Origin of the sequence: Polynucleobacter sp. JS-JIR-II-b4 (genome assembly GCF_018687815.1) — a bacterium.
Taxonomy (GTDB): Bacteria; Pseudomonadota; Gammaproteobacteria; order Burkholderiales; family Burkholderiaceae; genus Polynucleobacter.
Map to the genome: position 1 here is coordinate 1 of NZ_CP061306.1, position 227,744 is coordinate 227,744.

At 46.0% G+C, this 227,744-nt stretch carries 232 protein-coding genes, 8 tRNA genes, 3 rRNA genes and 4 pseudogenes (1 of these 247 running past the window's edge); 184 read left to right on the top strand and 63 right to left on the bottom strand.

The window, feature by feature from the left end:
* Positions 1-40 precede the first annotated feature (40 nt).
* The 26 genes from dnaA (at position 41) to priA (ending at position 26,763) form a co-directional block, all read left to right on the top strand.
* Positions 41-1,468: a chromosomal replication initiator protein DnaA gene (gene dnaA / locus ICV90_RS00005; RefSeq protein WP_251367741.1), complete on the top strand. Its 1,428-nt coding sequence runs from the start codon at positions 41-43 to the stop codon at positions 1,466-1,468.
* A 264-nt stretch (positions 1,469-1,732) separates the two neighbouring features.
* Positions 1,733-2,848 (top strand): DNA polymerase III subunit beta, encoded by a 1,116-nt coding sequence (gene dnaN / locus ICV90_RS00010; RefSeq protein WP_215358803.1) that lies wholly within the window; start codon positions 1,733-1,735, stop codon positions 2,846-2,848.
* 11 nt (positions 2,849-2,859) lie between these two features.
* The gene (gyrB, locus tag ICV90_RS00015; RefSeq protein WP_215358804.1) at positions 2,860-5,358 is read left to right on the top strand and encodes a DNA topoisomerase (ATP-hydrolyzing) subunit B; all 2,499 of its coding nucleotides are present in this window, start codon (positions 2,860-2,862) and stop codon (positions 5,356-5,358) included.
* Between the two features lie 3 nt (positions 5,359-5,361).
* Positions 5,362-5,856: an SET domain-containing protein gene (locus tag ICV90_RS00020; protein ID WP_215358805.1), complete on the top strand. Its 495-nt coding sequence runs from the start codon at positions 5,362-5,364 to the stop codon at positions 5,854-5,856.
* A gap of 11 nt (positions 5,857-5,867) precedes the next feature.
* Complete coding sequence (locus ICV90_RS00025) at positions 5,868-6,083, top strand: DUF3717 domain-containing protein (RefSeq protein WP_215358806.1); 216 nt, start codon at positions 5,868-5,870, stop codon at positions 6,081-6,083.
* A gap of 106 nt (positions 6,084-6,189) precedes the next feature.
* Positions 6,190-6,957, top strand: a complete 768-nt coding sequence (locus ICV90_RS00030) for an ABC transporter ATP-binding protein (protein ID WP_215358807.1) — start codon at positions 6,190-6,192, stop codon at positions 6,955-6,957.
* On the top strand, positions 6,954-7,658 hold the full coding sequence (locus ICV90_RS00035) for an ABC transporter ATP-binding protein (protein WP_215358808.1): 705 nt from the start codon (positions 6,954-6,956) through the stop codon (positions 7,656-7,658). Before ICV90_RS00030 ends, ICV90_RS00035 begins: the two co-directional genes overlap by 4 nt.
* A 22-nt stretch (positions 7,659-7,680) precedes the next feature.
* Positions 7,681-8,907: an ABC transporter substrate-binding protein gene (locus tag ICV90_RS00040; protein WP_215358809.1), complete on the top strand. Its 1,227-nt coding sequence runs from the start codon at positions 7,681-7,683 to the stop codon at positions 8,905-8,907.
* Positions 8,908-8,923: 16 nt separating this feature from the next.
* Complete coding sequence (locus ICV90_RS00045; protein WP_215358810.1) at positions 8,924-9,844, top strand: branched-chain amino acid ABC transporter permease; 921 nt, start codon at positions 8,924-8,926, stop codon at positions 9,842-9,844.
* 2 nt (positions 9,845-9,846) lie between these two features.
* Positions 9,847-10,776: a branched-chain amino acid ABC transporter permease gene (locus ICV90_RS00050; RefSeq protein WP_215358811.1), complete on the top strand. Its 930-nt coding sequence runs from the start codon at positions 9,847-9,849 to the stop codon at positions 10,774-10,776.
* 114 nt (positions 10,777-10,890) lie between these two features.
* Positions 10,891-11,628, top strand: coding sequence for a TSUP family transporter (locus ICV90_RS00055; RefSeq protein WP_215360250.1), 738 nt, complete (start codon positions 10,891-10,893; stop codon positions 11,626-11,628).
* Positions 11,629-11,734: 106 nt separating this feature from the next.
* Positions 11,735-13,657 carry a tRNA uridine-5-carboxymethylaminomethyl(34) synthesis enzyme MnmG gene (gene mnmG / locus ICV90_RS00060; protein WP_215358812.1) on the top strand — a complete coding sequence of 641 codons (1,923 nt, stop codon included), beginning with the start codon at positions 11,735-11,737 and terminating at the stop codon, positions 13,655-13,657.
* Complete coding sequence (gene rsmG / locus ICV90_RS00065; protein ID WP_215358813.1) at positions 13,650-14,318, top strand: 16S rRNA (guanine(527)-N(7))-methyltransferase RsmG; 669 nt, start codon at positions 13,650-13,652, stop codon at positions 14,316-14,318. Before mnmG ends, rsmG begins: the two co-directional genes overlap by 8 nt.
* Before the next feature lie 18 nt (positions 14,319-14,336).
* Complete coding sequence (locus ICV90_RS00070; RefSeq protein ID WP_215358814.1) at positions 14,337-15,107, top strand: ParA family protein; 771 nt, start codon at positions 14,337-14,339, stop codon at positions 15,105-15,107.
* A 24-nt stretch (positions 15,108-15,131) separates the two neighbouring features.
* Complete coding sequence (locus ICV90_RS00075) at positions 15,132-16,022, top strand: ParB/RepB/Spo0J family partition protein (RefSeq protein ID WP_215358815.1); 891 nt, start codon at positions 15,132-15,134, stop codon at positions 16,020-16,022.
* 69 nt (positions 16,023-16,091) lie between these two features.
* Positions 16,092-16,583 carry an ATP synthase subunit I gene (locus ICV90_RS00080; RefSeq protein ID WP_215358816.1) on the top strand — a complete coding sequence of 164 codons (492 nt, stop codon included), beginning with the start codon at positions 16,092-16,094 and terminating at the stop codon, positions 16,581-16,583.
* A 40-nt stretch (positions 16,584-16,623) separates the two neighbouring features.
* Positions 16,624-17,499, top strand: coding sequence for a F0F1 ATP synthase subunit A (atpB, locus tag ICV90_RS00085; protein WP_215321256.1), 876 nt, complete (start codon positions 16,624-16,626; stop codon positions 17,497-17,499).
* 45 nt (positions 17,500-17,544) lie between these two features.
* On the top strand, positions 17,545-17,811 hold the full coding sequence (gene atpE / locus ICV90_RS00090; protein ID WP_011901869.1) for a F0F1 ATP synthase subunit C: 267 nt from the start codon (positions 17,545-17,547) through the stop codon (positions 17,809-17,811).
* 63 nt (positions 17,812-17,874) lie between these two features.
* Entirely contained in the window at positions 17,875-18,345 is a 471-nt protein-coding gene (locus ICV90_RS00095) for a F0F1 ATP synthase subunit B (RefSeq protein ID WP_215358817.1), read from the top strand.
* Between the two features lies 1 nt (position 18,346).
* Entirely contained in the window at positions 18,347-18,883 is a 537-nt protein-coding gene (locus ICV90_RS00100; protein WP_215358818.1) for a F0F1 ATP synthase subunit delta, read from the top strand.
* A 45-nt stretch (positions 18,884-18,928) separates the two neighbouring features.
* Positions 18,929-20,470: a F0F1 ATP synthase subunit alpha gene (gene atpA / locus ICV90_RS00105; RefSeq protein WP_072582050.1), complete on the top strand. Its 1,542-nt coding sequence runs from the start codon at positions 18,929-18,931 to the stop codon at positions 20,468-20,470.
* 17 nt (positions 20,471-20,487) lie between these two features.
* Complete coding sequence (gene atpG, locus ICV90_RS00110; RefSeq protein ID WP_215358819.1) at positions 20,488-21,357, top strand: F0F1 ATP synthase subunit gamma; 870 nt, start codon at positions 20,488-20,490, stop codon at positions 21,355-21,357.
* Between the two features lie 55 nt (positions 21,358-21,412).
* Positions 21,413-22,813: a F0F1 ATP synthase subunit beta gene (gene atpD, locus ICV90_RS00115; protein ID WP_072582052.1), complete on the top strand. Its 1,401-nt coding sequence runs from the start codon at positions 21,413-21,415 to the stop codon at positions 22,811-22,813.
* A gap of 12 nt (positions 22,814-22,825) precedes the next feature.
* Positions 22,826-23,242, top strand: a complete 417-nt coding sequence (locus ICV90_RS00120) for a F0F1 ATP synthase subunit epsilon (RefSeq protein ID WP_215321259.1) — start codon at positions 22,826-22,828, stop codon at positions 23,240-23,242.
* Between the two features lie 9 nt (positions 23,243-23,251).
* Complete coding sequence (gene hemE, locus ICV90_RS00125) at positions 23,252-24,370, top strand: uroporphyrinogen decarboxylase (RefSeq protein ID WP_215360252.1); 1,119 nt, start codon at positions 23,252-23,254, stop codon at positions 24,368-24,370.
* 266 nt (positions 24,371-24,636) lie between these two features.
* Complete coding sequence (gene priA, locus ICV90_RS00130; RefSeq protein ID WP_215358820.1) at positions 24,637-26,763, top strand: primosomal protein N'; 2,127 nt, start codon at positions 24,637-24,639, stop codon at positions 26,761-26,763.
* A 13-nt stretch (positions 26,764-26,776) separates the two neighbouring features.
* On the opposite strand, the gene gcvH is transcribed toward priA, so the two are convergent.
* Positions 26,777-27,169, bottom strand: coding sequence for a glycine cleavage system protein GcvH (gene gcvH / locus ICV90_RS00135; RefSeq protein WP_251367742.1), 393 nt, complete (start codon positions 27,167-27,169; stop codon positions 26,777-26,779).
* Between the two features lie 79 nt (positions 27,170-27,248).
* Here gcvH and ICV90_RS00140 point away from each other — a divergent pair, with 79 nt between their 5' ends.
* A complete protein-coding gene (locus tag ICV90_RS00140; RefSeq protein ID WP_371743848.1) occupies positions 27,249-27,893 on the top strand; it encodes an MBL fold metallo-hydrolase in 645 nt (214 codons plus the stop codon).
* Positions 27,894-27,928: 35 nt separating this feature from the next.
* Here the strand turns inward: ICV90_RS00140 and ICV90_RS00145 are convergent, their stop codons facing one another.
* From ICV90_RS00145 to ICV90_RS00155, 3 genes are all read right to left on the bottom strand, one after another.
* Positions 27,929-28,114, bottom strand: a complete 186-nt coding sequence (locus tag ICV90_RS00145) for a hypothetical protein (RefSeq protein ID WP_041396810.1) — start codon at positions 28,112-28,114, stop codon at positions 27,929-27,931.
* A gap of 40 nt (positions 28,115-28,154) precedes the next feature.
* A complete protein-coding gene (locus ICV90_RS00150) occupies positions 28,155-29,297 on the bottom strand; it encodes a fatty acid desaturase (protein WP_251367743.1) in 1,143 nt (380 codons plus the stop codon).
* Positions 29,298-29,379: 82 nt separating this feature from the next.
* Positions 29,380-29,455, bottom strand: a tRNA-Arg gene (locus ICV90_RS00155).
* Between the two features lie 104 nt (positions 29,456-29,559).
* Here ICV90_RS00155 and ICV90_RS00160 point away from each other — a divergent pair.
* Positions 29,560-29,787 carry a hypothetical protein gene (locus tag ICV90_RS00160; protein WP_236638845.1) on the top strand — a complete coding sequence of 76 codons (228 nt, stop codon included), beginning with the start codon at positions 29,560-29,562 and terminating at the stop codon, positions 29,785-29,787.
* 52 nt (positions 29,788-29,839) lie between these two features.
* Here the strand turns inward: ICV90_RS00160 and rsmI are convergent, their stop codons facing one another.
* Positions 29,840-30,733 carry a 16S rRNA (cytidine(1402)-2'-O)-methyltransferase gene (gene rsmI / locus ICV90_RS00165; RefSeq protein WP_215358822.1) on the bottom strand — a complete coding sequence of 298 codons (894 nt, stop codon included), beginning with the start codon at positions 30,731-30,733 and terminating at the stop codon, positions 29,840-29,842.
* A gap of 105 nt (positions 30,734-30,838) precedes the next feature.
* Here rsmI and ICV90_RS00170 point away from each other — a divergent pair, with 105 nt between their 5' ends.
* Genes ICV90_RS00170 through ICV90_RS00180 form a run of 3 tightly spaced genes read left to right on the top strand, consistent with a single transcriptional unit; the run spans position 30,839 to position 32,498 of the window.
* Positions 30,839-31,441, top strand: coding sequence for a phosphoheptose isomerase (locus tag ICV90_RS00170; RefSeq protein WP_215358823.1), 603 nt, complete (start codon positions 30,839-30,841; stop codon positions 31,439-31,441).
* A gap of 34 nt (positions 31,442-31,475) precedes the next feature.
* Entirely contained in the window at positions 31,476-32,126 is a 651-nt protein-coding gene (locus ICV90_RS00175; protein WP_215358824.1) for a BON domain-containing protein, read from the top strand.
* A gap of 18 nt (positions 32,127-32,144) precedes the next feature.
* Positions 32,145-32,498, top strand: coding sequence for a c-type cytochrome (locus tag ICV90_RS00180; RefSeq protein WP_215360258.1), 354 nt, complete (start codon positions 32,145-32,147; stop codon positions 32,496-32,498).
* A gap of 9 nt (positions 32,499-32,507) precedes the next feature.
* Here ICV90_RS00180 and ICV90_RS00185 read toward each other — a convergent pair whose 3' ends face one another.
* A complete protein-coding gene (locus tag ICV90_RS00185; protein ID WP_215358825.1) occupies positions 32,508-33,164 on the bottom strand; it encodes a GNAT family N-acetyltransferase in 657 nt (218 codons plus the stop codon).
* Positions 33,165-33,648: 484 nt separating this feature from the next.
* Here ICV90_RS00185 and ICV90_RS00190 point away from each other — a divergent pair.
* The 53 genes and pseudogenes from ICV90_RS00190 (at position 33,649) to dsbD (ending at position 73,733) form a co-directional block, all read left to right on the top strand.
* Positions 33,649-35,181, top strand: a 16S ribosomal RNA gene (locus ICV90_RS00190).
* Positions 35,182-35,239: 58 nt separating this feature from the next.
* A tRNA-Ile gene (locus ICV90_RS00195) sits at positions 35,240-35,316 on the top strand.
* A 30-nt stretch (positions 35,317-35,346) separates the two neighbouring features.
* Positions 35,347-35,422 (top strand) — tRNA-Ala (locus ICV90_RS00200).
* A 267-nt stretch (positions 35,423-35,689) separates the two neighbouring features.
* Positions 35,690-38,563: ribosomal RNA gene (locus ICV90_RS00205) — 23S ribosomal RNA — on the top strand.
* Between the two features lie 106 nt (positions 38,564-38,669).
* Positions 38,670-38,783: ribosomal RNA gene (gene rrf / locus ICV90_RS00210) — 5S ribosomal RNA — on the top strand.
* Together the 16S, 23S and 5S rRNA genes with 5 tRNA genes alongside form the textbook arrangement of a ribosomal RNA operon.
* A gap of 105 nt (positions 38,784-38,888) precedes the next feature.
* A tRNA-Tyr gene (locus tag ICV90_RS00215) sits at positions 38,889-38,973 on the top strand.
* 5 nt (positions 38,974-38,978) lie between these two features.
* Positions 38,979-39,052, top strand: a tRNA-Gly gene (locus ICV90_RS00220).
* A gap of 21 nt (positions 39,053-39,073) precedes the next feature.
* Positions 39,074-39,148: transfer RNA gene (locus ICV90_RS00225), tRNA-Thr, on the top strand.
* Between the two features lie 64 nt (positions 39,149-39,212).
* The gene (gene tuf / locus ICV90_RS00230) at positions 39,213-40,403 is read left to right on the top strand and encodes an elongation factor Tu (protein WP_114637476.1); all 1,191 of its coding nucleotides are present in this window, start codon (positions 39,213-39,215) and stop codon (positions 40,401-40,403) included.
* Between the two features lie 27 nt (positions 40,404-40,430).
* Positions 40,431-40,506 (top strand) — tRNA-Trp (locus tag ICV90_RS00235).
* 20 nt (positions 40,507-40,526) lie between these two features.
* Complete coding sequence (gene secE / locus ICV90_RS00240; RefSeq protein ID WP_215321267.1) at positions 40,527-40,904, top strand: preprotein translocase subunit SecE; 378 nt, start codon at positions 40,527-40,529, stop codon at positions 40,902-40,904.
* 7 nt (positions 40,905-40,911) lie between these two features.
* Positions 40,912-41,484 (top strand): transcription termination/antitermination protein NusG, encoded by a 573-nt coding sequence (nusG, locus tag ICV90_RS00245; protein ID WP_215358826.1) that lies wholly within the window; start codon positions 40,912-40,914, stop codon positions 41,482-41,484.
* Positions 41,485-41,631: 147 nt separating this feature from the next.
* Entirely contained in the window at positions 41,632-42,063 is a 432-nt protein-coding gene (rplK, locus tag ICV90_RS00250) for a 50S ribosomal protein L11 (protein WP_068320088.1), read from the top strand.
* Positions 42,064-42,065: 2 nt separating this feature from the next.
* Positions 42,066-42,767: a 50S ribosomal protein L1 gene (gene rplA / locus ICV90_RS00255; RefSeq protein WP_071464433.1), complete on the top strand. Its 702-nt coding sequence runs from the start codon at positions 42,066-42,068 to the stop codon at positions 42,765-42,767.
* Positions 42,768-43,005: 238 nt separating this feature from the next.
* Positions 43,006-43,524, top strand: a pseudogene (rplJ, locus tag ICV90_RS00260) (50S ribosomal protein L10); the annotation flags it as partial.
* Positions 43,525-43,683: 159 nt separating this feature from the next.
* Positions 43,684-44,058: a 50S ribosomal protein L7/L12 gene (rplL, locus tag ICV90_RS00265; protein ID WP_011901893.1), complete on the top strand. Its 375-nt coding sequence runs from the start codon at positions 43,684-43,686 to the stop codon at positions 44,056-44,058.
* A 226-nt stretch (positions 44,059-44,284) separates the two neighbouring features.
* Complete coding sequence (gene rpoB, locus ICV90_RS00270) at positions 44,285-48,385, top strand: DNA-directed RNA polymerase subunit beta (RefSeq protein ID WP_215358828.1); 4,101 nt, start codon at positions 44,285-44,287, stop codon at positions 48,383-48,385.
* A 1-nt stretch (position 48,386) separates the two neighbouring features.
* Positions 48,387-52,649 carry a DNA-directed RNA polymerase subunit beta' gene (rpoC, locus tag ICV90_RS00275; protein ID WP_215358829.1) on the top strand — a complete coding sequence of 1,421 codons (4,263 nt, stop codon included), beginning with the start codon at positions 48,387-48,389 and terminating at the stop codon, positions 52,647-52,649.
* Between the two features lie 177 nt (positions 52,650-52,826).
* Positions 52,827-53,207: a 30S ribosomal protein S12 gene (gene rpsL / locus ICV90_RS00280; RefSeq protein ID WP_011901896.1), complete on the top strand. Its 381-nt coding sequence runs from the start codon at positions 52,827-52,829 to the stop codon at positions 53,205-53,207.
* A gap of 150 nt (positions 53,208-53,357) precedes the next feature.
* Positions 53,358-53,828, top strand: coding sequence for a 30S ribosomal protein S7 (gene rpsG / locus ICV90_RS00285; protein ID WP_068320103.1), 471 nt, complete (start codon positions 53,358-53,360; stop codon positions 53,826-53,828).
* A 27-nt stretch (positions 53,829-53,855) separates the two neighbouring features.
* Positions 53,856-55,958: an elongation factor G gene (gene fusA, locus ICV90_RS00290; RefSeq protein WP_215358830.1), complete on the top strand. Its 2,103-nt coding sequence runs from the start codon at positions 53,856-53,858 to the stop codon at positions 55,956-55,958.
* Between the two features lie 50 nt (positions 55,959-56,008).
* Positions 56,009-57,199 carry an elongation factor Tu gene (tuf, locus tag ICV90_RS00295; RefSeq protein WP_114637476.1) on the top strand — a complete coding sequence of 397 codons (1,191 nt, stop codon included), beginning with the start codon at positions 56,009-56,011 and terminating at the stop codon, positions 57,197-57,199.
* A 123-nt stretch (positions 57,200-57,322) separates the two neighbouring features.
* The gene (gene rpsJ / locus ICV90_RS00300; RefSeq protein WP_011901899.1) at positions 57,323-57,634 is read left to right on the top strand and encodes a 30S ribosomal protein S10; all 312 of its coding nucleotides are present in this window, start codon (positions 57,323-57,325) and stop codon (positions 57,632-57,634) included.
* Positions 57,635-57,831: 197 nt separating this feature from the next.
* Positions 57,832-58,488, top strand: a complete 657-nt coding sequence (gene rplC, locus ICV90_RS00305) for a 50S ribosomal protein L3 (protein WP_072582122.1) — start codon at positions 57,832-57,834, stop codon at positions 58,486-58,488.
* Positions 58,489-58,499: 11 nt separating this feature from the next.
* Positions 58,500-59,120: a 50S ribosomal protein L4 gene (rplD, locus tag ICV90_RS00310; RefSeq protein ID WP_011901901.1), complete on the top strand. Its 621-nt coding sequence runs from the start codon at positions 58,500-58,502 to the stop codon at positions 59,118-59,120.
* The gene (gene rplW / locus ICV90_RS00315) at positions 59,117-59,431 is read left to right on the top strand and encodes a 50S ribosomal protein L23 (RefSeq protein ID WP_068320111.1); all 315 of its coding nucleotides are present in this window, start codon (positions 59,117-59,119) and stop codon (positions 59,429-59,431) included. The genes rplD and rplW overlap by 4 nt, the downstream gene beginning before the upstream one ends.
* Before the next feature lie 2 nt (positions 59,432-59,433).
* Positions 59,434-60,264 carry a 50S ribosomal protein L2 gene (gene rplB / locus ICV90_RS00320; protein ID WP_215358831.1) on the top strand — a complete coding sequence of 277 codons (831 nt, stop codon included), beginning with the start codon at positions 59,434-59,436 and terminating at the stop codon, positions 60,262-60,264.
* A 19-nt stretch (positions 60,265-60,283) separates the two neighbouring features.
* Positions 60,284-60,562 carry a 30S ribosomal protein S19 gene (gene rpsS / locus ICV90_RS00325; protein ID WP_011901904.1) on the top strand — a complete coding sequence of 93 codons (279 nt, stop codon included), beginning with the start codon at positions 60,284-60,286 and terminating at the stop codon, positions 60,560-60,562.
* 7 nt (positions 60,563-60,569) lie between these two features.
* Positions 60,570-60,902, top strand: coding sequence for a 50S ribosomal protein L22 (gene rplV / locus ICV90_RS00330; RefSeq protein ID WP_215360260.1), 333 nt, complete (start codon positions 60,570-60,572; stop codon positions 60,900-60,902).
* 8 nt (positions 60,903-60,910) lie between these two features.
* Positions 60,911-61,738: a 30S ribosomal protein S3 gene (rpsC, locus tag ICV90_RS00335; RefSeq protein WP_072582068.1), complete on the top strand. Its 828-nt coding sequence runs from the start codon at positions 60,911-60,913 to the stop codon at positions 61,736-61,738.
* A gap of 2 nt (positions 61,739-61,740) precedes the next feature.
* Entirely contained in the window at positions 61,741-62,154 is a 414-nt protein-coding gene (gene rplP / locus ICV90_RS00340; RefSeq protein ID WP_011901907.1) for a 50S ribosomal protein L16, read from the top strand.
* Positions 62,155-62,168: 14 nt separating this feature from the next.
* Positions 62,169-62,363, top strand: a complete 195-nt coding sequence (gene rpmC / locus ICV90_RS00345) for a 50S ribosomal protein L29 (RefSeq protein ID WP_068320118.1) — start codon at positions 62,169-62,171, stop codon at positions 62,361-62,363.
* A 12-nt stretch (positions 62,364-62,375) separates the two neighbouring features.
* Positions 62,376-62,645: a 30S ribosomal protein S17 gene (rpsQ, locus tag ICV90_RS00350; RefSeq protein ID WP_011901909.1), complete on the top strand. Its 270-nt coding sequence runs from the start codon at positions 62,376-62,378 to the stop codon at positions 62,643-62,645.
* A gap of 183 nt (positions 62,646-62,828) precedes the next feature.
* On the top strand, positions 62,829-63,197 hold the full coding sequence (rplN, locus tag ICV90_RS00355) for a 50S ribosomal protein L14 (RefSeq protein ID WP_072582069.1): 369 nt from the start codon (positions 62,829-62,831) through the stop codon (positions 63,195-63,197).
* A 9-nt stretch (positions 63,198-63,206) separates the two neighbouring features.
* Positions 63,207-63,515, top strand: a complete 309-nt coding sequence (gene rplX, locus ICV90_RS00360) for a 50S ribosomal protein L24 (protein WP_011901911.1) — start codon at positions 63,207-63,209, stop codon at positions 63,513-63,515.
* 16 nt (positions 63,516-63,531) lie between these two features.
* Positions 63,532-64,074: a 50S ribosomal protein L5 gene (gene rplE, locus ICV90_RS00365; protein ID WP_046329383.1), complete on the top strand. Its 543-nt coding sequence runs from the start codon at positions 63,532-63,534 to the stop codon at positions 64,072-64,074.
* A gap of 9 nt (positions 64,075-64,083) precedes the next feature.
* Positions 64,084-64,389 carry a 30S ribosomal protein S14 gene (gene rpsN / locus ICV90_RS00370; protein WP_071464445.1) on the top strand — a complete coding sequence of 102 codons (306 nt, stop codon included), beginning with the start codon at positions 64,084-64,086 and terminating at the stop codon, positions 64,387-64,389.
* A 24-nt stretch (positions 64,390-64,413) separates the two neighbouring features.
* On the top strand, positions 64,414-64,809 hold the full coding sequence (rpsH, locus tag ICV90_RS00375; RefSeq protein ID WP_011901914.1) for a 30S ribosomal protein S8: 396 nt from the start codon (positions 64,414-64,416) through the stop codon (positions 64,807-64,809).
* 10 nt (positions 64,810-64,819) lie between these two features.
* A complete protein-coding gene (rplF, locus tag ICV90_RS00380; RefSeq protein WP_215358832.1) occupies positions 64,820-65,353 on the top strand; it encodes a 50S ribosomal protein L6 in 534 nt (177 codons plus the stop codon).
* Positions 65,354-65,366: 13 nt separating this feature from the next.
* On the top strand, positions 65,367-65,720 hold the full coding sequence (gene rplR, locus ICV90_RS00385; RefSeq protein ID WP_046329386.1) for a 50S ribosomal protein L18: 354 nt from the start codon (positions 65,367-65,369) through the stop codon (positions 65,718-65,720).
* 18 nt (positions 65,721-65,738) lie between these two features.
* Positions 65,739-66,257, top strand: coding sequence for a 30S ribosomal protein S5 (gene rpsE, locus ICV90_RS00390; protein ID WP_011901917.1), 519 nt, complete (start codon positions 65,739-65,741; stop codon positions 66,255-66,257).
* A gap of 24 nt (positions 66,258-66,281) precedes the next feature.
* On the top strand, positions 66,282-66,470 hold the full coding sequence (gene rpmD, locus ICV90_RS00395; protein WP_215358833.1) for a 50S ribosomal protein L30: 189 nt from the start codon (positions 66,282-66,284) through the stop codon (positions 66,468-66,470).
* 27 nt (positions 66,471-66,497) lie between these two features.
* Positions 66,498-66,938: a 50S ribosomal protein L15 gene (rplO, locus tag ICV90_RS00400; RefSeq protein WP_215358834.1), complete on the top strand. Its 441-nt coding sequence runs from the start codon at positions 66,498-66,500 to the stop codon at positions 66,936-66,938.
* A gap of 17 nt (positions 66,939-66,955) precedes the next feature.
* Positions 66,956-68,293 (top strand): preprotein translocase subunit SecY, encoded by a 1,338-nt coding sequence (secY, locus tag ICV90_RS00405; protein ID WP_215358835.1) that lies wholly within the window; start codon positions 66,956-66,958, stop codon positions 68,291-68,293.
* A 4-nt stretch (positions 68,294-68,297) separates the two neighbouring features.
* Positions 68,298-68,516 carry a translation initiation factor IF-1 gene (gene infA / locus ICV90_RS00410; RefSeq protein ID WP_068320132.1) on the top strand — a complete coding sequence of 73 codons (219 nt, stop codon included), beginning with the start codon at positions 68,298-68,300 and terminating at the stop codon, positions 68,514-68,516.
* Between the two features lie 35 nt (positions 68,517-68,551).
* Positions 68,552-68,668 carry a 50S ribosomal protein L36 gene (gene rpmJ, locus ICV90_RS00415; RefSeq protein WP_012357167.1) on the top strand — a complete coding sequence of 39 codons (117 nt, stop codon included), beginning with the start codon at positions 68,552-68,554 and terminating at the stop codon, positions 68,666-68,668.
* Positions 68,669-68,692: 24 nt separating this feature from the next.
* Positions 68,693-69,058, top strand: a complete 366-nt coding sequence (gene rpsM, locus ICV90_RS00420) for a 30S ribosomal protein S13 (protein WP_015420253.1) — start codon at positions 68,693-68,695, stop codon at positions 69,056-69,058.
* Positions 69,059-69,076: 18 nt separating this feature from the next.
* Positions 69,077-69,484: a 30S ribosomal protein S11 gene (rpsK, locus tag ICV90_RS00425; RefSeq protein ID WP_011901923.1), complete on the top strand. Its 408-nt coding sequence runs from the start codon at positions 69,077-69,079 to the stop codon at positions 69,482-69,484.
* 116 nt (positions 69,485-69,600) lie between these two features.
* Positions 69,601-70,224 carry a 30S ribosomal protein S4 gene (gene rpsD, locus ICV90_RS00430; protein WP_215358836.1) on the top strand — a complete coding sequence of 208 codons (624 nt, stop codon included), beginning with the start codon at positions 69,601-69,603 and terminating at the stop codon, positions 70,222-70,224.
* A 23-nt stretch (positions 70,225-70,247) separates the two neighbouring features.
* Positions 70,248-71,228 carry a DNA-directed RNA polymerase subunit alpha gene (gene rpoA / locus ICV90_RS00435; RefSeq protein WP_215321281.1) on the top strand — a complete coding sequence of 327 codons (981 nt, stop codon included), beginning with the start codon at positions 70,248-70,250 and terminating at the stop codon, positions 71,226-71,228.
* A 16-nt stretch (positions 71,229-71,244) separates the two neighbouring features.
* A complete protein-coding gene (gene rplQ / locus ICV90_RS00440; protein ID WP_072582073.1) occupies positions 71,245-71,637 on the top strand; it encodes a 50S ribosomal protein L17 in 393 nt (130 codons plus the stop codon).
* A 69-nt stretch (positions 71,638-71,706) separates the two neighbouring features.
* Positions 71,707-72,057 carry a divalent-cation tolerance protein CutA gene (gene cutA / locus ICV90_RS00445; protein ID WP_215358837.1) on the top strand — a complete coding sequence of 117 codons (351 nt, stop codon included), beginning with the start codon at positions 71,707-71,709 and terminating at the stop codon, positions 72,055-72,057.
* Positions 72,054-73,733, top strand: coding sequence for a protein-disulfide reductase DsbD (gene dsbD, locus ICV90_RS00450; RefSeq protein ID WP_215358838.1), 1,680 nt, complete (start codon positions 72,054-72,056; stop codon positions 73,731-73,733). Before cutA ends, dsbD begins: the two co-directional genes overlap by 4 nt.
* 17 nt (positions 73,734-73,750) lie before the next feature.
* Here the strand turns inward: dsbD and hemB are convergent, their stop codons facing one another.
* The gene (gene hemB, locus ICV90_RS00455; protein WP_215358839.1) at positions 73,751-74,785 is read right to left on the bottom strand and encodes a porphobilinogen synthase; all 1,035 of its coding nucleotides are present in this window, start codon (positions 74,783-74,785) and stop codon (positions 73,751-73,753) included.
* The gene (gene yihA, locus ICV90_RS00460) at positions 74,763-75,428 is read right to left on the bottom strand and encodes a ribosome biogenesis GTP-binding protein YihA/YsxC (protein WP_215358840.1); all 666 of its coding nucleotides are present in this window, start codon (positions 75,426-75,428) and stop codon (positions 74,763-74,765) included. The genes hemB and yihA overlap by 23 nt, the downstream gene beginning before the upstream one ends.
* A 114-nt stretch (positions 75,429-75,542) precedes the next feature.
* On the opposite strand from yihA, the gene ICV90_RS00465 reads away from it, so the two are divergent.
* Positions 75,543-76,271 (top strand): cytochrome c, encoded by a 729-nt coding sequence (locus tag ICV90_RS00465; protein ID WP_215358841.1) that lies wholly within the window; start codon positions 75,543-75,545, stop codon positions 76,269-76,271.
* A gap of 73 nt (positions 76,272-76,344) precedes the next feature.
* Here the strand turns inward: ICV90_RS00465 and lysA are convergent, their stop codons facing one another.
* Both lysA and ICV90_RS10350 read right to left on the bottom strand, forming a co-directional pair.
* Positions 76,345-77,643, bottom strand: a complete 1,299-nt coding sequence (gene lysA / locus ICV90_RS00470; RefSeq protein ID WP_215358842.1) for a diaminopimelate decarboxylase — start codon at positions 77,641-77,643, stop codon at positions 76,345-76,347.
* The gene (locus tag ICV90_RS10350) at positions 77,643-77,834 is read right to left on the bottom strand and encodes a lipoprotein (RefSeq protein ID WP_215358843.1); all 192 of its coding nucleotides are present in this window, start codon (positions 77,832-77,834) and stop codon (positions 77,643-77,645) included. The genes lysA and ICV90_RS10350 overlap by 1 nt, the downstream gene beginning before the upstream one ends.
* A 2-nt stretch (positions 77,835-77,836) precedes the next feature.
* Here ICV90_RS10350 and cyaY point away from each other — a divergent pair, with 2 nt between their 5' ends.
* Complete coding sequence (gene cyaY / locus ICV90_RS00480) at positions 77,837-78,259, top strand: iron donor protein CyaY (RefSeq protein ID WP_251367744.1); 423 nt, start codon at positions 77,837-77,839, stop codon at positions 78,257-78,259.
* On the opposite strand, the gene aroB is transcribed toward cyaY, so the two are convergent.
* From aroB to ICV90_RS00500, 4 genes are read right to left on the bottom strand one after another with little or no spacing between them, the layout of a single operon-like run.
* The gene (gene aroB / locus ICV90_RS00485; protein ID WP_251367808.1) at positions 78,256-79,338 is read right to left on the bottom strand and encodes a 3-dehydroquinate synthase; all 1,083 of its coding nucleotides are present in this window, start codon (positions 79,336-79,338) and stop codon (positions 78,256-78,258) included. The two genes, cyaY and aroB, sit on opposite strands and share 4 nt — an antisense overlap.
* A 16-nt stretch (positions 79,339-79,354) precedes the next feature.
* A complete protein-coding gene (locus ICV90_RS00490; protein ID WP_215321288.1) occupies positions 79,355-79,879 on the bottom strand; it encodes a shikimate kinase in 525 nt (174 codons plus the stop codon).
* 12 nt (positions 79,880-79,891) lie between these two features.
* Positions 79,892-81,013 carry a secretin and TonB N-terminal domain-containing protein gene (locus ICV90_RS00495; RefSeq protein ID WP_251367745.1) on the bottom strand — a complete coding sequence of 374 codons (1,122 nt, stop codon included), beginning with the start codon at positions 81,011-81,013 and terminating at the stop codon, positions 79,892-79,894.
* Positions 81,010-81,702: a hypothetical protein gene (locus ICV90_RS00500; protein ID WP_215358845.1), complete on the bottom strand. Its 693-nt coding sequence runs from the start codon at positions 81,700-81,702 to the stop codon at positions 81,010-81,012. The genes ICV90_RS00495 and ICV90_RS00500 overlap by 4 nt, the downstream gene beginning before the upstream one ends.
* A gap of 141 nt (positions 81,703-81,843) precedes the next feature.
* Here ICV90_RS00500 and ICV90_RS00505 point away from each other — a divergent pair, with 141 nt between their 5' ends.
* The 16 genes and pseudogenes from ICV90_RS00505 to hisD all read left to right on the top strand — a co-directional run bounded on the left by ICV90_RS00505 (position 81,844) and on the right by hisD (position 100,390).
* On the top strand, positions 81,844-84,180 hold the full coding sequence (locus ICV90_RS00505; RefSeq protein ID WP_215358846.1) for a penicillin-binding protein 1A: 2,337 nt from the start codon (positions 81,844-81,846) through the stop codon (positions 84,178-84,180).
* Between the two features lie 12 nt (positions 84,181-84,192).
* Positions 84,193-84,897: a transposase gene (locus ICV90_RS00510; protein WP_215358847.1), complete on the top strand. Its 705-nt coding sequence runs from the start codon at positions 84,193-84,195 to the stop codon at positions 84,895-84,897.
* Between the two features lie 194 nt (positions 84,898-85,091).
* A complete protein-coding gene (locus ICV90_RS00515; RefSeq protein WP_215358848.1) occupies positions 85,092-89,837 on the top strand; it encodes a glutamate synthase-related protein in 4,746 nt (1,581 codons plus the stop codon).
* A gap of 47 nt (positions 89,838-89,884) precedes the next feature.
* Positions 89,885-91,348 (top strand): glutamate synthase subunit beta, encoded by a 1,464-nt coding sequence (locus tag ICV90_RS00520; RefSeq protein ID WP_215358849.1) that lies wholly within the window; start codon positions 89,885-89,887, stop codon positions 91,346-91,348.
* 10 nt (positions 91,349-91,358) lie between these two features.
* A complete protein-coding gene (locus tag ICV90_RS00525; protein WP_215358850.1) occupies positions 91,359-92,213 on the top strand; it encodes an ABC transporter ATP-binding protein in 855 nt (284 codons plus the stop codon).
* On the top strand, positions 92,210-92,998 hold the full coding sequence (gene mlaE, locus ICV90_RS00530) for a lipid asymmetry maintenance ABC transporter permease subunit MlaE (protein ID WP_215358851.1): 789 nt from the start codon (positions 92,210-92,212) through the stop codon (positions 92,996-92,998). The genes ICV90_RS00525 and mlaE overlap by 4 nt, the downstream gene beginning before the upstream one ends.
* A 21-nt stretch (positions 92,999-93,019) precedes the next feature.
* Positions 93,020-93,502 (top strand): outer membrane lipid asymmetry maintenance protein MlaD, encoded by a 483-nt coding sequence (gene mlaD, locus ICV90_RS00535; protein ID WP_215321296.1) that lies wholly within the window; start codon positions 93,020-93,022, stop codon positions 93,500-93,502.
* Entirely contained in the window at positions 93,499-94,251 is a 753-nt protein-coding gene (locus tag ICV90_RS00540; RefSeq protein WP_251367746.1) for a VacJ family lipoprotein, read from the top strand. The genes mlaD and ICV90_RS00540 overlap by 4 nt, the downstream gene beginning before the upstream one ends.
* Positions 94,252-94,320: 69 nt before the next feature.
* Positions 94,321-94,962: a phospholipid-binding protein MlaC gene (locus tag ICV90_RS00545; protein WP_215358852.1), complete on the top strand. Its 642-nt coding sequence runs from the start codon at positions 94,321-94,323 to the stop codon at positions 94,960-94,962.
* Between the two features lie 18 nt (positions 94,963-94,980).
* Positions 94,981-95,238 (top strand): lipid asymmetry maintenance protein MlaB, encoded by a 258-nt coding sequence (locus ICV90_RS00550; protein ID WP_215358853.1) that lies wholly within the window; start codon positions 94,981-94,983, stop codon positions 95,236-95,238.
* 5 nt (positions 95,239-95,243) lie between these two features.
* Positions 95,244-95,927 (top strand): annotated as a pseudogene (locus tag ICV90_RS00555) (ABC transporter ATP-binding protein); the annotation flags it as partial.
* Positions 95,928-95,992: 65 nt separating this feature from the next.
* Complete coding sequence (locus ICV90_RS00560) at positions 95,993-96,781, top strand: ABC transporter permease (protein ID WP_215358854.1); 789 nt, start codon at positions 95,993-95,995, stop codon at positions 96,779-96,781.
* Between the two features lie 33 nt (positions 96,782-96,814).
* Positions 96,815-97,063: a BolA family protein gene (locus ICV90_RS00565; RefSeq protein WP_215358855.1), complete on the top strand. Its 249-nt coding sequence runs from the start codon at positions 96,815-96,817 to the stop codon at positions 97,061-97,063.
* Positions 97,064-97,118: 55 nt separating this feature from the next.
* Positions 97,119-98,393, top strand: a complete 1,275-nt coding sequence (gene murA, locus ICV90_RS00570; protein ID WP_215358856.1) for a UDP-N-acetylglucosamine 1-carboxyvinyltransferase — start codon at positions 97,119-97,121, stop codon at positions 98,391-98,393.
* A 20-nt stretch (positions 98,394-98,413) separates the two neighbouring features.
* Entirely contained in the window at positions 98,414-99,040 is a 627-nt protein-coding gene (gene hisG / locus ICV90_RS00575; protein WP_215358857.1) for an ATP phosphoribosyltransferase, read from the top strand.
* Between the two features lie 27 nt (positions 99,041-99,067).
* A complete protein-coding gene (gene hisD, locus ICV90_RS00580; RefSeq protein WP_215358858.1) occupies positions 99,068-100,390 on the top strand; it encodes a histidinol dehydrogenase in 1,323 nt (440 codons plus the stop codon).
* A gap of 35 nt (positions 100,391-100,425) precedes the next feature.
* On the opposite strand, the gene hisC is transcribed toward hisD, so the two are convergent.
* Positions 100,426-101,493, bottom strand: a complete 1,068-nt coding sequence (gene hisC / locus ICV90_RS00585) for a histidinol-phosphate transaminase (RefSeq protein WP_215358859.1) — start codon at positions 101,491-101,493, stop codon at positions 100,426-100,428.
* Positions 101,494-101,609: 116 nt separating this feature from the next.
* Between hisC and hisB the strand changes: the two genes are divergently transcribed.
* From hisB to hisF, 4 genes are read left to right on the top strand one after another with little or no spacing between them, the layout of a single operon-like run.
* Positions 101,610-102,197 (top strand): imidazoleglycerol-phosphate dehydratase HisB, encoded by a 588-nt coding sequence (gene hisB / locus ICV90_RS00590; RefSeq protein WP_215321305.1) that lies wholly within the window; start codon positions 101,610-101,612, stop codon positions 102,195-102,197.
* A 51-nt stretch (positions 102,198-102,248) separates the two neighbouring features.
* Entirely contained in the window at positions 102,249-102,905 is a 657-nt protein-coding gene (hisH, locus tag ICV90_RS00595; protein WP_215358860.1) for an imidazole glycerol phosphate synthase subunit HisH, read from the top strand.
* An 18-nt stretch (positions 102,906-102,923) separates the two neighbouring features.
* Entirely contained in the window at positions 102,924-103,685 is a 762-nt protein-coding gene (gene hisA, locus ICV90_RS00600) for a 1-(5-phosphoribosyl)-5-[(5-phosphoribosylamino)methylideneamino]imidazole-4-carboxamide isomerase (protein ID WP_215358861.1), read from the top strand.
* Positions 103,685-104,443 (top strand): imidazole glycerol phosphate synthase subunit HisF, encoded by a 759-nt coding sequence (gene hisF / locus ICV90_RS00605; RefSeq protein WP_215358862.1) that lies wholly within the window; start codon positions 103,685-103,687, stop codon positions 104,441-104,443. The genes hisA and hisF overlap by 1 nt, the downstream gene beginning before the upstream one ends.
* Before the next feature lie 9 nt (positions 104,444-104,452).
* Here the strand turns inward: hisF and ICV90_RS00610 are convergent, their stop codons facing one another.
* Together ICV90_RS00610 and ICV90_RS00615 are read right to left on the bottom strand one after the other, a co-directional pair.
* Complete coding sequence (locus ICV90_RS00610) at positions 104,453-104,845, bottom strand: type II toxin-antitoxin system HicB family antitoxin (protein ID WP_215360270.1); 393 nt, start codon at positions 104,843-104,845, stop codon at positions 104,453-104,455.
* Positions 104,846-104,913: 68 nt separating this feature from the next.
* Complete coding sequence (locus ICV90_RS00615) at positions 104,914-105,039, bottom strand: type II toxin-antitoxin system HicA family toxin (protein ID WP_215358863.1); 126 nt, start codon at positions 105,037-105,039, stop codon at positions 104,914-104,916.
* Positions 105,040-105,173: 134 nt separating this feature from the next.
* Between ICV90_RS00615 and hisI the strand changes: the two genes are divergently transcribed.
* From hisI to tatC, 8 genes are all read left to right on the top strand, one after another.
* A complete protein-coding gene (gene hisI, locus ICV90_RS00620) occupies positions 105,174-105,563 on the top strand; it encodes a phosphoribosyl-AMP cyclohydrolase (RefSeq protein ID WP_215358864.1) in 390 nt (129 codons plus the stop codon).
* An 86-nt stretch (positions 105,564-105,649) separates the two neighbouring features.
* The gene (locus ICV90_RS00625) at positions 105,650-105,910 is read left to right on the top strand and encodes an antitoxin (protein ID WP_215360272.1); all 261 of its coding nucleotides are present in this window, start codon (positions 105,650-105,652) and stop codon (positions 105,908-105,910) included.
* A gap of 8 nt (positions 105,911-105,918) precedes the next feature.
* A complete protein-coding gene (locus ICV90_RS00630; protein ID WP_251367747.1) occupies positions 105,919-106,305 on the top strand; it encodes a type II toxin-antitoxin system VapC family toxin in 387 nt (128 codons plus the stop codon).
* A gap of 17 nt (positions 106,306-106,322) precedes the next feature.
* A complete protein-coding gene (locus ICV90_RS00635) occupies positions 106,323-106,724 on the top strand; it encodes a phosphoribosyl-ATP diphosphatase (RefSeq protein ID WP_215358865.1) in 402 nt (133 codons plus the stop codon).
* A gap of 24 nt (positions 106,725-106,748) precedes the next feature.
* Entirely contained in the window at positions 106,749-107,105 is a 357-nt protein-coding gene (locus ICV90_RS00640) for a histidine triad nucleotide-binding protein (RefSeq protein WP_215358866.1), read from the top strand.
* A 16-nt stretch (positions 107,106-107,121) separates the two neighbouring features.
* Positions 107,122-107,343: a Sec-independent protein translocase subunit TatA gene (gene tatA / locus ICV90_RS00645; protein WP_215358867.1), complete on the top strand. Its 222-nt coding sequence runs from the start codon at positions 107,122-107,124 to the stop codon at positions 107,341-107,343.
* A 57-nt stretch (positions 107,344-107,400) separates the two neighbouring features.
* On the top strand, positions 107,401-107,877 hold the full coding sequence (tatB, locus tag ICV90_RS00650; RefSeq protein ID WP_215358868.1) for a Sec-independent protein translocase protein TatB: 477 nt from the start codon (positions 107,401-107,403) through the stop codon (positions 107,875-107,877).
* Positions 107,878-107,914: 37 nt separating this feature from the next.
* Complete coding sequence (gene tatC / locus ICV90_RS00655) at positions 107,915-108,706, top strand: twin-arginine translocase subunit TatC (protein ID WP_215358869.1); 792 nt, start codon at positions 107,915-107,917, stop codon at positions 108,704-108,706.
* Here the strand turns inward: tatC and ICV90_RS00660 are convergent.
* Complete coding sequence (locus tag ICV90_RS00660; RefSeq protein ID WP_215358870.1) at positions 108,682-110,136, bottom strand: tetratricopeptide repeat protein; 1,455 nt, start codon at positions 110,134-110,136, stop codon at positions 108,682-108,684. The two genes, tatC and ICV90_RS00660, sit on opposite strands and share 25 nt — an antisense overlap.
* Before the next feature lie 208 nt (positions 110,137-110,344).
* Between ICV90_RS00660 and ICV90_RS00665 the strand changes: the two genes are divergently transcribed.
* Together ICV90_RS00665 and ICV90_RS00670 are read left to right on the top strand one after the other, a co-directional pair.
* A complete protein-coding gene (locus tag ICV90_RS00665) occupies positions 110,345-111,706 on the top strand; it encodes a porin (RefSeq protein WP_215358871.1) in 1,362 nt (453 codons plus the stop codon).
* Positions 111,707-111,866: 160 nt separating this feature from the next.
* On the top strand, positions 111,867-113,210 hold the full coding sequence (locus tag ICV90_RS00670; protein WP_215358872.1) for a porin: 1,344 nt from the start codon (positions 111,867-111,869) through the stop codon (positions 113,208-113,210).
* Positions 113,211-113,324: 114 nt separating this feature from the next.
* Here the strand turns inward: ICV90_RS00670 and ICV90_RS00675 are convergent, their stop codons facing one another.
* Entirely contained in the window at positions 113,325-114,044 is a 720-nt protein-coding gene (locus ICV90_RS00675; protein ID WP_215358873.1) for a hypothetical protein, read from the bottom strand.
* 63 nt (positions 114,045-114,107) lie between these two features.
* Positions 114,108-114,908, bottom strand: a complete 801-nt coding sequence (locus ICV90_RS00680) for a hypothetical protein (RefSeq protein ID WP_251367748.1) — start codon at positions 114,906-114,908, stop codon at positions 114,108-114,110.
* Between the two features lie 216 nt (positions 114,909-115,124).
* Here ICV90_RS00680 and ICV90_RS00685 point away from each other — a divergent pair, with 216 nt between their 5' ends.
* The 8 genes from ICV90_RS00685 to ICV90_RS00720 all read left to right on the top strand — a co-directional run bounded on the left by ICV90_RS00685 (position 115,125) and on the right by ICV90_RS00720 (position 124,968).
* Positions 115,125-115,466 carry a hypothetical protein gene (locus tag ICV90_RS00685; RefSeq protein WP_215358874.1) on the top strand — a complete coding sequence of 114 codons (342 nt, stop codon included), beginning with the start codon at positions 115,125-115,127 and terminating at the stop codon, positions 115,464-115,466.
* A 181-nt stretch (positions 115,467-115,647) separates the two neighbouring features.
* Positions 115,648-118,848 (top strand): efflux RND transporter permease subunit, encoded by a 3,201-nt coding sequence (locus tag ICV90_RS00690; protein ID WP_215358875.1) that lies wholly within the window; start codon positions 115,648-115,650, stop codon positions 118,846-118,848.
* Complete coding sequence (locus tag ICV90_RS00695; protein WP_215358876.1) at positions 118,845-120,083, top strand: efflux RND transporter periplasmic adaptor subunit; 1,239 nt, start codon at positions 118,845-118,847, stop codon at positions 120,081-120,083. The genes ICV90_RS00690 and ICV90_RS00695 overlap by 4 nt, the downstream gene beginning before the upstream one ends.
* A 1-nt stretch (position 120,084) precedes the next feature.
* On the top strand, positions 120,085-121,494 hold the full coding sequence (locus ICV90_RS00700) for an efflux transporter outer membrane subunit (protein WP_215358877.1): 1,410 nt from the start codon (positions 120,085-120,087) through the stop codon (positions 121,492-121,494).
* 283 nt (positions 121,495-121,777) lie between these two features.
* Positions 121,778-122,704: an amino acid ABC transporter substrate-binding protein gene (locus ICV90_RS00705; RefSeq protein ID WP_215358878.1), complete on the top strand. Its 927-nt coding sequence runs from the start codon at positions 121,778-121,780 to the stop codon at positions 122,702-122,704.
* Positions 122,705-122,726: 22 nt separating this feature from the next.
* Complete coding sequence (locus ICV90_RS00710; RefSeq protein ID WP_215358879.1) at positions 122,727-123,518, top strand: amino acid ABC transporter permease; 792 nt, start codon at positions 122,727-122,729, stop codon at positions 123,516-123,518.
* A gap of 9 nt (positions 123,519-123,527) precedes the next feature.
* On the top strand, positions 123,528-124,196 hold the full coding sequence (locus ICV90_RS00715) for an amino acid ABC transporter permease (protein ID WP_215358880.1): 669 nt from the start codon (positions 123,528-123,530) through the stop codon (positions 124,194-124,196).
* A gap of 37 nt (positions 124,197-124,233) precedes the next feature.
* On the top strand, positions 124,234-124,968 hold the full coding sequence (locus ICV90_RS00720) for an amino acid ABC transporter ATP-binding protein (RefSeq protein ID WP_215358881.1): 735 nt from the start codon (positions 124,234-124,236) through the stop codon (positions 124,966-124,968).
* 23 nt (positions 124,969-124,991) lie between these two features.
* Here the strand turns inward: ICV90_RS00720 and ICV90_RS00725 are convergent, their stop codons facing one another.
* Positions 124,992-126,164 carry a Do family serine endopeptidase gene (locus ICV90_RS00725; protein WP_215358882.1) on the bottom strand — a complete coding sequence of 391 codons (1,173 nt, stop codon included), beginning with the start codon at positions 126,162-126,164 and terminating at the stop codon, positions 124,992-124,994.
* Positions 126,165-126,186: 22 nt separating this feature from the next.
* Positions 126,187-126,609 carry a large conductance mechanosensitive channel protein MscL gene (gene mscL, locus ICV90_RS00730; protein WP_215358883.1) on the bottom strand — a complete coding sequence of 141 codons (423 nt, stop codon included), beginning with the start codon at positions 126,607-126,609 and terminating at the stop codon, positions 126,187-126,189.
* Between the two features lie 137 nt (positions 126,610-126,746).
* Here mscL and petA point away from each other — a divergent pair, with 137 nt between their 5' ends.
* The 7 genes from petA (at position 126,747) to ICV90_RS00765 (ending at position 131,911) form a co-directional block, all read left to right on the top strand.
* Positions 126,747-127,349 carry a ubiquinol-cytochrome c reductase iron-sulfur subunit gene (gene petA / locus ICV90_RS00735; RefSeq protein ID WP_215358884.1) on the top strand — a complete coding sequence of 201 codons (603 nt, stop codon included), beginning with the start codon at positions 126,747-126,749 and terminating at the stop codon, positions 127,347-127,349.
* Between the two features lie 10 nt (positions 127,350-127,359).
* Positions 127,360-128,760, top strand: a complete 1,401-nt coding sequence (locus ICV90_RS00740; protein WP_215358885.1) for a cytochrome bc complex cytochrome b subunit — start codon at positions 127,360-127,362, stop codon at positions 128,758-128,760.
* 31 nt (positions 128,761-128,791) lie between these two features.
* Complete coding sequence (locus ICV90_RS00745; protein WP_215358886.1) at positions 128,792-129,565, top strand: cytochrome c1; 774 nt, start codon at positions 128,792-128,794, stop codon at positions 129,563-129,565.
* A gap of 98 nt (positions 129,566-129,663) precedes the next feature.
* The gene (locus ICV90_RS00750; RefSeq protein ID WP_028819209.1) at positions 129,664-130,275 is read left to right on the top strand and encodes a glutathione S-transferase N-terminal domain-containing protein; all 612 of its coding nucleotides are present in this window, start codon (positions 129,664-129,666) and stop codon (positions 130,273-130,275) included.
* A 29-nt stretch (positions 130,276-130,304) separates the two neighbouring features.
* On the top strand, positions 130,305-130,712 hold the full coding sequence (locus ICV90_RS00755; RefSeq protein WP_215358887.1) for a ClpXP protease specificity-enhancing factor: 408 nt from the start codon (positions 130,305-130,307) through the stop codon (positions 130,710-130,712).
* 18 nt (positions 130,713-130,730) lie between these two features.
* Positions 130,731-130,806, top strand: a tRNA-Thr gene (locus ICV90_RS00760).
* A 274-nt stretch (positions 130,807-131,080) separates the two neighbouring features.
* Positions 131,081-131,911, top strand: coding sequence for a hypothetical protein (locus ICV90_RS00765; RefSeq protein ID WP_251367749.1), 831 nt, complete (start codon positions 131,081-131,083; stop codon positions 131,909-131,911).
* 7 nt (positions 131,912-131,918) lie between these two features.
* On the opposite strand, the gene ICV90_RS00770 is transcribed toward ICV90_RS00765, so the two are convergent.
* Complete coding sequence (locus ICV90_RS00770) at positions 131,919-133,247, bottom strand: MFS transporter (RefSeq protein ID WP_215358888.1); 1,329 nt, start codon at positions 133,245-133,247, stop codon at positions 131,919-131,921.
* 196 nt (positions 133,248-133,443) lie between these two features.
* Between ICV90_RS00770 and ICV90_RS00775 the strand changes: the two genes are divergently transcribed.
* Positions 133,444-134,028: a phasin family protein gene (locus ICV90_RS00775; protein ID WP_215358889.1), complete on the top strand. Its 585-nt coding sequence runs from the start codon at positions 133,444-133,446 to the stop codon at positions 134,026-134,028.
* 81 nt (positions 134,029-134,109) lie between these two features.
* Here ICV90_RS00775 and rmuC read toward each other — a convergent pair whose 3' ends face one another.
* From rmuC to hemA, 5 genes are all read right to left on the bottom strand, one after another.
* Positions 134,110-135,426 (bottom strand): DNA recombination protein RmuC, encoded by a 1,317-nt coding sequence (gene rmuC, locus ICV90_RS00780; RefSeq protein ID WP_251367750.1) that lies wholly within the window; start codon positions 135,424-135,426, stop codon positions 134,110-134,112.
* Positions 135,398-135,706 (bottom strand): Grx4 family monothiol glutaredoxin, encoded by a 309-nt coding sequence (grxD, locus tag ICV90_RS00785; RefSeq protein ID WP_072583421.1) that lies wholly within the window; start codon positions 135,704-135,706, stop codon positions 135,398-135,400. Before grxD ends, rmuC begins: the two co-directional genes overlap by 29 nt.
* A gap of 106 nt (positions 135,707-135,812) precedes the next feature.
* The gene (prmC, locus tag ICV90_RS00790) at positions 135,813-136,655 is read right to left on the bottom strand and encodes a peptide chain release factor N(5)-glutamine methyltransferase (protein ID WP_215358890.1); all 843 of its coding nucleotides are present in this window, start codon (positions 136,653-136,655) and stop codon (positions 135,813-135,815) included.
* Between the two features lie 15 nt (positions 136,656-136,670).
* A complete protein-coding gene (gene prfA, locus ICV90_RS00795; RefSeq protein ID WP_215358891.1) occupies positions 136,671-137,750 on the bottom strand; it encodes a peptide chain release factor 1 in 1,080 nt (359 codons plus the stop codon).
* A complete protein-coding gene (hemA, locus tag ICV90_RS00800; RefSeq protein ID WP_215358892.1) occupies positions 137,751-139,067 on the bottom strand; it encodes a glutamyl-tRNA reductase in 1,317 nt (438 codons plus the stop codon).
* 1 nt (position 139,068) lies between these two features.
* On the opposite strand from hemA, the gene ICV90_RS00805 reads away from it, so the two are divergent.
* Positions 139,069-139,365, top strand: coding sequence for a hypothetical protein (locus ICV90_RS00805; RefSeq protein ID WP_251367751.1), 297 nt, complete (start codon positions 139,069-139,071; stop codon positions 139,363-139,365).
* On the opposite strand, the gene ICV90_RS00810 is transcribed toward ICV90_RS00805, so the two are convergent.
* From ICV90_RS00810 to ICV90_RS00825, 4 genes are read right to left on the bottom strand one after another with little or no spacing between them, the layout of a single operon-like run.
* Positions 139,354-140,103 carry a uracil-DNA glycosylase gene (locus tag ICV90_RS00810; protein ID WP_215358893.1) on the bottom strand — a complete coding sequence of 250 codons (750 nt, stop codon included), beginning with the start codon at positions 140,101-140,103 and terminating at the stop codon, positions 139,354-139,356. The two genes, ICV90_RS00805 and ICV90_RS00810, sit on opposite strands and share 12 nt — an antisense overlap.
* Before the next feature lie 6 nt (positions 140,104-140,109).
* Entirely contained in the window at positions 140,110-141,891 is a 1,782-nt protein-coding gene (locus ICV90_RS00815) for a M61 family metallopeptidase (RefSeq protein ID WP_215358894.1), read from the bottom strand.
* Between the two features lie 5 nt (positions 141,892-141,896).
* Positions 141,897-142,613 (bottom strand): DsbC family protein, encoded by a 717-nt coding sequence (locus ICV90_RS00820; protein ID WP_215358895.1) that lies wholly within the window; start codon positions 142,611-142,613, stop codon positions 141,897-141,899.
* On the bottom strand, positions 142,606-143,871 hold the full coding sequence (locus ICV90_RS00825; RefSeq protein WP_215358896.1) for an FAD-dependent monooxygenase: 1,266 nt from the start codon (positions 143,869-143,871) through the stop codon (positions 142,606-142,608). Before ICV90_RS00825 ends, ICV90_RS00820 begins: the two co-directional genes overlap by 8 nt.
* Positions 143,872-143,911: 40 nt before the next feature.
* On the opposite strand from ICV90_RS00825, the gene ychF reads away from it, so the two are divergent.
* Positions 143,912-145,006: a redox-regulated ATPase YchF gene (gene ychF / locus ICV90_RS00830; RefSeq protein WP_215358897.1), complete on the top strand. Its 1,095-nt coding sequence runs from the start codon at positions 143,912-143,914 to the stop codon at positions 145,004-145,006.
* A gap of 70 nt (positions 145,007-145,076) precedes the next feature.
* Here ychF and ICV90_RS00835 read toward each other — a convergent pair whose 3' ends face one another.
* Positions 145,077-145,427, bottom strand: a complete 351-nt coding sequence (locus ICV90_RS00835; RefSeq protein WP_215358898.1) for a hypothetical protein — start codon at positions 145,425-145,427, stop codon at positions 145,077-145,079.
* 163 nt (positions 145,428-145,590) lie between these two features.
* On the opposite strand from ICV90_RS00835, the gene ICV90_RS00840 reads away from it, so the two are divergent.
* On the top strand, positions 145,591-146,103 hold the full coding sequence (locus tag ICV90_RS00840; protein WP_251367752.1) for a hypothetical protein: 513 nt from the start codon (positions 145,591-145,593) through the stop codon (positions 146,101-146,103).
* Here ICV90_RS00840 and trpC read toward each other — a convergent pair.
* The 5 genes from trpC to rpe are packed head-to-tail and all read right to left on the bottom strand — an operon-like array spanning position 146,084 to position 150,723.
* Complete coding sequence (gene trpC, locus ICV90_RS00845) at positions 146,084-146,887, bottom strand: indole-3-glycerol phosphate synthase TrpC (RefSeq protein WP_215358900.1); 804 nt, start codon at positions 146,885-146,887, stop codon at positions 146,084-146,086. The genes ICV90_RS00840 and trpC overlap by 20 nt on opposite strands.
* Before the next feature lie 10 nt (positions 146,888-146,897).
* Positions 146,898-147,923, bottom strand: a complete 1,026-nt coding sequence (trpD, locus tag ICV90_RS00850) for an anthranilate phosphoribosyltransferase (protein ID WP_215358901.1) — start codon at positions 147,921-147,923, stop codon at positions 146,898-146,900.
* Positions 147,924-147,942: 19 nt separating this feature from the next.
* Positions 147,943-148,509 (bottom strand): aminodeoxychorismate/anthranilate synthase component II, encoded by a 567-nt coding sequence (locus ICV90_RS00855; RefSeq protein ID WP_215358902.1) that lies wholly within the window; start codon positions 148,507-148,509, stop codon positions 147,943-147,945.
* Positions 148,493-149,998 (bottom strand): anthranilate synthase component I, encoded by a 1,506-nt coding sequence (trpE, locus tag ICV90_RS00860; protein WP_215358903.1) that lies wholly within the window; start codon positions 149,996-149,998, stop codon positions 148,493-148,495. The genes ICV90_RS00855 and trpE overlap by 17 nt, the downstream gene beginning before the upstream one ends.
* A complete protein-coding gene (rpe, locus tag ICV90_RS00865) occupies positions 149,998-150,723 on the bottom strand; it encodes a ribulose-phosphate 3-epimerase (protein WP_215358904.1) in 726 nt (241 codons plus the stop codon). The genes trpE and rpe overlap by 1 nt, the downstream gene beginning before the upstream one ends.
* Positions 150,724-150,772: 49 nt before the next feature.
* On the opposite strand from rpe, the gene apaG reads away from it, so the two are divergent.
* The 3 genes from apaG (at position 150,773) to ICV90_RS00880 (ending at position 153,211) form a co-directional block, all read left to right on the top strand.
* Positions 150,773-151,147, top strand: a complete 375-nt coding sequence (apaG, locus tag ICV90_RS00870) for a Co2+/Mg2+ efflux protein ApaG (RefSeq protein ID WP_072583449.1) — start codon at positions 150,773-150,775, stop codon at positions 151,145-151,147.
* A gap of 130 nt (positions 151,148-151,277) precedes the next feature.
* A complete protein-coding gene (locus tag ICV90_RS00875) occupies positions 151,278-152,408 on the top strand; it encodes a murein transglycosylase A (RefSeq protein ID WP_215358905.1) in 1,131 nt (376 codons plus the stop codon).
* Positions 152,409-152,434: 26 nt separating this feature from the next.
* Positions 152,435-153,211 (top strand): enoyl-CoA hydratase, encoded by a 777-nt coding sequence (locus ICV90_RS00880; RefSeq protein ID WP_215358906.1) that lies wholly within the window; start codon positions 152,435-152,437, stop codon positions 153,209-153,211.
* Positions 153,212-153,242: 31 nt separating this feature from the next.
* On the opposite strand, the gene ICV90_RS00885 is transcribed toward ICV90_RS00880, so the two are convergent.
* From ICV90_RS00885 to bioA, 4 genes are read right to left on the bottom strand one after another with little or no spacing between them, the layout of a single operon-like run.
* Positions 153,243-154,439 (bottom strand): M20 aminoacylase family protein, encoded by a 1,197-nt coding sequence (locus ICV90_RS00885; RefSeq protein ID WP_215358907.1) that lies wholly within the window; start codon positions 154,437-154,439, stop codon positions 153,243-153,245.
* Positions 154,440-154,495: 56 nt separating this feature from the next.
* Entirely contained in the window at positions 154,496-155,215 is a 720-nt protein-coding gene (gene bioD / locus ICV90_RS00890; protein ID WP_215358908.1) for a dethiobiotin synthase, read from the bottom strand.
* A complete protein-coding gene (locus tag ICV90_RS00895; protein ID WP_215358909.1) occupies positions 155,208-156,446 on the bottom strand; it encodes an 8-amino-7-oxononanoate synthase in 1,239 nt (412 codons plus the stop codon). Before ICV90_RS00895 ends, bioD begins: the two co-directional genes overlap by 8 nt.
* A complete protein-coding gene (gene bioA, locus ICV90_RS00900) occupies positions 156,443-157,789 on the bottom strand; it encodes an adenosylmethionine--8-amino-7-oxononanoate transaminase (RefSeq protein ID WP_215358910.1) in 1,347 nt (448 codons plus the stop codon). Before bioA ends, ICV90_RS00895 begins: the two co-directional genes overlap by 4 nt.
* Positions 157,790-157,878: 89 nt before the next feature.
* Here bioA and bioB point away from each other — a divergent pair, with 89 nt between their 5' ends.
* The 19 genes from bioB to lpxC all read left to right on the top strand — a co-directional run bounded on the left by bioB (position 157,879) and on the right by lpxC (position 178,922).
* Positions 157,879-158,928 (top strand): biotin synthase BioB, encoded by a 1,050-nt coding sequence (bioB, locus tag ICV90_RS00905; protein WP_215358911.1) that lies wholly within the window; start codon positions 157,879-157,881, stop codon positions 158,926-158,928.
* 12 nt (positions 158,929-158,940) lie between these two features.
* Complete coding sequence (coq7, locus tag ICV90_RS00910; RefSeq protein WP_215358912.1) at positions 158,941-159,570, top strand: 2-polyprenyl-3-methyl-6-methoxy-1,4-benzoquinone monooxygenase; 630 nt, start codon at positions 158,941-158,943, stop codon at positions 159,568-159,570.
* 303 nt (positions 159,571-159,873) lie between these two features.
* The gene (gene mraZ, locus ICV90_RS00915) at positions 159,874-160,302 is read left to right on the top strand and encodes a division/cell wall cluster transcriptional repressor MraZ (protein WP_068320686.1); all 429 of its coding nucleotides are present in this window, start codon (positions 159,874-159,876) and stop codon (positions 160,300-160,302) included.
* A 12-nt stretch (positions 160,303-160,314) separates the two neighbouring features.
* Complete coding sequence (gene rsmH / locus ICV90_RS00920) at positions 160,315-161,265, top strand: 16S rRNA (cytosine(1402)-N(4))-methyltransferase RsmH (protein WP_215358913.1); 951 nt, start codon at positions 160,315-160,317, stop codon at positions 161,263-161,265.
* Positions 161,262-161,528 carry a cell division protein FtsL gene (gene ftsL, locus ICV90_RS00925; protein ID WP_072583399.1) on the top strand — a complete coding sequence of 89 codons (267 nt, stop codon included), beginning with the start codon at positions 161,262-161,264 and terminating at the stop codon, positions 161,526-161,528. Before rsmH ends, ftsL begins: the two co-directional genes overlap by 4 nt.
* Positions 161,525-163,297: a penicillin-binding protein 2 gene (locus ICV90_RS00930; RefSeq protein ID WP_215358914.1), complete on the top strand. Its 1,773-nt coding sequence runs from the start codon at positions 161,525-161,527 to the stop codon at positions 163,295-163,297. Before ftsL ends, ICV90_RS00930 begins: the two co-directional genes overlap by 4 nt.
* Positions 163,294-164,844: a UDP-N-acetylmuramoyl-L-alanyl-D-glutamate--2,6-diaminopimelate ligase gene (locus ICV90_RS00935; RefSeq protein ID WP_215358915.1), complete on the top strand. Its 1,551-nt coding sequence runs from the start codon at positions 163,294-163,296 to the stop codon at positions 164,842-164,844. Before ICV90_RS00930 ends, ICV90_RS00935 begins: the two co-directional genes overlap by 4 nt.
* Positions 164,844-166,292, top strand: a complete 1,449-nt coding sequence (murF, locus tag ICV90_RS00940) for a UDP-N-acetylmuramoyl-tripeptide--D-alanyl-D-alanine ligase (RefSeq protein ID WP_215358916.1) — start codon at positions 164,844-164,846, stop codon at positions 166,290-166,292. Before ICV90_RS00935 ends, murF begins: the two co-directional genes overlap by 1 nt.
* Positions 166,283-167,452 (top strand): phospho-N-acetylmuramoyl-pentapeptide-transferase, encoded by a 1,170-nt coding sequence (mraY, locus tag ICV90_RS00945; RefSeq protein ID WP_072583395.1) that lies wholly within the window; start codon positions 166,283-166,285, stop codon positions 167,450-167,452. Before murF ends, mraY begins: the two co-directional genes overlap by 10 nt.
* Before the next feature lie 52 nt (positions 167,453-167,504).
* A complete protein-coding gene (gene murD / locus ICV90_RS00950) occupies positions 167,505-169,088 on the top strand; it encodes a UDP-N-acetylmuramoyl-L-alanine--D-glutamate ligase (protein ID WP_215360281.1) in 1,584 nt (527 codons plus the stop codon).
* The gene (ftsW, locus tag ICV90_RS00955) at positions 169,085-170,356 is read left to right on the top strand and encodes a putative lipid II flippase FtsW (protein ID WP_215358917.1); all 1,272 of its coding nucleotides are present in this window, start codon (positions 169,085-169,087) and stop codon (positions 170,354-170,356) included. Before murD ends, ftsW begins: the two co-directional genes overlap by 4 nt.
* Positions 170,357-170,376: 20 nt before the next feature.
* Positions 170,377-171,426, top strand: coding sequence for an undecaprenyldiphospho-muramoylpentapeptide beta-N-acetylglucosaminyltransferase (gene murG, locus ICV90_RS00960; RefSeq protein WP_215360283.1), 1,050 nt, complete (start codon positions 170,377-170,379; stop codon positions 171,424-171,426).
* Positions 171,423-172,859, top strand: a complete 1,437-nt coding sequence (gene murC, locus ICV90_RS00965; protein ID WP_215358918.1) for a UDP-N-acetylmuramate--L-alanine ligase — start codon at positions 171,423-171,425, stop codon at positions 172,857-172,859. Before murG ends, murC begins: the two co-directional genes overlap by 4 nt.
* A complete protein-coding gene (locus tag ICV90_RS00970; protein WP_215358919.1) occupies positions 172,852-173,865 on the top strand; it encodes a D-alanine--D-alanine ligase in 1,014 nt (337 codons plus the stop codon). Before murC ends, ICV90_RS00970 begins: the two co-directional genes overlap by 8 nt.
* On the top strand, positions 173,862-174,719 hold the full coding sequence (locus ICV90_RS00975; protein ID WP_215358920.1) for a cell division protein FtsQ/DivIB: 858 nt from the start codon (positions 173,862-173,864) through the stop codon (positions 174,717-174,719). Before ICV90_RS00970 ends, ICV90_RS00975 begins: the two co-directional genes overlap by 4 nt.
* A 9-nt stretch (positions 174,720-174,728) precedes the next feature.
* A complete protein-coding gene (gene ftsA, locus ICV90_RS00980; RefSeq protein ID WP_215321364.1) occupies positions 174,729-175,958 on the top strand; it encodes a cell division protein FtsA in 1,230 nt (409 codons plus the stop codon).
* Between the two features lie 48 nt (positions 175,959-176,006).
* On the top strand, positions 176,007-177,347 hold the full coding sequence (gene ftsZ, locus ICV90_RS00985; protein ID WP_215358921.1) for a cell division protein FtsZ: 1,341 nt from the start codon (positions 176,007-176,009) through the stop codon (positions 177,345-177,347).
* Between the two features lie 112 nt (positions 177,348-177,459).
* Entirely contained in the window at positions 177,460-177,960 is a 501-nt protein-coding gene (locus tag ICV90_RS00990) for a peroxiredoxin (protein ID WP_215321366.1), read from the top strand.
* Between the two features lie 47 nt (positions 177,961-178,007).
* Positions 178,008-178,922 (top strand): UDP-3-O-acyl-N-acetylglucosamine deacetylase, encoded by a 915-nt coding sequence (gene lpxC, locus ICV90_RS00995; RefSeq protein WP_215358922.1) that lies wholly within the window; start codon positions 178,008-178,010, stop codon positions 178,920-178,922.
* Positions 178,923-178,943: 21 nt separating this feature from the next.
* Here lpxC and ICV90_RS01000 read toward each other — a convergent pair whose 3' ends face one another.
* Positions 178,944-179,471, bottom strand: coding sequence for a hypothetical protein (locus ICV90_RS01000; RefSeq protein WP_251367754.1), 528 nt, complete (start codon positions 179,469-179,471; stop codon positions 178,944-178,946).
* 24 nt (positions 179,472-179,495) lie between these two features.
* Between ICV90_RS01000 and secA the strand changes: the two genes are divergently transcribed.
* The 6 genes from secA to ICV90_RS01030 all read left to right on the top strand — a co-directional run bounded on the left by secA (position 179,496) and on the right by ICV90_RS01030 (position 187,648).
* Complete coding sequence (secA, locus tag ICV90_RS01005) at positions 179,496-182,261, top strand: preprotein translocase subunit SecA (RefSeq protein ID WP_215358923.1); 2,766 nt, start codon at positions 179,496-179,498, stop codon at positions 182,259-182,261.
* A 174-nt stretch (positions 182,262-182,435) separates the two neighbouring features.
* Complete coding sequence (locus ICV90_RS01010; RefSeq protein ID WP_215358924.1) at positions 182,436-182,894, top strand: (2Fe-2S)-binding protein; 459 nt, start codon at positions 182,436-182,438, stop codon at positions 182,892-182,894.
* Between the two features lie 14 nt (positions 182,895-182,908).
* Positions 182,909-185,032 carry a molybdopterin cofactor-binding domain-containing protein gene (locus ICV90_RS01015; protein WP_215358925.1) on the top strand — a complete coding sequence of 708 codons (2,124 nt, stop codon included), beginning with the start codon at positions 182,909-182,911 and terminating at the stop codon, positions 185,030-185,032.
* An 80-nt stretch (positions 185,033-185,112) separates the two neighbouring features.
* Positions 185,113-186,348 carry a bifunctional glutamate N-acetyltransferase/amino-acid acetyltransferase ArgJ gene (gene argJ / locus ICV90_RS01020; protein ID WP_215358926.1) on the top strand — a complete coding sequence of 412 codons (1,236 nt, stop codon included), beginning with the start codon at positions 185,113-185,115 and terminating at the stop codon, positions 186,346-186,348.
* A 15-nt stretch (positions 186,349-186,363) separates the two neighbouring features.
* Positions 186,364-187,221, top strand: coding sequence for an ATP-binding protein (locus ICV90_RS01025; protein ID WP_215358927.1), 858 nt, complete (start codon positions 186,364-186,366; stop codon positions 187,219-187,221).
* Between the two features lie 10 nt (positions 187,222-187,231).
* Positions 187,232-187,648, top strand: a complete 417-nt coding sequence (locus ICV90_RS01030) for an NUDIX domain-containing protein (RefSeq protein WP_215358928.1) — start codon at positions 187,232-187,234, stop codon at positions 187,646-187,648.
* On the opposite strand, the gene zapD is transcribed toward ICV90_RS01030, so the two are convergent.
* The 6 genes from zapD to ICV90_RS01060 are packed head-to-tail and all read right to left on the bottom strand — an operon-like array spanning position 187,645 to position 192,955.
* Positions 187,645-188,397 carry a cell division protein ZapD gene (zapD, locus tag ICV90_RS01035; RefSeq protein ID WP_215358929.1) on the bottom strand — a complete coding sequence of 251 codons (753 nt, stop codon included), beginning with the start codon at positions 188,395-188,397 and terminating at the stop codon, positions 187,645-187,647. The genes ICV90_RS01030 and zapD overlap by 4 nt on opposite strands.
* Positions 188,398-188,408: 11 nt before the next feature.
* Entirely contained in the window at positions 188,409-189,095 is a 687-nt protein-coding gene (gene coaE, locus ICV90_RS01040; RefSeq protein WP_215358930.1) for a dephospho-CoA kinase, read from the bottom strand.
* Positions 189,050-189,550, bottom strand: a complete 501-nt coding sequence (locus tag ICV90_RS01045; protein WP_215358931.1) for an A24 family peptidase — start codon at positions 189,548-189,550, stop codon at positions 189,050-189,052. Before ICV90_RS01045 ends, coaE begins: the two co-directional genes overlap by 46 nt.
* Positions 189,550-190,596, bottom strand: a complete 1,047-nt coding sequence (locus ICV90_RS01050) for a type II secretion system F family protein (RefSeq protein WP_215358932.1) — start codon at positions 190,594-190,596, stop codon at positions 189,550-189,552. The genes ICV90_RS01045 and ICV90_RS01050 overlap by 1 nt, the downstream gene beginning before the upstream one ends.
* A complete protein-coding gene (locus ICV90_RS01055; RefSeq protein WP_215358933.1) occupies positions 190,587-191,666 on the bottom strand; it encodes a GspE/PulE family protein in 1,080 nt (359 codons plus the stop codon). The genes ICV90_RS01050 and ICV90_RS01055 overlap by 10 nt, the downstream gene beginning before the upstream one ends.
* Complete coding sequence (locus ICV90_RS01060; RefSeq protein WP_215358934.1) at positions 191,663-192,955, bottom strand: HlyC/CorC family transporter; 1,293 nt, start codon at positions 192,953-192,955, stop codon at positions 191,663-191,665. Before ICV90_RS01060 ends, ICV90_RS01055 begins: the two co-directional genes overlap by 4 nt.
* A gap of 226 nt (positions 192,956-193,181) precedes the next feature.
* On the opposite strand from ICV90_RS01060, the gene ICV90_RS01065 reads away from it, so the two are divergent.
* Positions 193,182-193,586 (top strand): methylated-DNA--[protein]-cysteine S-methyltransferase, encoded by a 405-nt coding sequence (locus ICV90_RS01065; protein WP_251367756.1) that lies wholly within the window; start codon positions 193,182-193,184, stop codon positions 193,584-193,586.
* A 6-nt stretch (positions 193,587-193,592) separates the two neighbouring features.
* Here ICV90_RS01065 and ICV90_RS01070 read toward each other — a convergent pair whose 3' ends face one another.
* Positions 193,593-194,540: a squalene/phytoene synthase family protein gene (locus ICV90_RS01070; protein WP_251367757.1), complete on the bottom strand. Its 948-nt coding sequence runs from the start codon at positions 194,538-194,540 to the stop codon at positions 193,593-193,595.
* A gap of 145 nt (positions 194,541-194,685) precedes the next feature.
* On the opposite strand from ICV90_RS01070, the gene ICV90_RS01075 reads away from it, so the two are divergent.
* Together ICV90_RS01075 and ICV90_RS01080 are read left to right on the top strand one after the other, a co-directional pair.
* Positions 194,686-196,101 (top strand): sodium:solute symporter family protein, encoded by a 1,416-nt coding sequence (locus tag ICV90_RS01075; RefSeq protein ID WP_215358937.1) that lies wholly within the window; start codon positions 194,686-194,688, stop codon positions 196,099-196,101.
* 105 nt (positions 196,102-196,206) lie between these two features.
* Positions 196,207-197,226 carry a 2-dehydropantoate 2-reductase gene (locus tag ICV90_RS01080; protein ID WP_215358939.1) on the top strand — a complete coding sequence of 340 codons (1,020 nt, stop codon included), beginning with the start codon at positions 196,207-196,209 and terminating at the stop codon, positions 197,224-197,226.
* 85 nt (positions 197,227-197,311) lie between these two features.
* Here ICV90_RS01080 and ICV90_RS01085 read toward each other — a convergent pair whose 3' ends face one another.
* Entirely contained in the window at positions 197,312-198,079 is a 768-nt protein-coding gene (locus ICV90_RS01085) for a fumarylacetoacetate hydrolase family protein (protein WP_215358941.1), read from the bottom strand.
* Between the two features lie 56 nt (positions 198,080-198,135).
* Between ICV90_RS01085 and ICV90_RS01090 the strand changes: the two genes are divergently transcribed.
* A complete protein-coding gene (locus ICV90_RS01090; RefSeq protein ID WP_215358943.1) occupies positions 198,136-199,071 on the top strand; it encodes a reductase in 936 nt (311 codons plus the stop codon).
* On the opposite strand, the gene ICV90_RS01095 is transcribed toward ICV90_RS01090, so the two are convergent.
* Positions 199,068-200,072, bottom strand: coding sequence for a polyprenyl synthetase family protein (locus tag ICV90_RS01095; protein WP_215358945.1), 1,005 nt, complete (start codon positions 200,070-200,072; stop codon positions 199,068-199,070). The genes ICV90_RS01090 and ICV90_RS01095 overlap by 4 nt on opposite strands.
* A 75-nt stretch (positions 200,073-200,147) precedes the next feature.
* Between ICV90_RS01095 and rplU the strand changes: the two genes are divergently transcribed.
* From rplU to proB, 4 genes and pseudogenes are all read left to right on the top strand, one after another.
* Positions 200,148-200,459: a 50S ribosomal protein L21 gene (gene rplU, locus ICV90_RS01100; RefSeq protein ID WP_011902040.1), complete on the top strand. Its 312-nt coding sequence runs from the start codon at positions 200,148-200,150 to the stop codon at positions 200,457-200,459.
* Positions 200,460-200,478: 19 nt separating this feature from the next.
* On the top strand, positions 200,479-200,739 hold the full coding sequence (rpmA, locus tag ICV90_RS01105) for a 50S ribosomal protein L27 (RefSeq protein WP_011902041.1): 261 nt from the start codon (positions 200,479-200,481) through the stop codon (positions 200,737-200,739).
* Between the two features lie 88 nt (positions 200,740-200,827).
* Positions 200,828-201,916: a GTPase ObgE gene (gene obgE / locus ICV90_RS01110; protein ID WP_215358947.1), complete on the top strand. Its 1,089-nt coding sequence runs from the start codon at positions 200,828-200,830 to the stop codon at positions 201,914-201,916.
* A gap of 21 nt (positions 201,917-201,937) precedes the next feature.
* Positions 201,938-202,714: pseudogene (gene proB / locus ICV90_RS01115) on the top strand (glutamate 5-kinase); the annotation flags it as partial.
* Positions 202,715-202,746: 32 nt separating this feature from the next.
* On the opposite strand, the gene ICV90_RS01120 reads toward proB, so the two are convergent.
* On the bottom strand, positions 202,747-203,310 hold the full coding sequence (locus ICV90_RS01120) for a CNP1-like family protein (RefSeq protein WP_215358951.1): 564 nt from the start codon (positions 203,308-203,310) through the stop codon (positions 202,747-202,749).
* Complete coding sequence (locus tag ICV90_RS01125; protein ID WP_215358953.1) at positions 203,307-203,906, bottom strand: RNA pyrophosphohydrolase; 600 nt, start codon at positions 203,904-203,906, stop codon at positions 203,307-203,309. The genes ICV90_RS01120 and ICV90_RS01125 overlap by 4 nt, the downstream gene beginning before the upstream one ends.
* Before the next feature lie 48 nt (positions 203,907-203,954).
* Between ICV90_RS01125 and ICV90_RS01130 the strand changes: the two genes are divergently transcribed.
* Positions 203,955-205,697 (top strand): proline--tRNA ligase, encoded by a 1,743-nt coding sequence (locus ICV90_RS01130; RefSeq protein ID WP_215358954.1) that lies wholly within the window; start codon positions 203,955-203,957, stop codon positions 205,695-205,697.
* Here ICV90_RS01130 and ffh read toward each other — a convergent pair whose 3' ends face one another.
* Positions 205,698-207,080 (bottom strand): signal recognition particle protein, encoded by a 1,383-nt coding sequence (ffh, locus tag ICV90_RS01135; RefSeq protein ID WP_215358956.1) that lies wholly within the window; start codon positions 207,078-207,080, stop codon positions 205,698-205,700.
* A 20-nt stretch (positions 207,081-207,100) separates the two neighbouring features.
* On the opposite strand from ffh, the gene ICV90_RS01140 reads away from it, so the two are divergent.
* The 5 genes from ICV90_RS01140 (at position 207,101) to ICV90_RS01160 (ending at position 213,820) form a co-directional block, all read left to right on the top strand.
* The gene (locus ICV90_RS01140; RefSeq protein WP_215358959.1) at positions 207,101-207,949 is read left to right on the top strand and encodes an inner membrane protein YpjD; all 849 of its coding nucleotides are present in this window, start codon (positions 207,101-207,103) and stop codon (positions 207,947-207,949) included.
* A 21-nt stretch (positions 207,950-207,970) separates the two neighbouring features.
* The gene (gene ampD, locus ICV90_RS01145) at positions 207,971-208,771 is read left to right on the top strand and encodes a 1,6-anhydro-N-acetylmuramyl-L-alanine amidase AmpD (protein ID WP_256441487.1); all 801 of its coding nucleotides are present in this window, start codon (positions 207,971-207,973) and stop codon (positions 208,769-208,771) included.
* Positions 208,772-209,102: 331 nt separating this feature from the next.
* Positions 209,103-212,012, top strand: a complete 2,910-nt coding sequence (locus ICV90_RS01150; RefSeq protein WP_371743880.1) for a ribonucleoside-diphosphate reductase subunit alpha — start codon at positions 209,103-209,105, stop codon at positions 212,010-212,012.
* A gap of 43 nt (positions 212,013-212,055) precedes the next feature.
* Positions 212,056-213,240 carry a ribonucleotide-diphosphate reductase subunit beta gene (locus tag ICV90_RS01155; protein WP_215358963.1) on the top strand — a complete coding sequence of 395 codons (1,185 nt, stop codon included), beginning with the start codon at positions 212,056-212,058 and terminating at the stop codon, positions 213,238-213,240.
* 331 nt (positions 213,241-213,571) lie between these two features.
* Positions 213,572-213,820, top strand: coding sequence for a hypothetical protein (locus ICV90_RS01160; protein ID WP_371743853.1), 249 nt, complete (start codon positions 213,572-213,574; stop codon positions 213,818-213,820).
* 222 nt (positions 213,821-214,042) lie between these two features.
* Here the strand turns inward: ICV90_RS01160 and ICV90_RS01165 are convergent, their stop codons facing one another.
* The 7 genes and pseudogenes from ICV90_RS01165 to ICV90_RS01190 form a co-directional block, all read right to left on the bottom strand.
* A complete protein-coding gene (locus ICV90_RS01165) occupies positions 214,043-215,002 on the bottom strand; it encodes a carbohydrate kinase family protein (RefSeq protein WP_215358965.1) in 960 nt (319 codons plus the stop codon).
* Between the two features lie 52 nt (positions 215,003-215,054).
* Positions 215,055-215,675, bottom strand: a complete 621-nt coding sequence (locus ICV90_RS10265) for a DUF3426 domain-containing protein (RefSeq protein ID WP_251367810.1) — start codon at positions 215,673-215,675, stop codon at positions 215,055-215,057.
* Positions 215,664-216,584: pseudogene (prmA, locus tag ICV90_RS10270) on the bottom strand (50S ribosomal protein L11 methyltransferase); the annotation flags it as partial. The pseudogene prmA and the gene ICV90_RS10265, both read right to left, overlap by 12 nt.
* 16 nt (positions 216,585-216,600) lie before the next feature.
* The gene (accC, locus tag ICV90_RS01175) at positions 216,601-217,965 is read right to left on the bottom strand and encodes an acetyl-CoA carboxylase biotin carboxylase subunit (RefSeq protein WP_215358969.1); all 1,365 of its coding nucleotides are present in this window, start codon (positions 217,963-217,965) and stop codon (positions 216,601-216,603) included.
* 52 nt (positions 217,966-218,017) lie between these two features.
* Positions 218,018-218,479 carry an acetyl-CoA carboxylase biotin carboxyl carrier protein gene (gene accB, locus ICV90_RS01180; protein WP_215358971.1) on the bottom strand — a complete coding sequence of 154 codons (462 nt, stop codon included), beginning with the start codon at positions 218,477-218,479 and terminating at the stop codon, positions 218,018-218,020.
* 36 nt (positions 218,480-218,515) lie between these two features.
* Positions 218,516-218,965, bottom strand: coding sequence for a type II 3-dehydroquinate dehydratase (gene aroQ, locus ICV90_RS01185; RefSeq protein WP_215358973.1), 450 nt, complete (start codon positions 218,963-218,965; stop codon positions 218,516-218,518).
* 219 nt (positions 218,966-219,184) lie between these two features.
* Positions 219,185-219,712 (bottom strand): TlpA disulfide reductase family protein, encoded by a 528-nt coding sequence (locus tag ICV90_RS01190; protein ID WP_215358975.1) that lies wholly within the window; start codon positions 219,710-219,712, stop codon positions 219,185-219,187.
* Positions 219,713-219,738: 26 nt separating this feature from the next.
* Between ICV90_RS01190 and mpl the strand changes: the two genes are divergently transcribed.
* Genes mpl through mtgA form a run of 6 tightly spaced genes read left to right on the top strand, consistent with a single transcriptional unit; the run spans position 219,739 to position 226,541 of the window.
* Entirely contained in the window at positions 219,739-221,139 is a 1,401-nt protein-coding gene (mpl, locus tag ICV90_RS01195; protein ID WP_215358977.1) for a UDP-N-acetylmuramate:L-alanyl-gamma-D-glutamyl-meso-diaminopimelate ligase, read from the top strand.
* Positions 221,140-221,181: 42 nt separating this feature from the next.
* Positions 221,182-221,916, top strand: coding sequence for a beta-ketoacyl-ACP reductase (locus ICV90_RS01200; RefSeq protein WP_215358978.1), 735 nt, complete (start codon positions 221,182-221,184; stop codon positions 221,914-221,916).
* A gap of 2 nt (positions 221,917-221,918) precedes the next feature.
* Positions 221,919-223,943: a ribonuclease catalytic domain-containing protein gene (locus ICV90_RS01205; RefSeq protein ID WP_215358980.1), complete on the top strand. Its 2,025-nt coding sequence runs from the start codon at positions 221,919-221,921 to the stop codon at positions 223,941-223,943.
* Entirely contained in the window at positions 223,927-224,814 is an 888-nt protein-coding gene (locus ICV90_RS01210) for an energy transducer TonB (RefSeq protein WP_215358981.1), read from the top strand. Before ICV90_RS01205 ends, ICV90_RS01210 begins: the two co-directional genes overlap by 17 nt.
* A 56-nt stretch (positions 224,815-224,870) precedes the next feature.
* Positions 224,871-225,776, top strand: a complete 906-nt coding sequence (aroE, locus tag ICV90_RS01215; RefSeq protein ID WP_215358983.1) for a shikimate dehydrogenase — start codon at positions 224,871-224,873, stop codon at positions 225,774-225,776.
* A gap of 9 nt (positions 225,777-225,785) precedes the next feature.
* A complete protein-coding gene (gene mtgA / locus ICV90_RS01220) occupies positions 225,786-226,541 on the top strand; it encodes a monofunctional biosynthetic peptidoglycan transglycosylase (RefSeq protein WP_215358985.1) in 756 nt (251 codons plus the stop codon).
* A 17-nt stretch (positions 226,542-226,558) separates the two neighbouring features.
* Here the strand turns inward: mtgA and pyrF are convergent, their stop codons facing one another.
* Complete coding sequence (pyrF, locus tag ICV90_RS01225) at positions 226,559-227,404, bottom strand: orotidine-5'-phosphate decarboxylase (protein ID WP_215358997.1); 846 nt, start codon at positions 227,402-227,404, stop codon at positions 226,559-226,561.
* Positions 227,405-227,477: 73 nt separating this feature from the next.
* On the opposite strand from pyrF, the gene corA reads away from it, so the two are divergent.
* A protein-coding gene (gene corA, locus ICV90_RS01230) for a magnesium/cobalt transporter CorA (RefSeq protein WP_215358999.1) crosses the window boundary here: on the top strand, positions 227,478-227,744 show its 5' end (the start). It continues 699 nt past the right edge of the window; only the first 267 of its 966 coding nucleotides appear in the window; its start codon is at positions 227,478-227,480; its stop codon lies off the right edge, out of view.

Consider the following 227,744-nt stretch of genomic DNA (forward strand, 5'->3'; position numbering starts at 1 on the left):
GATAACTTTGGAGCATCGCTACAATGGATCCTCCAAAAATATGAGCAACCTACACAATCCCCCCGCCTTGAATTCAATTAGCCCACTGGGGTTCTGGGATGATGCTATCGGCATTTTATCCCGCGAACTGTCGCCCCAACAGTTTAAAACGTGGATTCAACCCCTTACCCTATTGTCTTTTGTTGAAAGTGATGACTCACTAACAATTGGAGCCCCCAACCGATTTAAGTTGGATTGGACCAAAAAGACGTTTGCCGACCGATTCCAAGAGTTGGCCTCCCAGTATTTTGGGCGTCCCATTAATGTCGGCTTTACACTCGCTGTTGAGGGTGGTGCAACCAATACCGCACCCTCCGTAACGCTGGAAGAGCCCATAGAGAAAAATGTTTCTGTGGAGATCTCGGAGCCAAGCATATCGGTAGAAGAGAGTGCTTTTGAGATTGAAGATCACTCAAAACTCAACCCGAACCTTACTTTTGAAACGTTTGTTACTGGTAAAGCCAATCAACTTGCTAGGGCTGCGTCGATTCAGGTGGCGCACAACCCTGGAACCTCTTACAACCCCATGTTCTTATATGGTGGGGTAGGTCTGGGTAAGACCCATTTAATTCACGCGATTGGCAATCACCTCTTAAAAGAGAAGCCAAACGCCCGTATTCGCTATATCCACGCCGAACAGTATGTTTCAGATGTGGTCCGCGCATACCAACAAAAGGCGTTTGACCGCTTTAAGCGCTACTACCACTCCTTAGACCTTTTACTTATTGATGACATTCAGTTTTTTAGCGGCAAATCCAGGACCCAGGAAGAGTTTTTCTATGCTTTTGAGGCCTTATTAAGCAACAAGGCCCAAGTCATCATTACTAGTGACACCTATCCCAAGGAAATGGCGGGTATTGATGATCGCCTTATTTCCCGCTTTGATTCTGGGCTAACGGTTGCCATTGAGCCACCAGAGCTAGAAATGCGTGTCGCTATTTTGATGAAAAAAGCTATTAGTGAAGGCATCCCCATGAGTGAGGACGTTGCATTTTTTGTGGCCAAACACTTACGCTCAAACGTCCGTGAGTTAGAAGGGGCTTTGAGAAAGATTTTGGCGTTTGTTCGCTTCCACGGTCGTGAGGTCACGATTGAGGTTGCCAGAACAGCACTAAAAGACCTACTTTCTATCCAAAATCGTCAAATTTCTGTCGAAAATATTCAAAAAGCAGTTGCTGATTTCTATAGCATCAAGGTTGCAGACATGTACTCCAAAAGGCGCCCGGCTAATATTGCGCGGCCCCGTCAAATTGCAATGTTTATGGCCAAAGAGTTGACACAAAAAAGCTTGCCGGAGATTGGTGAATTATTTGGCGGTAGGGACCACACAACCGTCCTTCACGCTGTTCGCAAGATTGCAGATGAGCGAGCACATGATGGGCAGCTAAACCATGAGATTCACGTTATTGAGCAAACCTTAAAGGCGTAGTTTTTTGCTTGTTGATAAGGTTGTGGACAACCCCAGGGATAAGTTTGTGGATTAGATGTGGATAAATTGTGGAAAGGTTCAGCTTCATGCAAAAATAGGGTGTTGATAAAAAGTTATCCCCTTTTTATGCAGCGCTTATACAAGAGTTTTCCACAGGTTTTTTTGTCTCTAATGTGTTGTTTTATAAGGGTTTTTTGACTTATCCACGGAATTTCGAACCCTTATTACTATTACTACTAAGATATATACAAGGATTTAAAAGCAATGCAACTCGTTAACACTTCTCGCGATAGCCTACTAAAACCACTTCAGGTTGTTAGTGGAATTGTTGAACGCAGACACACGCTGCCAATTTTGGCTAATCTCTTATTTAAAAAAGTTGGAGAAAAAGTTTCATTCATCTCCACTGATATTGAAATTCAAATTACAACAAACGCTAATTTTGGTGTTGGTACAGAAGATGTAACAACAACTGTTGCCGCTAGAAAACTTTTAGACATTTTGCGTGCATTGCCAGAGGGTCCAGTATCTTTAAATCTTAAAGATAACAAGATGGTTGTACAGAGCGGCAAAAGCCGTTTCTCTTTGCAAACGCTTTCTGCAACTGAGTTTCCGGTGATGCAAAGCGTGGGCGAGGTAACTGCTGCTTGGAAGATGTCGCAAAAGAGTTTCCGTCAACTCATTAGCCAAGTACATTTTTCAATGGCTCAACAAGATATTCGCTATTACTTAAATGGGATGTTGTTGGTAATTGAGGGTAAAGAGGTGGTTGCGGTGGCAACAGATGGTCACCGCCTTGCTTACTCTCAGGTTGAGCTGGCAGAGGCCCCATCAGGCTCTGGTCAAAAACAAGAAATCATTATTCCTCGCAAAACAATTTTGGAGTGCCAGCACTTACTCGAGGATTCTGATGAATCCTTGGAAATTAGTTTGACAGCTAATCAAGTGAAGTTTGCATTTGGTGATATTGAATTAATTTCAAAATTAGTTGAAGGTAAGTTTCCAGATTTCCAGAGAGTGATTCCGAAGGGCCATAAAAACTCACTCGTAGTTGGTCGTGATGCTCTTCAATCAGCACTTCAACGCGCCGCTATTTTGACAACAGACAAATTTAAAGGGGTTCGTTTTTCCCTATCCCCAAACCGCATCACAATTCAATCAACCAATGCTGAGCAAGAAGAAGCTCAAGAGGAGATTGAGACTGAGTATGCTGGTGATGCAGTAGAAATTGGATTTAACGTTAGCTACTTGTTGGATGTTTTATCAAACCTAAAGAATGAAAAGATTCAAATTAGTTTAGGTGATGCAAATAGCAGTGCTGTGATTACTCTGCCTGGCTCAGAGAGCTTTAAGTATGTTGTGATGCCAATGCGTATTTAACTTAGAAAAAAATGACTGAAGAAAAAAAAGTAGTAGAGCAGTACGGCGCTGCATCGATTCAAATCCTAGAGGGTCTTGAGGCTGTTCGTAAACGTCCTGGTATGTATATCGGAGACACATCCGATGGTACGGGTTTGCACCACCTTGTATTTGAGGTTTTGGATAACTCCATTGACGAAGCTTTGGCTGGTTATTGTTCTGAAATCACAGTAGTTATTCAAACTGATAACTCTATTTCTATTGTCGATAATGGTCGTGGTGTCCCAACAGGGATTAAATATGACGATAAGCATGAGCCGAAACGTAGTGCTGCTGAAATTGTCATGACTGAGCTCCATGCTGGTGGTAAGTTCGATCAAAATAGTTATAAAGTTTCAGGTGGTCTTCATGGTGTGGGCGTTAGTTGCGTAAATGCGCTATCCAAATGGTTAAAGTTAACTATTCGTCGCGATGGCAAAGCTCACCACATGGAGTTTGCGCGTGGCGTTATTCAAAATCGCAATGTTGTTGATGAGAACGGGGTTTTAGTTTCTCCAATTACTGTTACTGGTGATACTGAGCTTTCAGGAACCGAAGTTCACTTTTTGGCTGACGAAACAATTTTTGGAAACGTCGAGTTCCATTATGAAATTCTAGTTAAGCGTATTCGCGAACTCTCTTTCTTAAACAATGGTGTTCACATTAAGTTGATTGATCAACGTACGGGTCAAGAAGAAGACTTTGCTTTCTCTGGTGGTGTAAAAGGCTTTGTTGAGTACATCAACCAAACTAAAAACGTACTGCACCCCAATATTTTTTATGCTGAGGGCAATCGCCCCTCAGACCTAGGCGGTCAAATTACTGCTGAAGTATCTATGCAGTGGAATGACAGCTTTAGTGAGCAAGTACTTTGTTTTACTAACAACATTCCACAGCGGGATGGTGGAACACACTTAACCGGCTTGCGCGCTGCAATGACGCGCGTCATTAATAAATACATTGATGAGCATGAAGTTGCCAAGAAAGCAAAAGTAGAAATTTCTGGTGATGACATGCGCGAGGGCTTGGCCTGCGTTTTATCAGTGAAGGTTCCAGAACCAAAATTCTCCAGCCAAACAAAAGATAAATTGGTTTCTAGTGAGGTGCGTGGCCCGGTTGAAGAAATTGTTGCCGAAGCATTGAGCGCATATCTCCAAGAACGTCCAGCTGACGCGAAGATTCTGTGCGGCAAGATTGTTGATGCGGCCCGTGCTCGCGAAGCCGCACGCAAAGCGCGTGACATGACGAGACGTAAGGGTGTATTGGATGGGCTTGGCTTGCCTGGAAAGTTGGCCGATTGCCAAGAAAAAGATCCAACCAAATCCGAACTCTTTATTGTCGAGGGAGACTCCGCAGGGGGCTCTGCCAAACAAGGACGTGATCGTCGCTTCCAAGCAATTCTTCCGTTAAAAGGAAAAATCCTTAACGTTGAAAAAGCACGTTTTGACAAAATGCTTGCCAGCCAAGAAGTGGTTACTTTAATTACCGTTTTGGGCACCGGCATCGGGATCGAAGAATATAAGGCAGATAAATTGCGTTATCACCGCATCATTATCATGACCGACGCGGACGTTGACGGTAGTCATATCCGCACGCTGTTGTTAACTTTCTTCTATAGGCAGATGCCTGAGTTGATCGAGCGTGGCCATATCTATATTGCTCAACCACCTCTTTACAAAGTAAAGTTTGGCAAGAATGAGCAGTACATTAAAGACGACAACGAGCTAAATCAGTTGTTGTTAAAAATTGCACTTGAAACAGCATCCCTACAAACGCCATCAGGTGAAATTATTGAGGGTGAGGCGCTCAATGAGTTGGCAAAACACTATCAAGTGATTCAGTCGATTGTTGACCGCTTGTCTCGCACCATTGACGAAGATGCTCTGCGAGCAATTGCTTCAGGAACACCATTAAATCTGGATACCGAAAAATCAGCTAACGAATCTGCTGATCGCTTAAGGCAAGCGCTTGCGGATTCTTTGAATCCTTTAGCTTTGCCACCAGAAATTATTGTTCAAAAAGAAGACCGTACTGAGCGCTTCCGCTTGTTGTTATCGCGCCGTATTCATGGAAACCTGAAGCTCTCTTCCATTAACTCTGACTTTGTTCATGGTGATGATTACCAAAGCCTTGCAAATGCCGCAGCTGTTTTATCGGGCAAGGTTGTAGCGGGCTCCAAGGTTCGTCGCGGCGACCCTGATAAAAACCAAAAAGAGCAAACTATTGGCGACTTTAGGGCCGCCTTTGCTTGGTTGTTGTCTGAGGCAGAGCGCGTATTGAGTCGTCAGCGCTATAAAGGCCTTGGTGAGATGAATCCATCACAGCTGTGGGAAACCACTATGGATGCAAGCTCTAGAACACTCTTGCAGGTAAAGATTGAAGATGCCATTGCTGCGGACCAGGTCTTTACTACGCTTATGGGGGATGAGGTTGAGCCTCGTCGCGCATTTATTGAAAAAAATGCCCTTATTGCCCGCAACCTAGACGTTTAACTTATGACAGCCAAAAAATTAAAACCACCCAAGGTGGACCGATCCTCTATTGTTGTGAAGTCTTCGCCGATTCATGGAAAGGGCGTATTTGTTGCCAAACCCATTAAAAAGGGCCAGGCAATTATTGAATACAAAGGCGAGCGCATCAGTTGGAAGCTTGCAGAGAAGCGCCACCCCCACGACCCCAAAGATCCTAATCATACTTTTTACTTTTCATTAGAAGATGGTCGTGTGATTGATGCGAAATATGGTGGGAATGCTGCGCGCTGGATCAACCATTCATGTAAGCCAATTTGCGAAACCCGGGAAGACAGTTTTGATGGTGAGCCCCGCGTGTTTATTTATGCAAAGCGCGCCCTGAAGGTTGGTGAAGAGTTGTTTTATGACTACTCACTCGATATTGAGGGAAAGATTACCAAGCAAATGAAAAAAGATTACGAGTGCCGTTGCGGTGCAAAAAAGTGCCGTGGCACTATGCTTGCAACTAAAGATAAGTAAAAATAATTTTCATGTTGTTTGTAACAATCCAAGAGCTAGAGGCTGCCATCAACTACTGGCGCAGTCAGTCCCCATCGGAGGGTGATGAGTTGCGACTCTGTCCCGAGGCGTCGGCCCTGGCCAAACCTTATGCATTAATGATTGTCCAGGGCGCCCAAAGGGTGCCGGTGGATGTCTTGGATGAATTGGCTCGTTCAGCGATTCAGGAATTTCAAAAACTTCCCTAAAATTTTTTTAGCGTTGCCACTTTAATTGTTTAGGGTTATTGCTATATAAAGCCACGCTATCTTGGGGTATTCTCATATTCTTGCTCCCAAGTAGGGGGTAGAGGGCATGAGATTGCAAGAAACAATATTAAAAACAATTGGACTGGGAAAATCCTTTAAGGGATTTTCTGCGGTCACTGATGTGAACCTAGATGTCGCTCGGGGAACCATTCACGCTTTGATTGGGCCTAATGGAGCCGGCAAGACGACTTGCTTCAATTTGTTGACCAAGTTTTTAGAGCCCAGCAGCGGCCAAATCTTATTCAATGGTTTTGACATCACCAAAGAGGCCCCCGCACAAATTGCGAGACGGGGCATTATTCGCTCCTTTCAGATTTCTGCTGTTTTTCCACATTTAACGGTTATTGAAAATGTTCGTGTTGCACTGCAGCGAGGATTGGGGACCGAGTTTCACTTCTGGAAGTCTGGAAACTCCTTAAATGTGCTTAATGAGCGCGCACTAGAGCTTCTCCATGAGGTTGGCTTGGAGGACTTTGCCGACGAAGAAACGCTCAATCTAGCTTATGGCCGTAAAAGGGCGCTTGAAATTGCAACAACTTTAGCTATGGAGCCGGAGTTAATGCTTTTGGATGAGCCCACCCAGGGAATGGGTCACGAAGATGTTGAGCGTGTAACAGAGTTGATTGATCGTGTGGCCAAGGGCCGCACTATTCTCATGGTCGAACACAATATGAAGGTGGTTTCTTCAATTGCAGATCGTATTACCGTTTTACAGCGTGGCTCAGTGTTGGCTGAGGGTTCATATCATGAGGTTTCAAACAACCCACTGGTTGTTGAGGCTTATATGGGTAGCCATGGGGGAGACAACCTATGAGCACCATGGCGCTAGAGGTTAAAAATTTAGAGTCTTGGTATGGCGAATCTCACATTTTGCATGGCGTGAATTTTGCTGTGCGTGATGGCGAGGTTGTTACTTTACTTGGAAGAAATGGCGCCGGTCGAAGCACCATTCTGAAAACCATCTTAGGATTAACTAGTAAAAGAACTGGTTCTGTAGAGGTGTATGGGGCGGAAACTATCTCCATGCCCACTTATAAGATTGCTCGTTTGGGGGTTGGTTTTTGCCCGGAGGAAAGAGGAATTTTTGCTAGCTTGAGTACAGAGGAAAACCTTTTGCTTTTGCCAGAGATTGCGCCTGGCGGCATGGGTTTGGACGAGATTTATGAGATGTTTCCAAATCTCTATGAGAGAAGAAACAGCCCCGGCACCCGCTTATCTGGTGGCGAGCAGCAAATGCTGGCAATGGCGCGAATTCTGAGAACCGGCGCAAAGTTATTGTTATTGGATGAGATTACTGAGGGGTTGGCACCCGTGATTGTGCAAAAGCTTGGAGAAGTTGTTACCAGCTTGCGCAACAAAGGCTTCACGATTGTGTTGGTTGAGCAAAACTTCCGCTTTGCTGCACCCTTGGCTGATCGTCATTATGTAGTTGAGCACGGAAATGTGGTTGAGGTGGTGCAACAAAGCGAGCTTGCCGAAAAAGCAACTTTATTAAATGAGTATCTTGGTGTTTAGTGGATTTCTATAGGAGACGGTAATGAAGTTAAAGCAAATAACCGCATGTCTGGTTGCGGCGACCATGTTTGGTTCAAACCCAGCATTTGCACAAAGTGGATCTAAAGTAAGTGGCGACGTTGTAAAGATTGGTGTATTAACCGACCTTTCATCAACCTATTCTGATTTGGCTGGCCCTGGTGCGGTGATTGCTGCAAAAATGGCAATTGCTGATTTTTCCAAAGACGGCACTGTAATTGGCAAGAAGATTGAGCTTGTTAGTGCTGATCACCAAAACAAGGCTGATATTGCTGCAAACAAAGCGCGCGAATGGTACGACAAAGACGGCGTAGATGTGATTGTTGAGTTAGTTTCAACCAACGTTGCCTTGGCTGTAATGGAAGTAGCAGAGCAAAAGAACAAGATTACTTTGGTTTCTGGCGCAGCTTCTTTACCAATCACCAATGAAAAATGTACAGCGAACAACGTACATTGGACCTACGATACCTACGCACTTTCTAACGGCACAGCTAAGGCTGTAGTAAAGCAGGGTAAAAAGAACTGGTACTTTATTACTGCTGACTATGCTTTCGGCGCTGCCTTAGAGAAGGACTCAACCAACGTTGTGACTGCAAACGGCGGCAAGGTATTGGGTACTAGTAAGCATCCATTCCCCAATAGCGATTTTTCTTCCTACCTCCTGAAAGCCCAAGCTAGCGGAGCAGATGTGGTTGCTTTGGCAAACGCTGGTCAAGACACTATCAACAGCGTAAAGCAAGCCTCTGAGTTTGGCATTAACAAAAAGCAGACGGTTGTTCCATTGTTGATGTTTATCTCTGATGTGCACTCTTTGGGCCTTCCTGCCGCACAAGGCATGTATCTCACAGAAGGCTTCTATTGGGACAAGGATGACAAGACCCGTGCGTTCGCTAAACGCTTTATCTTGCAACACAAGCGTATGCCAACCAGTGTTCAGGCTGGTGTTTATTCATCCGTTCTTGCTTATTTAAATGCTGTGCAAAAAGCCGGTACCGATGACACTCAGGCTGTAATGAAGGCTTTGAAGTCAACCAACATTGATGATGGTCTTTTCAAGGGCAAGATTCGTGCTGACGGTAAATTTGAGCATGACATGTATTTGCTAGAGGTGAAGAAGCCGTCTGACTCTAAGAGCCCATGGGACTATTACAACGTCAAAGCGGTGATTCCTGCTGCCGAAGCAACACAACCACTTTCATTGTCACGATGCAAGCTGGTTACTAACAAGTAATTGATCCCCACCTAGTATGTTTGAACTTCTCGGAATTACCCCTCAAGGGCTGGTAGCCCAGCTCTTGGTGGGGCTGATTAATGGCTCGTTCTATGCCATATTGAGTTTGGGATTGGCCATTATTTTTGGCCTTCTCAACATCATTAATTTTGCACATGGCGCCCAATACACCATGGGTGCTTTTGTGGCCTGGATAGGTTTAACCCAGATTAGCCAATGGCTTGGCTTCCCTGACTTATCTATTAATTATTGGTTTGCTCTTATTGTTGTTCCGTTGGTTCTGGCTGGTTTCGGCTTAATTCTGGAGCGCACAATGTTGCGCCGCCTGTACCACCTTGATCACCTATATGGTTTGTTGCTGACTTTTGGTTTGGCTCTCATTATTGAGGGCATGTTCCGTCACTGGTACGGCATCTCTGGTGAGAGCTATCCAGCCCCAGAGATATTGCAGGGAGCAATCCCGCTGGAGTCGCTTGGCATCATCCTGCCAAAATATCGTGTTTGGGTAGTTGTTATCTCTTTGGTAGTTTGTTTCTCAACCTGGTATGTGATTGAGAGAACAAAGTTGGGCGCCTATTTGCGCGCCGGAACCGAAAACCCTAAATTACTACAAGCCTTTGGTATCAATGTCCCGCTGATGATTTCTTTGGCCTACGCCTATGGCGTTGGTCTAGCGGGCTTCGCTGGTGTATTGGCAGCCCCTATTTTCCAAGTGAACCCGTTGATGGGCTCCAACCTCATTATTGTTGTGTTTGCGGTGGTAGTGATTGGTGGCATGGGCTCGATCATGGGTGCCATCCTTACTGGTTTGGGCTTGGGTCTAGTTGAGGGCCTGACTAAGGTCTTTTATCCAGAGGCCTCCGGCGTTGTGATTTTTGTGATCATGGCAATTGTTCTTTTGATTCGTCCTGCTGGACTGTTTGGGCGGGAGAAATAAGCATGAATCCAAAAACAAAATTGCTATACGGCATCTTGGTTTTAATTGCCCTGTTATTGCCATTCCAAGATTTTATTTATCTCGTATTTGCAATGAAGGTGCTGTGCTTTGCCCTTTTTGCATGCGCATTTAATTTGCTTTTGGGTTTTACTGGGCTTCTATCTTTTGGTCACGCAGCATTTTTTGGAACTGCCGCTTACATTACCGCTTACTTCTGCAAAGAGGCGGGCCTCTCCCCTGAGTTAGGAGTTGTGTTGGGCGTTGTTGGTTCTGGGGTTCTGGGATTCTTAATTGGATCGTTGGCTATTCGCAGACAAGGTATTTACTTTGCGATGGTGACTTTGGCCCTTTCGCAAATGGTTTACTTTTTAGCTGTTCAGCTTCCGTTTACAGGCGGTGAAGATGGAATACAGGGTGTCCCGCGCGGCATGTTATTTGGCTTGATTGACCTAAAAGATGACGTTGCAATGTATTACTTTGTTTTAGCGGTTTTTTTATTTGGTTTTGCCGTCATCATGCGCGCAGTGCACTCTCCGTTTGGTCAGGTTCTTAAGGCAATTCGTGAGAATGAGCCTCGTGCAATTTCCTTGGGTTATGACGTTGATCGTTTTAAGTTGATGTCTTTTGTGCTTTCGGCTGCATTATCTGGTTTGGCAGGATCCATGAAATCTTTGGTGTTCCAGTTGGCAACACTGACCGATGTTCACTGGCACATGTCCGGTGAGGTTGTGTTGATGACTTTGCTTGGTGGCATGGGAACCATTCTGGGCCCAGTGGTTGGCGCAGGAATTGTGGTTGGTTTGCAAAACTACCTCGCCAACATTGGCTCATGGAGCACAATTGCAACCGGCTTCATTTTTGTCATTTGTGTTTTAGCATTTCGTCGTGGCGTTGTTGGCGAAATTGCCGCGTACTATAAAAACAAAAACTGAGTTTTTATTTTTCCTTTTATTATTTGGTTTTAGTGCGGCGCTCTCGCCGCACTCATTTAATTAAAAGAGACTCTCATCGAATTTTCAATTTTCATATGGCCGCTGCTTTTGGCAATGGCCTTCTTTGCTGGGCTGGTTGATGCTGTAGCTGGAGGTGGAGGCTTGATTCAGGTGCCCGCCCTGTTTGCTGCTTACCCCAATGTTCCGCCTGCAACTTTGCTAGCGACGAATAAGGTTGCCGCGGTTGGTGGGACCTTTAATGCTGCGCGTAAATTTTTGCGCCACGTTTCTTTACCTTGGGCAATTGTTTTGCCAGCCATCATCGCAGGTTTTGTTGGCTCTCTTTTGGGTGCTAATGCAGTGAGCAATTTTCCAGCCGAGCCTTTGCGCAAAGCGTTGCCATTTGTTTTGTTATTTTTGCTTCTGTACACCTGGTTTCAGCCTTCACTTGGAGAGGCGCACGCACCGAAAATTCTTGGGCGCTTGCAACAAGTCAAGGGCGTCATTCTTGGTTTAACAATTGGTTTTTATGACGGCTTTTTTGGTCCCGGCACCGGCAGCTTTTTGTTGTTTGGTTTTGTGCGCTTTTTTGGTTTTGATTTTCTCCATGCGTCTGCGGCAACAAAATTGGTAAACGTAGCAACAAACCTAGCTGCTATTTTGATGTTAGCCAGCCTTGGTCAAATTAATTGGCCTCTTGGGTTTGCGATGATGATTGCTAATATCGCCGGCAGTCAGTTTGGTAGTCGATTAGCAATTAAGCATGGCAGCGCCTTTGTCAGAAAGGCTTTTCTGCTTATTGTTAGCGTGTTGATATTGAAGTCAGCCTGGAATGCTTATTTCATCAATTAAATCAAATACTTAGAGATATATTCATTGTTTTTCTAAGATTTTTTGATCTTTTGTTTCACGTGAAACAAACAAAATGCTATGATCATCGCCCTATCTGAGGCAAATCATGCGTTATTCCAAAAGTTTCGATGTCATTGTGGTTGGCGGCGGTCACGCTGGGACTGAGGCCGCGCTTGCGTCGGCACGCATGGGTTGCGACACCCTATTAATTACTCATAGCATTGAAAACTTGGGCGCTATGAGTTGCAACCCCTCCATTGGCGGGATTGGTAAGGGACATTTAGTCAAAGAAATTGACGCCATGGGTGGCGCAATGGCTGCCGCGACAGATGAGGCTGGTATTCAGTTCCGCATCCTCAATTCTAGTAAAGGCCCCGCTGTTCGAGCTACTCGCGCTCAGGGTGACCGAGTTTTATATAAGGCCGCCATTCGCCGCCGCCTAGAAAATCAACCTAATTTAAGCATCTTCCAGGCCGCAGTGGACGACTTATTGGTCAAGGGTGATCAGGTCCAGGGCGTTGTTACCCAAATGGGCCTGGAGTTCGAGGCAAAAAAAGTGGTCCTGACGGCGGGCACCTTCTTGGATGGAAAAATCCATGTTGGCTTAAATAATTATGCCGGTGGGCGTGCCGGTGATCCTGCCGCAGTTTCTTTGTCGGCTAGACTAAAAGAGTTGAAGCTCCCCCAGGGGAGGCTGAAGACTGGCACCCCGCCTCGTATTGATGGTCGAACAATCGACTTCTCAGTCATGCTTGAGCAGCCTGGGGACTTGGATCCAGTGCCGGTGTTTTCTTATTTGGGGCGTCCAGAGCAGCATCCTAAGCAGGTTCCTTGCTGGATTTCTCATACAAATGAAAAGACTCACGATATTATTCGAGGCGGTTTAGATCGTTCACCAATGTATACCGGTGTGATTGAGGGGGTTGGCCCCCGCTACTGCCCTTCTATTGAGGACAAAATTCATCGTTTTGCCTCGAGAAATAGCCACCAGATCTTTTTGGAGCCAGAGGGCCTAACAACTAACGAGTTTTACCCCAATGGGATTTCTACCAGCCTACCTTTTGATGTTCAGTGGGACTTAGTCCGCAGCATTCGGGGTATGGAGTCTGCGGTGATTGTTCGCCCTGGTTATGCAATTGAGTACGACTTCTTTGACCCACGCCAATTGCGCCATAGCCTTGAGACAAGGGCTATTGGCGGACTTTACTTCGCTGGTCAAATTAATGGCACTACGGGCTACGAAGAGGCTGCAGCGCAGGGTATGCTGGCCGGAATCAATGCTGGCTTGGCAGCGCAAGGTAAAGATCCTTGGCTTCCAAAACGCAGCGAGTCCTATATTGGTGTTTTAGTTGACGATCTAATTACTCGCGGGGTTCAGGAGCCGTACCGCATGTTTACAAGCCGAGCAGAATATCGCCTGAGCTTACGCGAAGACAATGCAGATATGCGCCTAACCACAATTGGGCGCGAGCTTGGATTGGTGGACGACTATCGTTGGGAGGTGTTTTGCAGAAAACAGGAAGCTGTTTCACGTGAAACATCTCGCTTGCAAGATATTTGGGTTGGGCCAAAACATGAGGCTGCCCCCCTAGTTTCTAGGTTGCTGGGTCAAGACCTGTCCCATGAATGTAGCTTAACCGAGTTATTGAGGCGCCCAGGGGTTACTTATGAAGCAATTACTGCTTTGGGTGACGGAATGTGGGCTCCTGAAACTTTAGATGAGGATCTTGGCTTGGCGTCTCAAATTAGCGACCAGGTAGAAATTTCAGTTAAATACCAGGGTTATATTGATCGTCAGGCGACAGAAATCGCTCGTCAAGAGCACAATGAATCTTTCCCACTTTCAGAGTTGTTAGATTACTCTCAGGTTGTTGGCTTATCTAAAGAGGTCCAGCAAAAGCTGAATTTGCATAAACCAGAAACATTGGGTCAGGCTGGCCGTATTTCAGGGGTAACGCCTGCTGCCCTTTCGCTTTTATTGGTGCACCTTAAAAAGGGCTTGGGCCGCACTCAAGAAACTCATGAGTGAGGGTTTGCTTGCCTTAGGGATTGAGGACCTTGGGTTGGAATTAAGCCCAAGCAATATCGCCGATTTAGAGTTGTTTTTGCAAGAAATGGGACGCTGGAACCAAGTTCATAATCTGACGGCAATCGAGGGTGAGAAAGACTCTATTCGACTGCATCTTATTGATTCTATTGCAGTTTTGCCAGTATTGAAACGCTTCTTAAAGGGCTCGTCTCCTAAGATTGCTGACCTTGGTTCAGGAGGTGGGTTGCCGGCCATTCCTATTGCCATTGTTCAGCCGGAGTGGCAGCTTTCACTGATTGAAGCCATCCGCAAGAAGACGGCATTTCTGCAGCATGTGCGCGGAAAACTGAAACTGAAAAACATTGAGGTGCTCTGCGAGAGAGTGGAAGATGCTGCAATGCAACAACCAGCACAATTTGATGCAGTCATTTCTCGGGCATTTACAAATCTCGCGCGTTTTTTGGATCTGTCATTGCCCTTCTTAAAGCCCGATGGCCTGGTATTCGCAATGAAGGCCAAGCGCGCAGACGACGAAATGAAAGATGTTTCCATGGACGATTGGCGCTTAGTTGCCGATGAGCCCCTTCATATCCCTAATTTAGCGGTGGAGCGACGCCTTTTGGTGTTGGCCCCCGTGAGAAAATCCACCCTCACCTCTTAAGTAAACCCAAAAGTAGCCATGGCAAAAATTTTCTGTATTGCAAATCAAAAAGGTGGTGTTGGTAAGACCACTACCGCCGTTAATTTGGCAGCGGGTTTAGCAGGACTACAACAGCGCGTTTTGTTGGTGGACCTTGATCCTCAAGGTAATGCCACTATGGGCTCGGGGGTAGAGAAAGCAGACTTAAACGCAAGCGTATATCAGGTACTAATTGGTATGACGTCAGTTAAAGAGTGTGTGCAGCGTTGCGAAAGCTCCGGGTACGACGTATTGCCGGCTAATCGTGATTTAGCGGGCGCTGAAATTGAATTGGTAGATCTAGATTTCCGCGAAGCACGTTTGAAAGATGCGCTTGCTCAAGTGGCAAACGATTACGACTTTATTTTGATTGATTGTCCGCCTGCTTTGTCCTTACTTACGCTCAACGGATTGTGCGCAGCAAATGGTGTGATTGTGCCAATGCAATGTGAATACTTTGCATTGGAGGGTTTGTCCGATTTGGTAAACACTATCAAACAAGTGCATGCAAATTTGAATCCCGACTTAGTCATCATTGGTTTATTGCGCGTCATGTTTGATGCGCGCATGACTTTGCAACAACAAGTTTCCGATCAGTTGCTTGAGCACTTCGGCGATAAAGTATTTAAGACCATTATTCCGCGCAATGTGCGTCTTGCTGAAGCCCCCTCTTATGGGCTTCCTGGGGTGGCTTTCGATAAATCATCACGTGGCGCAAAAGCCTATTTAGAGTTTGGTGCTGAGATGGTTGAGCGCATCAAACACATGTAATTTTTAGAAAGAATAATAAAGATCATGGTTGCCATTAAGAAAAAAGGTTTAGGTAGAGGTCTTGAAGCTTTGCTTGGAGAGAAGACGCAGCAAGCGAATCCCTCCACCGAAATCAATCGTTTGCCATTAACTGCTTTGCAGGCAGGCAAATATCAGCCGCGTCAAAAAATGGAAGCTGGTGCTTTGCAAGAGTTGGCAGAAAGTATTCGCGAGCAAGGCGTCATGCAGCCCTTATTGGTTCGCCTGGTGGCGCCTGGCAAATACGAAATTATTGCGGGCGAAAGACGTTTTCGTGCGGCAACTATTGCGGGGTTAAAAGAGGTTCCGGTTTTAGTTTCTGGCGCCGATGATCAGGCTGCAGCAGCAATGGCCCTGGTAGAAAACATGCAGCGAGAGGATTTAAATCCTCTCGAAGAATCACAGGGTTTAGCTAGGTTGATCGAGGAGTTTGGATTTACGCACGAACAGGCAGCAAAGGCTGTAGGCAAGTCGCGCAGTGCAATTACCAATTTATTGCGCCTCGCCCAGCTAGCAAAGCCGGTGCAGGCCATGTTGTTGGCCGGAGATATCGATATGGGGCATGCTCGTGCGCTATTGCCCCTTCCTGGGTCTAGCCAGGTGGCTTTAGCCCAGAGAATCTCAGCACAGGGTCTGTCTGTCCGTGAGGCGGAGCGAATGACTGCTGCTTTGGTGATTGCGGGCGGTCAAATTGGAGACAAAAAGGCTAAAAGTAAGTCAAACACTTCTTCGCCCAGTAGTGATCCAGATATGCAGCGTTTGACGCAGGAAATTGCAGATTTGATTGGCTTAAGCACCGAATTCAAGCTTAAAGGCAAGGGCGGAGAGCTCAGGCTTCGGTTCAGCCAATTCGACGAACTAGATTCTTTATTAAAAAAATTGGGTATTGAGTCTTAAATTAGGTAGAAAAATGTCCCCAAATCCTTTGACATATTGCACTGCACACATTAAACTTTCGGGGCTAAATTGATTCCTCAAAAAAATCAATTTTCCGAGGTAGATGAGTGGGATGAACCCGAAGAAGTTATCCGGGTTTACAGCAAAGAGGAAATTGTTGCGATGCAGCAAAGCGATGCAACAAAGCACCGAGCTCTTTCACCGTGGAAAATTATTTTGGCCCAAGTGTTGATTACGGCTATCAGCATGGTGTTTTGGTCAATTTTTGGGGAGCCGGTAGGGGTAAGCCTTTATACTCAGTCGGCCTTTTTAGGTGGTTTAATTAGCGTCTTGCCTACAACCCTGTTTTTAGTCAGGTTGGAGTTGGCAAAAAAATCGCAAAGATTGAATCCAGGAAGATTTTTGGCGGCATTGGTTTCAGGTGAATTTATCAAAATCGCCGTGACGCTGATGCTGTTTATAGGGATTGCGTATTACGTCCCTGGCGTGCTTTGGGTCCCCTTGTTGGTGACTTACCTGCTTGCCTTGAAGTGTGTATGGCTGGCGTGGTTGTGGCGCTAAGTAGTGACAATTGAGATTGAAACAAAGGACCAGTTAAGAGATGTCTAGCGAAGTACACCAAGCCCACGAGGCAGCCGAGCAAATGACGCCAACCGCGTACATTTCTGAGCATTTACAAAATCTCACCAGCACTGGTGAGCATCAATCCTCCATCGTTGATTTCAGCGTCATCAATTTAGATACCATTTTTTGGGCTTCATTGATGGGCTTCATAGCAGTATTTATATTATTGATTGCAGCACGTCGTGCAACTCCTGGCGTTCCTGGTCGGTTCCAGTCTTTGATAGAAATGATTGTGGAGATGGTCGATACACAAGCCAAGAGCATTGTTCATGGTGATCGCACTTTCATTGCGCCTCTCGCGCTCTTCGTATTTTTCTGGATCATTCTTTTAAACACCCTCGACTTAATTCCTGTGGATTGGGTGTTGGGCGTAAATCATTTCATCGGTAACTTTGGCGGACATGTGCCGCACAACCGCATGGTTCCCACAACTGATTTAAATGCAACGATGGGCATGTCCCTGTCAGTGTTGGTTTTGGTGTTCTTTTACAGCTTCAAGGTAAAAGGTTTCGGCGGCTTCTTGCACGAACTCATTTCTGCCCCTTTTGGTGCGAAATGGTATTTAGCCCCATTCAACCTCGCACTGAACATCATTGAGTATTTGGCGAAAGGCGTTTCTTTGGGAATGCGACTTTTCGGCAATATGTACGCTGGCGAATTGGTCTTCTTATTGATTGCCTTGCTTGGTAGCGTATGGACCTTTAATTTAGATTTATCCCTGTTCGGATTGGTGGGCCACGTTATTGCTGGATCAGCTTGGGCCATCTTCCACATTTTGGTTATTTTGTTGCAAGCCTTTATTTTCATGATGTTGACTTTGGTTTACATCGGGCAAGCGCATAGCCATCACTAAGATTTTATTTTTAACTTACCTCTTTTAACTTCAGGAGTCAGCAACATGCAAGCATTTTTAGCAACTATTCAAGGTTCAACAGCTATTTGTATCGGCATCATCATCGGCCTCGGCGCGATCGGTGCATGTTTGGGTATCGCATTGATGGGCGGCAAGTACATCGAAGCTTGTGCACGTCAACCAGAATTGATGGAGCCACTCCAAACTAAGATGTTCCTTTTGGCTGGTTTGATCGACGCTGCGTTCTTGATCGGCGTTGGTGTTGCAATGTTGTTTGCTTTCGCAAACCCACTGCTCGCAGTTATTAAGTAATTGTTTTGGCGTGGATGACCAACGGGTCATCCAACTGTTCTCAACAATACTGAAAGGAATATCGTGAATCTGAACGCGACCCTATTCGCGCAAATGATCGTTTTCTTCGTCTTATGGTGGGTTGTTGCACGCTTTGTGTGGCCACCGCTAGTTAAGGCGTTAGATGAGCGTTCAAGCAAAATTGCTGATGGTTTAGCTGCTGCAGAGCGTGGTAAAGAAGCTCTCGCACTGGCCAGCAATGAAGCTGAGCAAGAATTAAATAAAGCACGCCAAGAAGGTGTTCAACGCGTTGCCGAAGCTGAGAAACGTGCACAAATGTCGGCCGAAGAAATTCGCGCTAACGCACAAGCTGAAGCCGCTCGAATCATTTCTCAAGCGCAACAAGACGCAGCCCAGCAAGTTACTCGTGCCCGCGAAGTTCTGCGTGCTGAAGTGGCTGTTCTCGCTGTCAAAGGCGCCGAGCAAATTTTGCGTCGCGAAGTTGATGCAAAAGCGCATGGCCAATTACTTGATCAATTAAAGGCAGAACTTTGATATGGCTGAATTAGCCACCATTGCACGTCCTTACGCGGAAGCGCTTTTTCAAAGCGCCAAGCCGGCTGAGCTCGCTGGATGTTTGGAGCAATTAAATGAATTGGCTCAGCTTGCTGCTTTGCCAGAAGTTGCTGCATTGTCAAACAACCCAAAAGTCTCAGCTGATGATTTAAGCAAGTTACTTTCTGGCATGGTGAAGACCAAGTTAGATGGCAAGGTTGCCAGCTTTTTGAATCTTGTGAATCAAAACCACCGCTTAGCAGCCGTTCCTGAAATTGCTCATCAATTTGAAGCAATGAAGAACAAAAGCGAAGGCGCTGCAGAAGTAAATATTACTAGCGCATTCCCTTTAGAGGGTTCTGCGTTAAATGATTTGTTGTCAAGTTTGAAGAAGCGCTTTGGGGGTAAAGAATTGCGCCCAACGATCCAAATTGATCCAACATTGATTGGCGGAGTTCGCATTCAAGTTGGCGATGAAGTAATGGATAGTTCAGTTAAGGCCCAGTTAGCTCAAATGCAAGCAAGTCTTGGCGCATAAGTGATCCCTATTAAGAACATACGAAATAAGACCCAGGAGTAAGTAATGCAACTCAACCCTTCCGAGATCAGCGAGCTGATCAAAAGCCGAATTAGCGAATTGGGCGTTGACTCCCAAGTTCGCAACGAAGGCACTGTAATTTCAGTGACCGACGGTATTTGCCGCGTACATGGCTTGTCAGGTGTTATGCAGGGCGAAATGTTGGAGTTTCCAAACAACACTATCGGCCTCGCATTAAACCTTGAGCGTGATTCTGTTGGTGCCGTAGTGTTGGGCGAATACACCCACATTAAAGAAGGCGACCCAGTAAAATGTACTGGCCGCATTTTGGAAGTTCCAGTTGGTCCAGAGTTGCTCGGTCGCGTAGTAAACGCGCTCGGTCAGCCGATTGATGGCAAAGGCCCAATCAACACCAAGTTAACTGACTTTATTGAAAAGGTGGCGCCTGGCGTTATCGCACGTCAATCCGTAAGCCAGCCAGTACAAACTGGTTTGAAGGCGATTGATGCGATGGTTCCAATTGGCCGTGGTCAGCGTGAGTTGATCATTGGCGACCGTCAAACTGGTAAGACAGCAGTTGCGGTTGACGCGATCATTAACCAAAAAGGTAAAGGCGTTTATTGCGTTTACGTGGCGATCGGTCAAAAAGCTTCCACTATTGCTAACGTTGTTCGCAAGCTCACAGAATTGGGCGCAATGGAGTACACCGTTGTTGTTGCAGCGAGTGCTTCTGAGTCTGCAGCGATGCAGTACCTATCTGCTTACGCAGGTTGTACCATGGGTGAATACTTCCGCGATCGCGGCGAAGATGCTTTGATTGTTTATGATGACTTGACCAAGCAAGCGGTTGCTTATCGTCAAATCTCCTTGTTGCTCCGCCGCCCACCAGGCCGTGAAGCTTATCCTGGCGACGTGTTCTACCTCCACTCACGCTTGCTCGAGCGCGCTGCCCGTGTAAATGCTGAGTACGTTGAAAAGTTCACTAACGGCGCAGTAAAAGGCAAAACCGGTTCTTTAACTGCATTGCCAATTATTGAAACTCAAGCTGGTGACGTTTCTGCATTCGTTCCAACCAACGTAATTTCGATTACTGACGGTCAGATCTTCTTGGAAACTGACTTGTTCAACGCTGGTGTGCGTCCTGCGATTAACGCCGGTATTTCTGTCTCCCGCGTTGGTGGTGCCGCACAAACTAAAGTAATTAAGAAATTGTCTGGCGGTATTCGTACCGACTTGGCGCAGTATCGTGAATTGGCAGCGTTTGCTCAGTTCGCATCTGACCTTGACGAAGCAACCCGCAAGCAACTTGAGCGCGGTCGTCGCGTTACTGAATTGTGTAAGCAAGCTCAATACAAGCCACTCCAAGTTTGGGAAATGGCCGCTTCACTTTATGCTGTTAATAACGGCTACTTCGATGACCTCGAAGTGAAGAACGTATTGCCATTCGAAAAAGGTTTGCAAGATCATTTGAAATCTAAATTCGCTGACTTAGTTGCGCGTATTGAAGAAACCAAAGATTTGAGCAAAGATGACGAAGCTGCATTGCGCGCTGCCATTGAGGATTACAAGCGTTCTGCCTCTTTCTAAGAGGGCTCGCATAAATCATGGCAAGCACAAAAGAGATACGATCTAAGATCAAGAGCGTGCAAAACACGCGCAAGATCACGAAGGCAATGGAAATGGTCGCCGCATCCAAGATGCGTCGCGCCCAAGAGCGCATGCGTAATGCGCGTCCATATGCTGAAAAAATTCGTGAGATTGTTGCCAACCTTTCTAAAGCTAATCCTGAGTTCCGCCCTGCTTACATGGCAACTCGTGAAGTGAAGAAAGTTGGTACGATTTTGGTTACTACAGACAAAGGCTTGTGCGGCGGTTTAAATACCAACGTCTTGCGTTTGATTGCTAACCAAGTGCGCGATTTGCAAGAAAAAAATATTGAGATTGCGTACACCGCAATTGGTTCAAAAGGTTTGCAATTTTTGAATCGCTCAAAAGCAAAATTGATTTCTCAAACAATCCAAATTGGTGACACACCACATATGGATGTTTTGATTGGTGCAATTGTTGCCCAATTAGAAGCGTTTGAGCGTGGCGAGATTGATGCTGTTTATTTGGCATATACCCGCTTTGTAAATGCAATGAAACAAGAGCCTGTTTTAGAAAAACTCTTGCCTTTGGAGCCAGAAGCTTTGACTCCACAAGAGAAAACAGGCAATTCTTGGGATTACATCTACGAACCTGATGCAGAGTCTATTTTGAATGGCCTGCTTAAGCGTTACGTTGAAGCAATGATTTATCAGGCGGTTGCTGAAAACATGGCTTCTGAGCAGTCTGCACGTATGGTCTCTATGAAGGCCGCTTCAGATAATGCGAAGAACGTAATCGGCGAATTGCAATTGGAATACAACAAAACACGACAGGCTGCTATTACTAAAGAGTTGTCAGAAATTGTTGGCGGAGCGGCTGCGGTTTAAGCGGTCGGCGATTAGGAATACGAAAGAATTCAGGAATTAAAAGCGGAGAAATGCGATGAGTAACGGAAATATCGTGCAATGTATCGGTCCAGTGGTGGACATTCAGTTCCCACGCGACAAAATGCCAAACATTTATGATGCGTTGACATTAGTTGATAGCGGTGAAAAATCATTTGCTGAAAAAGGTTTGACCTTTGAAGTTCAGCAACAAATTGGTGACGGCGTAGTTCGCGCTATTGCCATGGGTGCAAGCGATGGTTTGCGTCGTGGTATGGAGGTTAAATCTACTGGCGGCCCAATTTCTGTGCCTGTTGGCCCAGCTACACTCGGCCGCATTATGGACGTTTTAGGTCGTCCAATTGATGACGCAGGTCCGATTGCCACTGAAGAGCGTCGTGCTATTCACCAGCCAGCACCTAAGTTTGATGAGCTATCACCTTCTGTGGATTTGTTAGAAACCGGTATTAAGGTTATTGACTTAGTTTGCCCGTTTGCTAAAGGCGGTAAGGTTGGCTTGTTCGGTGGTGCGGGTGTTGGTAAGACCGTGAACATGATGGAATTGATTAACAACATCGCTAAGCAACACTCAGGTTTATCAGTGTTTGCGGGTGTTGGTGAGCGTACTCGTGAAGGTAATGACTTCTACCACGAGATGAAAGAATCTAACGTTATCGATAAGGTGGCGATGGTGTTTGGTCAGATGAACGAGCCTCCTGGCAACCGTTTGCGCGTTGCGTTAACTGGTTTGACAATGGCTGAAGCTTTCCGTGACGAAGGCCGTGACATTTTGTTCTTCGTTGACAATATTTATCGTTACACATTGGCCGGTACCGAAGTTTCTGCATTGCTCGGTCGTATGCCTTCCGCCGTGGGTTACCAACCTACATTGGCTGAAGAGATGGGTAAATTGCAAGAGCGTATTACTTCTACCAAGACTGGTTCCGTTACCTCTATCCAGGCCGTTTACGTTCCTGCGGATGACTTGACCGACCCATCACCAGCTACAACCTTCTTGCACCTAGACTCCACAGTTGTGTTGTCACGTGATATCGCTGCATTGGGTATTTACCCAGCGGTTGATCCATTGGATTCAACTAGCCGTCAGCTCGACCCACAAGTGGTTGGTCAAGAGCACTATGAAGTAGCTCGCGAAGTGCAGATGACATTGCAGCGTTATAAAGAGTTGCGCGACATTATTGCAATTTTGGGTATGGACGAGTTGTCACCAGAAGATAAGTTGTCTGTATCACGTGCTCGTAAGATTCAGCGTTTCTTGTCCCAGCCTTTCCACGTTGCTGAAGTGTTTACTGGTTCACCAGGCAAATACGTTCCATTAAAAGAAACCATCCGTGGTTTCAAAATGATCTGCAGCGGCGAATTGGATCACTTGCCTGAGCAAGCGTTCTATATGGTGGGTTCAATTGATGAAGCCATCGAGAAAGCCAAGAAGCTTTAATCTAGGGAAATTATGTCAACCATACGCGTAGATGTAGTGAGTGCTGAGCAGTCTATTTTCAGCGGGGAAGCCAAGTTTGTTGCGCTTCCTGGCGAAAGTGGTGAGCTCGGCATTTTGCGCGGCCACACTCCTTTGATTACACGTATTCGTCCAGGCTCAGTTCGTATTGAAAAAGCTGATGGTGATGAAGAGTTTGTTTTCGTAGCAGGTGGCTATTTAGAAGTTCAGCCAGATCGCGTTACTGTTTTAGCGGATACCGCTATTCGCGGACACGATCTTGATGAAGCTAAAGCGATTGAAGCTAAGAAACGTGCTGAAGAAGCGATGCAAAACCGTGGCACTGACTTTGATTTGGCTTTGGCCCAATCTGAGTTTGCAATGGCGGCTGCACAGCTGGCTGCAATTGCACGTTTCCGTCGTAAAAAGTAATAGCCGGTCATCTCCTTGCTGTTAAATGATCGGTTTTTAAAGGCCTGCCTGGGCGAAGCGGTTGATCAAACACCGCTTTGGCTCATGCGTCAAGCCGGCCGATACCTCCCCGAATACAACGCTACTCGCGCTAGAGCCGGAAGTTTTCTCGGGCTCGCAAAAAATCCTGCTTATGCTACTGAAGTAACACTTCAGCCTTTGGATCGCTATCCATTGGATGCTGCAATTTTGTTTTCTGATATTTTGACCATTCCTGATGCAATGGGATTGGGTCTGAAATTTACTGCTGGCGAAGGCCCTAGTTTTGACCATCCCCTGCGTACTGAAGAGGCGGTTAAGAAATTACGTGTTGCTGATATGGATCAGCTCAAGTATGTTTTTGATGCTGTTTCAGAAATTCGTAAAGCACTCATTCAAGACGGCAAACAACGCGTTCCATTGATCGGCTTCTCGGGAAGTCCATGGACATTGGCGTGCTACATGGTTGATGGATCCAGTGCCGATGATTTTCGTCATGCCAAAACCATGATGTTTAGTCGTCCTGATTTGATGCAGCATATCCTTGATATTAATGCTCAGTCAGTGGCAGCCTATTTGATAGAGCAAGTTAAAGCAGGCGCACAGGCCCTGATGATTTTTGATACTTGGGGCGGAATGCTTCCAGACGGTTGGTATCAAAAGATGTCTTTAGCATCGATGCAAAAAGTAATTGCCTTATTGCCGCGCGAGCATGAAGGTAGAAAAATTCCAGTCATCATGTTTACTAAAGGTGGCGCAATTTGGCTCAATGACATGGCGCAAGTTGGTGCTGATGTGATTGCTATCGACTGGACAATGTCGCTGAGTCGTGCAAGAAAACAGTTGCTCGCTCTGAACAAGCCGTTGGCATTACAAGGCAACCTAGATCCGCTAATCTTGTTCGCAGAGCCAAAACAAATTGCAGAGCAAGCCAACCTTCTCCTCGAGGATTTGGCGAGTGCGCCATCCCTCAAACCTGGTTTACATCCTTTGGATGGCCATGTTTTTAATCTAGGCCACGGCATTTCTCAATTCACCCCTCCAGAGAGCGTGACCGCTCTCGCCGAGGCTGTCATAAATCGCTCCAGGTCTCTCAGGACAAAGTCATAATACTGAGTGAATGCTAACTTGCTGCTGAGAATTTTTAACGAAAGTTATACACAGTTAGCGACGAAATTCAAAATTCAGTGAGATTGCGAATAAAGATGAAAATTCACTTTCGAATATCTTTGTAAGTTACTGATTTATATAAATAATTACTAAAAAGCTTTAAAAGAGTGCAGAATCTGAAAGCTGATAAATTAGCTTATAAATCAGAATCCTCGGATGATATCCACAGACTTATCCACAAGCAAAATAGAGATTTGAAGTAAATCATGCCCCCTCCAATCGTTGTCCAAGTTGTTGTTGATAAGCCCCTTGCCCAGGGCTTTGACTACTTGTGGGATGAAGAGGCATTAGGGTGCGCCCCACAAGTAGGGGCAATAGTTGGGGTTCCCTTTGGGCGAAGTTCACTGGTGGGGTTGGTAATTAAAGTAAGCGCTTACTCAGACTATGATCTTGATAAATTAAAAGGGGTAAGCAAAATTGCGCCCCTTCCCCCCTTGGACCCAGCAGTATTGAAGTTAATGAACTTTGCCAGCCAGTATTACATTCATGCGCTAGGCGAGACCATCATTCCCACCATTCCACAGATGTGGAAAAAGCCAGATGATTGGGAAAAGATCCCCAAGAAATTAGCTGCAGATGAAGAAAAGCAAAAGAAAAAAAACAAGCTAGAGGCCGTTGAGGGATTTGTTGATGAGGCCCAGCTGAACGATGGTCAAAAACTCGCCTTAGAAAAATTACGCACTATTCCTTCGGGAGAATTCAAAGCAATACTGTTGCAAGGACAAACTGGTAGTGGAAAGACTGCTGTATTTTTAAATTGGTTGAGTGGTATTTTGGAGGATGCGAGTGCACAAGTATTGCTCTTGGTCCCTGAAATTAATTTAACGCCACAGTTGGAGCGCAGAGTGCGCGCTTATTTTCCAGATAAAAAAATGGTGGTGCTTCATAGCGGTGTCAGTGAGAAAGTAAGAGGCATTGCTTGGTATGAGGCGATGACTGGTCAAGCCCAAATTATTTTGGGAACAAGATTGGCTGCATTAACTCCCCTTCCTAATCTACGCGCCATTGTTGTGGATGAAGAGCATGATCCATCCTATAAACAGCAAGATGGTATTCGTTACTCTGCAAGGGATCTTGCGATATGGCGTGCCCACGATCTCAAGCGCCCGATCCTATTGGCCTCGGCTACGCCATCGCTTGAGACTTGGATGGCTGCCAGGGCTGGTCGTTATGAATATATTCGCCTAGATCAGCGCGCTCAAGGCGCAAGTTTGCCAAAAGTGCATTTGATCAATACGCGCGATCCACAAACGCAATTTAGTCCGGGTGATATAGAGAAGCCAAAATCCAAAAGCCTGATTACTAAAACCCTTGCGAATGCGGTTAGTCAGAATCTAGAAAATAAGCAGCAAAGCTTAATACTGATCAACCGACGAGGTTATGCTCCAGTGCTTAGCTGTGGCGCTTGCTCATGGCTCTCAAGATGCGAGCAATGCAGCTCCTATATGGTGCTGCATAAAGCTGGAGCATTAGGCAGGAAATCAGTTTTAAGTTGCCACCATTGCGGCTTGGTTAAATCGATTCCAAGCCATTGTCCTGATTGTGGCAATGCCGACTTGAAGACCTTGGGACAGGGAACTCAAAAGATTGAAGATGCTATTGAGGAGATGTGGCAGGCTGCAAGAGTGCTGCGAGTCGATACAGACTCCAGCAGAAAGAGTAAGGGTGCCGAAGCGCTCTTTCAGGAAATTCACGAAGGCAATATCGATATCGTGGTTGGGACCCAGATGATTGCCAAGGGGCACGATTACCAAAATATTGGCTTAGTTGCTGTGCTGGATGCGGATAGTAGATTGTTCTCTCAAGACTTTAGGGCTGCAGAGCGATTATTTGCCCAATTAGTTCAGGTTGCAGGGCGGGCTGGGCGATCCAATAAGGATGGTGAAGCAGGTGGTGCTATTTATATTGAAACGCAGTTTCCGGAGTCTGCAGTTTTTCAGTTTTTACTGCGCCATGACGTAGATGGGTTTTTAAGCTTTACGGCCAATGAAAGAAAAGAAGCGGGCTTGCCGCCATTTGCTTACCAGGCCCTTATCCATGCTGAGGCTAAAAGTTTAGATAAAGCAATTCAGTTTTTGAGTAGCTTGAAGGGATATTTAAAGTCTCGGGGCCACATAAATAAAGGCCTCAGAGTCTATGATCCGGTCCCCAAGGCAATGATGCGCGTAGCTGGCTCGGAACGCGCCCAACTTCTGGTGGAGTCTGACGATCGTAAAAACCTGCAAGAAATCTTAGAGGCGATAGATCTTTATTTGCGAGAGAACTCTCAGGGGCGCATTAGTAAAGAAGGGCGTATTCGTTGGTTAATTGAGCGCGACCCCATTTCAATCTGATTGATTTCAGATATCAGGCGCCAGGGCCCGCGTTATATATTTCTGGGGTCAAGAGTTGATTGAGCTCTTCAGCAAGAATTTCATCGGAGGCGGGTTTGATTTTGAATAACCAAACACCGTATGGATTTTCATTGACGATCTCAGGCGATGTATCTACCTCTTCATTGAGCGCAACAATCTCCCCGCTTATGGGTGCATGAATATCGCTAGCTGCCTTCACTGACTCAATCACAGCAATAGCCTCACCCTGCTTTACTTGTTGTCCAAGTTTTGGGGCTTGAAAGAACATCACATCACCTAGCGCTTCTTGCGCATGATTGCTAATGCCAACCCACACTAAACCGTCATTTTCCTGATCGGCCCATTCGTGAGTTTCTGCAAATTTAAATGTATCTTGGCTATTCATTGTTTTATCCTTTAGGTGCATTTTATGCTGACTCCCCTAAACTAGCTTTCCCCAATGATTCACTTAACTACTTGTACGTATGCCAATTAAATTAGGAATTGTTCCTGTTACACCGTATGAGCAAAATTGCTCTATTTTGGTTTGCCAGGAGACTGGCGATGCCGCTGTGATTGATCCTGGCGGGGATATTGAAAAGATTCTTGAGGGCGTTAAGCAGATGGGCGGCAAGGTTAAAAAGATATTGTTGACGCATGGACATTTAGATCACTGCGCTGCCGCCAAAGACTTGGCTGATCAGCTTGGTGTGCCTATTGAGGGGCCACAAGAAGAGGAGCGTTTTTGGATTGATCAGCTGCCAGAACAAACAGTGCGCTTTGGTTTTGGGCATGCCAAAGTTTTCGAGCCTGATCGTTGGTTAAATAATGGTGATCATGTGCAGGTTGGCAATATTGATCTTGAGGTATTTCATTGCCCAGGGCATACGCCTGGCCACGTTGTATTTTTTGACAAAGAAGATCGTCTTGCAATTGTGGGCGATGTTTTATTCGCGGGATCAATTGGCAGAACTGATTTTCCGCGTGGTAATCATGCAGATTTAATTAATGCGATTAAAACCAAATTGTGGCCCTTGGGAGATGATGTACAGTTTGTTCCTGGTCATGGACCAATGTCGACGTTTGGTCAAGAGCGCAAAACGAACCCCTATGTGGGAGATGGCGCGTAGCTAATGAATCTAGCGATTTGAACTACCAGTGGGTATTAGGTTTTAGCTGAACCGGTACGATGCGTACGGTTGTATAAACAGCTAGCGCAGATCCAGCGCTGCTTGCGATTGCTTGTCGGAATCCATGTGCCACCCTCAAGTCGTTTTTCACGGCTGCAAGAAGAGCAAAATTTCAGGCTCTGGGAGGTTTCTTGGGTAGCTGCTGGAGTCGATGTAGTCATGGGCAATCCGGGTAAGGCAAATCTTATACAGAGATCTATTTTACCCGTTTTGTCCCGCTGGGGCTGGGGTTAGCACAACCCGGACTGAATCGGCCGTTTTGTTGCCGTCAAAATCTAACCAGGCCTTGTTTTCAAAGTCATAGAGCTTGCACTTGCGCGCAGTATCGAAATACCAGCCCCAAGAGAACTTTTGGACAAAAATACGGTCTGGAAGGATCGTTTCTAGGGTCTGTTGGGCCTCTGGCAGGCGATAAAGCGGTACGCTCATATCCACATGGTGCGCAGTGTGCTCCATGATGTGGTGCATCAATTTGCCCCAAATCCAGTTAAAAGTCAGGTGAACGGTTGTGGATACAAAAGGCTGGGCGCGTAACCACTCCGATTTCTTGTCATACCAAGAGACTTTTGGATGGGTATGGTGCACGTAAACCACAAATCCAATCATGCCGTTCCAGAACAAGAATGGCACTGCGAAGCCAGTGATCAAGCCAATCCAAATAGATTGCCCAGTAGCAATGGCCCCAGCAATTAAGCAGCCAATCCAAACGATTGCAAATGCGGTAACAAGCAAATTGTCTTTTAAGAAAATAGGACGATCACCAGGTTTGTTTTTTGCATTTGGGAAGTACTCACGTCTCCACCAGATTTCAATGAGGTAATAAAAAACAGGGCCCCAGCCGCTACGGTAAAGGCGCTCTAGAGCCTTACGCAATGGGGGAAGCGCGTCGTATTCTGATTTTGATAGGGGCGCCCATACAAAGTCAAAACCTTTTAGATTGGTTTGGCCGTGATGCACAACGTTATGACCAACATCCCACAAGCTATATGGTGTGAGAGATGGCAAGAACGCAATACGACCTAACACTTTGTTCAGTTCGCGATTGGGTGTGTAACTTTGATGGCAAGCATCGTGACCCAATATAAAGATGCGACCTGTTACAAAACCGGCAATCAAACCAAAAACAATTTTGAGCAACACGCTCTCTACGAAGATTGTTCCTGCGATACAGCCTAGCCATAGGAGGGCATCGATTACTAGGAGCATAATTGCGCGCCCAGTTTCTCCTTGTGCCATCGGGATTAGCCAGCTTCGAATGATTTTTCGATGCGGTAATGGCGCCTCTGGGTGCAAAGGATTAGTTAAGGAAGGCTCTGAAAGGGCGGTATTTAGATGTGTAGACACGATAAGAATCAATAAGTTAGGTGCAAATGATAGCGGTTTTCGCAATTTCACGCATGATGTAGGTCAAAAACCCCTTGATTTTTGGCGCGCCCGGCAGGAATCGAACCTGCGACCCTTGGCTTCGGAGGCCAATACTCTATCCACTGAGCTACGGGCGCTAGTGGAAAAACTGGTTACCTCTCTATTGTAAGTGTCTATAACCCTTCTCTCTAGTTATAATCTCGACAAAACAACCCTAAAACCCGTCAAACGATAAATTCTTATGAGCAACGAGCACGGAAGTCTAATTAAGTCCCCAAAACAACTCATCATCATGGTGTTCGCAAGCTTTTTCGTGCCACTCATCATCATTTTGTTGTTAATGGTGTTTGTGAACAATGGCAAGCGCGCAGATTCATCTGCATCTGCTGATCAAATTATTAAGCCAGTAGGGCAACTCAATTTTAAAGATGCTAGCGAGCCTGCGGCTCCTGCAACTAGCGCCAAATAATTCTTTAGCGCATATTTAAAAGCTGGCCTTGTGCCAGCTTTTTTATTTTCATTTATTCACTCTTTGCATCTAAGGCAACTTGGTAGGCTTCTTTTTTTGTGAGGCCTAAAGTTTGCGAAAGAACGGCAGCAATTTCTTTGCTCCCCATATAGGGGCTCAGTGCATTAGCCCACAACAAGAGAGCTGAATGCTCCGGAGTCTCATCGCTATTGGCTGACCGCCCTGCAACCACGATGACAAATTCACCCTTAAGGCTCTCCGCTGCCTCTAGCCAGTGAGTAACGTCTTGCGCTTGAAGTGGCACCAGCTGCTCAAATTTTTTGGTTAACTCACGGCAGACTAAAAGCTGACGATCAGCCTCTAAATTTTTTGCAAGCAATGCAAGAGTTTCTTTAATGTGGTGCGGAGACTCAAAAAAGATGCTTGCCTTTTTGCTGCTGGAGATATCCTGCAGCAGAGCATCACGCTCTTTAGTTTTATTGGGCCAAAAACCTAAAAACTGAAAGCGCCCTTCTGAATGATGCATCACTGAGCCGGCCGCCGAGATAGCGCTTGATACAGCGCTTGCGCCCGGAATGGGAATTACTCTGAGCCCTGCTTTTTGAACCTCATTTACCAGCTTTGCCCCTGGGTCCGAGACTCCTGGGGTGCCAGCATCTGAAATATAAGCCCAGCGCTCATTGTTCAAGAGGTGTTGTATGACTGTTTGAGCACCGCCAATTTCATTGTGTTCGTGCAACGCTAAACATTTTTTATGAATGCCAAATTGTTGGAGTAATGCCGCACTATGTCTAGTATCTTCACAAGCAATCCCATCGACTGAATTGAGAACATGTAGGGCGCGCAAAGTAATGTCACCTAAATTGCCGATCGGTGTTGCAACCATGTATAGGGCCCCAGCAGGTAAATCCTGCTGCTTTAAGAAATCGAAAGAGCTTAATTCCATGGGGGCTTGCCTGCGAAAAGTTAAATAATTAGTAAGAGGATACGTTGCTTTTGGGATAAGCCGATTGCTACTGAAATTAGGACATCTTTGGCGCATAATATTGTTATGGAAAAAGATATCAATGAACGTTTGCGTCAGCGTGCCTCCCAGCATTTTCTGGACAGCATTGCGGTAAAGCAAGAGGCCGAAAAACTGCTTCCCGAATCTGTTGCTAGAGGCGTTCTAGCAATGGTGGACTGTTTGCGTGCCGGCGGCAAGGTGATGGCTTGTGGCAATGGCGGTTCTGCAGCTGATGCACAGCACTTTGCAGCAGAGCTCGTTGGTCGATTCGAGAGAGAGCGCCAAGAGTTGGCGGCGATCGCTTTGACGACAGATACTTCAATTCTTACAGCTATTGGAAATGACTATAGTTACGATGAGATTTTTAGTAAACAAGTTCGTGGGCTAGGGAAAAAGGGTGACATTCTGCTGGGGATTTCAACCTCGGGGAATTCAAAGAATGTTGTTAAAGCTATTGAAGCTGCCAAAAAGCTTGGCATGAAAGTTATTGCATTCACTGGTAATGGTGGCGGGAAGATCGCTCAATTATTGGATGGAGATGACGTCCACTTGTGCGCACCCTCAACACGAACCGCACGCATTCAAGAAACACATTTAGTTTTACTTCATGCTTTATGCGATGGCGTAGATCACGTATTACTCGACTAGAAATCATTATTACTTCAATACAGAAATTACCTAAATGAAAATCTCACTCTTTAGAAGACTGTTTCTTGCCACCCTCATTGCCTCACAACTTTCAGCATGCGCGGTAGTTGCTGTTGGTGGGGTAGCGGCCGGGGTAACAGTGCTCGCAGACCGTCGCACGCCAGGCGTGCAAGCTGTTGATAAAGGCATTGAGTTAGAGGCAGAGAATGCGCTAGCAAAACGATTTGGTGATAACGCGCATATTAACGTGACTTCGTTTAATCAAAAAGTATTGATCACTGGCGAAGCGAAGGATGTTGACATTAAGGGTGAGGCAGGTGCTTATGTAAAAGCGATGAAGAATGCCCGTTCTGTCTTTAATGAGCTGGTCATTGGGCCAAACAGTAGCTACACATCACGCGCAAACGATTCTTACCTCGAGTCTAAGATCAAAACCCAAATGATCTTTACTGATAAATTGCCATCAAACTCTATGGCCATTGTGGCTGAAGGTAGCAACGTATATCTCATGGGTATTTTGACGCAAAACGAAGCCGATATTGCAAAGAAAGTTGCGAGCAATATCAATGGCGTTAAAGAAGTTTTTGTTTACTTTGACATTATTTCTGAAGAAGAAAAAATGCGCCTAGAAGCTATAGGCAAAGCAGATCAAACTCAAGCTAGCAGTCCTCCAAAATTTCAATAATTTTTTCGTAGGTTGGTGATGTTAAAAAAGCGAGCGATTGTAAAAATAGTTTTTTTATTTACAGTGCTCGCTTATTTCTTGCCTACTGCGCAGGCGAATATTCAAGACGAGAATGCATTCGCACTTGCAAAACAAAATGCTTGCTTAGGCTGTCATGCAATCAATAAAAAAATTGTTGGCCCTAGTTTTCAAGCGGTGGCAGAAAGATATAAGAGTGACCCCAATGCCCAAGCATTTTTAAAAAATAAAATTGCTAAAGGAGGGTCTGGTTCATGGGGCGTTGTACCTATGCCGGCCAACTCAAAATTAAGTAATGCAGATTTATCTACATTAAGCGGCTGGATCTTGCGTGGAGCGCCCTACAAAAACTAGAGCTGTAAATTAGCGCGCTAAGCCTGGTCTGCCTAGAAACCACCACCAGGCTTCATTAGAGCGCTTGAGGTTTTCTTTTAGGGCGTAGTCCATGCCAGCCCACTGCTCATTGGCGGCCTCTTCCACAATAGTTGCGGTATTTGCTGGGGGCAGCTTAAGGCAAGCATCAGCATCGCCATAGGCGTATTCAACGGTCATCCCTGCCTTTTGCGCCAGATGCATCATGGCTTTGTTATTGGCAAGGCAATGAACGTAAAGGGTTTCAATGTTGGTATTGCGTGAGTGAACGGCTGAGCGTTGCAACAAGGCTGTTCCCAGCCCTTGGGAGCGCCCTTCTGGTAGGACAGACACACCAAATTCAGCAGCTCGTGCCTCTCCCTTGCGCTCAGGCAAGTAGGCTAAATGGGCCATGCCAACTAGCTCCAGGTCCAAATTGAAAACACCAAAAATGACGTCCCGATTGAAATCAAGGCCTTCTACATAGTGACGAATCACCTCATCAGGGGTCTGAGTACCAAACCGTAGACGTCTATCTTCATCATTTAGTTGCAATAAATGATTCAGTATTTCCTGTTTATATCCAGCGTGAAGTTCGCGAACAGGCACGGCTCTCCCGGCCCAATGGGGGCTTGAGGGTGAGTGGCTATTCGCTAATTTATTGTGCATAGCAATATCTTAGCAGGGATAAGGGAAAATTTCAGGGTTTTCCCTAGGTTTGTTGGAAATATGCGAAATAAGCATGAAAAAACAGCGTAATTTTTGGGTTGACTAGGTCTAAACCCTAAAAAATAGGATTTTTTTTAAAAAAGTTGAAATTTTTTTTAAAATCTAAACCATTGTTTTAATTGACTATATTTTTAAAGTAAGAAAAAACTTAGCCTTTTTTAAGCAAAAGAGTACGAAAGGTGTTGACGACCCTAAAAATGTGGGATATAGTCTCACCTCTCTGCTGAATGTTTTACGAAATACGAAAAACAAGTCAGCCCTCTTTAAAAATTAGTCAACCGATAATTGTGGGTACTAAGTGAAAGCATCCAGTCCTTCGGGACAGATGTAAATAAATAGTACTCATAGACAGTAAAAAGATTTGGTTTTATTACCAAGTCAATTTCTTGAATGAGTGCGACGATCCGCAAGGATCACAGGAATTGAACTGAAGAGTTTGATCCTGGCTCAGATTGAACGCTGGCGGCATGCCTTACACATGCAAGTCGAACGGCAGCACGGGTGCTTGCACCTGGTGGCGAGTGGCGAACGGGTGAGTAATACATCGGAACGTACCTTATCGTGGGGGATAACGCAGCGAAAGCTGTGCTAATACCGCATACGCCCTGAGGGGGAAAGCGGGGGATCGAAAGACCTCGCGCGATTAGAGCGGCCGATGCCTGATTAGCTTGTTGGTGGGGTAAAAGCCCACCAAGGCGACGATCAGTAGCTGGTCTGAGAGGACGATCAGCCACACTGGGACTGAGACACGGCCCAGACTCCTACGGGAGGCAGCAGTGGGGAATTTTGGACAATGGGGGAAACCCTGATCCAGCAATGCCGCGTGAGTGAAGAAGGCCTTCGGGTTGTAAAGCTCTTTTGTCAGGGAAGAAACACCGGCTCTAACACAGTCCGGGAATGACGGTACCTGAAGAATAAGCACCGGCTAACTACGTGCCAGCAGCCGCGGTAATACGTAGGGTGCGAGCGTTAATCGGAATTACTGGGCGTAAAGCGTGCGCAGGCGGTTATACAAGACAGGCGTGAAATCCCCGGGCTTAACCTGGGAATGGCGCCTGTGACTGTATAGCTAGAGTGTGTCAGAGGGGGGTAGAATTCCACGTGTAGCAGTGAAATGCGTAGATATGTGGAGGAATACCAATGGCGAAGGCAGCCCCCTGGGATAACACTGACGCTCATGCACGAAAGCGTGGGGAGCAAACAGGATTAGATACCCTGGTAGTCCACGCCCTAAACGATGCTGACTAGTTGTTCGGGATTTACATCCTGAGTAACGTAGCTAACGCGTGAAGTCAGCCGCCTGGGGAGTACGGTCGCAAGATTAAAACTCAAAGGAATTGACGGGGACCCGCACAAGCGGTGGATGATGTGGATTAATTCGATGCAACGCGAAAAACCTTACCTACCCTTGACATGTCACTAACGAAGTAGAGATACATTAGGTGCTCGTAAGAGAAAGTGAACACAGGTGCTGCATGGCTGTCGTCAGCTCGTGTCGTGAGATGTTGGGTTAAGTCCCGCAACGAGCGCAACCCTTGTCTTTAGTTGCTACGCAAGAGCACTCTAAAGAGACTGCCGGTGACAAACCGGAGGAAGGTGGGGATGACGTCAAGTCCTCATGGCCCTTATGGGTAGGGCTTCACACGTCATACAATGGTGCATACAGAGGGTTGCCAACCCGCGAGGGGGAGCTAATCTCAGAAAATGCATCGTAGTCCGGATCGTAGTCTGCAACTCGACTACGTGAAGCTGGAATCGCTAGTAATCGCGGATCAGAATGTCGCGGTGAATACGTTCCCGGGTCTTGTACACACCGCCCGTCATACCATGGGAGTGGGTTTTGCCAGAAGCCGTTAGCCTAACCGCAAGGAGGGCGACTGCCACGGCAGGGTTCATGACTGGGGTAAAGTCGTAACAAGGTAGCCGTATCGGAAGGTGCGGCTGGATCACCTCCTTTCTAGAGAAAAGATGCTGAATCCTAGTGCCCACACTTATCGGTTGACAATAAAAGCCACGGGTCTGTAGCTCAGCTGGTTAGAGCACTGTGTTGATAACGCAGGGGTCGTAGGTTCAAGTCCTACCAGACCCACCACCAGCCAGAAACAAGACTTAGTGGGACGTTGGGGGATTAGCTCAGCTGGGAGAGCACCTGCTTTGCAAGCAGGGGGTCGTCGGTTCGATCCCGTCATCCTCCACCATCATCTAAATGTCAAAACTAAGCGATCTAACGATTGTTTAGTTTTGCCATTTATGGCTGTTCTTTAAAAATTTGAGTAAGCAAAGTGTCAAATGTTTCTTTGAGAGGACATTTGACAATGTAATAAGGGTAAAGATTGAATCATCAATCAGTAATACAAACGAGTTTTACCAAGTTCTTAACAAAGTACTTACAGTTTGGATTACGGCAAACATGTCAGAAGTAGAAGTAAACCTGTAACAGGTACTAGCAATGGTGCTCGTTATAGGATCAAGTGAATAAGTGCACATGATGGATGCCTTGGCGATTACAGGCGACGAAAGACGTTATAACCTGCGATAAGCCCCGGGGAGCTGGTAAATAAGCTTTGATCCGGGGATTTCTGAATGGGGAAACCCACCACTTTTGTGGTATCCATACCTGAATACATAGGGTATGAGAAGCGAACCTTGTGAACTGAAACATCTAAGTAGCAAGAGGAAAAGACATCAACCGAGATTCCCAGAGTAGTGGCGAGCGAAATGGGAAGAGCCTTCTAGTGATATCTCAGTAATTAACAGAATGGAATGGAAAGTCCAACAATAAAGGGTGATAGTCCCGTATGTGAAAATTATTGAGTGGTACTAGGCTAGAGACAAGTAGGGCGGGACACGTGAAATCCTGTCTGAATATGGGGGGACCATCCTCCAAGGCTAAATACTCGTAATCGACCGATAGTGAACAAGTACCGTGAGGGAAAGGCGAAAAGAACCCCGGGAGGGGAGTGAAATAGATCCTGAAATTGTGTGCATACAAACAGTAGGAGCCTCGTAAGGGGTGACTGCGTACCTTTTGTATAATGGGTCAGCGACTTACATTCAGTAGCAAGCTTAACCGAATAGGGAAGGCGTAGCGAAAGCGAGTCCGAATAGGGCGCTAGTTGCTGGGTGTAGACCCGAAACCAGTTGATCTATCCATGGCCAGGTTGAAGGTGCGGTAACACGTACTGGAGGACCGAACCCACTAACGTTGAAAAGTTAGGGGATGAGCTGTGGATAGGGGTGAAAGGCTAAACAAAACTGGAAATAGCTGGTTCTCTCCGAAAACTATTTAGGTAGTGCCTCGTGTATCACTGTAGGGGGTAGAGCACTGTCATGGTAGTGGGGTCCATTGCGGATTACTGCGCCATAGCAAACTCCGAATACCTACAAGTGCAAGCACGGGAGACAGACATCGGGTGCTAACGTCCGGTGTCAAGAGGGAAACAACCCAGACCGCCAGCTAAGGTCCCTAATATATGCTAAGTGGGAAACGAAGTGGGAAGGCTAAAACAGTCAGGAGGTTGGCTTAGAAGCAGCCATCCTTTAAAGAAAGCGTAATAGCTCACTGATCGAGTCGTCCTGCGCGGAAGATGTAACGGGGCTAAGCATATAACCGAAGCTGCGGATCACAGTAATGTGATGGTAGGAGAGCGTTCTGTAAGCCTGTGAAGGTGTCTTGTAAAGGATGCTGGAGGTATCAGAAGTGCGAATGCTGACATGAGTAGCGATAAAGGGGGTGAAAAGCCCCCTCGCCGTAAGCCCAAGGTTTCCTGTTCAACGTTCATCGGAACAGGGTGAGTCGGCCCCTAAGGCGAGGCAGAGATGCGTAGCTGATGGGAACAAGGTTAATATTCCTTGACCATTGTTAGATGCGATGGGGGGACGGATCGCGGAAAGTTGTCCGGGTGTTGGAAGTCCCGGTTCTTGCGTTGGAGATGGCTATTAGGTAAATCCGGTAGCGTAATTCAAGGGCGTGAGACGAGCGAATTTATTCGCGAAGCAATTGGAAGTGGTTCCAAGAAAAGCCTCTAAGCTTCAGTCTAACAAGACCGTACCGCAAACCGACACAGGTGGGCGAGATGAGTATTCTAAGGCGCTTGAGAGAACTCAGGAGAAGGAACTCGGCAAATTTGTACCGTAACTTCGGGATAAGGTACGCCCTGGTAGTTTGACCCTGTACAAGGGGAGGACGAAAGGGTTGCAATAAAAAGGTGGCTGCGACTGTTTAATAAAAACACAGCACTCTGCAAACACGAAAGTGGACGTATAGGGTGTGACGCCTGCCCGGTGCTGGAAGATTAAATGATGGGGTGCAAGCTCTTGATTGAAGTCCCAGTAAACGGCGGCCGTAACTATAACGGTCCTAAGGTAGCGAAATTCCTTGTCGGGTAAGTTCCGACCTGCACGAATGGCGTAACGATGGCCACACTGTCTCCTCCTGAGACTCAGCGAAGTTGAAATGTTTGTGATGATGCAATCTACCCGTGGCTAGACGGAAAGACCCCATGAACCTTTACTGTAGCTTTGCATTGGACTTTGAATCGGTCTGTGTAGGATAGGTGGGAGGCGTTGATAACAGGATGCTAGTTCTGTTGGAGCCAACCTTGAAATACCACCCTGATTTATTTGAGGTTCTAACCTTGGCCCGTTATCCGGGTCGGGAACAGTGCATGGTAGGCAGTTTGACTGGGGCGGTCTCCTCCCAAAGTGTAACGGAGGAGTACGAAGGTACGCTTGGTACGGTCGGACATCGTACCTAAAGTGCAATGGCAAAAGCGTGCTTAACTGCGAGACCGACAAGTCGAGCAGGTGCGAAAGCAGGTCATAGTGATCCGGTGGTTCTGTATGGAAGGGCCATCGCTCAACGGATAAAAGGTACTCTGGGGATAACAGGCTGATACCGCCCAAGAGTTCATATCGACGGCGGTGTTTGGCACCTCGATGTCGGCTCATCTCATCCTGGGGCTGTAGCCGGTCCCAAGGGTATGGCTGTTCGCCATTTAAAGAGGTACGTGAGCTGGGTTTAAAACGTCGTGAGACAGTTTGGTCCCTATCTGCCATGGGCGTTGGAGATTTGACGGGGGCTGCTCCTAGTACGAGAGGACCGGAGTGGACATTCCGCTGGTGTACCTGTTGTTTCGCCAGAAGCATCGCAGGGTAGCTATGAATGGAAGAGATAACCGCTGAAAGCATCTAAGCGGGAAACTTGCCTGAAGATGAGATCTCCCGTAGGTTTAACCTACATAAAGGGTCGTTGAAGACCACAACGTTGATAGGTCGGGTGTGGAAGTGCAGTAATGCATTAAGCTAACCGATACTAATTGCCCGTTAGGCTTGATCCTATAACCAGCACTATTGTGTTGGATGTTTGCCAGATTTAATCTGCATCCTTATTACATGCTTACTCAAATAGAGTTGTTGATTTAATCAGCAACTCGACCCTCTACGCCCGGTGACCATAGCAAGTTGGAACCACTCCTTCCCATCCCGAACAGGACAGTGAAACGACTTTACGCCGATGATAGTGCGGATTACCCGTGTGAAAGTAGGTAACTGCCGGGCACCAATGCGACGCCCAGACCCTCTTAGGTCTGGGCGTTTTTACTTGTGCAAAGCGTTTAGAGATATTGACAGAAACTCCATTTGGAGTCAGAATATTGGGTTCGCGGAGGGGTGTCCGAGCGGCTAAAGGAGGCAGACTGTAAATCTGTTGGCTATGCCTACGTAGGTTCGAATCCTACCCCCTCCACCAGATGTGCGGGATTAGTTTAATGGTAAAACAGCAGATTTCCAATCTTCGGTCAAGAGTTCGATTCTCTTATCCCGCTCCAGAATTTGTTGCATTAGATTTCGCCCATGTGGCTCAGTGGTAGAGCACTCCCTTGGTAAGGGAGAGGTCGGCAGTTCGATCCTGCCCATGGGCACCATGTTTGATTTTATTAATTGTGTATTTCGTGTTTGGTTTAAGAGTTAACTAAAGGCAGATTAAAAATGGCAAAAGAAAAATTCGAGCGGACAAAACCGCACGTAAACGTAGGCACCATCGGTCACGTTGACCACGGTAAAACCACATTGACAGCAGCAATTGCAACCGTGCTTTCTAAAGCATTTGGTGGTGAAGCTAAAGCATACGATCAGATCGATGCTGCTCCTGAAGAAAAAGCACGCGGTATTACGATTAATACAGCGCACGTTGAGTACGAGACTGCAAATCGTCACTACGCTCACGTTGATTGCCCAGGACATGCTGACTACGTTAAGAACATGATTACTGGTGCTGCTCAGATGGACGGCGCTATTTTGGTTTGTTCTGCTGCTGACGGCCCAATGCCACAAACTCGTGAGCACATCCTCTTGGCACGCCAAGTTGGTGTTCCTTACATCGTGGTGTTCTTGAACAAGTGCGACATGGTTGATGACGCTGAATTGTTAGAACTCGTTGAAATGGAAGTTCGTGAGCTTTTATCTAAGTACAACTTCCCTGGCGATGACACACCAATCATTCAAGGTTCTGCTAAGTTAGCTCTTGAAGGCGACGAAGGCCCATTGGGTAAAGAAGCCATCATGAAATTGGCTGAAGCACTTGACTCATACATCCCAACTCCAGAGCGTGCTGTTGACGGCGCGTTCTTGATGCCAGTAGAAGACGTGTTCTCTATCTCCGGTCGCGGTACTGTAGTTACAGGTCGTATCGAGCGCGGTATCGTTAAAGTTGGTGAAGAGATCGAAATCATCGGTATCAAGCCAACACTCAAGACAACATGTACTGGTGTTGAAATGTTCCGCAAATTGCTCGACCAAGGTCAAGCAGGCGATAACGTTGGTATCTTGTTACGCGGTACAAAACGTGAAGAAGTTGAGCGCGGCCAAGTATTGGCTAAGCCAGGTTCAATCACCCCACATACTCACTTTACAGCCGAGGTTTATATCTTGGGTAAAGATGAAGGTGGTCGTCATACTCCATTCTTTAACAACTATCGTCCACAGTTTTACTTCCGTACAACGGACGTAACTGGTTCAATCGAGTTGCCAAAAGACAAAGAAATGGTTATGCCTGGTGATAACGTCACGATTACTGTAAAACTCATCGCTCCTATCGCGATGGAAGAAGGTTTACGTTTTGCGATCCGTGAAGGTGGCCGTACTGTTGGCGCCGGCGTGGTTGCAAAGATTTTGGCTTAAGTAGTAAGTTTTAATTAGTTTTTATAAAGGGGTGTAGCTCAATTGGCAGAGCGTTGGTCTCCAAAACCAAAGGTTGGGGGTTCGATGCCCTCCGCCCCTGCCACGATTTGAACTGAAAGCAAAATGTCTCATCAAACAGCAAGTCATACTGAAGAAAAAAGCGGCTGGGTCTCTGGACTCGCTGCTTTAGTCGTCGTTGCAGCGCTAGTCTTGTACTACACGCTGGTAGATCAATCTATGTTGATTCGTCTCGCTGTTTTGTTTGGCGGTATTGCTGCTGCAGTTTTGATTGTGGCGATTTCACCAGATGGGCGCCGCTTTATCGCCTACGCAAAAGATTCTTGGTATGAAGTAAAAAAGGTTGTTTGGCCAACTCGTAAAGAGACTACCCAAATGACTCTAGTCGTATTTGGCTTTGTTCTGATCATGTCCTTATTTTTGTGGATTGCAGACAAATTGATTGAATGGCTAGTTTTTTCAGTCTTTTTGGGCTGGAAGTGAGTAAAAAATGATTGATTCTGAAGTAGCTACTAATCCACAAGCTACCGGCAATATGCGCTGGTACGTCATTCATGCTTATTCCGGGATGGAAAAAAGCGTGAAAAGAGGTCTTGAAGAGCGCATTGCTCGTTCTGGAATGCCTGAGAAATTTGGCCGTATTTTGGTCCCCTCCGAAGAGGTTGTGGAAATCAAGTCCGGTACCAAGTCAGTTTCTGAGCGTCGCTTCTTCCCAGGATATGTCCTGATTGAGATGGAAATGACCGATGAGAGCTGGCATTTGGTGAAAAATACACCAAAAGTAACTGGTTTCGTAGGCGGCGTTCGTAATCGTCCGAGCCCAATTTCTACGGCTGAAGTAGCCAAAATCATGGATCAAATGCAGGCTGGGGTGGATAAACCTAAGCCTAAGACCCTATTTGAGGTTGGCGAGATCGTGCGAGTTAAAGAAGGCCCATTTGTTGATTTCAACGGAAATATCGAAGAAGTCAATTATGAGAAGTCAAGATTGCGCGTTTCTGTTACAATTTTTGGCCGCGGTACCCCAGTTGAGTTGGAGTTCGGCCAGGTAGAAAAGATGTAAAAACAAGGACTTAGTCCTGGTTTTAGTAGTTAGCAGTTAAGTGGTTAGCAATAACCGAGGAGCGGAGCTAGAAAGCCAAAAACTAGCGAAGCGTTTACTCAACAGCGGTCTTTCCTAATGAGGTTAGGCGCGCTTTAAGGAGCACACATGGCAAAGAAGATTATTGGCTTTATTAAGCTGCAGATCCCTGCAGGTAAAGCAAATCCATCACCACCCGTAGGTCCAGCATTGGGTCAACGCGGTCTTAACATTATGGAATTCTGTAAGGCGTTCAATGCTCAAACTCAGAGCATGGAACCTGGCCTACCAATTCCAGTCGTGATTACAGCGTTTGCTGATAAGAGCTTCACATTCATCATGAAGACTCCTCCAGCAACCATCATGATTAAGAAGGCTGCGAAGATTGAAAAAGGATCACCACGTCCTCATACCGATAAAGTGGGTTCAATTACTCGTGCTCAAGCGGAAGAAATCGCTAAAGCAAAAATGCCAGATTTGACAGCAGCCGATATGGACGCAGCTGTTAGAACAATCGCTGGTAGCGCCCGTTCCATGGGCATCACTGTGGAAGGTCTCTAATCATGACTAAATTATCTAAACGCGTTAAAGCAATCCAATCTAAAGTTGATCGCAACAAGTTCTATTCATTAGATGATGCGTTGAACCTCGTTAAAGAGTGTGCAACTGCTAAGTTTGATGAGTCTATCGACGTTGCTGTTCAGTTAGGTATTGATGCTAAGAAATCTGACCAAGTTGTGCGTGGCGCAGTAGTGCTCCCAGCTGGTACAGGTAAGCATGTTCGTGTAGCTGTTTTTGCTCAAGGCGAGAAGGCTGAGCAAGCTAAAGCCGCTGGTGCAGAAATTGTTGGCATGGAAGAACTTGCTGAGCAAATTAAAGGCGGCAAAATTGATTTCGATATTTTGATCGCATCCCCAGACACAATGAAAATTGTTGGTACTTTAGGTCAAGTATTGGGCCCACGTGGTTTGATGCCGAATCCAAAAGTTGGAACAGTAACTCCTGACGTTGCTACTGCAGTTAAAAATGCAAAAGCTGGTCAAGTTCAGTTCCGTGTGGACAAAGCCGGTATCGTGCACGCAAGCATTGGCCGTCGTTCATTCGAGCCAACTGCATTGAAATCAAACTTGCTCGCATTGCTCGAGGCTTTGAATAAAGCAAAGCCACCTGCATCTAAGGGTATCTATTTAAAGAAGGTTGCCGTAAGCAGCACCATGGGTGCAGGCGTACGCGTAGACCAAGCATCGTTACAGGCAGCAGCTTAATTAGCTTGTAGCAAAAAAGAACTTTGGGTCGACTCCCGCTCTTGTAGTGAGAGTCGAACATCAAAGACCGTTGGTGAATGAGTTTGCTTTTATAGAGATGAATTCTTAATCGTTACGAAAGTAATAGCCAGCGCAGATGGCGACCCTGAAAAGATTTCACAAGAATCTCTTGTGACAAATGATCAGACGCTGGTGTGTAACCCCAACTGGAAACAGTTGGTTTTTTAGGAGTTAAACCGTGCCTTTGAATGTACAAGACAAAAAAGCGATTGTTGCTGATGTCGGCGCTCAATTGGCTGGAGCCCAAACTGTCGTGCTCGCTGAATACCGTGGTATTCCAGTAGAGCAGTTGACAAAGCTACGTGCTAGCGCACGTGACCAAGGTGTATATCTTCGCGTTTTGAAGAACACATTGGCACGCCGTGCTGCACAAGGCACACAGTTTGAGCCTCTTGCTGATTCGATGGTTGGCCCCTTGATCTACGGTATTTCTGCTGATCCTATTGCTTCGGCAAAAGTATTGCAGAACTTTGCTAAGACTCAAGACAAGCTAGTCATTACTGCTGGCTTATATAACGGCAAGTTGTTGGACGTAGCGGGTGTTAAATCCCTCGCGTCTATTCCAAGCCGCGACGAGTTGTTATCTCAGTTGTTGGGTGTGATGTTGGCGCCTGTATCTGCGATGGCTCGCGTATTGGGCGCAGTAGCAGCACAAAAGGCAGAAGGAGCACCTGCTCCTGTTGCAGCACCGGTAGCGGAAGTAGCAGCAGCCCCAGCAGAAGCAGTTGCTGAAGCCGCCGCTTCAGAAGCAAGTGCTGAGCCTGCAGCCGCAGCCCCAGAAGCTGGAACAGAAGCAAAAGAAACCCCTGCCGCTGAATAAGCGACAGATTAACTATTTAAGTATTAGGAGCTAAAAATGGCGATTACTAAAGAAGAAATCATTGATGCAGTAGGTAGCATGTCCGTTATGGATTTGAACGACTTGGTTAAAGCGTTCGAAGAGAAGTTTGGCGTTTCAGCTGCAGCGATGGCTGTTGCTGGTCCTGCTGGTGCAGCTGGCGGCGCTGCTGCTGAAGAGCAAACAGAATTCACTGTTAACTTGCTCGAAGCTGGCGCAAACAAGGTTTCAGTAATTAAGGCAGTTCGCGAAATTACTGGTCTTGGCTTGAAAGAAGCTAAGGACTTGGTTGACGGTGCACCGAAGCCAATCAAAGAAGCTGTTGATAAGAAGACAGCTGAAGAAGCTAAGAAGAAGCTTGAAGAAGCTGGCGCTAAAGCAGAACTCAAGTAATACATACACTGCTGGCGCCTCTCAAAAAGGGGCGTTAGCCATGTTGGGTTTGACCTCTAGAGGTCAAACCCGATTTCATTTCTGATTGAAATCGGGTTTGCCTTCTGATACGACTGCAGAATGCAAGTTTGGTCGGACACTAGATCTATCGGTTTAGTGTTGTCCGCCAGTGATTGGTAGTGGCCAATCGCCAAATCTTTGTACAGTCGCTGAATTCGGAGATGAAATGAACTATAGCTTCACCGAACGCAAGCGAGTCCGTAAAAGCTTTGCTAAGCGAGTAAACAACCACCAGGTTCCGTACCTGATCGCAACGCAGCTGGAATCCTACGCTAAATTTTTACAGGCTGAAAAGCCAGCAATGTCTCGTCTTACTGAGGGACTTCAAGCTGCCTTTACATCAGCATTCCCAATTGTGTCTAACAACGGCTATGCACGTATGGAATACGTGTCCTACCAGTTATCACAGCCACCGTTTGACGTTAAAGAATGTCAACAACGTGGTTACACATACCACTCTGCCTTACGCGCAAAAGTTCGCTTGATTATTTATGATCGCGAAGCGCCTACTAAGGTTAAAGAGGTAAAAGAGAGCGAAGTCTACATGGGTGAAATTCCACTCATGACAGAAAATGGCTCTTTTGTAATCAATGGTACTGAGCGCGTGATCGTTTCTCAGTTGCACCGTTCCCCAGGCGTGTTCTTCGAACACGATAAGGGTAAAACACATAGCTCAGGTAAGCTGCTGTTCTCAGCACGCATCATTCCTTACCGTGGTTCATGGCTCGATTTCGAGTTTGATCCAAAAGACATTCTCTATTTCCGAGTTGACCGTCGTCGTAAGATGCCTGTCACCATTTTGCTCAAAGCAATTGGTTTAAACAACGAACAGATTCTTGCTAACTTCTTTAACTTTGACCATTTCTCATTAACTGCTAACGGCGGTTCAATGGAATTTGTGCCAGAGCGTTTGCGTGGTCAGCTGGCTAGCTTTGATGTGCTCGATAAGAATGGCGTAGTAGTCATTCAAAAAGACAAGCGTATCAATGCAAAGCATATTCGTGAACTCGAAGCTGCTAAAACAAAAACAATCGCTGTACCAGACGATTATTTAATTGGTCGTGTAGTGGCACGCAATATTGTTGATCCAGATTCTGGTGAAATCTTGGCTTACGCTAATGATGAAATCACTGAAGAGTTGTTGGCTACATTGCGCGATGCAGGCATCAAACAATTGGAAACCATCTACACGAATGATTTGGATTCTGGCGCATATATTTCACAGACATTGCGCACTGATGAAACTGCAGATCAAATGGCTGCTCGTATCGCCATCTACCGCATGATGCGTCCTGGCGAGCCTCCAACAGAAGATGCTGTTGAAGCCTTGTTCCAGCGCTTGTTCTACAACGAAGATACTTACGATTTGTCACGCGTTGGCCGTATGAAGGTCAACAGCCGTTTGAACCGTCCAGAAATGGAAGGTCCAATGGTTCTGTCGAACGAAGATATTCTCGATACTATTAAGTCCCTCGTAGATTTGCGTAACGGCAAAGGCGAAGTAGACGATATCGATCACTTAGGTAATCGTCGTGTACGTTGCGTTGGTGAGTTGGCTGAAAACCAATTCCGTGCTGGTTTGTCACGTGTCGAGCGTGCGGTTAAAGAACGTCTCGGCCAAGCCGAAACAGAAAACCTCATGCCGCATGACTTGATTAACAGCAAGCCAATCTCTTCTGCGATTCGTGAGTTCTTCGGCTCTTCACAGTTATCCCAGTTTATGGACCAAACCAACCCACTCTCAGAGATCACGCACAAGCGTCGTATTTCTGCATTGGGACCTGGTGGTTTGACACGCGAGCGCGCAGGCTTTGAAGTGCGCGACGTGCATCCAACCCACTACGGACGTGTTTGCCCAATCGAAACTCCAGAAGGACCAAACATTGGTTTGATCAACTCACTCGCGTTATTTGCGCGTTTGAATGAGCACGGTTTCTTAGAAACTCCATACCGTAAGGTTTCCAACAGCAAGGTAAGCGATGAAGTGGTTTACCTCTCTGCGATTGAGGAAGCAAAGTATGTGATTGCTCAGGCAAACGCAACGATTGACAAGAGTGGCAAGCTGGCCGATGAGTTAGTTTCTGCTCGTCAAGCTGGTGAGACCATGATGGTTAGCCCAGAGCGCATCGATTTCATCGACGTTGCTCCTAGCCAGATCGTTTCTGCTGCTGCTTCACTCGTTCCATTCTTAGAGCACGATGATGCAAACCGTGCGTTGATGGGTGCGAACATGCAGCGTCAAGCAGTTCCTTGCTTGCGTCCAGACAAGCCATTGGTTGGTACAGGTTTAGAGCGCATTGTTGCGGTTGACTCCGGCACTGTTATTTTGGCGTCCCGCGGCGGTATCGTTGATTATGTTGATGCTAACCGCGTCGTGATTCGTGTAAACGATGATGAGACAGCTGCTGGTGAAGTTGGTGTGGATATTTATAACCTCATCAAGTACACCCGTTCAAACCAAAATACCAACATTAACCAACGTCCTATCGTTCAAGCTGGTGATCGTGTTGTCCGCGGCGACGTAGTTGCTGATGGCGCATCTACCGATTTGGGCGAATTGGCTTTGGGTCAAAACATGACTGTGGCATTTATGCCGTGGAACGGTTACAACTTCGAAGATTCAATCTTGATCTCTGAAAAAGTTGTTGCTGACGACCGCTACACCTCTATTCATATTGAAGAGTTGTCAGTGGTTGCACGTGATACCAAGCTGGGTTCAGAAGAAATTACTCGCGATATCTCCAATTTGGCAGAGTCACAACTCTCCCGTTTGGATGAAAGCGGTATTGTTTACATCGGTGCTGAAGTTGAAGCTGGTGACGTATTGGTTGGTAAAGTAACTCCAAAGGGCGAGACTACTCTTACCCCTGAAGAGAAGCTCCTCCGCGCGATCTTTGGTGAAAAAGCTTCTGATGTTAAAGATACTTCTTTGCGCGTTCCATCAGGAATGATCGGTACCGTTATTGATGTTCAAGTCTTCACCCGTGAAGGTATTGAGCGCGATGCACGTGCGCAGTCAATTATTCAAGAAGAATTACAACGCTATCGTTTGGACTTAAACGACCAGTTGCGTATTGTTGAAGGCGATGCCTTCATGCGTTTAGAAAAGCTGTTGATTGGCAAGGTTGCCAACGGCGGCCCTAAGAAATTAGCTAAAGGCACCAAGATCGACAAGGAATACCTTGCTGATTTGGATAAATACCATTGGTTTGATGTTCGTCCAGCGGATGATGAAGTTGCCTCACAAGTTGAAGCGATTAAATCTTCTATCGAAGCGAAGCGTAAACAGTTTGATGAAGCTTTTGAAGAGAAGCGCACCAAGCTTACCCAGGGCGATGATTTGCAGCCTGGCGTAACGAAGATGGTTAAGGTGTACTTAGCTGTTAAGCGTCGCTTGCAGCCTGGTGACAAGATGGCCGGTCGTCACGGTAACAAGGGTGTGGTTTCTAAAATCGCCCCAGCTGAAGATATGCCATTTATGGCTGACGGACGCCCTGTTGACATTGTCTTGAACCCATTGGGTGTTCCTTCCCGTATGAACGTTGGCCAGATCTTGGAAACCCACTTAGGTTGGGCTGCCCAAGGTATTGGTAAGCGTATCGACGAGATGGTTCGTGAGCACGCTAAGCAAACTGAATTACGTAAGTTCTTCAAGCAGCTTTATAACGAAACAGGTCGTGTTGAAGACATCGACAATTTCACTGATGAGCAGATCAATGTTTTGGCTGAGAATCTCCGCCAAGGCTTGCCATTTGCTACTCCAGTGTTTGACGGTGCTACTGAAGCTGAAATCGGACGCATGCTCGAGTTGGCGTATCCAGAAGATGTTGCTAAATCTTTGAAGATGACCCCTTCACGTCAGCAAATGATTTTGTGCGACGGCCGTACTGGCGATCAATTTGAGCGTCCAGTAACTGTTGGCGTAATGCACGTATTGAAACTCCACCATTTGGTCGATGACAAGATGCATGCACGTTCAACCGGACCTTACTCTTTAGTAACGCAACAGCCATTGGGCGGTAAAGCTCAGTTCGGTGGTCAGCGCTTTGGTGAGATGGAAGTCTGGGCCCTCGAAGCATACGGTGCTTCATATGTCTTGCAGGAAATGCTGACAGTGAAGTCCGATGACGTCGCAGGCCGCACCAAGGTTTATGAAAACATCGTCAAGGGCGAGCACACGATTGATGCTGGCATGCCCGAATCCTTCAACGTGCTGGTAAAAGAAATCCGTTCGTTGGGTATTGACATTGACATGGAGCGCAACTGATATGAAAGCATTGCTCGATTTATTTAAGCAAACGCAGGGCGAAGAGCAGTTTGATGTCATCAAAATTGGTCTCGCATCTCCTGAGAAAATTCGCTCATGGTCTTTTGGTGAAGTACGCAAACCAGAAACCATCAACTACCGGACTTTTAAGCCCGAGCGTGATGGTTTGTTCTGCGCCAAGATTTTTGGACCAACCAAAGACTACGAGTGCTTATGCGGTAAGTACAAGCGTTTAAAGTTCCGTGGCGTAATCTGCGAGAAGTGCGGCGTTGAAGTTACTCTCGCTAAGGTGCGTCGTGAGCGCATGGGCCACATTGAGTTGGCAGCCCCTGTAGCGCACATCTGGTTCTTGAAGTCTTTGCCATCCCGTTTGGGTATGGTTCTCGATATGACATTGCGGGATATCGAACGCGTTCTTTACTTTGAAGCATATGTAGTAGTTGATCCTGGTATGACTCCTGAAGGCGCGATGAAGCGCGGTCAGATCATGTCTGAAGATGAATACATTGCTAAGACCGAAGAGTATGGTGACGGTGCATTTACCGCCATCATGGGCGCGGAAGGTATTCGTGATCTCTTGCGTTCGATTGATATCGATCGCGAAGTAGAGACGATTCGTGCAGATTTAAAAGCAACGGGTAGTGATGCCAAGATCAAGAAATACGCTAAGCGCTTGAAAGTGCTCGAGGCGTTCCAGACTTCAGGTATTAAGCCTGACTGGATGATCATGGAAGTATTGCCAGTATTGCCTCCAGAATTGCGCCCATTGGTGCCATTGGATGGCGGTCGCTTTGCCACTTCTGATTTGAACGACCTCTATCGTCGTGTAATCAACCGTAACAACCGTTTGAAGCGTTTGTTAGAGTTGCGCGCACCAGAGATCATCGTTCGTAACGAAAAGCGTATGTTGCAAGAAGCGGTTGACTCATTGCTCGACAACGGTCGTCGCGGTAAGGCTATGACTGGCGCTAACAAGCGTCCTCTCAAGTCCTTGGCTGAGATGATTAAAGGTAAGAGCGGTCGTTTCCGTCAAAACTTGTTGGGTAAACGTGTTGACTACTCTGGTCGTTCAGTCATCGTGGTTGGCCCTACATTGAAATTGCATCAGTGCGGCTTACCAAAATTGATGGCTTTGGAATTGTTCAAGCCATTCATTTTCAACAAGCTTGAGACTTTAGGAATTGCAACCACCATTAAGGCTGCAAAGAAAGAAGTTGAAAGCCAGACTCCAATCGTTTGGGACATTCTCGAAGAAGTGATTCGTGAACATCCAATCATGTTGAACCGTGCGCCTACATTGCACCGTCTCGGTATTCAAGCTTTCGAGCCAATGCTGATTGAAGGTAAAGCAATCCAATTGCACCCATTAGTCTGCGCGGCATTTAACGCCGACTTTGACGGTGACCAAATGGCGGTTCACGTTCCTTTGTCGCTCGAAGCGCAAATGGAAGCACGTACATTGATGTTGGCTTCGAACAACGTATTGTTCCCAGCTAACGGCGAACCATCAATCGTTCCTTCACAGGACGTGGTGTTGGGTCTGTACTACGCTACACGTGACAAGATCAACGGTAAAGGCGAAGGCATGGTTTTCGCCAACATTACTGAAGTAGTGCGCGCATACGAAGCAGGTCAAGTTGAATTGGCCTCACGCGTTGCTGTGCGTATTACTGAGTTTGAGATCGTGGACAAAAAAGCAGAAGGCGATGCGCGTTTTGCTGAGAAGACCAAGATCTATCAAACATCAGTTGGCCGTGCAATCTTGTCTGAGATTTTGCCTAAAGGCATGTCTTTCGAGGAAATCAACAAGCCTTTGAAGAAAAAAGAAATCTCACGTTTGATCAACACTTCATTCCGTAAGTGTGGATTACGCGAAACGGTTATTTTTGCTGACCGCCTCTTGCAGTCTGGTTTCCGTTTGGCAACCAACGCTGGTATCTCAGTTGCGATCGACGATATGTTGATCCCAACTTCTAAAGAGCGCATCATCACTGAGGCATCTGCCAAGGTTAAAGAGTATGACAAGCAGTTCATGTCAGGTCTCGTAACCAATCAAGAGCGTTATAACAACGTGGTTGATATTTGGGGTGCTGCAGGCGACCAAGTTGGTAAGGCGATGATGGATGAGTTGTCGCACGTTGACGTACTCGACCGTAACGGTAAGACTGTTCGTCAAGAATCCTTTAACTCCATCTACATGATGGCGGATTCTGGTGCGCGTGGATCTGCAGCGCAGATTCGTCAGTTGGCTGGTATGCGTGGTTTGATGGCTAAGCCTGATGGCTCCATCATTGAAACCCCAATTACTGCGAACTTCCGTGAAGGTTTGAACGTATTGCAGTACTTCATCTCAACCCACGGCGCTCGTAAAGGTCTGGCTGATACGGCGTTGAAGACAGCTAACTCGGGTTACCTGACACGTCGTTTATGCGACGTCACTCAAGATCTCGTGGTGATCGAAGATGATTGCGGCGCAACTAATGGTGTAACCATGAAGGCGCTGGTTGAGGGCGGCGAAATTATCGAAGCATTGCGTGACCGTATTTTGGGTCGTGTATGTATCGGTGACATCGTTCACCCTGACACACAAGAAGTCATTGTTCCGAACGACACATTGCTCGATGAAGATCACGTTGATCAAATCGTTGCATTGGGTATCGACGAAGTTAAAGTTCGCACAGTATTGTCTTGCTTAACTCGCTTTGGTTTGTGCGCGAAGTGCTACGGACGTGATCTAGGTCGCGGTGGTTTGGTGAACGTTGGTGAAGCGGTTGGCGTTATCGCTGCTCAGTCCATCGGTGAGCCAGGCACACAGTTGACTATGCGTACCTTCCACATTGGTGGTGCAGCGTCACGTGCATTGGTTGCAAGCAACATCGAAGCTAAGTCTAATGGTGCTTTGAAATTCTCTACCACGATGCGTGTTGTCAAGAACGCGAAGGGCGAGCAGATCGTGATTTCACGTTCTGGCGAAGCCTTGATCGTTGATGAGAACGGTCGTGAGCGCGAGCGTCATAAAGTGCCTTATGGTGCAACTCTCTTGTTAAAAGAAGATGCAGCAGTGAAGGCCGGCGCAAGCTTGGCGACATGGGATCCATTGACACGTCCGATTATTTCTGAGTACGCTGGTATCGCCCGCTTCGACAACGTTGAAGAAGGCGTAACCGTTGCTAAGCAGGTAGACGAAGTTACCGGTCTTTCCACCCTGGTGGTAATTGACGGTAAGCGTCGTTCTGCAGCAAGCAAAGGCGTTCGCCCAATGATCAACTTAGTTGATGACAAGGGTAACGAAGTCATGATCGCTGGTACTGATCACCCGGTAAACATTGGTCTCCAAGTGGGCGCTTTGATTACGGTTAAGGATGGTCAGAAAGTCGAAGTTGGTGAAGTATTGGCTCGTATTCCAATCGAATCACAGAAGACTCGCGACATTACCGGTGGCTTGCCACGCGTTGCAGAATTGTTCGAAGCACGTTCACCTAAAGATGCGGCTGTTTTGGCGAAAGTTACTGGAACAGTTTCCTTCGGTAAAGAAACCAAAGGTAAACAGCGTTTGGTGATTACCGATATGGACGGCGAAGCCAATGAATTCTTGATTCCTAAAGAGAAGCAAGTTCTCGTTCATGACGGTCAAGTTGTGAACAAGGGCGAGATGATTGTGGAAGGCCCTGCTGATCCACATGACATCTTGACTCTCAGAGGTATTGAAGAGTTGGCGATCTACATCGTTGATGAAGTTCAAGACGTTTACCGTTTGCAAGGCGTGAAGATTAATGACAAGCACATTGAAGTGATCGTGCGTCAAATGTTGCGTCGTGTGCAAATTACTGATGGTGGCGATACTGCTTACATCACTGGTGAGCAAGTTGAGCGCTCAAAACTGTATGACGCTAACGATTTGGTGATTGCCGCAGGTAAGCGCCCAGCTCAGTTCGAAAACGTGCTGTTGGGTATTACTAAAGCATCCTTGTCGACAGACAGCTTCATTTCAGCGGCTTCTTTCCAAGAAACCACCCGTGTATTGACCGAAGCCGCAATTATGGGCAAGACCGATACACTCCGTGGCCTCAAGGAAAACGTCATTATTGGTCGTCTGATTCCTGCTGGTACCGGCTTGTCTTATCGCCGTGCACGCAAGGTCAGGGAGCAATTCGAGCGTGATCGCGCTCAAATGATTGCCGCCGAAGAGGAAGCAATGGCCAATATGCCTGTAGAAATTGAGGCTGAAGTCGTTGCTCCTGCTGGGGAGGCTGATCCGAGCTAATTTGGTAATTCTGGCCAGAAATGGCCAGTTTTTTCCCCATTTGGTTGACGGAAAAGGCTGGCCAAGCTAGAATGCTGAGTTCTACTGATTCAGAAGAGGGTCTTTTTGACCTAGAAATTCTCTAAGTCATTGATTTTCTTGAAGAAAGCAACAAAGAAGTACTAACCGAGCTATTTTATGCCAACAATTAATCAATTAATACGTAAGCCAAGATCCAGGCTGATCGTGAAAAGCAAGAGCCCTGCACTGGAAAACAGTCCGCAGCGCCGTGGTGTTTGTACACGTGTGTACACCACTACTCCTAAAAAGCCTAACTCTGCGCTTCGTAAAGTAGCCAAAGTTCGCTTAACCAATGGTTTTGAAGTGATTTCATACATTGGTGGTGAAGGCCATAACCTCCAGGAACACTCAGTAGTGTTGATTCGTGGCGGTCGTGTAAAGGATTTGCCAGGTGTTCGTTACCACATCGTTCGTGGCTCACTTGACTTGCAAGGTGTTAAAGACCGTAAGCAGTCACGTTCCAAGTACGGTGCTAAGCGCGCTAAGAAAGCTGCTTAATAGCAACTTAAAGTATTTGCAGTAAGTCTTCGTTTGTCAGACTTAAAAGACAAGTAAGTGGTTGTTCCGTCTAAGAATCTTCTTGGATAGTAGGACAACCGGAGCGGGTGATCCAGGTGGATCGCCCCTAACTGAACTGAAGGAGTAGTTATGCCACGTCGTCGTGAAGTTCCCAAACGGGAAATTTTGCCGGATCCAAAATTCGGAAATGTAGAAGTAGCTAAATTCATGAACGTCCTCATGTTGGACGGCAAGAAATCGGTTGCAGAGCGTATCGTTTACGGTGCCTTTGATCACATCGAGAAAAAAGCAAACAAAGAACCACTCGAAATTTTTTCAACAGCCATGGGCAACGTTAAGCCAATGGTTGAGGTAAAGAGCCGTCGTGTTGGAGGTGCTAACTATCAGGTTCCTGTTGAAGTTCGCCCATCACGTCGTTCCGCTTTGGCAATGCGCTGGTTGCGTGAAGCCGCTAAGAAGCGTGGCGAAAAATCAATGGCTCAACGTCTAGCCAACGAATTATTAGAAGCTGCAGAAGGTCGCGGCGGAGCAATGAAGAAGCGTGAAGAAGTTCACCGTATGGCAGAAGCTAACAAAGCTTTCTCACATTTCCGCTTCTAATCAAATAGTAAAGAAAAGGCACCAACAGTGGCACGTAAAACCCCTATCGACAAATACCGCAATATCGGTATTTCTGCGCACATTGACGCAGGTAAGACAACAACTACAGAACGCGTTTTGTTCTACACCGGTGTTAATCACAAAATCGGTGAAGTGCATGATGGCGCTGCAACCATGGACTGGATGGAGCAAGAGCAAGAGCGTGGCATCACGATTACTTCTGCTGCTACTACAACGTTCTGGAAAGGCATGGCTGGTAATTTTCCAGAGCACCGTATCAATATTATTGATACCCCAGGACACGTAGACTTCACTATTGAAGTTGAGCGTTCAATGCGCGTGTTGGATGGTGCTTGCATGGTTTACTGCGCGGTAGGTGGTGTACAGCCACAATCTGAAACTGTTTGGCGTCAAGCTAACAAGTATCAAGTTCCACGTTTAGCATTCGTAAACAAGATGGACCGTACTGGTGCGAACTTCTTCAAGGTCTACGACCAAATGAGAACTCGCCTTAAAGCGAATCCAATCTTGATTCAAATTCCAATCGGCGCTGAAGAAAACTTCAAAGGTGTTGTGGATTTGGTGAAGATGAAGGCCATCTATTGGGATGAGGCTTCACAGGGTACTAAATTTACTTACGAAGAGATTCCTGCTGAATTGCAAGCTTCTGCTGAAGAGTGGCGCGAGAAGATGCTCGAAGCTGCTGCTGAAAGCTCAGAAGAGTTGATGGAAAAATACCTCGGCGGCGAAGGCTTGACCGAAGAAGAAATCAAAGCAGCATTGCGTCAACGTACTATCGCTAACGAAATCGTTCCAATGTTGTGCGGAACAGCTTTCAAAAACAAAGGCGTTCAGGCGATGTTGGATGCTGTAGTTGAATTGTTGCCTTCACCATTGGACGTTCCACCAGTTCCATGTGAATTGGAAGATGGCACTCCTACAACACGTGAAGCGTCTGATAGCGCGAAGTTCTCTGCGTTGGCATTTAAGATCATGACTGACCCATTCGTTGGTCAGCTCATCTTCTTCCGTGTTTACTCCGGCGTGATGAAATCTGGCGACACAATCTACAACCCAATTAAGGGTAAGAAAGAGCGTGTTGGTCGTTTGTTACAGATGCATGCAAACGAACGTGAAGAAATTAAAGAAGTATTTGCTGGCGATATCGCAGCTGCAGTTGGTCTGAAAGACGCAACTACAGGCGAAACATTGTGTGATCCAGATAGCATCGTTATTTTGGAGCGCATGGTATTCCCAGAGCCAGTGATCTCTCAAGCTGTTGAGCCAAAGACAAAAGCTGACCAAGAAAAAATGGGTCTTGCTTTGAATCGTTTGGCACAAGAAGATCCTTCTTTCCGTGTGAAGACTGATGAAGAATCAGGCCAAACTATTATTTCTGGTATGGGCGAGCTCCACTTGGAAATTTTGGTTGACCGTATGAAGCGTGAATTCGGTGTTGAAGCAACTGTTGGTAAGCCACAAGTTGCATACCGTGAAACGATTCGTAAGGTTTGCGAAGAGATCGAAGGTAAATTCGTTAAGCAGTCTGGTGGTCGTGGTCAATACGGTCACGTGGTCTTGAAGTTAGAGCCACAAGCCCCAGGTAAAGGTTTTGAATTCGTTGACGCTATTAAGGGCGGTGTTGTTCCACGTGAATACATCCCTGCGGTAGAAAAAGGCATCATCGAAACATTGAACTCCGGTATTTTGGCTGGCTATCCAGTTGTAGATATCAAAGCAACATTGTTCTTCGGTTCATACCATGACGTTGACTCCAATGAAAACGCATTTAAGATGGCGGGTTCTATGGCGTTCAAGGACGGTATGCGCAAAGCATCCCCTGTGTTGCTTGAGCCGATGATGGCTGTTGAAGTTGAAACGCCAGAAGATTTCATGGGTAACGTAATGGGTGATCTCTCATCCCGTCGCGGTATTTTGCAAGGTATGGATGACATTCCAGGCGGCGGTAAGATCGTTCGCGCTGAAGTGCCGTTGGCAGAGATGTTTGGTTACTCAACTGGCTTGCGCTCGTTGACCCAAGGTCGCGCTACCTACACCATGGAATTTAAGCATTATTCCGAAGCACCGAAGAACGTTGCTGAAGCAGTTATGGCTGCTAAAGCGAAGTAATTTATCCACATTAATTTTGAATATTGACTAGCTAAAGAAGGCAGACAAAAATGGCAAAAGAAAAATTCGAGCGGACAAAACCGCACGTAAACGTAGGCACCATCGGTCACGTTGACCACGGTAAAACCACATTGACAGCAGCAATTGCAACCGTGCTTTCTAAAGCATTTGGTGGTGAAGCTAAAGCATACGATCAGATCGATGCTGCTCCTGAAGAAAAAGCACGCGGTATTACGATTAATACAGCGCACGTTGAGTACGAGACTGCAAATCGTCACTACGCTCACGTTGATTGCCCAGGACATGCTGACTACGTTAAGAACATGATTACTGGTGCTGCTCAGATGGACGGCGCTATTTTGGTTTGTTCTGCTGCTGACGGCCCAATGCCACAAACTCGTGAGCACATCCTCTTGGCACGCCAAGTTGGTGTTCCTTACATCGTGGTGTTCTTGAACAAGTGCGACATGGTTGATGACGCTGAATTGTTAGAACTCGTTGAAATGGAAGTTCGTGAGCTTTTATCTAAGTACAACTTCCCTGGCGATGACACACCAATCATTCAAGGTTCTGCTAAGTTAGCTCTTGAAGGCGACGAAGGCCCATTGGGTAAAGAAGCCATCATGAAATTGGCTGAAGCACTTGACTCATACATCCCAACTCCAGAGCGTGCTGTTGACGGCGCGTTCTTGATGCCAGTAGAAGACGTGTTCTCTATCTCCGGTCGCGGTACTGTAGTTACAGGTCGTATCGAGCGCGGTATCGTTAAAGTTGGTGAAGAGATCGAAATCATCGGTATCAAGCCAACACTCAAGACAACATGTACTGGTGTTGAAATGTTCCGCAAATTGCTCGACCAAGGTCAAGCAGGCGATAACGTTGGTATCTTGTTACGCGGTACAAAACGTGAAGAAGTTGAGCGCGGCCAAGTATTGGCTAAGCCAGGTTCAATCACCCCACATACTCACTTTACAGCCGAGGTTTATATCTTGGGTAAAGATGAAGGTGGTCGTCATACTCCATTCTTTAACAACTATCGTCCACAGTTTTACTTCCGTACAACGGACGTAACTGGTTCAATCGAGTTGCCAAAAGACAAAGAAATGGTAATGCCTGGTGATAACGTAACTATTACCGTAAAACTCATCGCTCCAATCGCGATGGAAGAAGGTTTACGTTTTGCGATCCGTGAAGGTGGCCGTACTGTTGGCGCCGGCGTGGTTGCAAAGATTTTGGCTTAAGTAGTAAGTTTTAATTAGTAAAAATATTTAGCGGTTTGCTAACCGGTGACATCAGTGCTGCTGATGTCACCGAGCTCTTTAGATGTATAACGTGGCAGCACCACAACGCTCTTTGGAATTAATATGCAAAACCAAAAAATTCGTATTCGCCTTAAAGCATTTGATTACCGTTTAATCGACCAGTCTGCAGCTGAAATCGTTGATACAGCTAAGCGCACTGGTGCAGTTGTTAAGGGTCCAGTACCTTTGCCAACCCGTATTGAGCGTTTTGATATCTTGCGTTCACCACACGTGAACAAGACATCCCGTGATCAGTTAGAGATCCGCACCCATCTCCGTTTGATGGATATCGTTGATCCTACAGAGAAAACTGTAGATGCTTTGATGAAATTAGATCTCCCAGCAGGTGTGGACGTCGAAATTAAGTTGCAATAATTTGTTGTTTCCGGTCTTTTTACTTGTCAAGACTGGGTTTTCGGGATAGAATCTAAGGCTTCGCTCAATTATTTGGGCGAAAATCTTAGTTTTATCAGCACTAAAAACGTTGTAAGTTATTGATTTAGAAGTACTTTTACTTGTAAATCACTTAAATTAATTTTGCCGACCAATCGAAGTCGGCGTGGAGCATGAATATGAGCTTAGGCTTAATCGGCCGCAAGGTCGGCATGACCCGTCTATTTACGGACGAAGGGGATTCTATCCCTGTAACCGTAATTGACGTGAGCGACAACAGAATCGCTCAAATCAAGACCCAGGCAACTGATGGCTATGATGCTATCCAGTTGGCACATGGGACACGTAGAGCTACTCGCGTTACTAAAGCAATGGCTGGTCACTTCGCCAAAGCTGGTGTGATGGCTGGTAACGGTCTCAACGAATTCCAATTAGACGCAGCAAAAATCGCAGAGATGACACCAGGACAAGTAATTCCTGCTGACACTGCATTTACTGCTGGTCAAAAAGTGGACGTACAGGGTGTGTCTATCGGTAAGGGCTACGCAGGTACCATTAAGCGTTATCACTTCGCTTCTGGTCGTGCATCCCACGGCAACTCACGTTCACATAACGTACCAGGTTCTATCGGTATGGCGCAAGATCCAGGACGTGTTTTCCCTGGTAAGCGTATGACCGGTCACTTAGGTGACGTTACACGTACAGTTCAAAATTTAGTCATCGCACGCATTGATTCAGAACGTAATCTGATCATGGTTAAAGGCGCTATTCCAGGCGCCCCAGGCGGTAAAGTTATTGTTACTCCAGCGGTGAAAACACCGTTGAAGAAGAAATAAGGAGAGCGAATATGGAACTTAAGCTTCTCCAAGACAACGGTACTTTAGGTGCGGGCGTACAAGCTTCACCAGAAGTATTCGAACGTGAATATAACGAAGCCTTGGTACACCAAGTTGTTGTGGCTTACCAAGCAAATGCGCGTAGCGGTAACCGTGCACAAAAAGACCGTGAGCAAGTTAAGCACACAACCAAGAAACCTTGGCGTCAAAAAGGTACTGGTCGTGCACGTGCTGGTATGAGCTCTTCCCCGCTGTGGCGTGGAGGTGGTCGTATATTCCCGAATTCTCCAGAAGAGAATTTCAGCCAAAAAGTAAACAAGAAAATGTACCGCGCTGGTATGAGATCTATTTTGTCTCAGTTAGCTCGCGAAGGTCGTTTGAATGTTGTTGATCAATTTTCTCTTGACGCTCCAAAGACTAAAGTTTTAGCTGACAAAGTTAAAGCAATGGGCTTGGATTCAGTCTTGATTATTGTTGATCAGGTTAGCGAGAATTTGTACTTGGCATCACGTAACTTGCATAAAGTTGCTGTATGTGAGCCGCAGCACGCTGATCCATTAGCTTTGGTTCAATACAAAAAAGTATTGGTAAGCAAAGCTGCGATCGCAAAAATTGAGGAGTTGCTGAAATGAGCCAAGTCCGTAAAAATGATCACAACCTAATGAGGGTTCTGCTTGGACCGGTTATCTCTGAAAAAGCCACTATGGTTGCAGAGAAAAACGAACAAGTAGTTTTCCAAGTAGCTCGCGACGCAAACAAGAGCGATGTAAAACAAGCAGTTGAATTGCTCTTCAAAGTGCAAGTTGACTCAGTTCAAATCGTGAATCAAAAGGGTAAGCCTAAGCGCTATGGCCGTTTTGAAGGTCGTCGTGACCACACTAAGAAGGCCTACGTAAGCTTGAAGCCAGGTCAAGAAATTAACTTTGAAGCGGAGGCGAATTAATCATGCCTTTGATGAAGACAAAACCGACCTCACCAGGTCGTCGTTCAATGGTCAAGGTGGTAAATCCTGACCTGCATAAAGGTAAACCTTTTGCAGCGTTAGTAGAGCCACAATTCCAAAAAGCCGGTCGTAACAATAATGGTCACATCACTACCCGTCATAAAGGTGGTGGTCATAAGCATCACTATCGTGTTGTTGATTTCAAACGCAACGACAAAGATGGCATTCCAGCTAAAGTAGAGCGCTTGGAATACGATCCAAACCGCAGTGCAAATATTGCATTGATCGTGTTTGCTGATGGTGAGCGTCGCTATATTCTTGCTGCAAAAGGTATGACTGTTGGTCAGGCGTTGATGAGTGGCTCTGAAGCCCCAATTAAGTCTGGTAACAACTTGCCAATTCGCAATATTCCAGTTGGTAGCACTATTCACTGTGTAGAAATCATGCCAGGCAAAGGTGCACAAGTTGCACGTTCAGCCGGTGGTTCAGCAGTATTGTTAGCTCGTGAAGGTGTATACGCTCAAGTGCGTTTGCGCTCCGGTGAAGTTCGCCGTGTTCTGATTGAGTGCCGCGCCACTATTGGTGAAGTTGGTAACGAAGAGCACAGCTTGCGTCAAATTGGTAAAGCAGGTGCAAATCGCTGGCGTGGTATTCGCCCAACCGTTCGCGGTGTGGCAATGAACCCAGTAGATCACCCACACGGTGGTGGTGAAGGTAGAACTGGCGAAGGCCGTGTACCTGTATCTCCATGGGGCACTCCAACCAAAGGTTATCGCACACGTCGCAATAAGCGTACAACTTCGATGATCGTTCAACGTCGTCAAAAACGTTAAGCGATAAGGATAAATAGATATGACACGTTCAGCTAAAAAAGGCCCATTCTGCGACGCCAGCTTAGTAAAAAAAGTTGAAGTTGCACAAGCCAACAAAGACAAGAAGCCGATCAAAACTTGGTCACGCCGTTCAACAATCCTCCCAGACTTCATTGGTCTGACGATTGCTGTACATAACGGTCGTCAACACGTTCCGGTATATGTATCAGAAAACATGGTGGGTCATAAGTTAGGCGAATTTGCCTTGACCCGTACTTTCAAAGGTCACGCTGCTGACAAGAAAGTAACGAAGAAGTAAGGGGATGATGATGGAAGTTAAAGCTATTCACAAGGGTGCCCGCATTTCTGCGCAAAAGACACGTTTGGTCGCCGACCAAATTCGTGGTTTGCCGATTGCTCGCGCATTAAACATTTTGCAATTCAGCCCTAAGAAAGCTGCCTTCATTGTGAAAAAAGTTGTTGAGTCCGCAGTGGCCAACGCTGAACACAATAAAGGTGCTGACATTGATGAGCTCAAGGTTTCAGCAATTATTGTTGATAAAGGCACTTCATTGAAGCGCTTTACCGCACGCGCTAAGGGTCGTGGCAATCAAATTGAAAAACAAACTTGTCACATTAGCGTGACCTTGAGTAACTAAGGAAATATATGGGCCAAAAGATAAACCCAACCGGATTCCGACTCGCGGTAACGAAGAATTGGACATCACGTTGGTATGCAAACAATACTGACTTCGCAAAGATGCTGAAAGAGGACGTAGACGTTCGCATCTACCTCAAGAAGAAACTGAAGAATGCATCCGTAAGTAAAGTAGTTATCGAGCGTCCTGCAAAGAATGCACGTATCACTATCTACAGCTCACGTCCAGGCGTTGTAATCGGTAAAAAAGGCGAAGATATTGAAGTGCTCCGCCGCGAATTACAAAAACGTATGGGTGTCCCAGTTCACGTGAATATCGAAGAAATTCGTAAGCCTGAAGTTGACGCACAATTGATTGCTGACTCTATTACTCAACAGTTAGAGAAGCGCATCATGTTCCGCCGCGCAATGAAGCGTGCAATGCAAAACGCAATGCGTCTTGGCGCACAAGGCATCAAGATCATGTCATCAGGTCGTTTGAATGGTGCTGAGATTGCTCGTCGCGAATGGTACCGTGAAGGTCGCGTTCCACTTCATACATTGAAGGCGGATATTGATTACGCAACTTCCGAAGCTGAAACTACATACGGCATCATCGGTGTAAAAGTTTGGGTATACAAAGGCGACACATTGGGTCGTGGTGCTGAAGCTCAAGTAGCTGCTCCATCTGCTGAACCAGCTGCCGAAGAAAAGAAAACTCGTCGTGCTCCAAGCAAGACAGCTGCTCGTAAACCAGCTGCTGGCACAGACAAGCCATTAGTTGCTGCTAAACCAGCAGTAAAGCGTGTGCGTAAGGTTGAAACACCTGCCGCAGATACGCAGAAGTCAGGAGAGTAAGCATGCTACAACCAAAGCGTCGCAAGTATCGTAAGGAACAAAAAGGCCGTAACACTGGCGTGGCAACACGCGGTAGTTCTGTAGCCTTTGGTGACTTTGGATTGAAGGCCGTTGGCCGTGGTCGTTTGACTGCGCGTCAAATTGAGTCAGCACGTCGTGCAATGACTCGTCACATTAAACGTGGTGGCCGTATTTGGATTCGCATTTTCCCAGATAAGCCAATTTCACAAAAACCTGCTGAAGTACGTATGGGTAACGGTAAAGGTAATCCAGAGTACTACGTAGCTGAAATTCAACCAGGCAAAGTGCTCTACGAGATGGACGGTGTTGATGAGCAATTGGCGCGCGAAGCTTTCAAGCTTGCTGCTGCTAAGTTGCCTTTACAGACCACTTTCGTGATTCGCCACTTAGGTTGATCGGGATAGAGATTATGAAAAATACAGAATTAGCTTCAAAAGATCTGAATGCATTGAATGCAGAGTTAACCGAGTTGCTTAAGACCGGTTTCAAACTTCGCATGCAAAAAGGCACTCAGCAACTAACAAATACCAGCCAATTGGGTAAAAATAAGCGCGACATCGCTCGTGTGAAGACTTTTATCGCCCAAAAGACTGCACAGAAATAAGGAAAAAGGGATATGACAGAATTATCTAAACCCTTGCGCCGTACCCTCGTGGGACGCGTTGTTAGCGACAAAATGCAAAAAACTGTGACGGTGTTGGTTGAGCGTCAAGTTAAGCATCCAGTGATTGGTAAGTACGTTGGCCAGTCTAAAAAGTACCACGCTCATGACGAAGCTGGCACATACAAGATGGGTGATACCGTTGAAATTGCTGAATCTAAGCCAATTTCACGCACTAAATCTTGGGTTGTGACCCGTTTGGTTGAGGCTTCAAAGGGTATTTAAAGAAATATTGGGGATTTTGGCGAAGATTCTTCCCAAATCCCTTTTTTACGTAGTAGAATAGAAGGCTTCTCTGGTTTTATTGGAGAAGCAGTGTTTTTCATTAATTCCGGGTTTTAACTCTCGTTAAAGCCCATAGACGGAACCAAGACTGTTTGCCTTTGGCCAATAAGTTGGGGATTAGAAATGATACAAACCGAAAGTAGATTACAGGTTGCCGATAACACAGGCGCCAGTGAAGTGTTGTGCATCAAGGTATTGGGCGGCTCTAAGCGTCGTTACGCCAGTATCGGTGATGTCATCAAAGTCAGCGTTAAGTCTGCTGCTCCACGTGGCCGTGTTAAAAAAGGTGACATTTATAACGCCGTAGTAGTGAGAACTGCTAAGGGTGTTCGCCGTCCAGATGGTTCATTGATTAAGTTCGATGGCAACGCTGCGGTTTTGCTCAACGCTAAGTTAGAGCCAATTGGCACACGTATCTTTGGACCAGTGACGCGCGAGTTGCGTACTGAAAAGTTCATGAAGATCGTTTCTCTCGCCCCCGAAGTTATTTAAGAGGCTGATATGAAAAAGATTCGTAAAGGTGATTCCGTAGTTCTGTTGACTGGCCGCGATAAGGGCAAGCAAGGAACTGTTACAGCCGTTCTCGAGAACAAGTTAGTGATCGAAGGCGTAAATATTTATAAAAAGAGCGTTAAGCCAAATCCAGCAGCCGGTGTTACTGGCGGCATGATTGACAAGACGATGCCTGTTCACATTTCTAATGTGGCTGTGGTTGACGGTAACGGCAAACCATCACGTGTTGGTATCAAACTCGTTGATGGCAAAAAGCAACGTTTCCTCAAAACCACTGGCGCAACTTTAAGCGCATAAGGGGCACGGAGAAATTATGAGCACACGTTTTCAAGAGCACTATCAAGCTAAAGTTGTTGCAGATTTGATCGCCAAATTTGGTTACAAATCTGTAATGGAAGTTCCACGTATCACTAAGGTAACCCTGAATATGGGCTTGGGCGATGCAGTGAACGACAAGAAGATTATCGAAAATGCAGTTGGCGATTTAACTAAAGTTGCGGGCCAAAAGCCAGTTGTAACTAAAGCGAAAAAAGCGATTGCAGGTTTCAAAATTCGTCAAGGCTACCCAATCGGTGCCATGGTGACATTGCGTGGTGCACGCATGTACGAATTCTTGGATCGTTTCGTTACTGTTGCATTGCCACGCGTACGTGACTTCCGCGGTATTTCTGGTAAAGCATTTGACGGCCGTGGAAACTACAACATCGGCGTTAAAGAACAGATCATTTTCCCTGAAATCGAATACGACAAAATTGATGCCCTCCGTGGTCTCAATATCAGTATTACGACGACTGCTAAAACCGACGAAGAAGCAAAAGCTTTGTTGGCAGCATTCAAATTCCCTTTCCGCAATTAAGAGGCTAACGTGGCAAAACTATCCCTGATTGAGCGCGAGAATAAGCGCGCAAAAACTGTAGAGAAGTACGCTGCCAAGCGTGCTGAACTCAAAGCGATCATTGCTGATCAATCACGCAGCGATGAAGAGCGCTATGAAGCTCGCTTGAAGCTACAGGCACTTCCACGTAACGCAAGCCCGATTCGTCAAAGAAATCGTTGTTCATTAACCGGTCGCCCACGTGGCACATTCCGTAAATTCGGTTTGGCTCGTAGCAAGATTCGTGAAATCGCCTTCCGTGGCGAAATCCCCGGTTTAACCAAGGCCAGCTGGTAAGCGGCGAAAGAATTAGGAGAACTCATGAGTATCAGCGATCCAATCGCCGACATGTTGACAAGGATCCGCAATGCGCAAGCAGTGCAGAAACCCGTAGTCTTGATGCCGTCGTCAAAAGTTAAAGTAGCCATCGCAAAAGTTTTGCAAGATGAAGGCTATATCGAAAGTTTCGAAATCAAAGGTGAAGCAGCTAAGCCAGTGCTCCACATTGATCTCAAATACTATGCAGGCCGTCCTGTTATTGAGCGTATTGACCGTGTGTCTACACCAAGTCTGCGTATCTATAAAGGCCGTCATGACATTCCAGAAGTAATGAATGGCTTGGGCATTGCAATTATTTCAACCCCTCAAGGCGTAATGACAGACCGTAAAGCACGTGCAACAGGCGTGGGCGGCGAAGTTATTTGCTACGTAGCTTAAGGAGCGAAATATGTCCCGCGTAGGTAAATCACCAATTACAGTCCCTAAGGGCGCTGAGATCAGCATCAACGGTGCAAACGTGACTGTTAAGGGCCCATTGGGCACTTTGACACACAACTTGCATCCTTCTGTTGGTTTGAAACAAGAAGATGGCGTATTGACAGTTGTTTTAAATAACAACTCACCAGAAGCTGGTGCACAGTCAGGTACAGCCCGTGCTTTGGTTAACAACATGGTTGTTGGCGTGACTGCTGGCTTTGAGCGCAAGCTCAGCTTGGTAGGCGTTGGTTATCGTGCTGCTGCTCAAGGCGAAACATTGAAATTGCAGTTAGGTTTCTCACACGACATTATTTACAACCTGCCAAAGGGTGTGAAGGCTGAGACTCCAACTCAAACTGAAATCATTATCAAAGGTTCCAACAAGCAGCAAGTTGGCCAGGTCGCAGCTGAAGTTCGCGCATACCGTTCACCAGAGCCATACAAAGGCAAGGGTGTTCGCTACGTGGATGAGGTTGTGCATCTGAAAGAAACTAAGAAGAAGTAAGCGAGATTAGAAAATGAATAAAGACGAATCCAGACAAAGACGCGCTAGGCAGACTCGTATTCGCATTGCCGAAGCATTGGCAAATCGCTTAACAGTTATCCGTAGCAATACTCATATTTCTGCTCAGGTTTATAGCCCATGCGGAACCAAAGTTGTAGCAGCTGCTTCAACAATGGAAAAAGATTTGCGCCAAGCGATCAAAAACGGCGGCAACGCTGAAGCGGCAAAACAAATCGGCAAGTTAGTTGCTGAGCGTGCTGTTAAAGCAGGCATTGTTGATGTTGCGTTTGATCGTTCCGGTCATCGTTATCACGGCCGTATTAAGGCCTTAGCTGAAGCTGCGCGTGAAGCCGGCCTGAAGTTCTAATAGGGTTTAGGAAAAAACATGGCAAAAATGCAAACTAAGATGCAAAACGAAGAGCGTGATGATGGTCTTCGCGAGAAGATGATCGCTGTTAATCGTGTAACTAAAGTGGTTAAAGGCGGTCGTATTCTCGGCTTCGCTGCACTCACTGTAGTTGGCGATGGCGATGGCCGCATCGGTATGGGCAAAGGCAAATCAAAAGAAGTTCCGGTTGCCGTTCAAAAAGCAATGGACGAAGCTCGTCGCAAGATGATCAAAGTAACTTTGCGTAAAGGTACTTTGCAGCACACCGTTACTGGTCAGCATGGCGCTTCACGCGTTTTGATTTCACCAGCTAAAGATGGTACTGGAATTATTGCTGGCGGACCAATGCGTGCGATTTTCGACGTAATGGGTGTAACTAACGTGGTTGCTAAGTCACTTGGCTCTACAAACCCATACAACTTGGTTCGTGCAACCATTGATGGTTTGAGCAAGATGAGTACTCCTGCTGAGATTGCTGCTAAGCGCGGTAAATCAGTTGAAGAGATTCTCGGCTAAGACCAAAAGATTAGGAATCTATAAATGACAACATCTAACTCCAAAGTCAAACTGCAATTAGTACGCAGCTTGATCGGTACACGCGAAAGCCACCGTGCAACTGTACGAGGCTTAGGCCTTCGTCGCATCAATTCAGTTTCTGAATTGGAAGACACTCCAGCTGTTCGCGGCATGATTAATAAAGTTTCTTATCTAGTTAAAGTCGTTGGCTAATAACTAGCAAGTAAATAGGCGAAGAATATGCAACTCAATACAATTAAACCTGCAGAAGGCTCCAAGAAAAACCGTCGTCGCGTTGGTCGCGGCATTGGTTCTGGTCTTGGTAAAACTGCTGGCCGCGGTCACAAAGGTCAAAAATCCCGTTCTGGTGGTTTCCATAAAGTCGGATTTGAAGGCGGTCAGATGCCTATGTATCGTCGTTTGCCAAAACGCGGTTTCGTGTCTTTGACACGTCGTCACGTTGGTCAAGTTACCTTGAATGACTTAGCAAAAATCAACTTGCCAGAAGTAGACTTATTGGTATTGAGAGCTCACGGCTTTGCTGGTGAGCAAATCAATGCGGTTAAGGTTATCAAGACTGGCGAGCTAAAGATTGCTGTAACCCTCAAGGGCATCACAGCAACTGCCGGTGCAAAAGCAGCTATTGAAGCTGCTGGTGGCAAATTGGTTGAATTGGTTTAATAGGTCTTTTAGTAGATATGGCATTAGCACCTACCAATAACGCAAACACTGCAGCAACAGGTGGCAAGTTTGGCGAATTACGCCAACGCTTGATTTTCCTGGTGCTGGCTTTGCTCGTGTTCCGTTTGGGTGCTCATATTCCAGTCCCTGGAATTGATCCCGACCAATTGGCGCAGTTGTTTTCTGGCCAAAAAGACGGCATCTTGGGAATGTTTAACTTGTTCTCAGGTGGCGCCTTATCTCGTTTCACTGTATTTGCTTTGGGTATCATGCCGTATATCTCTGCGTCGATCATCATGCAGTTGATGACGATTGTTGTTCCATCTTTAGAGTCGTTGAAAAAAGAAGGCCAAGCAGGTCAACGCAAGATTACTCAATACACTCGCTACGGCACAGTATTTTTGGCAACATTTCAGGCATTAGGCATTTCTGTTGCGTTGCAAGCCCAGCCAGGTTTAGTAATTAACCCAGGCTTGATGTTTGAGCTCAATACTGTAGTTACTTTGGTAACCGGCACAATGTTCTTAATGTGGCTTGGTGAGCAAATTACTGAGCGTGGTCTTGGTAACGGTATCTCCATTATTATTTTCGGCGGTATTGTTTCAGGCCTACCAAATGCGCTAGCAAGCTTGTTAGAGTTGGTTCGCACCGGCTCAATGAATATTATTTCTGCATTGCTCATCGTTGTTATCTGCGTAGCGGTGACTTATTTTGTAGTGTTTGTAGAGCGCGGTCAGCGCCGTATCTTAGTGAACTACGCTAAGCGTCAAGTGGGTAACAAGATTTATGGTGGCCAGTCCTCTTACTTCCCATTGAAGTTAAACATGGCTGGCGTTATTCCTCCAATTTTTGCATCATCGATTATTTTGTTCCCTGCGACTATTGCCGGCTGGTTTACATCAGGCGAGCCGACCAATATGTTCAGTAGAGTTATTAAGGATTTGGCAGCCACTTTGGCTCCAGGTCAGCCCGTTTACACGATTTTGTATGCAGCAGCGATTATTTTCTTCTGTTTCTTTTATACCGCATTGGTATTTAATAGCCGTGAAACTGCCGAGAACTTGAAGAAGAGTGGCGCATTTGTTCCGGGTATTCGTCCAGGTGATCAGACAGGGCGTTATATCGACAAGATCTTAGTGCGTTTGACTCTAGCTGGCTCTATTTATATGGTTCTAGTTTGCCTGTTGCCAGAATTCTTGGTCTTGAAGTACAACGTGCCGTTTTATTTCGGTGGTACTTCATTGTTGATTATTGTTGTTGTTGCAATGGATTTCATGGCTCAAGTTCAGTCATATGTGATGCAACAGCAGTACGGCTCTTTGATGAAGAAGGCTAACTTCAAGATGGGCGCTTAACTGAATGTCTAAAGACGATGTAATTCAGATGGCGGGAGAAGTTGTAGAGAATTTGCCGAATGCGATGTTTCGCGTGAAGCTAGAAAACGGACATGTGGTTCTAGGGCACATTTCCGGAAAGATGCGGATGCACTACATTCGTATTTTGCCGGGAGATAAGGTGACGGTGGAGATGACTCCATACGATCTTACGCGTGCCAGAATCATTTTCCGCGCGAAGTAAAGATTAAGTTGTACATATTTTTTTAGAGGTGAGTTATGAAAGTTTTAGCATCCGTTAAGTGTATTTGCAGAAATTGCAAGATCATTAAGCGCAAACGCGTTGTTCGCGTGATCTGTTCTTCAGACGCACGTCATAAGCAGCGTCAAGGCTGATCTGGTTAATTAAGAGGAAATCTCATGGCACGTATCGCTGGGGTAAACATCCCAAATCATCAACATACTGTTATCGGTTTAACAGCAATTTTTGGCATTGGCACAACCCGTGCACGCAAAATTTGTGAAACCACAGGTGTTGCAATCGACAAAAAAGTTAAAGACCTTACTGACGGTGACTTGGAAAAGTTGCGCGATGAAGTAGGTAAATTCATTACCGAAGGTGACCTTCGTCGTGAAGTAACTATGAGCATCAAGCGTTTGATGGACTTAGGTTGCTATCGCGGTGTTCGTCATCGTAAGGGCTTGCCTGTACGTGGTCAACGTACTAAGACTAATGCGCGTACCCGCAAGGGCCCACGCAAGTCTGGTGTGCAACTCAAGAAATAATCAAGAAAGTTTATTGACATGGCAAAACAACAATCCGCTTCCGCCGCTTCACAGCGCGCTCGTAAGAAGGTTAAAAAGAACGTTGCTGACGGTATTGCACACGTTCACGCTTCTTTTAATAACACCATTATTACGATCACTGATCGTCAGGGAAATGCGCTTTCATGGGCAACTTCTGGCGGCCAGGGTTTCAAAGGCTCACGTAAATCAACACCTTTTGCTGCTCAGGTAGCTGCAGAAGTTGCTGGTAAAGCTGCCGTTGAATGCGGTATCAAGAACTTGGAAGTTCAGATCAAAGGCCCAGGCCCAGGTCGTGAATCAGCAGTTCGTGCATTGAACTCATTAGGTATCAAGATTACTGAGATTCAAGACGTAACTCCAGTTCCACACAATGGTTGCCGTCCTCCTAAGCGTCGTCGTATCTAAGCTAGGAAGTTGGCTGTACAAGTTTTAGTAGTTTTTTATTAAAGCCCACTGTTCGCCTGATTTAAAAGGCGAACTCACCGTCGGTCGTAAGGCTGCGGCAAAGAAAGGAAAGCATCGTGGCACGTTACTTAGGGCCTAAGGCCAAATTAGCACGTCGGGAAGGTACCGACTTATTTTTAAAGAGCGCACGTCGCGCCCTGTCAGACAAGTGCAAGTTAGATACTAAGCCTGGTCAACATGGTCGTACATCTGGCTCAAGAACATCTGATTACGGTAATCAATTGCGTGAAAAGCAAAAGGTTAAGCGTATGTACGGAATTTTAGAGCGTCAGTTCCGTCGTTATTTCGCTGAAGCTGAGCGTCGTAAGGGTAATACCGGTTCGATGTTGCTTCAGTTGTTAGAGTCACGTCTTGATAACGTTGTTTATCGTATGGGCTTTGGTTCTACTCGTGCTGAAGCACGTCAGCTGGTTTCCCACTGCGCAATTTTGCTCAATGGTAGCCCTGTAAATATTCCATCTATTCAGGTTAAGCCTGGTGATGTAGTTGCTATTCGTGAAAAAGCGAAGAAGCAAGCGCGTATTACAGAATCATTGAATTTGGTTGGACAAATGACTCCTGTTACTTGGGTTTCAGTTGATGCAGCTAAGCTCGAGGGAACATTTAAGCAAGTGCCTGACCGCGAAGATATTAGCGGTGAAATTAATGAAAGTTTGATCGTTGAATTGTATTCACGCTAATTAGGCACTCTCAAGGAAAAAATATGCAAACAAATTTGCTCAAGCCAAAGATTATTTCTGTTGAAGCGCTTACCGCCAACCAAGCTAAGGTTGTTATGGAGCCGTTCGAGCGTGGCTATGGCCACACACTCGGAAATGCATTACGTCGCGTACTCTTGTCCTCGATGGTTGGTTATGCGCCAACTGAAGTAGCAATTGCTGGTGTTGTTCATGAGTACTCCACATTAGATGGAGTTCAAGAGGACGTTGTAAACCTCTTGTTGAACCTCAAAGGTATCGTATTTAAGTTGCAGTCACGTGACGAAGTTACTATCAATTTGCGTAAAGAAGGCCCAGGCGTTGTTACTGCAAAAGATATCGATTTGCCACATGATGTAGAAATCATGAACCCTGACCATGTGATCGCTCACTTGTCAGCTGGTGGTAAGTTGGACATGCAGATCAAGGTTGAAAAAGGCCGTGGCTATGTTCCAGGTAACGTACGTCAGTACAGCGACGAAGCAACTAAGATTATTGGTCGCATTGTGTTGGATGCTTCATTCAGCCCAGTAAGCCGTGTTAGCTATGCTGTTGAGTCTGCTCGTGTTGAGCAACGTACCGACCTCGATCGTTTGGTAATGACTATTGAAACTAACGGTGTGTTATCTCCTGAAGAAGCAATTCGTCAGGCAGCAAGCATCTTGGTTGATCAGTTAGTTGTATTCGCAGCCCTCGAAAGCAGCGAAGTTTCTGGTGATTTGGCACCAAGCCGCTCTTCAATGGTTGATCCAATGTTGATGCGTCCAGTAGATGACCTCGAGTTGACAGTTCGCTCCGCAAACTGCTTGAAAGCTGAGAACATTTACTACATCGGTGACTTGATTCAACGTACAGAGAATGAATTGTTGAAGACGCCTAATCTAGGTCGCAAATCTTTGAATGAAATTAAAGATGTTTTAGCGGCTCGTGGCTTAAGTCTTGGCATGAAACTCGAAAGCTGGCCTCCAGCTAACCTCGAGAAATAATTAGAAAGGAAGCATCATGCGTCACGGAAACGGCTTACGCAAACTAAACAGAACATCATCACATCGCCTAGCGATGCTGCGCAACATGTCCAATTCACTTTTGGAGCACGAAGTCATTAAAACGACTTTGCCAAAAGCTAAAGAATTGCGCATGGTTGTTGAGCCTTTGATTACCTTGGGTAAAAAAGATAACTTAGCAAACCGTCGCTTAGCATTCAATCGCACACGTGATCGCGATATCGTAGCCAAACTCTTCACAGAGCTCGGCCCACGTTACGCAACACGTCCAGGTGGCTACCTTCGTATTTTGAAGTTTGGCTTCCGTCATGGCGACAATGCGCCAATGGCTTTGGTTGAGTTGGTAGATCGCCCAGAAGTTGAAGAAACAGCAGTAACTGAAGAGGCTTAAGTCTCGGTGTTACGGTAAAAAGCCAGGCTTCGGTCTGGCTTTTTTCATTTATCGGGTTATAAATACAGAATGTCTGAAAACTCTCCAGCCAATTCCAGCAAGCTTTTGGTGGTGCTAACGAGTCTTCCTAATCTGGAGGCTGCCACAGGCTTGGCAAGGTCCTTGGTGGATAAGCATCTAGCTGCTTGTGTGCAGCTTACAGACGGCATTCAATCGATTTATCGCTGGGAGGATAAAGTTTGCGAGGAGCATGAAGTATTGCTTTCGGCAAAAACGACTGAGTCAAAGTGGCTTGAGATTTCAGCCTTTATTCAAAGCGCGCATCCTTATGACTTACCAGAAATATTAGCCTTTTCTCCAGAGCATTATGAAAGGCAATACGGCAAGTGGGTCGAGTCTGAGGTAAATTCGAAGTCATGAGAATGCATTCCTTTGTAGCAAAGATCTTCGCCCTATTTTTATTCCTTTCCGCGCAAGTTTTTGCTGCGCCGGATTTCTTGCCCCCAGAGAAAGCGTTCCGAGTGGAGGCTACTTGGTTAGAAAATTCCAATCAAGTGGAGTTGGAATTTTTGCCTGCTAAAGGCTATTACATCTATCAAGAATCTTTAAAGTTCCAAGCGGGCACGCAGGCTGAGAAGCTAATTAATATAAGGCCTTCATTGCCATCAGGTGTGGTGAAGTTTGATGAAACTTTTCAGAAAAAATTACAAGTTTATAAAGAGCCTTTCTTGGTATTTTTAGATGTAAAGCCTGCCGATGGCAAGCCGATCCATGCAGCTGTAACACTGCAAGGTTGCGCGGAGGCAGGTATTTGCTATCCACCTATGACCCTGAAATTTCTACTCGCCGGTCCCGGGGTTAAAGTAGCTCCGATTCCAGATGCTTTAGATGGCATGCCTTTATCAAGCACCCAGGATAGTGGCGAATTCAGTTTGGCTGATTTATGGCGTGAGCGTGATGACGTCAATGCTATTGCTCGCTTTTTAGAAAGTACTTCAACTGCTTATTTATTTTTAGCTTTCTTTGTATTGGGGCTTGCGCTCGCTTTTACACCCTGCGTCCTTCCCATGTTGCCTATTTTGTCGAGCGTTATCTTTGGCACTCAAGACGGTAAGGCTGTAACCAAGGGGCGTGCCAGCATCTTAGCGCTAGCCTATGTCTTGGGTATGGCATTGGTATACGCCTTGGCAGGAGTGCTTATGGCGGCCCTTGGCGGGAGCGTACAGCGGGCTTTGCAGAGTCCCTTCGCATTAGCTGCTTTTGCCCTATTACTTTTAGCCCTTTCAGGCAGTTTGTTTGGTTTGTATGACCTACGGTTGCCGCAATCATGGCATCACCATGTAGATCGGTTGGCAGGGCGTCAAAAGGGCGGCAATGTGCTTGGCGCTTTTGCTTTGGGGGGTATTTCTACTTTAGTAGCCAGCCCCTGTATTACTGCGCCCCTGGCAGGCGTTTTGGCCTTTATTGCGCAAACCGGCTCGATGAGCCTAGGCGCAGGATTCCTTTTTGTAATGGCCCTAGGAATGGGGCTGCCACTATTCTTTATTGCGATTGAGGCCCGTATTCTGATTCCATCCACGGGTATTTGGATGGTTTATTTGCAGCGTACCTTGGGAGTTCTTCTGGTCGCCACGGCAGCATGGATTGCCTCGCCATTGCTCCAGAAAAATGATGTTGCGGGAACTGCAAAAACAGTCAATGGCCAGAGTATTCATCAACTAGGTGATTTATCTTTTGTAGTGATTCATTCGCCTGCAGAGTTAGATACGCAACTAAGCAAAGCCAAGCAAGAGAAGAAAGTGATTCTCCTGGATTTTTATGCAGACTGGTGCATTAGCTGTAAAGAAATGAAAGTAAATACCTTTACCAGTCCAGAGGTAAGTAAAGAGCTCAAGCAACTGGTTTTATTGCAAGCAGACGTTACAGCGAATAGCCCTGAGAACCAGGCATTACTTAAGCGTTTTGGATTATTTGGTCCTCCAGGAATTCTGATCTTCAATCAAAATTCAGAAGAGCTAAAAGACCAACGTGTGATTGGCTACATGCCACCCCAGCGTTTTATTGAACGATTAAAACAAGCAGCCAGCACTCAATAAAAAATCAAATTTGTTTTTTATTTGCCTGCTGCGTTTGCCTTAAGCAAGCGCGCCGCTTCGAGTGCGAAGTAAGTCAAAACACCATTAGCACCTGCACGTTTAAATGAGAGCAGTGATTCCATCATCACAGCATCATGATCTAGCCAACCATTTTGTGCGGCAGCCTTGAGCATGGCATATTCACCGCTTACTTGATAGGCATAGGTGGGATAGTCGAACTCTTCGCGGACGCGACGCACGATATCCAAATAAGGCATGCCAGGCTTTACCATGACCATATCTGCACCTTCGCTGATATCGAGAGCAACCTCCCGCAAAGCCTCGTCGCCATTAGCGCAATCCATTTGATATGTTTTTTTATCGGCTTTACCCAGGTTCTTTGCAGAGCCAACTGCATCTCTAAAGGGGCCATAAAAGGCGGAGGCATATTTAGCTGAGTAAGCCATGATTCGGGTGTGAATTAAATTCTTTTGCTCGAGTGCTTCACGAATTTTCCCGATGCGCCCATCCATCATGTCTGATGGTGCAACAATATCAACACCAGCTTCTGCTTGCGTGATCGCTTGCTGAACTAAGATTGCAGTCGTTTCATCATTCAGAATACGACCTTGCTCATCGAGTACGCCATCTTGACCATGGCTTGTATATGGATCAAGCGCTACATCGGTCATGATGCCTAAATTGGGGAAACGTTTTTTGAGTTCGCGAACAGCCGTAGGAATGAGCCCTTTGGGATTAAAGGCCTCTTTACCATCGGGAGTTTTTAATGCGCTATCGATTACTGGAAAAAGCGCAAGTACTGGAATACCTAAATCTACACATTCTTGTGCAACCGGGAAAAGTAAATCTAGAGAAACGCGATTGACGCCAGGCATTGATGCTACTGCTTCGGCCTTTCCTTGCCCTTCCAGTAAAAATACTGGATAGATCAAATCATTTGCAGTGACATTATTTTCTTGCATCAAGCGACGCGACCAATCATCCCGACGCATGCGGCGAGGACGGTGTCCTGGGAAATTGAGCAATGCGTTAGCTGGTGATTTCATTTTCATGAGTTTCTGCTTCAAATAGCCATTTAATAATTAAATTATCTGCCTCTTCAAGGCCAATCCGTTTGGTGCTTGAGAATAATTGTGCCGTAAGTTGCTTGGACTCACCATTGCCGTCAGGTAGGGCCGGGTCATATTGTTGTAATTGCTTGCGTACCGCCTCCAGCACATGCTTGCACTCACTGTTGTTTAGTTTGTCGCATTTGCTGAGTAACACGTGAATAGGCTTGCCGGTGGGCACAAACCACCGAATCATTTGCTCGTCCAGCTCTGTGATACCGCGCCTAGAGTCCACGATCAGGATCATGCCTATCAACTGCTCTCGCTCCTGTAAATAGTCGCTTAGAAGGGCATTCCAGTGGTATTTGGTCTCGTGATTGACTGCTGCATAGCCATAGCCTGGTAAGTCGACCAAATAAGCCAGTAGATCATCTTTTGCAAAAACACCAAAATAGTTAATATGTTGGGTGCGTCCAGGCGTTTTACTAGCAAAAGCCAGCCTTTTTTGGTTGCAAAGGACATTAAGAGCGCTAGATTTGCCCGCATTTGACCGGCCTGCGAAGGCCACCTCTCTTAGCGGGGTGGCAGGCAGACAGTGGGTGTCATTAACTGTGGTGGCGAATCGGGCTTGAAAGAGTTTAGACATGTCCAGAAGCTATTGTAAAATCACGCAAAATCATGAAATATCTCATGGTGTTGGGTAAAAGGTTGTAAATGCAGGGCCCAAACACTTTTAGGAATTTTTGCCAAGGTAAACATAATGCGTCAAACCTCTCAAATCTCCAAATTAACTAGCTTACGGGCTGGTTTTGCGGTTCTCTCTATTTTCGCTCTAATCGGCGTATCCGGTACAGTTTTCGCCGCTGATGATGCTGCTCCTATGGCGGCTGCTCCAGAAGCTAAAGCAGAAGTTCCAGGTAAGCCAAAGGTTGATCTAGCCGCTGGTGAAGCGCTGTATTCAAATGGCGATGCAACTCGTGGTGTAACCGCTTGTATCACTTGCCATGGCCCTAAAGGTCAAAGTGCGATTGGTACATGGCCAAAGCTTTCCGCTCAGCATGCTGCATACCTCACAAAGCAATTGAAAAACTTTAAAGAGGGCACTCGCGCAAATCCAATCATGATGGGTATGGCCGCGACTTTGACACAGCAAGATATGCAAAATATTTCTGCTTTTTTAGCTAAGCAGCCAATCTCCCAGGGTGTTGCTCAAGATAAATCAACAATCGCATTAGGCCAAAGTATTTATCGTGGCGGTATTGCGGCAAAAGGTGTTCCAGCTTGTGCTGCATGTCACAGCCCAACAGGCGCTGGTATTCCTGCTCAGTACCCACTTCTTGGCGGTCAATGGGCCGAATACAATAATGCCCAGTTGCTAGCGTTCCGTGAAGGTGTTCGTACCAACAGCAGTCAAATGACAACGATTGCCTCTAAGCTTTCGGATAAAGAAATGAAAGCGGTGGCTGATTACATCGCAGGTTTGCATTAATTAGCTAAAGCATTAAAACAAAACCCCGCTACTTCAGCGGGGTTTTTTTATTGTCTAAAACTTTTACAGATTATTAATTTGGCAAAACTGTTTCCGATGAAAACAAGTCGGCAGTTTTTTCGCGAGCGCGAATCACGTAAGCATTTTTTCCGTCAACCATAATCTCTGCAGGTTTAGGGCGTGTGTTGTAGTTGGAGGCCATCACAAAACCATAAGCACCAGCAGACAGAATGGCTAGAAGATCGCCTTCTTCTACTGCAAGATGACGATCCCTTCCCAGCCAGTCGCCAGATTCGCAAACAGGACCAACGATGTCGTAGGTTAAGGCTTTTGCTGCCTTCTTTTGTACCGGCACTATTCCATGATGTGCTTCATATAGGGCTGGGCGCATCAGTTCGGTCATTGCGGCATCAACAATACAGAAGTTCTTTTCAGCGCCAGGCTTTAAATACTCCACAGTGGTTAGTAACACGCCAGCATTGCCCACCAATGACCTGCCTGGCTCAAGCACAACGTCTAAGTGACCAAAACCACGCTCAGCCACCCTATTCAACAAGGTGTTCGTAAAGTCAGTAATGTCTGGCGGAGTTTCGTCGCTATAAGAAATGGCAAGACCACCACCGAGATCAAGATGGTGAATCACAATGCCTTCCTTCTTTAATTGCGCGACAAGATCTAAGACTTTATCCAGGGCATCTAAATAGGGGGCGGTAGTAGTGATCTGTGAACCAATATGACAATCAATGCCGACTACATCTATTTGAGAAAGTTGTGATGCTTCACGATAAGTTTTTAAAACCTCGTGAAATGCAATGCCAAATTTATTGCCCTTAAGTCCAGTAGAAATATAGGGATGGGTTTGCGCATCCACATCAGGGTTGACGCGTAAAGAAATAGGGGCGCGGCAGTTGAGTTCAGTGGCTACGCGATTAATCTTATGTAGTTCGGCAATCGATTCTACGTTGATGCATTTGACGCCAGCCTTGAGAGCGGTGGCGATCTCAGCGGCAGATTTACCTACGCCGGCAAATACTAAGCTCTTTGGATCTGCGCCAATTGCTAATGCACGAGCCAACTCGCCACCGCTTACTAAATCAAACCCAGCCCCCAGTTTTTTAAAGCAATCAATCACCGCTAAATTGCTATTGGCTTTCATAGCGTAGTGAACGCGAGCACGACGTTTACCGCTACCATCAACACAGGCCTTATCGTAGGCCTGGTAGGCTTCAGTCAATGCTTGTTTGCTATAGATATACAGCGGCGTACCAAATTCTTTTGCTAAATCTGCGAGTGGAATTTCTTCGGCATACCAGCTGCCCTCGCGTTCAGTAAACCCAGATAACTTAGGAAGGGGAATTGCTTTGCTTGTCATTACTTGGCCGATGAAGAATTGCTTGGGCTAGCGGAGGTTTGAGGTGGGTATAGCTTGCCTTTGGGTTCCGGCTCTGTAGGAGCAGGCGGAACTGGTGGCACATTTGGCATATATAGAGGCCCCCTTACCCCACACCCAACAAGGGATATTAGAAGGCTAAAGCAGAGGGTTCTATTAAGAATCGCTATCATGAATGTCTCTAAAACGAATGATTGAATATAGCATGCAGGACTCCGGTATGAATCCAAATAATCCAGGCGTAGAAACCATTGATGACAAGCAGTTTTACCAGCTGGGAAGCAATTTATTGCATTCCATAGAAGTCGCATTGGAGGCTGCGGATGAAGCATTGGATCTCGACTTGGATATTGAGCGCCAAGGCGGGAACGTGATCAATATTCGTTTTAAGGATAAAAGTGTCATCGTGATCAATACCCAACCACCTTTGCACGAGATTTGGGTCGCTGCCAAATCGGGTGGATACCACTATCGCTGGGCTGGCACGATGGCACAACCTTTGTGGCTTGATACCAAAACAGGAAAAGAGCTGTTGAGCGATTTGACTGAGTTTGCGAGCTCTCAGGCTGGTCAAGCAGTCAAAATGAGTTTGATTTAAGCTGCGCCAGTAGCGCTTAAAGTTTCAATCACTTGGGCATCATCTACGCTTTTAATCTGGGCTTTACCAATTTTTTCTAAAACAACGTAACGGATTTGCCCGCCCTCAGTTTTTTTATCAACTTGCATGAGTTCCATATAGCGACCCGCACCAAACTTTGGCGGTGTAATGGGTAAATTCATAGATTGGATAATTTTAGTGAGGCGCTGAACATCAGCGTCGCTAATGTAATTGAGTCGACGCGATAGATCTGCTCCCATCACCATGCCGCATCCAACAGCTTCACCATGTAACCATTCCCCATAGCCCATACCCGCTTCAATTGCGTGACCAAAGGTATGGCCAAAATTGAGGGTTGCACGAATACCACCCTCTCTTTCATCTGCAGAAACCACGGCAGATTTAATTTCACAGGAACGTAAGACGGCATGTCCCATTGCTTCTGTGTCGCAGGCTAGCAGTGGCGTTGCATTGGATTCGATCCAATCTAAGAACTGTGCATCTGCAATAGCACCATGCTTTACAACTTCAGCAAGCCCAGCAGATAGCTCTCTCGGAGGTAAAGTCTTTAAGGTATTGAGATCGGCAATCACAGCGACCGGCTGATGAAAGGCGCCAATCATATTTTTACCTAGCGGATGGTTGATCCCAGTTTTACCGCCAACTGAAGAGTCCACCTGAGCAAGCAAGGTAGTGGGCACTTGAATAAAGCGAATGCCGCGCATAAAGCTAGCGGCAGCAAATCCAGTCATATCGCCTATTACGCCACCACCCAAAGCAACCAACATGGTATGGCGATCAGCGCCAAATTTTAAAAGGTCATCAAAAATCAACTGAAGATTTTTCCAGTCTTTATATGACTCGCCATCAGGTAGAACAATTGTTCTAACAGGCTTCCCAAAGGTGCTCAGCGTCTTAGTTAGGCGCTCAGCATAGAGCGGGGCAACCGTAGTGTTACTAACAATGTAAATAGAGGTTGCTTTTTCACAGGCCTTAAATAAGCTTGCTTGATCAATCAGATCTTTGCCAATATAAATCGGGTAACTGCGATTGCCAAGATCAACTTCAAGTGTTTTCATCATAGTGCCAATATATTTAAGCGGAAAGTTCAAGCTGCATGATTAAGGTATTGACCAGCTGATTAACGCTAGGCTTGCCAGTCTCAATCACATGGTCAGCGATTTCACGATACAGAGGATCGCGAACGGCATATAAGTTTTCTAAAATCTTTTTGGCATCCCCATTTTTTAATAAGGGGCGACCCTCGCCACCTTTGGTGCGATGCCAAAGTTCAATTGGGTTTGCGTGAAGATAAATCACGGTGCCGCCCTCACTTAATGCCTGCCGATTTTCTGGTGAGAGAACAGCGCCACCGCCGGTTGCCAAAATAATATCTTGCTCGGCAGTGATTTCACGGATGGCTTGAGCTTCTCTTTTGCGAAATCCTTCTTCGCCTTCCATTTCAAAAATGACGGGGATTTTTACGCCACAGCGCTCTTCAATCACATGGTCAGCATCCAGAAAGCGACGCCCTAATTTTTTAGCCAAGACTTTACCGACGGTCGACTTCCCAGCGCCCATGAGGCCGATTAGAAAGATATTGTTTGTCGAAGAGTTCACCCTTCGATTTTATTAGGGTTTGTCGAGAACGGTCGGGGTTAAGAAGACCAATAGCTCAGTTTTGTCTTGCAATCTGGATTTATGGCGAAAAAAATGACCAATGAGGGGAATATCGCCCAATAGCGGGATTTTGACTTCGTCTTCCCGTTCGGTAGTTTGGAAAATGCCACCAATGATTGCTGTCCCGCCGTTTTCAACGGTGACCTCTGAGCTCAGGCTTTTGGTGTCAATGGCGTATCCCTGTTCTGTTTTCATACCTACCGTGTCCTTATTAATGCCCACTAGCATTGATATCTTTCCGTCTGGATGGATTTTTGGCAAAACCTCTAGGCGAAGGTTTGCCTTTCTAAACTGCAACTTGCTGCCATTTTGATTCGAGGTTTGGTACGGCAGTTCTGTGCCTTGCTCAATGGTTGCCTTTACTTGGTCGCCAGTCATGATGCGTGGGTTGGAAAGAATCTTTCCCTGACCCTCAGACTCAAGCGCAGAAAGTTCTGCCTGCAAAATGCGGCTCCCATTTCTGGAGACTAAGGTTGCCGCCATGGTTGCTGGATTAAAACCACTCAAACCAGCGCCACCCAGATCCATGCTGCCAATCAATTTTTGATCTGCTTTATCTCCGACACCATTGACTTGATATCCCAACTTAACTCCTAGTTCACGGGCAAAGCGTTCATCAGCCTCAACTATTCGGGCTTCTATGAGGATTTGCCTTGGACTATTAATGTGGTCTCCACCAAAAGGAAGGGCGGCGTCTTCACGCCGGAATTTCTGAAAGGCTTGGATTTCTGCGTGAGGCCCAATCCAGTAGATTTCTCCGTTGCGCACCAGTCGTAAGCCGCGGCTCGCCAGAATGGAGTGAAGGGCTGTTTGCCAGGGTGTATTTCTAAGGTCTATAGAGATCTTCCCTTTAATGGATTCACTTAATAAAAAATTGGTATTACCCAATTTCGCCATAGTTTCTAAAAGTTCAGTTAATTCAATATCGGTAAATTGCAGGCTAATAGGGATCAGGAAATGATTTTGTGAAGGCGTATTACTCATTGCGGTATTGCTCGATAAAAGCATCAATACAGCTAACCAAGAGGTGAGCAGTTTGAAGTATTTCTGGGGGTTATTTAGGCTGAGCTTCATTCGCTTTTTGAAGCCTTCAGAAGCAGAGATTTGCCCTGGGGATGGGTTAGGGTCACAAGTCCTTTTTCTATAGTGCTAAGGCGCCATTCCCCTAAAACCTGCGCCCCCTTCTCAAAGGCAAGATGGCTTTTCCCTGTATGAAAATAGGCTTGCTGGGTATTGCCCATTTGGGATGTGCCAAGGTAGCGCCAGCGGCGTAGCTCCGACTCATGGGTTGGTGCTTGCGGCCTGTTGGGAGCTCTTGTTTCTGCCTTTATTTCCTTTAAAGAGTGAATACTCACTTCTATTTCATCAATTGCTAGATATAGCTCATCCTGAGCTTGATTAATTTGATCGTGCGTTAATAGCATCTCTTTTTTCAATTCCGAAAGCTGTTGTTGGGATGCCTCCAAAGCATCTTGGGATTGCTTATTCAATGAGGTGTAGGTCACAAAAAATGCAATAGCTGCTACCAACAAGATGCCAATCAGGGCGATCGGAAGTGCAATTCCTTGGAGCGAATTTCTGATCTGAATAGGACTTAAAGGCTCCGGGAAGGGATTGTTTCTGCCTTGGTTTGGAGCTCTAGGCGGTGCACTTTGTTGGGGTGGTGGTTTGCGGATTCCATGGGGGTCGGGGATGGCTGGATCATCGCCAAGATCACTCAGAATTTCATCAAAAGATTGGCTGGAAATATGGCGGGCGGGCATGCCCATATTCTTCTGTTTTGGGTGCTGAAAATCCATCAGCCCAGATTGAACCCGCCGTCAGAAATCAGATCTTGTCTATGGGCGGGACAGGGGTTTTGGAGCTTTTAAGGAATTTGCCTAAGCACCCTATAATTTGGACATATGGCCTTACCTCCAAAAGACAAGCCACCGCTGAATCAGCGTCCCATTCGTCCATCCGATAGACGCCCTCGGAATTCACGAGTTGAGCCTGGCTTGCCGCGCAAGACTTCTAGTAATCCACTTGTAAAGGCTTTACTGATCATCGGCGTAGTCTTTGCTTTGGTAATCACGCTATTGATGGGCTATGCATTCTTGGTCGCCAAACCTAATCTTCCTAAGATCTCTGCTTTAACGGATTACAACCCCAAGACTCCTCTGCGTATTTACACAGCAGACAAAGTGTTGATTGGTGAGTTTGGCGAGGAGCGTCGCAAAGTCATTCCTTTAAACGAAATACCGATGAGTATGCGTAATGCAGTTTTAGCAATTGAGGATGATCGCTTCTATTCTCATGGCGGCGTGGATTATGTTGGAATTTTGCGGGCAGCAGTAACCAATTTGCGCGGACACCTTTCGCAAGGCGCGTCCACTATCACCATGCAGGTGGCTCGCAACTTCTTTCTCAGCAATGAAAAAACCTTTAGCCGAAAAATTTATGAGGTTCTCCTGGCCTGGGAGATTGAGTCTCAATTAACCAAAGACAAAATCTTGGAAATCTATATGAACCAGATTTTCTTGGGTCAGAGGGCTTTTGGATTTTCTAGTGCTGCGCAGATTTACTTTGGTATTGATTTAAAGGACATTACGATCGCTCAGTCAGCGATGTTGGCGGGCTTGCCAAAAGCCCCGTCAGCCTATAACCCCGTCAGTAATTTCCGCCGCGCCAAGATTCGGCAAGAGTACATTCTTCAGCGCATGCGCGATCTGGGTTACATCACGCCAGAGGAATACCAAAAAGCGATGATTGAGGAATTACATATTCGCGGCCTAGGTAATGAATTTGCAGTACGTGCAGATTTTCCGGCCGAGATGGTTCGTCAATTGCTGTTCACGCAGTATGGAGAGGCAATCTATTCACAGGGGATCGACGTCTACACGACTATCTTGAAGGCCGATCAAGATGCTGCCTATAAAGCAGTCCGACGTGGAATTTTTGAATACGATTTACGGCATGCTTATCGTGGTCCAGAAGGTTTTATCGATCTTCCTGAGGACTCTGTGAAACGCCAGCGCGCGATTGATGAGGCATTACTTGCTTACCCACAGTTAGATGATTTGCAGTCTGGTGTTGTGCTTGATGTAAAGCCAAAAGAAATGCAAGTCATGATTTCAACTGGGGACACCATCACTATTAAAGGTGAAGGCATGAAGTTGGCGGCTGCCTCTATTACTGATAGTACTCAGCCGAAAAAACGCTTACGTCCAGGCGCTGTAGTGCGTTTGTTATCGGATGGGGGTGTTTGGAAGTTGGCTCAACTTCCGCAAGTTGAAGCTGCTTTTGTCTCCATGAATGCGGAGACCGGCGCAATTCTGTCTTTAGTAGGCGGCTTTGATTTCCGACGGAATCAATTCAACCATGTAACACAAGCCTTACGTCAGCCGGGTTCCTCATTTAAACCATTTATCTATGCCGCCGCCATTGAAAAAGGCTTTACCCCAAGCACGATGGTGAACGATGCACCTTTATCCATTGGCAGCATGGAGACTGGTAGTCAGGCCTGGGAGCCAAAAAACTACGATGGTAAATACGACGGCATGATGCGCTTGCGCAATGCTTTGGCAAAATCAAAGAACTTAGTCTCGGTTCGCATTATTCGTGCCATCGGCCCCTCTTATGCGCAGGAATATATTCAGCGTTTTGGCTTTGAACCAGAAAAGCACCCCCCTTACTTAACAATGGCTTTGGGCGCGGGTTCTGTAACCCCGTTGCAGATGGCCTCTGCTTATAGTGTGTTTGCCAATGGTGGTTATCGTGTAGATCCATTCTTGATTGACAAGATGGTGGACTCTAAAGGCACCGTCATGTTCGAAGCAAAACCTACGCATGCGGGCGAAGATGCGCCTCGTGTGTTGGATGCGCGCACTGCATTTGTGATGGACAGCATGCTGCAAGAAGTAACCAAGACGGGTACCGCAGCCTCTGCGCGTGGTAAGTTGGGACGTAGCGATATTGCAGGTAAAACAGGCACAACGAATGATTCGCACGATGCCTGGTTTGCTGGCTATAACCCTAAGGTAGTTGCGATTGCATGGATTGGCTTTGATAAGCCTGCGAGTTTGGGGGATCGAGAGACTGGTGGTGGACTTGCTTTGCCAATGTGGATTTCTTATATGGCGACTGCGTTAAAAGATAGCCCTCAGATCTCCCGCGAAGTGCCAAGCGGCGTAACGCAAGTTGATGGTGACTGGTTTATCCCGGACTTCTCTACTAACGGCGGTGTGCGCGAACTGCAATAGTTCGTTTTCAACATGGCACGGCAAGCTCGCACAGTAATACCAGGCCAAGCAATGCATGTGATGGTCCGCGGCAATAATCGTGAAACCATTTTCTTTGCCGATGAAGATCGTCGTACTTATCTAGAGTGGTTGCGTGAAGCAGCGAGGCAGTTTGGCTGTGCTGTGCATGCGTTTGCTTTAATGCCTAACCATGTGCATTTGCTCATGACTCCCCAAAGCGAAGATTCGCTTGCGAAAACAATGCAGTCTCTTGGCCGTCGTTATGCCCAGTACTTCAATCAACTGCACCGCCGCTCTGGAACTATTTGGGAGGGGCGCTATCGCTCATCTTTGATTGACCCGGATTATTTTTTACGCTGCCAGCGTTATATAGAGCTCAATCCGGTGAGATCTGGTTATGAATCTAATCCCCAAAGCTCTACATGGACGAGTTTTGCAACCCACATTGGGGGCAATGCAGAGCCTTGGTTGGTAGATCATCAGCATTTTTGGAGGTTGGGTAATACCCCTTTTGAGCGGCAGATGAGCTGGGCGAACTTTGTAAAAGAGGGCGCACCTCACTGGGAAGACCGCCAAATCACAGAATCTCTATTGCGATCCAAGCCTTGGGTCAGTGATATTTATGCCAAAAAGCTCTTTAAAGATGCTCCGGAGCTGGCATTAATTCGCCATCGTGGACGCCCTAGAAAAATTAATGTATTAAATTCAGTTACTTAGGTAATTAATAGTTTCCCTGTACTTCAAATAGGGTATTGAGTATTCCGACTCTGTCCCCATATATAGAATTCATATTGGTGCGACATCTAAATAAATGGGACAGACTCATTTTATTTCTATTGCATCGGTGTGGGTATTCACCTATATTGGATCCTCCAAAAGTAATTAGGCCTTTGTCGCCCCTCGGAAATACTATGACTACAAAATTAAATACAGATCTTCGCCCTATCGCTCAAGGTTTATATGACCCTAGTAATGAGCATGACGCTTGCGGCGTAGGATTCGTTGCACATATCAAAGGTAAGAAATCTCATGAGATCGTTTCTCAGGGTTTACAGATCCTTGAGAATTTAGATCACCGGGGAGCAGTTGGTGCTGATCCGTTAATGGGCGATGGCGCCGGTATCTTGATTCAGATTCCGGATACTTTGTATCGCGAAGAAATGGCTAAGCAAGACGTGACTTTGCCACCATTAGGTGAGTATGGCGTTGGCATGATTTTCTTGCCGAAAGAGCATGCTTCCCGTTTAGCATGCGAACAAGAATTAGAGCGCACTGTGCGCTTAGAGGGCCAAGTTGTTTTAGGTTGGAGAGATGTTCCGGTAGATGTGAAATTGCCGATGTCTCCAACTGTGCAAATGACAGAGCCATTTATCCGTCAAATTTTTATTGGCCGTGGCCGCGACATCATGACAACCGATGCGCTCGAGCGTAAGTTGTATGTGATTCGCAAAACAGCAAGTCACGCAATTCAAGATTTGCATTTGAAGCACGGTAAAGAATATTTCGTTGCATCAATGTCCGCTAGAACCATTGTTTACAAGGGTTTGCTGTTAGCGAATCAAGTCGGCGCTTATTACCAAGACTTGCAAGATAAGCGCACTGTATCCGCGCTTGCTTTAGTGCATCAACGTTTCTCTACTAATACTTTCCCTGCATGGGAATTGGCGCATCCGTATCGCATGATTGCCCACAACGGTGAGATCAACACTGTTAAAGGTAACGTCAATTGGGTCAATGCACGTGAGGGCGCGATTAGCTCCCCAGTGCTTGGCGATGATTTGCAAAAACTCTGGCCATTGATTTACCCAGGCCAGTCAGACACTGCGTGTTTTGATAACTGCTTAGAGTTGCTGGTGATGTCTGGCTACCCATTAGCTCAAGCCATGATGATGATGATTCCTGAGGCATGGGAACAGCATGCATTGATGGATGACAATCGCCGCGCTTTCTACGAATATCACGCAGCAATGATGGAGCCATGGGATGGACCTGCGGCGATGGCATTTACTGATGGTCGTCAAATTGGCGCAACCTTGGACCGCAATGGTTTGCGTCCAGCACGTTATTACGTAACCGACGATGACTTGGTCATCATGGGTTCTGAAGCTGGTGTGTTGCCAATTCCTGAAAGCAAGATTGTTCAAAAATGGCGTTTGCAGCCAGGCAAGATGTTCATGATCGACATGGAGCAAGGCCGCATCATTGACGACGTTGAGCTGAAGAATGCTGTTTCTAAGGCCAAGCCATATAAGAGCTGGATCGATGCGGTTCGTGTGAAGTTAGATGAGGTTGATGCCAGCAAGGCAGACTTAATTGACGAGAAAACGACTATTCGTCCAGCAGCTAAATTATTAGATCGTCAACAGGCATTTGGTTATACGCAAGAAGACATTAAATTCTTGATGGCTCCAATGGCCATGAATGGTGAAGAGGCTATTGGTTCAATGGGTAATGACAGCCCATTGGCAGTTCTTTCTAATAAGGACAAGCCTCTCTATAACTACTTCAAGCAATTATTTGCGCAGGTGACCAATCCTCCAATCGATTCGATTCGCGAGAATATGGTGATGTCTTTAGTTTCTTTCATTGGGCCTAAGCCTAATTTATTAGATACCAATAACATCAACCCTCCAATGCGTCTAGAAGTGAGTCAGCCAATTTTGGATTTTGATGACATCACCAAGATTCGTCACATTGGTCACTACACTAACGGCAAGTTCCGCTCTTACGAATTGGATATTTGCTATCCAGCGTCATGGGGCAAAGCTGGCATTGAGGCTCGCTTGGCATCTTTGTGTGCTGAGGCTGCAGATGCCGTACGTTCTGGCTACAACATTTTGATCGTGAGCGATCGTCAAGTTGATGAGAAGCATGTCGCCATTCCGGCTTTGCTGGCAACTTCTGCTATTCATCAGCATTTGGTGCAAAAAGGTTTGCGTACCAGCGTTGGCTTAGTGGTTGAAACTGGCAGCGCACGTGAGACTCATCACTTTGCACTCTTGGCTGGTTATGGTGCAGAAGCCATTCATCCATACCTCGCCATGGAAACTTTAGCTGAAATGGCTAAAGGATTGTCTGGAGACTTATCTGCAGAAAAAGCTGTGAAGAACTTTGTAAAAGCAGTCGGTAAGGGTCTACAAAAGGTCATGTCCAAAATGGGCATCTCCACTTACATGTCCTATACCGGTTCACAGATTTTTGAAGCGATAGGCTTAAATCACGACATCATTGATCAGTACTTCAAAGGCACCCCATCAAACGTGGGTGGTATCGGCGTATTTGAGGTGGCTGAAGAAGCTTTACGTATGCACACAGCTGCATTTGGTAACGATCCAGTTTTAACCAATATGCTTGATGCTGGTGGCGAGTATGCTTTCCGTATTCGTGGTGAGAATCATATGTGGACTCCAGACACGATTGCGAAGTTGCAGCACTCCACACGTATTGGTGCTGAGAAGGGTTATCAGACTTATAAAGAGTACGCCAATATCATCAATGATCAAACCAAGCGTCAAATGACTTTGCGTGGTTTGTTTGAATTCAAGCTCGACCCAGCAAAAGCGATTCCATTGGATGAAGTGGAGTCTGCAAAAGAAATCGTTAAACGTTTTGCAACGGGCGCGATGTCCTTAGGTTCTATCTCTACAGAAGCACATGCTACTTTGGCTATTGCTATGAACCGTATCGGCGGTAAGTCCAATACTGGTGAAGGTGGCGAAGATCCAAATCGTTATGTGAATGAACTCAAAGGTATCCCAATCAAGAAGGGCGAGACTTTAGCTAGCATCTTGGGTGGCGATGTGGTTGAGGCCAATATTCCATTATTGGATGGCGACTCATTGCGCTCCAAAATTAAGCAGGTTGCTTCTGGTCGTTTTGGCGTGACTACAGAGTACTTACGTTCTGCCGATCAGATTCAGATCAAAATGGCCCAAGGCGCTAAGCCTGGTGAAGGTGGTCAGTTGCCTGGTGGAAAAGTATCCGATTACATCGGTAAGTTACGTTTCTCTGTGCCGGGTGTTGGTTTGATTTCTCCTCCTCCGCACCATGATATTTATTCGATTGAGGATATTGCTCAATTGATTCATGACTTGAAGAACGTTAATCCAAAGGCTGACGTTTCTGTCAAGCTGGTATCTGAAGTGGGTGTTGGAACTATTGCTGCTGGTGTGGCAAAAGCGAAAGCAGACCACGTTGTGATCGCTGGTCATGATGGCGGAACTGGTGCATCTCCACTTTCTTCAATCAAGCACGCTGGCTCTCCATGGGAACTCGGCTTAGCTGAAACACAGCAAACATTGGTTCTCAATGGTCTGCGTAGCCGTATCCGTGTTCAGGCTGATGGTCAGATGAAAACAGGCCGTGACGTAGTGATCGGCGCTTTGTTGGGTGCGGATGAATTTGGTTTTGCGACTGCTCCATTAGTAGTTGAGGGTTGCATCATGATGCGTAAGTGTCATCTGAATACCTGCCCAGTTGGTGTAGCTACTCAAGATCCAGAATTGCGTAAGAAATTCTCAGGCAAACCTGAGCATGTGGTGAATTTCTTCTTCTTTATTGCCGAGGAAGCTCGCGAGATCATGGCGCAACTTGGTATTCGTAAGTTTGATGACTTAATTGGTCGCGTTGATTTGTTGGATACCCGTAAGGGCATTGAAAACTGGAAAGTGCATGGCTTGGATTTCAGCAAGATATTTGCTGAACCACAAGTTGCTGCTGAAGTTCCACGTTACCAAGTGTTAACTCAAGATCATGGCCTAGCTAGTGCGCTTGACAACATCTTGATCGAGAAGAGTGAGCCTGCATTAGAGCGTGGCGAGAAGGTTTCCTTCATTGTTCCGGTGAAGAACGTGAACCGTACCGTAGGCGCTATGCTCTCTGGAGAAGTTGCGCAGCGCTATGGGCACGCAGGTTTGCCGGATGACACGATTCACATTCAATTGAATGGCACAGCTGGTCAAAGTTTTGCAGCCTTCTTGTCACGCGGCATCACATTAGACTTAGTTGGCGACGGCAATGACTACGTTGGTAAGGGCTTGTCAGGCGGGCGCGTGATTGTTCGTGCTCCTCACGAGTTCCGTGGCGATACCGCTAAGAACATCATTGTTGGCAATACCGTTCTTTATGGGGCAATTGCTGGCGAAGCCTTCTTTAATGGCGTAGCTGGTGAGCGTTTCGCAGTTCGTAACTCTGGCGCTACAACGGTTGTTGAGGGTACTGGCGACCACGGTTGTGAGTACATGACTGGTGGAACAGTGGTTGTATTAGGCGCGACAGGCCGTAACTTTGCTGCAGGCATGAGTGGTGGCATTGCTTACGTTTACGACGAGGATGGCTTGTTCGATAAGCGTTGTAACACCAGCATGGCAACGCTAGTAAAAGTGCTGCCTTCTGCTGAGCAGATCGCTAAGATGCCGAAGTCCGAATGGCATGCTCCTATCGATGTAAAAGATGGTGGCGAGCGCTTGACTGATGAGCAAATTTTGAAGGGCTTGATTGAGCGTCATTTCCGTCACACCGGCTCTGAGCGTGCTAAAGCGCTCTTGGCTGATTGGGAAAATGCTCGTGGTCGTTTTGTGAAGGTTCTCCCTACTGAGTACAAGCGTGCTCTTGGTGAATTGTGGGAAAAAGCTCAGAACAAAACTGTTGCGGCATAAGCCACTTAATTAATAAAGACATTAAGAAAAGATACTAAGGATTCGATATGGGTAAGGTCACTGGATTTATGGAGTTTGAGCGCGTCGGTGAGACGTACGAAGCACCGGTTAAACGCCTCCATCATTACAAAGAGTTTGTGGCGGCATTAACCGATGAAGAGGCGAAGATTCAAGGCGCACGTTGTATGGATTGCGGCATCCCATTTTGTAATAACGGCTGCCCAGTGAATAACATCATTCCTGATTTCAATGACTTGGTATTTCAGAACGATTGGAAGAATGCATTAGATGTTTTGCAATCAACCAATAACTTCCCAGAATTTACTGGCCGTATTTGCCCAGCGCCTTGCGAGGCAGCTTGTACTTTGGGGATCAATAGCACTGCGGTTGGCATCAAGTCTATTGAGCACGCCATTATTGATAAAGGCTGGGAAAGTGGTTGGGTTAAGCCTCAGCCATCCAAGACCAAGACAGGCAAGAAAGTGGCGGTTGTTGGTGGTGGCCCAGCGGGTATGGCGGCTGCACAGCAATTGGCGCGCGTTGGTCATGACGTCACTGTATTTGAAAAGAATGATCGTGTTGGCGGCTTACTGCGTTACGGTATTCCTGATTTCAAAATGGAAAAGTGGTTGATTGATCGCCGTGTTGAGCAGATGCAGGCCGAAGGCGTGAAGTTTGAGACAGGCGTTTTTGTTGGCAAAGAAGAGATTGGTGTTGAAGTAAAAAATTACTCCACTAAAACAGTTTCTCCTGAGCAGTTGATGAAAGACTTTGATGCGGTAGTGATCACTGGTGGTGCAGAGCAGCCACGTGATTTGCCGGTTCCAGGTCGTGAGTTGGCTGGCGTGCACTATGCGTTGGAATTTTTGATTCCACAAAACAAGGAAAATGCTGGCGACTTTAAAAATGAAATTCGTGCAACCGATAAGCATGTAGTTGTTATTGGTGGTGGTGACACAGGTTCAGATTGTGTTGGAACATCAAATCGTCACGGCGCAACCAAGATTACTCAGTTTGAATTGCTCCCTCAACCTCCAGAAGTTGAGAACACGCCCTTGGTTTGGCCATATTGGCCAACAAAATTACGTACATCTTCCTCGCATGAAGAGGGTTGTGATCGTGACTGGTCTGTTGGAACGAAGCGTTTTGAAGGTAAAAACGGCAAAGTAGAGAAGTTGATTGGTGTTCGTCTGGAATGGAAAGACGGCAAGATGGCAGAAGTGCCAAACTCAGAATTCGAGATCAAGGCAGATTTAGTGCTCTTGGCAATGGGTTTTGTATCTCCAGTTCAGCAGGTATTAAATGCGTTTGGTGTTGAGAAAGATGCTCGTGGCAATGCAAAAGCAACTGTAGATGGTCAAAATGCCTACCAAACCAACGTTCCTAAGGTATTTGCTGCTGGCGATATGCGTCGCGGACAGTCTTTGGTGGTTTGGGCAATTCGTGAGGGTCGTCAATGCGCCCAGGCAGTAGACCAGTATTTAATGGGGTCATCTGTTTTACCCCGATAATAGCGGGGATATGAACAGCAGCCAGCCAAACTCATTGGATGTAAGTAAGCAATCTGCAGGTGAAGTTGTCGTCTCCATTAAAGACGTCAACTTTTCCTATGCTCCAGGTGAGCGGCAGATTCTGTCGGGTCTCAATATGGAGTTTCGACGTGGCCAGGTAGTGGCTGTGATGGGCGGCTCCGGCTGTGGCAAGACCACCATTCTGCGTTTGATCGGTGGGCAATTTAATGCTCAATCAGGTCAAGTTCTATTTGAAGGTCAAGACATTGGCAAGATGAATGGTGCTGAGTTGATGGCTGCTCGTCGTCGCATGGGTATGCTTTTTCAGTTCGGCGCACTGTTCACTGACCTCAGTGTTTTTGAAAACGTTGCTTTTCCACTTCGCGAACATACAGATCTCAGTGAAGAACTCTTGCACTCCTTAGTGCTCATGAAGTTGAATGCAGTGGGTTTGCGCGGTGCGAGAGACTTAATGCCTTCGCAAATTTCTGGTGGCATGGCAAGGCGTGTTGCCCTCGCTAGAGCCATTGCTTTAGATCCACCCCTCATCATGTACGACGAGCCATTTGCTGGCCTGGATCCAATCTCTCTTGGCATTACAGCACGCTTAATTCGTGATCTGAATAACGCCCTGGGAGCTACGAGTTTATTGGTTACGCACGATGTTGAAGAGACTTTTGCCATTGCTGATTATGTGTATTTCATAGCGAATGGCCGCATTGGCGCAGAAGGAACTCCCGAGGAATTGAGTCGTTCAACTGATCCCTTTGTTAGACAATTTTTAGATGCAGCGCCAGATGGCCCTGTGCCTTTTCATTACCCAGGAAAAAGCTTGGAAGAAGATTTTGGAGTGGGCGCCTTATGACCACACTTCTGAACCTGTTTGGCGATCTTGGATTCTTTGTAGGTCGCAACTTAAGTAGTCTGGGTTTGGCTGCTCGTATGTTTGCGGCAGTGATCGCACGTTCTGGATTCTTGCTCAAAAGACCTCGTTTAGTAATTGATCAAATTTTGTTTGTTGGTAATCATTCTTTTGTGATCATTGCAGTCTCAGGATTATTTGTTGGATTCGTTTTAGGTTTGCAGGGTTACTACACCTTAAATCGTTATGGTTCGGAGCAAGCGCTTGGGCTATTGGTTGCCCTCTCTTTAACTCGTGAGTTGGGCCCTGTAATTACCGCTTTATTGTTTGCCGGTAGGGCTGGCACTTCCTTAACTGCGGAGATTGGCCTCATGAAGGCTGGTGAACAATTAACTGCCATGGAAATGATGGCAGTCGATCCCCTGGGTCGCGTGATTGCGCCACGACTTTGGGCTGGCATTATTTCTATGCCAATCTTGGCAACTATTTTTACGGCAGTCGGCGTTTTGGGGGGCTACCTAGTTGGCGTGCCTTTGATTGGGGTCGACTCAGGCGCCTTTTGGTCGCAGATGCAAGGCGGAGTTGATCTGTTTTCGGATATTGGTAATGGCTTAATTAAAAGCATGGTGTTTGGCGTGGCAGTTACTTTTATTGCCCTCTATCAGGGTTATGAATCCAAACCTACACCTGAAGGTGTTTCGCAAGCCACTACTCGTACCGTAGTGATCTCTTCTTTATCGGTTTTGGCATTAGATTTCTTGCTAACCGCGATGATGTTCTCAAATTAGAAAGAATAAACTGGGGCTCTTATGAGAAAAAGTGCAATTGATGTCTGGGTAGGAATTTTTGTTGCTATTGGTTTACTAGCAGCTCTATTTCTCGCACTGAAGGTTGGCAATATGAATGCAGTGTCATTCGCGCCAACATACAAAATTTCCGCACGCTTTGACAATATCGGCGGCCTCAAACCTCGCGCACCAGTGAAAAGTGCGGGTGTAGTGGTTGGCAGAATTGCCAATATTTCTTTCGATGACAAAACTTATCAAGCAACTGTGGTGATGACTATTGAAGATTCCTATAAGTTTCCGAAGGACTCTTCCGCAAAGATTTTGACATCTGGTTTATTAGGCGAGCAATACATTGGTCTTGAGGCGGGCGGCTCAGATGATATGTTGACCAACGGCGAAAAGATTGCGCAGACACAATCAGCCATTGTTTTAGAAAATTTGATCAGCCAGTTCCTTTACAACAAAGCAGCAGATAGCGGCCAAGAAAAGGGCGCAGCAAAATGATGTTGTTCCTTATGCGCAAAGTCAAGATGGCAGTCTTGCTAAGTTTGATTGCCTCCTTCGTTGGCTGCGCATCCATTCCTGCTGGCGTAGAGCGCTCTCCTCAGGATCCTTGGGAGCCATTTAACCGTTCAGTGTTTGAATTTAACGAAGGCCTAGATGCTTATCTGTTAAAGCCAGTGGTTGCGGGTTATCGATTTGTATTGCCTGAATTTGTACGCGAAGGAGTTTATAACTTCTTTAGTAATTACAACGACATTTACACCGCCCTATTTAACTTGTTACAAGGTAAGCCAGACTATGCCCTTAATGACTTCATGCGGGTAGTGGTCAATACCACTATGGGGCTCGGTGGGCTTATCGATCTTGCAACTCCCGGTGGACTGGAAAAGCATAAGGAAGATTGGGGTCAAACATTGGGTGTTTGGGGTGTACCCTCTGGACCTTATGTGGTCTTACCTTTCTTTGGCCCAAGTAATGTGCGCGATACCTTTGGTACGGTGGCAGATTTGGAGTCAGACTATTTATTTAGCTTCGTGAAGGACATTGGTCTGCGAAATAGTATTACTGGTTTGCGTGTAGTGAACGCACGTAATACCTACTATGAGGCTGGTGATTTATTAGATGGCGCTGCAATTGATAAGTACAGCTTTATGCGTGATGCGTATATTCAGAGGCGCGCTTATCAAATCAATGAGGGTAGGGATGATGAAGAGCCTCAGATGCCGGTTTATGAGAATCCATACCAATAAGCAATCCAGTAATGCAGTTTGAAGCGATTAGAATCAGTCTCAATTAATATAAAGACAGTGGGTGGGAATATGAAAAGCTTTAAAAGAATCTCCAGTTTCATTTTTGCTGGCTTGATGTTTGCGGCCAGTACTGTTTTTGCACAAACCCCTGATCAATCAACACCCCCAGACGCCCTTATTAAAATGGTCGTTACTGACGTAATGACAACGGTCAAGTCTGATCCCGATATCCAAAAAGGCAATATTCCTAAGGTTGTGGATTTAGTTGAGAAGAAAATTGTTCCATATACCGACATGCGTCGCACTACAGAAATGGCGATGGGCCCTAATTGGAAAAAGGCAACTCCTGAGCAACAGGCTCAATTGACTTCCGAGTTCAAGAATTTGCTCATTCGCACATACTCGGGGGCTTTGAGTCAGCTACGCGATCAAACTGTGCAATTCAAAGCTCTACGTGCCGCACCGGATGACAAAGAGGTAGTTGTTAAAACCGTAGTGCTTGGACGTGGCGACCCAGTACCTTTAGATTACCGCCTTGAGAAAACGGCCAATGGTTGGAAGGTGTACGACATGAACATCATGGGCGTCTGGTTGGTTGAGGCTTACCGCAATCAGTTCTCTAATCAAATTAGTCAAAACGGCATTGAAGGCTTGGTGAAGTTTTTGCAGGACCGTAATAAGCAATTGGCTAGCGCTAAACCAGCCAATTAATTGTTAAGCACAGATACCATGCCCTTTCTTTTGCCAAAAAAAGTAACGCAAGAAAATGCTTTGCTATTACAGAAAGAGGGTCTATTAAATAGCCCAAGCTTGCGTTCAATAGACTGCTCACAGTTAAAAGATTTTGACTCCACCGTGCTCACCGTTTTATTGGCATGGCAAAAAAAGCTGATGGCTGATGGGCAATCCATTTCAGTGGAGCATGCACCAGCAAAGCTCAAGGTTTTGGCAGGTGTTTATGGTGTTTCTACATTGCTAGGTTTGTAATGGCGATGCATCCTGCAATTTCCATCCAAAATATATCCAAGCAATACGGAGCGCTTCAGGCTTTAGATGATGTTTCATTGAGCATTGCGCCAGGGGAGTTTTTCGGTTTGTTGGGCCCGAATGGTGCCGGCAAAACTACCTTGATTTCTATATTGGCTGGACTAGTAAGGCCTAGCCATGGTCATGCGGCCATTATGGGTGCTGATGTTCAAAAAGGGTTTCGTGAGGCACGCCGGATGCTGGGTGTGGTTCCTCAAGAGTTGGTCTTTGATCCTTTTTTTACTGTACGTGAAACTTTACGTTTTCAATCCGGTTATTTCGGGATTAAAAATAACGATGCGTGGATTGATGAGATTATGGCCAATCTTGATCTCACCTCCAAAGCAGATAGCAATATGCGCTCCTTGTCTGGTGGAATGAAGCGTAGAGTACTGGTTGCTCAGGCTTTAGTTCATAGACCGCCGGTCATTATTTTGGACGAACCGACTGCTGGCGTGGATGTTGAGTTACGCCAATCCTTGTGGCAATTTATTAGTCGATTGAATCAAGATGGCCATACGATTGTTCTGACTACCCACTATCTGGAAGAGGCGGAAGCTTTGTGTCAACGCATTGCCATGCTCAAACAAGGCAAGATTGTGGCTCTAGATACCACTGCCAATTTATTAAGTCGTTACGGATCTGTCAAAAAAGATGGTGAAGGTAAAACGGACTTAGAAGAAGTCTTCGTGAACATCATGTCGGGGAGTGCGCAATGAAACATGGCCTCAATCGACCTGCTCTAGAGTACGGCAGCGGCTTTCCTACCCTTTTGTTTAAAGAGGTAAAGCGCTTTTATAAAGTAGCTTTCCAGACGGTGGCAGCACCGGTGCTTACGGCGGTGCTCTACCTCATGATCTTTGGCCATGTTCTTGAGGGCAGGGAAGTTTATGGACGCTTAAGTTATACGGCCTTTTTAATTCCTGGTCTTGTGATGATGAGTGTCTTGCAAAATGCTTTTGCAAATACCTCATCTTCTTTGATTCAATCTAAAGTCACCGGCAACTTAGTATTTGTTTTATTGGCTCCCCTAAGTCATTTCGAGTTTTACTCTGCTTATATTTTGGCTGCAGTATTTCGAGGAATTGTTGTGGGGCTTGGCGTACTGTTAATTACCATCTGGTTTGCAACGCCCACCTTGGAGTATCCATTGTGGATTTTGGCGTTTGCTTTTTTGGGTGCAGCAATTTTAGGAAGTCTTGGCTTGATAGCTGGTATCTGGGCTGATAAATATGACCAGCTAGCCGCTTTTCAGAACTTCATCATCATGCCCGCAACGATGTTGTCAGGCGTCTTTTACTCTATTCACTCTTTACCGCCAGCGTGGCAAGTAGTGTCGCACTTCAATCCGTTCTTTTACATGATTGATGGCTTCCGTTACGGCTTTTTTGGGGTTTCAGATAACTCCCCTTGGAGCAGTTTAGTGATTGTGTTCTGCTTCTTTGTGCTTGTGTCAGTCATTGCTTTACGCCTATTACAAAAGGGCTATAAGCTCCGTTATTAATTATTGAAAACTTGAGTTTAATTAGGAAAAGAAATGCTCCCCACCCCAGAACAGATTGAGGGCTATATCAAGCAAGGGCTAGCCTGTACCCACATTCAGGTTGAGGGTGATGGCCAGCACTTTTTTGCAACCATCGTGAGCCCCGAGTTTGAAGGTAAGCGTTTGGTACAGCGCCATCAATTGGTATACGGCGCAATGGGTGATCGCATGAAGGCAGAAGTACATGCTTTATCTATTAAGGCATTTACACCTGAAGAATTTGCACAAAATTCAGCAGCATAAAAACGCAGCATCACTCACTACACATTAATGACTAAGTATTTACTGGAATCGCTTCATGGATAAATTACGAATGGTTGGCGGTACTCCTCTCAATGGAGAGGTAGTGATTGCCGGCGCTAAAAATGCCGCATTGCCCATTCTGTGTGCTTGTCTCTTAACTGATCAGCCAGTCGTATTGCGCAATGTTCCTGATTTGCAAGACGTGCGCACCATGCTCAAGCTTTTACAAGAAATTGGCGTAACGGTTGACTTCCCGAACGCTGATGATCACAGTCATATGGTCTTGAATGCGGCGGTTATTAAAAGCTCAGAAGCTACTTATGAGATGGTGAAGACGATGCGCGCTTCCATCTTGGTGCTTGGCCCACTGTTGGCCAGAATGCATAGTGCCAAGGTGTCATTACCCGGTGGTTGCGCTATTGGTGCACGACCAGTGGATCAGCACATCAAAGGTTTGAAGGCGATGGGCGCCAGCATCAAAATTAAGAGCGGCTATATTCAAGCTGAAACTAAGCCACAGTCAGATCGCCTAAAGGGCGCCTCCATCTTGACTGACATGATTACCGTAACTGGTACTGAGAATTTATTGATGGCTGCTACTTTGGCGTCGGGTAAAACCATCTTAGAAAATGCTGCACGTGAACCTGAGGTTGGTGATTTAGCTGAGTTGCTAGTGAAGATGGGTGCGAAGATTTCAGGCATTGGTAGTGATCGGTTAGTGATTGAGGGAGTAGAAAAACTTCACGGTGCTGAGCATTCGGTTATCCCGGATCGCATTGAAGCGGGCACATTCTTATGTGCGGTTGCAGCCACTGGTGGGGAAATTACAGTCAAGCACTGCCGCCCAGACACCCTAGATGCTGTGATTGTTAAGTTAAAAGAGGCCGGCCTACAAATGGAGATTGGCCCTGACTGGATTAAGGCTTCCATGCAGGGTCGTCCTAAAGCAGTCAACTTCCGTACTTCTGAATACCCCGCTTTCCCGACAGACATGCAAGCGCAGCTCATGACAGTCAATGCGATCGCATCTGGCAGCTCAACGATTACAGAAACGATTTTTGAGAATCGCTTTATGCACGTTCAAGAGCTCAATCGTTTGGGTGCGGACATCGCTATTGAAGGAAATACTGCGATTGCTCAGGGAGTGGAAAAGCTCTCTGGTGCGATTGTGATGGCTACCGATTTACGAGCCTCAGCTAGTTTAGTGATTGCTGGATTGGCTGCCCAGGGCGAAACCCAGGTAGACCGGATTTACCACTTAGATCGTGGCTATGACCGCATGGAGCAGAAGTTAACTCTCTTAGGCGCCAATATTGAGCGCGTGAAGTAAGGCTGATGGATAATTAGTCCATGAAATTGACTTTAGCCCTCTCCAAAGGGCGCATCTTCGAAGAAACTGCAGAGATCTTATCCAAGGTCGGCATAGTGCCGCTGGAGGATCCTGAGAAGTCACGCAAACTCATTATTGAGACTTCTAATCCAGATGTCCGCCTGATTATTGTTCGCGCCTCAGATGTGCCTACTTATGTGCAATTTGGCGGCGCTGATTTTGGTGTTGCCGGATTGGATGTATTGATGGAAAAAGGGAGCGATGGTTTGTACGTTCCTTACGACTTGAATATTGCAAAGTGCCGGATGTCTGTGGCGGTTCGCGAAGGATTTGACTACGCGGCTGCAGTAAAACAAGGTTCCCGTTTAAAAGTTGCAACGAAGTACGTCAATTGTGCGCGTGAACACTTTGCCAATAAAGGTGTGCACATCGATACGATTCAACTGTACGGTTCGATGGAGCTCGCTCCCTTGGTGGGCTTAGCTGACGCTATCGTGGATTTGGTATCTACTGGCAATACGCTCAAAGCGAATGGCTTGGTTGAAGTTGAGCCGATTGCCGATATTAGCGCACGCCTAGTCGTCAATCAAGCTTCATACAAGCGCAAGCGAGCTCAACTACAGCCTATTTTTGAGTTGCTGAAGTAATAGCAGCTAGAGAAAAAAGTCCAATCAATGTCTTCACAAATTAACGTTAAGCGCCTTAACAGCAGGGATGCTGGTTTCAGAGAAGTTCTGTTGTCCAGTTTGTCCTTACCGTCTGCTGATGATGAGGCGATAGATGCTGCAGTAGTGAAGATTTTGGCAGCCGTTAAAGACAAGGGTGACGAAGCGGTTCTAGGTTTTACAAAACAGTTTGATCGCTTGAATGTGGCCAGCGTTTCTGATTTAGAGATTCCTCGAAAAGATTTAGAGCAGGCTTACAGCTCCTTATCTACTGAACAAAAAAATGCTCTTGATATTGCTGCTCAAAGAGTGCGCACTTATCACGAGAAGCAAAAGATTGAAGCGGGTTGCCACTCTTGGGAGTACGAAGAGAAAGATGGAACACGTCTCGGTCAAAAAGTAACTCCATTAGATCGTGTTGGTATTTATGTGCCAGGCGGCAAAGCTGCTTATCCCTCATCCGTATTGATGAATGCTATTCCTGCAAAGGTAGCAGGTGTTGCCGAAGTGATCATGGTGGTGCCTACTCCTGATGGTGCGCGCAATCCTTTAGTTTTGGCGGCGGCTTATCTTGCTGGTGTAGATCGCGTCTTTACGATCGGTGGCGCTCAGGCAGTTGGCGCTTTAGCCTATGGCACTAAAACCATTCCTTCAGTTGATAAGATTGTTGGACCTGGCAATGCCTATGTAGCGGCAGCCAAGCGCAGAGTCTTTGGCATTGTGGGCATCGATATGATTGCTGGCCCTTCTGAGATCCTGGTGCTCTGTGATGGCTCTAGTAATCCGGATTGGGTTGCAATGGATTTGTTCTCCCAGGCCGAGCATGATGAGCAGGCGCAATCGATCTTGATGTGTCCAGATGCTCAATATATTGAGCAAGTTCAAGCAAGCATCAACAAGCTTCTTCCAGAAATGCCCAGAGCAAAAGTGATTGAGGCTTCACTCACAAATCGCGCTTTGTTAATTCAGGTAAAAGATATGTCTGAGGCCTGTGAGATCGCTAATGCGATTGCTGCTGAGCACTTAGAGATTTGTGCTGTCGATCCTCGCAAGTGGGCGGACCAAATTCGTCATGCGGGCGCCATCTTTATGGGTAACTACACCAGTGAATCATTGGGTGATTATTGCGCCGGTCCCAATCACGTTTTACCGACAGCACGTACTGCGCGATTCTCGTCACCATTGGGTGTGTATGACTTCATCAAGCGCTCAAGCATGATTGAGGTGAGTGAGGCTGGTGCTCAAACCTTGGGTGCAGTAGCGAGCACGCTAGCTCATGGTGAGGGCTTACAAGCTCATGCACGTGCAGCTGAGATGCGCTTGAAGAGGTAAGAGCGCAATCTACCTGCGCTTGCTTCTTAAAAAAATTAATTCAGGATTTCTTTTAAAGCCGCGACAAGTTCGTTGCTTTGTTCATCTGTGCCAATCGTAATGCGCAAGAACTCTTCTATGCGTGGTGATTTGAAATGACGCACGATGATCCCGCGATCCCGCAAGGCTTGATATAGCTTTGCTCCAGCATGCTGTGGATGGCGCGTGAAAATAAAGTTTGCAGTCGAAGGCAGGGTTGCAAATCCCAAAGCATCGAGTTGCTCAATTAACTTTGTGCGAGTTTGAATCACCTTAGCTGAGCTTGCTTCCAAATGCGCTTGATCTTCAATGGCTGCAATCGCACCAGCTTGAGCAAGACGTCCTAAGGGATAGGAGTTAAAACTATTCTTGACTCGTTCCAAGCCCTCAATTAAGGCTGGATGACCAACCGCAAAGCCGACGCGCAGACCAGCTAGAGCACGTGATTTGGAAAGTGTGTGAACCACTAGTAAGTTTTCTGGACAGTTGGCGCCACGCAATAGGGGAATGCAAGATTCAGTTCCGTAATCTACGTAAGCTTCATCAATGACAACTACTGAATCTTTGTTGCGTAAGAGCAGCGCTTCAATTTCTGAACGGGGAATCGATCTACCGGTAGGAGCATTGGGGTTAGGGAAAATAATTCCGCCGTTAGGAGTTTGGTAGTCAGCAGTTTTTATCTCAAAATTTTCGTCCAGGGGGACTATTTGGGCATTAATTCCAAAAAGTTTGCAGTAGACGGGATAGAAGCTATAGGTAATGTCTGGAAAATGCACTGGCTTACTTTGCTTGAGTAAACCAGCAAAGACATGTGCCAATACTTCATCAGAGCCATTGCCTACAAAGACTTGATTTGCATCTAAGCCATGCAATTGAGCGATGGCTTGTTTTAAGGCTGCGCCTTCTGGATCCGGATAAAGGCGTAAATCCGCAGTATTTTGACCTTCAATAGCAGCAAGCGCTTTGGGCGATGGGCCATAGGGACTCTCGTTGGTATTGAGTTTTACCAGCCGCTGCATTTGCGGTTGTTCCCCCGGAACATAGGGGGTTAGGGTTTGAACAACGGGGCTCCAAAAACGGCTCATGAGGGTTCTCAGGTCAAAAATCGGGATAAAAGTGCAGCGATATCGATATTTAAATCTCTTCTAGGAATGATATTATGAGGCTTCAATCAACACTTCGCCTCGCGGCGCAATGAAGCATGCGGCAAGCCGACGTCACCCGAAACACTTCGGAAACCAAAATTCAGATTTCCATCAACTTAGATGGAACCGGTAAGGCTGAGCTAGCCTCCGGGGTTCCTTTTCTAGACCACATGCTCGATCAGATTGCCCGTCACGGCATGATTGACCTCAAGGTGGTTGCTAATGGCGATACTCATATTGATGACCACCACACCGTTGAGGATGTGGGAATCACCCTTGGTCAGGCCTTTGCTAAAGCAGTGGGTGATAAAGCGGGCATTACTCGTTACGGTCACTCCTATGTACCTCTTGATGAGACCCTTTCTCGCGTTGTGATTGATTTCTCTGGCCGTCCAGGTTTGGAATTCAACGTTCCATTTACTCGTGCACGCGTAGGCGATTTTGACGTCGATCTCAGCATTGAGTTCTTCCGTGGTTTTGTGAACCACGCTGGAGTCACTTTGCACATCGATAATTTGCGCGGTATTAATGCGCATCACCAAATTGAAACTGTGTTCAAGGCTTTTGGTCGCGCTTTGCGTATGGCCTTGGCGGTTGATCCACGTGCTTCAGGCGCCATTCCTTCAACTAAAGGAAGTCTTTAATCTAGACTCCCCACGGTTGCTCAGAAGACAACAGTAGACAACAGGTAAATTTTGGCGCAAACCATTGCGATCGTCGACTATGGAATGGGTAATCTCCGTTCCGTATATCAAGCATTTCATCATGTTGCGCCTGATGACAATGTATTGATTGCTCATCAGCCAGAAGAGATCCACTCTGCAGATCGCGTCGTTTTGCCCGGTCAAGGTGCTATGCCAGATTGCATGAAGCATCTAGAAGAATCTGGATTGTTAGATGCCTTACTGGAGGCTTCCAAGAGCAAGCCGCTTTTAGGGGTCTGTGTAGGCGAACAAATGCTGTTTGATAGAAGTGCAGAGGTACGCGCTACCGAGCAATGGACACCTTGCCTGGGCTTGATTCCTGGGGAGGTACGTCGTTTTGAGTTGGCTGGTAAAAAGCAGCCAGATGGATCTTCCTATAAAGTCCCTCATATGGGCTGGAACCAGGTGCGTCAAGACCGAAACCACCCCCTTTGGAATGGCATACCTGATTTAACAAGCTTTTATTTTGTGCATAGCTATTATGTTGTACCGCAGCGCAATGAAGATACAGCCGGCTCTACTGAATATGGCGATTGGTTTACATCTGCGGTGGCGCGAGATAATATTTTTGCAACTCAATTTCATCCAGAAAAAAGTGCAGAATACGGTTTAAAGCTTTATCAAAATTTTGTTTCTTGGCAACCTTAATATTCCTATCCATTCGCTATGCTGCTGATTCCCGCAATTGATCTTAAAGACGGCCACTGTGTTCGACTCGAACAAGGTGATATGGATAAAGCCACGGTATTTTCAGAGGACCCTGGCGCAATGGCAGCGCATTGGATTAGCAAAGGTGCTAGACGTTTGCATTTGGTAGATCTCAATGGCGCATTTGCTGGCAAGCTCAAAAATGAGTCTGCGATTAAATCGATTCTTAAAGCAGTTGGCAATGAAATCCCTGTCCAACTCGGTGGTGGGATTCGTGATCTTGAAACCATTGAACGTTTATTAGATGACGGTATTAGCACTGTCATCATTGGTACAGCAGCCGTGAAGAATCCTGGCTTTGTGCAAGATGCTTGCACAGCATTTCCTGGTCATGTGATGGTTGGTCTTGATGCACGTGATGGCAAAGTAGCGACTGATGGTTGGAGCAAGATTACCGGTCATGAAGTGATTGATCTTGCCAAGAAGTTTGAAGATTGGGGCGTAGAGGCCATTATCTATACCGATATTGGACGGGATGGCATGCTCAAGGGCGTCAACATCGAAGCCACAATCAAGCTGGCTCAAGCCATTCGTATCCCGGTCATTGCCAGTGGCGGCCTCTCTAACAATCAAGATATTGAAGCGCTTTGTAAAGCTGAAGAAGAGGGTGTCATGGGTGTGATTGCGGGACGCTCAATCTACGCTGGCGACCTTGATCTTGCAGCCGCTCAAAAATATGCCGATGAGTTAACCCTCAAGTACGCAAAGAAAATCATCTAGTGTTAACTAAGCGAATTATTCCCTGTCTTGATGTCACTGCAGGGCGCGTTGTTAAGGGTGTGAACTTTGTAGGCTTGCGTGATGCAGGCGATCCTGTAGAAATCGCTAAACGGTATGATACCCAAGGCGCCGATGAGCTGACATTCTTAGATATTACTGCGACCTCTGATGGGCGCGATCTCATTTTGCACATCATTGAAGATGTTGCTTCACAAGTATTTATTCCCTTGACTGTTGGTGGCGGTGTTCGTGCGGTTGCTGATGTGCGTCGCTTGCTCAATGCGGGTGCAGATAAAGTGAGCATGAATTCTTCCGCGGTAGCCAATCCTGATTTAGTTTCGGATGCTGCTGCTTATTACGGCTCCCAATGTATTGTGGTGGCGATTGATGCTAAGCAAACTGAAGCGGGTAATTGGGAAGTGTTCACCCATGGTGGTAGAACTGCGACCGGAATGGATGTAGTCACATGGGCTACTGAGGTGGCTAAACGTGGTGCAGGCGAGATTCTATTAACTAGCATGAACCGCGATGGCAGCAAAGATGGCTTTGACTTGGCTTTAACTGCTGCAGTAAGCGACGCGGTTTCTGTTCCCGTGATTGCCTCTGGCGGCGTTGGTAATTTGCAGCATTTAGTCGATGGTATTACTAAGGGCCATGCAGATGCAGTATTGGCAGCTAGCATTTTTCACTATGGTGATTACACCGTTGGGCAGGCAAAAGAATATATGGCAGCCCAAGGAATTCCGGTTCGGATTTAGTTAGGGTTCTTAAGCGCTAATCGCCATATGCGCGATAAAAGCAGAGCGATTTTCACCAGCGGATTTAGCTTTGGCATCTAATCTTGCCAATACTCTTTTTGGTAAAGAGATATTTACTCTTTCAATATCGTCTGATAGCAAAGATGGATTTATCTCGGCAATTGCCCAGATAAATCCCTTGAACACTTTCTTCTTCTGTAGATCGGTAATGGAGCTGGGCTTGGGTATATCTTCGCCCGCATCTAGGGCGGTTTCAATCCAAAGCCCAATCGCTTCTTTGGCATTTTCAATAGCCTCGTCAATACCGCTGTCAGCAGCCGAGAAACAGCCTGGCATATCAGGAACGATGACGCTCCATGCCAACTTATCTCCACCTGGTTCAATAGCAATTGGATATTTCATCATTGACCCCTCTATTTAATTTCTGTTTGTTTCAGTATCTTTTGCACCAATCCAATGCCCAGATCTTTTTAAGGGTATGGAACGGTAATGTGTCCAGCCTTGCGGGGATGGTTAAAAACATGATGAGAGCCTTTTGAGCCCCGCAATACCCAGCCATCTTTTTCTAATGTCTTGATGAGTTCTTTGCTATTCATCTACGCATTATAAATTTTATACACATCAAACACACAAAAAGGGTTATTGTCCAGAAGGTGGGATGGGCTGTTGCAGTAAGCCGAAGGCGATTCTTATTTGGGTAGCCCTTAATAATTCTGTCAAAATTGGATAAATGTCAGATACAAATAAAAACTCACTAGACCAGGCTCTCCTAGAAGCGGTGACTTGGAATGACCAAGGATTGGTTCCAGTAATCGTCCAAGAAATTGGCAGCAAGGATATCTTGATGATGGCCTGGATGAATCGCGATGCTCTTTTGGAAACCATCCGCTTGGGTGAGGCTGTCTACTGGACTCGTTCTAGACAAAAGCTATGGCACAAGGGCGAAGAATCTGGGCATACCCAGAAAGTAAAAGAAATTCGCTTGGATTGTGATGGGGATACGATTTTGCTGATGGTTGAGCAAAAAGATGGGATTGCTTGTCATACGGGTGAGCATAGTTGCTTCTTTAGGCAATGGGATTCTGTAAGCTCAAGTTGGATCAAAATCAGTAAAACCTGACCCAAGACATTATTTTGGGGCTTTATTTTCAGTTTGCTCTAGTTTAGAATGGTATATACTTTGATATATACCAAGGAGCTAGGATGATGAGCCTAATAGCAAAAATCTTTATGAATGGACGCAGCCAGGCCATACGCTTGCCTGCGGCATTTCGTTTCGAGGAAAAAGAGGTTTTTATTCGGCGCGATGCTAATACAGGTGATTTAATTCTTTCCAGAAGACCTGAAAACTGGGATAGTTTTTTCTTGGCGCTTGCGAGCGCGGATGTTCCTTTGGATTTCTTAAGCCCTAAAGATCGAAATCAAGGTTCGCAAGATCGAGATCCTTTTGCTGGAGTCAATGACTGATGAGATATATGCTCGATACCAATACCATCAGCAGCCTGATTAAGAAAAACCCAGTAGTAAGCAGAAAAATCGCCAGTGTTCCTATGGAAAGACTATGCTTGTCAGTTATATCTGAAGGTGAAATTCTCTATGGTTTGGCAAAAAAGCCAAATGCAAGGAACTTACATTTGGTTGTACAAGAGTTTTTAAAGCGAGTGGATGTTTTGGTTTGGGATACTGATGTAGCGGAGCATTATGGTGTTTTAAGGGCTCAATTAGAGAGTAATGGAAATTTACTAGGCCCTCTTGACATGCAAATTGCAGCACATGCTTCTCAGCTCGGGGCAATTTTAGTAACAAATGACCAAGCTTTTAAAAGGATTCAGAAGCTACAGGTAGAGGATTGGACTGTATAGTCTGAAAAAATATATTAATGAACAAAATACTGAATTCAGACAAAAAAATTGAATCTGGATTAATCCATTTAGCCGATGTAGTTGATCAACGTCGTGATGCATTTAAGGCGGGCCAAACAGATCCAAAAACTTCTTATACCGCTTTACTCTTTTCAAAGGGTGATGACGGGATCTTGAAAAAGATTGGCGAAGAAGCGACTGAGGCTGTGATGGCGGCAAAAGATGCGCGCAACTCTAATTTGGCGGCTGATCAGCAAAAGCTCTTGGTGGGCGAAATGGCCGATTTGTGGTTTCACTGCTTGATTGCTTTGTCTCAATTTAACCTACGCCCGGAAGATGTCATTGCCGAGCTTGATCGTCGCTTGGGTACTTCTGGCATTGAAGAGAAGGCCGCGAGAAAAGCAGTTGGTAAAGAGTAAGTACGGATAAATACGAGAAAAAGTATGTCACACGATCCTAATTGCCTGTTTTGTAAGATTTCTCAAGGTTTGATTCCTTCCCAGAAGGTGTATGAGGACGAGGAAATCTATGCTTTTAAAGATATCAACCCGGCTGCGCCAATCCATTTTCTGATGATTCCTAAAAAGCATATCCCTATGCTGGAGTCGGCGGAAAGCGTAGATGCGCCTTTGCTGGGTAGAATGATGGAGTTAGCACCGCGTCTTGCCAAAGAGCAAGGCTGCCGTCCTGGTAAGGATGGCGGCTTTAGATTGATGGTAAACAATGGTGCGGATGGTGGGCAGGAGGTTTATCACTTGCATTTACATGTGATGGGCGGTCCCCGCCCCTGGAAAAAATAATCCAAGGAGATTAAAAATGGGTTCATTTAGCATTTGGCATTGGTTGATTGTTTTGGTTATCGTGATGTTGGTATTCGGTACCAAAAAATTGCGCAATATCGGACAAGATTTGGGTGGCGCTGTAAAAGGTTTTAAAGATGGCATGAAAGCTGCTGAAGAGCCTAAAGAGCAGATTCAACAAAGTTCTGCAACAGCAGAAAAGACGGTTGATGTTCAGGCTAAAGACATTAACAAATAACTAGTAAATAAATAAAGCGCGATAGAAACTCATGCTGCATTTAAATAACTGCGTTAAATGATTGATCTCGGAGTTTCAAAGCTTGCGCTCATTGCTGTAGTTGCTCTGGTGGTGGTTGGACCAGAGCGCCTGCCTAAGGTAGCTCGCATGGCTGGTAATTTGTTTGGGCGTGCGCAGCGCTATATGGCGGACGTCAAGTCTGAAGTAAGTCGTCAAATGGAAGTGGAAGAATTTAAAAAGTTTCGAGAAGAAACTGCCGCCACTCTCAAAGAAGTTGAAAATAGTATCGGCTCTACAGTTCAAGAGGCTGGCGCTAACTTAAGCGATCAAGCGGATATTTTTGAAACTAGGTTTGATAAGCCGGCCTTAGATGAAAAAGAAGTGCTGCGCAAAACTAAGCGCCAAGGGCGCAATAGCTGGGGTGTGCGTCGTGCTGCAAGGCCGCTTTGGTTCAAACGTTCTGCAGGAATTCGTACTCGAGTGCAATCTGGTGCTGCTAGGATGAAGCGCTTTCATCACAGCGCTGGCAAATAAAAATAATAGTAAAAAGCAAGAATAAAAATACTTACGTATGACTGAAAACAATTCAACCCAAGACTCGGGATTACAGGAAACCTTTCTTTCCCACTTATTTGAATTGCGTGATCGCGTAATTAAAGCGGCGCTCGCAATTATTGTTGTCTTCGTATGTCTAGTCTATTGGGCGCCTGATATTTTCCATTTGTTCGCACAGCCTTTATTAGAAGCTTTGCCTGCTGGCGGCAAGATGATTGTGACTGACGTTACAGGCTCCTTCTTTGTACCCATGAAGGTAACCATGCTAGTGGCTTTCATCATCGCCTTACCAGTGGTGATGTATCAACTATGGGCGTTCATTGCACCTGGTTTGTATTTGCACGAAAGAAAGCTGATTCTGCCTTTGGTAGTGAGTAGCTACAGCTTGTTCATTATTGGTATGGCATTTGCATACTTCTTAGTGTTTCCAACGGTATTCAAGTTTATGGCAAGTTATAACGCACCTTTGGGCGCGGAGATGTCTACCGACATTGATAACTATTTAAGTTTTGCTATGACAACCTTCTTGGCATTTGGTATTACTTTTGAAGTACCTGTTGTGGTGGTTGTCTTGGTGCGTATGGGCATGGTGCCCTTGGCTAAGCTGAAAGAAATTCGCCCATACGTCATCGTTGGCGCATTTGTGATTTCCGCTGTTGTAACTCCGCCGGACGTGCTCTCGCAATTGTTGCTAGCTGTGCCAATGACCTTGCTCTATGAGTTAGGTTTGATCGTAGCGCGCTTTTATGTGCCAAAACCCTCAGATGATGAAGGTTCAAGCGATCACTCAACCTCTGCGTCTACTTGATTCTTGGAAAAGGTATTTTTTAGCCAATTTGTGGCACGATCAAAGCGATAGCGCCTTTGGCGTAAGTTGCCCTCAAGATCTATTTCAGAACCAGCAAAAGCTTTACCAGCAGTCAATAGGGCGCGACGTTGTTGAATGGTTTCGATCTGAATCAACCTAGGCAAGATCTTTGGTAATTCCCAACGAATATCCACAACTACACAATGTTCATGCTGAAGTTGACCTACTTCGCATAACAAAAGCTCTGCTTTGCTGAAATTAAATTGATTGGCAATGATGATGCGGTGACATAGCAATAGCCAGTCTTCATCAAACTTGTGTTCGGCTTGATGATTTATGGCGCTTTCAGCATATAGCGCCAATTCATGCCATTCATTTCTTTTTGGGTCTGGGCAACTTTCTAAAATCTTACTTAATAGCTCTTTTGCTTCTACTATGCCCTGCTGGTGTGCTTGCCATATAGAGTATGAAGCCTGTAGCCCGCGTACTTTTTCTTCGCTCTTTTCGCGCTTACGCCAAAGATTGGCACCTTTGCGAAGTTGCGCTTGGGGATGGCCAAGATCGGCAGCGCGATCAAAGCAGCGATCACTTTCAGTAGCGTTGTAACCAGAAAATTGGGGGCGACGATAAATTTCACCAAGCGCATACCATGCATCTCGATCACCGTCCTTGGCGGCAAGCTCTAACCAATGCGCTGCTTTTTTAAGAGATGCGTTTGATTTGTTTTCAACATTTCCACTTAATTGAGCAAGGCGTAATCCCAAAGTAAGTTTTGCAACAGTTAGCCCTAGCTCCGCCGCCTGAATCAATGCTTCTTCATTTTGCGTTGTTAACCAAGCATTCCACAGGGAGGATAAGGCTTCATTTTTTGGTTGTAGCTTTATCAACAATTCTTTTGCTTTATTCGAGAACATGGAGTTCCCATCTGCGAGCTCTTGTAAATATTGACGAGCAATTTTTTGCAAGCCTCCGAAATCTAGATTGGCCAGTTTTTCATCGGCGAAGGTTGAGTTCCCCCTTTTCAACCAAGCCATCAATTGAGGTTGAGTATCTTGATGTCTTGGGTTGATAAGTAAATCAGCAAGTTGCCATTTAGCTGCGAGTGTGGCGCCTGAATCAAGATTAGATTGGGCGAGCTGCCAGAAAGACCCCCATCCAAACTGAAATCCTGGGGAATTAAAGGTTTGGGCTAGTGGGACATTAGCAATTTGATTCAGAATCTTGGAAATTTCAACATGACTTGCGTTACCCGTCTCGGCAGCTTGATTTTGTATTGATAAATAGGATTTTTCTAGCCAAATCAAAGCATTAGCAGGTTGTATTGGTGTTTTGAAGGCGCCGGTAATATAGGCTTGTGCTAATTTTTGTTGCGCGGATACATCACCCATACGGGCTGAACTCAGGATTTTTAAGAATTCGCGGCTTGCCATCTGACAATTTTGGCATTCAAAGTGCATAAAAGGGGGAAAACCAAGACCTTGTTGCCCTGATACAACGAAGAAAACCAAAAAACTACCTTTTGACAAGCAAAAAGATCTCCTACATGCCCTTACCCCCAGTCTAGCGGGGCAATACAAGCAAAATTAGCAAGTCCCAGTTTTATTTGGGCATTACTTTTAATTTTTGGAGATTTAAAGAATGAAAAAATCGCTATTAGCAATCGCAGCATTGACAGCATTTGCTGGCGCTGCTCAAGCTCAGTCCAGCGTAACCATTTATGGTTTATTGGACGTTGGTATCATGGGTCAAAGCAATTCAAACATGTTGAACGGCTCTACTGGCGGTACTTCTGCTGGTTACGGCGCTTCAAGCAGCAGCTCATACCCAAAAAACGGTAACTCCTTTGGCTTCATGCAGGGTGGTCAGTCTGCTAGCCGTTTGGGTTTCAAGGGTATGGAAGATATCGGTGGCGGCTCTAAAGTGATCTTTACATTAGAGCAAGGTGTTAACACTGACAACGGTTCACAATATGCTTCAGGTTTGCCAGGCAACGGTAAAACGACTGCTGGCATGGGTAACATGTCAAACACTGGTGACTCTTCTAACCAAGGTCAATTGTTTAACCGCGGCGCATTCGCTGGTGTACAAAATGACAAATGGGGCACATTGACATTAGGTCGTCAACAAACTTTGATGTTAGACAACATCGGTGGTTATGACCCAGTTAACGCACAACAGTTCTCACCTTTAGCCTTCTCAGGTCAATTCGGTGGTGGCGGTACAACTGACCAAGCTCGTGCAAACGGTGCTTTGAAGTTAAAAGAAAAAATCATGGGCTTTGATGTTAACGCCTTGTACGCACCTGGTGGCTATGCTGGTAACAACGGCGTTGGTACACGTTTAGAAGGTCAAATTGGTTACGAAACAGCTAAGTGGGGCATCCAAGCTATCACTTCATTCCAAGAAGATGCAACAGCTTTGGCTGGCGCTTCTTATGGTCAAGCAATTGCAGCTGGCGCTGTTTCACCAACTGGATCAACAGTTGCTGGCACAAACCAAGTAACTGCAACTGTTTACAACACACGTTCTACACAGTTGACAGCAAAATGGGCGCCATTGGATAAGTTGTGGTTAAAAGGTGGTTTCCAATATCAAAACTTGGGTACACCATCAAATCTTCAGTATTTGCAAGGTCAGCCTGTATTGCCTAACGGTAGTGGCTTTAGCGTATTCTCATACACAGCAGCTACAACACCTTTGATCAGAAATACTTGGTGGTTGGGTGCTAACTATGACTTCACACCAGCAATCAAGGGTTCATTGGGTTACTACCAGCAAAATGCCAATCGCAATGCTACAACATTGGCTGGCAGAACAACATTTATCTCCGCAATGGCTGAGTACTACTTGAGCAAGCGTACTAACTTGTACGCAGCTGCTTCACAAGTGAACTTCACTGGTTCTGCTGTTGGCGCGCCTTCTTATAGCAACGCTAACGTTAACCCAACAACTGTTAATCAGCAGTTCACATACGGTTTAGGTATGCGTCACACTTTCTAATTTAACGTAGGACTTGTGCCTACCTAGATTTAGATATGTAGTGAGTAACATCTAGCTGTAAATGTAATAAGAAAACCATCACACGCAAGTGTGGTGGTTTTTGTCTTTTAACGGATCTTAATTTCTTGACATTGGTCAAGGGATTTCAATTAAGTACTTTATGAAAAAATTAAATAAATTCGCCTTAGCTGCTAGTTTTCTTTGTGCGGCAGGTGTAGCAAAAGCACAATCGAGTGTGACGGTTTATGGTTTATTAGATGTGGGCGTGATGGCGCAAACTAATGCAGGCAATCTGAACACCTCAACTTGGGGTAACTCAGGTGCACCACTCAATTACCCTGGCGTTAAAAACGGTAATGTCTTTGGATTCATGACTGGTGGCGAGAGTCAAAGTCGCTTGGGCTTTAAGGGTCAAGAAGATTTAGGTGGTGGCACTAAAACCTTCTTTTTATTAGAGCAAGGCTTTAATGCGGCAACAGGCGTAACCGCAAGTAATGGTATGGCCGGCAATGGATCATCTTCTAGTGCTAGCCAGGGTGGCGATAATGCGCTACAAGGAATGCTGTTTGGACGTGGCGCCTATGCCGGTATCGGTAATGAGCAGTACGGCACCTTGACACTGGGGCGTCAGCAAGGACTCATGTTGCAAAATATTGGTAGCTATAACCCAGTTAATGCGCAGATGTTTTCCCCAATTGCTTTCTCGGGAACCTATGGTGGTGGTGGCTATACGGATAATGCGTATGTTAGTGGCGCCATTCAATACGCTAAAAAATACAATGGCTTTAATCTCAAGGCCATGTATGCACCTGGTGGTGTGGCAGGCAATAACTCCGCTGGCACTACTAGTGGCTTTCAGTTAGGTTACGAAGAGGCTAAGTGGGGCGTGCAAGCCATTGCTACCCATACTACGGATGCGACTAAGTTAACTGGAATCTCCTATGGCACGACCATTTCTACAGCAAATGGTGCTGCTTCCCCAGTTGGCGCTACAAAAGCTGGAACAAATGAGGTCTTGGTTACTCTAGCCAATACCTCGGCGCTACAACTGACTAGTAAATTTCAGGCTACAGATAAACTCAATCTGAAAGCTGGATATGAGCGTATGTTTATTGGTACGCCAAGCAACTTTCAGATGTATGCTGGTTTGCCAGTATTGCCCAGTGGATTTTCTATTGCAAGCTGGACGCCCAATAGAAATAATTACAACATCAATGTGTATTGGGTAGGTGCTAACTATAACTTTACTGAATCTTTAATTGGTTCGATTGGTTATTACTATGCAGGCACACAGCAGTCAGGCACACAGCTTAGTGGTGTGCAGCAGTTTCAATCTGCAATGCTTGACTACTATATGAGTAAGCGTACTAATTTGTATCTAGGTATTGGTAACATTAATACATCAGGATCTAATGTTCAGCCATTACCAGCAGGCAGTATGCTGAGTGGTAAGACTGTTAGCACACAGCAGACTTACGGAGTAGGTATGCGTCATACTTTCTGATGCCATAATGTACTTTCCCTAGCGCTATGTTCTAGGCGCTATAAAAATAAAGCCCGCAGACTTTTTGCGGGCTTTATTTATCTCTGTAACGCTACAAGTGAATTTATTAATTGCTCATTTATAAGAAATTAATTCATATCGCAACATATTTTCATAGCGATCGTTACCAATACCTGTATTGTTATCTAAGTAGGTGCCATTTGTGGTTTTGACTACCCACCTGCCAATATTCGGTGCTATCCAAGTCGTTGAGTGACGTAAGGAGGTGTGCCTAGAAAAATCATCACTAATGAAATAGATAGAGTTAGTGCTTTTTAATGTATTGAACTGACTGCCCTGAAGGGTGACCACTTCAGCTCCTGCATTGGTAATGGTAGATGACCAAAGATATTTGCTTTCGGCGTCACTAACTTTGTATTGAGTAGTAAAAGTTTGTGATTTGACATTGGACTGAGGCCACATTGGCATGGGGCTTACAAAATTCACTGGTGGATTCCAGTAGGGATCGCTTAAAACGAGCCCAGTAGTAGATTGAATCTCTGATGGTAATGAACCATGCTTTTGACTTTCCCGTTTAATTTCAATCAATGGTGCTACGGACACTACGTTTTCCGTAATCGTATCAATTACTTCATTGTTGTAGAGATTGCGTACGTTATAAATCCACTGTTGACCAACGGCCACCTTTCTGATTGCTTGGTAGCTCTCGCCAGAATCCATCTTCGATTCTGAGGTGCTGAAGACGGCATTACCTGCGCAGGCCGATAGAAGTGAGCCGAAAATGACTGTTGTCATAGACAAGAGTAAATACTTAAATGGTGCGTTTATTTTCATGATGTTCGTTTTCAGGGCGATGTATTGATCTTCATGTTAAACCAAATATCTGGATTAGGCGCGTTAAAAAGTATAGGAAATTCTTCCATACGTTGACCAGTTGTATTGTTTATACGTGTCCACTAATTGCTTGCTGGCCCCAATCGCTAATGAGAAATTTTTTGAAAGTCTATGGACAATCATTCCATCGATGGGGATAAACCAACTACCACTAGCAGTATTGAATATCATGCCATTCTCATCCCAGAAGCGGATTTGAGTATCAGGAGTAAGTGAAAGCCCTGCAGTTGGATAAATTTGCAGGTTGCGCTGAAGTGCGGGTTGATTGGGGTTGATATTAACCGAGTTATTTTTAGTATCAAAGCCATATATATAGCGCAGCAACGGTGAGAAGTCGGAGATTAGTGTATCTGCGCCTTCGGTTGGTTTAAAAAGCCATCGAATCTGTGGGCCTATTGCCCATTGCCCGTTATTTCCAAAGGGAAAAATGATTCGACCGCCAATGGTTGCATTGATGTTGGGTAAAAAATCCTTATCCTGCCCCCATATGGTTAGCATTGTGTTGCCCGCGCTAAATTGACCTGAGTTATTAAATTCTTGCCCGTTAGCGTTACTTGACACTATGGAGGTATCTAGGCGAATCCTGCCTTGCCAGGACCCGATATCCAGCGGATTGTAGTATCTGATTTTTAAAATATCACTATAGCTGGAGTTAGCTTGATAATTTTGATAGCCCCAAAATTCTAATGTTTTGTCATTGGATAGTTCTTGAGGTGTATTTTTAAATCTGCGATTTAAGTCCGTCTCCTCTGCAAGTGCTGATATTGGAAGAATGCCTAAGAGGATGAAGAAAATATATCGCATCAATAAGATACTGTTAAATCAGAATACTTAGAATTGATCTAAAACTAATATAGACCAAGGAAAATGAAACTGAATTCTAAGGTGTTTTCCTTGGCAGGTTGCTTTTAGACTGAAGTTCTATAGGTGCTTTCAAGAATAAATATGCTGCAATGCAATAAATTGATTCTGGCGTAAGAAAATCTTGACAGATCTTGCCAACAAGAATGTAATGGGCAGATGCAAAAATTTGTAAAAGTGCTAATTCTGTCGAGCTGTATCTTTTTTGCTCTTGTGAAAACTGCTGGCGCTCAAATTTTTGTCCAAAATGCTGTGCAAAGAGCTCAAGCTTATGTCGGCGTCCAAAAAGACGCTAATCCCTTGGATGAGTCATCTAAAGGATTAGAGCAAAAAGAACCCAATCTAAAGATTAACTTGAGCGCGCACGTATTAGGCAATATCTCTGAAAATACACTAGTATTTTTTCCTCTTGAGAATGAGTCTTGTTTTTGTATCCGCGTTTCAGAGGGTATGCCTGGCTTAGTGCCGTCTTCAATCTTCAGGCCTCCACGAGTCGTCTAGCACTCCAGGAGTTGGCAGATCACCTTCACTTGCTGTCATGATATTGCCAAGAGTTGCTCACATCCTTATTCAGTTTGAACTTATAGTTGACTGGCATCAAAGTGCCATTGTCAGCAGATGCGCTGAAGATTAGTGGAAGCGACTCCATTGATAAATTTTAGCTTTAATAAAGATTAAAAAAATGATTAGGTTAGTTAAATTAGCTTTAGAAAAGCCATATACATTTGTGGTGATGGCGATTTTGATAGCTCTAATGGGGATCTTTAGTGCACTTCGCTCCCCAATTGATATTTTTCCAGAAATTCGTATTCCAGTAATTAGCGTAGTCTGGTCTTATACAGGTATGCAGCCTGAGGATATGGCTGGAAGGGTTGTTTACGCTTATGAGCGCGCATTAAGCTCAACGGTAAATGACATTGAGCATATTGAATCTCAATCACTGCCTGGTTATGGAATTGTCAAGATTTTCTTTCAGCCTAGTGTCGATATTCGTCTAGCGACAGCACAAGTAACTTCGATTTCACAAACAGTGCTCAAGCAAATGCCGCCTGGTATTACGCCGCCACTCATTTTGAACTACAACGCTGCCACAGTGCCAATCGTGCAGCTAGCGCTCTCTAGTCTATCCCTATCTGAGCAACGTATTTTTGACTATGGACAAAACTTTATTAGACCTGCTCTAGCAAGTGTGCCTGGCAGTGCGGTACCTTCGCCGTATGGGGGTAAAACTCGTCAGATTCAGATTGACTTGCGTTTAGCTGCACTTCAAGCAAGAAAGTTAACCCCTAATGATGTGATTACCGCACTAGCGGCACAAAACCTCATTATTCCAACTGGCACACAAAAAATTGGAGAGTATGAATATAGTATTAAGTTAAATAATGGGGTGAATGGATTCCAGGAGATTGCCGACTTCCCGATTAAATTAGCAAATGGCGCAGTTATTCAGCTTAGGGATGTGGCTCAAGTTCGAGATGGCTCCCCACCGCAAACGAATCTAGTACGCTTGGATGGCGGTAAGGCAGTGTTGATGACTATTTTGAAATCTGGTGCAGTTTCTACGCTAGATATTATTGACGGCGTTAAAGCACTGGTTCCGAAGCTAAAGGAGTCCTTGCCTCCAGAATTAAATATCAATATTAACGGCGACCAATCAGTATTCGTAAAAGCTTCTATTAGTGGCGTGATTCATGAGGGATTGATTGCGGCAGCCTTGACTAGCTTAATGATCCTATTATTTTTAGGAAGCTGGCGATCAACTGTGATTATTGCTTCTTCGATCCCGCTTGCAATCTTGTTTGCGGTACTCATGTTGAACATTACCGGTGAAACCCTAAATATTATGACCTTGGGGGGTCTTGCCTTGGCAGTGGGTATTCTGGTTGATGATGCCACCGTTACGATTGAGAATATTAACTGGCACTTAGAGCAGGGAAAGTCGATTCAAGATGCAATCCTGGATGGCGCAGCACAGATTGTAGGGCCGGCATTTATAGCGCTACTATGTATTTGTATTGTATTTGTGCCTATGTTCTTTTTAGAGGGTGTCTCTAAGTTTTTATTTGTGCCGATGGCTAAGGCTGTGATGTTTGCAATGATTGGATCTTTTATCCTATCACGCACTTTTGTGCCTACTTTTGCAAATTTCATTTTAAAAGAAATTCATGGTCATGATGAGCATGCATCTGGACATTTGCGCTGGGTGATGGATATTAATCATACCAATCGAGTAGTCAGGATCAAGGGTAGGCTGGCTAAATTTCAATATCAATTTGAAAACGTATTTAACTCTGTCAGAAGCAGATATTTTGAATTTTTGAAATTAGTCATAGTGGATCAAAAAAAGTTCATTATGATATTTATGGTCGGCGTATTAGGCTCATATCTTTTAATCTTCTCTTTTGGGCGAGAATTTTTTCCAGCAGTTGATGGTGGTCAAATTAAGATGCACGTTCGAGTGCCAGTCGGCACTCGTCTTGAAGAAACCGCACGACAATTTAACGATATTGAGGCCGAGATTCGTCGCTTGGTGCCCCAAGATCAAATTGAAAGTATTGTTGACAATATTGGGCTATCTGTCAGCGGAATTAATATGGCATATAGCAGTACGGGTACCATTGGTCCACAAGATGGTGATATTTTGGTTTCTCTAGTTAAGGGGCACTCACCAACCGATGAATTTGTAAAGAAGTTACGTGAAGAGCTGCCTAAGAAATTCCCGTCAACTAGTTTTGCATTTTTGCCTGCCGATATTGTGAGTCAGATTCTGAATTTTGGTGCGCCTGCTCCTATCGATATTATCGTGAAGGGGACTAAGCGGGATGAAAACTTTGCCTTTACAGCAAAATTACTAGAGCGCGTTAAAAAAATCCCAGGGATTGCGGACGTGCGAATTCAGCAGGCAACGAATTATCCTCAGATTAATGTCGATGTAGATCGTGTGCAGGCTGCGAAGATTGGCATAACGCAAAGGGATATTACTAATAACATGGTGACTACATTGGCAGGTAGTGGCCAGGTAGCCCCTGCATTTTGGCTAAATCCATCCAATGGTATTTCTTATCCGGTAGTTGTTCAAACGCCGCAAATACAAGTTTCTAGTATTTCAGACCTTTTGAATATTCCGGTAGCCGGCTCGAACGCTTCAACAGGAACAATTCTTGGTGGAATCTCATCCTTAAGAAGAAATTTTGCAGATGCAGTTGTGACGCATGACAGTATTAAGCCTTCATTTGATATTTACGCCGACACTCAGGGTCGCGATCTTGGGGCGGTGGCATCTGATATCAATCGCATTATTGAGGAAGAAACCAAAAATATCCCTAAAGGCACAACCGTAGAATTGAGAGGGCAAGTTTCTACAATGAACTCTGCTTTCACTGGTCTAGGTTTAGGCTTGATAGGATCTATCGTATTAATTTACTTAATACTGGTGGTGAATTTCCAATCCTGGCTAGACCCATTCGTCATTATTACTGCATTGCCAGCAGCCATAGCCGGAATTATTTGGATATTATTTTTGACTTTTACAAACTTATCGGTACCAGCCCTTACGGGGGTGATTATGTGTATGGGGGTTGCTACAGCAAATAGTATTTTGGTGGTTAGTTTTGCCCGCGAACGTTTGCCAATCGATAAAGATCCGATTAAGGCGGCCTTGGAGGCTGGTTTTTCAAGGTTCAGGCCCGTGATGATGACTGCATTGGCAATGGTGATTGGTATGGCCCCGATGGCATTAGGTCTTGGTGAGGGCGGCGAGCAGAATGCCCCTCTTGGCAGAGCCGTTGTAGGGGGGCTCATTTTTGCAACGTTCGCAACTCTTATTTTTGTACCGGTTGTGTTTAGCCTTGTACATAAAAACTATGGATCAGAAAAAGCATGAAAACAATTAAATTCAATAAAGATTCTTTAAAAAATGTCCTTCCATTGGTGAAGAAGTATGTAGCTATAGCAAAAGAATTTTTAATTACGCTTTATCGAAAATATCAGGGACTCGAAAAAAATCAAAAGCGTATAGTCCAAGTGGTGCTCGTGATCGTCATTCTCAATTTTGGATTTCGAATTTATGGGTTTATTTCCGCTAAATTTCGCTCTGAAGAAAATGCGCAAAGGATAGTTACCGTTGTTATGCCAGTAGTTGGCGGTGCTGAAAATTCAATCTCCTTCCCGGGTCGCCTCGAAGCCTACTTAAATGCACCAATCTATTCTCGTGTAAATGGTTATATGAAGAAATGGGATAAGGATATCGGTGCCGAGGTTAAAAAAGGTGAGATTTTAGGAAGAATTGAGGCTCCAGAAGTGGATCAGCAACTACAGCAAGCAAAATCTGATTTGATTGCTGCAAAGAGTAATGAGGCTCTAGCTAAGATCTCCTTAACAAGATGGAAGAATCTTTTTGCAGAAGATGCTGTCTCAAAGCAAGAGTTGGATCAAAAGACTACTGAATATGAGACTAGAAAATCTTTGCGTCAAATTGCTGAGGCAAATTTACAGAAGGCTGAGATCTTCTCAGACTATAAAAATATTCCAGCGCCGTTTGCTGGGCAGGTTACCGAACGCAATATTGATGTGGGTGCTTTAGTAACCGCTGGTGCAGGTAAGCCACTATTTAATGTTGCCAATATTGATAAGTTACGACTGTTTGTAAATATTCCACAGGTATTTATGAACGATATTCAGCCTGGTATTTCGGCAAGAATTCGTGTTCCTGAGTTTCCGGAAAAAGTATTTGAAGCGAAGGTAGTCCGTTCGGCTGGCGCAGTAAATGAAAATTCTGGAACGGTCCTCATAGAGATTGAAATGGATAATCAAGAACACGTCTTAACTGCTGGCGAGTTTGCCCAAGTCAATATTGATCTGCCTTCTGATCGGAATATTCCGCGGGTACCGTCTTCGGCTTTAATTATTCGTAAGAACGGAGCATTCTTGGCAGAGGTTGGTAAAGATCAAAAGGCGGTATTTACCAAGGTCGTGATTGGCAGAGATTTTGGCCAAGAGGTTGAGGTGATTGGTCCAATTACGAATCAGTCTAAGATCATCAATAATCCACCGGATTCATTGATTGCTGGCGAGGTAGTAGTGCTTGCAAAAGAGTCGAACGGAAATAAGGCGAAATAGTATGTCAATTAAATTTCGACGTTTCCTAGGGGTTGGGCTGCTCAGCGTTTGCTATGGATGTTCTCTTGCTCCGGATTACAAGCGCCCTGAAATGCAAATGCCAAGTAACTTTAAGGAGATTTCTCAGGATTGGGTGGTTGCTAAACCTGCCGATCAGATGAAAAGAGGTTCTTGGTGGAAAAATTTTGGCGATCCGATTTTGGATCAATTGGTTACAAAAACTGAGGCCAATAACTTTCAAATTGCTGCTGCAGTGGCTCGATATGAAAATGCAAGTGCATTTTTAGCGGTTAATAACGCAGGGCTATACCCACAAATTGCAGTGACCGGTGCCACAACGGAGAATAGACAGTCTGCGGGAAGGCCTCTACGCGGGGCAAATCAGCCTAATATTTATGACAATAATTTTTTTGGCGGCCTTGCAACTTATGAGGTCGACTTATGGGGTCGCGTTCGGTCCGGCATTGATTCGGCATCGGCCTTGGCGGAGGCTAGTCAAGAGGATTTAGAGTCGGTACGTTTAATTATTCAGGCGGACCTCGTCAGCAGTTACATTGCGATGCGAGGTGTTGAATCTCAGCAGGATATTTTGCAGCAAGATTTAAGCACGTATCAAAAACAAGCCGATTTAATGCAAAAGCGTTACAAAGAAGGCATTAACCCTGGGGTCGATTTTTACAGGGTGCAGGGTTTGGTTGAAAGCGGGCGTATTCGAGAGAAGGCGCTACAAACCCGCCGCGCACAACTAGAGCATGTGATTGCTGTTCTGGTGGGAGAGTCTCCTTCCTCATTCTCCTTGCCAAGAGGGAGTGTTGATAATCTAAAGCTTGCTCCTGTGGCTGTATCTATTCCCTCGACCTTGCTTGAGCGTCGCCCCGATGTTGCGTCTGCCGAGAGAAGGGTAGCAGCTAGTAATGCAGAAATTGGTGTCGCAAGAAGTGCTTTTTTCCCAGTTCTATCTTTGTCCGCCTTTGGTGGTTATCAAACTGCAAATCAAGCTAATATTCTTGCCGCCCCTAATGCTTTCTGGACAATAGGACCGCTAGCATTTTTAACAATTTTTGATGGCGGTAGAAGATCTGCAATTGTTGATCAGGCAGTCGCGAAGAACGCTGAAAACACAGCTGTCTATAAAAATACTGTGCTTGTAGCTATTAAAGAGGTAGAGGATGTATTGGTGCAATTAAAGAATCGTGAAGAATCTTTAGTGAACGTCGAAAATAGCTTAATGTATGCAGAAAAAACTTATAAGATTTCTACGGTCAGATATCGAGAGGGCGTTGCTGGCTACCTAGAAATTGTCGATGCTGCCATTGATCAATCTAGAGCTCGGACGGTTCAGGTTGACTACCAGACTCAATTGCTGATTGATCGAGTTTTGCTGATCAAAGCCCTTGGAGGGTATTGGTAATTCAGAGTTATATAGCGCTCTGCGATGAGTCTTGGGCAGATGTTGTGAGATAAATCATAAAACGTAGGCCAGTTTTCTATGAAGATATCCTGATAATTTATGGGTTGAAGAATTTTTTAGCTCAAAACTGCAGAGCATCTTTAAAGACCTGGGCTACGTTTTTATAGTCATGCGCCTTAAATCCAGTGCATTTTTCTTGGCTATTCCCTAGATATCTGTTAAAACTACAAGAATTGTGAAATTTTTATTTGCCCACATATCTGCTAACTTTTTAGAATTGACCATGAAAAATACTTACTTTTTTAAAAGACTCCAAGGCTCAGCAGTTTTAGCTATCGCAACCATTTTGACAAGTTCCGGTGTATACGCATCTAGCGCCACTATGGATAAAATCAAGTCTACCGGCGCGGTTACTATGGGAGTCAGAGAGTCCTCAATCCCGATGTCCTATACCACTGGCGATAGCCGTTTTGATGGCTACCATGTTGAAATTTGCCGCATGATTTTGGGTGACATTAAAGATAAGTTGGCCATGAGCACTTTGCGCATCAACTATCAACCAGTAACTTCACAAAATCGCGTTCCTTTAGTACAAAACGGCACAGTCGATATCGAGTGCGGCACAACAACTAACAATGTTGCGCGTGCTAAAGATGTTGGCTTTGCCAACACCTTGTACGTTGAAGAGGTACGCATTGCAGTCAAGGCAAATTCAGGAATTACTTCTATTTCTCAATTGGCAGGTAAAAAAGTTGCGACAACAACAGGGACAACCTCTGTACAACTTTTGCGCAAGCATGAAAAAGCCAATGGTGTGAACTTTGACGAAGTATTTGGTAAGGATCATGCTGACAGCTTCTTGTTGCTTGAGTCTGGTCGTGCTGATGCCTTTGTAATGGACGGCTCTATTTTGGCTGGCAATATCGCCAACTCTAAGAATCCAAAAGATTACAAAATTGTTGGCGAAGTCCTGTCTACAGAGCCAATTGCAATTATGGTTCGTAAAGACGATCCAGAGTTTAAGGCTGCAGTGAATGCCGCAATTGCAAAGATTGTTGCGAATGGCAAAATGCCTGGATTGTGGAATAAGTGGTTCTTGTCACCAATTCCACCAAAAAATATCGTAGTTGGTCTTGAGCTATCCCCAGCAACTAAAAATGCTTGGGCTAATTTGAATGACAAACCTGCAGAAGATTACAACAAGAAGTAATTCAATTAAATAAGTTTTCAATATGGCATTAGATTTAGGTGTTTTTTGTAAAAGCACCTTAGACGGAGAAGTAGTTGATCACTGCTTCTCCTCTATATTTGGGCTTAGCCAAAATGCGGATCCCAGCTATCTAGACTGGTTGATGAAGGCGTGGGGCTGGACCTTGGCGGTAGCAGCTCTAGGTCTTGCAATCGCCTTGATTTTGGGCGCCGTGATGGGTACTTTGAGAACCCTGCCGGATAACGGCAGACTAAGCAGGGTGTTGGTGCGACTTTCAACTACTTGGGTAGAGTTATTTAGAAATATCCCAGTCTTAGTTCAGGTATTTCTCTGGTATCACGTTATCCCCGCATTTGTTCTGCCATTAAAAGCACTGCCATCGTATTGGTTAGTCAGTATTGCCTTGGGCTTTTTTACTTCTGCTCGCATAGCGGAGCAGGTGCGCGCTGGCATACAGTCTTTACCAAGCGGGCAACGAGCTGCAGCAACTGCGTTGGGCTTAACTACCCCGCAAACCTATCGCTATGTCATATTGCCTATGGCATTACGCATTGTCATTCCACCTCTGACATCTGAGAGTATGAATGTGATCAAAAACTCTTCAGTGGCCTTTGCGGTATCTGTACCTGAACTCACTTTATTTGCGATGCAGGCGCAAGAGGAAACTTCTCACGGCGTAGAGATTTATTTGGCGGTTACTGCGCTCTATGCCTTATCTGCGTTTGCCGTTAATCGTGTGATGGCTTTGATCGAAAAAAGAAGTCGTATCCCTGGTTTTATTGCCGCATCGAATGATGTAAGTCTGGCTCATTAAAGGAATGATATGTTGAGCTTAGACTTAAGTTTTTATAACTGGGAACTTTTCACAAATTATATTTTGAAGGGGTTGTTATTTAGTGTGCAGCTCACTGTCATTGCTACTGTTGGCGGCATTGTGGTCGGCACTTTCTTAGCATTGATGAGACTCTCCGGTAAGCCTTCTTTAGTTTATCCAGCAACGTTTTACGTTAATACCATGCGTTCCATTCCATTGGTAATGGTCATTCTTTGGTTCTTCTTGCTCATACCAATGTTGATCGGTAGACCTATTGGTGCGGACTTATCGGCCACCATTACCTTCATTGCATTTGAGGCTGCTTTCTTCTCGGAGATTGTTAGGGCCGGCATTCAGTCAGTTCCAAAAGGTCAGAGTTATGCTGGTGAGGCCTTGGGAATGACCTACGGCCAAAACATGCGCTTAGTCGTTTTGCCGCAAGCATTTAGAAATATGATTCCTGTCTTCATGACGCAGACCATCATCTTGTTCCAAGATACTTCTTTGGTTTATGCGATTGGCGCTTACGATCTCTTAAAAGGTTTTGAGATTGCTGGAAAAAATTATGGCCGTCCAATCGAAACCTATATCTTGGCTGCCGCTACGTATTTCATCATCTGTTTTTCACTGTCTAAAGCAGTGCGAGCCATTCAGGCAAAAGTTGCCATTATTCGCTAATTATTTTTTTTGATCGCTACACACTACATAGACCATCATGATTGAACTTCAAAACGTTTCTAAATGGTATGGCTCCTTTCAGGTTTTGACTGATTGCACAACGTCAATCAAGAAGGGAGAGGTGGTGGTTATTTGCGGTCCTTCAGGTTCAGGCAAGTCAACGTTAATTAAAACTATTAATGCGTTGGAACCATTTCAATCCGGTCAAATTTCCGTTGATGGTATTAATCTGCATGACCCTAAAACGAATCTACCTAGATTACGCGCTCGCGTGGGTATGGTGTTCCAGCACTTTGAACTTTTCCCACACTTAAGCATTACTGAGAATCTCACGCTTGCTCAAATCAAAGTATTGGGACGTTCGGCTGATGAAGCAAAAAAACATGGCCTGAAATATTTAGAGCGCGTTGGCTTGAGTGCTCAAAAAGATAAATTTCCGGGGCAGCTCTCTGGTGGTCAACAGCAACGTGTAGCTATTGCACGCGCATTGAGTATGGACCCGATTGTGATGTTGTTCGATGAGCCTACTTCTGCGCTTGATCCTGAAATGGTTGGTGAGGTTTTAGACGTTATGGTCAAGCTTGCTAATGAGGGTATGACTATGTGCTGCGTGACTCATGAAATGGGTTTTGCTCGCAAGGTTAGTCATCGGGTGATCTTCATGGATCAAGGCCGCATTATTGAGGATTGCACCAAGGATGAATTCTTTGACAATCCTGAAGCACGTTCGCCTAGAGCTAAGGACTTCTTGTCCAAAATATTGGCCGGATAAGATTTAACGAATCAGCATTTGTGCTAATTCATTGTTTTTGGCCTTTTCCCAGTTTGGACTTTGAGCTCCAATTCTTTGTCTTTGCGTAAGATTTTGAGAGAGGCTTCATTACCGGGGCCAATCTGTGCAATTTGATTTAATAGCTGTCTTACATCTTTAATGTCGTTGCCATTAACGGCAACCAGTACATCTCCAGGCTTGATTCCACCTTTGGCTGCAGGCCCAGCCTCTAGAACGCCTGATAGTAGAACGCCGGCCGTATTTTGAGGCAGCCCCAATGACTCCAAGAGTTCCCTGGATAAGTTTTGAGGCTCAACTCCGATCCAGCCGCGAGTAACACTGCCATTAGCAAGAATCGATTCCATCACCTGTTTTGCCAGGTTAACTGGGATGGCAAAACCAATTCCCATGGAGCCTCCATTGTTGGAATAAATAGCAGTATTAATTCCAATCAAATGGCCTCGTGTATCAACTAAGGCGCCACCAGAATTTCCAGGATTGATGGCGGCATCAGTTTGAATAAAGTTTTCAAAAGTATTAATGCCTACATGATCACGACCCAGGGCAGAAATAATCCCAGAGGTAACGGTTTGACCAACGCCAAATGGATTGCCAATAGCGAGTACAACATCACCAACGTGAATCGATTCAATTTTTCCTAAGGTGATCGGCGTTGGTAATTGTTTAACATCAATCTTTAATACAGCAATATCTGTTTCGGGGTCGCCGCCAATAATTTTGGCCTTTACTTTTCTGCCATCAGATAGCGCTACATCAATTTCATCTGCATCACTAATGACGTGATAATTGGTCAGAATAATTCCCTCTGGACTGACTATTACCCCGGAACCCAGGCTGGAGCTGGGTTCGGTGTCTGGTGGCTGATCCCCGAAAAAGAATTTAAATAAAGGATCTGCAGACTTATTGCTATTCTCTTTGCGAGTTTTAGGTTTTGTATTTGCCTTGCTCGTAAAAATATTGACAACAGCAGGCATCGATTTTTTTACAGCATCGTGATACGAGCCTGGACTAAGTGCAGAGCTATCGTAAGCACCCTCGCTCAGTGTGACGCTCTGCACCATGGAGCCCATTTGTGAGTCCGATATCCAATGTGGCTTGAGCGTAGCAACAATGAACCACGCAGCCAGCATTATCGTTACTGATTGCGCAAATAGTAACCAGAGTCGATTCAGCATTTTTTATGTGGATGTGAACAAATTATTTTTTTAGGCTGTCGCGAATTTCGCGCAGCAAAACGACATCTTCCGGAACTGGCGGAGGAGGTGGCGCATCCATTAGGCGAACTTTATTCACCACTTTGACCATTTGGAAAATGACGAATGCCAGAAGGACAAAATTGATAGAAATGGTAATGAAGTTGCCATAGGCAAAAATGGGTACACCGGCTTTTTTCAGGGCATCAAAGGTCCTGGGAACGCCGTCTGGAACATGGCCCAGTACGATAAAAAGGTTAGTAAAGTCGATATGCCCCCCTAAAAGGGTGGAAATTATGGGCATAACGATGTCGTTCACCAGGGAATCAACGATTTTCCCGAAGGCGCCGCCAATAATGACACCGACTGCCAAATCAATCACATTGCCCCTTACGGCAAAGTCGCGAAACTCCTTTAAAACGCTCATAAATGCTCCCTTTTTCGTATAGATACAGATTAATCCGAGATTAACCCCATAACTTTCTTGCTTACCCCACTTTTTACTTTAAAATCCTACCTTTAAGCAATTTCCACCCATAAATACCCTTTCTAGGAATTTTGTAAATGAGTGACAAGCCCTGTATGGACAAGGATCGCCGTAATTGGTTAATCGCCACTTCGGCGGTTGGTGGCGTAGGTGCCGCTGCTGCCCTTTACCCTTTTGTTGACAGTTTTGAGCCTTCTGAGCGTGCAAAAGCCGCTGGAGCTGCTGTCGAAATCGACATCACTGGTATGCAGCCAGATGAAATGAGAATGGTGGAGTGGCGCGGTAAGCCGGTTTGGGTGGTGCGTCGCACCCCTGAGCAGGTCGCTGAGTTGTCGAAGATTGATAACGAATTAGCTGATCCAAATTCATTGCGTGACCCATCTCAATTTACACCGCCTTATGCCCAGAATCAGTGGCGTTCCATTAAGCCCGAGTACTTGGTAGTTGTTGGTATTTGTACTCACTTGGGATGCTCTCCTAATGCCAAGTTTGAGGCTGGTCCTCAGCCATCCCTGCCAAACACATGGCCAGGCGGCTTCCTTTGCCCATGTCATGGCTCCACATTTGATATGGCAGGCCGTGTATTTAAGAACAAACCAGCCCCAGATAACCTTGAAGTGCCGCCACACATGTATTTGAGCGACACCAAGATTCTGGTTGGCGAAGATAAGAAGGCCTAAGGAGAGATAAATGGCATTCCACGAAAAAGAAGTTCCAGCAGACGCCTCTGCAGCCCAAAAGCTCATGGCTTGGGTTGACTCACGTCTACCGGTAACAGAGGCATTTAAGCGTCATATGAGCGAGTATTACGCTCCAAAAAATCTGAATTTCTTCTACATTTTTGGCGCATTAGCTATCGTAGTGTTAGTAAATCAGATTCTTACCGGTATTTTCTTGACCATGAACTATAAGCCTGATGCTGCAAAGGCTTTTGAGTCAGTTGAATACATCATGCGTGAAGTTCCGTGGGGCTGGATGATTCGCTATATGCACTCCACTGGCGCCTCTATGTTCTTTGTGGTGGTTTATATGCATATGTTCCGTGGTTTGATCTACGGTTCCTATCGCAAGCCACGTGAACTTATTTGGATCTTCGGTTGCGCAATTTTCTTGTGCTTGATGGGCGAGGCTTTCTTTGGTTACTTGCTCCCATGGGGTCAAATGTCCTATTGGGGCGCTCAAGTGATCGTGAACTTGTTCTCTGCAATTCCATTCGTTGGTCCAGACCTTTCCTTATGGTTGCGTGGTGACTATGTTGTGGGTGATGCAACCCTCAATCGTTTCTTCGCATTCCATGTGATTGCAATTCCATTGGTATTGGTTGGCTTGGTTGCAGCCCATATTTTGGCTCTGCATGAAGTGGGTTCCAACAATCCAGATGGCGTTGAAATTAAAGAGAACTTAGATGCAAATGGTCACCCAGTGGACGGCATTCCATTCCATCCTTACTACAGCGTGCATGATGTGATGTACCTGGGCGGCTTCTTGATTATCTTTGCAAGCATTGTGTTTTTTGCTCCAGAGATGGGTGGTTACTTCCTTGAAGCAAATAACTTCATCCCTGCAAATCCATTGCAAACGCCTCCGCATATTGCTCCGGTTTGGTATTTCACGCCGTTCTACTCCATGTTGCGCGCAACTACAACGAACTTCCTACTGCCTTTATGGATCTTCTTGGCAGTCATTCTTGGAATGTTTGCTCTGAAGAGTAAAAACCTCAAGGTGAAGGGCGCATGTGCTGCAATCGCTCTCGTATTGGCGGCTGGCTTCTACTTGTTTGATGCTAAGTTCTGGGGCGTTGTGATCATGGGTGGTTCTGTTGTGATCATGTTCTTCTTGCCTTGGCTTGATAACTCACCAGTGAAGTCCATTCGCTATCGCCCACATTTCCATAAATATATTTATGGCGTATTTGTGGTGAGCTTTGTGATCTTGGGTTACTTAGGTATTCAGCCACCATCACCAGTGTTTGAAAAGATTTCTCAGGTATGCACTATTTATTATCTGGGCTTCTTCTTAGGAATGCCGTTCTGGAGCACGCTTGGTAAATTTAAGCCAGTTCCATCACGCGTTACTTTTAAGTCCCATTAATTCAGACACCAAAGAGAAACTAGGAACTAGTATGAAACGAATTCTGCAAACTTTGATGGGCGTCTGCCAAGCAACAGTATTGGTTGCGGCCCTGGGCTTTGGCGTTCATGCCAATGCAAATGAAGGTGGCTTCCCTTTAGATCAAGCCCCTAATCGCGTTAGTAACAATGCCTCATTGCAAAACGGAGCAAAGATATTTGTGAACTACTGCTTGAACTGCCATGCAGCCGCAAGCATGCGTTACAACCGTTTACGCGATATTGGCTTGACCGATCAACAAATCAAAGACAACCTCATTTTGACTGATGCCAAAGTGGGTGACTTGATGACCATCTCGATGACGCCAAAAGAAGCTAAAGCCTGGTTTGGTAAGACTCCACCTGACCTATCGGTTGAGGCGCGTGCTCGAGGAGCGGACTGGCTTTACACCTACTTCCGTACTTTTTACAAAGATGACACGACTCAGACCGGTTGGAATAATTTGGTTTACCCTAAAGTCGGTATGCCGCACGTTCTCTGGCAGTTGCAAGGTGAGCGTACTGCCAAGTTTGAGGAGCGTAAAGATCCTCATGATGAAAGCAGAACAGAAGAAGTTTTTGTTGGGTTTGAGCAGTTAACTCCCGGCACAATGAAGCCGCAAGAGTATGACGACAATATCGCCGACTTAGTTGCTTTCATGTCATGGATGGCTGAGCCAGTGCAGTTAGAGCGTAAACGTCTTGGCGTAATAGTGCTCTTATTCTTGACTATCTTCACTCTCTTGGCTTGGCGCTTGAATAAAGCCTATTGGAAAGATATTCACTAATTGATTTAATGGATCCCAAGTTTGGGGTTCATTAATGAAAAGATTTAACGCTGTTGTGCGTTTGTTGTATTGAAGTAGAAATTTAAGGAAATAAATTTATGATGGTGTTGTACTCGGGTACTAACTGCCCATTCTCGCAACGCTGCCGTTTGGTGCTTTTTGAAAAAGGCATGGATTTTGAAATCCGCGATGTCGACTTGTTTAATAAGCCTGAAGATATTTCGGTAATGAACCCTTACGGCCAAGTACCCATCTTGGTTGAGCGTGATTTAATTTTGTACGAGTCAAACATCATCAATGAATATATTGATGAGCGTTTTCCTCACCCACAATTAATGCCGCCTGATCCCGTAGCACGCGCACGCGCACGCCTCTTCCTCTTCAATTTTGAGAAAGAATTGTTTGTGCACGTAGCTGCCCTGGAAAATGAAAAAGGTAAAGCTGCTGAAAAGACTCACGAAAAAGCACGTTTAGCGATTCGTGATCGTTTGACTCAGTTGGCACCAATTTTTGTTAAAAACAAATACATGTTGGGCGATGAGTTCTCTATGCTGGATGTAGCGATTGCGCCATTGTTGTGGCGTCTTGAGCATTACGGCATTGATCTGTCTCGCAATGCAGCAGCCTTACTGAAATACGCTGAGCGTATTTTTAGCAGACCTGCGTATATCGAGGCTTTGACTCCTTCTGAGAAGGTAATGCGCCGCTAAGCATTTCTAGCGGTTCATGATTCCTAGGCATGTCTGACATTCCAAGCAATAAACCTTATCTAATCCGTGCCCTACATCAGTGGTGCACGGATTTTGGTTTTACGCCCTTCATAGCGGTTTTTGTGGATGCCAGGGTTGAGGTTCCTATGGAGTTTGTGAAGAACGATGAGATTGTTCTAAATCTCTCCGTGGAAGCTTGCCATCAGTTGGCAATAGAAAACGATTGGATAAGCTTCCAGGCGAGATTTGGCGGCATTCCAAGAAAGATCATGGTCCCGGTCACCCATGTTCTAGCAATCTACGCCAGGGAAAATGGTCAAGGGATGTCTTTCCCATTTGATCCAGCTCAGGCCCGTGATCTTCATATTGCGGATTCTGAAGATCAGACCCCTGAAAAACCCAAAACTACAAGACCATCCTTGAAGATTGTGAAATAGGATAAAATACTAACCATTGCCCCTTTAGCTCATCTGGTAGAGCAACTGATTTGTAATCAGTAGGTGGTCTGTTCGAGTCGGACAAGGGGCACCACTCTTCACTTTGGCATTTACTTTCTCTAATGTCACATAAAAAAATCGGATTTGATGCAGGCTTGATGTCTCTTCGGGGCACTCATATTGCTATTTTCGATTACGCGCTTCAGAACAAAAAAATATTAGGCAATGAATCGATTATTTTTTACGATCGCCGCTCAGAGTTGGTGTAGCCATCTGTATTTCAAAAATTTCAAAAAGAATTTAATCTCATTCCATACGATCAGTTTTCAGAATTAAACTCTATCGCTGATAGCGGAATAATCGATGCGATGTATCTTATTAAATCTGGTGAGCGTGATGACTATATGCTTCCGGGAGTTCCCAATTTGATACATGCGGTTTTTCCGCAAAAGATTAAAGAGATGCATGGTGATATTTATGCCTATGTATCAAGCTGGTTGAGCGATGAGTGTTCCAATGGGAAGATTCCTTTTGTCCCTCACATTATTGATTTGCCTGTGCAGACAGGCTCACAAAGGCTGACCCTTGGGATCCCCGAAAGCGCAGTTGTATTTGGGTGTTATGGTGGTAGTGATAGTTTTAATCTGGATTTTGTGAAAAAAGTCATTGCTGAGCTGGTTGCTAAGAACCCTCAGATCTTTTTTCTGTTTATGAATATTGACCGTTTTATCGATCATCCGCAGGTCATTTTTCTCCCGGGTAATTCGGACTCCCTATTTAAATCAAGTTTTATCAATACTTGTGATGCCATGATTCATGCAAGAGGCATAGGTGAGAGTTTTGGCCTGGCTTGCGGAGAGTTCTCCATGCACAACAAGCCGGTAATTACTTATGCACTGTCCCCGCAACGCAATCATATTGATGTATTGGGATCAAAAGCGATTTTATATACAGGCCCAAAAGACTTAAGCGAAATCTTCTTAAATTTTGATAAGGCTGCAGCCCAAAAGCAAAATTGGGATTGTTACTCTCAAGATTTTTCACCAGCTGCCGTGATGAAAAAATTTCAGTCAGTATTCTTGAGTGATGGTGCAATCAAGAGGGCAGGCGTTAAGATCAACACTCTTGATAGGTTGCTCATTCAAGGAAAGCGTTTCAGAAAAAAGCTTCGCAGCCTATCCCGCAAGCTATATTTATAGATCTCCCCTAGTCCAGGAGCGATACCTTCCTGGTTTCAGGTAGGTAGAGAGCGGCAATAATTGCTGCTGTTGCTAGGAAGATAGTCGGATACCAGAGTCCCGCACTATCACTTTGCCACCGTTGATTTAGCCAAGTCACAATTAAGGGTAGTAAACCACCAATCCACCCTGCTGCTAAGTTATGCGGAAGTGTTGCCGCACTATTTCTAGTTTTGGCAGGAAAGAGTTCGGCTAGCATTGCAGTTTGTGGACCAACTACTAAGGCAAGAGCTAATGAAAGACAGATCAACAGCAGTCCAATAAAGATCAAGCTCAAACTATTACTTGGATTGGCTAGGTATTGCGCGCCTATTGCTTTAAGCAAATAAAATCCCGGCAAGATAAAGATCGCACCCAGGCAAAGTCCGCTGACTACAACTGGCTTTCGTCCAATCCTATCTGACAGCCAGCCCGCCAGAATAGTGAGTGGAAACAAGGCAAGGGTTGCATAAATGCTAAGTTGATCCACCAACTCTGGAGCCAGCTTTACGGAGGTTTTTAGGTAAATCGCTGTATACACTTGTACGCAAAAGAAAAGTACCGCTCCACCCGCAGAGATGCAGAAGAAAAGTAAAAACATCCGTTTACGGGTTTGTGGATCCCGAAAATTATTTAGTAGTGGACTTTCGGATTGCCGGTGGGTTTTACTGAGTTCCAAAAAGATAGGAGTTTCTTCTAAAGCCATGCGTGCTTTAAAGGCAATGAGAAGCAGCGCAATTGAAATCCAGAACGGCACACGCCAACCCCAAGATTGAAACTCCTCTGGTGACAGATAGTTTCTCAGTAGCGCAATTTGTAGAGTAGAAAATAGAATACCAAGTGGACCCATTAGCTGGAGGAAGCTCGTTTTAAACCCTCTATGCTCATTGCCAGCATGTTCAGTCAAATACACGGCGCTGCCACCGATTTCACCGCCAGCAGAAAGTCCTTGAAGTAAGCGCAAGCCAACCAATAGGATTGGCGCCCAAATTCCAACTTGAGCGTAGGTAGGTAAAAAGCCCACGCTAACAGTGGCAATCCCCATTAAGGCAATGGTGATCATAAAGACGGGCTTTCGACCAATACGATCCCCCATAGAGCCAAATATGGCCGCCCCAATAGGCCTAACTACCATTCCAACACCAAATGTCGCCAGACTGGCCAAAAGGGCTGTATTGGGGTCTGTGGAGGGAAAGAAGAGGGGGGCAAAAACCACCGCCAAGGTGGCAAAGGTGAGAAAGTCATACCACTCTAAAAAGGTTCCAAAGCAGGCTGCAATAGCTACTTTTCGATAGGAATAGGAATAGTGAAATGACATTAAGTTATTGATTATATTGAGTTTATCATATTGATGAAATATATTTGTTGCACAGCAGCAAAAACTTCTTGATTTGTCATATTCGTTCAGTTACAGTTTGATGGTGCAGTGCAATATTTAGGGTATCTACAGTTTTCCATCTCTTAAATCGTGCGCTTAATTGACTAGTTGTACCACTTAATTTCTGGAGAAATACATGAACCAAGACCAAATCACCGCTAAATTGTCCCAAATTAACAGCAAAGGCCTCGAGGCTTCCTTTTCTCTGAGCGAAGCTGCTTTGGAAAATGCTCAAAAATTGGCTGAGCTGAACTATGCAGCTTCTAAAGATGTATTGGTAAATGCACAAGACGGCATTCAACAAGTATTAACAGCTAAAGATCCGAAACAAGTTACTGAAATCTTTACTGCCGATTCTTTGCAATCTGCAGGTAGCCAAGCTGTTGCTTACCAAAAGAAAGTTAGCAAAGTATTGCGCGATAGCAATAAAGAATTTGCAAATGTAGTTGATGCAAGTATTGACCAAATGCAAGATGGTTTCCAAGATTGGATCAACACTGTTGCAGCTAATGCGCCTGCAGGTTCCGAAACTTTCTTATCATCATTTAAGACTGTATACGGTAGCGCATTGCAAGGTTTTGAACAGTTCCGCGCTGCAAGCAAAGAAGCTTTTGCAACTGCAGAAAAAACTGCTGATCAAGCAATCGAAACTGTACAAGGTCAAATCGCTCAAGTGAAGAAAGCTGCTACTCCTGCATCACGTAGCCGCAAAGCAGCTTAATTTATAGCTGTTTTCAACTCAGTAGCAAGCATTAAAAAACCCCGCTTAGTGCAAACTAGGCGGGGTTTTTGTTTGAATGTATTATTCAAAGTCGGAAGAGGATTCAATCAAGTGTGGGGCTAGGTTCTTGCTGGGCTTGACGCCTAACTCACGTACCTTTTCAGCAGAGCGGATCAGATTTCCCTTGCCAGTTTTTAATTTATTGAATGCATCGTGATAGCTTGTTTGTGCTTGATCTAATCGTTGCCCCAATTTTTCCAGATCATCTACAAAACCAACAAACTTATCGTAAAGATTTCCACACTGTTTTGCGATCTCTAGAGCATTGCGGTTTTGATGGTCTTGTCGCCATAGATGAGCAACTGTGCGAAGTGTCGCCATAAGAGTGCTTGGACATACCAACACAATATTTTTTGCTAAAGCTTCTTGATATAGATTCGGGGCAGTTTTCAATGCGAGTAAGAACGCAGGCTCTATAGGCACAAACATCAAGACAAAGTCGACGGAACCCACGCCATAAAGAGAGCTATAGTTCTTTCCAGAAAGCCCTTGGATATGTTGACGCAGTGATTGGATATGCGCAGCTAGTTCTTGCTCAGCAACTACGGGGTCAGTAGTCTCGGCATGGCGGGCATATGCCGTTATGGATACCTTACTGTCAACGACCAGACTTCTACCTTCTGGTAACTTAATCACGACGTCGGGCTGGAGGCGCGAGCCATCTGCTTGCGTATGACTGTCTTGCACAAGATACTCTTCGCCCTTGCGAAGGCCGGAGGACTCCAGAATAGACTCCAGCACTAACTCACCCCAATTGCCTTGGACCTTGGAGTCACCTTTTAATGCTTGGGTTAGCGAGCGAGTCTCATCTGACATGCGTAGATTGAGATTGGCTAAGCGTTCGATTTCGCTTTTGAGGGCATGGCGCTCACGAGCCTCATTGCCATAAGAAGTGCTAACTTGCTCTTTAAATTCAGTGAGCTTGGTTTGCAATGGCTTTAATAGGGCATCCAAGCTAGCTGCATTTTGCTCGGTAAAGCGCTTGGATTTATCTTCCAAAATCTCGTTAGCTAAATTTTTGAACTGGTTTGTCAAAGCCTCTTTAGCTTCATTCAGGGATTCAATTCTGCCTAAACCTTGTTTGCGTTCAGAGTCCAATTCTGCCTCTAGGCGAATCGCATTTTGTAGTGCTTGATCGCGCTCGCTACGCAAGCTGAGTGCTAGGGCAATTTCTGTCTGGGCTTGCAGCTCAAGGCGTGCAAGGGTAGAGCGTAGGTTTAACGCGTAAACTAAAAGGCCTGCACAAACTCCAAATGGCAGGCCAAATAGTAGAAGAGATCCTAAATCAAAAGTCACAGCAAAAAATTGATTAGGCTTTAACCAGCTTTTGAAGTTCACCAGACTGGAACATTTCAGTCATGATGTCAGAGCCACCAATAAATTCACCATTGATATAGAGCTGTGGAATCGTTGGCCAATTTGCGAATTCTTTAATACCTTGGCGAATTCCCGCATCTTCCAAGACGTTCACGGTATGGAGGTTTTCAACACCGCTAGCGCGCAAGATATTGATGGCATTTCCAGAGAAGCCACATTGTGGAAACTGTGCAGTTCCCTTCATAAACAATACAACCGGGTGGCTAGTAACGATTTCTTTAATTTGAGCTTGTGAGTCCATATATTCTTTCTACTAAGTTTCTACTACGGCAGTCTTATTGCAAAGACGGTTTGAAAATAAGGTTTGCTTGATTTTAAGACTTAATGTGGAAAAAGGTTATTTCACCCTATTTTCTGCCCGAGGCGACGCGGTAATGGCCACCCAAATCCAAATGCGTTTGGACATCCTGAAAGCCCGCTTGCTTCATGAGGGCTACAACCGCTTCTGATTGGTCAAAGCCATGCTCAACGGCAAGCAAGCCATTGGGGTTTAGATGGTTTTTGGCGCCGGAAATAATGTTTTTTAAGCAGGTGAGTCCGTTGCCATGATCGGTAAGGGCAGAAATTGGCTCAAAGCGCAGGTCACCCTGGCTTAGATGTGCATCTTGGGATGTTATGTATGGCGGATTGCTCAGAATGACATCAAAAGCAGCGGTATCTTCAATTGCTTCATACCAGCTGCCTTGGAAAAATTGCACGCAAGATTCGACATTCAAAAGTTTGGCATTTATTTTGGCAATTTCTAGCGCTTCTAAGGATTGATCGGTTGCGGTAAGTTGTGCATTTAGAGCTTTGTGCGCAATGGCTAAAGCAATGGCGCCCGAGCCTGTCCCTAAATCTAAGATTTTTGTCGGAGCATTCAAGCGTTTAATTTCACGCAAGCCTATCTCCACCAAGAGCTCAGTTTCGGGGCGCGGTATCAGTACTCCAGGAGCAACATAAAGCTCAATATTGTGAAAGCCTCTTTTGCCAATTAGGTATGCAATAGGCTCGCCCTGAATTCTCTTGGATTCAAGTATTTTCCACTCTTCAAGCGCCTTAACGCTGAGCTCTAAATCATCGCGCGATAGTAGAGCGGAGCGCGGAAGTTGGTAATGCTTTTCCAGAATGTAAGCCATCAGAATTTTCGCCTCAGCGGTAGCGAGTACTGAATCGCTCAATAGGGAGCGTAGGCTTAAATCCTGATTCACGGATTTTGTGATCGCTTAATTGTCACCAAGGGCAGCAAGTAACTCTGCTTGATGTTCAGATGCAAGAGCATTACAAAGATCATCGATATCCCCATCCATCATGGCGTCAATTTTATAAAGCGTGAGATTGATGCGGTGGTCAGTGATACGGCCTTGTGGGAAGTTATAAGTACGAATGCGATCACTGCGATCCCCTGATCCTACGAGGGATTTTCGGGTTTGAGCCTCAAGCTTATGTTTCTCTCGCTCACGCGCATCCATGATGCGAGAAACCAATACCTTCATGGCTTGTTCGCGGTTGCGGTGTTGGCTGCGATCGTCTTGGCACTCAACTACGGTACCTGTTGGCAGGTGGGTAATGCGGACCGCAGAATCTGTTTTATTAATATGCTGACCACCAGCACCTGAAGCGCGGAAGGTATCAATACGTAACTCTGCAGGATTAATTTTGACCGCCTCAAGTTCATCTGCTTCTGGCATGACGGCTACAGTGCAAGCGGAGGTATGAATACGACCCTGCGTTTCTGTTTGTGGAACCCGTTGCACGCGATGACCACCAGATTCAAACTTAAGACGTGAGTAAACAGACTGTCCAACGAGACGAAGGACTACTTCTTTGTATCCACCTAAGTCAGATTCAGCAGCGCTGACCATTTCTACTTTCCAGCCTTGGCGTTCAGCGAACCGGGTATACATACGTAGTAGATCGCCGGCAAAGAGTGCGCTCTCGTCACCACCAGTGCCTGCACGAATCTCTAAGAAAACGTTGCGATCATCATTTTCATCTTTAGGAAGCAGAAGCTTTTGTAATGTGCCCGCAAGTGCTTCCATCGTAGCCAAAGCCTGCTTCTGCTCATCATCGGCAAAGTCCTTCATTTCAGGATCTTTGCGCATTTCCTCTGCTGCTTGGGCGTCCTCCTCGGCTTGCTTATAAAGGCCAAACTGCTCTACTACGGTAGCAATATCAGAATGTTCACGCGTGAGCTTCCGATAAGCATCCATGTCTTTGGTTGCTTCTTCGGAGGTTAATAAGGAGTTAAGTTCGGCTAAGCGCGTGTCTAGGTGGTCTAGCTTAGCCCGCATGCTGGGCTTCATCTAATGGTCTTCTGGCTTGGAATGCGAGGCGAATAGTTTGGGTAACAACTTAATCAAGGCGTCACGCTCAGCGCCATTAGAGTGTTGCAATGCATGGAGAGAGCCATGCAGAAATTTATTGGTTAGACCTTGTGCCATAGCATTGAGAACTTCTTGCGGATCATCGCCACGCATCAAGCGTTTCATTGCGCGCTCGAGTTCAAGTTGACGCAAACGTTCGCCTTGTTGCTGAATATCCTGAATCAGTGGAACCGCGTTGCGACCTTGCATCCAATGCATAAAGTTACCAACACGATCTTCGATGATCGCTTCAGCTTGGCTTACTGCCGCTTGACGTAAGTTGGCGCCAGTCTGAATCATCATCCCTAAATCATCAACTGTGTAGAGATAGATGTCATCCAGTCTGGAGATTTCAGGTTCAAAATCCCGCGGCACTGCTAAATCAATCATCACCATCGGCTTGTGGCGACGTTGTTTCAAGGCGCTCTCCACCATGCCAAGCCCAATAATAGGCAGGGATGAGGCGGTGCTAGAAACAATAATGTCGAACTCGTGCAGGCGCCCTGGTAGCTCTGAGAGCTTGAAGGACTCAGCCTCAACGTCTTGTTCAGAAATAGAGTCCGCAAGCTCCTGACCACGTTCTATAGTGCGGTTAGCAATCGCTACTGTTTTCGGTTTGCGCGCCACAAAATGCGTTGCACATAAGGTGATCATTTCACCGGCGCCGATAAACAAAATCTTTTGATCTGCAATTTTTTCAAAGATACGCTCTGAGAGGCGAACAGAGGCTGCAGCCATTGAAATAGAGTGTGCGCCGATTTCAGTAGAGCCGCGTACTTCTTTGGCAACTGAAAATGTTTTCTGGAAAAGTTGATTGAGATAGGTTCCCAATACACCGGCATCGTTTGCGGTGCGAACTGCATCTTTCATTTGACCTAAGATTTGTGTTTCGCCAATCACCATGGAATCTAAGCCACATGCAACTCTGAATGCGTGACGAACTGCGTCTGATTGAGGCAAGGAGTAAATATGAGGCTCAAGGCTACTTGGTGCAAGCTGTTGAGTTTTGGCTAGCCAATCAAACGTAGCTTCATGTAAAAGACCCGCAGCACTGGCATCATTTGCAGCACAGTAGACCTCGGTGCGGTTACAGGTCGACAAAATCGTAGCTTCGGGAAGCCCGGCCTGATTCGCGCCAACCAAATGTTGGCGAAGATCGTGCAACGCTTCTTGAAGAAATTCAGGGTCAAAGGCGACCTTTTCCCGAATGGCGACCGGCGCTGTGTGATGATTGATGCCGAGTGTCAACAACTTCATAATGGCAATTATAGATTTGATGGCAGCATTAATGGGGGTATCAATGGGGTTTTTGGCTTTTCTGGTGATTGGAGGTGTTTCTGGGCTGTCAGCCTGGATTTTTTACCCCGTAGCTTCTGACGGGGTCAAGCGCGGCAGGATTCTGATGGCCTTCTTGCTGGGATCTATTGCGGCGGCTGCTAGCTCGTATGCAGGGCAATACTGGGATCTTTTCCAATCGGGGCAAATACTCGAGTGGGCTAGCGCTATTTTTGCTGCCTGTGCAGTCGGATGTGTTTTTACTGCTTTAGCTAAATAAGTCGGTCTGACTGTTCTCCACCCACCGAATAGGTGCGCTCTTTTGTTCAATCAGCCATTGATTGGCTTTAGTGAAGTGACTGCAACTGGTCTTGCCCCCAGGCTCCAAAAAAGGCTTGTCCGTCTTGTATACGCCAAGACCAGATGGATGGGAGGATTGCAAGATCAAAGGATTCTGACCACCTTCAATGAGTGGCAGCTTAGATTGAGCATGACCACCCCATAGCATCCAGACAACATGCGGCCTTGTTTTGGATAAAGTGCTGATCAAATGATCAATGAAGCTTTTCCACCCTAGACTCGTATGACTGCCAGCCTCGCCCAATTTGACACTCAAAGCTGTATTAAGAAGAAGCACTCCTTGCTCGGCCCAATTGTGAAGATCACCATTCGGTAAAGACCCAAAACCTTCTAATGCCAATGCTTTACTGATGTTGCGTAGTGAGCTGGGAAATTCTCGTGAATTGATTGCAATCTCAACAGGTATCGAAAAGGCTAGCCCTTGCGCTAGCCCTGGTGAGTGATAAGGATCTTGGCCCAAGATCACCACCTTTACAGAATTAACAGGGCAAAGTTTGAGAGCTTTAAAAAAGTTCTGAGGCTCTGGTCGAACAATTTCAGCATCAAGAGCAGTCTGCAAATTTTTTTCTAGCGAGCCCCAATCTGCTGACTCGAAATAATTCCCCAGTAATTCTTGCCAGTCATGCGGGATATCGTCTTTTGAAAATAGTGCTTTCAATTTCGATCAGACATCTTTCTTAGGTGTCAGTTCATATTGCATAGGTATCTGGGTAGATTGCATTGAAACCATGCGCTCATGCTCTAGATCATCGCGATAGAAAGTAATGCGGGCAAGGGAGTTTTCAGAAAGGCTGCCTAAGACTCTGTCCCAGCGGGCGCCAATGACACGCTGCCCATCAATACTGGCTAGTAAATCACCGGCTGATAGGCCTGCTGCTTGGGCAATTCCGCCATCAAGCACATGGGTAACCTTAAGCCAACCATTGGCGTCTGTATGACGCATCCCAAACTGCAGCTTGAGTTTTTCCAGCGTGGACTGCGATTTTGTTTTTACAGAAATAAGATTTGAGCCAATCCATTTTTGCAGCGGAACATCTTCTGTGCCAAAAATATAGCGGGCCTTCATCTCATTCCAGGTCTTGCTAAAGCCATTACCTAGCAATTCAAAAATTAAATCATCTAGCCCGTCTTCCGTAATGCCGTCAAAGGTGACGCCATGCTTATTCCAAAGTAGGCGCATGAAGTCATCTAGAGACTGTTTATTTTTAGTGAATGCGCGAATCTGTAAGTCAAGACCAAGTGCTACTAAGGCACCTTTGCCGTAGTAGCTGACAACCGTATTTGGCGTATTCTCATCCGCTTGGTAATACTTGGTCCAGGCATCAAAAGAGCTGTCAGCAAGGCTTTGCTTATGGCGTCCAGGGCCGCGTAAGATTCCGTTCCAGTTATCCGCAACGAGTTTTAGATAAGTCTTGAGGTCAATTCGTTTACTACGCAGTAGTTGGAGATCGTCGTAGTAACTGGTGAAGCCTTCAAACACCCACAGTAAGCGAGTGTGATTACGCTTGGCCAGATCATACGGTTGAAAGGCTTTTGGCTGAATGCGCTTAACCAGCCATGCATGAAAATACTCGTGACTACACAGGCCTAAAAATTCTCTATACGTAGATTCTTCAAAGAGAGTGTTTTCTTGGGGGATTTGATCGCGTCTGCAAAGTAACGCGGTACTATTACGATGCTCAAGTCCACCATAACCATTTAATACCGCATTGACTAAGAAAAGATATTCATTAAAAGGAGCGCGCTTAGATTTTGGTTCAAAGAGATCAATAGTGCTGGTGCAGATTGCTTGTAAATCTTGTGCAAGGCGCTTGGCATCAACAATATGATTGCAGCCCTGTATTGCCATGCGATGAGCTACACCATTTGATTTCCAGTGCACCAGTTGGAACTCGCCCATGGCTACAGGGTGATCCAATAAATCATCATAATTTCGTGCCAGATAAAAACCAAACCCACGCTCATCTATCTTGGCGGCCCTCAAGGTGGTTTGAACTGTCCAGTGGTCAGCAAAGGCAAGTTCTGGCGCCGTGATAGCGAGCGAGCAAGGCAAATGCTCTTGCCCTTTGACGGCTAGACATAGGCTAGTGGCGTTAAAGAAGGCGCGCTCGGTATCTAGATACGCTGCACGTACTGAAGAATCAAAAGCATAAACAGTGCTGAGCACCTCTATCGGACCATTGCATGGTGGTAAGCGCCAATGGTCATTATCAATACGTTCGAGCGTTATTTTTCTCTTAGCGCCTTCTGCTGAAAACGCTTCAATTGATTCGACATGTTTGCTGAAATCACGAATTAAATAACTGCCTGGAATCCAGGCTGGCATTTGCAGCACCTGTCCATCGGGATCGGGGTTAGCAATATGCAGTTTGACGCGATAGCGATGGCCGTGCAGATCGGCCGGCCAGACCGTATATTGAATTGCGGGTAAGTCGGCATGGTTCATGATATTTATTTCAGAGAACTAAATTTCTTTTCAATATCAGTAATTTGTACTGCGCCAGGGAAGCGACTGCCATCAGTGAAGAATAAAGTCGGCGTGCCCGTGATTCCATAGGTCTTTGCGAAAGCCATATTTTTATCTAGTGGTGTGCTGCACTCCCCCTTGCCGCTAGGCGTAATACCATTCACCATCCAATCAATATAAGCCTTATAGGGATCAGAAGAGCACCAAATTTGCTTCGACTTTTGCGCAGAATCCGGCGACAAGATTGGAATTAAATAGGTGTAGATGGTGACGTTATCAAGCTGCTGTAGGGATTTCTCTAGGCGCTTGCAATAGCCACAGTTTGGATCGGAGAAGACTGCCAGCTGGCGACTACCATTGCCACGAACATTTTTAATGGCGTTGGCAGGTGTCAATTCACTCCATTTAATGCGGTTTAAATCTGCCTGTCTTTGCTCGGTAATATTTTTACCGGATGCGAGCTCAATGATTTCTCCTTGAATCAAGTACTTCCCCGAGGTATCGGTATAAAAAATATCATTGCCAACTAGTACTTCATAAAGACCGGAAATTGGAGCTGGTGAAACACTCTTCACTTTGGCATTGGCACCCAACTTCTTTTGAATCTCAGTCTTCAATTGCTGTTCTTGTTGTGCATACAGTGGACTCGTGCAGAGTAGGGTTGTGCCAATAAATGCAATCGCAGATAACAATTTATTCAAAATCAATCTCTCCTAAAGCGCGTTCAATTAAGCGCTGTTTTATAAAGTGGCTTTTGTTTACTAGACCTAAACCCCAATTGCGGAGCTGGCGTTCAGTGCTACTACTTGCAGAAAATAATTTCTTGAGTTTATCGGTAACCCATAAGAGAGCGCTAGTGTCGCCTTGACGTTGTCGTTCATAACGTCGAAGCAATACCAAGTCACTAAGTGCGCGGAACGATTCACGCTTGCCCAAAATATTCAGCAGTACGGCAACATCTCGCAGCCCTAGATTCAGGCCTTGCCCAGCTAGTGGATGCATGACATGGGCCGCATCGCCAATGAGCACAACCTTCGGAGAGGCGTCAGGCCCGATAAATCGTTTAGCTCGAATCCTTCTCAAAGGGAAAGCTGCTGGTACTGAGTTCAGAGTCAGCGCGCCTAATTGTTTGGTGATAGCACCATTAGCAATGGATGAGAATTGATCCAGCCATTGCGCTTGATCTAGTTTTAATAAATCAGCCGCATGTTCTGGGGAAGTAGACCAAACCATCGACACTTGTTTTCCTGGCAAGGGCAGCATTGCCACAATATCGCCCCCTGGTAAAAACCATTGAAAGGCAGTTTCTAAATGGGGATAGTCACAAAGCCAATTGGCAACGACTGCACTTTGTGAATAACTTTCTTCACTTGCGCTAATACCCAATTCATTGCGAATTGGGGAGTTGGCGCCATCAGCAGCGATTACGAGTTGTGCACGAATGCACCCGCCATTTTTTAAATGCAGAGTAGTTCCATCAGCGTCTACCTGAATTTTTTCCACAACATCATTGATACGCTCTAACTTATTCTGAAAACGCGAAGCTTGATCAATGGTGTGTTCAATTAAATTGGCTTCTCCAATCCAGGCAAGTTGTGGAGTGCCCGCTTCAAATGCAGAGAGATGGAGTTGGTCATTCTTTTCTCCTCGGTCACCGTAGATGCGCATATCTCGGACTGCTTGCAGGCGGCCGTGATCAATTGCATCCCAAATGTGCAAATGGGCTAGTAATTTTTGGGTGCTAGGAGAAAAGGCGTAGATTCTTTGGCCCCATTGAGCGCCTTGCGGGCTTGGGACGTTTTGCGCTAAATCGGGGGCAATTTCAATGGTTTGTAAGCCAAGCTGGGCTAGACCTAGGGCGCAAGCCTTACCAGCAATGCCTCCGCCAACCACGACAATATCTACTGTGCGGATTTGGGTGTGGGATTTAGATGCGTTATTTGGGTGAACTTCTGACATAACTCGATGATATCGAAACCAGCCCCTTTACAATAACGCTATGTCTTTGAAATGTGGCATCGTCGGCCTGCCTAACGTCGGCAAATCTACCCTCTTTAATGCGCTTACCAAGGCTGGAATCGCAGCGGAAAACTATCCTTTCTGCACGATTGAGCCTAATGTGGGCGTTGTTGAGGTTCCTGACCCCCGTCTAGCCGCCTTGGCTGGGATCGTGAAGCCTGAGCGCATCCTGCCTGCAGCAGTCGAATTTGTCGATATTGCTGGTTTGGTAGCTGGCGCCTCAAAAGGTGAAGGTCTTGGTAATCAGTTTTTAGCGAATATTCGTGAAACGGATGCTATTACCCATGTCGTCCGGTGTTTCGAGGATCCCAACGTCATACACGTTGCCGGGAAAATTGATCCCATTGCTGACATTGGTGTGATTGATACCGAATTAGCCTTATCGGATCTGGCAACAGTTGAGAAAACGCTGAATCGCTCAAGCAAGGCTGCTAAGTCTGGCAATGATAAAGAGGCTGCTGCCTTGGTTGCTGTTCTGACCAAAGTTCAGACTCATCTAGATTCTGCTCTGCCAGTGCGCAGTTTGAATCTGAATGATGACGAAAAATTATTGATTAAACCGTTGTGTTTGATTACTGCTAAGCCTGCAATGTATGTTGCGAACGTCAAAGAAGATGGCTTCTCAAATAATCCACACCTCGAGGCTGTGAAGCAACATGCGGCAAAAGAAAATGCTCCAGTTGTTGCTGTATGCGCTGCGATTGAAGCGGAGATTGCTGACTTAGAAGAAGCAGACAAGATTGAGTTCTTGGCTGACTTGGGTATGGAAGAGCCAGGTTTAGATCGTGTGATTCGTGCGGGTTATTCATTGCTTGGTTTGCAAACCTATTTCACGGCAGGAGTTAAAGAGGTTCGCGCTTGGACTATCCATGTTGGTGATACAGCACCTCAAGCAGCTGGCGTGATTCATACAGACTTTGAGCGTGGCTTTATTCGTGCTCAGACAATCTCCTATGAAGACTTTGTGCAATTCAAAGGGGAGTCTGGCGCTAAGGAAGCCGGTAAGATGCGCGCTGAAGGCAAGGAGTATGTTGTTAAAGATGGAGATGTATTGAACTTCTTGTTTAATGTCTAAACCGCTCTTATTTTTACCCAATAAAAAAGCCCTTTTCAGGGCTTTTTGCTTATGTATTGGGGTTAAGTGATTAAGAAGCTTTTGCTGCCTTCTCTAAACATTTAGAAATCTCTTCATAGCGTTTTAGAGCAATCTTGGTAGGCAACACTTCCTTTTTACGACCATCGGTATTGGCAGCCATTTTGATATAGCCTAAAGCGCTGAGATTTTTGAGTCGACCATGCAATGTAGCTTGTGAACCAAGGTCAGAAATGGAGATCAAATCACCAACCAAAATTGCTTGCTTGGCATGGGCGCAAGAAACAATCTTGTCGAGCAAACTCTCTTCAATGCAATCAAGTTTTTTCCCTGGATTGATGCGATCAAGAGCATCAATTAAGTTGAGGAACTTGATATAGGGTGACGGTTTAGTGGATGACATATTTAGTATTTATTTGTATTTGCTCTAGGGCTAGGTCTAGTGTATTCCCTTAGTCTAATTTTGGCAATTGATGCGTATCAATAAAAATTAATCCATACTGATATTAATGTTTAGGTTATTTAAAATTTCTTCAGAATGGATTTTCGGGTGCGTCATTAGTGCGATGGCGTACACACTTCTTTTTTATTGCAATGGCTGGCTTACCAACAGTATTACTTTTGGCTTAGGAGTAAGTTGGATTTATCTACCTGCTGGCCTTCGCTTATTTCTGACCTTAATTTTTGGTTTACCCGGCGCCATTGGAATTGCTATAGCCTCATTTTTAATTAGCTATTACGGAGACTTCCCGCACGACTTGACGGTGTGTATTGGCGTTGGATTAATTTCAGGGTTTGCACCTTATCTGGCAAGATTTTTTGTTTTTAGCAATCTTCGCCTTGAGTCAGACTTAAGTAATCTCAACTTCCCCAAACTCATTGCTTGTATTTTGATTTATTCACTACTTTCAGCGGGGCTGCATCAGTGGTGGTTCGCTACGATGACCCTTGAAGATACGGGTAGTGTAAATCACTTCTTAGTGATGTTTATTGGTGATGTGCTGGGCTCGCTACTGCTAATCTCTTTGATTAAATACTGCTTAGATCTATTGCGAAAAACTAGGAAAACAGCTCACTAAGGGCTGTACCTGGATCTTTGGCGCGCATAAATGCTTCCCCAACTAGGAATGCGTTGATTTGATTGTTGCGCATGAGCTCTACATCCGTGCGATTCAAGATACCAGACTCTGTGACTAAGGTTTTGTTGTCCGGAACCATGGACATTAGAGAGAGGGTGGTTTGCAGTGTTACCTCAAAGGTTTTGAGGTTGCGATTGTTAATACCAAGCAAAGGTGTTCTGAGTTCTAGGGCTTGCTCTAATTCTGGGGCATTGTGAACTTCGACTAAAACATCTAGACCTAATTCATGAGCGCAAGCCTCGAGCTCTTTCATTTGATTTAATTCTAGGCAAGCCACGATCAGCAAGATTGCATCGGCGCCAATCGCACGAGCTTCATAGACTTGATAAGGGTCTATGGTGAAGTCCTTGCGTAATACTGGGATATTGCATGCGGATCGAGCTTCTTGTAGATAGGCATTGCAGCCTTGAAAGTAATCTACATCGGTTAACACTGACAAACATGCGGCGCCATGCTTTTCATAGGACTGGGCAATGTCTGCTGGCACGAAGTTCTCGCGCAAGATGCCTTTGCTCGGACTTGCCTTTTTGATTTCAGTAATGACTCCTGCTTTGCCGGCAGAAATCTTATTCTCAATAGCCTGAATAAAGCCTCTTGGCTTTAGAAGGGCATCAAGATTATTAGCTTGGGCTTGCTCACGTTGATTGGCAAGCGATATTTTCTGCAGGCAGCTAGCTACCTCAATCTTTTTGGTAGCAACAATTTTGTCGAGGATATCGCTCATGAATAATCAATTATTGAGATTGGGTTGCTACAACAAAAGCATCTAACTTTTGACGTGCCGCTCCAGAGGTGATGGCTGCTCTAGCCAGGGTAATACCGCTAGCAATGTCTTTTGCTACTCCAGCTACATATAGTGTGGCGCCGGCATTAAGGCAGACGATATCGCTTGCAGGCCCGGGTTTGCCATCGAGCACATCCAAGACAATCTGCTTGGACTCTTCAGCATTAGCCACTTTAAAGCTGTTGGTGGGCGCGGCATTTAATCCAAAATCTTTTGGATGAATTTCATATTCGCGCACTACGCCATCTTTAAGTTCGCCAACTAAGGTTGGGCCCTCTAAGGAAATTTCATCTAGGCCATCTCGCCCATACACAACGAGAGCATGCTCCATTCCCAAAGCTTGTAATACACGTGCCTGAATACCAACTAGGTCGGCATGAAATACACCCATCAAAATCCGCTTGGCATCAGCAGGGTTGGTAAGTGGGCCAAGGATGTTGAAGATAGTCCGGACACCGAGTTGCTTGCGGATAGGTACAACATTCTTCATCGCTGGATGATGATTCGGAGCAAACATGAATCCCGCGCCTACTGATGAGATGCATGTGGCAACCTGCTCAGCAGATAAAGCTAGATTCACACCAAGCGCCTCTAATACATCTGCGCTGCCTGATTTACTGCTTACACTGCGATTACCATGTTTGGCTATCTTTGCGCCCGCTCCCGCAGCTACAAACATCGCTGCAGTAGAGATGTTAAATGTATGGGCGCCATCACCACCTGTGCCCACCACATCCACCAAGTGCTTACGGTCATCCACTTTTACTGAGGTAGCAAACTCTCGCATGACTTGTGCAGCAGCAGCAATCTCACCAACGGTTTCTTTTTTAGTGCGCAAGGCAACCAACAGTCCGGCTACCAACTCTGGTGCCATCTCACCGCTCATGATGAGCCGCATCATGGCTGTCATTTCATCATGAAACAGTTCACGATGTTCAATGCAGCGTTGTAGAGCTTCTTGCGGAGTAATTGACATAGCGCTATTGGCAGACTGTTTATTTGTTTTGTAAAAAATTCTTGAGTAAGGCGTGCCCATGCTCAGAAAGAATGGATTCTGGGTGGAATTGCACGCCCTCAACCGCGAGCTCTTTGTGACGTACGCCCATGATCTCGCCATCGGATGAAGTTGCAGTCACCTCAAGCATTGTAGGTAAAGAGCTTTTTTCAATGGCTAATGAGTGATAGCGAGTGACCTTAAATGGATCGGGCAAATTTTTAAACACACCCACACCTGTGTGATGAATGCTGTCGGTTTTGCCATGCATGACTTTTTGGGCGCGAATGACTTTTCCGCCGAATGCTTCACCAATAGCTTGGTGCCCCAAACAAACACCAAGGATCGGAATTTGACCTGCGTAACGCTTAATGGTTTCGACTGAAATACCTGCCTCAGAAGGGCTGCATGGCCCAGGTGAGATGCAAATGCGCGCTGGATTCAGTTTGGCAATCTCTTCCACAGCAATTTCATCATTGCGAAAGACTTTGACCTCTTCACCTAGTTCTGCAAAGTATTGAACGAGGTTGTAAGTAAAAGAATCGTAGTTATCAATCATTAGGAGCATCGAGTCCTCCTTGTACTAAATCTGCCGCAGTCAATACCGCGCGAGCCTTGGCTTCAGTTTCTTTCCATTCAGCAGTCGGGTCAGAGTCGGCAACGACGCCAGCCCCTGCTTGAGAGTGCAGCATGCCGTCACGGATCACGCCGGTACGAATGGCAATGGCCACATCCATATCGCCTGAGAAAGACAGGTAGCCTACTGCGCCACCATATACGCCGCGCTTCACAATTTCCATTTCATCAATGATTTCCATCGCCCGAATTTTCGGCGCGCCTGATAGGGTACCTGCCGGGAAAGTCGCTCGTAATACGTCCATATTGCTCATATTGTCCAAAAGATCACCCTCTACCGAACTCACGATGTGCTGAACGTGGGAATACTTCTCAATAGACATGGAGTCGGTTACCTTAACTGAGCCAGTCTTGGCAATGCGACCCACGTCATTACGTGCTAAATCAATCAACATCACATGCTCTGCAATTTCTTTGGGGTCAGCCAGGAGTTCTTTGGCTAAACGCTCATCTTCCTCTGGGTTGGCTCCGCGAGGACGGGTGCCGGCTAGCGGTCTGATAGTCACAATTTTCTCGGCAGCCCGTTTTTCTTGCCGCACCAAAATCTCAGGAGATGAACCCACAATTTGCAAATCGCCAAAGTCATAGAAGTACATATATGGCGATGGATTAAGTGAGCGCAACGCTCTGTAGAGAGCTAAAGGTGAGTCCGTAAATGGCTTGCTAATACGCTGACCAATGACAACTTGCATGCAATCGCCAGCCAAAATATATTCTTTAGTTTTGAGTACTGCATTTTCAAAATCGGCTGCTTTGAATTTGCGGACGAGATCAGTTTTAGCGCTTGGTAAAGATGCCGGCATATTTACTGGCTTACTAAGGCAAGCGAGTAATTCTTTTAAGAGATCTTGTGCTTTTTCAAAACCATTAGCAATGCTCGGATCTGCGTAGACAATCAAATAAATTTTGCCCGCAACGTTATCGATCACCGCCAACTCTTCAGTCAACATGAGCTGGATATCTGGTACACCCAATTCATCTGGCAGTTGATGTTTGGCTAAACGTGACTCGATATAGCGAACGGTGTCATAACCAAAATAGCCGGCAAGACCACCACAAAAGCGGGGCATATCAGCTTGCAAGGCCACCTTAAAACGCTTGAAATAAGCGTCCACAAAATCGAGTGGATTATCAGTATTAGTCTCAACTACTTTCCCATCAGTCACTACTTCGTTGACTGGTGTTGAAGGGGTGCCAACAGTTCTGACAATCGTCCTGGCAGGCAGGCCAATAAAGGAGAAGCGGCCGAAACGCTCGCCACCTAGAACAGACTCCAATAAGTAGGTATTGGTCTTGCCAAATGCTTGAGTCAGTTTGACGTAGAGTGATAGTGGCGTCTCTAGGTCTGCCAATACTTCTTTGATCAGGGGAATACGATTGAAACCCTGCTTTGCTAGAGCGTTAAATTCTGCAAGCTGCATTACGCTTTTCCTGACTTTCCTAATTCAGTGCGCATTGCTTGAATTACCTTTGCATAATTTTCTTGTGCATAAATTGCTGAGCCTGCAACAAAAGTATCTGCGCCTGCTCGTGCTACCTCTGCAATATTATCGACTTTAATTCCACCATCTACCTCAAGACGAATGTGTCGACCAGTCTCAGCCTGGTAGCGATCGAGGCGTGTGCGAACTTGAGCAATCTTATTCAGAGTGCTTGGGATAAATGATTGACCACCAAATCCTGGATTTACGGACATGAGTAATACAAGATCTAATAATTCCAAGGTGTGATCGAGATGGTCTAGCGGCGTGGCCGGATTTAAAACAAGACCCGCTTGACATCCCTGATCGCGAATCAAGTTCAATGTGCGATTGACATGAGGGCTTGCTTCAGGATGAAAGCTAATTAAATTGGCACCCGCTTTAGCAAAGTCAGGGACGATGCGATCTACCGGCTCGATCATTAAATGCACATCGATCACCGCAGGCTTCCCATCTTTATTTGCATAAGGTCGAATAGCCTCGCAAACCAAGGGGCCAATGGTAAGGTTGGGCACATAGTGGTTATCCATCACGTCAAAGTGAATCCAATCAGCGCCTGCCACTAAAACGTCCTGAACTTCCTTGCCAAGGCAGGCAAAGTCAGCCGACAAAATGGATGGGGCAATAACAAATTGACTATTTGAGGATGATTTTTGGCTTTCCATCCCTAGATTCTAGCTTGCAGTTGGCCTTAGGATGGAGCAGAATTCGTCCATGAATCCCCACGAAATGAGCATTACGGTCAAAGCCCAGTACCTTCCTGAGCAATCTGACCCCGATAACCGCCAATTTGCCTTTGCTTATACGGTAACTATCCGCAATACGGGGACGGCCAGTATTCAGGTAATTGCCCGCCATTGGTTCATTACAGACGGGGATAACGATGTCCAGGAGGTCCGAGGCCTGGGCGTTGTTGGGCAGCAACCGCTATTACGCTCTGGAGAGCACTTTGAGTACACCAGCTGGGCAACTTTGCCTACTCCCGCCGGAACAATGCGTGGGGAGTATTTCTGTGTCACTGAGGATGCCCAGTTCTTTCAGGCCCCTATCCCAGAGTTTGCCCTGGTGATGCCACGTACCCTGCATTAATGTAGGGTGGTGAGAATGCTATTTTTTGCCGTTGCCGGTCCAAAGAACAATAAATAACAAAAGTCCTAAGGCAACAGCGCCTTCAAAAACAAACAGTAGCATTGGGTATTCATCGAGTAAATTGGCAATCATGATTTCTAAATTTAAATTAGTTCCGTTAAGTGTATTCGCTATCCTCATAGCTAGCTTGATTGTTGGATGTTCTACGCCTCCTACTCGGGGGACGGGATATCGCTCAAGTGGTTCCGGCGCTTCGCCATCAAGCTATAGCTCCTCGATTGCAAGCTTTAGCGCTGTCTCTTGGCAAGCCTTACCTGGATGGCAGGAAGACGACTTGTCTCAGGCTTGGCCTGCTTGGTTAAAAAGTTGTGATGCTTTGCGTAAGAAAAGTACTGATGTGAACTGGCGCTCAGTGTGTGCCCAGGCTGCCAATGTATCCAGCCGTGATACGCAGGCTATTCGTAAATATTTTGAAAATAATTTTCAAGCTTATGAAATTCGCAATAGCTCCGGTAGTGACACGGGCTTGATCACAGGTTATTACGAACCGGTAATGAATGGTTCACAAGCTCGTACGAGTACTTATAACGTGCCGCTCTACGGCTACCCTAATGCCTGGCGCAAGTCTAAGCCCAACCCAGGCCCAAGCCGTGCTGAGCTAATGAGTTCTGGTGTCTTGCAGGGCTCTGAAATTGCTTGGGTACAAGATCCAGTGGCAGCAGCGTTCATGCAAATTCAAGGCTCTGGAAAAATTCGTCTTGAGGATGGACGCATCCTGCGCCTAGGTTATGCGGGCACCAATGATCAGCCCTTTAAATCCTTTGCTCAGTGGTTGTTAGATCGCAAAGAAATCACACGCAGTGAAGCAACGATGCAAGGCATTTCACAATGGGCCAAGCGTAATCCCGGCCAAGTAAATGAAATGCTCAATGCCAATCCCCGTTTCGTTTTCTTTAAAGAGTTGCCCGGTAACGTTTCTGCTGATTTAGGCCCTAATGGCGCTCTCGGTGTTCCGCTCACAGCTGAGCGCAGTATTGCGGTAGATTTACAAGCCTTGCCACTGGGTGCACCTGTCTTTTTAGCAGCTACTAAACCATTGAGTAGTCAGCCTTTGCAAAAGCTGGTGATGGCGCAGGATACGGGTAAGGCAATTGTGGGCGGCGTGAGGGCAGACTACTATTGGGGATCCGGCGATGCTGCTGGAGAGATGGCGGGTCGTATGAAACAAAATGGCAGGATGTGGTTGTTGTTACCGCGTTAATTAATACTTTTCACTGAAAGAAATTCATGAGCTACAAAACAATTTTGACTGAGGTGGACGGTAAGGTTGCCACCATTACTTTGAATCGCCCTGAAGTATTGAATGCCTTGAATGATCAACTCATGGAAGAGCTTGGCGCTGCATTATTGGCATTTGACGCGGACGACAATATTGGTTGCATGATCGTTACTGGCAGTGAAAAAGCATTTGCTGCTGGAGCGGATATTGCTTCAATGGCCAAGTATGGTTTGAAGGATGTTTATCGCGGAGACTTTATTACCCGTAACTGGGAAGAGATCAAAAAAGTACGTAAGCCTGTAATCGCTGCTGTCTCTGGCTATGCCCTGGGCGGAGGCTGTGAGTTGGCCATGATGTGCGACACGATCATGGCGGCGGATAACGCTAAGTTTGCTCAGCCTGAGGTGAAGTTAGGAATCATTCCTGGGGCTGGAGGCACGCAACGTTTGCCTCGCGCGGTATCCAAAGCAAAAGCGATGGATCTAGCTTTGACGGGCCGCATGATGGATGCCGCTGAAGCTGAGCGCTCCGGTTTGGTTGCAAGGATCTTCCCACAAGCAGATTTGCTGAAAGAAGTTAAAGCAATTGCCAAAGGAATTGCAGATATGCCTTTGTTAACCGCAATGATGGTGAAAGAAAGTATCAACACTGCTTATGAAACCACTTTGTCTGAAGGTATTCATTTTGAGCGCCGCCTCTTTCATGCTTGTTTTGGAACGAATGACCAGAAAGAAGGCATGGCTGCATTCATGGAAAAGCGCCCAGCCAAATTTACCAACTCTTAATTCAATAGTTTAAGAGAAAGTTTGAAAGAACTCAGTTTTTTTCTAGGAAGCGTTGAGCTAGTTTAACCCAATAGCTCACGCCGATTGGAATCAAGGAGTCATTGAAGTCGTAAGAGGGATTGTGTAAGTGGCATGGACCCATGCCATGACCTACTGAGCGATGATCGCCGTCCCCATTGCCTAAGAATACGTAACAGCCGGGCTTTTCTAGCAACATAAACGCGAAGTCTTCCGCGCCCATCGTAGGATCGATTGAAGCATTTACATTCTGCTTGCCAACCAGTTCACTCATGACTTCGGTTGCAAATTCCACTTCGTTGGTATGATTAATAAGAGGCGGGTAATTTCTAGAAAACGTAATTTCTGCTTGGCAATCAAATGCGCCTGCAACGCTATGAGCGATTTCTCGTAAACGTTGCTCGATTAAATCTAAGACATCCAAAGTAAATGTACGTACCGTACCGCCAATGAAGGCGCTATCCGGAATGACATTGCTCGTTTCGCCCGCATGAAATTGCGTGATGGACAAAACAGCAGCATCTACAGGACGCTTATTGCGTGTAATGATGCTCTGTAATGCAAGCACTACTTGGGCGCCAGTAAATACTGGATCTGCGCTATTGTGGGGTAAGGCGGCGTGACCGCCTTTGCCTGTGATGGTAATTTCAAAAGTATTGCTTGAAGCCATCATTGGGCCAGGGGTCACTCCAAAGTGACCTTCTGCCAAGCCGGGCCAGTTATGCAAGCCAAATACTGCGTCGCATGGAAACTCTTTGAAAAGTCCATCCTTAATCATTTCATTCGCACCAGCACCACCTTCCTCTGCTGGTTGGAAAATAAAAATCACAGTGCCTTTGAAGTCGCGGTGATTTGATAAATATTGCGCCGCTCCAAGTAGCATTGCTGTGTGACCATCATGTCCACAAGCATGCATTTTTCCGGGGTTTGTTGATGCATGAGCAAAGTTGTTGTGCTCCTGCAATGGAAGCGCATCCATATCAGCGCGCAAACCAATCATTTTTCCGGGACCTAAGTCACCATCCAAACGACCTACAACACCCGTTTTTCCCATGCCACGATAGACTGTAATTCCCCAGCTAGAAAGCGCTTCCGCAACTAGATCGGCAGTGCGATTTTCTTCGAAACGCAATTCAGGATGCGCATGAATATTGCGTCGAATTTCTTGAATAGCTTCCGCGGAGTCAATAATTTCTGGGGATAAATGCATCCCTTCATCTTATCCGAAAGTCTTTGGATATGCCTTTCGGGCTAAATTACCGCAAATTAATTGTTCGGTAATTGAATGTGCTTTGCAGCAAAACCCAAGGCTTCAATTGAATATGGGCTGTTATCGGCTTTTTGGAGTTCTTTTGGAAGCGCTGGTATGAGGCCTAAAAATGGGGCGTCTATTCTGGCTTGTAGAGTCTGAATATTTTCTTCAAGCAAAGGCATTTCGGTGGATAGGGTATTTGCTACCCATCCCGCAATATTTAAGTTACGCGCTTTGATTGCCTCACAAGTTAGGAGGGCATGATTAATGCAGCCTAATTTCATGCCGACTACCAGGATGATGGGCAATTTAATTGCTTTCGCGAACATCGCTAAATCTTCCTGATTATTGAGGGGGACGATTAAGCCGCCAGCACCTTCAACCACAACGCAATCTGCTTGATTTTGAATGTTCTGAAAACCCTGCAAGATCACACCCATTTCAAGTTTCAGTCCTTGATGTGCCGCCACTAAATGGGGGGCAGCTGGTTGGTCCAATATATAAGGACACAAACTCAATGCACTAGAGTCAAGGTTTGAGGCAATACGGAGTGTTTCCAAATCCTCATTCAGAGTCTTGTCTTTCCCATCTTGATAGGTTCCAGCGACAACTGGTTTAAAACCAATCGCATTGATTCCCTGTTCGCGCAATTTCAGAATGAGAGCACCGCTCACCAAAGTTTTTCCAACCTCAGTGTCTGTACCGGCGACAAAGAAGCCTGTGGCCTTACTCATGAGAGCCTTTTTGAATGACTGCTTGCTCAATAGCTTTTAAGGTGTGGATTAGTTGACGCACATCTGCTTCGCTATGGTTAGCAGAGAACGTAATGCGTAATCTTGCACTGCCATTGGGTACGGTAGGAGGACGAATAGCAGGAATCCAATATCCAGCATCATCAAGTAACTTAGCGGCGAGCAGGGCATTGGCATTGCTGCCCAAAATAACGGGCTGTATGGCGGTACAAGAAGGCACCTTTGACCATTGAGAAAATTGCATTTCATCTTGCCAGATACCAATCAGTTTGTTGAGATGAATGCGGCGATTGATGCCCTCGTCACTTTCAATGATTTTCAAGCTCTTTGAGAGAGTGTGTGCTATCGCAGGTGGTGTTGCAGTGCTGTAAATGAAAGGGCGACCCTTTTGAATGAGCCACTCAATAAAAGTGTCTTGTGCACAAACAAAGGCGCCGCTGACGCCTGCAGCTTTTCCAAGTGTGCCAATATAAATAATACGATCAGAGCAGATACTTTCCTGCTCCAAAATGCCATGACCTTGTTTGCCCAATATTCCGAAACCATGAGCATCATCCACAAGTAATAGTGCATCGTATTGCTCAGCAAGTTTTAACAATCCCTTAATTGGAGCGAGGTCACCATCCATACTGAAGACGCCATCAGTAACAATGATCTTTAGTGGATGTTGATCTGTTTTCAGTAATTCATTTAATGTGTCAAGTTGCATGTGATCAAACAGCGCGACATTTGCTTGAGTCTGAGCGGCCGCTAAACGAATGCCATCAATTAAAGAAGCATGGTTTAGCTTGGCTGAATAAATGCTAGTAGATTTTTGCCGCGCAAGTCTCGCTAGACCTGTGATGGCGGTAAGGTTGGCAAGATAGCCGGTACTAAAAAATAGGGCACGCGCATTCGGAATATGTTGCTTTTGAAAAGAGGCCAATTGGTTTTCAAGCAGTTCATGAGCCCTACTGTGGCCGCTAATCAGATGGGAGGCGCCACTGCCTACCCCATACTTCTGAGCGCCTTCAGCAAGGGCTTGAATCAACTCGGGATGGTTTGCAAGCCCTAAATAATCATTGCTACAAAATGCTTTGAGCTCGCGTCCATCGACTATGGCTTTGGTATCACATGGAGATGTAGTTGCTCTGAGTTTGCGTTTGAGCAATTGCGACTCAAGATCTGCAATCTGCTCTTGCGCTAACTTTAAGGCCTGATATGTATTTGTCATACTAAGGTTTTCTCAAGGGCAACTTGCACAGCATGACCTAGTTGCGTGGTTTCTACTGTAGATAAAATATACGGCGGCATGACATAGATAGTATTGCCGATTGGTCTGATCAATACCCCCTCAGCTAAGCAGTTCGAAAACATAGTTCTCGCAAATGTCTTAGGATTTTTTAGAAACTCATTTTTAATATCGAATGCCAAGATCATTCCTTGCTGGCGCCAATATTCAATGCGGGAATCTGTTTTTGACCACGCAAATGCATTTGCTAAATCCTTTGAGCGCTCAATATTTTTTTCTAATACTTTGTCAGTTTCGAAAATCTCTAGACACGCAAGTGCAGCAGCGCACGCTAGTGGATTACCGGTATAAGAATGAGAATGCAAAAACCCTTGCTGAGTTTGGTCGCCGTAAAAGGCTTGATATATCTGGTCGGTAGTTAGGCAGAGCGACAGCGGAAGATAGCCGCCGCTAATCCCTTTAGACAGGGTTAAGAAGTCTGGCCAGATACCAGCATGCTCACAGGCAAAGAACTTGCCACTCCGCCCACAGCCCACCGCAATCTCATCTGCAATCAGATGTACTTCATAGCGATCACATAAATCCCTGACTAACCGAAGGTATTCAGGAGAATGCATGGCCATTTGCCCTGCGCACTGCACCAAAGGTTCAACAATGATGGCAGCAATATTGTCATGTTCTTTTACAAATAATTCTTCGAGTTGTTTTGCTGCATATCTTGCTACATCTTCTGCGCTCTCACCATTTTTTGCCTTGCGTGCATCAGGTGATGCGATAGTAAATACATCTTGCAAGAGTGATCCATAGGCTTCCCGGAAAATAGCAACGTCCGTTACCGCTAATGCACCAAGTGTTTCCCCGTGATAACCATTTTCCAAGCAAACAAATTTTTTCTTTTGTGGTTTGCCGTTGAGTTGCCAGTAGTGGTGACTCATCTTGAGCGCTATTTCTACTGCAGACGCACCATCAGAAGCGTAGAAGACATGGCCTAAATGGTGATTGGTGAGTGCAGACAGTTTTTCAGATAGCTCTACTACGGGCGCATGCGTAAACCCGGCGAGCATCACATGCTCAATTTTTTCGAGTTGCGCGGTAATGGCTTGATTGATGCGTGGGTTGGAGTGGCCAAATAAATTCGTCCACCAAGAACTAATGGAGTCGAGTAAGGCTTTTCCGTTTTCGTCATAGAGCCAAGCACCCTTACCTTTTGTAATGGCAACCAGCGGAAAGGACTCATGCTGTTTCATCTGAGTGCATGGGTGCCAAACGGCTGCAAGGCTGCGATCAACGAGGGGGGCTTGATTTAAATCAGAAATAACCTTCATGTTTGATATTTGACCACTAGTTTTTCCAAATTCAGGCCTGTATCTGTTATGTTTATGCCTTGAATCCCCTCATTTTCTGGAATTTACCCATGCAGGACACTCAAACCGTTGAAAAACCCTTAACCCAATTCAAATCTAAAGCGGATTTGCATCAGGGTGTAAACGCAGGTGTCGAGGCATCTGGTGAGTGGTCGGTGGCTGAAATTGAAGCCTTATTTGCGCTCCCTTTGAATGAATTGATGCTGAAGGCTCAGGAGACTCATAAAGCCTATTTCCCAGAAGGTGATGTTGAATTAGCCACGCTGCTGTCCATTAAGACGGGTGGCTGCCCAGAGGATTGTGGCTATTGTCCTCAGGCTGCTCGTTATGACACGGATGTTAAGGCTGAGAAGTTAATGGGCTTAGAAGAGGTTTTAGAGGCTGCCAAAGCTGCTAAAGCCGCGGGTTCTAACCGTTTCTGTATGGGTGCCGCATGGCGCGAACCCAAAGACCGCGATATTGAAAAAGTGACTGCCATGATTAAGGGCGTAAAAGCCTTGGGTCTGGAGACCTGTGCCACCTTAGGCATGCTGGAGGCCGATCAAGCCCAGGCACTGCAAGAGGCAGGGCTTGACTTTTATAACCATAACTTAGATACCAGCGAAGATTTTTACCGTTCTGTGATCTCAACCAGAGGCTACCAAGACCGTTTGGATACGATATCCAATGTCCGTGCCGCTGGCATGTCGGTTTGTTGTGGCGGTATTGTCGGCATGGGCGAATCTAGAAAGCAGCGCGCCGCATTTTTGGCTCGCTTAGCCAATTTGAGCCCCTACCCAGAATCCGTTCCTATCAATCATCTAGTGCCAGTAGCCGGTACGCCCTTAGCTGAGCAGAAGCCTTTGGACCCACTGGAGTTTGTGAGAACGATTGCGGTTGCTAGGATCACGATGCCTAAAGCCCGCGTTCGTTTATCTGCTGGTCGTCAGGAGCTTGGCAGGGCAGTTCAGGCCATGTGCTTTATGGCGGGAGCTAACTCTATTTTCTATGGTGAGCAACTACTCACTACCGGTAATCCCGAGGCAGAACAAGACCGTGTGCTCTTGGCAGAACTAGGTTTAAAGACTAAACAAAGCTGTAAAGCAGAGGTTTTGGTTTAGTTTTCCATAAGCATGTCCCCGATAGATCGTCTCATTCTGGAGTTTGATACCGCCCTTCGATCGATGGTCGGGGGCGCTCATGCACATAGACCTACCCCAGGGTCTGATGTTGGGGGCAATTTGGGTTTGGATGCGGTTGAGCGCAAACATGCAGCGGGACTCATGCGAGTCAATCATGTGGGTGAAGTTTGTGCACAAGCGCTGTATCAATCGCAAAAATTGGTTGCTCGAAATCCTGAAATTCAGGAGATGTTAGATCACTCTGGGCAAGAAGAAATGGATCATCTGGCATGGTGTGAAACTCGTCTTCAAGAGCTCGGGTCACACACCAGTTATCTCAATCCACTTTGGTATGCGGGATCCTTTGTAATTGGCTTGGCAGCAGGCTTAGCGGGCGATAAGTGGAGTTTAGGTTTTGTTGCTGAAACAGAAAAACAAGTCGAGAATCACTTAGAAAGTCATCTCGAAAAATTACCAAAAGAAGATCAACGATCTCGTGCAATTGTGGGTCAAATGCGCATTGATGAAATTGCTCACGGACAGGCCGCAAAAAATGCTGGCGGTGCAAATTTGCCAGAACCCATTCAAAAAATAATGCAGGCGATGTCCAAGATAATGACCACCACTGCTTACAAAATTTAATACGGAAATAGGTTTTGATTCTCAAAACTCATCTCTGATTAATTTTGAGATATTTTTTTACGTATTACTGTTTTTAAATACAGTATATTTAGGCATTATCTAGCGCAATAGCTAAGATCTATTCTTAAGTATATTTTCCAAGCCATTGTTTCAAGTAGCTATTTTATTATCACCATTTTCTCAACACATGACGCTAAGTGTTTGTAAACACTAGAGAAATTCCTAAAAAAACTCCTAAAAACACTTGACCCTCTTAGTACGATCCTCTAAAGTGGGAGGAAGTGTGAAAAAGTGGGGTAAATGGTGTTTCAAGGTGCGTCAGCTCTCAATTTAGATGCAAAAGGCCGCATGTCTGTGCCGGCTAAGCATCGTGACGCCTTGTTGGTACAGGGCGAGGGCCGCATCACGCTCACAAAACACCCCGATGGCTGCTTGCTTCTCTTCCCAAGACCTGAGTGGGAAACCTTCAGAGCAAGAGTTGCGCAACTTCCGATGGATGCCCATTGGTGGCGCCGTATTTTTTTAGGTAACGCAGCAGAAATGGATTTGGATAGTGCCGGTCGCGTATTGGTGAGTCCAGAGTTGCGTGCTGCTGCCGGAATTGAGAAAGAAGTGATTTTGCTCGGCATGGGAAGTCACTTGGAGTTGTGGGACGCAGCTACATACGCTGCAAAAGAACAGGCTGCGATTGCGCAAGGCATGCCTGAAGCACTCAAGCAATTTAATTTTTGATGACAGGGTGCCATGAACATAACTCATCGCCCAGTGTTACTGGCCGAGGCGGTGACGGCGCTAGTTGGCGGTCCGCTGATTCGGAATCAAGATACAGAAAACAAAATTTTGGTGATCGATGGAACCTTCGGGCGCGGCGGTCATACACAAGCTTTACTCAAGGAGTTGAATCCTTCGGCGCGCATGATTTCTTTCGACAAAGATTTGGATGCGATTGCAGTGGCGCAAAAAATCAACGACCCAAGATTGAAAATCGTGCACGACAGTTTTGCGCAGATGGATCAGTACGCAGAAGCGGAATCAGTCGATGGAATATTGTTGGACTTGGGGATCAGTTCGCCCCAAGTGGACGAAGCGCATCGGGGATTTTCTTTTCGTCGAGAGGGTCCACTCGATATGCGCATGAATACCGATCATGGTTTAACTGCAGCAGAGTGGTTGGAGCAGGCGCCACCGGAGGAAATCACTCACGTGATTAAGACTTACGGAGAAGAACGCTTTGCATTTCAGATCGCAAAAGCCATAGTGGCTAAGCGAGAAGAAGGCCTTTCCCCTAAAACGACTACTCAGTTGGCAAGCCTAGTTGCAAGCGTGGTGCGTACCCGCGAAGCTGGCCAAGATCCCGCAACAAGAACCTTTCAAGCATTACGTATTTTTATTAATCGCGAGTTAGAAGATTTGGAGCTCGGTTTGAAGGCGGCTTTGAAATTATTAAAGCCCGGCGCAAGACTTGCAGTGATTAGTTTTCATTCGTTAGAAGATCGCATCGTGAAGCAGTTTATGCAAGCGCATGCAAAAGTCGAAGTGCCCCGTGGGTTACCGGTACGCGAAAAAGACTTGCCACAAAGCGCCCTCGAAATTATTGGTCGAGTTAAGCCAAGCGATGCTGAGGTATCTGAGAATCCTCGTGCCCGCTCTGCAATCATGCGTGTGGCTGAAAAGCGCATGGGAGTATCCGCATGAATCGCGCTACCTTGACTCTGCTCGCATTGCTATTGATTTGCGCCCTATCTCTGGTTGCGGCTCAGCAACGTGCGCGAAAATTATTCATCCTTCAAGAGCGCGCGCAGATAGAAGAGCGTAAGTTAAACCAAGACTGGTTGCGTTTAGAGTATGAGCAGCGGAATTTATCGAAGTCTGCACGTATTCGCGACGTCGCTCGCAATCAATTACATATGTCTCCGATTTCTCCTGAGCGCACCTTGTATTTAAAGGAGGCGAAATGAGACCGGTTGGCTTCTCTACTACGCCAAATTTAGTTTTACGCCTGCCAATGTGGCGGTCGCGTTTGATGCTATTCCTTTTGTTCTTTGTGTTCATGATGCTGCTTCTCCGTGCGTTTTGGATTCAGGGTCCAGGAAATGCGTTCTATGAAGCTAAAGGTGTGCGTGGCACTCAACGCGAATTGGAGCTACCCGCTAGTCGCGGAAAAATTTTGGATCGTAACGGCCAAGTGATTGCAACGAGCTTGGAAGCCAAGTCGGTGATTGCCTATAACGACACCGTTCCAGATGATTTGGCCGCAGACAAAGTGCAGAAATTGGCAAGTCTTTTGCAAATGAGCGAATCTGATCTGCGCAAAAAGTTGAAAGAAGAGCGCAAGCAGGTTTTCTTAAAGCGTCAAGTAGATCCAGTTGTAGCGCAGCAAATTAAACAGCTAGAGATCCCTGGCATTGGTTTAAATAATGAATATCGTCGCTTCTACCCTGAAGGTGAGGCGATGGCGCACGTGGTTGGCTTTACAAATGTGAATGACAAAGGTCAAGAAGGGATGGAGCTTTCTCGTGAGAATGAGCTTGCTGGTCATCCCGGTCAAAGACGTGTGGTGGTTGATCGTTTAGGTCGTGTTGTTGAGGATGTTGCAATCCTGCAGTTGCCACAAAATGGAAAAGACTTAAACCTATCTATTGATAGCAAGATTCAGTTCCTAGCATATAACGCTGTTAAAGACGCTGTTGAAAAGCATCACGCTAAAGCGGGTGGCGCTGTAGTGCTCGATACACAAACGGGCGAGATTTTGGCATTGGCAAATTATCCAAGCTACAACCCAAATGATCGAAGGTATTTAACAGGCGAGCAATTACGTAACCGCGTATTGACCGATACCTTTGAGCCTGGTTCAACTATCAAGCCGTTAACCATTTCAATTGCTTTAGAAAAAGGTGCAATTAAACCGGATACCAATATGGTGATTGGTGCGAGTTATTTAGTTGGACCTAAGCCAATTACCGACACGCATCCATATGGGAATCTAACGGTTGCACAAATTATTCAAAAATCTAGCAACATTGGTACTGCAAAGATTGCGATGAACAATCTTTCCCCCGAAGAAATGTGGGACTTATATACCGCAGTTGGCTTTGGTCAAGCGCCAAAAATTGGCTTTCCTGGTGCGGTCTCTGGTACGGTTCACCCATTTAAAAAATGGATGCCCACTGATCAAGCCCGTATTGCATTTGGCTACGGTATTTCTGCATCACTCTTTCAGGTAGCGCGCGCATACACAGTCTTTGCACGTGATGGCGAATTAGTTCCCCTGACGATTGAGCGTAGTCCTGAGTTCAAGCCGGGCATTAAAGTGCTCTCACCAAAAACGGCTATTGAAATGCGCAACATGATGGAGGCGGTTACTGAGCCGGGGGGAACTGCAGTCAAAGCGCAGGCTGAAGGTTATCGCGTTGGCGGAAAAACAGGCACTGCCCATAAATTAGTTGGCAAAGGATATGGCAATTCTTATCGCGCTTACTTTGCTGGACTTGCTCCTATTAGCGCTCCACGTATTGTGGTTGCGGTAATGATTGATGAGCCTACTGGTGGAAGTCACTACGGTGGTGATGTTGCGGCACCCGTATTCTCGACAATTGTTGGGGAGACGCTCCGTTCATTGAATGTCTTGCCAGACAACAAAGTAAAGCAAATGGTGTTGGAAGATAAGGCCCCAGAAGAAATTCGGCCAGCAGCTGCACACGCTCAACATGTGGTTTTGAAACGATGAGGGTGGATTTGAAAATAGACACCAATCATTTGATTGACCACTTACATACTTTAGCGAACTCCTCCGCAAAAGTATGTGCGGATAGTCGCCAGATACAGTCTGGCGATATCTTTTTTGCCTACCCTGTAGGTCATGGCAACGCCTTGCGCGATGGTCGTCAATTTATTGAGGTTGCATTAGAGTGCGGGGCAGCCGCAGTAGTGTTCGATCCGGCGGGTATGGGTAAGCAATTTTTAGATCATCCACAATGTTTTCCTATTGAAGATCTTGCTGCAAAAGCAGGGGAGCTTTGTGCGCAATGGTATGGTTATCCGAGCAAAGAATTAAAAATCATTGGTGTCACTGGCACTAATGGCAAAACTAGCATCACGCAATGGTTAGCCCAGGCTTTAGATGCTAGCAGTCATCACACTGCAGTTTTGGGCACCTTAGGCACTGGGTTCCCTGGTGCATTAGTGCAAACTGGCTATACCACTCCAGATGCACCTAAATTACAAACGCAGTTAGCAGAGTTGCGTAGCGCTGGAGCTAAACAAGTCGCGATGGAAGTATCTTCGCATGCTTTGCATCAAGAGAGAATCGCTGGAACAGATATTCAATGCGCAGTATTTACGAATCTGACGCAGGATCATTTGGATTACCACGGCAGCATGGCTGATTACGCGGAGGCAAAGGCTAAGTTATTTCAGCAAACCGGTCTTGAGCACGCAGTGATTAACTTGGATGATGCTTTTGGTCGTGAGCTTGCCATGAACTTGTTGGCAAAAGAGGGCTTGAAGGTCTGGGCATATGCATTGTCTCAATCCGCGTTCCAAGGATTTGAAAAATTTGGTGATCGTTTATGCCGTATCTATGCAAAAGATATCCTACTGAGTGGAGCGGGTTACAACGCAAGCTTCATTTTTGATGGAGTGGGAAGTGCTCAATTGCATATTCCTTTGCTAGGTGAGTTTAATTTAAGTAATGCGCTTGCGGTGTGGACGGTATTACTTTCACAGGGTATGAGCTTGGAAGTAGCCGCTCAAAAAGTTAGCCAATTAAATCCAGTGATTGGCCGTATGGAGTTAATTCCTTTGGGTAAATCTCAAAAGAAAGAGGGCTTGTTAGCAGTTGTGGATTACGCGCATACCCCAGATGCTTTAGAGAAAACCTTACAAGCATTACGTCCTATTGCTGAGCAGCGCGGTGGAAAAATTTGGTGTGTCTTTGGTTGTGGCGGTGATCGTGATGCTGGTAAGCGTTCGCTTATGGGCGCTGTTGCAGAACGCAATGCCGACCATATTCTAATTACAAGTGACAACCCTCGTTCTGAAGATCCACAAGCCATTATGGAGATGGTGCGCGGTGGTATTAGCAAGGATGCACAGAACGTTCAAGCTATAGCCGATCGTGCATCTGCCATCATGTCTGCAATTCGTCATGCAGATGTTTGCGATATTGTCTTAGTTGCTGGTAAGGGTCATGAAACTACTCAAGAAATCAATGGCAAGAAATTTGATTTTTCTGATCAAGAACATATTCGCTTAGCCGCTGGAGGCGGAGTCTGATGTCTATCATGACGACCCTTGCACAAGCGCAGGCAATGTTGCCTGGAAGTAAATTACTGAATACTTCTGCACAAGCTGCCCAGGAAATATCGATTTCTCGAGTGGGTACTGACAGTCGTCATATCGATCGTAATGAATTATTTGTCGCTTTAGTTGGTGAGCGCTTTGATGCACATGACTTTTTATCCGATGTTGCTAAGGCAGGCGCTAGTGCCGCCCTAATTAGTGCGCAAGATAAATGCCCGCCGGACTTACCTGCTATTTGCGTTTCAAACACGCGTGTTGGTTTAGGGAATTTAGCAAAAGCATGGAGGGCTAATCACCCCATTCCTTTGGCGTTGGTTACTGGCAGCAATGGTAAGACTACCGTTAAAGAGATGATTGCTTCAATTTTTAAAGCCGCAGTGGGCGAACAAAATACTTTGGTTACCAAAGGAAATCTGAATAACGATATTGGTTTGCCATTAACGCTGTTGAAATTGCGCGCAACGGATCGCCTTGCTGTGGTTGAGCTCGGCATGAATCATCCTGGTGAAACAGCGCAGTTAGCTGCGATTGCGCAAGCAAATATCGCATTAATTAATAATGCCCAGCGCGAGCATCAAGAGTTCATGGCTACGGTAGCGGCAGTAGCAGAAGAGCATTCTGATGCCATTCGTACTTTGCCAAGCGATGGAATTGCTGTATTTCCAGCAGATTCAGAATTTTCAAGTGTTTGGCGCAAGGCGGCTGCAGGCCGCAAGGTTATCGATTTTGTATTGTCATCTGCGCAGGCCAAACTATCGGCTGCAGTGACTGGAAGTCTATTAAGTAACGGGCTTGTGCAGATACAAACTGAACAAGGGACCATTGAAGTTCAGTTAAATACTTTGGGCAGTCACAATGTTCGCAATGCATTGGCTGCAACTGCTGTTGGTGTCGCAGCAGGTGTAAGTCTTGAAAAAATTAAACAGGGTCTCGAATCATTCTTGCCAGTAAATGGACGTATGCAAGCAAAGGCGATTGATTCAAATCACACCTTAATTGACGACAGCTACAACGCCAATCCGGATTCTGTAAGAGCGGCTATCGATGCTTTGAAACAATCAGGTAATTTATCTTGGTTGATTTTGGGTGATATGGGTGAAGTGGGCGATCAGGGCCCTGAGTTCCATCGTGAAGTGGGGGCTTATGCTGCTGAGCAAGGAATCTCAAAACTATTTGCTTTGGGGGAGCAATGCCAATTTGCCCTGCTGGGATTTAATGAAGTTGTTGGCAATAGTGCGGCTGCATCTAGTGCAACTCATTTTGCCGATATGGATAGTCTCATCATGCAATTAAGAGATGCTTTACATGCCCAGTCTAGCGGCAGCAATCAGCACTTAAATATTTTGGTTAAAGGTTCACGGTTTATGCGCATGGAGCGTGTAGTACAGGCCTTGTTAGAGGAGGCTAAAACATGCTCTTAATGTTGGCGCAATGGTTGCAAGATGATTTCGGATTCTTCCGAGTATTTAACTACATCACTTTCAGAGCGGTGATGGCAACGGTGACTGCATTATTGATTGGTTTAGCTGCGGGACCTTGGGTGATTCGCAAATTAAGCGCCCTGAAAATGGGTCAGGCAGTCCGCACTGATGGGCCTCAAACCCATTTAGTGAAATCAGGCACCCCAACTATGGGTGGTGTTTTGATTTTGATCGGTATCTTTATCTCATGCATGTTGTGGGCCGATCTCAGCAATCGATTTATTTGGATTGTGATGATTGTGACTTTTGGTTTTGGTTTAGTTGGCTGGGTAGATGACTATCGCAAAGTAGTCTACAAAGATCCTAAAGGCATGGCCTCAAGAGAGAAGTTTTTCTGGCAAACACTAATTGGTTTATTTGCCGCTATCTATCTTGCATTCTCCGTTTCTGAGGTCAATAACCTAAAAGTATTGCAATTATTTTATGAGTGGTTAAGAAGTGGATTTGCTTTAGATCTGCCTGCAAAAACCAACTTGCTACTGCCCTTCATGAAAGAAGTGAGCTATCCATTGGGTGTGATGGGCTTCATTATTTTGAGTTACTTAGTAATCGTGGGTAGTAGTAATGCAGTGAACTTAACCGATGGTCTTGATGGCCTTGTCATCATGCCGGTGATCTTGGTAGGAGCTGCTTTGGGTGCTTTTGCTTATGTGATGGGTAATGCGATTTATGCAAAGTATCTCCTCTTCCCTTACATACCAGGTGCTGGTGAACTCATGATCTTCTGTGGAGCTATGGGCGGTGCTGGCTTAGCCTTCCTTTGGTTCAACACACACCCAGCACAAGTATTTATGGGTGATGTGGGCGCACTTGCTTTGGGCGGAGCCCTTGGCACCATCGCTGTGATTGTTCGTCAAGAAATTGTGTTGTTTGTGATGGGCGGCATCTTTGTTGCTGAGACTGTTTCGGTAATGATGCAAGTATTTTGGTTCAAGCTCACTAAAAAACATTTTGGAGAAGGTCGTCGCATTTTCCGGATGGCGCCATTGCATCACCATTTTGAATTGGGTGGTTGGAAGGAGACGCAAGTGGTTGTGCGTTTCTGGATCATTACCATCCTCCTGGTCTTAATTGGCTTATCTAGCTTGAAGTTACGGTGATTCAAAAGTAAATATGTTGATTTTAGAAAATACCTTTGCAAATGCAGCCTTCATGAGTGATGAAGGTTACCAAGCTCCAAATCGATTCCTTATCTTGGGATTGGGCGAGTCTGGCGTAGCTATGGCGAAGTGGTGCCTACGAAATGGCGCCGAAGTCCGCTTAGCGGATACACGTGATCAAACCTCCTTTACTGTGCGTCAAAATGCTTGGCTGGAAGAGCTTCGGATTGCTGGCCTCAAAGATGTTTGTTTTGGTCCCCTGGATGAAAGCTTACTGAAGAATATTGACGTGATTGGTATTAGCCCGGGACTTTCTCCGGTGCAAGACCCAACCTATGCTTTCTTGGTTAAGGCTGAGCAGGCTGAAATCGATGTGTGGAGTGAAATTGAATTTTTTGCTCGCGCAATTTCTGCTTTAAGTCGTATGTCACAAGCGCAAGAGTTGAGTTATGCGGCTGCAGTACTGGCTGTGACTGGCACCAACGGTAAAACAACTACCACCGCATTAACCGGGCAACTCTGTGAGCGTGCTGGCAAGAAAGTTGCTGTTGCAGGAAATATTAGTCCTGCAGCATTAGACAAGCTCATGAGCTGCTTGGATATTGCCGATCAAATCGTAGATATGCCGGATGTTTGGGTCTTGGAGTTATCTAGTTTTCAGTTGGTTTACACCCACACCTTGAATGCTACAGCAGCAACGGTATTGAATATTACTCAAGACCATTTGGATTGGCACGGCGATATGCAAGCATATGCGCAAGCTAAGTCACGGATATTTGGTGTTGATACAGTATGCATTCTGAATCGTGATGATTCTCTTGTGATGGGATTATTGTCTGAAGAGCAAAAAGCAGAGAGAGCCATTGTGACCTTTGGCTCCAATCGCCCAGATGAGCAAGGCGCTTTTGGAATTGAGCACGACTTACGTGCGGGCGGAATTGATTGGCTGGTATGGGCTGAAGTAGATGAGGATGTTGAGCCCAAGCCTAAGCGTCGTCGTAAATCTGCAGTAGTAGAAGAGGATGAGCCATTACGACTAAAACGTTTAATTCCAGCTGACGCCTTAAGAATACGTGGCCGTCACAATGCATTAAATGCGCTAGCAGCCCTGGCCTTAGCGCGTGCTGCTAACTTACCCATGAACGCACTCTTACATGGCTTGCGTGATTACCATGGTGAGCCACATCGTGTACAAAGTATTGCGATTGTTAAAGATGTTGAGTACGTAGATGACAGCAAGGGCACTAATGTAGGTGCGACTGTCGCTGCATTAAATGGCTTAGGCAGCAACGAGTCTGGCAAGCGCATTTGGTTGATTGCTGGTGGTGATGGCAAAGGCCAGGATTTCAGTCCGCTACGCGAACCCGCTTTACGTTTTGTGAAGGGTGCTTTCCTAATCGGCAAAGATGGCGCTGCAATTGGTGAAGCTCTTGGCTCTGGAATTCAAAGCACAAATTGTGGCGATTTAATTTCTGCAGTTCAGGCTGCTGCCTCAAAAGCTGTATCAGGAGACTTGGTATTACTCTCACCAGCCTGTGCAAGCTTAGATCAGTTCCATGACTATGTTGAGCGTGCTCAAGTATTTGCTGCAGAGGTTGAAGAGCTAGGCATGCGCTTTGAAGGAGTCCAGGTATGAACTTAAAAGAAAAATTCTTTCCTGAAAATCGGCTTGGACTAAATCGCTTCTGGAATTTTTCAAGAGGCGGAATTGATAACTTCCGCACTGGCTTGCGAGATGCTGTTTCAGGCGTAGAACAAACCCGTTCCCGCATGATGGACTATGACCAGTTGCTCGTATGGGCAATTTTGTCGCTGATGTTAATTGGTTTGGTAATGGTGTACTCCGCTTCGATTACTTTGGCTGATGGACCAAAGTACGCAAATTACAGTAGTAACTTTTTCCTGATTCGTCACGTGATCTCTTTGTTGATTGCGATTGGTGTCGGTATCTGGGCTTTTAAGATCCCTACTAAGGTATGGGATCGTTATTCACCAGTCATTTTTGGGTTTACCGTTTTATTGCTGATCGCCGTTCTAATTCCTGGTGTAGGAAAGGGTGTGAATGGTGCGAAGCGTTGGATTCCTCTGGGATTGATGAATTTTCAGCCATCTGAGTTGATGAAATTTGCTGCTGTGATCTTTGCAGCAAGCTACACCGTTCAACGTCAGGAATATCTCCATTCCTTTGTGAAGGGCATGCTACCGATGGGTATTGCAGTTGCTCTGGTAGGCGGTCTATTGATGGCTGAGCCAGACATGGGCGCATTCGTAGTGGTTGCTTTGATTGCATTCGGCATTCTCTTTTTGGGCGGTATTAATGCCAAGTTATTTGGCGGCTTGATTTTGGTTGGGTTGATGAGTGGCGCAACGATGATTGCGCTCTCCCCATTCCGTCGCGGACGCATGCTAGCCTTTATGGATCCTTGGCAAGTAGATAACGCTGCTAATAAGGGTTACCAGTTAACACATTCATTGATGGCATTTGGTCGGGGCGAATGGTTTGGTACAGGACTTGGTGGTAGCGTAGAAAAACTGCACTACTTACCAGAAGCGCATACCGATTTCATCATGGCTGTGATTGGTGAAGAGTTGGGATTTGTTGGTGTGGTGGTGATGATCTTCTTGTTTTATTGGATCGTACGTCGTGCCTTCTTAATTGGCCGCACTGCTTTACAGCTAGATCGTAGCTTTGCAGGACTTGCAGCTAAGGGCGTTGCCATTTGGATTGGTTGGCAGGCTTTCATCAATATGGGTGTGAACCTTGGGTTGTTACCAACCAAAGGCCTGACTTTGCCATTGGTAAGTTATGGCGGCTCTGGAATTTTGATGAATGCGGTAGCTGTAGCAATGTTACTGCGCATCGATTTTGAAAATCGCATCCTCATGCGTGGAGGGAAGCTTTGACTAAACCCTCAATCTTAGTGATGGCTGGTGGTACTGGTGGGCATATCTTTCCAGGCCTTGCTGTCGCTGAATATTTGCGGATATGCGGTTGGAAGGTCTCTTGGTTAGGTAATCAAGCTGGCATGGAGTATCGCCTCGTAAAGTCTTGTGATTTTCCATTTGAGGCGGTCGAGTTCGGGGGCCTGCGTGGCAAGGGATTAAAAGCAAAGTTGATGTTGCCTATTAATCTTATGCGCGCTTGCCATCAAAGTTGGAAGATTATGCGACGCTTAAAACCAAATGTGGTTTTAGGTATGGGCGGTTACATTACTTTCCCTGGTGGTTTGGTGTCTAAATTATTGAAGCGCCCATTGGTCCTACATGAATCTAATTCGGTAGCTGGAAGTGCTAATCGTGCGCTAAGCAAAATTGCAATGCGAACTCTCACTGGATTCCCCAACACAATGGATCATGCAGAGTGGGTAGGAAATCCGATTCGGGAAGAGTTTGATCACATGCTAGCGCCTGCAGTACGTTATGACCAGCGCCAGGGGCCTTTATCTATCTTGGTGGTAGGTGGTAGCCTGGGTGCCGCTGCCCTTAATGAAAATATTCCGGCTGCCCTGGCATTAATTCCAGTAGAGTCACGTCCCAAAGTAATTCATCAGGCAGGCGACAAGCATTTAGCAGATCTACAGAAGCGATATGCCGATTTAGGTGTAATGGCAGATATTCGTCCCTTCATTGATGACATGCCATCTGCATATTCACAGGCCGATTTGGTTATTTGCCGTTCAGGCGCCATGACAGTTTCTGAAATAGCAGCTTGTGGTATCGCCTCTTGCCTTATTCCATTCCCATTTGCGATTGATGATCATCAAACTGCGAATGCACAGTTTTTGGCGAATACGAATGCAGCAATTTTGTTACCGCAACCATTACTAAACCCGCAAGATTTAGCAATGATGATTCAGAACTTTAATCGCAAAGAATTAAAAGAGATGGCATTACGTGCGCATGCTTTAGCAAAACCACGCGCTACCCAGCGTGTAGCTGAGGTATGTGCAGATTGTGCGGGAGTAGGAATATGAAGCATATCGTTCAGCAAATTCACTTTGTCGGTATCGGTGGTGCTGGCATGAGCGGCATCGCTGAAGTGCTATTGAACTTGGGTTACCAAGTGTCAGGGTCAGACTTAGCAGATGGTGCAGTCACTAAACGACTTAGAGATTTGGGTGCAGTCATTCATATTGGGCATGACCCCAAAAATATTGGTACAGCAGAGGCGGTAGTGATTTCTACTGCTGTTGCAGGCAATAATCCAGAGGTTTTGGCAGCACGCGCGGCGAAGGTACCAGTGATTCAGCGCGCAGTCATGTTGGGTGAGTTGATGCGCCTGAAGCAGGGTATTGCAATTGCTGGCACACACGGCAAAACAACTACTACCAGCTTGGTTGCATCCGTTTTGGCTGAAGGTGGTCTAGATCCCACATTTGTGATCGGCGGCAAACTCAATTCCGCAGGTGCTAATGCGCGCTTGGGGCGTGGAGATTTTATTGTGGTTGAGGCGGATGAGTCAGATGCCTCTTTCTTGCAATTATTTCCAGCCATGGAAGTAGTAACGAATATTGATGCTGATCATATGGATACCTATCAGCATGATATGGCTCGATTGAAACAGGCATTTGTTCAGTTCATTCAGCGTATGCCTTTTTATGGTGTAGCAGTACTTTGTATTGATGATGCTAATGTGCGTGACATTATTCCATTTGTATCTCAGCCAGTACTTCGATATGGTATTTCGGAAGATGCAGATATTCGTGCAAGTAATGTTCGTGCGGATGGTACTCAGATGCACTTCACGGTTGACCGTCGTACTGTGCGTAGGCATGGCAATAAACCGGGTCCATTAAACATCACCCTGAATTTACCGGGCTTACATAACGTCCGTAATGCCTTAGCCGCTATTGGCATAGCAACAGAGTTGGGTGTGGGCGATGAAGCAATTACCAAAGCGCTGTCTGAGTTTGGTGGTGTTGGTCGTCGCTTCCAGCGTTATGGAGAGATTCCTTTGGCTGCTGGTGGTAGCTTTACCTTGATTGATGATTATGGCCATCACCCAGTAGAAATGGCTGCAACCTTAGCTGCAGCAAGAGGTGCCTTCCCAGATCGTCGCTTGGTATTGGCATTCCAGCCCCATCGCTTTACTAGGACGCGAGATTGCTTTGGTGAGTTTGTACAAGTTCTCAAAAATTTTGATGCTTTAGTGTTGACTGATGTGTATCCAGCAGGCGAAGCAAAAATTCCAGGGGCTGATAGCAAGAGTTTGATGAAGGCCGCTATCGCTGAAGACAAAAATTCCAAAGCCTTATTAGATTCGAGCGCAGTTGCTTATGCTGCAAGTGTTGCAGAGATGCCAGAAAAGTTAAGTCAAGTTCTAAAAAATGGAGATGTATTAATTACGATGGGTGCGGGATCAATTTCTGCTTTGCCACATACGTTGTCGGAGGCGAAGCATGTCTAAGGTAGGTGCTAATTTGATTTCCTGGGGTGACCGCGTTAAGTCGAGCTTGGCTAGCTTAGATCCTAAGTCCTTAGGTCGGGTTGGTGTTTTGTTCGGCGGTAAATCTGGTGAAAGAGAAATCTCTCTCATGTCCGGTAATGGCGTATTAGAAGCTTTACGCTCAAAAGGAGTTGATGCCCACGCCTTTGATACTGGTTTACGTTGTCCCACTGAGTTAGCAAAAGAAAACTTCGATCGTGTATTTATTTCTTTACATGGTCGTTTTGGTGAAGACGGAACCATCCAAGGATTGCTGGAGTTGTTAGGGTTACCTTATACCGGTAGTGGTGTTTTGGCCTCTGCTCTAGCAATCGACAAAATTGTTACTAAGCAAGTCTGGATTAGTAATGGACTCGCCACTCCTGAATATGAAGAACTCACTGCTGATAGCGACTGGAATGCAGTTGTGGAACATCTGGGCTTGCCTTTGATTGTGAAGCCTGCGCATGAGGGATCCTCTTTAGGCTTAACAAAGGTAAAGTCAGTAGACGAGTTGCCAGCTGCATATAAGCTTGCTGCTGGGTTGGATAAAAAAGTGATTGCAGAGACTTGCATCATTGGTGATGAGTTAACTTGTCCGCTAGTTAGTCAAGGCAAGATGGCTGAAGCTTTACCAGTGATCAAAATTATTCCACCACAAGCAAATTACGATTTTCATAATAAATATTTCTCTGATGAAACTCAGTACTTATGTCCTACTGGGCTTGCACCTGAGGTGAATGCCGCTGTTCAGGAGTTGGCCTTGGCGGCATATAAAGCCTTAGGTTGTCGTACATGGGGGCGTGCCGATGTGATGCTGGATCAAAAGACCGGCAAGCCTTACTTGTTAGAAATGAATACCTCCCCTGGGATGACGTCTCACTCTTTGGTGCCAATGGCCGCCAAGGCTGCTGGTATTGAGTATGCAGATCTAGTGCTTTGGTTGCTCAGTCAAACGTTGCAGCAAAAAGAGGGTGCTGCTGCATGAGTAACTTCATGGACCGCTTCGGTGAAATTTTCTCTATGTTGATGTCTCCTCTTTGGAATCATTCAGAGCGGATGGAGAAGTTGAGTCGTTTCCTGATTCGCTGCTTTGTGGTGATGCTCGTCATTGGTATTTTGGTTTGGCTAAGTCAGCGACCTGTTTTCGCTTTGAAGCAGATCCAGATTGAACCAGTTGCTGGCCAAACGTTGAAACACATTAACAAGCCCATTGTTAAGCAACAAGTTTTAGAAACGGTACAGGGTAATTTCTTCAGCGTTCGCTTAGAAGATGTGAAGCGAGGCTTTGAAAGTATGCCTTGGGTGCGACATGCCAATGTTCGTCGTGTTTGGCCAAATGGTTTGGTGGTGAGTATTGAAGAGCAGAAGCCTTTTGGGACTTGGGGTGGCGCCGAGAGTCACACCCTAATGAATACCCATGGCGAGCTCTTTGCTGGACGCGTTACTGAGGTGAGTGAGGATGTACGTTTAGTCGACTTCTCTGGCCCTGAAGATGCCGGTAAAGAGGTGATGAGTCTTTATGAAAAAGCCAACAATTGGTTTAAGCCATGGGGTGCAGAAGTCACTAGCCTTGCTCTGACTGAGCGTTACGCATGGCATGTCAAGCTCTCAAACGGAATGAAAGTAGAGTTTGGCCGCGATGAAGAAAGCTCCGATAAAAATTTAACGGAAGAACGTGTGGCGCGTTTATTTAAATATTGGCCACAAGTACAAGAGAAATGGGCGAATCGAGTAGATGCAGTCGATTTGCGATATGCAAATGGTTTTGCGGTTCATCTTGCTTCTGCAAGTTTGAAAAAGAATGAAGTAGATGGCAAAAAAAGTGAGCTGAAGCAATGAGGAATGGTAATGAGTAAAGACAATCGCGATATTTTGGTTGGTTTAGATATTGGAACTTCCAAGGTTGTTGCCTTGGTTGCTGAGTTAGCTCCTGATGGTCAATTCAACGTTGTGGGTGTTGGTCAAACGGCATCTAAAGGATTAAAGAAGGGTGTTGTAGTCAATATTGAGGCAACTGTTCAGTCCATTCAGAAGGCGCTTGAAGAGGCTGAAGTGATGGCTGATCGCCAGATTGTGCAAGTCTTTACAGGAATTGCTGGTAATCACATTGTGAGTTTTAACTCGAGCGGTATGGTTGCAATACGCGATAAAGAAGTGGGCTCTGGTGATGTCGAGCGCGTACTGGAAACGGCAAAAGCAATCAATATTCCAACAGATCAACAGATTCTGCACATCTTGGTTCAAGAATTCATTATTGATGGTCAAGAAGATGTGCGCGAACCAATTGGCATGAGCGGTCTTCGCTTAGAGGTGAAAGTCCATATTGTTACTGGCGCTGTAAGTGCTGCTCAAAATATTGTGAAGTGCGTACGCCGTTGTGGCCTCGAAGTTAACGATCTCATCTTGCAGCCTTTAGCCTCAAGCTTAGCGGTATTGACCGAAGATGAGAAAGAGCTTGGTGTGGTGTTGGTAGATATTGGCGGTGGTACAACCGATATTGCAATTTATTGCCAGGGTTCGATTCGTCACACAGCAGTGATTCCAATTGCCGGTGATCAAATTACGAATGACATTGCGATGGCATTGCGTACACCAACAATTGATGCCGAAGATTTGAAAATTGCGCATGGTATCGCTCGTCAAGAGATGGCTGATCCAACTGCGATGATTGATGTTCCCGGTGTCGGTGACCGTGAGCCACGTCCAATGTCTAAGCAAGCTTTGGCAGCAGTAATTGAACCGCGTGTTGAAGAGTTATTCACGCTGGTAAGAGGCGTAGTTCGTGACTCCGGTTACGAAGATATGGTTTCTTCCGGAATTGTTTTAACAGGTGGCACTGCATTAATGCCGGGCATGGTGGAGTTGGCCGAACAAGTCTTCTTGAGGCCTGCCCGTATCGGTACCCCTGAATACCGTGGCCATCTCCATGAAGTCTTACGTAGTCCCAGATATGCCACCAGCATTGGTTTGCTGATGGAAGGTCAAGCGCAGTTATTGCGCGGCCGTCGTGTTTCTCAATCAGGCGCGTTGCAAGGTGTTATATCGCGCATGAAGGAATGGTTTGCAGGAAATTTTTAAGTTTTTTTCGTCGTCGTCAATGTAGTACGTATTTACCTAGGAGGGTATATGGAATTTGAAATGTTAGATCAAGAAACAGCTGGCAAGACCATTATTAAAGTGGTTGGAGTCGGTGGCGCTGGTGGCAATGCTGTCCAGCATATGATCCGTCGCGGTGTTAATGGCGTAGAGTTCATTTGCATGAACACCGATGCTGGCGCTTTACAGCGTTCTGAGGCATCTGTGAATTTGCAACTGGGTTCTAGCGGATTAGGCGCTGGTGCCAAACCAGAGATCGGCGCAGCTTCTGCTGAAGAAGCACGTGCTCGCATTGCCGATACATTGCAAGGCGCACACATGGTGTTCATCACTGCTGGTATGGGTGGTGGCACAGGAACTGGAGCGGCCCCAATCGTGGCTCAAGTAGCTAAAGAAATGGGCATTTTGACTGTTGGTGTCATTAGTAAGCCATTTGACTTTGAGGGCGTGAAGCGCTTGAAGGTTGCTGAGAATGGTGCTGCAGAGCTCGAGTCATATGTAGATTCATTGATTGTTGTACTCAATGAAAAACTCTTTGAAGTGATGGGTGAAGATGCTGAGTTCGATAAGGCATTTGCTTGTGCTGATGATGTGTTGCATAACGCGGTTTCTGGTATTGCAGAAATCATCAATGTTCAAGGTTTGATTAACGTTGACTTTGAAGACGTTAAGACAGTCATGGGCGAGCAGGGTAAAGCCATGATGGGAACAGCAACTGTTTCTGGTATGGATCGTGCACGTTTGGCTGCTGAAGCTGCTGTTGCTTCACCATTGCTCGAAGGCGTAGATCTATCTGGCGCACGTGGCGTATTGGTAAACATTACAGCCAGCCGTTCATTGAAGTTGTCTGAGACTCGCGAAGTAATGGCTGCGATTCGTGGCTACGCTGCGGATGATGCAACTGTCATCTTCGGTACCGTATATGACGAGAGCTTAGGTGATGCTTTGCGTGTAACTGTAGTTGCTACTGGCTTGAATAATCCTCAAGCACGTAAAAATAATCAGCCTGAAGTAGTTTGGAGACAAGCCACTGGTACGCATGATGCAATGCCAACAATGGCGGATCTCAATAGCTTTGCCCCTGCTAGCGCGTCAGCAGCAATGAGTAAGGTAAGTGTGGATTCTGCTTTAAGTACTAGCGCAGGTTTGGCTCTCACTGGAACAGGTAGTGCTCCAGCAATGGCAACTCAACCGGCAAGTACTGGTGTTGACTATAGCCAATATGATTTGCCGCGGGTTTTTCGTAGCTCTCGTGAAGCGACTCCTGCGCCTACATTAGGTGCGGATAGCTCTCCTCAGGCTAAATCCATGTTGGACAAAGGGGCTGATTACTATGAAATTCCAGCCTTTTTACGTAAACAAGCAGATTAATTAACTGCTTAATACAATAGGTAATTGCGAAATGCCAGCGCGGCGCCCCTCCGGACGACGAATCCCGCGCTTGCGTTGGCATGCTTACTAACAATTATTTATTGGAGATGTCATGATTGCTGTTGGACAAAAATTACCGAACGCTACTCTTTATGAATTTATGAATGAAGAGACTGAAGGCTGCTCCTTAGGGCCAAATGCTTTTGAAGTTGAAAAGCTGGTAGCTGGAAAAAAGATTGTGTTGTTTGCATTGCCTGGCGCGTTTACACCAACTTGCTCTGCAAAGCACGTACCTGGTTACGTTGAGCACTACGATGCGATTAAAGCTAAAGGTGTTGACGAGATTTGGTGTGTTTCTGTAAATGACCCGTTTGTGATGGGCGCATGGGGACGCGATCAAAAGGTTGGCAAAAAGATTCGCATGTTAGGTGATGGCAGTGCTGAGTTCACCAAAAAGCTTGGTTTGGAGCTGGACCTAACCGCTCGTGGTTTTGGTGTTCGCTCAGATCGTTATGCCATGATTATTGAAGATGGTGTGGTCAAGTCATTAGACCGCGAAGCTCCAGGTAAGTTTGAAGTAAGTGATGCTGCTTCTATTTTGAAAAAGCTTTAATTCAAACCCTTATATAACAAATATCCCCTGAATTTAGAAATCCAAACATGATGAAGCAACGCACTATCGCCACTCCGGTTAAAACCGTGGGGATTGGCTTGCACTCTGGTCGCAAGGTGACGATTTCTATCAAGCCTGCACCAATAAATTCAGGGGTTCAGTTTGTTCGGGTAGATACGCCTGAGCAGTCAGTCGTACCGGCAACTGCTTTAGCTGTATGTGACACAAGATTAGCCTCTGTTATTCAGAAGGATGGTGTACGTGTTTCTACCGTTGAACATCTGCTTTCAGCCTGCGCGGGTCTTGGGCTTGATAATTTATTGATTGAACTTGATGGTGAAGAAGTGCCCATCATGGATGGTAGCGCTGCTTCATTCTTATTCTTAATTGAATCTGCTGGTATTGCAGAACAAGATGCGCCACGTCAATTTTTGGTGATTAAAAAACCAGTAGAAGTTCGTGAAGGCGACAAGCTTGCTCGCTTAGAACCTTTCTTTGGATTTAAGTTGGATTTCACAATTGACTTCAAGCATCCAGCTGTAGATAAAACTGGCCAGCGGTTTGTGGTGGATTTTGCAGAGCAAGCCTACCGTAGTGAAATTGGGCGCGCCCGCACTTTCGGTTTTGCTCATGAAGTAGAGGCATTGCGCGAAATGGGTTTGGCACGCGGTGGCAGTTTAGATAACGCGATTGTTTTAGATGAGCACCGCATTCTAAATAATGAAGAGCTTCGTTATGAAGATGAATTTGTCCGTCACAAAATCCTCGATGCAATCGGTGACTTGTATTTGATTGGCCATCCGATTGTGGGGGCTTATGTTGCTGAGAAATCAGGTCACGCCCTCAACAACGCACTTTTACGTAAGCTTTTGGAAGACCCAAGTTCTTATGAAATCAGCTCTTTTGCTGAAAATAAGGCTCCAGGCGCCTACTCTCAAGAAAGTCAGCCCCTCTTTTTCTAAGGGCGCTGAAGTAGTTTTGAGCTACTTTGGTTTATTTTTCAGCAGCTTCTCAATGGAAGAGCGTAAACCAGAGTCTGGACCTAACCTTTCCAATAGGGATTCCCAGGATTTTTTGGCAACCTCATTTAATCCTCTTGGCTTCTCGCGCTGATCTTGGCGAGGCTTAACTTCCCAGCTGGGCGGAGCAGGTTTAACTCGTACTTTGATTGCCTTACAAGCCAACCCAGATTTACCTAACTCATTGATTAGACTGGGTAATATTTGCTGCAAGCGGCTGGCAATGCTGGCGCTACTGACCAGTAAAAATAGCTCATCTTGCGAGCCAGAACGCCAACCAGCTTCAATTTTTGGGCTCAGATGGTCTAAATCAAGTTTCGTCAGGGCTGAGTTAATGATTGTCTTGAGTTTGGCTAGATCTTCGGTTTTAGCCAAAATTCCCCCAAGACCATCGGATTCACGTAGGTAATCCATCCAGTCATGAGCTGTGGGCTTGCGGGATGATTTAGGGCTAAAGTTCATAAAAAATAGGGTTGCGGGTGATAAACTCAAGGACTTAATTTTCTTCAATATCCCATGGTAATCGGTCTTCTTAAAACCCTGGTCGGCAGTCGTAACGACCGCCTCTTAAAACAGTATCGCAAAGTCGTTGCTAAGGTCGTCACTTTTGAGGCGAGCCTGCAATCTTTGGATGATTCTGCACTTGCTGAAAAAACTGCAGAATTCAAGTCACGCCTTGCCGCTGGAGAGTCCTTAGATGACATCGCTGCAGAAGCATTTGCGGTAGTTCGAGAGGCTAGTACACGCGTTATGAAGATGCGCCACTTTGATGCGCAGATTCTGGGTGGTCTAGCCTTGCATCAAGGCAAGATTGCCGAGATGGGTACAGGCGAAGGAAAAACCCTAACAGCTACTCTTCCAGTCTATTTGAATGCTTTGACTGGTAAAGGTGTTCATGTTGTTACGGTGAATGATTATTTAGCACAACGTGATGCCGAATGGATGTCCAAGTTGTATAACTTCTTGGGCATGAAGGTGGGTGTGAACCTATCTCAAATGGACCACACTACTAAGCAAGAAGCTTATGCCGCTGATATTACTTACGGCACCAATAATGAATTTGGTTTCGATTACTTGCGCGACAACATGGTTCAGGATTTGGATCAGCGCGTGCAACGCGGTTTAGCTTATGCAATCGTTGACGAAGTCGACTCCATTCTGATTGATGAGGCTCGCACGCCATTAATCATTTCAGGTCAGGCTGAAGATCACACGGATCTCTATATCAAGATTAATGCTTTACCATCTCATTTAGAGCGTCAAATTGGCGAAGAGAAGGCAGATGGTTCGGGTGTTGAGAAGCCAGGCGACTACTGGGTGGATGAGAAGTCTCAGCAGGTGTATTTGACTGAACAGGGTCATGACAAGGCTGAGTCTGTATTGGTTCAATTGGGTGCGCTCAATGATGGTGACTCTCTTTACGCGCCACAAAATATTACTTTGATGCATCACGTGTACGCTGCTCTGCGCGCACACACTCTCTATCACCGCGATCAACAATACGTTGTTCAGGGTGGCGAAGTCATCATCGTGGACGAATTTACTGGCCGCTTAATGCAGGGTCGTCGTTGGTCTGATGGATTGCATCAAGCTGTAGAAGCTAAAGAAGGTGTGCAGATTCAGAATGAGAATCAAACTTTAGCGACAATTACTTTCCAAAATTATTTCCGCATGTATGGCAAGTTAGCCGGCATGACTGGTACTGCCGATACTGAGGCGTATGAATTTAAAGAAATCTACAACTTGGAAACAGTTGTGATTCCGCCAAATCGTATTAGCCAAAGAAAAGATAAGCAAGATCAGATCTATAAGTCATCTCGCGAACGCTATGACGCGGTGATTAAAGATATCGAAGATTGTTATGAACGTGGCCAGCCAGTATTAGTGGGTACCACTTCGATTGAAAACTCTGAGTTGATTGCGAATCTATTAGATCAGCGCAAATTACCACACCAAGTTTTAAATGCAAAACAGCATGCTCGTGAAGCAGAAATTATTGCTCAAGCTGGTCGGCCAAAAATGATCACGATTGCTACTAATATGGCAGGCCGTGGTACTGATATCGTGCTTGGCGGCAACGTCGGCAAGCAGTCTTCTTTGATTGAGGCTGATAGCGCTCTAGCTGATGGTGATAAATCAGTCAAAATTAAGCAGCTGCAGGACGAGTGGCAAAGCATTCATGACCAAGTACTCACTGCGGGTGGTTTACATATCATTGGCACCGAGCGACACGAAAGTCGTCGTATTGATAACCAGTTAAGAGGCCGTTCGGGCCGCCAGGGTGATCCTGGCTCTTCTCGCTTCTACCTTTCATTAGATGATCCGCTGCTACGTATCTTTGCAGGCGATCGTTTACGTTCCGTCATGGAGCGTCTCAAGATGCCCGATGGTGAGCCGATTGAAGCGGGCATGGTGACGCGCTCAATTGAGTCTGCTCAACGCAAAGTTGAAGGCCGCAACTTTGATATTCGTAAGCAATTGCTGGAATATGACAACGTTGCTAATGATCAGCGTAAAGAAACTTACCGCCTCAGAAATGAAGTGCTTGAGAGTGCTGATATTGGTGAGTTAATTGCCAATTTGCGCGAAGATGTTTTGCGTTCTGTTTGCTCAGTTTATGTTCCGCTGGAGTCTATGGAAGAGCAGTGGGACCTAGTTGGATTGGAAAATGTCTTAGCCAGTGAGTGGGGCCTCACAATTGACCTCAGAAATTGGGTTGAAGGTGCAGATACTGTAGATGACGCGGAAATCGTTGACCGTGTATTGCAGGCCGCTAAAGAAGCTTACGATGCAAAGGTCGAGCTCTCTGGGCGTGAATCATTTGCAGGTTTTGAGCGCTCCGTGCTTCTGTATAGCTTGGATAGTCACTGGCGTGAGCATTTGGCTGCTTTGGATCATTTGCGTCAGGGTATTCATTTGCGTGGTTATGCGCAGAAAGATCCTAAGCAAGAGTACCGCCGTGAAGCATTTGAGCTGTATGGTGAATTACTCAATGTCATCAAAAATGACGTTGTGAAAAACATCATGACGGTTCAGATTCGAAGCGCAAGCGAATTGGATCAGGCTTCGGAATCCATGAATGAAGATCTGGCAAAACTTTCAGATGTTCAATATCAACATGCTGATTCCGAAAAGGAAGTAGCAGGCTCAACCGGTGATCACGGTGCTGCAGTGGATATTCAGCCAGCCCCTCTTCGCGCTAGCCCAAAGGTAGGTCGAAATGATCCTTGTACCTGTGGTAGCGGAAAGAAGTATAAAAACTGCCACGGCGCGCTAGCTTAGATTTTTTAATCTTCACGCGACACTGCTTAAATGGCTCAGATTTATCTGAGCCATTTTTCTTGGTGGAATCCCTAATAATTTAATACCCCTAGAGACCCTGAGATCTGTCATGATTTGTAGGTGCAAAAACATTTGCTTTGTCTGCAAAATCTCAAATTTAACTAAGGGGGCGTTATGGCCGTGTCTTTTACTCTCAATGGTAAAGCTGTTAATTTCGATGGAGATCCTGAAACGCCAATTCTCTGGGTCTTACGAGACCATTTAGATGTCACGAGTCCAAAGTATGGCTGTGGCGCAGGACTTTGTGGTGCATGCACCGTTCATTTAGAAGGTGCTGCCATCCGTTCTTGCTCTACCCCTGTATCTGCTGCTGGAGGAAAAGCGGTCACCACTCTCGAAGGCTTAACAGCAAAGGTTGGAAAAGCGCTTCAAGATGCCTGGATCGAGTTCGATGTACCTCAGTGTGGATATTGTCAGACTGGGCAAATGATGTCTGCAGCCGATTTATTGGCAAAGAAAAAACAGCCAAGTAGTGATGATATTAAAAATGCCATGAGCGGAAATATTTGTCGCTGCGGTACCTATTCCCGCATCGAAAAAGCAGTCAAACGTGCTGCAGATAAATTGGCATAAGGGGCAAGAATCACATGAAAAATCAATCTTTAAAAAGTAATAGCCGTCGTCAATTTATTCAGCAAAGCGCTGCTCTTGGGGGCGCTTTTGTTATTGGGATGCATCTTCCAATGACAAGTGAAGCTGCTGTAGGGGATGCTGCAAAGCCCGCCTTAGCAAACGCTTGGGTACAAATTACCCCTAATAATCAAATTACGCTCATTTGTGCCCGCTCAGAAATGGGTCAGGACGTATATACCTCTTTGCCAGCTTTGCTAGCTGAGGAATTAAATTTACCTCTCTCAATGATTCAGGTGCAGATTGCTGGAGTTGCCCCTGTTTACATCAATGCAATGTTGGGTGGTCAAATTACTGGAGGCTCTACTTCAGTTCGTGAAGCCTTCGATAAATTAAGAACTGCTGGAGCTGCAACTCGTATGGTCTTAATTCAGGCTGCAGCTCAACGTTGGAACGTGTCAGCTGCCGACTGTAAGGCTATGAATGGCAAGGTAATGCATTCAAGTGGCAAGTCAGCTACCTACGGAGAATTGGCTGCAGATGCAGCTAAGTTACCTCTTCCAGAAAAACCAGCCCTAAAGTCGCCTGCGAATTTTATGGTGATCGGCAAAGAAACAATGCGTCGCTTGGATACACCAAGTAAAGTTGCTGGCAAAGCAGTTTATGGAATTGACGTCAAGATTCCGGGTATGGCAATTGCATCCTTAGCGCAATGCCCTGTTATTGGAGGTACGCCTACATCCTTTGATGCTTCCGCTGCAATGAAGGTATCTGGAGTGATTAAAGTTGTCCAGATTTCGGATGGTGTTGCAGTATTGGCTAAGGATTTTTATACCGCGCGCAAGGCTAGGGATGCGTTAAAGATTACCTGGAACGAAGGCTCTAATGCGAACCTGAGTAATGCAGTTGTTCGTAAGTCATTGGAGGATGGTTTATCTAAAAAAGGGGCTGTGATTAAAACAGTGGGTGATTCCAATGCTGCCGTTGTAAATGGTAAGCCGCTGAGTGCCCAATACTTTTTACCGTACTTAGCCCACTCCACTATGGAGCCTGTGAACTGCTCTGCTGATGTATCTAATGGCAAGTGCAGAATTATTGGCCCAATTCAGTTTCAGCAAGGTGGGCAGGCTGTGGCTGCAGCTGCGGCTGGCGTTAAGCCAGAAGATGTCACGATTGAAACCACATTCCTGGGCGGGGGGTTTGGTCGCAAGTTGGAGCTGGACTTTATTCGTCAGGCTACTGAAATTTCTAAAGCGGCTGGAATGCCAGTTAAGATGCTCTGGACCAAGGAAGATGACATTACTCATGACTTCTATCGTCCTATGAGTATTCATAAAGTGGATGGAGTCTTGGGCGCCAATGGCCAGTTGGCTTCCTTGAAAGCCAAAATGGTTTCTCAGTCAGTGACAGCACGAGCCTTTCCTGGTTTTGTGAAGGATGGCTTTGATCCATTCATGGTGGAAGGCTCGAACAATATTACTTATGAGATTCCCAATCTAGAAATTACTAACGTGATTACGGATACTGGACTTCGAGTGGGTTATTGGCGCTCAGTCAGTAATGCGCTCAATGCATTTGCGATTGAAAGTTTTGTGGATGAAGCCGCTAAAGCTGCCGGAAAAGATCCTGTTGCATATCGGATGGCATCTTTAAGTAAGCACCCTCGAGCAAAAGCTGTTCTTGAGTTGGCGGTGAAAAAGTCTGGATATGTTCCAGGCAGCAAGCGTTTTGGTGTTGCACAGATGGAGTGTTATGACACTTATTCTGCTTGCATACTTGAATTGGATCCTGCTGCTAAGGAGACCAAGGTTAAGAAAATTACGTTCGTTTCTGATTGCGGAATTACAGTGCACCCTGATCAAGCAAGAGCACAGCTCACTGGTGGTGTGATTTACGGCTTGAGTGCAGCCTTGAGCAATGAAATCACGATTGAGAATGGCCGAGTCCAGCAGAATAACTTCAACAACTATCCTAGCTTGCGACAAAATCAAGTGCCAGTAGTTGAGGTGCATTTGGTGCCAAGTCAGGAGAAGCCGGGTGGTTTGGGTGAGGTTGGAGTGCCTTTAGTGGCCCCAGCTCTAGTAAATGCAATCGCCGCAGCAACTGGCAAGCGGATTCGGGAGTTGCCAATCAAGGCATAGTATCTGTAATGGGGTTTAACCAATAAAGCGCGCCCAGAAGGTGCGCTTTATTTTTAAGCCTCATCTACAATTATCAGACTATGACTGTTAACTTACCCCTCCCCCAAAAAGCCGAACTAAAGCCTATTAAAGGTTTTGAGATGGGCATCGCCGAAGCTGGTATTAAGAAGGCAAACCGTAAAGATTTATTGGTGATGACTTTAGCGCCTGGTTCCCAGGTTGCTGGTGTTTTTACTCTAAATCGTTTTTGCGCTGCTCCAGTACAAGTTTGTCGCGAACATTTGGCGCAAGAGGGTCGTAATGGTGAAATTCGAGCCCTTGTAGTGAATACCGGTAATGCTAATGCTGGGACTGGCGAATCTGGCATGAAACACGCATTAGAAACTTGCGCAGCGTTAGCCAAAGATCTGAAGATTCATCCAGAGCAGATTCTGCCTTTTTCAACCGGCGTGATTCTTGAACCGCTCCCGATTGAGAAAATTATTAGCGCTTTGCCAAAGGCAGTGGCAAACCTTAGCGAGGACAATTGGTTTGATGCGGCTGAAGCCATCATGACCACGGATACTCAGCCTAAAGCTACTTCAGCAACTGTACAAACACCTGCAGGATTGGTGACCATTACTGGTATCTGTAAGGGCGCTGGCATGATTCACCCCAATATGGCAACCATGTTGGGATTTATTGCTACTGATGCTGGATTTGCACCTGGCCTATTAAGTGGTCTTACTCGTGAGATAGCGGATCTTTCATTTAATGCGATCACTATTGATGGTGATACATCCACTAATGACTCTTTCATCATTATGGCGACGGGTCAGTCATCAGTGCAAATTCAATCGGCGAACGATCCTAGTTATGTGATCTTACGAGATGCATTAATTGCCTTAGCTAGAAAGCTAGCGCAAATGATTGTGCGCGATGGCGAAGGTGCAACCAAATTTATGACGATCGAAGTGCTTGGTGGTAAGACTTCTGAGGAGTGCCGCTTGGTTGCTAAGGCAGTTGCCCATTCCCCTTTAGTCAAAACCGCTTTCTTCGCTAGCGACCCTAATTTAGGTCGCATCCTGGCAGCGATTGGCTATGCGGGTATCGCTGATTTAGATGTGAATCGCGTACAAATGTGGCTAGGCGATGTTTGGGTTGTTAAAAATGGTGGACGCAATCCTGACTATCTCGAGGCTGATGGTCAGAGGGTCATGCAGGCCCCGGAAATCACCGTCAAGATTGACTTGGGCCGCGGCAACGCTACACAAACTATGTGGACTTGTGACTTGTCGCATGACTATGTATCTATTAATGCAGATTACCGCTCATAAAAGACTATCCGAAATATGAATGATAAATTAGACCGTCTTTTAGACCATCTTGACACTTTTTTACCGAAGCCCTTAACCGAGGAACAGTGGAAATCTTCTACTGCATATAGATGGCGTCGACGCGATAGTATCTTTGGCAGCATTGGGTTTTTGCGGCCTGTAAAGTACGTTGCAGATATTACTTTTGAGGATTTACAGAATATCGATCGTCAGCGTGATGCCATCCGCGATAACACCAAAAACTTTATTCAGAAAAAGCCTGCTAATAATATTTTGTTGACTGGTGCCAGGGGAACTGGAAAGTCCTCATTGATCAAAGCGAGCTTGCATGAGTTTGCCAGCCAAGGCTTGCGCCTGGTTGAGGTTGAGAAAGAGCATTTGGCTGATTTAGCAGACATTACTGAGCTTTTAGCTGAGCGTTCAGAGCGCTTCATTATTTTTTGCGATGACCTCTCCTTTGAGGAAGGTGAATCCGGCTATAAGGCGATGAAATCAGCCTTAGATGGCTCTGTTTCTGCGCAAGTCGACAATATTTTGATTTATGCCACCTCTAATCGCCGTCATTTATTGCCTGAGTATATGAAGGATAACGAGACCTACGTTCATAACGACGATGGTGAAATTCATCCTGGTGAAGTGGTTGAAGAAAAGATTTCTTTATCAGAGCGCTTTGGTCTTTGGTTGTCTTTTTACCCGCCAAAACAAGATGAGTATTTGGCGATCGTGGCGCATTGGTTGCAGCATTTTGGTTTAAGTGCTGCGCAAATTGAAGCGGCGCGTTCAGAAGCTTTGGTCTGGGCATTGGAGCGTGGCTCACGCTCAGGTCGCGTTGCTTGGCAATTCGCTAAGCATTGGGCTGGTTCAAAAGCTTAAGATCTTTTTGATGAGTGAAATCAAGCGCCCAGTTACTGAAGTGGCAGCAGGAATCTTGCTGGATTCTGATGGCCGCTATCTTTTAGGGCAGAGACCTGAAGGCAAACCCTACGCTGGTTATTGGGAAGTTCCAGGTGGAAAAATCGAAAAAGGGGAAACTGTTTTCGAGGCACTGAAGCGTGAACTTCAAGAAGAGCTTGGCATTGATATTCAATCTAGTGAGGAGCTTACCGTTCTAGAGCATGATTATCCTCACGCCTATGTTCGCTTGCATGTGAGCATTATTCGCGATTGGAGAGGAGTTCCGAAAGGCTGTGAGAATCAAGCCTTATCCTGGGAGTTGCTGGCTGCAGAAAAGCCTAGCGTTGAACCTTTGTTGCCGGCCGCTTGGCCTATGCTGGAAAGGCTAAGAGTCCTTTTGACTTAGAACTGGCAGAGGGTGAGTTTGAATGACACATCAGCATTCACCAACTGTGCTTTTTTATCGCGCTCAGACTTTAAGAAGCGCACTGAGAGTAAATATTTATTTGCACTAATCTCAGAAAACAAAGCATCATCTTCTACGGCAATACGCATTAACTGATACACCTTGCCGGATGGAGCTTGCTGAAAAGATCCATTGTGTGCGACCACATCTTTAGCCTCGCCTGATTGACGTAAAAGTCGTAAAAATAATTGGCATGCCTCATGCCATGGCAAGAGCGGCCCAACATATTTTTCAAGCAACTCACGTCGCTCAGATGATGGACTATTTTTCCAGGCATGATAGCTAGGCAAATCAATTGGACTGGTACCGCCTGGAATATTTAATCTGGTGCGAATCGCATTTAACCATTCACTTTCAGTAATCACAGAGTTGGGTCTGCCGGTTGATTGATTAATACTGCTAGCAACGGAATCAATTTCTGAAAGAGTTTGTGTCAGCGCCTCTTGATCAACTTTTTGTGACGACTTTAATCCATTGAGTGCATATTTTTGACGCTCAAATTCTTTAAGTAGTAAAGACTTGATATCACCGCGTGCACCGATGTCACCAAGATCAAACAAAACAGAGATGGCATTGTGGTGCAACTCTGGGTCATCAGAGCGGACAAAGTGGTTGAAGCGGGCGAACAAATACTCCAGTCGAAGCATGCTTCGAACTAATTCGTTAAAGGGGTATTCGTAGACAATCACAAGCCCATATTCTATGACGAACTGGTGCGATCTTTCTGAATCTGTAAGATTTTTTGGTTCAACTTTAAAACTTCAGTTTTTAAGTTCTCGAGAGAGCCCTGATTTTCAATGACCATATCCGCCCTGGCAATACGCTCTTCTCGGCTAGCTTGAGCCCTCAGAATTCTCTCAACCTCGTTTCGGGGTAATTTGCTGCGGTGCATCACACGATCAATTTGAGTTTCCTCTGGACAGTCCACTACTACGAGGTAGTCCAAAAGATGAGCCCAATTACCTGATTCAATCAACAGAGGCACTACAAAAACAAGGTAAGGCACCTTATCTTCTATGAGCTGTTTGGCTTGCCGAATGGTTTCTTCCCTTATAAGGGGGTGGGTAATTGCTTCCAGAGACTTTCTAGCTTCGGGATTGGCAAAGACCAATGTACGCATCCTGACTCTATCTAGCGCCCCGCTTGAATCAACAAACTCAGAGCCAAATTGCTTTTGAATGAAGGGGATAGCCACTCCATTTGGGGCGGTGATCTGATGGGCGATGAGATCGGTATCGACAATGCCTGCGCCTAGTTGAGCGAGCTGATCACTCACAGCGGTCTTTCCTGAGCCAATGCCACCAGTAAGACCTACAAAGGGTACATGCCCTTTGAGGATGCCTAGACCAGCTTGCTCAGAAGAAGGATTTGTAGGGTTTGTGGCCATAACAGCTCAATGATGCCAGCAATAGCTAGAAAAGGGCCAAATGGAAAAGCTGAGCGATGATTTTGTTTATTCCACTGCAGCCAGATAATGCCGCCAATCAGTCCGGTCAGGGATGCCATTAGCAAAATACCGGGTAATGCAAACCAGCCAAGCCAAGCACCCAAGGCTGCCAATAGTTTGGCATCACCCATTCCAATCCCATCTTGCTTTTTGACCGTTCGATAAAGAAGGTTGAGAAGCCAAAGACAGGAGTAGCCTAGGATCGCTCCAATGATCGCGTCTTGAGAAGAGATAAAGCGTTGATTTGAAAGGCTGTTAAATAAGAGGCCCAGCAAGATGAGCGGTAAGGTGATGACATCAGGCAAACGAAAGGTGCGCAAATCGTAATACGCTAAGTACACCAAGATTGCTATCAGGTAAATTCGGATCCAGTCGAGCAAAATAAAATTACCCATTAAACAATCTGTCCTAGGTTAAAGATGGGGAGATATAAGATTATGACCAGACTTCCAATAATGAGTCCAACGATAATGATTAACAAGGGCTCCAAGCTTTGGCTTAGGGTATTTAAGCGATTGCTTAATTGAGAACTCAATATTGATGCGCGCTTTTGTAGCATTTCAGCGAGCGCACCACTTTCAGATCCTATTCGTAAGAGCTGCAATGTTTCCTGATCAAATAGTAGGTGCTTGGGATCTGCTTTTGTTATGGCATCTCCGAGTGACCAGCCGCGAGTGAGGTGTTTGAATATATCAGCGCTGAAATCATGGCTGAGCCAGTGGTTAGATGATTGTGCGGTAACTCTCAATGCATCTGGAAGGGGTAATCCAGACTTGAGGAGATGGCCCAATGTCCGACACCAGTAGGTAAGTGTTGCTAATCTGAGAAGCTGGCCAATCATCGGTATAGAGAAGCTCAGTCGATCACAATATTTTTGAATTTTGGGGATCCTGGACCAAGCAAGGCTAAAGAGCACAGCAAAGCCAATGAGGGCTATCACTATTTCAAGGTAGAAGGCTTCAAACCATGAGGATGCTTGAATTAACACTTTAGTCGGGGCTGGCAACTCCGCTTGAAAATGAGCAAAAACATCCTTAAAGACGGGCACAACCCAAATCATCATCACTATCACTAGAAGGCAAGAGCTAGTAAGAGTGATGGCGGGATAACTCATTGCCTGTTGAATTTTTCGACGCAATTCAATTTGGGCTGCCAGTTGCTGGCAAATGGTTTTTAGTGCCAGATGAAAGTCGCCAGTACGCTCACTGACGCGTATGAGATTAATAAATTCCATAGAAAATAGATTTCCTTGGGCACGCAAGCATTGAGAAAAACTTTCGCCCTTTTTGAGCTGGGTGTGAATGTTAGTCACCCAATGAATCCAGGCCTTTGGGGCGGTTGAATAAATGAGTTCAATCGCATTGAGGAGTGGTAGGCCTGCCTCTAGCAATGTCACAAGTTGCTCGGCAAAATGAAGTTGGTTCTGCTTGCTTAACGCCATGTGCCCACTTCTGCATCTAAAGCTGTTTGATTAATAAGGCCTGCTTGCATATGAATTAATCCGGCATCTCGCATGCTGACGTAAGAGGTGGATGAGTCAAGCAAATGGGTTTTGCTTAGCACTTCATGAACTCCAATGCGCCCAAGGTAGCCGCTGCCTTTGCAGAATGAACATGGCACGTTATTTTTCATCTTAAATCCAAGACATTGAGCGCAGGTTTTACGAACGAGACGCTGTGAGCTGACACTTAAGAGACAGGACTCCAGAGATTGTTGATCTACTCCTAGATGGCTAAGTCTAGGAACTGCTCCACAAGCATTGCGGGTATGCAAGGTGCTGAGAACAAGATGCCCAGTTTGAGCCGCCTGAATAGCAAGCTGAGCTGTAGCGGCATCGCGGATTTCTCCAATCATGATGACATCCGGATCTTGTCGAAGAAGGGCGCGAATGATCGTTGGAAAATCCAAACCTGCCCGCGGGTGATAGGCCACTTGGTTGACTCCAGCAAGACGAATTTCAATGGGATCTTCGATCGAGCAAAGATTACGATGATTTTGATTGAGCTGACGCAGGCAGCTATAGAGCGTTCGAGTCTTGCCACTGCCAGTCGGACCGGTCACTAGGATCAGCCCGTTGGATTGAGCAAGGGCTTGCTGGAATATCTCGAGTTGTTCCGAGAGCAGGCCAATGTCTTGAAGATCAAGCTCTTCTAGGCAACTGGGCAGTATGCGCACAACGGCCTTTTCTCCATGAAGAGTTGGCAAGATTGAAACCCGGCAATCAATATTGGGCTTAGAAAAGTTATGGCCAATGCAAAGTCGTCCATCTTGCGGCAGGCGTTTTTCTGCAATATCTAAGCGCGCCAGAACTTTGATGCGTGTGATGAGGCGGTCATGAAATTCAATCGGGTAATACGACTGTATTTGTAGCAGGCCATCGACCCGAATACGAATGAGTGTGGCTTGAGCCCCAGCCTCTATATGAATATCACTCGCTCTAGCATCTAGGGCATTTGTAGCGATTTCATACCAAGTGCGAATAATTAGTGAGTCATCAGCGGCAACGCTCAATCTTGTTCTTGAGTCCGAATGGCGGGACGATAAAGCTTCACTGTTTTAACACCATGTTCGTCAAATTGAACGATTTCCATGACGATGCCAGCAATGCGAATGCTGACATCATGATCGGGGATAGCCTCGAGTTTTTCGAGAATGAGCCCGTTTAAGGTACGCGGACCATCTAAGGGGAGGTCGAGGTTGAGTAAGCGATTGAGATCTCGTAATGAGGCGCCACCTGTTGCTATATAGGTTCCATTCGGGAGCCAATGGGGATCGGTTGAGAGGTTGGAGAAGGAGGTCGTAAATTCACCAATGAGTTCCTCCACAATATCTTCAAAAGTGACTAGTCCTAATACTTCACCATATTCATTGACAACCAAACTTAAGCGCTGTTGGTTATCTTGGAAAAATTGCATTTGCTGCAATACAGGGGTGCTACTGGGGATGAAGTAAGGCTCGTTTAATAACACCCTAAAGTCTTCATGCTTAAGGTCGGTATCGCCCAGCAAGGACAAGGCCTTTTTGACAGGAAGGATCCCGACAATGCGCTCAGAGTCACCATCGCAAACGGGTAATTTGTTGTGATAGCAAGTCTCCAATTGTTGGACTACTTCATCAATAGGCCTTGAGAGATCCAAAACCTCAATCTTGGACCTGGGTGTCATCACATCATCAACGGTAATGTTTTCCAAGTTGAATAAGTTGAGCAGGATGTTGCGATGATGATTGGAGACAAAACGATTTGACTCCAAAACGAGGCTGCGTAACTCTTCTTTACTCATAGCCCTGCTATCAGTGGAGGATTGCAGGCCAGACACTTTCATAAGGCCAGAAACAAAGTTATTGATAAACCAAAGCAGCGGTTTCAATACAAAAGTGAGGGGCAAAATAAACCAGCCAACATTGGAGGCAATCTTTTCTGGAAAAGCGGCGCCAATGACTTTCGGAGTAATCTCGCTAAAAATGATGATGAGAAGCGCAACAACTAAAGTGGCAATAGAGAGTACGAAACCACTATCACCAAAAATATGCAGAGCAATCCCCGTAACCAGAATAGGAAGAACGGTATTGATCAGGTTGTTCGAAATCAGTAGCACCGACAACAATGAATCAATGCGCTTTAGAAGTCTCTCAGCTAGCGCTGCACCGGCATTGCCACCATTGGCCATTGCACGTAGACGGTGACGATTGGAGGACAGCATGCTGGTTTCTGCCATCGAGAAAAAACCAGAGAGTGCAAGTAAAAATAGGACTAGAGCAACTTGGCTATAAAACGGCCAATCGTCAAAAAAGGTGTCCATGAGGTCTGCCTGAAAAAAGTAAGGATGAGTCAATATAGCAAAGTGGCATTTCTCAAGCTATAGCCATGGAATAAAGGTCTGTCATCCCTCTTGTTTATTTATGTGAGAATCACTTGATATGGCTTCCATACCAACCCCTTTGAGCTCAAATGGCGCTAACTACTGTGTTATTGCGGCACCTTTTGGGTGTCTGGGCATTTCGACGGAAATGGTGGAGGGCAGCCTGATGCTTTCTAGAATGGATTATTTGCCCGCCAATACAGCTTTAATCGCCCCACAAAATCAACTGGCTAAAGAGGTTGCGCGACAGTGTAAGGCTTACTTTCAGGACCCTCATTGGCAATTTGACTTACCCACAAAACCTGCGGGTACTGAGCACCAAAGAAGAGTGTGGGCTAGCATTCAAGAGATACCCGCCGGCCAGACAAGAACCTATGGTGAATTAGCCAAGCAGATTCAGAGTGGGGCGCGTGCAGTCGGTACAGCGTGCGGAGCCAATCCCTACCCCTTAATTGCACCTTGTCATCGAGTGGTATCAGCCCAAGGTATTGGTGGCTTTATGAAAGAAAACTCCCCGGGCCTATATCGCCAAATTAAGCTCTGGCTTTTAAGACATGAAGGTGCTCTATAAACTTACTTATTTGGCGAGCGATCTACTGCTAAGGCTAAAAAAGATCTTCATTACCATATCGCTTTTAACGGCCCACTTTGTAAAGCTGTAGAAACTCATGACGGTGCTTCTGGAAAGCTTTACTTCATCTTTACTGTCGAATTCTTTGCGATCTACAATCTTTGACAGAGTCATTACCGCTAAGCCAAAAGCCAAAAAGCAAAAACGTCTCATGCCCAATTCCTGTTTGGGAATCAACAGAATGTAATTCAGAGAATCTTGGAGCTTTTGATAGGCAAGCTTTAGAAGGGCTTCATGACTAACATTGATCGGCTTCCAGGAGACGCCGCGGGCTTTATCCTCTGGGGAGTCTTTGAGAATGTTGGTCATTTGCAGCGCTTGACCAAATGCGATTGCCAAATCTTCATGCCCCGCCATTTTTTCTTTAAAAGCCTGCGAATGATTGCTGAAGATGGTTGTCAGTAGTTCTCCAACTACGCCAGCCACGACATAGCAATATTGTTCAAACTCGGCAAGATCTTGAAGGCCAGCCTGGTTTTGTCTTCCATGGAAAAAGGACATTCCTTCAGACATGATAGAAACGCAACGACTGACGGCTGCTTGATCCTGGGTAGAACAGGTATGCAAAATTCGCAGAACAGTGGGTGTATGAGAAATTAAATCCAACTCATCTTGATTGCGGTAATTTTTTAATGCATTGAGACAAGGCGCAACAAATGTCTCAACTGGAGCCTTCTCAAGCACTGCATCCAAAAATAGCGCCGAAAGAGATTGCTTGCTTTGGGTGCTTAAATCTGCGGCATCCTCGATGGTGTCAATAATGCGACACAGCAAATAGGTATTGCCAACGACCTTCTCGATACTCGGGGGTAGCAGTGGGATGGTGAGGGCAAAAGTACGTGAGACAGATCCTAGAATGGCCTTTTGGTAGGCCAAATCGTTAGTTGGGCTCAATGTCGGGGTTTGCTCAGGTGTTCTCACTCTTGAATTATGTCAGACCGATGCTCTCAGTGGAGCGATCCAAATTGGTACTTTTTACTAACTACCAAAAGTGACATAGCCATATAATTTCATCAAATTTCACAAGGAGTATTCGGGCGTGCTAATTTGGTTTGTCATCATTTACTGGGTTATCTCAGTTGGCATTGGCTTGTGGGCAGCCCTGCGAGTCAAAAATACTGCTGACTTTGCTGCAGCTGGTCATAGCCTTCCTTTGCCGATTGTGACTGCTACAGTATTTGCGACCTGGTTTGGTTCTGAAACCGTTTTAGGGATTCCGGCCACTTTTCTAAAGGAGGGCTTGGGGGGAGTGGTTGCAGATCCCTTTGGTTCCTCTCTTTGTTTAATTTTGGTGGGACTCTTTTTTGCTCGCCATCTTTATAACCGTCGCATGCTTACTATTGGTGATTTTTTTCGCGAGAAGTATGGCCGCACGGTTGAGGTTTTAGTAACCCTTTGTATTGTTGTTTCTTACTTGGGTTGGGTAGCTGCACAAATTAAAGCTCTAGGGTTGGTATTTAATGTTGTCTCTGAAGGAAGTATTTCTCAAACAGGCGGCATGATGATTGGTGCTGCTAGCGTATTGATCTATACCCTCTTTGGCGGGATGTGGTCGGTTGCTATTACAGACTTCATCCAGATGATCATCATCGTGATTGGTATGCTCTATATCGGCGGTGAGATGACCTCACAGACTGGTGGAATTGGGGTAGTGATTGAGCATGCAGCCGCTGCTGGCCAATTTAGTAACTTCTGGCCGGATATGAATTTGGCTTCGATTTTGGGCTTTGTTGCTGCCTTATGCACCATGATGCTGGGATCTATTCCGCAGCAAGATGTCTTTCAACGAATTACCTCATCTAAGAATGTGAACATTGCCGTTCAAGCAGCTTTGCTAGGCGGCGTGCTTTACTTTATTTTTGCTTTTGTACCGATGTATTTAGCTTACTCAGCAACCTTGATTAGCCCGGATTTGGTCAAGGAATACCTCACCACCGATCCACAGATGATCTTGCCTAAGTTAATCCTTAACCATGCACCACTTATTGCCCAGGTGATGTTCTTTGGCGCACTCCTCTCAGCCATTAAGAGTTGTGCCAGCGCAACCTTATTAGCGCCATCAGTTACGTTTGCTGAGAATATTGTGCGAGGTTTTTTCAAGCATTTATCTGATCAGGATTTGTTAAAAGTCATGCGGATTACGGTTTTGTGTTTTGCAGTAGTGGTCACTTTCTTTGCGGTGAACTCCGAGCTTTCTATTTTTAAGATGGTGGAGAGTGCCTATAAAGTGACGCTGGTTGCTGCATTTGTCCCACTAGCGTTCGGGGTGTACTGGCCTAGGGCTAACTCCTTGGGGGGATTGTTGGCTGTAGTGGGAGGCTTAACCATCTGGATCAGTTGCGAGACTTTAGCTCCGAATGCCATTTTGCCACCCCAATTGGCCGGCCTATTTGCCAGTATTGCCGGCATGATTTTAGGTAGCCTTGTACCGAAAGACTCATTAAAAGCTGTTTAGAGCGAGATTTGCTGAAAATTGATGCAATTAAGAAAATATTGCACCGCAAAATGTTCTCCTCTAATATGACAGTAATACAAAATTTTTTATTCTTATGGGGTTCCTATGAAAATCTGTGTAATCGGCGGGGGTGGCGCTATTGGCGGCTACTTAGCTGTCATGTTGGCGCGAGCGGGCAATGAGGTAACAGTTGTTGCTCGTGGCGCCACTTTGGCTGCAATTAAAGAACGTGGCTTGGCCTTAATTATGGATGACCAACCAGAGCCTTTGGTTGCGCAAGTGAAGGCGGTAGAAAAAATTCGTGATGCCGAGACTCCTGATGTTGTGATTCTCGCGGTGAAGGCTCATCAAGTGGAGCCGATCATTGATGATTTGGCGGCCATCATGGGCCCCGAAACTATTTTGATCCCAATGCAGAACGGAATTCCTTGGTGGTATTTCCAGAAGTTGGGTGGCGAGTATCAAGATCATTCAGTGGAAACGGTAGATGCTGGTGGTATCGCTAAGAACGCTATTAACCCAGACAACATTATTGGTTGCGTTGTCTATCCAGCAACCTTCACTCAAGCTCCTGGCGTGATTCGTCACGTTGAAGGTAATCGTTTCCCATTGGGTGAGTTGGATGGCAAGACTACGGAGCGCATTCAGAAAATATCCGAGATGATGGGCGCGGCTGGATTCAAGTCTCCTATTTTGGATGACATCCGCTCCGAAATTTGGCTCAAGCTTTGGGGCAATATGACTTTCAATCCAATTAGCTCGCTGACACATGGCACCTTGGAAGGTATTTGCCAATATCCATTGACCAAAGAGTTGGCTCGCAACATGATGGCTGAAGCTCAGACCATTGCCGAGAAGCTAGGCGTTACATTCCGCGTGGATATTGAACGTCGTATTGCTGGTGCTGAAAAAGTCGGAAAGCACAAAACCTCGATGTTGCAAGATTTGGAGGCTGGCCGGAGCTTAGAGATTGATGCTTTGTTAGGATCAGTGATAGAGCTGGGCAAGATCACCCAGACTCCAACACCTTGTTTAAATACTGTATTTGCTTTGACCAAATACTTGGATGAAAACGTCCAGGCTTCTAAAGGAAGCTTGGCATTGCCATCGGTATCGGGCTACTAAAAAAGTAAAGTTTTTCCAAATAAAAAACCCTTGCTACTGAACATAGCAAGGGTTTTTGTTTTAGCACTAGAAGTTATTCGAAGTATTACTCGAAGTGATTATCTAGTTGGCCAACGCCATCAATAATAATGCTGACATTGCTGCCAGGCTTCATGGAACCAACACCAACGGAAGTACCGCAAGCAATGATGTCTCCAGCCTCGAGTGGTACATCTTGAGAAATTAAGCTCACCAATTTTGCGGGCGAAAAAATCATATCTGTAATTGGATAATTTTGACGCTCTTGATCATTGAGAATGGTTTTGATCGTTAGCTTACTCGGATCGACATCGGTAGTAATGTAAGGGCCGAATACGCCAAAGGTATTGAAACTCTTAGAGCGAGTCCACTGTGCATAACCAGGATCGCGGTTCAGGATTTCAATCGCGGTGACATCATTGATGCAGGTATAGCCAAAGATGGCTTTAGCTGCTTCCGCCTCATCGACCTCATGACAGCGCTTGCCAATCACAATACCCAGCTCTCCTTCGTAAACTACTTTTCCGGCGTAAGACTTCGGTGTGCGAATCACTTGCTTGGCTGCTAAGAAGGAGTTATTTCCCTTGAGAAAGTACAAAGGCTCTGCCGGTACGGCATGCTCAAGCTTCGTTACCAGTGCATGGAAGTTATCGACCATGGCAACCATCTTGGAGGGAGTACATGGGATATCAATCGTTACATCAGCAAGCTTGAGGGTTTCACCGGTGGCTTTGGGTCCCTGAAATAAATCACCCTCATACACTGCGATTTGGTCGCCCTGTACTTGTCCCAAACTACTTTTTCCTTGATGTTGAAATCTAAGCCACTGAGCCATAATGAGTTCCTATGAGGTTAAATATTTGATATGCAATATCTTACAGGGATGGATTGATGTCTAAGACTTCTGAGCTCATATTTGCACCAGAACAGGATCAGCCGATTCGCTACATGGATCGCACTCGCAGCTACTACTTGGGTTTGGGCTATGAGAATCCGTATGTATGGGCTCACTATGTTGATGTGCCATTTACTCCGCTGAAAAAGCCACTTGCGCAATCTGTCTTGGGTCTCATTACTACCGCCGTTCCTCATGACCCCAGTAAAGGACCTCAAGGCCAGGGCGCTCCTTACAATGCTGCAGCCAAGTTTTATCAGCCCTATCAACAGTTGAGCGCAGGAAGTATCGATTTACGAATTGCCCATGTGGGGGTTGATCGCAAGAATGCCAATATGGAAGATATCCATTGTTGGTTCCCGCTGGACGCCGCTAAACGAGCGCTTGCAGCTGACAGAATAGGTGGGCTTTCAGCAAACTTCTATGGCTTGCCTACTAATCGGAGTCAGCGTCACACATTGGAGATGGACGCGCCTCGTATTTTAGAGATGCTGAAAACTGATGGTGTGGATGTAGTGGTATTAATTCCAAACTGTCCGATATGCCATCAGAGTCAAAGTTTATTGGCGCGTTATTTAGAGGCCGCAGGAATTTCAATAGTCGTGATGGGCGCCGCTAAAGATATTGTTGAGTATTGCGGAGTGCCACGACTTTTATTTAGTGATTTGCCATTGGGTAATGCGGCTGCAAAACCAAATGATGTGCCTTCTCAGGATTTGAATTTTGAGCTGGCCTTGCGGCTTCTGGAATCGGCTCCTGCAGCCCGCACAACAGTTCAATCTCCATTGGTATGGTCAGAAGATCCATCGTGGAAATTAGATTATTCCAATCTAGATCAGTTATCACCGCAAGAAATTGCACGCTTACGTGAAGAGGCAGAGCAAGTACGAATTACTGCACGTGAGCTCCGAGTCAATACTTTAGGAGCTTAAGTTTGTCTCGTTAGAGAGTAGGCGCATAGAGCCTCTAGCGCTGCGCTGGCTTCGTTTGCCGGGAAGTCTTTGAGGCAAGCCAAGGCGAGGTCTGCCTCACGTTTTGCTGCTGCTTGGGTGTAATCCAGGGCGCCAGAATTTTGGACGGCAGCAAGGATTTGTGCAAACACATCGTCTGGTAAATCTTGGTTTTGCTCGATTGCTGCGCGCACTAAAAGACGCTCTTCGTTACTACCATTTTCTAGTAAATAAATTAGTGGGAGCGTAGGTTTGCCTTCCCGTAAATCATCACCAGCATTTTTTCCCATCTGTGCAGCGTTGGCAGTGTAGTCCAGCAAGTCATCCATCAACTGAAAAGCGGTACCGATATGACGTCCAAATGCAGCGGCTTGTTCGCGTTGTGCATTGGTGGCATTAGCCAGGATGGCGCCAAGCTCAGTAGAAGCCTCAAAGAGCTTCGCTGTCTTGTAACGAATGACCTGCAAATAGCTCGCTTCGTCTACTTCTGGGTCATTCATATTGAGCAGTTGCAAAACTTCGCCTTCGGCAATCGTATTGGTTGCGTCTGACAGAATTTGCATGACTCGAAGGTCATTTGGGCCGACCATCATTTGAAAGGCTCTGGAATACAAGAAGTCGCCCACTAGAACGCTGGCCGCATTGCCAAAAGCCGCATTGGCAGTCTCGCGCCCCCTCCTGAGGGTAGATTCATCGACCACATCATCATGAAGCAGGGTGGCGGTGTGGATGAATTCGACTACGGCTGACATTTCCAGGGTGTGGGGCGTTTCTTTGCCATTGGCTAGGGCTTTGGCCACCAGCATCAGTAGGGCGGGTCTGACCCGTTTACCCCCGGCCTGGATGATATAGGTCGAGATTTGGTCAATTAAAGCGACTTTTGAGGCTAAACGCTGACGAATAACCTCATCTAAAGCCTTGAAATCTAAGGTAATTGGGGCCAGAATTTGGCTTAAGTCATTGGTTTTGACAGTGCTCGTCATGCAAGATATAATAATGGGCTTAGCTGGTCCAGGGTGGATTAGCTTAAATGTAGATATTAATTGAGGTTTCAAACCATGTACGCGGTCATAAAAACCGGTGGCAAACAATATAAAGTTGCTGCAGGCGAAAAATTGAAAATAGAACAGATACCAGCGGAAATCGGCAGCGAAATCACTCTTGACCAAGTCCTCGCCGTTGGCGAAGGCGCTTCACTGAAGTTGGGTGATCCATTGGTTAATGGTGCAGCTGTGATGGCCACTGTCGTCTCCCAGGGACGTCACGATAAAGTGACAATCTTTAAGATGCGCCGTCGCAAGCATTATCAAAAGCACCAAGGCCATCGTCAGAATTTCACTGAAATTTTGATCAACACGATTAAAGCCTAATTCAGGGTAGGAGAAAGATATGGCACAGAAAAAAGGCGGCGGCTCAACACGAAATGGCCGCGACTCAGAATCGAAACGTTTAGGCGTTAAGGTATTTGGCGGCGAGCATATTAATGCTGGCAGCATCATCATTCGTCAACGTGGCACACGTGTTCATCCAGGTGCTAACGTTGGTATTGGTAAGGATCACACTTTGTTCGCCTTGATTGACGGACAAGTGGAATTCGGCGTTAAGGGTGCTTTGAAGAAGGCCCAAGTTTCAGTCTTGCCTCGTTCATAAGGTAGCCTGACTGAGACACGTTTGATTCAGATTTATTCCGAATTTAACTCTTAGGAACAGGCCTCGCTAAGCGAGGCCTTTTTTATTCATGAAATTTATAGACGAAGCACGTATCGAAGTGATTGCCGGGCAGGGTGGTGCCGGGAGCGCCTCTATGCGCCGCGAAAAGTTCATTGAATTTGGCGGTCCTGATGGTGGAGACGGCGGCAAAGGCGGTAGCGTTTGGGCAATAGCCGATCGCAACATCAATACCCTGATTGATTACCGCTACGCAAAAACACACACTGCAAAAAATGGTGAGCCTGGTCGTGGCGCCGATTGCTATGGCCGCGCTGGTGACGATATCGAGTTACGGATGCCGGTTGGCACAATCATTGCCGACTATGAAACTGGTGAACCCATTGCTGACTTAACTACTCATGGTGAGCGCCTATGTTTGGCGCAGGGCGGTGTTGGTGGTTGGGGCAATATTCACTTTAAGAGCAGTACGAATAGAGCGCCACGCCAAAAAACAAATGGCAAGGAAGGTGAACGTCGTAAGCTCAAGCTTGAATTAAAAGTATTGGCTGACGTCGGTTTATTGGGTATGCCTAATGCGGGTAAATCTACCCTGATTACTGCAGTTTCGAATGCGCGTCCAAAGATTGCGGATTATCCATTTACCACTTTGCATCCAAATTTGGGTGTAGTGCGTGTGGGAGCTGAGCGCAGTTTTGTGATTGCCGATATTCCTGGTTTGATCGAAGGTGCGGCTGAAGGCGCCGGTCTGGGTCATCGCTTCTTGCGCCATTTGCAGCGTACAGGTGTATTGCTGCATTTGGTCGATATTGCTCCATTTGATGCGAATATTGATCCAGTGGCAGATGCTGTAGCGATTGTGAATGAATTGCGTAAGTATGATGAAGCTTTGGTTGAGAAGCCGCGTTGGCTAGTCTTGAATAAAGTAGACATGATTCCCGAAGAAGATCGCAAGCAAGTAGTTGCGGACTTTATAAAGCGCTTCAAGTGGAAGGGCCCAGTCTTTGAGATCTCAGCCTTAACAGGCCTAGGGTGCGACAAGCTTTGCTATTCTTTGCAGGATTATTTGGATTCTGTACGTCGTGACCGAGATGATGCTGATGAGCGCGCTCAAGATCCACGTTATCAAGATCAGCTAGAAGATAAAAAACCAGATTAAATATTTCATTTGCCCTTTGCTATGAACGCTAAAAAAACTCAACGGATTGTTGTCAAAGTAGGATCTAGCCTAGTTACTAATAATGGTGAAGGCTTAGATCATGCTGCGATTGCGATGTGGGCTGAGCAAATGGCTGGGCTATTAAAAGCTGGTCATGAGGTATTAATGGTGAGCTCAGGTGCTATTGCTGAAGGTATGCAGCGCCTGGGTTGGACTAAGCGCCCGCAAGAAATTCACCAACTTCAAGCCGCTGCGGCAGTTGGTCAAATGGGTTTAGTTCAGGTTTATGAAAGCTGTTTTGCACGCTTTAATCTCCGCAGTGCTCAGGTCTTATTAACCAATGCAGACTTGGCTGACGCTGAACGTAATGCTAATGCTAGAGCTACCCTCAATACTTTGTTGAAGTTGGGTGTAGTTCCCATCATCAATGAGAATGACACTGTAGTAACCGATGAAATTAAATTCGGCGATAACGATAGCCTTGCTGCTTTAGTAACCAATTTAATTCATGCGGATCTTTTGGTGATTTTGACTGATCAAGGCGGCCTATTTACTGCGGATCCACGTCAAAATCCAAATGCCACCTTGCTTGTGGATGCTATTGCGGGAGATCCTGCTTTAGAAAAAATGGCAGGCGGTGCTGCTAGTGAGCTCAGTAAGGGCGGCATGTTGACTAAGGTGCTAGCAGCAAAGATTGCCGTGCAAACCGGTGCGGCAACAGTGATTGCCTCTGGGCGCGAACCCCATGTGCTTACTCGCTTAATGGCGGGCGAGAAAATAGGCACCTACTTGAGCGCCAACTAAGCGCCAAGTGCGTAGACCGCAACTTTTTATTGAATACCGATTGAATTGGTTGGCTTTTGCCCGCCAATAAAGCCATTGGGGTTGAGAGAATGCAAAATGGTTTTGATGTTCTTTTCTTGAGAGTTGAAGTTGCAAAAAGCGCCTTGAGCTAATGAGGCCTGATAGCGATTGGGTATATCGCTTTGAATATTTTTCCAACTACCCAAAGGATTTTCTTTCCAAACACCGCTCTCTAGGGTGCCATAGAGACGCCACTGAAATGAATCACAGCGAATACCTTCGTATTGAGTTTGTTGGCTTCCGCTTGGGCTGCTAATAACAACGATATATCGTGTGATGCCATCTGCGCCAATCAATATCGAATCGGTATCCACGGCAAATTTAAAGATGGTGCGTTGAGAAACGTAAAAGGGTAACAGGGTAGATTGGTTTGGGGGGTTCAGGGGCATAGCAGTTGTCCCTTCTTTAAACACCATGGGTGCAAAAGGATCTACGCCACTAATGAGCGCATCTCCACCGCATGCAGATAATGCTAGGCCGAGGATTGCGGTGCAGCACGAGAGGTAAAGGCGCTTTAGGGAAGTGGTCATGTGGATTGGTCGTTTGGGTTGCCATCTTTCGGGTGTTCGTGAGTACCACCGTAAAAAGACTGAATTAAATCAAGAGGAGATCCCCAGGCAAGCTGCTGCATGCGTACGCCGCGGGATAGGAAACGCGCTAATTCTGAAAGCGCAAGTTGATAAACTTCACGTTTAAAGCCAATGACGGCGTCTAGCTGAATCCAGAATGGTACCCAGCGCCAAGCATCGAATTCAGGATGTTCAGAAGCGCGTAGTTGGATATCGCTATCTAGGCCCACTAGACGCAAGAGAAACCAAATTTGTTTTTGTCCGCGATACGCAGCCCTGTGGACCCTAGTGGCATGTTGACGGCGCAAGTATTCCTCAGGGACGTCGTAGCGAAGCCAATCCCTGGTGCGTCCAATAATTTGGACATGCTCCGGCAGTAAGCCAACCTCCTCTTGCAATTCGCGGTACATAGCCTGTTCAGGGCTTTCACCATGCTGAATCCCGCCCTGCGGGAACTGCCACGAATGCTGCCCAACGCGTTTTCCCCAGAAAACCTCGTTACGGCTGTTGAGGAGGACAATGCCGACATTCGGGCGATACCCTTCACGGTCAAGCATGATCGTGCCTCAAATCCTTTAAAATCAACGATTTGATTATATCCATACATGAAAGCCTCACAATCATTTCTCGCCACGCTAAAAGAAGCCCCCTCCGACGCTGAGGTGGTTTCGCACAAACTTATGGTGCGTGCAGGTTTAATTCGTAAGCTCAGCGCAGGCATTTACAACTATTTGCCGCTGGGTTTGAAAGTGATCCGCAAGGTGGAAAACATCATTCGCGAGGAAATGAATCGTGCTGGCGCAATTGAATTGCTAATGCCAATGATTCAGCCTGCTGAATTGTGGCAAGAGACTGGTCGTTGGGAAAAGATGGGGCCAGAGTTGCTGCGTATCAAAGATCGCCATGATCGCGATTTTTTGATTCAACCAACTTCTGAAGAGGTCATTACTGATTTGGCTCGCAATGAAGTGAAGAGTTACAAACAACTACCAATCAATTTTTATCAAATTCAAACCAAGTTCCGTGATGAGCGTCGCCCACGTTTCGGCATCATGCGTGGTCGCGAATTCAGCATGAAAGATGCTTACTCATTTGATCGCGATGTTGAGGGTCTCAAGAAATCCTATCAAATCATGTTTGATGCTTATACCCGTATCTTTAAGCGTATGGGCCTTCAGTTCCGTGCTGTAACCGCAGACAATGGAGCGATTGGTGGTTCTGGCAGTCAAGAGTTCCACGTGATTGCTGATACTGGTGAAGATGCGATTGTGTATTGCCCTAGTTCTGATTACGCAGCAAATTTAGAAGCTGCCGAATCATTGGCTTTGATTGCTGCTCGTGCTGCTGCATCTGCTGCGATGACCAAGGTGCCAACGCCCGATAAGACGAACTGTGCTGATGTGGCTAAGTTCTTAAATATTCCTCTTGAAAGCACCGTAAAGTCTTTGCTGTTTGCTGCTGATCAAGATGAAGGGCCAGCAAAACTCTTTATGTTGTTGGTGCGCGGTGACCATGAGCTTAACGAAGTCAAGGCAAGCAAAATTCCAGGTATGGCGGAATCACGCTTTGCTACTGAGGCAGAAATCAAACAAGCTTGTAATGCGCCAGCAGGTTATTTAGGTCCTGTTGGAGTCAGCGCTGATGTGACGGTTGTTGCTGATCGCACCGTTGCCAATATGGCTGACTTTGTTTGTGGCGCCAATGAAGCTGGTCATCACTTGACTGGTGTGAATTGGGGTCGTGATTTGCCTGAGCCTTTGGTGCTGGATATTCGTAATGCGGTGATCGGTGACCCTTCGCCAGATGGCAAAGGGGTTGTGGATATTTGCCGCGGTATTGAAGTCGGGCACGTATTTCAATTGGGCACTCGTTATTCGGAAGCAATGGGTTGCACTTACTTAGATCAACAGGGCAAAGCTCAGCCAATGGTAATGGGTTGTTACGGGATTGGTGTTACTCGTTTGCTTGGTGCTGCCATTGAGCAGGGTCATGACGAGAAAGGCATTATCTGGCCAATCTCAATGGCGCCGTTCGAGGTGGTCATTTGCCCAATGGGTTACGAGAAATCAGAAGCAGTTAAAGCCGCATGCGATCAGTTGCATGACGAGCTATTAGCGGCTGGAATTGATGTGATTCTGGATGATCGCAATGAGCGCCCAGGCGCGATGTTTGCTGACTGGGAACTGATCGGAGCACCATTCCGTGTAGTGATTGGTGATCGCGGCTTGGCAGATTCTCAAGTGGAATTTAAGGGTCGCACTGATACCGAGTCTCAGAACATCCCGCTAAATGACATCAAAGCAAAAGTGATTGCTGCAGTTCAGGCAGCAAAGACCTTAGTTAATTAATTATTTTTTAAAGAGCCCGCCAATACCCTTGGCGGCTCCTTTTGCAGCCATGCTTGCCATGGTGCGCGCCATTTTTCCACCCTTGAATTGCTTCATCATGGTTTGCATTTGCTCGAACTGAGCTAGCAGGCGATTGACCTCTTGAACTTCTACGCCGGAGCCGGCAGCAATGCGACGCTTGCGACTGGCTTTAAGTAATTCAGGCTTTCTGCGCTCGCGAGGAGTCATGCTATCAATAATGCCGCGCATACGCGTAGTTTGTTTATCTGCATTACTGAGATTTGCTTTTGAGGCAGCTTGTGCCATTTGGCTAGGCAACTTGTCCATCAGGCTAGCCATGCCACCCATCTTTTGCATTTGCATGAGTTGATCTCGAAAGTCTTCTAGATCAAACCCGCCTTTAGAAATCTTGCTGGCTAATTTTTCTGCTTTGGCGACATCAACGTGTTGTTGAGCCTGCTCAACCAGAGCCAGAATATCGCCCATGCCCAAGATACGGTTGGCCATGCGTTCGGCATCAAATACCTCTAGACCATCCATCTTCTCGGCAACGCCGATAAATTTGAGCGGTACACCAGTTACTTGACGTACTGAGAGGGCCGCACCGCCGCGAGAGTCGCCATCCAGCTTGGTGAGGATCACACCAGTTAGTGGCAGGGCGTCGTGGAAGGCTTTGGCGGTATTGACAGCATCTTGTCCCAGCATGGCGTCAACTACGAATAAGGTTTCGATTGGATTGAGACTGGCATGCAAGGTCTTGATTTCTTGCATGAGTGCTTCATCAATGCCAAGACGTCCTGCGGTATCCACAATCACCACATCAAAGTAATGGCGGCGCGCCCAATCTAGGGCGGCTACAGCGATGTCATTTGGTTTTTGACTAATATTGCTCGGGAAAAACTCAGCGCCAACCTGCTTAGTAACAGTTTCTAATTGCTCAATCGCAGCGGGACGATAAACGTCACAAGAAACAGTCAGAACTTTCTTTTTCTTTTTCTCTTGTAGCCACTTAGCGAGTTTGCCGACAGATGTCGTTTTACCCGCACCCTGTAAGCCCGCCATCAAGATCACTGCAGGAGGCTGGGTTGCTAGATTGAGTTCGCCACTTTGATTGGTATCGCCCGTCATGACTTGGGCGAGCTCACGTTGAACTACGCCAACCAGGGCTTGTCCAGGACTAAGGCTTCCAACCACTTCCTCGCCAAGGGCTTTAAATTTAATTTGTTCCAGCAAAGACTTGACTACCGGCAGCGCTACGTCAGCTTCCAATAGGGCCAAGCGGATTTCCCGCAGCATTTCTGCGGTATTGGCTTCGGTGAGGCGGGCCTGCCCCCGCATTGTTTTAACAACGCGTGATAGACGGTCGGTGAGGTTTTCTAGCATTTATCGATTAGACTTTCCAGATGGATATTTTAGGTTACTCAAGTTACGGATGGCTCCCTTCCGCACTTTATTTAGCGCTTTTGCTGGTTTTGAGCTTCAAAGCCAAGAGCGGCGTGGAGTCTAGGCTCTCCAGCGCTCTGGTGCAGGCTGCTATTTTTGTGATTTTGGTGATTCATGGGGTGCAATTGCATGACTCAGTTTTCACTCCCCAAGGCTTTGTATTTGGGTTTGCGCAAGATTTATCCTTGATTGCTTGGGTTGGCCTAGCCTTTTATTGGTTCCAGTCTTGGTTTTTGCCTATCTCGAGCTTACGTTGGATGGCCTTAATGTTTGCGCTCATTTGCGCATTTCTGCCGACTGTTTTTCCAGGAACCTTGATTTCACCTAAAGCGGTTTCGGATCCTTGGTTTAAGGGGCACTTCGTGGTGGCTACTGTCTCAGTGGGCTTGCTGAGTCTGGCGGCGATGCATGCCATGCTCATGAGTGTTCAAGATCGCGCGTTGCATCGTCAGTTGGCAATCATTCCTAATGGCCGCCTTGCTCATTGGTTGGAGGATCTACCTCCGCTCATGACGATGGAGAGTCTTTTGTTCAATTTGCTTTATGTTGGTTTTGCGCTTTTGAGTTTGACAGTCTTCTCAGGCCTACTCTTTTCGCAAACCCTGTTTGGCAAACCTTTAATGTTTGACCACAAAACCATTTTTGCTTTGGTCTCCTGGTTTTTGTTTGCCGGTCTTTTGATAGCGCGTTGGCGAGTGGGGCTGCGTGGCAGAGCAGCTATTCGTTGGGTATTAAGTGCCTATACCGCTTTGTTGCTTGCATATGTCGGCAGTCGTTTTGTAGTTGAAGTGATTCTTCAGAGAGCTTAACCATTGTTTAAGTGGCTTCTATTGTTTGCGGGTGCCAGCCTTGTTTACCTTTGGATTAAGGGTAAGAAGCAAGCACAGTTCAACGCAGAAAATTCTCCTAAACCCAATAAAAATAAGCCTGAGAGGCCTACTGCACCTGAGGTAATGGTGCAATGCCAATCCTGCAAAGTGCACCTTCCTCAGTCAGAAGCCTTTACTTGCGATGACCGTTTTTATTGCTCAAAAGCACATCTTCATGCTCTCGATTCGAAGGGGTGGGTTGGTGATGCGCAATGGAGAATGTCACCTAACCAAGACGCTAGACCAGAAAATGTTATTCCTGATTTAGTTGTGATTCATCACATTAGTCTTCCGCCAGGCGATTTCAAAAATCAATCGTCTAGTCAGCATATTGTTGATTTTTTCCAAAACAAGCTGGACCCAAATGCGCATCCTTATTTTGCGGAGATTGCAGACCAAAAGGTATCCAGCCATTTCTTGATTGCCCGCTCTGGAGATTTAATTCAGTTTGTCTCTACACAGAACAAGGCTTGGCACGCTGGTGTTTCATCATTTTTTGGTAGAGAAAAGTGCAATGACTTTTCGATTGGTATTGAGATGGAGGGGGATGGAGATTCGCCATTTGAAGATGCTCAGTATCAAGTCTTGGTAAATCTCATTCAGAAATTGGCAGTCACATATCCTCATTTGCAATTTGCAGGACACAGCGACATTGCGCCTGATCGCAAAACGGATCCTGGAATGTATTTTGACTGGAAAAAGTTCCAAAAAGAGACAGGCATTCTTCCTGAACGACTACCTTTTGGTCTAAGCCCTCGATAGTCTTCCTTTTGTATGTGAGCGTGCGCTTACTTTTTTAGCCTTTGTCTAAAACGGGCCAAAAAATTCGCACCAAAATGACCCCAAAATAAGTGGAAAACTTAGTAAAAGTACTAATAAATATTTGTCATAAATGGCTTACCAATTATCAAATATTTCCCTATACTTAGTGCCTAATGCGCTTCAAGACACTAGATGTAGTGTTTGAATCTAGCAATACCCCATTGTTTTTTAACGATATTTTGTCCAAATAACTATATAAATACGCAGGAGCAACATGACATACGCTAATCCACAGACAGCAGGCCAACCAGCTGGAGCGAATAACCCAGGAATGAGTCCTGCAGGGGCGGTAAACCAAGCTCCTTCTGCCAGCTTTGTGGCTGGTGGTGTTGGTGGCACCCAGGCAACCCAATTGTCTGATTACAAAATTATTCGCCGTAATGGTTCGGTTGTAGCATTTGAGCCATCCAAAATTGCGATTGCAGTAACTAAGGCATTTTTAGCGGTTAATGGCGGACAAGGTGCTGCATCAGCACGTGTTCGCGAACAAGTAGAGCAGTTGACTCACTCTGTTGTGCGCGCATTGTTGCGTAGCCGCCCAAATGGCGGAACTTTCCATATCGAAGATATTCAAGACCAAGTTGAATTGGCTTTGATGCGTAGTGGTGAGCACAACGTTGCTCGTGCTTACGTTCTCTATCGTGAAAAGCGCAATCAAGAGCGTGCTGCTCAGCAAGAAGTTTCCCAAGAGGTTCAAACAGCCAATCAGGCTGGTGAGTCTGGTATCAAAGTAACCGATAACGGTGTTGAGAAGTGGCTTGATATGGCTGCTTTGCGCACTGTGATTGAGGCAGCTTGCGAAGGTTTGGGTAATAACATTGATGCAACACCAATCATTACTGAAACCATCAAGAACTTGTACGACGGTGTACCAATGGCGCAGGTATATGACTCTGCTATTTTGGCTTCCCGTACTTTGATTGAAAAAGATCCTGCATACAGCCAAGTAACAGCGCGTATCTTGATGCACGTGATTCGTAAAGAAATCTTTGGTAAGGAAGTATTGCAAGGCGATACGCAAGCTGAATACAGCACTTACTTTGCGAAGTACATCAATGAAGGTATCTCTGCTGAGTTGCTGGACCCACGCATGCGTGAGTTTGACTTGCCACGCTTGGCTGCAGCCTTGAACGCCAGCCGTGACTTGCAGTTTAACTATCTTGGCTTGCAAACTTTGTATGACCGCTATTTCTTGCATATTGAAGAGCGTCGTATTGAAATGCCGCAGGCTTTCTTTATGCGCGTTGCAATGGGCTTGTCTTTGAATGAGATGGATCGCGAACGTCGTGCAATCGAGTTCTATGAAATCCTGTCTACATTTGATTTCATGTCCAGCACACCAACCTTGTTCAACTCGGCAACTACTCGTCCACAGCTTTCTAGCTGCTACTTGACGACTGTAGATGATGATTTGGATGGAATTTACGAAGCATTGAAAGAAAATGCTTTGTTGTCTAAGTTTGCTGGTGGTTTGGGCAATGACTGGACTAACGTTCGTGCGTTGGGAAGCCATATCAAAGGTACTAACGGTAAATCACAGGGTGTTGTGCCATTCTTGAAAGTGGTAAACGACACTGCAGTTGCTGTGAACCAAGGCGGTAAGCGTAAGGGCGCAGTTTGTGCCTACCTGGAAACATGGCACTTAGATATCGAAGAGTTCTTGGAATTGCGTAAGAACACTGGTGACGACCGTCGTCGTACCCACGATATGAATACCTCAAACTGGATTCCTGACTTGTTCATGAAGCGTGTCATGGAAGGTGGCGATTGGACTTTGTTCTCGCCATCCAACACTCCAGATTTGCATGACAAATTCGGTAGAGCATTTGAAGAGGCTTATGTTGCCTATGAGCAAAAAGCGGATCGTGGTGAATTGAAGCCATTCCGCCGTATTCCAGCGCAACAGTTATGGCGCAAGATGCTTGGCATGTTGTTTGAAACAGGTCACCCATGGATTACTTTCAAAGATCCTTGCAACATTCGTAGCCCACAGCAGCATGTCGGTGTAGTTCACTCATCTAACCTCTGTACTGAGATCACCCTCAATACAAACGAGACTGAGATTGCGGTTTGTAACTTAGGCTCTGTGAACTTAACTGCTCACATGACAACTGATGCCAACGGCAAGATGACTTTGGATCATGAGAAGCTCCAAAGAACTGTTCGTACTGCAATGCGTATGCTCGATAACGTGATTGACATCAACTACTACGCAGTAGCTAAAGCGCGTAACTCTAACTTGAAGCACCGTCCAGTGGGCATGGGCATCATGGGCTTCCAGGATTGCTTGCATATGCAACGCATTCCTTATGCGAGCGATGAGGCTGTGAAGTTTGCTGACTCTTCAATGGAAGCGGTTTGCTACTACGCATACCAAGCATCCAATGAATTGGCTGAAGAGCGCGGCGTTTACAGCACCTACAAAGGTTCCTTATGGGATCGTGGCATCCTCCCACAAGATTCAGTAGCGATGTTGGCAGCTGAGCGCGGCGGTTATGTAGAGGTGGATAACTCCTCCACTATGGACTGGAGCGGTTTGCGTGCAAGCATCAAGCAGCACGGTATGCGCAACTCTAATTGCGTAGCGATTGCCCCAACAGCAACGATTTCAAACATTATTGGTGTTTCAGCTTGTATTGAGCCTACATTCCAAAACTTGTTTGTGAAATCCAACCTTTCAGGCGAGTTCACAGTGGTAAACGAGTACTTGGTCCGTGATTTGAAGGATCGCGGTCTTTGGGATGAAGTGATGATTGCTGACTTGAAGTACTTTGATGGCACTTTGTCCAAAATCGACCGCATTCCACAAGATTTGCGTGATTTGTATGCAACTGCTTTCGAAGTGGAGCCAAGCTGGTTGGTTGAAGCTGCTTCACGTCGTCAGAAATGGATCGACCAAGCTCAGTCACTCAACATCTACATGGGTGGCGCTTCCGGTAAGAAATTGGATGACACTTACAAATTAGCTTGGTTACGTGGCTTGAAGACAACCTATTACCTCCGCACAATGGCTGCAACTCACGTTGAGAAATCAACCGTTGCTAGTGGTCAGTTGAACTCCGTTTCTAGCGGTGGTGGCGTAAATGGTACAGATGCGGCAGCCGCACAAGAAGCTGATGGCCCAGTTTGCACAATGCGCCCAGGTGATGCTGGTTTCGAAGAATGTGAAGCATGCCAATAAGCGATTTGCTTATTGGTCAGAATAGAAGAATTAGGAGAAAGTTATGTTGAATTGGGAAGAGGAAGTCGCTCCGGCACTAGCCAAGGCGAATCTTGCACCGCAACCGGTTGCAGTAGAGCCGCAGCGCCCACAGGTAGATCAGGTTGCTCAAGTAGCTCCTCAAGTTGTTTCTGCTGCCCCAGCGCAAGCTGCTGCAGTTGGTGGTGCTGCCTTGCGTGTCAATGCCGCTGACAAGCGCGTTATTAATGCCAAGACTGACGTTAATCAGTTGGTTCCTTTCAAGTACAAGTGGGCTTGGGAGAAGTATTTAGCCGGTTGTGCAAATCACTGGATGCCACAAGAGATCAATATGAACCGCGATATCGCGCTTTGGAAAGATCCGAATGGCCTGACAGAAGATGAGCGTCGCATCATCAAGCGCAATCTGGGTTTCTTTACGACTGCAGATTCTTTGGCAGCAAACAACATTGTTTTGGGTACTTATCGCCACATTACTGCTCCAGAATGCCGCCAATACCTATTGCGCCAGGCTTTTGAAGAGGCAATTCACACCCACGCGTACCAATATATTGTGGAATCTTTAGGCTTAGATCAGGCTGAAATCTTCAATGCGTACAACGAAATTGAATCCATTCGCGCCAAAGATCAATTCTTAATTCCCTTTATTGATGTTTTAACTGACCCGAATTTTCAGACTGGCACATTAGAAAACGATCAAAAGTTGCTCCGATCACTCATTGTTTTTGCTTGCGTGATGGAAGGTTTGTTCTTTTATGTTGGTTTTACGCAAATACTTGCAATGGGTCGTCAAAACAAAATGACGGGCGCTGCTGAGCAGTATCAATACATCCTTCGCGATGAGTCTATGCACTGCAATTTTGGCATTGATTTGATTAACCAAATCAAGCTGGAGAACCCGCAGCTATGGACTTCCGCGTTCAAAGACGAGATCAAATCCATCTTCGAAAAAGCAGTCGAATTAGAGTACCGTTATGCCGAAGATACGATGCCTCGCGGAGTGCTCGGATTGAACGCCCCGATGTTCAAAGGGTACCTAAGATACATCTGTAATCGTAGATGTTTGCAAATAGGACTTGACGCGATGTTCCCAAATGAAGAGAATCCATTTCCATGGATGTCAGAAATGATTGATCTTAAGAAAGAAAGAAACTTTTTTGAGACACGCGTTATTGAGTATCAAACTGGCGGTGCGCTAAGTTGGGAGTAGTAAGCAGTAAGTAAGCGCATAGCCGGCTAAATTGGAGATTAGACGGTTGGATAGTTTAAGAAGTCAGCAAAAACAGACTCAAATCCGAAAACCCTTGCTCAAGGGTGTCTGGGCTATTCTCCCCATTTTTTCCAGCACATTTAAGAAGCCGTTGTCCTTTGGGACCACGGCTTTTTTTCCAGGATTCATTAGCGTGCAGCACCTAGCATCAAGCCGCGCGCCGATGAATGGCTCGCTCGTCAGATCCAAAAGGTTGCAAAACCAGGCGGAAATGAGTGGTCGGGTCTTCTTAATGTAGTTTGTACTAATCCTCACGTGAAGGAGTATTAATATGGCAATCGCCAAGAAAAAACCTGCTGCAAAGAAACCAGCTGCTAAGAAAAAAGTAGCTGCTAAGAAGCCTGCTGCTAAAAAAGTAGCTAAGAAGCGTCCTGCTGCTAAAAAAGCTGCTGCTAAGAAGCCTGCTGCTAAAAAAGTAGCTAAGAAGCGTCCTGCTGCTAAAAAAGCTGCTGCTAAAAAGCCAGCTGCTAAAAAAGTAGCTAAAAAAGTTGCAAAGAAGCGCGTAGCAAAAAAAAAGTAAGTAAGCCTGCTGCGAAGAAAGCGGGCTCTGCTGTAAAAAAGCCCGCGGCTAAGAAAGCTGCACCAGCGACTAGTGCGTTGAATCCTGCCGCTGCTTGGCCCTTCCCAACTGGCACACGTCCTTAATTGGACGGGTGTTACTAGAAGGGGTCTCTCACGAGACCCCTTTTTTTATTTCCAGATTGAGAAATGAGTAAACCTAGGCGCCCTAGGCTGTTTTTACTTAGAAACTAAAGCCGAATGCTGCTTTAAATTGCTCTGCGATCTGATCTTTGCTGAGTTGGTGATTTTGTGGTCCCTGATGGGTAATTTTGATTGAACCCATCAAGCTAGCAAGTCGACCGGTGGTATCCCAGTCCATGCCATTTTCTAAACCAAACAGCAATCCACCGCGGAATGCATCTCCGCAACCTGTTGGATCTACTACTTTTGCAGCTGGTACTGGTGGAATCGCGATCACCTTGCCATCAACATAAATATCAGCACCCTCGGCGCCTTTGGTAACGATGAGCGCTTTTACTCGCTCAGCTACTTTGGCCAAACTCAATCCCGTTCTTTGAGAAAGCATCTCTCCCTCATAGTCATTTACTGCCAAGTAGCTGGCGATATCGATCAATTCCAAAAGCTCGGGACCATTAAACATTGGTAAACCTTGGCCCGGATCAAAGATAAAGGGAATATTGGCGTCAGCCAGTTGATGGCAGTGCTCCCACATCCCTTGGCGACCGTCGGGTGCAACAATTCCTAATTTCGCTGGACCCTTAGCGTTCTTGCTACGCTCAGCCACAACGGCGGAGACTTGGTTAAGGTGGGATTCACCCATAGCACCCGGATGGAAAGCAGTGATTTGGTTATTGGCTTGATCAGTGGTGATCATCGCTTGCGCAGTAAAGGCTTGATCGATCTGGCGAATATGGCTTGCATCAATTTTGAGTTGCTCAAGGCGACTTAAGTAGGGCGCAGCATCACCACCCACTGTAGCCATGATGATCGGATCGCCGCCCAAAAGATTGAGGTTGTAGGCAATATTGCCAGCGCAACCGCCAAATTCACGGCGCATAGTTGGTACCAAGAAAGCTACATTCAGAATATGAATCTGCTCAGGCAGGATTTGATCGGCAAATTTGCCTTCAAAGTTCATGATGGTGTCGTAGGCAATGGAGCCACAGATCAAGCTAGCCATAAATTACTTTCTTTATAAAAATTGGGTGTAAATGTAGTGTTTATGAATTGATTTAGGGGTAGAGCACTCGAACACGATAGCCCGCAGCATTCAGCGGAAGAGAAATAAGCAACTCAAGCTGCAGCATTTCGCCAGAAGGGATCCCCTTTTTTAAAAAATCAGGATGAGATTCTTGCCAAGCTTTAGGTAGCCACTCTTGTGGAGTGAATTGCAGTGATTTGATTTCAGATTCTTCTGCATCAGTTAAAGAAATTTCTAAATTTGGAGCTAAAACGGCAATAGCTAGACGATTTTGTATCTCCACTTGCAGTAGAGATTGATTTGCAGGGTTTTTAAGGCCTTCTCGCGCGTTTTCTGCCGCAAGTGCGGCTGAAGTTATTTTCCATGCAGAAAAATCGCTCACAGTGCGATCTAGACATCCTAGTGCACGACAAAGTTTTGCATCGATATGTTGTAAAACATGAAACGCACTAACGGAAATGGAATTCGATGTTCCATCAATGCGTGGTGCTAATGCGGGAAGCAATGAATTTCTGGAAAGATGCTCTCCAAAAACTAGGAGTGGCAGAAGTAAAGCAGTTAGAAGGGCGAACTTAAGACTTTTTTTTTGAGCAGGTGCAGCAAAAGTAGATTCAGAATTACTTTGCTTGTCCTTGTTTAAGGTGCCGTGCAAGCAAACCCAGCCCTCACTCTCTTTCCAAACAGAGAGCTTGAGCCACTGGCTATAGGTAGCAATCACTTCTTCTGCTTGGCGGGCAAGTACACCAGATAAAACAATGCGTCCGCCTACCTTCATCTTATTGACTAAGGCGGGCGCAAGAACTTGCAGTGGATTTGCCAAAATATTGGCCATCACGATGTCATATTTGGTTTCGGCGGCCAGTTCGAGTGCGCCTTCGTTCGGCAAGACAAAGCGAATGGTGGTGTTGTTGATTTCTGCATTGCTGCGAGCGGCAACCATCGCTTGTGGATCAATATCGGTACCGATCACTGGGTTACAACCCAGCTTTGCGGCAGCAATTGCCAATATGCCTGAGCCACAACCGTAATCCAAGAGACTTTGATTCTGCAAATGAGTTTGTTGTTCAAGCCAAAGAAGGCACAAATGCGTAGTTGGGTGACTACCAGTGCCAAATGCGAGACCTGGATCGACCGCAAGGCAAATCGCATTGGGATCCGTTGGCGCATCGTGCCAAGATGGCACTACCCAAATACGCTCACCAATCTGAATGGGTGCAAATTGACTTTGGGTTAAACGAACCCAGTCTTGTTCTTCGACTGTTTTTTCTTGAGGAGGTGCTAGATGAAAGCCTGCCTCTTTAAGGGATGCGAGTAGTTCGGGAATAAATTCTGCGCTGCCCGAAGCATCAATCTCTGGATTAAAGAGAGCGGTTACTGCTGATCTATCCCACGCCTGCACTTCTGGAGAGAGGCCTGGCTCACCGTAAAGCGGGTTTTCGTCGTAGCCACCAGCAGCATCATCTTCAACGGTGACGGACAGGGCGCCCAAATCCAAAAGCGCATCACCCAAAGGCTCAGCGGTTTCGGCGGCTACCGTGAATACCAACTCACGATAAGACATAGGATGCTTTCATTAATTAGGATTTACCGCGACTTGCAGCTTGCTCTTCTAGGCGATGCTCTAAGTAGTGAATGCTAGTGCCGCCTTCAATGAAGTTTGGATCCAGCATGAGTTCACGGTGGAGCGGAACGTTAGTTGTAATACCGTCAATCACCATCTCTGAAAGCGCAATTTGCATACGGCGAATGGCTTGCTCACGAGTATTGCCGTAAGAAATCAGCTTACCAATCATGGAGTCATAGTTTGATGGAACCACGTAACCACTGTAGGCATGTGAGTCAACCCGAATACCGGGGCCACCAGGCATGTGGAATGAACCAATTTTGCCAGGGCTCGGGGTGAACTTGAATGGATCTTCGGCATTCAAGCGGCACTCAATGGCGTGACCACGGAAAACAATATCTTTTTGGCGATAGCTGAGTTTCAGACCGGCTGCAATGCGGATCTGCTCTTGAACAATATCCACACCAGTAATCATTTCTGTCACCGGATGTTCCACCTGAACACGGGTATTCATCTCAATGAAGAAGAATTCACCATCTTCGTAGAGAAACTCAAAGGTACCGGCGCCACGATAGCCAATCTTGCGACAGGCTTCTGCGCAACGCTCGCCAATTTTGGCGATAAGACGACGATCAATACCTGGTGCCGGTGCTTCTTCAATGACTTTTTGGTGGCGACGTTGCATAGAGCAATCGCGCTCGCCTAACCAAATGGCATTGCCATGGGTGTCAGCGAGAATCTGAATCTCAACGTGGCGAGGTTTTTCTAAAAACTTCTCCATATAGACTTCTGGATTACCAAAAGCACGACCAGCTTCTTCCCGGGTCATATTGACTGCATTGATGAGGGCTGCCTCAGTGTGAACCACACGCATACCGCGACCACCACCACCACCGGCAGCTTTAATAATTACCGGATACCCCACTTTTTTTGCTGTCATAATAATTTCTTTTGGATTATCAGGAAGTGCTCCCTCTGATCCAGGTACGCAAGGCACGCCAGCTTTAATCATGGCGCGTTTTGCAGAAACCTTATCACCCATCAAGCGAATGGATGCAGCAGTGGGACCAATAAAGGCAAAGCCAGATTTCTCAACCCGCTCTGCAAAGTCTGCATTTTCAGAAAGGAAGCCATAACCAGGATGGATTGCCTCTGCATCGGTAACTTCGGCTGCAGAAATAATCGCTGGCATATTCAGATAGCTGAGCGGAGATGGCGCTGGCCCGATACAAACGGCTTCATCGGCAAGCTTTACATATTTAGCCTCTTTATCTGCGGTGGAGTACACCACCACAGTTTTAATTCCCAACTCGCGGCATGCGCGTTGGATACGGAGAGCAATTTCTCCCCGATTGGCAATCAGAATCTTATCGAACATGTCGGCTCTGAGTTAAGTGACGGTAAATTGGGATTGATCTAAAGATAGTCAATTAAGCGATGATGAAAAGTGGCTGGTCAAATTCAACACCTTGACCGTTTTCACAAAGAATTTCTTTGATCACACCAGCGTGCTCGGATTCGATTTCATTGAGTAGCTTCATTGCTTCAATAATGCAAAGCGTTTGACCCACCTTGACAGTGTCGCCAATGTTGACGAAGTTCGGAGACTCTGGATTTGGGGCGCGGTAGAAAGTGCCAACCATTGGTGAGCGAGCAATAGAGCCAGTTTCAGCTGCGGGAGCTTCAGCGATAGGAGCTGTTGCAACAGGTGCACTAGCTGCTGGTGCGGCTTGCATCGCAGGTGCTGGATTGGTGTAAACCATTTGGCCAGCGGGCGCAGGAGATCCGGCGTTCACAATGCGAACACGATCTTCGCCTTCATTTACCTCTAACTCTGAAATGCCTGATTCAGAAACTAGGTCGATCAAGGTTTTTAGTTTTCTCAGATCCATATGAGTGCTTCCTCTCTTGTCATTCTTTAAATAGTTTTATTTCTGCAAGCGAGCAATAGCTGCTTGAAGGGCTAATTCATAGCCAATCGCGCCAAGACCGCAAATCACCCCAGTCGCAATATCGGACAAATAGGAATGTTTACGGAATTCTTCGCGCTGATGAATGTTGGATAAATGAACTTCGGTAAAGGGAATCGCTACTCCAGCCAAAACATCGCGCAAGGCGACGCTTGTGTGGGTGAAGGCGCCTGGGTTGATGATGATGAAATCAACTCCATCTTGTTTAGCTTTTTGAATGCGGTCAATTAACTCGCCTTCATGATTGCTTTGAAAGGTATCGAGATCAACGGAATGCGCTTTTGCCAGTTCGCCGAGCCTTTGGTGGATATCTTCTAGGGTAGTTTTTCCGTAAACATCGGGTTCACGGGTGCCTAATAGATTTAGGTTTGGGCCTTGAATTACGAGAATTGAAGCTTTTTTCGACATAGATCCCTGTTTTTAGAGGCAGTTAAGCGTAAATTGCTAAATAACTTCATGCTCGATTGCTTATGAGGGGGAGTATACCTTTTAAAAGCTAGGAAAAGACCAAAAACTCGCTGCAAAAATAGGAATTTTCATCGCTTTTAGGGGTGGATATCAAAATAAATGCTTAATTTTTAGGCAAAAATAAATTCTTCGATAAATCCATTTACAGCTTAAAACTTCCTATAAAGCAGATTTAATTGCACTTCTGATGTCATCTTCGCTTATCTTGCCTAATTTGCTATAGCTAGCCTTACCCTTGGCATTGATGATGATGGTGTAAGGAAGGGCGCCTTGGGAATTTCGTAGTTGCTTAGAAAGATTACTGCCTTCAAGACCGCCAATCACAATTGGATAACTTACTGGAGTTTTTGAAAGAAATTCACGAATATTAGAGGGCGAATCGATGCCAATACCGACAAATAAGACATTTTGCTGCAAGAACTCTTGCTGAAGCTTATCTAAAGCAGGCATTTCTTCGACACATGGTGGGCACCAGGAGGCCCAAAAGTTCACCACCAGCACTTTTCCTTGCCAATCTTGGGTATTGACTGTTTTTCCATCCGGTGTTTGCCAGGAATTGGCAAAAAATGCTTTCACAGCAGGATCGCTGGCCAAACCAGTTTTATAAATCCACTGGGAGGTGAGTACGCCCCCAAGGAGTGCCAAAAGACTAATTGCGACGATGATGATCAATTGTCTGCGGTTCATTGCAACTCCTTCGCTAAAATTCGCTAATGCATATACATATCTTGGGCATTTGCGGTACTTTCATGGGCGGCATTGCCGCAATCGCGAGGCAGGCTGGGCATCGCGTTACTGGTTGCGATGCCAACGTCTATCCCCCCATGAGTACGCAGCTTGAAGCTCAAGGCATCGAACTGATTGAGGGATTCTCACCTGAGCAATTATCTCAGTTTGAGACCATGCCCGATTTATTTGTGATTGGCAATGTGGTTTCTCGCGGTAATCCATTGATGGAAGCAATTCTCAATCAAGGGCTACCCTATATCTCAGGCCCGCAATGGTTAGGCGAACAAGTTTTATATGGACGACATGTTTTGGCCGTAGCGGGTACGCATGGCAAGACAACTACTTCAGCTATGTTGACTTGGATTTTGGAATTCAATGGTTACAAGCCGGGTTATCTCATTGGTGGCGTGCCTCTGAATTTCACAGTGTCTGCACGTTTAGGCGAAAGTAAATATTTTGTTATTGAAGCTGATGAATATGACACTGCTTTCTTTGATAAGCGCAGTAAGTTTGTGCACTATCGACCACGTACTGCCCTATTGAATAACTTAGAGTTTGATCACGCTGATATTTTTGCTGATCTTGCGGCAATCGAAACGCAATTTCACCATTTAGTGCGCACTGTTCCTGGTGATGGTTTACTGGTTGTAAATGGTGAGGAGCCTGCATTGGCGAGTGTGATCACGCGTGGCGCTTGGGCGCCTGTAGAGCGGTTCGGGCAAGAACTCACAAACGAATGGTCTTTGATTGCTCAAGAGGCTGATGGCTTCATCGTGCGCCAGGCAGGTAAGGAAGTAGCCACTGTGAAGTGGGCCCCTGATTCTGGTGTGATGGGTAGACACAATCAACTCAATGCACTTGCAGCGATTGCTTGCGCAAATCATATTGGCATCTCTCCAGCAGATGGTGCACGTGCGTTGGCGGAATTTAAGAATGTCAAGCGTCGCTTGGAAACGATTGGTGTTGCAAATGACATCACGGTCTATGATGATTTTGCCCACCATCCAACCGCAATCACGACTACAGTTGATGGTCTTCGTCGCCGTGTTGGTAAAGAACGCATCTTGGCGGTGCTTGAGCCACGTTCAAATACGATGAAGCTCGGTGTGATGAAAGCTCAACTGCCTGGAAGTCTAGAGGCTGCTGACAAAGTGTTTGCCTATGGCGCTAATGCCGGCAAGGAATCATTGGGCTGGGATTTGGCAGATGTCTTATCTCCACTCAATAAGCAAGAACAGGGTAAAGCACATGCCTTTGATGATCTTGAGGCATTAGTGAAGGCGGTTGCCCATGAGGCTAAGCCTGGCGATCACATTTTGGTAATGAGCAATGGCGGGTTTGGTGGCGTGCACCAGAAAATATTAAAAGCCATTTCAGCGCAGTAAAAAATAAGAATCAACAACAAAAGCAAAAATAGAAAGCAAATCATGGGCGATAGATTAAAAGATAAAGTAGCCATCATTACCGGCGCGGCAAAGGGTATTGGTTTTGCTACTGCTCAGCGTTTTGCAGAAGAAGGCGCAAAAGTCATCATTACAGATATTGGCCTGGAGGCTGTTAATAGCGCGGCTGAAAAAACGCCTAATGCTGAAGGCTATGCCATGAATGTCACCGATCGCGCTAGCATTCAGTCTGTTGTAGATCAGGTAATGCAAAAGCATGGGCGGATTGATATCTTGATCAATAACGCGGGCATTACTCAAGATGCACGCTTAATTAAGATGACCGAAGCACAGTTTGATACTGTGATTGATGTCAATCTGAAGGGTGTATTTAATTGCACTCAGTTAATCGTGCCGCATATGCTGGAAGCTGGCTCTGGCTCAGTGGTCAACGCTTCAAGCGTAGTGGGTCTCTATGGTAATTTCGGCCAAACCAATTACTCAGCTACTAAATTTGGTGTGATTGGTTTTACAAAAACATGGGCGCGTGAATTGGGGCCTAAAGGCATTCGAGTCAATGCGGTGTGCCCAGGTTTTATCGCCACTGAAATGGTCATGGCCATGCCAGCAAATATTGTGCAAGACATTGAAAAACGCAGTTGGCTTGGTCGTCTGGGTACCCCCGCTGAAATGGCAAATGTGTATTTATTCTTAGCGAGCGATGAGGCAAGCTATGTCAATGGAGTGGCATTAGAGGCCAGCGGCGGGATCTCGCTCTAAGCATGAATCTTTTATACGAAGAAGGTGGCGATATTAAGATCGCCACAGTCCAGTCTGCTTCAGGGGCTGGCGATGCAGAGTCTTGGCAAGCCACTAGCCTTTCTGGAAAAAAAATCAAGCTCAAGGCCAAAGAGGTATGGCTGCGTTTTGAAAAGCCAGAAGCTCAAATAGCCATGGATGAAGCCAACACACTTACTGCTGATATTGATTTGCAGTTCCTTTGGGATTGCGCGCCTGATGAAGAGTTTGGCTTAGTTGATGTGGCGCATGAGTACTTTGGCTCACAAGCGAGCATTCCGCAGCAAGTTGCTCTAGCAATTGCCTTGCAAGGTGCGCCAGTATTTTTCCGTCGCAAGGGGCGTGGACGGTTTCAGAGAGCTCCACTAGAGCAGTTACAGGCTGGTTTAGCTGCTTTAGAGCGCAAGCAAAAAGAGCTCGAACAGCAATCCATTTGGCAGCAAGAGTTGGTTGCTGGCGCTTTCCCTGAGCCACTGAAGTCTTCAGCCAAGCAATTACTTTTCTCGCCCGATAAAAATACCTCCGCCTATAAGGCATTGATCGCAGCCTGCACTGAAACCGGGGAGTCTCCGGCGCAACTGATGATTCGTTGTGGCGCAATCGACTCTCCTTTGGCGTATCACCAGGGATTGTTTCTCAAAGCCCATTTCCCGAATGGTGCGGATCACAACCTTGCTATCGGAGTTGATCAAGCAGCATATGCAGCTGCTATTGCTGAGCTGCCGCTTGCTCAGGTACAAGCATTCTCCATTGATGATTCGGGCACTACAGAGATTGATGACGCTCTATCTGTTACGGTAATCGAGGGTGGGCATCGAGTAGGTATTCACATCGCTGCTCCTGGACTGGCCATTACAAAAGATGATCCACTAGATCTAGTCGCTCGCAATCGCATGTCCACGGTGTACTTCCCGGGTGACAAAATTACGATGTTGCCCGATTCAGTAATTGAGCAATTTTCATTAGATGAGGGTATGCCTAGACCAGCCTTATCAATCTATGTTGATATTGATGCTGAGGGCATTGCCAATCGAGCGAGCTTGCAGATGCGTGCCGAGATGGTGCCGATGGCTGCTAATTTGCGCCTGGAAAATATTGAGCATCTCGTGAGTGAAGAGAGTCTGCTGGACGAGGGTTCAGTCTACCCCTATCGCAAAGAGCTGGCGACTCTATGGCAAGCGGCTAAACATCTGCATGCAGGGCGTCAAGAGAAGCGCTTAGCAAATGGTTTGCGTGCTGAGCAGTTAGGTGTCACAGATCCAAATGCCCTAGCAAGAGACTTTCATTTCCAGATTCAAGACGTTGATGGGGTGCAGCATGTAGAAATCACCCCACGTCAACGAGGTTCTATTTTGGATACGATCGTTGCAGAGTGGATGATTTTCTGTAATAGCGCCTCAGGACAGCTTCTAGCAGATCATGGTCTTCCTGGATTATTCAGAACCCAAAAGGGTTGGGGTCCATTGCGTACCCGGATGCAAACCACTCCTGGACCTCATGAGGGTCTTGGTTTGGACTATTACGCCTGGTGTACATCTCCTTTACGTCGGTATTCTGATTTGGTAAATCAGTGGCAATTAATTGCGCTAGCAAAGCATGGCGTCACCGCCAAGATGGTTGCCCCATTCCCGCCGAGAGACGCTACCTTGATGGGTATTGCTGCTGACTTTGAATCTTGCTATCAAGCTTATGGCGAGTTCCAAGATCGCTTGGAAAAGTATTGGTGTTTACGTTGGATCACTCAAGACGGTGATTCGAAAACAGTGCATGTGCGCCATTTAAAAGAGGGTATGTCCAGAGTGGAGTTAGTACCTCTACATCTACCTATCCCTGAATTGGCAACCCATCCGCGCATGACCCGTGCGGAAGTGGTGATTGCAGATGTAGATTTGCTGCAGCTAAGTGCTGGTGTTCGTGTGTTGGAGATCGAAGTTAAGGTCGACGTTCCTGAAAAGGCTGTAGAGCAGGAGTCATCAGAAAATTCTGAAGAAGATGCTAGCCCAGATTAAATCGCTGGAATTTCCATGTCCTGAAAGGCTTGCTGGGGCCTTGCGTTACTTGCGCAGCGCCTGGAATCGCTACCCATTCCGATTTGCCTTGTGCGCTTCAATACTGATCCACATTGTTTTCTTATCTTTCCGTTGGGGTGTTGGAGAGATTCAGAACCGCAGACTCAATACGCCATTGAGCGTGGTTTTAGTAAACGCCAGCAATAAAACGCCACCTCAAAAAGCAAATAAGTTGGCGCAGGCTGATTTGCAGGGTGGCGGTAAAACAGAAACTCAAGATGCCACAGCAATGCACCGCGCCAGATTAGGTGCAGAAGCGCGACTAGAGGTTTTAGAAAAGCAGCAAAAACAAATGCTCGCTAAGCTAGATGAGCAGCGCAGTCGTTCAGGTGGTCGCAAGAGTGGCGACGAGCAAAAAATTACTCCCCAATTAAATTCTTTAGAGGCTGAGTTAGCTAAACGCTTACAGGCTGATGGTAAAGAGCCTAGACGTAAGGTATTGACTGGAGCTAATACCAAGGCAGTCACGTTTGCGCATTATTACGATGCGATGCGTCAGAAGATTGAAACTTACGGTAGTGCTTTTTTCCCAAGGGCGAATGGACGCCCTTTGTACGGTAGTCTAGTGATTGTCGTCAGCGTTGATAACCAAGGCAGAATCACTACAAATGCTCAAGGCAAGGATGGGCTCTCGATTGGCCGTAGTTCTGGCAATCCCGAGTTAGACCGCCAAGCGCTGGCAATTGTGAGAGCCTCTGCACCATTTGGTCCTTTTCCTTCAGAAATGCGTAATCAAATCGATGTCTTAGATTGGATCTCTACCTTTGAGTTCACACGTGATGGTGTGGATCGTCTAGAGCTGCGTCATTAATACTATTTAAAAAGTTTACTAACTCAATTTGCAATTTCGCTTATTCTGTAGTCATCATGAGCTCTACTGATACCGCATCCCTTCACACCGATCCAAGCCTTTTTGCTGGCGTGGATGTTTATGTGGTTGCGGGTAATCCGATTTCTCACAGCAAGTCTCCCTCAATTCATCAACGGTTTGCAGAGCAAGCAAAGCAACGGATGCACTATGGCCGTCTTCAGCCTGAAATAGGCTCATTTGCTCAAGCAGCTAAAGCATTTTTTACTGCAGGCGGCAAAGGCATGAATGTAACGGTGCCTTTCAAGTTAGATGCTCAAAATTTGGCTGATGTATTAACACCGCGCGCTCAATTGGCGGGTGCCGTTAACACTTTGTGGAAGACGGAAGGCAAAATTTTTGGTGACAATACCGACGGTGCTGGTCTAGTGCGCGATTTACTGGCTCAAGGTATTGCACTGCATAGTGCTCGTATTTTATTGATCGGTGCTGGTGGGGCTGCACGGGGTGTAATAGGTCCTTTACTTGAGCAATCTCCTAAGTCCCTCATCATTGCCAATCGTTCCAGCGCAAAAGCGGATGAGTTGGTTAAGTTATTTGCAGATTTAGCCGGCTCTAAGGAGGTAGCACTGGAGTCGCGTACTTTGGCTGATTTGGAGGATGTTGCAAAAACTCAGCATCCATTTGACTTGGTCATTAATGCTACTGCTGCTGGTTTAACTGATGAGTCCCCATTGACACCCGAAGCGGTAGCTAATATTTTTGTGCCCAGCTCTTTCGCTTATGACATGGTCTACGGTAAAACTACTGCCTTCATGCAGCAGGCCTTACAACGAGGTGCTCGCGTAAGTGATGGCCTTGGAATGTTGGTTGAGCAAGCGGCTGATGCATTCTTGCTATGGCGGGGTGCGCAATTAGCAAGTGCAATTGACCCCCGCGCAGTCTTAGCAGAGTTACGTAGTTAATTTGCCCTGATGCGCTGGCTTCTATATCCAGTGAAGTGTTTGCTCGCAGGGTTTATCGCCATGCAAATCTTTTTCGCCTTGCAGATTGCTTTGTGGATTAGCTTAGATCCCAGTAGCACTGCGTTTCAGAGGGCTGAGCGTTGGCGCTTATGCACTTGGCATTGGACCTGTCCAGTGCAATCCCATTGGGTGCCTTATGACAAGATCTCGAACAATCTCAAGCGCGCTGTTTTAGTCAGTGAAGACGATATCTTCTTTCAACACAAGGGTGTGCGAGTTGAAGATATGCAAAAAGCCTGGCAGAAAAATCAACAGCAGAATCAGCAAAAAACCCAAGCGGGCAATAAATCCAAAATAGCGTTACGGGGTGGATCTACTATTACCCAGCAATTAGCAAAAAATTTATTTCTTTCTTCGGAGCAACATTATTTGCGCAAGGGTCAGGAGCTCATCATTACGGGGCTTTTAGAGTTAATACTTTCTAAGCAGAGATTGTTTGAGATTTATCTTAATTCGGTAGAGTGGGGTGAGGGCATTTTTGGAATTGGCGCCGCCTCTCAGCATTATTTTGCTACAAGTCCAGCAACCCTAGATCGTGAGCAGGCTGCTGCTCTAGCTTCAGCACTGCCGGCCCCCAAGTGTTTTGACAAGCAGCAGTATTGCCGTCGAGGAAGTATTAACTATTCTGCTCGCCAAGAATTTGTCTTAGAAAACATGGATAGAGTTGCCTTGGCGCCTTACCCAAAGAGCGGTTCGGGTAAATAATTTCTTGTTTTACCTAACTATTTGTTTGCAGCAGCTCGAAGTGCATCCCGAGTACTCATGGCAACTACTCTAGCCGCTTCTGCAAAATCAGCGCCTGAGCTGGCATACAGAATCGCTCGGGAAGAATTGATGATCATCCCTGTTCCTGGTTTACCGGTTATTTTTCCCGCGCTGACAGTGGCATCAATATCACCACCTTGAGCGCCGATCCCTGGAATCAATAAGGGCATATCACCAACAATGGCGCGTACCTTAGCAATTTCTTCTGGGAAAGTGGCGCCGACTACCAGGCTGATCTGACCAGAACTATTCCACTGCTGTGCAGCCAGTTTGGCTACATGCAGATAGAGAGGCTCGCCATTGGGCGCCACATTCAAGAACTGCAAATCTGACCCTCCAGGGTTGGATGTGCGGCACAGGACAATAACCCCTTTGCCTGCGTGCTTTAGGTAGGGCTCGATCGTGTCAAAGCCCATATAAGGGTTCACGGTCACAGCATCAGCGCCGTAGCGATCAAAGGCCTCAAGAGCGTAATGGTCAGCAGTACTGCCGATATCTCCACGCTTGGAATCCAGGATGACTGGGATGTGGGGATATTTATCTTTGAGGTGCTTGATCAGTTTTTCTAGCTGAGCCTCTGCTCTTTGGGAGGCAAAGTAAGCAAATTGGGGCTTGAAGGCGCAGACCAAATCCGCGGTCGCATCAGCGATTTCTCGGCAGAACTCATAGATGCCCTCGGTATTCCCTTGTAGGGAGGGGGGCAAGCGCTTCGGATCTGGGTCAAAGCCAACACACAGCATGCTGCCTTGGGAGGCCCATGCGGACTGGAGTTGCTGGTTAAAGGTATTTGAGCGAGAGTTCATTGGATTTGGCTTATTTTAGTGAAACTGTCATGTTCTATAGGATAAACTAGCGCACATTCCTTAGGAGTTCACCATGATCAACTTGTTCGTCCTGCAAAATGGCCGCCTCTCTCAAGAGCAAGTCGAAGATCGCAATGAATTGTTGCAATATGCCAATCCTATCTGGATTGACGTGGTTGATCCAGAAGAAGAGGAATTAATTTGGATTAAAGAGGCGTTTGGCGTACTTTTGCCTGAGTTAGATGACTTGGGTGACCTAGAAGCATCTGCGCGTTATTTTGAAGCAGATGATGGCCACCTCCATATCCGCACTGATTTCTTACTGGATGAAGAAGAAACC

Bases quoted from the DNA above. Each gene is read 5' to 3' on its own strand.
- mlaD (WP_215321296.1), top strand. From the start codon at position 93,020: ATGAGAAAAAGTGCAATTGATGTCTGGGTAGGAATTTTTGTTGCTATT.
- coq7 (WP_215358912.1), top strand. From the start codon at position 158,941: ATGTCCCCGATAGATCGTCTCATTCTGGAGTTTGATACCGCCCTTCGA.
- ICV90_RS01150 (WP_371743880.1), top strand. From the start codon at position 209,103: ATGAGTCCTGCAGGGGCGGTAAACCAAGCTCCTTCTGCCAGCTTTGTG.
- ICV90_RS00465 (WP_215358841.1), top strand. From the start codon at position 75,543: ATGCGTCAAACCTCTCAAATCTCCAAATTAACTAGCTTACGGGCTGGT.
- ICV90_RS01130 (WP_215358954.1), top strand. From the start codon at position 203,955: ATGAAAGCCTCACAATCATTTCTCGCCACGCTAAAAGAAGCCCCCTCC.
- ICV90_RS00745 (WP_215358886.1), top strand. From the start codon at position 128,792: ATGAAACGAATTCTGCAAACTTTGATGGGCGTCTGCCAAGCAACAGTA.
- ICV90_RS00120 (WP_215321259.1), top strand. From the start codon at position 22,826: ATGTCAACCATACGCGTAGATGTAGTGAGTGCTGAGCAGTCTATTTTC.
- ICV90_RS01190 (WP_215358975.1), bottom strand. From the start codon at position 219,712: ATGAACCGCAGACAATTGATCATCATCGTCGCAATTAGTCTTTTGGCA.
- rplE (WP_046329383.1), top strand. From the start codon at position 63,532: ATGAGCACACGTTTTCAAGAGCACTATCAAGCTAAAGTTGTTGCAGAT.
- hemA (WP_215358892.1), bottom strand. From the start codon at position 139,067: ATGAAGTTGTTGACACTCGGCATCAATCATCACACAGCGCCGGTCGCC.
- hisD (WP_215358858.1), top strand. From the start codon at position 99,068: ATGTCTTCACAAATTAACGTTAAGCGCCTTAACAGCAGGGATGCTGGT.
- ICV90_RS01140 (WP_215358959.1), top strand. From the start codon at position 207,101: ATGGATATTTTAGGTTACTCAAGTTACGGATGGCTCCCTTCCGCACTT.
- rpoB (WP_215358828.1), top strand. From the start codon at position 44,285: ATGAACTATAGCTTCACCGAACGCAAGCGAGTCCGTAAAAGCTTTGCT.
- rplC (WP_072582122.1), top strand. From the start codon at position 57,832: ATGAGCTTAGGCTTAATCGGCCGCAAGGTCGGCATGACCCGTCTATTT.
- ICV90_RS01080 (WP_215358939.1), top strand. From the start codon at position 196,207: ATGAAAATCTGTGTAATCGGCGGGGGTGGCGCTATTGGCGGCTACTTA.
- ICV90_RS00040 (WP_215358809.1), top strand. From the start codon at position 7,681: ATGAAGTTAAAGCAAATAACCGCATGTCTGGTTGCGGCGACCATGTTT.
- coaE (WP_215358930.1), bottom strand. From the start codon at position 189,095: ATGGCCACAAACCCTACAAATCCTTCTTCTGAGCAAGCTGGTCTAGGC.
- ICV90_RS00805 (WP_251367751.1), top strand. From the start codon at position 139,069: ATGGCAATTATAGATTTGATGGCAGCATTAATGGGGGTATCAATGGGG.
- atpB (WP_215321256.1), top strand. From the start codon at position 16,624: ATGTCTAGCGAAGTACACCAAGCCCACGAGGCAGCCGAGCAAATGACG.
- ICV90_RS01065 (WP_251367756.1), top strand. From the start codon at position 193,182: ATGCTTTCTAGAATGGATTATTTGCCCGCCAATACAGCTTTAATCGCC.
- tuf (WP_114637476.1), top strand. From the start codon at position 56,009: ATGGCAAAAGAAAAATTCGAGCGGACAAAACCGCACGTAAACGTAGGC.
- ICV90_RS00685 (WP_215358874.1), top strand. From the start codon at position 115,125: ATGCAAAAATTTGTAAAAGTGCTAATTCTGTCGAGCTGTATCTTTTTT.
- ICV90_RS01165 (WP_215358965.1), bottom strand. From the start codon at position 215,002: ATGGCTAGCTTGATCTGTGGCTCCATTGCCTACGACACCATCATGAAC.
- ICV90_RS00740 (WP_215358885.1), top strand. From the start codon at position 127,360: ATGGCATTCCACGAAAAAGAAGTTCCAGCAGACGCCTCTGCAGCCCAA.
- ICV90_RS00935 (WP_215358915.1), top strand. From the start codon at position 163,294: ATGAGGGTGGATTTGAAAATAGACACCAATCATTTGATTGACCACTTA.
- rplF (WP_215358832.1), top strand. From the start codon at position 64,820: ATGTCCCGCGTAGGTAAATCACCAATTACAGTCCCTAAGGGCGCTGAG.
- gyrB (WP_215358804.1), top strand. From the start codon at position 2,860: ATGACTGAAGAAAAAAAAGTAGTAGAGCAGTACGGCGCTGCATCGATT.
- ICV90_RS00895 (WP_215358909.1), bottom strand. From the start codon at position 156,446: ATGACAAATACATATCAGGCCTTAAAGTTAGCGCAAGAGCAGATTGCA.
- cutA (WP_215358837.1), top strand. From the start codon at position 71,707: ATGTCTGAAAACTCTCCAGCCAATTCCAGCAAGCTTTTGGTGGTGCTA.
- ftsZ (WP_215358921.1), top strand. From the start codon at position 176,007: ATGGAATTTGAAATGTTAGATCAAGAAACAGCTGGCAAGACCATTATT.
- rplD (WP_011901901.1), top strand. From the start codon at position 58,500: ATGGAACTTAAGCTTCTCCAAGACAACGGTACTTTAGGTGCGGGCGTA.
- rplO (WP_215358834.1), top strand. From the start codon at position 66,498: ATGCAACTCAATACAATTAAACCTGCAGAAGGCTCCAAGAAAAACCGT.
- ICV90_RS00045 (WP_215358810.1), top strand. From the start codon at position 8,924: ATGTTTGAACTTCTCGGAATTACCCCTCAAGGGCTGGTAGCCCAGCTC.
- ICV90_RS00140 (WP_371743848.1), top strand. From the start codon at position 27,249: ATGCCAATTAAATTAGGAATTGTTCCTGTTACACCGTATGAGCAAAAT.
- yihA (WP_215358840.1), bottom strand. From the start codon at position 75,428: ATGTCTAAACTCTTTCAAGCCCGATTCGCCACCACAGTTAATGACACC.
- ICV90_RS00610 (WP_215360270.1), bottom strand. From the start codon at position 104,845: ATGAAATATCCAATTGCTATTGAACCAGGTGGAGATAAGTTGGCATGG.
- ICV90_RS00545 (WP_215358852.1), top strand. From the start codon at position 94,321: ATGAAAAGCTTTAAAAGAATCTCCAGTTTCATTTTTGCTGGCTTGATG.
- aroB (WP_251367808.1), bottom strand. From the start codon at position 79,338: ATGAAAACACTTGAAGTTGATCTTGGCAATCGCAGTTACCCGATTTAT.
- bioD (WP_215358908.1), bottom strand. From the start codon at position 155,215: ATGAGTAAGGCCACAGGCTTCTTTGTCGCCGGTACAGACACTGAGGTT.
- murD (WP_215360281.1), top strand. From the start codon at position 167,505: ATGAGTGATGAAGGTTACCAAGCTCCAAATCGATTCCTTATCTTGGGA.
- rpmJ (WP_012357167.1), top strand. From the start codon at position 68,552: ATGAAAGTTTTAGCATCCGTTAAGTGTATTTGCAGAAATTGCAAGATC.
- ICV90_RS01030 (WP_215358928.1), top strand. From the start codon at position 187,232: ATGAGTGAAATCAAGCGCCCAGTTACTGAAGTGGCAGCAGGAATCTTG.
- accC (WP_215358969.1), bottom strand. From the start codon at position 217,965: ATGTTCGATAAGATTCTGATTGCCAATCGGGGAGAAATTGCTCTCCGT.
- aroQ (WP_215358973.1), bottom strand. From the start codon at position 218,965: ATGTCGAAAAAAGCTTCAATTCTCGTAATTCAAGGCCCAAACCTAAAT.
- murC (WP_215358918.1), top strand. From the start codon at position 171,423: ATGAAGCATATCGTTCAGCAAATTCACTTTGTCGGTATCGGTGGTGCT.
- rpoA (WP_215321281.1), top strand. From the start codon at position 70,248: ATGCAAACAAATTTGCTCAAGCCAAAGATTATTTCTGTTGAAGCGCTT.
- ICV90_RS00700 (WP_215358877.1), top strand. From the start codon at position 120,085: ATGTCAATTAAATTTCGACGTTTCCTAGGGGTTGGGCTGCTCAGCGTT.
- mnmG (WP_215358812.1), top strand. From the start codon at position 11,735: ATGCGTTATTCCAAAAGTTTCGATGTCATTGTGGTTGGCGGCGGTCAC.
- rpe (WP_215358904.1), bottom strand. From the start codon at position 150,723: ATGGAAAGCCAAAAATCATCCTCAAATAGTCAATTTGTTATTGCCCCA.
- dsbD (WP_215358838.1), top strand. From the start codon at position 72,054: ATGAGAATGCATTCCTTTGTAGCAAAGATCTTCGCCCTATTTTTATTC.
- ICV90_RS00030 (WP_215358807.1), top strand. From the start codon at position 6,190: ATGAGATTGCAAGAAACAATATTAAAAACAATTGGACTGGGAAAATCC.
- mscL (WP_215358883.1), bottom strand. From the start codon at position 126,609: ATGAGCGTTTTAAAGGAGTTTCGCGACTTTGCCGTAAGGGGCAATGTG.
- atpE (WP_011901869.1), top strand. From the start codon at position 17,545: ATGCAAGCATTTTTAGCAACTATTCAAGGTTCAACAGCTATTTGTATC.
- ICV90_RS10350 (WP_215358843.1), bottom strand. From the start codon at position 77,834: ATGATAGCGATTCTTAATAGAACCCTCTGCTTTAGCCTTCTAATATCC.
- ICV90_RS00520 (WP_215358849.1), top strand. From the start codon at position 89,885: ATGGGTAAGGTCACTGGATTTATGGAGTTTGAGCGCGTCGGTGAGACG.
- hisG (WP_215358857.1), top strand. From the start codon at position 98,414: ATGAAATTGACTTTAGCCCTCTCCAAAGGGCGCATCTTCGAAGAAACT.
- ICV90_RS01200 (WP_215358978.1), top strand. From the start codon at position 221,182: ATGGGCGATAGATTAAAAGATAAAGTAGCCATCATTACCGGCGCGGCA.
- ICV90_RS01205 (WP_215358980.1), top strand. From the start codon at position 221,919: ATGAATCTTTTATACGAAGAAGGTGGCGATATTAAGATCGCCACAGTC.
- ICV90_RS00560 (WP_215358854.1), top strand. From the start codon at position 95,993: ATGAAACATGGCCTCAATCGACCTGCTCTAGAGTACGGCAGCGGCTTT.
- tatA (WP_215358867.1), top strand. From the start codon at position 107,122: ATGGGTTCATTTAGCATTTGGCATTGGTTGATTGTTTTGGTTATCGTG.
- rpsG (WP_068320103.1), top strand. From the start codon at position 53,358: ATGCCACGTCGTCGTGAAGTTCCCAAACGGGAAATTTTGCCGGATCCA.
- ICV90_RS00510 (WP_215358847.1), top strand. From the start codon at position 84,193: ATGGCACGGCAAGCTCGCACAGTAATACCAGGCCAAGCAATGCATGTG.
- ICV90_RS01155 (WP_215358963.1), top strand. From the start codon at position 212,056: ATGTTGAATTGGGAAGAGGAAGTCGCTCCGGCACTAGCCAAGGCGAAT.
- hisI (WP_215358864.1), top strand. From the start codon at position 105,174: ATGTCAGATACAAATAAAAACTCACTAGACCAGGCTCTCCTAGAAGCG.
- ICV90_RS00635 (WP_215358865.1), top strand. From the start codon at position 106,323: ATGAACAAAATACTGAATTCAGACAAAAAAATTGAATCTGGATTAATC.
- dnaA (WP_251367741.1), top strand. From the start codon at position 41: ATGAGCAACCTACACAATCCCCCCGCCTTGAATTCAATTAGCCCACTG.
- murA (WP_215358856.1), top strand. From the start codon at position 97,119: ATGGATAAATTACGAATGGTTGGCGGTACTCCTCTCAATGGAGAGGTA.
- ICV90_RS00970 (WP_215358919.1), top strand. From the start codon at position 172,852: ATGTCTAAGGTAGGTGCTAATTTGATTTCCTGGGGTGACCGCGTTAAG.
- murG (WP_215360283.1), top strand. From the start codon at position 170,377: ATGGCTGGTGGTACTGGTGGGCATATCTTTCCAGGCCTTGCTGTCGCT.
- rplN (WP_072582069.1), top strand. From the start codon at position 62,829: ATGATACAAACCGAAAGTAGATTACAGGTTGCCGATAACACAGGCGCC.
- tatB (WP_215358868.1), top strand. From the start codon at position 107,401: ATGATTGATCTCGGAGTTTCAAAGCTTGCGCTCATTGCTGTAGTTGCT.
- ICV90_RS00525 (WP_215358850.1), top strand. From the start codon at position 91,359: ATGAACAGCAGCCAGCCAAACTCATTGGATGTAAGTAAGCAATCTGCA.
- pyrF (WP_215358997.1), bottom strand. From the start codon at position 227,404: ATGAACTCTCGCTCAAATACCTTTAACCAGCAACTCCAGTCCGCATGG.
- mlaE (WP_215358851.1), top strand. From the start codon at position 92,210: ATGACCACACTTCTGAACCTGTTTGGCGATCTTGGATTCTTTGTAGGT.
- bioA (WP_215358910.1), bottom strand. From the start codon at position 157,789: ATGAAGGTTATTTCTGATTTAAATCAAGCCCCCCTCGTTGATCGCAGC.
- ICV90_RS00175 (WP_215358824.1), top strand. From the start codon at position 31,476: ATGAAAATCTCACTCTTTAGAAGACTGTTTCTTGCCACCCTCATTGCC.
- ICV90_RS00055 (WP_215360250.1), top strand. From the start codon at position 10,891: ATGGCCTTCTTTGCTGGGCTGGTTGATGCTGTAGCTGGAGGTGGAGGC.
- atpA (WP_072582050.1), top strand. From the start codon at position 18,929: ATGCAACTCAACCCTTCCGAGATCAGCGAGCTGATCAAAAGCCGAATT.
- nusG (WP_215358826.1), top strand. From the start codon at position 40,912: ATGATTGATTCTGAAGTAGCTACTAATCCACAAGCTACCGGCAATATG.
- lysA (WP_215358842.1), bottom strand. From the start codon at position 77,643: ATGACAAGCAAAGCAATTCCCCTTCCTAAGTTATCTGGGTTTACTGAA.
- rsmH (WP_215358913.1), top strand. From the start codon at position 160,315: ATGAACATAACTCATCGCCCAGTGTTACTGGCCGAGGCGGTGACGGCG.
- ICV90_RS00515 (WP_215358848.1), top strand. From the start codon at position 85,092: ATGACTACAAAATTAAATACAGATCTTCGCCCTATCGCTCAAGGTTTA.
- ICV90_RS00550 (WP_215358853.1), top strand. From the start codon at position 94,981: ATGCCCTTTCTTTTGCCAAAAAAAGTAACGCAAGAAAATGCTTTGCTA.
- rpsS (WP_011901904.1), top strand. From the start codon at position 60,284: ATGACACGTTCAGCTAAAAAAGGCCCATTCTGCGACGCCAGCTTAGTA.
- tatC (WP_215358869.1), top strand. From the start codon at position 107,915: ATGACTGAAAACAATTCAACCCAAGACTCGGGATTACAGGAAACCTTT.
- gcvH (WP_251367742.1), bottom strand. From the start codon at position 27,169: ATGAATAGCCAAGATACATTTAAATTTGCAGAAACTCACGAATGGGCC.
- ICV90_RS00975 (WP_215358920.1), top strand. From the start codon at position 173,862: ATGAGTAACTTCATGGACCGCTTCGGTGAAATTTTCTCTATGTTGATG.
- ICV90_RS01045 (WP_215358931.1), bottom strand. From the start codon at position 189,550: ATGGGTAATTTTATTTTGCTCGACTGGATCCGAATTTACCTGATAGCA.
- ICV90_RS00540 (WP_251367746.1), top strand. From the start codon at position 93,499: ATGATGTTGTTCCTTATGCGCAAAGTCAAGATGGCAGTCTTGCTAAGT.
- hisA (WP_215358861.1), top strand. From the start codon at position 102,924: ATGCTGCTGATTCCCGCAATTGATCTTAAAGACGGCCACTGTGTTCGA.
- rplP (WP_011901907.1), top strand. From the start codon at position 61,741: ATGCTACAACCAAAGCGTCGCAAGTATCGTAAGGAACAAAAAGGCCGT.
- ICV90_RS00695 (WP_215358876.1), top strand. From the start codon at position 118,845: ATGAAAACAATTAAATTCAATAAAGATTCTTTAAAAAATGTCCTTCCA.
- rplK (WP_068320088.1), top strand. From the start codon at position 41,632: ATGGCAAAGAAGATTATTGGCTTTATTAAGCTGCAGATCCCTGCAGGT.
- rpsK (WP_011901923.1), top strand. From the start codon at position 69,077: ATGGCAAAACAACAATCCGCTTCCGCCGCTTCACAGCGCGCTCGTAAG.
- trpC (WP_215358900.1), bottom strand. From the start codon at position 146,887: ATGAGCGATATCCTCGACAAAATTGTTGCTACCAAAAAGATTGAGGTA.
- ICV90_RS01125 (WP_215358953.1), bottom strand. From the start codon at position 203,906: ATGCTTGACCGTGAAGGGTATCGCCCGAATGTCGGCATTGTCCTCCTC.
- ICV90_RS00500 (WP_215358845.1), bottom strand. From the start codon at position 81,702: ATGCCCGCCCGCCATATTTCCAGCCAATCTTTTGATGAAATTCTGAGT.
- ICV90_RS00840 (WP_251367752.1), top strand. From the start codon at position 145,591: ATGGCGTACACACTTCTTTTTTATTGCAATGGCTGGCTTACCAACAGT.
- ICV90_RS00665 (WP_215358871.1), top strand. From the start codon at position 110,345: ATGAAAAAATCGCTATTAGCAATCGCAGCATTGACAGCATTTGCTGGC.
- ICV90_RS00625 (WP_215360272.1), top strand. From the start codon at position 105,650: ATGAGCCTAATAGCAAAAATCTTTATGAATGGACGCAGCCAGGCCATA.
- rsmG (WP_215358813.1), top strand. From the start codon at position 13,650: ATGAGTGAGGGTTTGCTTGCCTTAGGGATTGAGGACCTTGGGTTGGAA.
- petA (WP_215358884.1), top strand. From the start codon at position 126,747: ATGAGTGACAAGCCCTGTATGGACAAGGATCGCCGTAATTGGTTAATC.
- ICV90_RS00990 (WP_215321366.1), top strand. From the start codon at position 177,460: ATGATTGCTGTTGGACAAAAATTACCGAACGCTACTCTTTATGAATTT.
- ICV90_RS00670 (WP_215358872.1), top strand. From the start codon at position 111,867: ATGAAAAAATTAAATAAATTCGCCTTAGCTGCTAGTTTTCTTTGTGCG.
- tuf (WP_114637476.1), top strand. From the start codon at position 39,213: ATGGCAAAAGAAAAATTCGAGCGGACAAAACCGCACGTAAACGTAGGC.
- mtgA (WP_215358985.1), top strand. From the start codon at position 225,786: ATGCGCTGGCTTCTATATCCAGTGAAGTGTTTGCTCGCAGGGTTTATC.
- ICV90_RS00495 (WP_251367745.1), bottom strand. From the start codon at position 81,013: ATGAAGCTCAGCCTAAATAACCCCCAGAAATACTTCAAACTGCTCACC.
- ICV90_RS00035 (WP_215358808.1), top strand. From the start codon at position 6,954: ATGAGCACCATGGCGCTAGAGGTTAAAAATTTAGAGTCTTGGTATGGC.
- secA (WP_215358923.1), top strand. From the start codon at position 179,496: ATGGTAATCGGTCTTCTTAAAACCCTGGTCGGCAGTCGTAACGACCGC.
- mraY (WP_072583395.1), top strand. From the start codon at position 166,283: ATGCTCTTAATGTTGGCGCAATGGTTGCAAGATGATTTCGGATTCTTC.
- ychF (WP_215358897.1), top strand. From the start codon at position 143,912: ATGTCTTTGAAATGTGGCATCGTCGGCCTGCCTAACGTCGGCAAATCT.
- secE (WP_215321267.1), top strand. From the start codon at position 40,527: ATGTCTCATCAAACAGCAAGTCATACTGAAGAAAAAAGCGGCTGGGTC.
- ICV90_RS00170 (WP_215358823.1), top strand. From the start codon at position 30,839: ATGGAAAAAGATATCAATGAACGTTTGCGTCAGCGTGCCTCCCAGCAT.
- rplA (WP_071464433.1), top strand. From the start codon at position 42,066: ATGACTAAATTATCTAAACGCGTTAAAGCAATCCAATCTAAAGTTGAT.
- cyaY (WP_251367744.1), top strand. From the start codon at position 77,837: ATGTCTCTAAAACGAATGATTGAATATAGCATGCAGGACTCCGGTATG.
- ffh (WP_215358956.1), bottom strand. From the start codon at position 207,080: ATGCTAGAAAACCTCACCGACCGTCTATCACGCGTTGTTAAAACAATG.
- rpmA (WP_011902041.1), top strand. From the start codon at position 200,479: ATGGCACAGAAAAAAGGCGGCGGCTCAACACGAAATGGCCGCGACTCA.
- rpsQ (WP_011901909.1), top strand. From the start codon at position 62,376: ATGACAGAATTATCTAAACCCTTGCGCCGTACCCTCGTGGGACGCGTT.
- ICV90_RS01085 (WP_215358941.1), bottom strand. From the start codon at position 198,079: ATGGCTCAGTGGCTTAGATTTCAACATCAAGGAAAAAGTAGTTTGGGA.
- apaG (WP_072583449.1), top strand. From the start codon at position 150,773: ATGAATCCCCACGAAATGAGCATTACGGTCAAAGCCCAGTACCTTCCT.
- obgE (WP_215358947.1), top strand. From the start codon at position 200,828: ATGAAATTTATAGACGAAGCACGTATCGAAGTGATTGCCGGGCAGGGT.
- ICV90_RS00050 (WP_215358811.1), top strand. From the start codon at position 9,847: ATGAATCCAAAAACAAAATTGCTATACGGCATCTTGGTTTTAATTGCC.
- ICV90_RS01010 (WP_215358924.1), top strand. From the start codon at position 182,436: ATGGCCGTGTCTTTTACTCTCAATGGTAAAGCTGTTAATTTCGATGGA.
- hisB (WP_215321305.1), top strand. From the start codon at position 101,610: ATGCGGCAAGCCGACGTCACCCGAAACACTTCGGAAACCAAAATTCAG.
- ICV90_RS00565 (WP_215358855.1), top strand. From the start codon at position 96,815: ATGCTCCCCACCCCAGAACAGATTGAGGGCTATATCAAGCAAGGGCTA.
- secY (WP_215358835.1), top strand. From the start codon at position 66,956: ATGGCATTAGCACCTACCAATAACGCAAACACTGCAGCAACAGGTGGC.
- rpmD (WP_215358833.1), top strand. From the start codon at position 66,282: ATGACAACATCTAACTCCAAAGTCAAACTGCAATTAGTACGCAGCTTG.
- ICV90_RS00750 (WP_028819209.1), top strand. From the start codon at position 129,664: ATGATGGTGTTGTACTCGGGTACTAACTGCCCATTCTCGCAACGCTGC.
- ICV90_RS00825 (WP_215358896.1), bottom strand. From the start codon at position 143,871: ATGTCAGAAGTTCACCCAAATAACGCATCTAAATCCCACACCCAAATC.
- rplV (WP_215360260.1), top strand. From the start codon at position 60,570: ATGATGGAAGTTAAAGCTATTCACAAGGGTGCCCGCATTTCTGCGCAA.
- prfA (WP_215358891.1), bottom strand. From the start codon at position 137,750: ATGAAGCCCAGCATGCGGGCTAAGCTAGACCACCTAGACACGCGCTTA.
- accB (WP_215358971.1), bottom strand. From the start codon at position 218,479: ATGGATCTGAGAAAACTAAAAACCTTGATCGACCTAGTTTCTGAATCA.
- ICV90_RS00835 (WP_215358898.1), bottom strand. From the start codon at position 145,427: ATGTCATCCACTAAACCGTCACCCTATATCAAGTTCCTCAACTTAATT.
- dnaN (WP_215358803.1), top strand. From the start codon at position 1,733: ATGCAACTCGTTAACACTTCTCGCGATAGCCTACTAAAACCACTTCAG.
- infA (WP_068320132.1), top strand. From the start codon at position 68,298: ATGTCTAAAGACGATGTAATTCAGATGGCGGGAGAAGTTGTAGAGAAT.
- rplX (WP_011901911.1), top strand. From the start codon at position 63,207: ATGAAAAAGATTCGTAAAGGTGATTCCGTAGTTCTGTTGACTGGCCGC.
- rplQ (WP_072582073.1), top strand. From the start codon at position 71,245: ATGCGTCACGGAAACGGCTTACGCAAACTAAACAGAACATCATCACAT.
- ICV90_RS00020 (WP_215358805.1), top strand. From the start codon at position 5,362: ATGACAGCCAAAAAATTAAAACCACCCAAGGTGGACCGATCCTCTATT.
- ICV90_RS00755 (WP_215358887.1), top strand. From the start codon at position 130,305: ATGTCTGACATTCCAAGCAATAAACCTTATCTAATCCGTGCCCTACAT.
- ICV90_RS00880 (WP_215358906.1), top strand. From the start codon at position 152,435: ATGAGCTACAAAACAATTTTGACTGAGGTGGACGGTAAGGTTGCCACC.
- rplW (WP_068320111.1), top strand. From the start codon at position 59,117: ATGAGCCAAGTCCGTAAAAATGATCACAACCTAATGAGGGTTCTGCTT.
- ICV90_RS00615 (WP_215358863.1), bottom strand. From the start codon at position 105,039: ATGAATAGCAAAGAACTCATCAAGACATTAGAAAAAGATGGCTGGGTA.
- ICV90_RS00855 (WP_215358902.1), bottom strand. From the start codon at position 148,509: ATGCTCCTAATGATTGATAACTACGATTCTTTTACTTACAACCTCGTT.
- rplL (WP_011901893.1), top strand. From the start codon at position 43,684: ATGGCGATTACTAAAGAAGAAATCATTGATGCAGTAGGTAGCATGTCC.
- ICV90_RS00710 (WP_215358879.1), top strand. From the start codon at position 122,727: ATGGCATTAGATTTAGGTGTTTTTTGTAAAAGCACCTTAGACGGAGAA.
- rpsM (WP_015420253.1), top strand. From the start codon at position 68,693: ATGGCACGTATCGCTGGGGTAAACATCCCAAATCATCAACATACTGTT.
- ICV90_RS00075 (WP_215358815.1), top strand. From the start codon at position 15,132: ATGGTTGCCATTAAGAAAAAAGGTTTAGGTAGAGGTCTTGAAGCTTTG.
- ICV90_RS00775 (WP_215358889.1), top strand. From the start codon at position 133,444: ATGAACCAAGACCAAATCACCGCTAAATTGTCCCAAATTAACAGCAAA.
- rsmI (WP_215358822.1), bottom strand. From the start codon at position 30,733: ATGGAATTAAGCTCTTTCGATTTCTTAAAGCAGCAGGATTTACCTGCT.
- ICV90_RS00185 (WP_215358825.1), bottom strand. From the start codon at position 33,164: ATGCACAATAAATTAGCGAATAGCCACTCACCCTCAAGCCCCCATTGG.
- rpsC (WP_072582068.1), top strand. From the start codon at position 60,911: ATGGGCCAAAAGATAAACCCAACCGGATTCCGACTCGCGGTAACGAAG.
- ICV90_RS00930 (WP_215358914.1), top strand. From the start codon at position 161,525: ATGAGACCGGTTGGCTTCTCTACTACGCCAAATTTAGTTTTACGCCTG.
- rpmC (WP_068320118.1), top strand. From the start codon at position 62,169: ATGAAAAATACAGAATTAGCTTCAAAAGATCTGAATGCATTGAATGCA.
- trpD (WP_215358901.1), bottom strand. From the start codon at position 147,923: ATGTCAATTACTCCGCAAGAAGCTCTACAACGCTGCATTGAACATCGT.
- rpsL (WP_011901896.1), top strand. From the start codon at position 52,827: ATGCCAACAATTAATCAATTAATACGTAAGCCAAGATCCAGGCTGATC.
- ICV90_RS00640 (WP_215358866.1), top strand. From the start codon at position 106,749: ATGTCACACGATCCTAATTGCCTGTTTTGTAAGATTTCTCAAGGTTTG.
- ICV90_RS00770 (WP_215358888.1), bottom strand. From the start codon at position 133,247: ATGTCATTTCACTATTCCTATTCCTATCGAAAAGTAGCTATTGCAGCC.
- rplB (WP_215358831.1), top strand. From the start codon at position 59,434: ATGCCTTTGATGAAGACAAAACCGACCTCACCAGGTCGTCGTTCAATG.
- trpE (WP_215358903.1), bottom strand. From the start codon at position 149,998: ATGCAGCTTGCAGAATTTAACGCTCTAGCAAAGCAGGGTTTCAATCGT.
- ICV90_RS00725 (WP_215358882.1), bottom strand. From the start codon at position 126,164: ATGCTGAATCGACTCTGGTTACTATTTGCGCAATCAGTAACGATAATG.
- ICV90_RS00875 (WP_215358905.1), top strand. From the start codon at position 151,278: ATGATTTCTAAATTTAAATTAGTTCCGTTAAGTGTATTCGCTATCCTC.
- rplR (WP_046329386.1), top strand. From the start codon at position 65,367: ATGAATAAAGACGAATCCAGACAAAGACGCGCTAGGCAGACTCGTATT.
- ftsA (WP_215321364.1), top strand. From the start codon at position 174,729: ATGAGTAAAGACAATCGCGATATTTTGGTTGGTTTAGATATTGGAACT.
- ftsW (WP_215358917.1), top strand. From the start codon at position 169,085: ATGAACTTAAAAGAAAAATTCTTTCCTGAAAATCGGCTTGGACTAAAT.
- hemB (WP_215358839.1), bottom strand. From the start codon at position 74,785: ATGAAAATGAAATCACCAGCTAACGCATTGCTCAATTTCCCAGGACAC.
- ICV90_RS00885 (WP_215358907.1), bottom strand. From the start codon at position 154,439: ATGCATTTATCCCCAGAAATTATTGACTCCGCGGAAGCTATTCAAGAA.
- atpD (WP_072582052.1), top strand. From the start codon at position 21,413: ATGAGTAACGGAAATATCGTGCAATGTATCGGTCCAGTGGTGGACATT.
- rpsJ (WP_011901899.1), top strand. From the start codon at position 57,323: ATGCAAAACCAAAAAATTCGTATTCGCCTTAAAGCATTTGATTACCGT.
- argJ (WP_215358926.1), top strand. From the start codon at position 185,113: ATGACTGTTAACTTACCCCTCCCCCAAAAAGCCGAACTAAAGCCTATT.
- murF (WP_215358916.1), top strand. From the start codon at position 164,844: ATGTCTATCATGACGACCCTTGCACAAGCGCAGGCAATGTTGCCTGGA.
- ICV90_RS00070 (WP_215358814.1), top strand. From the start codon at position 14,337: ATGGCAAAAATTTTCTGTATTGCAAATCAAAAAGGTGGTGTTGGTAAG.
- priA (WP_215358820.1), top strand. From the start codon at position 24,637: ATGCCCCCTCCAATCGTTGTCCAAGTTGTTGTTGATAAGCCCCTTGCC.
- ICV90_RS01160 (WP_371743853.1), top strand. From the start codon at position 213,572: ATGGCAATCGCCAAGAAAAAACCTGCTGCAAAGAAACCAGCTGCTAAG.
- ftsL (WP_072583399.1), top strand. From the start codon at position 161,262: ATGAATCGCGCTACCTTGACTCTGCTCGCATTGCTATTGATTTGCGCC.
- rplU (WP_011902040.1), top strand. From the start codon at position 200,148: ATGTACGCGGTCATAAAAACCGGTGGCAAACAATATAAAGTTGCTGCA.
- ICV90_RS00680 (WP_251367748.1), bottom strand. From the start codon at position 114,908: ATGCGATATATTTTCTTCATCCTCTTAGGCATTCTTCCAATATCAGCA.
- ICV90_RS00145 (WP_041396810.1), bottom strand. From the start codon at position 28,114: ATGACTACATCGACTCCAGCAGCTACCCAAGAAACCTCCCAGAGCCTG.
- ICV90_RS00715 (WP_215358880.1), top strand. From the start codon at position 123,528: ATGTTGAGCTTAGACTTAAGTTTTTATAACTGGGAACTTTTCACAAAT.
- hisC (WP_215358859.1), bottom strand. From the start codon at position 101,493: ATGAGCCGTTTTTGGAGCCCCGTTGTTCAAACCCTAACCCCCTATGTT.
- ICV90_RS00765 (WP_251367749.1), top strand. From the start codon at position 131,081: ATGTATCTTATTAAATCTGGTGAGCGTGATGACTATATGCTTCCGGGA.
- ICV90_RS00675 (WP_215358873.1), bottom strand. From the start codon at position 114,044: ATGAAAATAAACGCACCATTTAAGTATTTACTCTTGTCTATGACAACA.
- ICV90_RS01090 (WP_215358943.1), top strand. From the start codon at position 198,136: ATGTCTAAGACTTCTGAGCTCATATTTGCACCAGAACAGGATCAGCCG.
- aroE (WP_215358983.1), top strand. From the start codon at position 224,871: ATGAGCTCTACTGATACCGCATCCCTTCACACCGATCCAAGCCTTTTT.
- atpG (WP_215358819.1), top strand. From the start codon at position 20,488: ATGGCAAGCACAAAAGAGATACGATCTAAGATCAAGAGCGTGCAAAAC.
- ICV90_RS00690 (WP_215358875.1), top strand. From the start codon at position 115,648: ATGATTAGGTTAGTTAAATTAGCTTTAGAAAAGCCATATACATTTGTG.
- mpl (WP_215358977.1), top strand. From the start codon at position 219,739: ATGCATATACATATCTTGGGCATTTGCGGTACTTTCATGGGCGGCATT.
- ICV90_RS01050 (WP_215358932.1), bottom strand. From the start codon at position 190,596: ATGGCGTTAAGCAAGCAGAACCAACTTCATTTTGCCGAGCAACTTGTG.
- ICV90_RS01210 (WP_215358981.1), top strand. From the start codon at position 223,927: ATGCTAGCCCAGATTAAATCGCTGGAATTTCCATGTCCTGAAAGGCTT.
- ICV90_RS00025 (WP_215358806.1), top strand. From the start codon at position 5,868: ATGTTGTTTGTAACAATCCAAGAGCTAGAGGCTGCCATCAACTACTGG.
- ICV90_RS01015 (WP_215358925.1), top strand. From the start codon at position 182,909: ATGAAAAATCAATCTTTAAAAAGTAATAGCCGTCGTCAATTTATTCAG.
- ICV90_RS00100 (WP_215358818.1), top strand. From the start codon at position 18,347: ATGGCTGAATTAGCCACCATTGCACGTCCTTACGCGGAAGCGCTTTTT.
- ICV90_RS01025 (WP_215358927.1), top strand. From the start codon at position 186,364: ATGAATGATAAATTAGACCGTCTTTTAGACCATCTTGACACTTTTTTA.
- ICV90_RS01060 (WP_215358934.1), bottom strand. From the start codon at position 192,955: ATGGACACCTTTTTTGACGATTGGCCGTTTTATAGCCAAGTTGCTCTA.
- lpxC (WP_215358922.1), top strand. From the start codon at position 178,008: ATGATGAAGCAACGCACTATCGCCACTCCGGTTAAAACCGTGGGGATT.
- ICV90_RS00180 (WP_215360258.1), top strand. From the start codon at position 32,145: ATGTTAAAAAAGCGAGCGATTGTAAAAATAGTTTTTTTATTTACAGTG.
- rpoC (WP_215358829.1), top strand. From the start codon at position 48,387: ATGAAAGCATTGCTCGATTTATTTAAGCAAACGCAGGGCGAAGAGCAG.
- ICV90_RS01120 (WP_215358951.1), bottom strand. From the start codon at position 203,310: ATGACCACTTCCCTAAAGCGCCTTTACCTCTCGTGCTGCACCGCAATC.
- grxD (WP_072583421.1), bottom strand. From the start codon at position 135,706: ATGGACTCACAAGCTCAAATTAAAGAAATCGTTACTAGCCACCCGGTT.
- ICV90_RS00160 (WP_236638845.1), top strand. From the start codon at position 29,560: ATGAGCAACGAGCACGGAAGTCTAATTAAGTCCCCAAAACAACTCATC.
- ICV90_RS01095 (WP_215358945.1), bottom strand. From the start codon at position 200,072: ATGACGAGCACTGTCAAAACCAATGACTTAAGCCAAATTCTGGCCCCA.
- ICV90_RS00705 (WP_215358878.1), top strand. From the start codon at position 121,778: ATGAAAAATACTTACTTTTTTAAAAGACTCCAAGGCTCAGCAGTTTTA.
- ICV90_RS00660 (WP_215358870.1), bottom strand. From the start codon at position 110,136: ATGGCAAGCCGCGAATTCTTAAAAATCCTGAGTTCAGCCCGTATGGGT.
- rpsH (WP_011901914.1), top strand. From the start codon at position 64,414: ATGAGTATCAGCGATCCAATCGCCGACATGTTGACAAGGATCCGCAAT.
- ICV90_RS00815 (WP_215358894.1), bottom strand. From the start codon at position 141,891: ATGAACCATGCCGACTTACCCGCAATTCAATATACGGTCTGGCCGGCC.
- rpsE (WP_011901917.1), top strand. From the start codon at position 65,739: ATGGCAAAAATGCAAACTAAGATGCAAAACGAAGAGCGTGATGATGGT.
- ICV90_RS00630 (WP_251367747.1), top strand. From the start codon at position 105,919: ATGCTCGATACCAATACCATCAGCAGCCTGATTAAGAAAAACCCAGTA.
- ICV90_RS00720 (WP_215358881.1), top strand. From the start codon at position 124,234: ATGATTGAACTTCAAAACGTTTCTAAATGGTATGGCTCCTTTCAGGTT.
- ICV90_RS00505 (WP_215358846.1), top strand. From the start codon at position 81,844: ATGGCCTTACCTCCAAAAGACAAGCCACCGCTGAATCAGCGTCCCATT.
- bioB (WP_215358911.1), top strand. From the start codon at position 157,879: ATGCAGGACACTCAAACCGTTGAAAAACCCTTAACCCAATTCAAATCT.